233 protein-coding genes, 4 tRNA genes, 4 rRNA genes and 1 other RNA gene (2 of these 242 only partly in view) are annotated in these 225,262 nt (G+C 53.4%); 88 read left to right on the forward strand and 154 right to left on the reverse strand.

Annotated features, from left to right (window positions below; all coding sequences use genetic code 11):
• The 9 genes from tdcD to N1249_RS19510 all read right to left on the reverse strand — a co-directional run.
• Positions 1–500: the beginning of a propionate kinase gene (gene tdcD, locus N1249_RS19470; protein ID WP_259832199.1), read on the reverse strand. The gene continues 709 nt to the left of window position 1, outside the view; the window shows 500 of its 1,209 coding nt (coding positions 1–500); its start codon is at positions 498–500; the stop codon falls past the left edge of the window.
• 30 nt (positions 501–530) lie between these two features.
• Complete coding sequence (tdcC, locus tag N1249_RS19475) at positions 531–1,862, reverse strand: threonine/serine transporter TdcC (protein WP_014071860.1); 1,332 nt, start codon at positions 1,860–1,862, stop codon at positions 531–533.
• Positions 1,863–1,873: 11 nt separating this feature from the next.
• Entirely contained in the window at positions 1,874–2,863 is a 990-nt protein-coding gene (gene tdcB / locus N1249_RS19480; RefSeq protein WP_014071861.1) for a bifunctional threonine ammonia-lyase/L-serine ammonia-lyase TdcB, read from the reverse strand.
• 124 nt (positions 2,864–2,987) lie between these two features.
• Positions 2,988–3,905, reverse strand: a complete 918-nt coding sequence (tdcA, locus tag N1249_RS19485; protein ID WP_259832204.1) for a transcriptional regulator TdcA — start codon at positions 3,903–3,905, stop codon at positions 2,988–2,990.
• Positions 3,906–4,594: 689 nt separating this feature from the next.
• An RNA gene (gene rnpB, locus N1249_RS19490) (RNase P RNA component class A) lies at positions 4,595–4,974 on the reverse strand.
• 32 nt (positions 4,975–5,006) lie between these two features.
• Positions 5,007–6,152 carry a glycerate 2-kinase gene (gene garK / locus N1249_RS19495; RefSeq protein ID WP_014071865.1) on the reverse strand — a complete coding sequence of 382 codons (1,146 nt, stop codon included), beginning with the start codon at positions 6,150–6,152 and terminating at the stop codon, positions 5,007–5,009.
• Between the two features lie 60 nt (positions 6,153–6,212).
• A complete protein-coding gene (gene garR, locus N1249_RS19500; RefSeq protein ID WP_014071866.1) occupies positions 6,213–7,103 on the reverse strand; it encodes a 2-hydroxy-3-oxopropionate reductase in 891 nt (296 codons plus the stop codon).
• 31 nt (positions 7,104–7,134) lie between these two features.
• Positions 7,135–7,905, reverse strand: coding sequence for a 2-dehydro-3-deoxyglucarate aldolase (gene garL, locus N1249_RS19505; RefSeq protein ID WP_014071867.1), 771 nt, complete (start codon positions 7,903–7,905; stop codon positions 7,135–7,137).
• Between the two features lie 15 nt (positions 7,906–7,920).
• Positions 7,921–9,255 (reverse strand): MFS transporter, encoded by a 1,335-nt coding sequence (locus tag N1249_RS19510; protein WP_166718013.1) that lies wholly within the window; start codon positions 9,253–9,255, stop codon positions 7,921–7,923.
• A 414-nt stretch (positions 9,256–9,669) separates the two neighbouring features.
• On the opposite strand from N1249_RS19510, the gene garD reads away from it, so the two are divergent.
• The 8 genes from garD (at position 9,670) to N1249_RS19550 (ending at position 17,732) form a co-directional block, all read left to right on the forward strand.
• Positions 9,670–11,241, forward strand: a complete 1,572-nt coding sequence (gene garD / locus N1249_RS19515; protein WP_259832210.1) for a galactarate dehydratase — start codon at positions 9,670–9,672, stop codon at positions 11,239–11,241.
• A gap of 177 nt (positions 11,242–11,418) precedes the next feature.
• Complete coding sequence (locus tag N1249_RS19520; RefSeq protein WP_259832212.1) at positions 11,419–12,273, forward strand: tagatose bisphosphate family class II aldolase; 855 nt, start codon at positions 11,419–11,421, stop codon at positions 12,271–12,273.
• Between the two features lie 45 nt (positions 12,274–12,318).
• Positions 12,319–13,590, forward strand: coding sequence for a tagatose-bisphosphate aldolase subunit GatZ (gene gatZ, locus N1249_RS19525; RefSeq protein WP_259832215.1), 1,272 nt, complete (start codon positions 12,319–12,321; stop codon positions 13,588–13,590).
• A gap of 14 nt (positions 13,591–13,604) precedes the next feature.
• On the forward strand, positions 13,605–14,072 hold the full coding sequence (gene gatA, locus N1249_RS19530) for a PTS galactitol transporter subunit IIA (RefSeq protein ID WP_259832218.1): 468 nt from the start codon (positions 13,605–13,607) through the stop codon (positions 14,070–14,072).
• Positions 14,073–14,099: 27 nt separating this feature from the next.
• Positions 14,100–14,384, forward strand: coding sequence for a PTS galactitol transporter subunit IIB (gene gatB / locus N1249_RS19535; RefSeq protein WP_000823261.1), 285 nt, complete (start codon positions 14,100–14,102; stop codon positions 14,382–14,384).
• A 4-nt stretch (positions 14,385–14,388) separates the two neighbouring features.
• A complete protein-coding gene (locus N1249_RS19540; RefSeq protein ID WP_259832224.1) occupies positions 14,389–15,762 on the forward strand; it encodes a PTS galactitol transporter subunit IIC in 1,374 nt (457 codons plus the stop codon).
• Between the two features lie 42 nt (positions 15,763–15,804).
• Positions 15,805–16,848, forward strand: coding sequence for a galactitol-1-phosphate 5-dehydrogenase (gene gatD, locus N1249_RS19545; protein ID WP_259832227.1), 1,044 nt, complete (start codon positions 15,805–15,807; stop codon positions 16,846–16,848).
• 110 nt (positions 16,849–16,958) lie between these two features.
• The gene (locus N1249_RS19550) at positions 16,959–17,732 is read left to right on the forward strand and encodes a DeoR/GlpR family DNA-binding transcription regulator (RefSeq protein ID WP_259832230.1); all 774 of its coding nucleotides are present in this window, start codon (positions 16,959–16,961) and stop codon (positions 17,730–17,732) included.
• 71 nt (positions 17,733–17,803) lie between these two features.
• Here N1249_RS19550 and rsmI read toward each other — a convergent pair whose 3' ends face one another.
• Entirely contained in the window at positions 17,804–18,667 is an 864-nt protein-coding gene (rsmI, locus tag N1249_RS19555; RefSeq protein ID WP_014071882.1) for a 16S rRNA (cytidine(1402)-2'-O)-methyltransferase, read from the reverse strand.
• A 62-nt stretch (positions 18,668–18,729) separates the two neighbouring features.
• Between rsmI and N1249_RS19560 the strand changes: the two genes are divergently transcribed.
• The 4 genes from N1249_RS19560 to dolP are packed head-to-tail and all read left to right on the forward strand — an operon-like array spanning position 18,730 to position 22,435.
• Positions 18,730–20,886, forward strand: coding sequence for a penicillin-binding protein activator (locus tag N1249_RS19560; protein WP_259832233.1), 2,157 nt, complete (start codon positions 18,730–18,732; stop codon positions 20,884–20,886).
• The gene (locus N1249_RS19565) at positions 20,844–21,239 is read left to right on the forward strand and encodes a YraN family protein (RefSeq protein WP_259832236.1); all 396 of its coding nucleotides are present in this window, start codon (positions 20,844–20,846) and stop codon (positions 21,237–21,239) included. The genes N1249_RS19560 and N1249_RS19565 overlap by 43 nt, the downstream gene beginning before the upstream one ends.
• Before the next feature lie 20 nt (positions 21,240–21,259).
• The gene (gene diaA / locus N1249_RS19570) at positions 21,260–21,850 is read left to right on the forward strand and encodes a DnaA initiator-associating protein DiaA (protein WP_003861754.1); all 591 of its coding nucleotides are present in this window, start codon (positions 21,260–21,262) and stop codon (positions 21,848–21,850) included.
• 9 nt (positions 21,851–21,859) lie between these two features.
• Positions 21,860–22,435: a division/outer membrane stress-associated lipid-binding lipoprotein gene (gene dolP, locus N1249_RS19575; protein ID WP_182062606.1), complete on the forward strand. Its 576-nt coding sequence runs from the start codon at positions 21,860–21,862 to the stop codon at positions 22,433–22,435.
• 48 nt (positions 22,436–22,483) lie between these two features.
• On the opposite strand, the gene N1249_RS19580 is transcribed toward dolP, so the two are convergent.
• From N1249_RS19580 to N1249_RS19590, 3 genes are read right to left on the reverse strand one after another with little or no spacing between them, the layout of a single operon-like run.
• Positions 22,484–23,521 (reverse strand): permease, encoded by a 1,038-nt coding sequence (locus tag N1249_RS19580; RefSeq protein ID WP_259832241.1) that lies wholly within the window; start codon positions 23,519–23,521, stop codon positions 22,484–22,486.
• A 36-nt stretch (positions 23,522–23,557) separates the two neighbouring features.
• On the reverse strand, positions 23,558–24,202 hold the full coding sequence (locus tag N1249_RS19585; protein WP_259832243.1) for an NAD(P)H-binding protein: 645 nt from the start codon (positions 24,200–24,202) through the stop codon (positions 23,558–23,560).
• Between the two features lie 3 nt (positions 24,203–24,205).
• Positions 24,206–24,634, reverse strand: a complete 429-nt coding sequence (locus tag N1249_RS19590; protein ID WP_259832246.1) for a YhbP family protein — start codon at positions 24,632–24,634, stop codon at positions 24,206–24,208.
• Between the two features lie 14 nt (positions 24,635–24,648).
• On the opposite strand from N1249_RS19590, the gene N1249_RS19595 reads away from it, so the two are divergent.
• Positions 24,649–24,978 (forward strand): GIY-YIG nuclease family protein, encoded by a 330-nt coding sequence (locus N1249_RS19595; protein ID WP_259832249.1) that lies wholly within the window; start codon positions 24,649–24,651, stop codon positions 24,976–24,978.
• On the opposite strand, the gene N1249_RS19600 is transcribed toward N1249_RS19595, so the two are convergent.
• Together N1249_RS19600 and N1249_RS19605 are read right to left on the reverse strand one after the other, a co-directional pair.
• Positions 24,965–25,468, reverse strand: coding sequence for a GNAT family N-acetyltransferase (locus tag N1249_RS19600; protein WP_259832251.1), 504 nt, complete (start codon positions 25,466–25,468; stop codon positions 24,965–24,967). The two genes, N1249_RS19595 and N1249_RS19600, sit on opposite strands and share 14 nt — an antisense overlap.
• Positions 25,462–25,986: an SCP2 domain-containing protein gene (locus tag N1249_RS19605; protein WP_182062618.1), complete on the reverse strand. Its 525-nt coding sequence runs from the start codon at positions 25,984–25,986 to the stop codon at positions 25,462–25,464. The genes N1249_RS19600 and N1249_RS19605 overlap by 7 nt, the downstream gene beginning before the upstream one ends.
• A gap of 220 nt (positions 25,987–26,206) precedes the next feature.
• Between N1249_RS19605 and N1249_RS19610 the strand changes: the two genes are divergently transcribed.
• The 3 genes from N1249_RS19610 (at position 26,207) to N1249_RS19620 (ending at position 29,299) form a co-directional block, all read left to right on the forward strand.
• Positions 26,207–27,202, forward strand: a complete 996-nt coding sequence (locus N1249_RS19610; protein ID WP_182062620.1) for a peptidase U32 family protein — start codon at positions 26,207–26,209, stop codon at positions 27,200–27,202.
• A gap of 7 nt (positions 27,203–27,209) precedes the next feature.
• Entirely contained in the window at positions 27,210–28,088 is an 879-nt protein-coding gene (locus N1249_RS19615) for a U32 family peptidase (RefSeq protein WP_259832256.1), read from the forward strand.
• A gap of 203 nt (positions 28,089–28,291) precedes the next feature.
• Positions 28,292–29,299, forward strand: a complete 1,008-nt coding sequence (locus N1249_RS19620; protein WP_259832267.1) for a luciferase-like monooxygenase — start codon at positions 28,292–28,294, stop codon at positions 29,297–29,299.
• A gap of 86 nt (positions 29,300–29,385) precedes the next feature.
• Here N1249_RS19620 and mtr read toward each other — a convergent pair whose 3' ends face one another.
• The 12 genes from mtr to N1249_RS19680 form a co-directional block, all read right to left on the reverse strand.
• The gene (mtr, locus tag N1249_RS19625) at positions 29,386–30,630 is read right to left on the reverse strand and encodes a tryptophan permease (RefSeq protein WP_259832279.1); all 1,245 of its coding nucleotides are present in this window, start codon (positions 30,628–30,630) and stop codon (positions 29,386–29,388) included.
• A 143-nt stretch (positions 30,631–30,773) separates the two neighbouring features.
• Positions 30,774–32,687 carry a DEAD/DEAH family ATP-dependent RNA helicase gene (locus N1249_RS19630; RefSeq protein ID WP_259832282.1) on the reverse strand — a complete coding sequence of 638 codons (1,914 nt, stop codon included), beginning with the start codon at positions 32,685–32,687 and terminating at the stop codon, positions 30,774–30,776.
• A complete protein-coding gene (gene yrbN / locus N1249_RS19635; protein WP_128738939.1) occupies positions 32,680–32,760 on the reverse strand; it encodes a protein YrbN in 81 nt (26 codons plus the stop codon). The genes N1249_RS19630 and yrbN overlap by 8 nt, the downstream gene beginning before the upstream one ends.
• Positions 32,761–32,867: 107 nt before the next feature.
• A complete protein-coding gene (gene nlpI / locus N1249_RS19640; RefSeq protein WP_259832285.1) occupies positions 32,868–33,752 on the reverse strand; it encodes a lipoprotein NlpI in 885 nt (294 codons plus the stop codon).
• Positions 33,753–33,861: 109 nt separating this feature from the next.
• Positions 33,862–36,000: a polyribonucleotide nucleotidyltransferase gene (pnp, locus tag N1249_RS19645; protein ID WP_409193153.1), complete on the reverse strand. Its 2,139-nt coding sequence runs from the start codon at positions 35,998–36,000 to the stop codon at positions 33,862–33,864.
• A gap of 242 nt (positions 36,001–36,242) precedes the next feature.
• Positions 36,243–36,512 (reverse strand): 30S ribosomal protein S15, encoded by a 270-nt coding sequence (rpsO, locus tag N1249_RS19650; protein ID WP_003861789.1) that lies wholly within the window; start codon positions 36,510–36,512, stop codon positions 36,243–36,245.
• Between the two features lie 155 nt (positions 36,513–36,667).
• On the reverse strand, positions 36,668–37,618 hold the full coding sequence (gene truB / locus N1249_RS19655) for a tRNA pseudouridine(55) synthase TruB (RefSeq protein ID WP_259832288.1): 951 nt from the start codon (positions 37,616–37,618) through the stop codon (positions 36,668–36,670).
• Positions 37,618–38,022: a 30S ribosome-binding factor RbfA gene (rbfA, locus tag N1249_RS19660; RefSeq protein ID WP_003024988.1), complete on the reverse strand. Its 405-nt coding sequence runs from the start codon at positions 38,020–38,022 to the stop codon at positions 37,618–37,620. The genes truB and rbfA overlap by 1 nt, the downstream gene beginning before the upstream one ends.
• A gap of 89 nt (positions 38,023–38,111) precedes the next feature.
• The gene (infB, locus tag N1249_RS19665; protein ID WP_259832300.1) at positions 38,112–40,802 is read right to left on the reverse strand and encodes a translation initiation factor IF-2; all 2,691 of its coding nucleotides are present in this window, start codon (positions 40,800–40,802) and stop codon (positions 38,112–38,114) included.
• A gap of 24 nt (positions 40,803–40,826) precedes the next feature.
• Complete coding sequence (gene nusA / locus N1249_RS19670) at positions 40,827–42,329, reverse strand: transcription termination factor NusA (RefSeq protein WP_259832303.1); 1,503 nt, start codon at positions 42,327–42,329, stop codon at positions 40,827–40,829.
• Between the two features lie 28 nt (positions 42,330–42,357).
• Entirely contained in the window at positions 42,358–42,810 is a 453-nt protein-coding gene (rimP, locus tag N1249_RS19675; RefSeq protein ID WP_014071903.1) for a ribosome maturation factor RimP, read from the reverse strand.
• 207 nt (positions 42,811–43,017) lie between these two features.
• Positions 43,018–43,094 (reverse strand) — tRNA-Met (locus N1249_RS19680).
• A 343-nt stretch (positions 43,095–43,437) separates the two neighbouring features.
• Here N1249_RS19680 and argG point away from each other — a divergent pair.
• Positions 43,438–44,784 carry an argininosuccinate synthase gene (gene argG, locus N1249_RS19685; RefSeq protein WP_014071904.1) on the forward strand — a complete coding sequence of 449 codons (1,347 nt, stop codon included), beginning with the start codon at positions 43,438–43,440 and terminating at the stop codon, positions 44,782–44,784.
• Positions 44,785–44,968: 184 nt separating this feature from the next.
• On the opposite strand, the gene N1249_RS19690 is transcribed toward argG, so the two are convergent.
• From N1249_RS19690 to rlmE, 6 genes are all read right to left on the reverse strand, one after another.
• A tRNA-Leu gene (locus tag N1249_RS19690) sits at positions 44,969–45,055 on the reverse strand.
• Between the two features lie 13 nt (positions 45,056–45,068).
• Positions 45,069–45,404, reverse strand: coding sequence for a preprotein translocase subunit SecG (gene secG / locus N1249_RS19695; protein ID WP_014071905.1), 336 nt, complete (start codon positions 45,402–45,404; stop codon positions 45,069–45,071).
• Between the two features lie 223 nt (positions 45,405–45,627).
• Positions 45,628–46,965 carry a phosphoglucosamine mutase gene (glmM, locus tag N1249_RS19700; protein WP_259832307.1) on the reverse strand — a complete coding sequence of 446 codons (1,338 nt, stop codon included), beginning with the start codon at positions 46,963–46,965 and terminating at the stop codon, positions 45,628–45,630.
• Entirely contained in the window at positions 46,958–47,806 is an 849-nt protein-coding gene (folP, locus tag N1249_RS19705; RefSeq protein ID WP_259832310.1) for a dihydropteroate synthase, read from the reverse strand. Before folP ends, glmM begins: the two co-directional genes overlap by 8 nt.
• A gap of 98 nt (positions 47,807–47,904) precedes the next feature.
• Positions 47,905–49,839 carry an ATP-dependent zinc metalloprotease FtsH gene (gene ftsH, locus N1249_RS19710; RefSeq protein WP_014833437.1) on the reverse strand — a complete coding sequence of 645 codons (1,935 nt, stop codon included), beginning with the start codon at positions 49,837–49,839 and terminating at the stop codon, positions 47,905–47,907.
• A gap of 102 nt (positions 49,840–49,941) precedes the next feature.
• On the reverse strand, positions 49,942–50,568 hold the full coding sequence (rlmE, locus tag N1249_RS19715) for a 23S rRNA (uridine(2552)-2'-O)-methyltransferase RlmE (RefSeq protein WP_014071931.1): 627 nt from the start codon (positions 50,566–50,568) through the stop codon (positions 49,942–49,944).
• Between the two features lie 127 nt (positions 50,569–50,695).
• On the opposite strand from rlmE, the gene yhbY reads away from it, so the two are divergent.
• Positions 50,696–50,989: a ribosome assembly RNA-binding protein YhbY gene (yhbY, locus tag N1249_RS19720; RefSeq protein WP_003861814.1), complete on the forward strand. Its 294-nt coding sequence runs from the start codon at positions 50,696–50,698 to the stop codon at positions 50,987–50,989.
• A gap of 151 nt (positions 50,990–51,140) precedes the next feature.
• Here yhbY and greA read toward each other — a convergent pair whose 3' ends face one another.
• The gene (gene greA / locus N1249_RS19725; RefSeq protein ID WP_014071932.1) at positions 51,141–51,617 is read right to left on the reverse strand and encodes a transcription elongation factor GreA; all 477 of its coding nucleotides are present in this window, start codon (positions 51,615–51,617) and stop codon (positions 51,141–51,143) included.
• A gap of 227 nt (positions 51,618–51,844) precedes the next feature.
• On the opposite strand from greA, the gene dacB reads away from it, so the two are divergent.
• Genes dacB through pmrB form a run of 3 tightly spaced genes read left to right on the forward strand, consistent with a single transcriptional unit; the run spans position 51,845 to position 54,983 of the window.
• On the forward strand, positions 51,845–53,278 hold the full coding sequence (gene dacB / locus N1249_RS19730) for a serine-type D-Ala-D-Ala carboxypeptidase (RefSeq protein ID WP_257271894.1): 1,434 nt from the start codon (positions 51,845–51,847) through the stop codon (positions 53,276–53,278).
• Between the two features lie 2 nt (positions 53,279–53,280).
• Positions 53,281–53,943: a two-component system response regulator PmrA gene (gene pmrA, locus N1249_RS19735; protein ID WP_014071934.1), complete on the forward strand. Its 663-nt coding sequence runs from the start codon at positions 53,281–53,283 to the stop codon at positions 53,941–53,943.
• Positions 53,940–54,983, forward strand: a complete 1,044-nt coding sequence (gene pmrB / locus N1249_RS19740) for a two-component system sensor histidine kinase PmrB (protein ID WP_259832337.1) — start codon at positions 53,940–53,942, stop codon at positions 54,981–54,983. The genes pmrA and pmrB overlap by 4 nt, the downstream gene beginning before the upstream one ends.
• Before the next feature lie 36 nt (positions 54,984–55,019).
• On the opposite strand, the gene cgtA is transcribed toward pmrB, so the two are convergent.
• From cgtA to rplU, 4 genes are all read right to left on the reverse strand, one after another.
• Entirely contained in the window at positions 55,020–56,195 is a 1,176-nt protein-coding gene (gene cgtA, locus N1249_RS19745) for an Obg family GTPase CgtA (RefSeq protein WP_259832350.1), read from the reverse strand.
• A gap of 15 nt (positions 56,196–56,210) precedes the next feature.
• Positions 56,211–57,179, reverse strand: coding sequence for a DMT family transporter (locus N1249_RS19750; RefSeq protein ID WP_259832354.1), 969 nt, complete (start codon positions 57,177–57,179; stop codon positions 56,211–56,213).
• A 95-nt stretch (positions 57,180–57,274) separates the two neighbouring features.
• Positions 57,275–57,532: a 50S ribosomal protein L27 gene (gene rpmA / locus N1249_RS19755; RefSeq protein WP_004385076.1), complete on the reverse strand. Its 258-nt coding sequence runs from the start codon at positions 57,530–57,532 to the stop codon at positions 57,275–57,277.
• 19 nt (positions 57,533–57,551) lie between these two features.
• The gene (gene rplU / locus N1249_RS19760; protein ID WP_003025032.1) at positions 57,552–57,863 is read right to left on the reverse strand and encodes a 50S ribosomal protein L21; all 312 of its coding nucleotides are present in this window, start codon (positions 57,861–57,863) and stop codon (positions 57,552–57,554) included.
• 257 nt (positions 57,864–58,120) lie between these two features.
• Between rplU and ispB the strand changes: the two genes are divergently transcribed.
• On the forward strand, positions 58,121–59,092 hold the full coding sequence (gene ispB / locus N1249_RS19765; RefSeq protein WP_014071938.1) for an octaprenyl diphosphate synthase: 972 nt from the start codon (positions 58,121–58,123) through the stop codon (positions 59,090–59,092).
• Between the two features lie 229 nt (positions 59,093–59,321).
• On the forward strand, positions 59,322–59,609 hold the full coding sequence (gene sfsB, locus N1249_RS19770) for a DNA-binding transcriptional regulator SfsB (RefSeq protein ID WP_259832359.1): 288 nt from the start codon (positions 59,322–59,324) through the stop codon (positions 59,607–59,609).
• 62 nt (positions 59,610–59,671) lie between these two features.
• Here sfsB and murA read toward each other — a convergent pair whose 3' ends face one another.
• The 7 genes from murA to mlaF all read right to left on the reverse strand — a co-directional run bounded on the left by murA (position 59,672) and on the right by mlaF (position 64,469).
• The gene (gene murA, locus N1249_RS19775) at positions 59,672–60,931 is read right to left on the reverse strand and encodes a UDP-N-acetylglucosamine 1-carboxyvinyltransferase (RefSeq protein ID WP_014071940.1); all 1,260 of its coding nucleotides are present in this window, start codon (positions 60,929–60,931) and stop codon (positions 59,672–59,674) included.
• Positions 60,932–60,982: 51 nt separating this feature from the next.
• Positions 60,983–61,237, reverse strand: coding sequence for a BolA family iron metabolism protein IbaG (gene ibaG / locus N1249_RS19780; RefSeq protein ID WP_014071941.1), 255 nt, complete (start codon positions 61,235–61,237; stop codon positions 60,983–60,985).
• Between the two features lie 126 nt (positions 61,238–61,363).
• Positions 61,364–61,657 (reverse strand): lipid asymmetry maintenance protein MlaB, encoded by a 294-nt coding sequence (gene mlaB, locus N1249_RS19785; RefSeq protein WP_259832365.1) that lies wholly within the window; start codon positions 61,655–61,657, stop codon positions 61,364–61,366.
• Positions 61,657–62,292, reverse strand: coding sequence for a phospholipid-binding protein MlaC (gene mlaC, locus N1249_RS19790; RefSeq protein WP_217188231.1), 636 nt, complete (start codon positions 62,290–62,292; stop codon positions 61,657–61,659). The genes mlaB and mlaC overlap by 1 nt, the downstream gene beginning before the upstream one ends.
• 3 nt (positions 62,293–62,295) lie before the next feature.
• Positions 62,296–62,862: an outer membrane lipid asymmetry maintenance protein MlaD gene (gene mlaD / locus N1249_RS19795; protein ID WP_259832369.1), complete on the reverse strand. Its 567-nt coding sequence runs from the start codon at positions 62,860–62,862 to the stop codon at positions 62,296–62,298.
• A 4-nt stretch (positions 62,863–62,866) separates the two neighbouring features.
• Entirely contained in the window at positions 62,867–63,649 is a 783-nt protein-coding gene (mlaE, locus tag N1249_RS19800; RefSeq protein WP_014071945.1) for a lipid asymmetry maintenance ABC transporter permease subunit MlaE, read from the reverse strand.
• 7 nt (positions 63,650–63,656) lie between these two features.
• Positions 63,657–64,469 carry a phospholipid ABC transporter ATP-binding protein MlaF gene (gene mlaF, locus N1249_RS19805; protein ID WP_014071946.1) on the reverse strand — a complete coding sequence of 271 codons (813 nt, stop codon included), beginning with the start codon at positions 64,467–64,469 and terminating at the stop codon, positions 63,657–63,659.
• Between the two features lie 227 nt (positions 64,470–64,696).
• Here mlaF and N1249_RS19810 point away from each other — a divergent pair, with 227 nt between their 5' ends.
• The 11 genes from N1249_RS19810 (at position 64,697) to npr (ending at position 72,616) form a co-directional block, all read left to right on the forward strand.
• Positions 64,697–65,674 carry a calcium/sodium antiporter gene (locus tag N1249_RS19810; protein WP_014071947.1) on the forward strand — a complete coding sequence of 326 codons (978 nt, stop codon included), beginning with the start codon at positions 64,697–64,699 and terminating at the stop codon, positions 65,672–65,674.
• A gap of 13 nt (positions 65,675–65,687) precedes the next feature.
• Positions 65,688–66,674: an arabinose-5-phosphate isomerase KdsD gene (kdsD, locus tag N1249_RS19815; protein WP_014071948.1), complete on the forward strand. Its 987-nt coding sequence runs from the start codon at positions 65,688–65,690 to the stop codon at positions 66,672–66,674.
• Between the two features lie 14 nt (positions 66,675–66,688).
• Positions 66,689–67,255: a 3-deoxy-manno-octulosonate-8-phosphatase KdsC gene (kdsC, locus tag N1249_RS19820; RefSeq protein WP_014071949.1), complete on the forward strand. Its 567-nt coding sequence runs from the start codon at positions 66,689–66,691 to the stop codon at positions 67,253–67,255.
• Positions 67,252–67,827 carry an LPS export ABC transporter periplasmic protein LptC gene (gene lptC, locus N1249_RS19825; RefSeq protein WP_259832375.1) on the forward strand — a complete coding sequence of 192 codons (576 nt, stop codon included), beginning with the start codon at positions 67,252–67,254 and terminating at the stop codon, positions 67,825–67,827. The genes kdsC and lptC overlap by 4 nt, the downstream gene beginning before the upstream one ends.
• On the forward strand, positions 67,796–68,350 hold the full coding sequence (gene lptA / locus N1249_RS19830; RefSeq protein ID WP_259832384.1) for a lipopolysaccharide ABC transporter substrate-binding protein LptA: 555 nt from the start codon (positions 67,796–67,798) through the stop codon (positions 68,348–68,350). Before lptC ends, lptA begins: the two co-directional genes overlap by 32 nt.
• Positions 68,351–68,356: 6 nt before the next feature.
• Positions 68,357–69,082 carry an LPS export ABC transporter ATP-binding protein gene (gene lptB, locus N1249_RS19835; RefSeq protein ID WP_014071952.1) on the forward strand — a complete coding sequence of 242 codons (726 nt, stop codon included), beginning with the start codon at positions 68,357–68,359 and terminating at the stop codon, positions 69,080–69,082.
• 47 nt (positions 69,083–69,129) lie between these two features.
• On the forward strand, positions 69,130–70,563 hold the full coding sequence (rpoN, locus tag N1249_RS19840) for an RNA polymerase factor sigma-54 (RefSeq protein ID WP_259832406.1): 1,434 nt from the start codon (positions 69,130–69,132) through the stop codon (positions 70,561–70,563).
• 22 nt (positions 70,564–70,585) lie between these two features.
• Positions 70,586–70,873 carry a ribosome hibernation promoting factor gene (gene hpf / locus N1249_RS19845; RefSeq protein ID WP_166718038.1) on the forward strand — a complete coding sequence of 96 codons (288 nt, stop codon included), beginning with the start codon at positions 70,586–70,588 and terminating at the stop codon, positions 70,871–70,873.
• A gap of 82 nt (positions 70,874–70,955) precedes the next feature.
• The gene (gene ptsN, locus N1249_RS19850) at positions 70,956–71,447 is read left to right on the forward strand and encodes a PTS IIA-like nitrogen regulatory protein PtsN (RefSeq protein WP_014071955.1); all 492 of its coding nucleotides are present in this window, start codon (positions 70,956–70,958) and stop codon (positions 71,445–71,447) included.
• Positions 71,448–71,492: 45 nt separating this feature from the next.
• Positions 71,493–72,347, forward strand: coding sequence for an RNase adapter RapZ (gene rapZ / locus N1249_RS19855; RefSeq protein WP_182062681.1), 855 nt, complete (start codon positions 71,493–71,495; stop codon positions 72,345–72,347).
• Complete coding sequence (gene npr / locus N1249_RS19860) at positions 72,344–72,616, forward strand: PTS phosphocarrier protein NPr (RefSeq protein WP_003861872.1); 273 nt, start codon at positions 72,344–72,346, stop codon at positions 72,614–72,616. The genes rapZ and npr overlap by 4 nt, the downstream gene beginning before the upstream one ends.
• A gap of 39 nt (positions 72,617–72,655) precedes the next feature.
• Here the strand turns inward: npr and mtgA are convergent, their stop codons facing one another.
• From mtgA to lptF, 5 genes are all read right to left on the reverse strand, one after another.
• On the reverse strand, positions 72,656–73,381 hold the full coding sequence (mtgA, locus tag N1249_RS19865) for a monofunctional biosynthetic peptidoglycan transglycosylase (protein WP_259832413.1): 726 nt from the start codon (positions 73,379–73,381) through the stop codon (positions 72,656–72,658).
• A complete protein-coding gene (gene elbB, locus N1249_RS19870) occupies positions 73,378–74,031 on the reverse strand; it encodes an isoprenoid biosynthesis glyoxalase ElbB (RefSeq protein ID WP_259838225.1) in 654 nt (217 codons plus the stop codon). The genes mtgA and elbB overlap by 4 nt, the downstream gene beginning before the upstream one ends.
• A 231-nt stretch (positions 74,032–74,262) precedes the next feature.
• Complete coding sequence (gene arcB / locus N1249_RS19875; RefSeq protein ID WP_259832416.1) at positions 74,263–76,596, reverse strand: aerobic respiration two-component sensor histidine kinase ArcB; 2,334 nt, start codon at positions 76,594–76,596, stop codon at positions 74,263–74,265.
• A 137-nt stretch (positions 76,597–76,733) separates the two neighbouring features.
• Positions 76,734–77,816, reverse strand: coding sequence for an LPS export ABC transporter permease LptG (gene lptG, locus N1249_RS19880; protein WP_014071960.1), 1,083 nt, complete (start codon positions 77,814–77,816; stop codon positions 76,734–76,736).
• The gene (gene lptF, locus N1249_RS19885) at positions 77,816–78,916 is read right to left on the reverse strand and encodes an LPS export ABC transporter permease LptF (protein WP_259832420.1); all 1,101 of its coding nucleotides are present in this window, start codon (positions 78,914–78,916) and stop codon (positions 77,816–77,818) included. Before lptF ends, lptG begins: the two co-directional genes overlap by 1 nt.
• A 266-nt stretch (positions 78,917–79,182) precedes the next feature.
• On the opposite strand from lptF, the gene pepA reads away from it, so the two are divergent.
• The 5 genes from pepA (at position 79,183) to N1249_RS19910 (ending at position 85,841) form a co-directional block, all read left to right on the forward strand.
• Entirely contained in the window at positions 79,183–80,694 is a 1,512-nt protein-coding gene (pepA, locus tag N1249_RS19890; RefSeq protein WP_014071962.1) for a leucyl aminopeptidase, read from the forward strand.
• A gap of 118 nt (positions 80,695–80,812) precedes the next feature.
• Positions 80,813–81,256, forward strand: coding sequence for a DNA polymerase III subunit chi (holC, locus tag N1249_RS19895; RefSeq protein WP_217188227.1), 444 nt, complete (start codon positions 80,813–80,815; stop codon positions 81,254–81,256).
• Positions 81,256–84,111: a valine--tRNA ligase gene (locus N1249_RS19900; protein WP_259832443.1), complete on the forward strand. Its 2,856-nt coding sequence runs from the start codon at positions 81,256–81,258 to the stop codon at positions 84,109–84,111. Before holC ends, N1249_RS19900 begins: the two co-directional genes overlap by 1 nt.
• A 123-nt stretch (positions 84,112–84,234) precedes the next feature.
• On the forward strand, positions 84,235–84,738 hold the full coding sequence (locus N1249_RS19905; protein WP_259832445.1) for a GNAT family N-acetyltransferase: 504 nt from the start codon (positions 84,235–84,237) through the stop codon (positions 84,736–84,738).
• A gap of 83 nt (positions 84,739–84,821) precedes the next feature.
• Complete coding sequence (locus N1249_RS19910; RefSeq protein ID WP_259832448.1) at positions 84,822–85,841, forward strand: NAD(P)-dependent alcohol dehydrogenase; 1,020 nt, start codon at positions 84,822–84,824, stop codon at positions 85,839–85,841.
• Between the two features lie 90 nt (positions 85,842–85,931).
• Here N1249_RS19910 and N1249_RS19915 read toward each other — a convergent pair whose 3' ends face one another.
• The gene (locus N1249_RS19915; RefSeq protein WP_259832451.1) at positions 85,932–87,569 is read right to left on the reverse strand and encodes a dihydroxyacetone kinase subunit DhaK; all 1,638 of its coding nucleotides are present in this window, start codon (positions 87,567–87,569) and stop codon (positions 85,932–85,934) included.
• A gap of 137 nt (positions 87,570–87,706) precedes the next feature.
• Between N1249_RS19915 and N1249_RS19920 the strand changes: the two genes are divergently transcribed.
• A complete protein-coding gene (locus tag N1249_RS19920; protein WP_166718048.1) occupies positions 87,707–89,212 on the forward strand; it encodes a helicase HerA-like C-terminal domain-containing protein in 1,506 nt (501 codons plus the stop codon).
• Here the strand turns inward: N1249_RS19920 and N1249_RS19925 are convergent.
• Positions 89,192–90,133, reverse strand: a complete 942-nt coding sequence (locus tag N1249_RS19925; RefSeq protein ID WP_259838227.1) for a TIGR01212 family radical SAM protein — start codon at positions 90,131–90,133, stop codon at positions 89,192–89,194. The two genes, N1249_RS19920 and N1249_RS19925, sit on opposite strands and share 21 nt — an antisense overlap.
• Before the next feature lie 686 nt (positions 90,134–90,819).
• Here N1249_RS19925 and gltB point away from each other — a divergent pair.
• Positions 90,820–95,280 (forward strand): glutamate synthase large subunit, encoded by a 4,461-nt coding sequence (gene gltB / locus N1249_RS19930; RefSeq protein ID WP_259832454.1) that lies wholly within the window; start codon positions 90,820–90,822, stop codon positions 95,278–95,280.
• A 9-nt stretch (positions 95,281–95,289) separates the two neighbouring features.
• Positions 95,290–96,708: a glutamate synthase small subunit gene (locus N1249_RS19935; protein ID WP_259832456.1), complete on the forward strand. Its 1,419-nt coding sequence runs from the start codon at positions 95,290–95,292 to the stop codon at positions 96,706–96,708.
• Between the two features lie 35 nt (positions 96,709–96,743).
• Here the strand turns inward: N1249_RS19935 and nanQ are convergent, their stop codons facing one another.
• The 15 genes from nanQ to zapE all read right to left on the reverse strand — a co-directional run bounded on the left by nanQ (position 96,744) and on the right by zapE (position 111,049).
• Positions 96,744–97,211, reverse strand: coding sequence for an N-acetylneuraminate anomerase (gene nanQ, locus N1249_RS19940; RefSeq protein ID WP_259832470.1), 468 nt, complete (start codon positions 97,209–97,211; stop codon positions 96,744–96,746).
• Positions 97,208–98,077: an N-acetylmannosamine kinase gene (gene nanK, locus N1249_RS19945; RefSeq protein ID WP_259832473.1), complete on the reverse strand. Its 870-nt coding sequence runs from the start codon at positions 98,075–98,077 to the stop codon at positions 97,208–97,210. Before nanK ends, nanQ begins: the two co-directional genes overlap by 4 nt.
• Positions 98,058–98,762, reverse strand: coding sequence for an N-acetylmannosamine-6-phosphate 2-epimerase (locus N1249_RS19950; RefSeq protein WP_259832475.1), 705 nt, complete (start codon positions 98,760–98,762; stop codon positions 98,058–98,060). The genes nanK and N1249_RS19950 overlap by 20 nt, the downstream gene beginning before the upstream one ends.
• A gap of 4 nt (positions 98,763–98,766) precedes the next feature.
• Positions 98,767–100,257, reverse strand: a complete 1,491-nt coding sequence (locus tag N1249_RS19955) for an MFS transporter (protein ID WP_259832478.1) — start codon at positions 100,255–100,257, stop codon at positions 98,767–98,769.
• A gap of 92 nt (positions 100,258–100,349) precedes the next feature.
• Positions 100,350–101,243, reverse strand: coding sequence for an N-acetylneuraminate lyase (gene nanA / locus N1249_RS19960; RefSeq protein ID WP_259832481.1), 894 nt, complete (start codon positions 101,241–101,243; stop codon positions 100,350–100,352).
• A 122-nt stretch (positions 101,244–101,365) separates the two neighbouring features.
• Positions 101,366–102,148, reverse strand: coding sequence for a transcriptional regulator NanR (nanR, locus tag N1249_RS19965; protein WP_259832496.1), 783 nt, complete (start codon positions 102,146–102,148; stop codon positions 101,366–101,368).
• A 98-nt stretch (positions 102,149–102,246) separates the two neighbouring features.
• Positions 102,247–102,798: a hypothetical protein gene (locus N1249_RS19970; RefSeq protein WP_259832498.1), complete on the reverse strand. Its 552-nt coding sequence runs from the start codon at positions 102,796–102,798 to the stop codon at positions 102,247–102,249.
• Positions 102,795–105,218, reverse strand: a complete 2,424-nt coding sequence (locus N1249_RS19975; RefSeq protein WP_259832501.1) for a fimbrial biogenesis outer membrane usher protein — start codon at positions 105,216–105,218, stop codon at positions 102,795–102,797. The genes N1249_RS19970 and N1249_RS19975 overlap by 4 nt, the downstream gene beginning before the upstream one ends.
• A 12-nt stretch (positions 105,219–105,230) precedes the next feature.
• Positions 105,231–105,932 carry a fimbria/pilus chaperone family protein gene (locus tag N1249_RS19980; protein ID WP_259832503.1) on the reverse strand — a complete coding sequence of 234 codons (702 nt, stop codon included), beginning with the start codon at positions 105,930–105,932 and terminating at the stop codon, positions 105,231–105,233.
• A gap of 397 nt (positions 105,933–106,329) precedes the next feature.
• Positions 106,330–107,004, reverse strand: coding sequence for a DUF1120 domain-containing protein (locus tag N1249_RS19985; RefSeq protein ID WP_259832505.1), 675 nt, complete (start codon positions 107,002–107,004; stop codon positions 106,330–106,332).
• A 341-nt stretch (positions 107,005–107,345) separates the two neighbouring features.
• The gene (gene sspB, locus N1249_RS19990) at positions 107,346–107,843 is read right to left on the reverse strand and encodes a ClpXP protease specificity-enhancing factor (RefSeq protein ID WP_259832506.1); all 498 of its coding nucleotides are present in this window, start codon (positions 107,841–107,843) and stop codon (positions 107,346–107,348) included.
• A gap of 5 nt (positions 107,844–107,848) precedes the next feature.
• Positions 107,849–108,487: a stringent starvation protein SspA gene (gene sspA, locus N1249_RS19995; RefSeq protein ID WP_014071978.1), complete on the reverse strand. Its 639-nt coding sequence runs from the start codon at positions 108,485–108,487 to the stop codon at positions 107,849–107,851.
• A 308-nt stretch (positions 108,488–108,795) separates the two neighbouring features.
• Entirely contained in the window at positions 108,796–109,188 is a 393-nt protein-coding gene (rpsI, locus tag N1249_RS20000; protein WP_003860436.1) for a 30S ribosomal protein S9, read from the reverse strand.
• A gap of 15 nt (positions 109,189–109,203) precedes the next feature.
• Positions 109,204–109,632 (reverse strand): 50S ribosomal protein L13, encoded by a 429-nt coding sequence (rplM, locus tag N1249_RS20005; RefSeq protein WP_131635278.1) that lies wholly within the window; start codon positions 109,630–109,632, stop codon positions 109,204–109,206.
• Positions 109,633–109,924: 292 nt separating this feature from the next.
• Entirely contained in the window at positions 109,925–111,049 is a 1,125-nt protein-coding gene (gene zapE / locus N1249_RS20010) for a cell division protein ZapE (RefSeq protein WP_259832513.1), read from the reverse strand.
• Positions 111,050–111,238: 189 nt separating this feature from the next.
• Between zapE and zapG the strand changes: the two genes are divergently transcribed.
• From zapG to degS, 3 genes are all read left to right on the forward strand, one after another.
• Complete coding sequence (zapG, locus tag N1249_RS20015) at positions 111,239–111,637, forward strand: Z-ring associated protein ZapG (RefSeq protein WP_259832515.1); 399 nt, start codon at positions 111,239–111,241, stop codon at positions 111,635–111,637.
• 171 nt (positions 111,638–111,808) lie between these two features.
• The gene (gene degQ, locus N1249_RS20020) at positions 111,809–113,176 is read left to right on the forward strand and encodes a serine endoprotease DegQ (protein WP_259832517.1); all 1,368 of its coding nucleotides are present in this window, start codon (positions 111,809–111,811) and stop codon (positions 113,174–113,176) included.
• 92 nt (positions 113,177–113,268) lie between these two features.
• A complete protein-coding gene (gene degS / locus N1249_RS20025) occupies positions 113,269–114,336 on the forward strand; it encodes an outer membrane-stress sensor serine endopeptidase DegS (RefSeq protein ID WP_259832519.1) in 1,068 nt (355 codons plus the stop codon).
• A gap of 85 nt (positions 114,337–114,421) precedes the next feature.
• Here degS and mdh read toward each other — a convergent pair whose 3' ends face one another.
• A complete protein-coding gene (gene mdh, locus N1249_RS20030) occupies positions 114,422–115,360 on the reverse strand; it encodes a malate dehydrogenase (protein ID WP_259832527.1) in 939 nt (312 codons plus the stop codon).
• Positions 115,361–115,757: 397 nt separating this feature from the next.
• On the opposite strand from mdh, the gene argR reads away from it, so the two are divergent.
• The 3 genes from argR to yhcN (N1249_RS20045) all read left to right on the forward strand — a co-directional run bounded on the left by argR (position 115,758) and on the right by yhcN (N1249_RS20045) (position 117,242).
• Positions 115,758–116,228, forward strand: coding sequence for a transcriptional regulator ArgR (argR, locus tag N1249_RS20035; RefSeq protein ID WP_003860428.1), 471 nt, complete (start codon positions 115,758–115,760; stop codon positions 116,226–116,228).
• A gap of 377 nt (positions 116,229–116,605) precedes the next feature.
• A complete protein-coding gene (gene yhcN / locus N1249_RS20040) occupies positions 116,606–116,869 on the forward strand; it encodes a peroxide/acid stress response protein YhcN (protein WP_166718057.1) in 264 nt (87 codons plus the stop codon).
• Between the two features lie 106 nt (positions 116,870–116,975).
• A complete protein-coding gene (yhcN, locus tag N1249_RS20045; RefSeq protein ID WP_014071986.1) occupies positions 116,976–117,242 on the forward strand; it encodes a peroxide/acid stress response protein YhcN in 267 nt (88 codons plus the stop codon).
• Between the two features lie 66 nt (positions 117,243–117,308).
• Here yhcN (N1249_RS20045) and N1249_RS20050 read toward each other — a convergent pair whose 3' ends face one another.
• From N1249_RS20050 to aaeX, 5 genes are all read right to left on the reverse strand, one after another.
• Entirely contained in the window at positions 117,309–117,581 is a 273-nt protein-coding gene (locus N1249_RS20050) for a barstar family protein (protein WP_166718058.1), read from the reverse strand.
• A gap of 45 nt (positions 117,582–117,626) precedes the next feature.
• The gene (locus tag N1249_RS20055; RefSeq protein ID WP_259832530.1) at positions 117,627–119,081 is read right to left on the reverse strand and encodes an NAD-dependent succinate-semialdehyde dehydrogenase; all 1,455 of its coding nucleotides are present in this window, start codon (positions 119,079–119,081) and stop codon (positions 117,627–117,629) included.
• Positions 119,082–119,169: 88 nt separating this feature from the next.
• A complete protein-coding gene (gene aaeB, locus N1249_RS20060) occupies positions 119,170–121,137 on the reverse strand; it encodes a p-hydroxybenzoic acid efflux pump subunit AaeB (RefSeq protein WP_259832533.1) in 1,968 nt (655 codons plus the stop codon).
• Positions 121,138–121,142: 5 nt separating this feature from the next.
• Positions 121,143–122,075, reverse strand: coding sequence for a p-hydroxybenzoic acid efflux pump subunit AaeA (gene aaeA / locus N1249_RS20065; protein ID WP_259832536.1), 933 nt, complete (start codon positions 122,073–122,075; stop codon positions 121,143–121,145).
• 7 nt (positions 122,076–122,082) lie between these two features.
• Positions 122,083–122,286: a p-hydroxybenzoic acid efflux pump operon protein AaeX gene (aaeX, locus tag N1249_RS20070; protein ID WP_003860416.1), complete on the reverse strand. Its 204-nt coding sequence runs from the start codon at positions 122,284–122,286 to the stop codon at positions 122,083–122,085.
• A 179-nt stretch (positions 122,287–122,465) separates the two neighbouring features.
• Between aaeX and aaeR the strand changes: the two genes are divergently transcribed.
• Complete coding sequence (gene aaeR, locus N1249_RS20075) at positions 122,466–123,392, forward strand: HTH-type transcriptional activator AaeR (RefSeq protein ID WP_014071991.1); 927 nt, start codon at positions 122,466–122,468, stop codon at positions 123,390–123,392.
• Positions 123,393–123,587: 195 nt separating this feature from the next.
• Positions 123,588–124,202, forward strand: coding sequence for a YagU family protein (locus N1249_RS20080; protein WP_259832539.1), 615 nt, complete (start codon positions 123,588–123,590; stop codon positions 124,200–124,202).
• 50 nt (positions 124,203–124,252) lie between these two features.
• Here the strand turns inward: N1249_RS20080 and tldD are convergent, their stop codons facing one another.
• From tldD to csrD, 8 genes are all read right to left on the reverse strand, one after another.
• Positions 124,253–125,698 carry a metalloprotease TldD gene (gene tldD, locus N1249_RS20085; RefSeq protein WP_259832562.1) on the reverse strand — a complete coding sequence of 482 codons (1,446 nt, stop codon included), beginning with the start codon at positions 125,696–125,698 and terminating at the stop codon, positions 124,253–124,255.
• Between the two features lie 85 nt (positions 125,699–125,783).
• Complete coding sequence (yhdP, locus tag N1249_RS20090) at positions 125,784–129,584, reverse strand: AsmA2 domain-containing protein YhdP (RefSeq protein WP_259832575.1); 3,801 nt, start codon at positions 129,582–129,584, stop codon at positions 125,784–125,786.
• A gap of 43 nt (positions 129,585–129,627) precedes the next feature.
• Positions 129,628–131,097: a ribonuclease G gene (gene rng / locus N1249_RS20095; RefSeq protein WP_014071995.1), complete on the reverse strand. Its 1,470-nt coding sequence runs from the start codon at positions 131,095–131,097 to the stop codon at positions 129,628–129,630.
• On the reverse strand, positions 131,087–131,680 hold the full coding sequence (locus N1249_RS20100; RefSeq protein ID WP_259832580.1) for a nucleoside triphosphate pyrophosphatase: 594 nt from the start codon (positions 131,678–131,680) through the stop codon (positions 131,087–131,089). Before N1249_RS20100 ends, rng begins: the two co-directional genes overlap by 11 nt.
• A gap of 9 nt (positions 131,681–131,689) precedes the next feature.
• Positions 131,690–132,178 carry a rod shape-determining protein MreD gene (mreD, locus tag N1249_RS20105; RefSeq protein WP_014071997.1) on the reverse strand — a complete coding sequence of 163 codons (489 nt, stop codon included), beginning with the start codon at positions 132,176–132,178 and terminating at the stop codon, positions 131,690–131,692.
• On the reverse strand, positions 132,178–133,194 hold the full coding sequence (mreC, locus tag N1249_RS20110; RefSeq protein ID WP_014071998.1) for a rod shape-determining protein MreC: 1,017 nt from the start codon (positions 133,192–133,194) through the stop codon (positions 132,178–132,180). The genes mreD and mreC overlap by 1 nt, the downstream gene beginning before the upstream one ends.
• Positions 133,195–133,256: 62 nt before the next feature.
• Complete coding sequence (mreB, locus tag N1249_RS20115; RefSeq protein WP_000913396.1) at positions 133,257–134,300, reverse strand: rod shape-determining protein MreB; 1,044 nt, start codon at positions 134,298–134,300, stop codon at positions 133,257–133,259.
• 281 nt (positions 134,301–134,581) lie between these two features.
• Entirely contained in the window at positions 134,582–136,522 is a 1,941-nt protein-coding gene (gene csrD / locus N1249_RS20120; protein ID WP_259832595.1) for an RNase E specificity factor CsrD, read from the reverse strand.
• Between the two features lie 183 nt (positions 136,523–136,705).
• Between csrD and N1249_RS20125 the strand changes: the two genes are divergently transcribed.
• The 14 genes from N1249_RS20125 to N1249_RS20190 all read left to right on the forward strand — a co-directional run bounded on the left by N1249_RS20125 (position 136,706) and on the right by N1249_RS20190 (position 149,631).
• Positions 136,706–137,680, forward strand: a complete 975-nt coding sequence (locus N1249_RS20125) for an MDR family oxidoreductase (protein ID WP_259832598.1) — start codon at positions 136,706–136,708, stop codon at positions 137,678–137,680.
• Between the two features lie 77 nt (positions 137,681–137,757).
• Positions 137,758–138,759 (forward strand): protein-methionine-sulfoxide reductase catalytic subunit MsrP, encoded by a 1,002-nt coding sequence (gene msrP / locus N1249_RS20130; protein WP_166718066.1) that lies wholly within the window; start codon positions 137,758–137,760, stop codon positions 138,757–138,759.
• Positions 138,760–139,359, forward strand: coding sequence for a protein-methionine-sulfoxide reductase heme-binding subunit MsrQ (gene msrQ / locus N1249_RS20135; protein WP_259832600.1), 600 nt, complete (start codon positions 138,760–138,762; stop codon positions 139,357–139,359).
• A 234-nt stretch (positions 139,360–139,593) separates the two neighbouring features.
• Positions 139,594–140,046: a type II 3-dehydroquinate dehydratase gene (gene aroQ / locus N1249_RS20140; RefSeq protein ID WP_259832602.1), complete on the forward strand. Its 453-nt coding sequence runs from the start codon at positions 139,594–139,596 to the stop codon at positions 140,044–140,046.
• Positions 140,047–140,067: 21 nt separating this feature from the next.
• Complete coding sequence (gene accB, locus N1249_RS20145; protein WP_112013106.1) at positions 140,068–140,529, forward strand: acetyl-CoA carboxylase biotin carboxyl carrier protein; 462 nt, start codon at positions 140,068–140,070, stop codon at positions 140,527–140,529.
• A 10-nt stretch (positions 140,530–140,539) separates the two neighbouring features.
• Positions 140,540–141,889 carry an acetyl-CoA carboxylase biotin carboxylase subunit gene (accC, locus tag N1249_RS20150; protein ID WP_259832608.1) on the forward strand — a complete coding sequence of 450 codons (1,350 nt, stop codon included), beginning with the start codon at positions 140,540–140,542 and terminating at the stop codon, positions 141,887–141,889.
• Between the two features lie 108 nt (positions 141,890–141,997).
• Complete coding sequence (locus N1249_RS20155; protein WP_166718068.1) at positions 141,998–142,240, forward strand: YhdT family protein; 243 nt, start codon at positions 141,998–142,000, stop codon at positions 142,238–142,240.
• Complete coding sequence (panF, locus tag N1249_RS20160) at positions 142,230–143,681, forward strand: sodium/pantothenate symporter (protein ID WP_259838229.1); 1,452 nt, start codon at positions 142,230–142,232, stop codon at positions 143,679–143,681. Before N1249_RS20155 ends, panF begins: the two co-directional genes overlap by 11 nt.
• Before the next feature lie 10 nt (positions 143,682–143,691).
• A complete protein-coding gene (gene prmA / locus N1249_RS20165; RefSeq protein ID WP_259832612.1) occupies positions 143,692–144,573 on the forward strand; it encodes a 50S ribosomal protein L11 methyltransferase in 882 nt (293 codons plus the stop codon).
• 136 nt (positions 144,574–144,709) lie between these two features.
• A complete protein-coding gene (locus tag N1249_RS20170; RefSeq protein ID WP_259832615.1) occupies positions 144,710–145,450 on the forward strand; it encodes a carbonic anhydrase in 741 nt (246 codons plus the stop codon).
• 330 nt (positions 145,451–145,780) lie between these two features.
• A complete protein-coding gene (gene dusB, locus N1249_RS20175) occupies positions 145,781–146,746 on the forward strand; it encodes a tRNA dihydrouridine synthase DusB (protein ID WP_259832618.1) in 966 nt (321 codons plus the stop codon).
• A 23-nt stretch (positions 146,747–146,769) separates the two neighbouring features.
• On the forward strand, positions 146,770–147,066 hold the full coding sequence (gene fis, locus N1249_RS20180) for a DNA-binding transcriptional regulator Fis (RefSeq protein WP_000462905.1): 297 nt from the start codon (positions 146,770–146,772) through the stop codon (positions 147,064–147,066).
• Between the two features lie 180 nt (positions 147,067–147,246).
• The gene (locus N1249_RS20185; RefSeq protein WP_014072033.1) at positions 147,247–147,411 is read left to right on the forward strand and encodes a DUF2556 family protein; all 165 of its coding nucleotides are present in this window, start codon (positions 147,247–147,249) and stop codon (positions 147,409–147,411) included.
• Between the two features lie 138 nt (positions 147,412–147,549).
• Entirely contained in the window at positions 147,550–149,631 is a 2,082-nt protein-coding gene (locus tag N1249_RS20190; protein ID WP_259832621.1) for a bifunctional diguanylate cyclase/phosphodiesterase, read from the forward strand.
• Here the strand turns inward: N1249_RS20190 and envR are convergent.
• Complete coding sequence (gene envR, locus N1249_RS20195) at positions 149,626–150,273, reverse strand: acrEF/envCD operon transcriptional regulator (protein ID WP_259832623.1); 648 nt, start codon at positions 150,271–150,273, stop codon at positions 149,626–149,628. The genes N1249_RS20190 and envR overlap by 6 nt on opposite strands.
• A 388-nt stretch (positions 150,274–150,661) precedes the next feature.
• Between envR and N1249_RS20200 the strand changes: the two genes are divergently transcribed.
• From N1249_RS20200 to N1249_RS20230, 7 genes are all read left to right on the forward strand, one after another.
• Positions 150,662–151,801: an efflux RND transporter periplasmic adaptor subunit gene (locus tag N1249_RS20200; protein WP_259832625.1), complete on the forward strand. Its 1,140-nt coding sequence runs from the start codon at positions 150,662–150,664 to the stop codon at positions 151,799–151,801.
• Positions 151,802–151,812: 11 nt separating this feature from the next.
• Positions 151,813–154,923, forward strand: a complete 3,111-nt coding sequence (locus N1249_RS20205) for an efflux RND transporter permease subunit (protein WP_259832627.1) — start codon at positions 151,813–151,815, stop codon at positions 154,921–154,923.
• Positions 154,924–155,225: 302 nt separating this feature from the next.
• The gene (locus tag N1249_RS20210; RefSeq protein WP_008502867.1) at positions 155,226–155,447 is read left to right on the forward strand and encodes a lipoprotein; all 222 of its coding nucleotides are present in this window, start codon (positions 155,226–155,228) and stop codon (positions 155,445–155,447) included.
• Positions 155,448–155,937: 490 nt separating this feature from the next.
• Positions 155,938–156,963: an amino acid ABC transporter substrate-binding protein gene (locus N1249_RS20215; protein WP_014072039.1), complete on the forward strand. Its 1,026-nt coding sequence runs from the start codon at positions 155,938–155,940 to the stop codon at positions 156,961–156,963.
• A gap of 67 nt (positions 156,964–157,030) precedes the next feature.
• Positions 157,031–158,212, forward strand: coding sequence for an amino acid ABC transporter permease (locus N1249_RS20220; protein WP_259832659.1), 1,182 nt, complete (start codon positions 157,031–157,033; stop codon positions 158,210–158,212).
• A 9-nt stretch (positions 158,213–158,221) separates the two neighbouring features.
• Complete coding sequence (locus N1249_RS20225; RefSeq protein WP_259838231.1) at positions 158,222–159,325, forward strand: amino acid ABC transporter permease; 1,104 nt, start codon at positions 158,222–158,224, stop codon at positions 159,323–159,325.
• A gap of 7 nt (positions 159,326–159,332) precedes the next feature.
• A complete protein-coding gene (locus N1249_RS20230; protein ID WP_014072042.1) occupies positions 159,333–160,091 on the forward strand; it encodes an amino acid ABC transporter ATP-binding protein in 759 nt (252 codons plus the stop codon).
• A 143-nt stretch (positions 160,092–160,234) separates the two neighbouring features.
• Here N1249_RS20230 and rrf (N1249_RS20235) read toward each other — a convergent pair.
• The 6 genes from rrf (N1249_RS20235) to N1249_RS20260 all read right to left on the reverse strand — a co-directional run bounded on the left by rrf (N1249_RS20235) (position 160,235) and on the right by N1249_RS20260 (position 165,471).
• Positions 160,235–160,350: ribosomal RNA gene (gene rrf / locus N1249_RS20235) — 5S ribosomal RNA — on the reverse strand.
• 43 nt (positions 160,351–160,393) lie between these two features.
• Positions 160,394–160,469: transfer RNA gene (locus N1249_RS20240), tRNA-Thr, on the reverse strand.
• 14 nt (positions 160,470–160,483) lie between these two features.
• Positions 160,484–160,599 (reverse strand): 5S ribosomal RNA (gene rrf / locus N1249_RS20245).
• 72 nt (positions 160,600–160,671) lie between these two features.
• Positions 160,672–163,576, reverse strand: a 23S ribosomal RNA gene (locus N1249_RS20250).
• 193 nt (positions 163,577–163,769) lie between these two features.
• Positions 163,770–163,845: transfer RNA gene (locus tag N1249_RS20255), tRNA-Glu, on the reverse strand.
• Between the two features lie 86 nt (positions 163,846–163,931).
• Positions 163,932–165,471 (reverse strand): 16S ribosomal RNA (locus tag N1249_RS20260).
• Together the 16S, 23S and 5S rRNA genes with 2 tRNA genes alongside form the textbook arrangement of a ribosomal RNA operon.
• A gap of 476 nt (positions 165,472–165,947) precedes the next feature.
• Between N1249_RS20260 and N1249_RS20265 the strand changes: the two genes are divergently transcribed.
• The gene (locus N1249_RS20265; RefSeq protein WP_259832662.1) at positions 165,948–166,502 is read left to right on the forward strand and encodes a gamma carbonic anhydrase family protein; all 555 of its coding nucleotides are present in this window, start codon (positions 165,948–165,950) and stop codon (positions 166,500–166,502) included.
• Here the strand turns inward: N1249_RS20265 and N1249_RS20270 are convergent.
• From N1249_RS20270 to dprA, 6 genes are read right to left on the reverse strand one after another with little or no spacing between them, the layout of a single operon-like run.
• On the reverse strand, positions 166,478–166,726 hold the full coding sequence (locus N1249_RS20270) for a DUF1488 domain-containing protein (RefSeq protein ID WP_259832665.1): 249 nt from the start codon (positions 166,724–166,726) through the stop codon (positions 166,478–166,480). The genes N1249_RS20265 and N1249_RS20270 overlap by 25 nt on opposite strands.
• The gene (aroE, locus tag N1249_RS20275; protein ID WP_259838233.1) at positions 166,723–167,541 is read right to left on the reverse strand and encodes a shikimate dehydrogenase; all 819 of its coding nucleotides are present in this window, start codon (positions 167,539–167,541) and stop codon (positions 166,723–166,725) included. The genes N1249_RS20270 and aroE overlap by 4 nt, the downstream gene beginning before the upstream one ends.
• Positions 167,542–167,545: 4 nt before the next feature.
• The gene (tsaC, locus tag N1249_RS20280; protein ID WP_259832668.1) at positions 167,546–168,118 is read right to left on the reverse strand and encodes an L-threonylcarbamoyladenylate synthase type 1 TsaC; all 573 of its coding nucleotides are present in this window, start codon (positions 168,116–168,118) and stop codon (positions 167,546–167,548) included.
• Complete coding sequence (locus N1249_RS20285) at positions 168,111–168,665, reverse strand: type I DNA topoisomerase (protein WP_259832671.1); 555 nt, start codon at positions 168,663–168,665, stop codon at positions 168,111–168,113. Before N1249_RS20285 ends, tsaC begins: the two co-directional genes overlap by 8 nt.
• 27 nt (positions 168,666–168,692) lie before the next feature.
• Positions 168,693–169,166, reverse strand: coding sequence for a DUF494 family protein Smg (gene smg, locus N1249_RS20290; protein WP_014072048.1), 474 nt, complete (start codon positions 169,164–169,166; stop codon positions 168,693–168,695).
• Positions 169,138–170,262: a DNA-protecting protein DprA gene (gene dprA, locus N1249_RS20295; RefSeq protein WP_259832674.1), complete on the reverse strand. Its 1,125-nt coding sequence runs from the start codon at positions 170,260–170,262 to the stop codon at positions 169,138–169,140. The genes smg and dprA overlap by 29 nt, the downstream gene beginning before the upstream one ends.
• A 127-nt stretch (positions 170,263–170,389) precedes the next feature.
• Between dprA and def the strand changes: the two genes are divergently transcribed.
• From def to mscL, 5 genes are all read left to right on the forward strand, one after another.
• Entirely contained in the window at positions 170,390–170,899 is a 510-nt protein-coding gene (def, locus tag N1249_RS20300) for a peptide deformylase (RefSeq protein ID WP_014072050.1), read from the forward strand.
• A 23-nt stretch (positions 170,900–170,922) separates the two neighbouring features.
• Positions 170,923–171,870 carry a methionyl-tRNA formyltransferase gene (fmt, locus tag N1249_RS20305; RefSeq protein WP_259832685.1) on the forward strand — a complete coding sequence of 316 codons (948 nt, stop codon included), beginning with the start codon at positions 170,923–170,925 and terminating at the stop codon, positions 171,868–171,870.
• A gap of 52 nt (positions 171,871–171,922) precedes the next feature.
• Positions 171,923–173,209, forward strand: coding sequence for a 16S rRNA (cytosine(967)-C(5))-methyltransferase RsmB (rsmB, locus tag N1249_RS20310; RefSeq protein WP_259832695.1), 1,287 nt, complete (start codon positions 171,923–171,925; stop codon positions 173,207–173,209).
• 21 nt (positions 173,210–173,230) lie between these two features.
• Complete coding sequence (gene trkA / locus N1249_RS20315) at positions 173,231–174,607, forward strand: Trk system potassium transporter TrkA (protein ID WP_013099016.1); 1,377 nt, start codon at positions 173,231–173,233, stop codon at positions 174,605–174,607.
• A gap of 146 nt (positions 174,608–174,753) precedes the next feature.
• Positions 174,754–175,164 carry a large-conductance mechanosensitive channel protein MscL gene (gene mscL, locus N1249_RS20320; protein WP_014072054.1) on the forward strand — a complete coding sequence of 137 codons (411 nt, stop codon included), beginning with the start codon at positions 174,754–174,756 and terminating at the stop codon, positions 175,162–175,164.
• Here the strand turns inward: mscL and N1249_RS20325 are convergent, their stop codons facing one another.
• From N1249_RS20325 to rpsJ, 31 genes are all read right to left on the reverse strand, one after another.
• Positions 175,165–175,380, reverse strand: a complete 216-nt coding sequence (locus tag N1249_RS20325; RefSeq protein WP_166718598.1) for an alternative ribosome-rescue factor A — start codon at positions 175,378–175,380, stop codon at positions 175,165–175,167.
• A gap of 57 nt (positions 175,381–175,437) precedes the next feature.
• The gene (gene zntR, locus N1249_RS20330; RefSeq protein WP_259832699.1) at positions 175,438–175,863 is read right to left on the reverse strand and encodes a Zn(2+)-responsive transcriptional regulator; all 426 of its coding nucleotides are present in this window, start codon (positions 175,861–175,863) and stop codon (positions 175,438–175,440) included.
• Positions 175,864–175,865: 2 nt separating this feature from the next.
• Complete coding sequence (locus N1249_RS20335; RefSeq protein WP_259832702.1) at positions 175,866–176,234, reverse strand: DUF1992 domain-containing protein; 369 nt, start codon at positions 176,232–176,234, stop codon at positions 175,866–175,868.
• A gap of 107 nt (positions 176,235–176,341) precedes the next feature.
• Positions 176,342–176,728 carry a 50S ribosomal protein L17 gene (gene rplQ / locus N1249_RS20340; RefSeq protein ID WP_001216372.1) on the reverse strand — a complete coding sequence of 129 codons (387 nt, stop codon included), beginning with the start codon at positions 176,726–176,728 and terminating at the stop codon, positions 176,342–176,344.
• Between the two features lie 40 nt (positions 176,729–176,768).
• The gene (locus tag N1249_RS20345; RefSeq protein WP_002919219.1) at positions 176,769–177,758 is read right to left on the reverse strand and encodes a DNA-directed RNA polymerase subunit alpha; all 990 of its coding nucleotides are present in this window, start codon (positions 177,756–177,758) and stop codon (positions 176,769–176,771) included.
• Positions 177,759–177,783: 25 nt separating this feature from the next.
• Entirely contained in the window at positions 177,784–178,404 is a 621-nt protein-coding gene (rpsD, locus tag N1249_RS20350; protein ID WP_003863314.1) for a 30S ribosomal protein S4, read from the reverse strand.
• A 34-nt stretch (positions 178,405–178,438) separates the two neighbouring features.
• Complete coding sequence (gene rpsK / locus N1249_RS20355) at positions 178,439–178,828, reverse strand: 30S ribosomal protein S11 (protein ID WP_003031137.1); 390 nt, start codon at positions 178,826–178,828, stop codon at positions 178,439–178,441.
• A 16-nt stretch (positions 178,829–178,844) separates the two neighbouring features.
• The gene (rpsM, locus tag N1249_RS20360; RefSeq protein WP_003031135.1) at positions 178,845–179,201 is read right to left on the reverse strand and encodes a 30S ribosomal protein S13; all 357 of its coding nucleotides are present in this window, start codon (positions 179,199–179,201) and stop codon (positions 178,845–178,847) included.
• A gap of 146 nt (positions 179,202–179,347) precedes the next feature.
• Entirely contained in the window at positions 179,348–179,464 is a 117-nt protein-coding gene (rpmJ, locus tag N1249_RS20365) for a 50S ribosomal protein L36 (RefSeq protein ID WP_000868187.1), read from the reverse strand.
• Positions 179,465–179,495: 31 nt separating this feature from the next.
• Complete coding sequence (gene secY / locus N1249_RS20370) at positions 179,496–180,827, reverse strand: preprotein translocase subunit SecY (protein ID WP_003863305.1); 1,332 nt, start codon at positions 180,825–180,827, stop codon at positions 179,496–179,498.
• Positions 180,828–180,834: 7 nt separating this feature from the next.
• Positions 180,835–181,269 carry a 50S ribosomal protein L15 gene (rplO, locus tag N1249_RS20375; protein ID WP_003863304.1) on the reverse strand — a complete coding sequence of 145 codons (435 nt, stop codon included), beginning with the start codon at positions 181,267–181,269 and terminating at the stop codon, positions 180,835–180,837.
• Between the two features lie 3 nt (positions 181,270–181,272).
• Positions 181,273–181,452: a 50S ribosomal protein L30 gene (rpmD, locus tag N1249_RS20380; RefSeq protein ID WP_003863301.1), complete on the reverse strand. Its 180-nt coding sequence runs from the start codon at positions 181,450–181,452 to the stop codon at positions 181,273–181,275.
• A gap of 6 nt (positions 181,453–181,458) precedes the next feature.
• On the reverse strand, positions 181,459–181,959 hold the full coding sequence (rpsE, locus tag N1249_RS20385) for a 30S ribosomal protein S5 (protein ID WP_002438697.1): 501 nt from the start codon (positions 181,957–181,959) through the stop codon (positions 181,459–181,461).
• Positions 181,960–181,973: 14 nt separating this feature from the next.
• Positions 181,974–182,327 (reverse strand): 50S ribosomal protein L18, encoded by a 354-nt coding sequence (gene rplR / locus N1249_RS20390; RefSeq protein ID WP_013099023.1) that lies wholly within the window; start codon positions 182,325–182,327, stop codon positions 181,974–181,976.
• A gap of 9 nt (positions 182,328–182,336) precedes the next feature.
• Positions 182,337–182,870, reverse strand: a complete 534-nt coding sequence (gene rplF, locus N1249_RS20395; protein WP_006178917.1) for a 50S ribosomal protein L6 — start codon at positions 182,868–182,870, stop codon at positions 182,337–182,339.
• Between the two features lie 12 nt (positions 182,871–182,882).
• Positions 182,883–183,275: a 30S ribosomal protein S8 gene (rpsH, locus tag N1249_RS20400; RefSeq protein ID WP_014072058.1), complete on the reverse strand. Its 393-nt coding sequence runs from the start codon at positions 183,273–183,275 to the stop codon at positions 182,883–182,885.
• A 30-nt stretch (positions 183,276–183,305) separates the two neighbouring features.
• Complete coding sequence (gene rpsN / locus N1249_RS20405) at positions 183,306–183,611, reverse strand: 30S ribosomal protein S14 (RefSeq protein WP_003863291.1); 306 nt, start codon at positions 183,609–183,611, stop codon at positions 183,306–183,308.
• Positions 183,612–183,625: 14 nt separating this feature from the next.
• Entirely contained in the window at positions 183,626–184,165 is a 540-nt protein-coding gene (rplE, locus tag N1249_RS20410; protein ID WP_001096202.1) for a 50S ribosomal protein L5, read from the reverse strand.
• A gap of 14 nt (positions 184,166–184,179) precedes the next feature.
• The gene (gene rplX, locus N1249_RS20415) at positions 184,180–184,494 is read right to left on the reverse strand and encodes a 50S ribosomal protein L24 (RefSeq protein ID WP_003863287.1); all 315 of its coding nucleotides are present in this window, start codon (positions 184,492–184,494) and stop codon (positions 184,180–184,182) included.
• 10 nt (positions 184,495–184,504) lie between these two features.
• Positions 184,505–184,876 (reverse strand): 50S ribosomal protein L14, encoded by a 372-nt coding sequence (gene rplN / locus N1249_RS20420; RefSeq protein ID WP_002919748.1) that lies wholly within the window; start codon positions 184,874–184,876, stop codon positions 184,505–184,507.
• A 166-nt stretch (positions 184,877–185,042) separates the two neighbouring features.
• On the reverse strand, positions 185,043–185,297 hold the full coding sequence (rpsQ, locus tag N1249_RS20425) for a 30S ribosomal protein S17 (protein ID WP_008503489.1): 255 nt from the start codon (positions 185,295–185,297) through the stop codon (positions 185,043–185,045).
• Positions 185,297–185,488 carry a 50S ribosomal protein L29 gene (rpmC, locus tag N1249_RS20430; protein ID WP_006817276.1) on the reverse strand — a complete coding sequence of 64 codons (192 nt, stop codon included), beginning with the start codon at positions 185,486–185,488 and terminating at the stop codon, positions 185,297–185,299. The genes rpsQ and rpmC overlap by 1 nt, the downstream gene beginning before the upstream one ends.
• A complete protein-coding gene (gene rplP, locus N1249_RS20435) occupies positions 185,488–185,898 on the reverse strand; it encodes a 50S ribosomal protein L16 (RefSeq protein WP_002919759.1) in 411 nt (136 codons plus the stop codon). Before rplP ends, rpmC begins: the two co-directional genes overlap by 1 nt.
• A 12-nt stretch (positions 185,899–185,910) precedes the next feature.
• Complete coding sequence (gene rpsC / locus N1249_RS20440) at positions 185,911–186,612, reverse strand: 30S ribosomal protein S3 (protein ID WP_000529945.1); 702 nt, start codon at positions 186,610–186,612, stop codon at positions 185,911–185,913.
• Positions 186,613–186,629: 17 nt separating this feature from the next.
• Positions 186,630–186,962, reverse strand: coding sequence for a 50S ribosomal protein L22 (gene rplV / locus N1249_RS20445; RefSeq protein WP_002919773.1), 333 nt, complete (start codon positions 186,960–186,962; stop codon positions 186,630–186,632).
• A gap of 14 nt (positions 186,963–186,976) precedes the next feature.
• Complete coding sequence (rpsS, locus tag N1249_RS20450) at positions 186,977–187,255, reverse strand: 30S ribosomal protein S19 (RefSeq protein ID WP_001138115.1); 279 nt, start codon at positions 187,253–187,255, stop codon at positions 186,977–186,979.
• A gap of 16 nt (positions 187,256–187,271) precedes the next feature.
• Positions 187,272–188,093, reverse strand: coding sequence for a 50S ribosomal protein L2 (gene rplB / locus N1249_RS20455; RefSeq protein WP_000301859.1), 822 nt, complete (start codon positions 188,091–188,093; stop codon positions 187,272–187,274).
• 17 nt (positions 188,094–188,110) lie between these two features.
• Positions 188,111–188,413, reverse strand: coding sequence for a 50S ribosomal protein L23 (rplW, locus tag N1249_RS20460; protein WP_000617546.1), 303 nt, complete (start codon positions 188,411–188,413; stop codon positions 188,111–188,113).
• On the reverse strand, positions 188,410–189,015 hold the full coding sequence (gene rplD, locus N1249_RS20465; RefSeq protein ID WP_003031119.1) for a 50S ribosomal protein L4: 606 nt from the start codon (positions 189,013–189,015) through the stop codon (positions 188,410–188,412). Before rplD ends, rplW begins: the two co-directional genes overlap by 4 nt.
• A gap of 10 nt (positions 189,016–189,025) precedes the next feature.
• Entirely contained in the window at positions 189,026–189,655 is a 630-nt protein-coding gene (rplC, locus tag N1249_RS20470; RefSeq protein WP_003863274.1) for a 50S ribosomal protein L3, read from the reverse strand.
• Positions 189,656–189,687: 32 nt separating this feature from the next.
• The gene (gene rpsJ / locus N1249_RS20475; RefSeq protein WP_001181005.1) at positions 189,688–189,999 is read right to left on the reverse strand and encodes a 30S ribosomal protein S10; all 312 of its coding nucleotides are present in this window, start codon (positions 189,997–189,999) and stop codon (positions 189,688–189,690) included.
• 380 nt (positions 190,000–190,379) lie between these two features.
• Here rpsJ and N1249_RS20480 point away from each other — a divergent pair, with 380 nt between their 5' ends.
• Positions 190,380–190,853: an A24 family peptidase gene (locus tag N1249_RS20480; RefSeq protein WP_259832717.1), complete on the forward strand. Its 474-nt coding sequence runs from the start codon at positions 190,380–190,382 to the stop codon at positions 190,851–190,853.
• Here the strand turns inward: N1249_RS20480 and bfr are convergent.
• From bfr to fkpA, 11 genes are all read right to left on the reverse strand, one after another.
• Entirely contained in the window at positions 190,837–191,313 is a 477-nt protein-coding gene (gene bfr, locus N1249_RS20485; protein ID WP_259832720.1) for a bacterioferritin, read from the reverse strand. The genes N1249_RS20480 and bfr overlap by 17 nt on opposite strands.
• Before the next feature lie 72 nt (positions 191,314–191,385).
• Positions 191,386–191,580 (reverse strand): bacterioferritin-associated ferredoxin, encoded by a 195-nt coding sequence (gene bfd / locus N1249_RS20490; protein ID WP_059180778.1) that lies wholly within the window; start codon positions 191,578–191,580, stop codon positions 191,386–191,388.
• A gap of 176 nt (positions 191,581–191,756) precedes the next feature.
• The gene (gene tuf, locus N1249_RS20495; RefSeq protein WP_014068448.1) at positions 191,757–192,941 is read right to left on the reverse strand and encodes an elongation factor Tu; all 1,185 of its coding nucleotides are present in this window, start codon (positions 192,939–192,941) and stop codon (positions 191,757–191,759) included.
• Positions 192,942–193,010: 69 nt separating this feature from the next.
• Entirely contained in the window at positions 193,011–195,125 is a 2,115-nt protein-coding gene (fusA, locus tag N1249_RS20500; protein ID WP_259832724.1) for an elongation factor G, read from the reverse strand.
• A gap of 95 nt (positions 195,126–195,220) precedes the next feature.
• Positions 195,221–195,691 carry a 30S ribosomal protein S7 gene (rpsG, locus tag N1249_RS20505; protein ID WP_004106370.1) on the reverse strand — a complete coding sequence of 157 codons (471 nt, stop codon included), beginning with the start codon at positions 195,689–195,691 and terminating at the stop codon, positions 195,221–195,223.
• 96 nt (positions 195,692–195,787) lie between these two features.
• The gene (gene rpsL / locus N1249_RS20510; RefSeq protein WP_000246815.1) at positions 195,788–196,162 is read right to left on the reverse strand and encodes a 30S ribosomal protein S12; all 375 of its coding nucleotides are present in this window, start codon (positions 196,160–196,162) and stop codon (positions 195,788–195,790) included.
• A 124-nt stretch (positions 196,163–196,286) separates the two neighbouring features.
• Positions 196,287–196,574 carry a sulfurtransferase complex subunit TusB gene (gene tusB, locus N1249_RS20515; RefSeq protein WP_259832727.1) on the reverse strand — a complete coding sequence of 96 codons (288 nt, stop codon included), beginning with the start codon at positions 196,572–196,574 and terminating at the stop codon, positions 196,287–196,289.
• A 7-nt stretch (positions 196,575–196,581) separates the two neighbouring features.
• The gene (gene tusC, locus N1249_RS20520; protein WP_259832730.1) at positions 196,582–196,941 is read right to left on the reverse strand and encodes a sulfurtransferase complex subunit TusC; all 360 of its coding nucleotides are present in this window, start codon (positions 196,939–196,941) and stop codon (positions 196,582–196,584) included.
• Positions 196,941–197,327 carry a sulfurtransferase complex subunit TusD gene (gene tusD, locus N1249_RS20525; protein ID WP_259832734.1) on the reverse strand — a complete coding sequence of 129 codons (387 nt, stop codon included), beginning with the start codon at positions 197,325–197,327 and terminating at the stop codon, positions 196,941–196,943. The genes tusC and tusD overlap by 1 nt, the downstream gene beginning before the upstream one ends.
• Positions 197,327–198,049 (reverse strand): transcriptional regulator, encoded by a 723-nt coding sequence (locus N1249_RS20530; RefSeq protein ID WP_003861697.1) that lies wholly within the window; start codon positions 198,047–198,049, stop codon positions 197,327–197,329. The genes tusD and N1249_RS20530 overlap by 1 nt, the downstream gene beginning before the upstream one ends.
• Before the next feature lie 166 nt (positions 198,050–198,215).
• Positions 198,216–199,037 carry an FKBP-type peptidyl-prolyl cis-trans isomerase gene (gene fkpA, locus N1249_RS20535; protein ID WP_166718357.1) on the reverse strand — a complete coding sequence of 274 codons (822 nt, stop codon included), beginning with the start codon at positions 199,035–199,037 and terminating at the stop codon, positions 198,216–198,218.
• 237 nt (positions 199,038–199,274) lie between these two features.
• Here fkpA and N1249_RS20540 point away from each other — a divergent pair, with 237 nt between their 5' ends.
• Complete coding sequence (locus N1249_RS20540) at positions 199,275–199,493, forward strand: protein SlyX (RefSeq protein ID WP_259832752.1); 219 nt, start codon at positions 199,275–199,277, stop codon at positions 199,491–199,493.
• 83 nt (positions 199,494–199,576) lie between these two features.
• Here the strand turns inward: N1249_RS20540 and slyD are convergent, their stop codons facing one another.
• The 4 genes from slyD to kefG all read right to left on the reverse strand — a co-directional run bounded on the left by slyD (position 199,577) and on the right by kefG (position 202,831).
• Complete coding sequence (gene slyD / locus N1249_RS20545) at positions 199,577–200,167, reverse strand: peptidylprolyl isomerase (RefSeq protein ID WP_014072068.1); 591 nt, start codon at positions 200,165–200,167, stop codon at positions 199,577–199,579.
• Positions 200,168–200,261: 94 nt separating this feature from the next.
• Complete coding sequence (locus N1249_RS20550; protein ID WP_008503011.1) at positions 200,262–200,462, reverse strand: YheV family putative zinc ribbon protein; 201 nt, start codon at positions 200,460–200,462, stop codon at positions 200,262–200,264.
• A 12-nt stretch (positions 200,463–200,474) separates the two neighbouring features.
• Entirely contained in the window at positions 200,475–202,280 is a 1,806-nt protein-coding gene (kefB, locus tag N1249_RS20555) for a glutathione-regulated potassium-efflux system protein KefB (protein ID WP_259832761.1), read from the reverse strand.
• Positions 202,280–202,831, reverse strand: coding sequence for a glutathione-regulated potassium-efflux system ancillary protein KefG (gene kefG / locus N1249_RS20560; protein ID WP_259832763.1), 552 nt, complete (start codon positions 202,829–202,831; stop codon positions 202,280–202,282). The genes kefB and kefG overlap by 1 nt, the downstream gene beginning before the upstream one ends.
• Positions 202,832–202,963: 132 nt before the next feature.
• On the opposite strand from kefG, the gene N1249_RS20565 reads away from it, so the two are divergent.
• A complete protein-coding gene (locus tag N1249_RS20565; RefSeq protein WP_259832765.1) occupies positions 202,964–204,868 on the forward strand; it encodes an ABC transporter ATP-binding protein in 1,905 nt (634 codons plus the stop codon).
• 15 nt (positions 204,869–204,883) lie between these two features.
• A complete protein-coding gene (locus N1249_RS20570; RefSeq protein ID WP_259832768.1) occupies positions 204,884–205,816 on the forward strand; it encodes a LysR substrate-binding domain-containing protein in 933 nt (310 codons plus the stop codon).
• Between the two features lie 85 nt (positions 205,817–205,901).
• Here the strand turns inward: N1249_RS20570 and mdcH are convergent, their stop codons facing one another.
• From mdcH to mdcA, 8 genes are all read right to left on the reverse strand, one after another.
• Positions 205,902–206,798: a malonate decarboxylase subunit epsilon gene (mdcH, locus tag N1249_RS20575; protein ID WP_259832771.1), complete on the reverse strand. Its 897-nt coding sequence runs from the start codon at positions 206,796–206,798 to the stop codon at positions 205,902–205,904.
• A complete protein-coding gene (locus N1249_RS20580) occupies positions 206,798–207,415 on the reverse strand; it encodes a malonate decarboxylase holo-ACP synthase (protein ID WP_259832774.1) in 618 nt (205 codons plus the stop codon). The genes mdcH and N1249_RS20580 overlap by 1 nt, the downstream gene beginning before the upstream one ends.
• A gap of 2 nt (positions 207,416–207,417) precedes the next feature.
• Positions 207,418–208,377 (reverse strand): AEC family transporter, encoded by a 960-nt coding sequence (locus tag N1249_RS20585; protein WP_014072075.1) that lies wholly within the window; start codon positions 208,375–208,377, stop codon positions 207,418–207,420.
• Positions 208,378–208,504: 127 nt separating this feature from the next.
• Positions 208,505–209,305: a biotin-independent malonate decarboxylase subunit gamma gene (gene mdcE / locus N1249_RS20590; protein ID WP_259838235.1), complete on the reverse strand. Its 801-nt coding sequence runs from the start codon at positions 209,303–209,305 to the stop codon at positions 208,505–208,507.
• Positions 209,305–210,138 carry a biotin-independent malonate decarboxylase subunit beta gene (locus N1249_RS20595; protein ID WP_217187950.1) on the reverse strand — a complete coding sequence of 278 codons (834 nt, stop codon included), beginning with the start codon at positions 210,136–210,138 and terminating at the stop codon, positions 209,305–209,307. The genes mdcE and N1249_RS20595 overlap by 1 nt, the downstream gene beginning before the upstream one ends.
• Positions 210,131–210,430, reverse strand: a complete 300-nt coding sequence (gene mdcC / locus N1249_RS20600) for a malonate decarboxylase acyl carrier protein (RefSeq protein ID WP_259832782.1) — start codon at positions 210,428–210,430, stop codon at positions 210,131–210,133. Before mdcC ends, N1249_RS20595 begins: the two co-directional genes overlap by 8 nt.
• 9 nt (positions 210,431–210,439) lie before the next feature.
• On the reverse strand, positions 210,440–211,297 hold the full coding sequence (locus N1249_RS20605; protein ID WP_259832784.1) for a triphosphoribosyl-dephospho-CoA synthase: 858 nt from the start codon (positions 211,295–211,297) through the stop codon (positions 210,440–210,442).
• Positions 211,297–212,952, reverse strand: coding sequence for a malonate decarboxylase subunit alpha (gene mdcA / locus N1249_RS20610; protein ID WP_182062782.1), 1,656 nt, complete (start codon positions 212,950–212,952; stop codon positions 211,297–211,299). The genes N1249_RS20605 and mdcA overlap by 1 nt, the downstream gene beginning before the upstream one ends.
• Before the next feature lie 228 nt (positions 212,953–213,180).
• On the opposite strand from mdcA, the gene N1249_RS20615 reads away from it, so the two are divergent.
• From N1249_RS20615 to N1249_RS20625, 3 genes are read left to right on the forward strand one after another with little or no spacing between them, the layout of a single operon-like run.
• Positions 213,181–214,203, forward strand: a complete 1,023-nt coding sequence (locus N1249_RS20615; protein ID WP_259832797.1) for a hydrolase — start codon at positions 213,181–213,183, stop codon at positions 214,201–214,203.
• Positions 214,200–214,418, forward strand: coding sequence for a YheU family protein (locus tag N1249_RS20620; protein WP_014072081.1), 219 nt, complete (start codon positions 214,200–214,202; stop codon positions 214,416–214,418). Before N1249_RS20615 ends, N1249_RS20620 begins: the two co-directional genes overlap by 4 nt.
• 31 nt (positions 214,419–214,449) lie before the next feature.
• Positions 214,450–215,319, forward strand: a complete 870-nt coding sequence (locus tag N1249_RS20625) for a phosphoribulokinase (RefSeq protein WP_014072082.1) — start codon at positions 214,450–214,452, stop codon at positions 215,317–215,319.
• Positions 215,320–215,406: 87 nt separating this feature from the next.
• Here the strand turns inward: N1249_RS20625 and N1249_RS20630 are convergent, their stop codons facing one another.
• Positions 215,407–215,811: an OsmC family protein gene (locus N1249_RS20630; RefSeq protein WP_010436331.1), complete on the reverse strand. Its 405-nt coding sequence runs from the start codon at positions 215,809–215,811 to the stop codon at positions 215,407–215,409.
• A 310-nt stretch (positions 215,812–216,121) separates the two neighbouring features.
• Here N1249_RS20630 and crp point away from each other — a divergent pair, with 310 nt between their 5' ends.
• Both crp and N1249_RS20640 read left to right on the forward strand, forming a co-directional pair.
• Entirely contained in the window at positions 216,122–216,754 is a 633-nt protein-coding gene (crp, locus tag N1249_RS20635) for a cAMP-activated global transcriptional regulator CRP (RefSeq protein ID WP_000242758.1), read from the forward strand.
• A gap of 57 nt (positions 216,755–216,811) precedes the next feature.
• Positions 216,812–218,899 (forward strand): YccS/YhfK family putative transporter, encoded by a 2,088-nt coding sequence (locus tag N1249_RS20640; RefSeq protein WP_259838237.1) that lies wholly within the window; start codon positions 216,812–216,814, stop codon positions 218,897–218,899.
• A gap of 56 nt (positions 218,900–218,955) precedes the next feature.
• Here the strand turns inward: N1249_RS20640 and N1249_RS20645 are convergent, their stop codons facing one another.
• The 4 genes from N1249_RS20645 to ppiA all read right to left on the reverse strand — a co-directional run bounded on the left by N1249_RS20645 (position 218,956) and on the right by ppiA (position 222,119).
• Positions 218,956–220,176, reverse strand: coding sequence for an aspartate aminotransferase family protein (locus tag N1249_RS20645; protein ID WP_259832802.1), 1,221 nt, complete (start codon positions 220,174–220,176; stop codon positions 218,956–218,958).
• A gap of 86 nt (positions 220,177–220,262) precedes the next feature.
• Positions 220,263–220,826: an aminodeoxychorismate synthase component 2 gene (pabA, locus tag N1249_RS20650; RefSeq protein ID WP_259832817.1), complete on the reverse strand. Its 564-nt coding sequence runs from the start codon at positions 220,824–220,826 to the stop codon at positions 220,263–220,265.
• 30 nt (positions 220,827–220,856) lie between these two features.
• On the reverse strand, positions 220,857–221,441 hold the full coding sequence (locus N1249_RS20655) for a putative adenosine monophosphate-protein transferase Fic (RefSeq protein ID WP_259832820.1): 585 nt from the start codon (positions 221,439–221,441) through the stop codon (positions 220,857–220,859).
• Between the two features lie 105 nt (positions 221,442–221,546).
• The gene (ppiA, locus tag N1249_RS20660; protein ID WP_166718369.1) at positions 221,547–222,119 is read right to left on the reverse strand and encodes a peptidylprolyl isomerase A; all 573 of its coding nucleotides are present in this window, start codon (positions 222,117–222,119) and stop codon (positions 221,547–221,549) included.
• A 278-nt stretch (positions 222,120–222,397) separates the two neighbouring features.
• Between ppiA and tsgA the strand changes: the two genes are divergently transcribed.
• Entirely contained in the window at positions 222,398–223,582 is a 1,185-nt protein-coding gene (gene tsgA / locus N1249_RS20665) for an MFS transporter TsgA (RefSeq protein WP_259832825.1), read from the forward strand.
• Positions 223,583–223,600: 18 nt separating this feature from the next.
• Here tsgA and N1249_RS20670 read toward each other — a convergent pair whose 3' ends face one another.
• A complete protein-coding gene (locus tag N1249_RS20670; RefSeq protein ID WP_259832828.1) occupies positions 223,601–224,902 on the reverse strand; it encodes a cytosine deaminase in 1,302 nt (433 codons plus the stop codon).
• Positions 224,903–225,143: 241 nt separating this feature from the next.
• On the opposite strand from N1249_RS20670, the gene nirB reads away from it, so the two are divergent.
• A protein-coding gene (gene nirB, locus N1249_RS20675) for a nitrite reductase large subunit NirB (RefSeq protein WP_014072092.1) crosses the window boundary here: on the forward strand, positions 225,144–225,262 show its start. The gene runs 2,425 nt beyond the window's last position; 119 of the gene's 2,544 nt are visible here — the first part of the coding sequence; it begins with the start codon at positions 225,144–225,146; the stop codon falls past the right edge of the window.

Raw genomic sequence — 225,262 nt, forward strand, 5'->3', positions numbered from 1 at the left:
AGCTCTTCGAAATAGTGATAAGGCAACCCGTACAGATACGCCTGCGGCGGCAGGGTCTGGTGGAAGCTGGTATCAAACACCGCCACCTGCTGCACACCGGGGAATAACTGCTGTGCGGCTTCCACGCCGCTTAAGTTGGCGTAGTTATGCAGGGGCGCCAGTGGAGAAACCTGGCGGATCTGTTCTATAACCTGTTCGGTGATAAGGGTCGACTCGCTGAAGAGTTCGCCACCGTGAGCAATACGGTGGCCAATTAAGGCCACGCTGCTCATCAGGTCGCGTTTTTCCAGCTCCAGGGCGATGGCAGCCAGCGCCCCTTCGTAGTCATGGTGAGCCAGTCTGGCTGGCTCACCCCCATTCACGGAAATAAAGGCTTTTTCAGTATTGATACCGTCTGCAATGCCCGTCACCAGGGCATCGCAGCTGTTGGCGTCCAGTACTGAAAACTTAACAGAGGACGATCCGCAGTTAATAACCAGTACAACCGGAAATTCAATCATGGTGTGACTCCGCTCATCCTGAGCTTTGATTTAGAACAGTTTGTAAACGATATTCAGAATGGTCAGCAGGCCGACAACGGTGACAAAAATGTTCTCCGTTCTGCCTTTGTATTTCGCCAGCGCCGGGGTCTTGCGGATGGCATACATCGGCAGCAAACACAGCAGAGAGGCGATGATTGGCGCACCCATCGCTTCGATAAGGTCCAGAATGTTCGGGTTGGCGTAGGCCACAATCCAGGTAGAGCCCATGATGAAGACCATGCTGATGGTGTTCAGTTTGCCCACCGAGACTTTCTTCTTATCGCCCTTGTAACCAAACTTCAGGACAAGGCCGTTCAGCCCTTCCAGCGTGCCGAGGTAATGGCCGAAGAAGGATTTGAAGATAGCGACCAGCGCAATGATTGACGCACCGTATTCCAGAACCGTTGCAAAGGTGGACTTAGTTCCGGACAGTGAAGCAAAGTGGTTTGCCAGGTAAGAGAGCACCGGAATGTTCTGCGCTTTGGCTTCCGCCATGTTCTGTGGAGAGAGCGTGAACAGGCAGCTAAAGGCGAAGAACATCACCACGGCCACCATCAACATGCTGGCGCGGCCGATGATTTTGGAACATTTCTGCTCGGTGAACTCTTTGCCGAACTCCGGCTCGTACTCTTCGCGTTTCGACACCACAAACGAAGAGACAATCGGTGAGAAGTTAAAGGAGAAGACCATGATGGAAATCCCCAGCCAGACGGTAACCAGAATGCCATCATGCCCGGTGAAGGCGATATCGCTCAGGTTGACCTGGTCGATAACAGCGGAGTTCCAGTAAGGGATCAGCGACAGGGAAATCAGCACCAGGCTGGCGATAAACGGGAACACCAGAAAGCTCATTACCTTCACCATCAGGTCTTTACCAAACCAGATAACAAAGGCCATCAACAGCAGCAGGAACAGCGCCACGAAGCCGCGGTTCAGCGCAGGCAGCTGGAGCTGGTTTTCCCAGAAGGTCATGAATGTGTTGGTAATCGTAACGCCGTAAATCCACAGCAGCGGGCAAATGGCAAAGAAGTAGAGGAAGGTGATCACCACCCCGCCGGTTTTGCCGAAGTGCTCTTCCACCGTCTCGGTGATGTTGCCGGACACATTGCTGCCAGACAGGCACAAACGCGCCAGCGCACGGTGGCAATAAAACGCAATCGGGAAGGCCAAAAGCAGCATTAACAGGATAGGGATCAGGCCGCCAAAGCCTGCGCGGATTGGGAAGAACAGCACGCCTGCGCCGATTGCGGTACCAAACAGGCCGAGCGTCCAGGTGGTATCAGACTTACGCCAGGTGGACGTTTTTGTCTGGCCAACGATAATGCTTTCAGTGTTGCTCATAGGTCATCCTTTTATGCGTCAACAAAGCCGGTAATTTGGGAAACGCGGGAGAGGTCAATATTGCCGCCGGAAATAATGCTCACGGTTTTACGGCCCTGAATATAATGATCAAGCTTGCCGCTTAATAGCGCCGCACACGCCAGTGCGCCAGCACCTTCAGTGACCACTTTATTTCGCTGAATGAGGGCAATCATGCTATTACGAATATCGTCTTCGCTGACCAGCACAATGTCATCAACTAATTCACGAACAATTTCGAAGGTTAAATTTCCCGGACGAGAAACATCGCAACCGTCGGCTAATGTACCGGTGACTCGGTGATTCATTATTTCACCGGCATAATAAGATGCTGCCATACCGTGAACATTTTCAGACTGTACGCCAATAATATTAATGGTTGGGTTAATGGATTTAATGGCTGTTGCAATCCCGGCAATTAAGCCACCACCACCAATCGGCACAATCACGTTATCGACATCGTATAAATCTTCGAGGATTTCCAGACCAATGGTGCCCTGTCCGGCAATGACTTTAGGGTCGTCATAAGGCGGGATAAAAATGCGCCCTTCCATCTCAACAATTTCACTCACTTTGGCAATGGTGTCGTTGAAGTTCTCACCGTGCAGCACCACTTCTGCCGAGTAGTCACGGGTGGCTGCGACTTTGGATTTCGGTGCGCCCATCGGCATCACCACTTTGCCGTCGATACCGAGCATTGCGCAGGAAAGCGACACGCCCTGCGCATGGTTGCCCGCTGAACATGCCACCACGCCTTTACGTTTTTCGGCATCGGTCAGCGAGCTTAATTTATTAAATGCACCGCGAATTTTAAAGGAGCCGGTACGTTGCATATTTTCAAACTTCAGGAATATCTCACCTTTGCAACGTTCGCTGAGATAGTTTGAGCGCGGCATTCCGGTTTTATATATTTTTCCTGCCAGTCGTTTTCTGGCGTCCTGAATATCTTCAATTGTCACCGGGAGATCGTAGGTAATGTGCATAATATCCTCGTTATAATAATTCATTTTCTTCAGGCAAGATTAGGGTGTCAGAGTGTTAACAAGATAAACTCTGGGTGTTTTAAAAATGGTTAAACGTATTGTTATTAACGTTATTAATAAATCATCATCGTCGTTCACTGTTCAGTGAAGAATACTGTTTTGCCAGTTCGACTAATACTGACGCCGATTTTTTAATACTGTAATTTTTAGACCACACCGCGGCATAACGCGCGACGGGTAATTCATCTTCAATCGGCAGCACAATAAACTGGTCTGAGCCAAAAGGCGCAATCATGTCGCGCGGGATCACCGTCAGGTAATCGGCATTCAGTACCAGGTTGTAGATGGTGACGACGGAATCGGTCTGGACGATGTTTTCAATGCTGATGTGGTTGTCTTGCAGGGTAGTCAGGAGTTCTTTGTAGTAGCCCATATCGGTTTGCGGCATCACCCACTGTTCATCCGTGAGCGATGCCAGTGTAGTCGATCCGGTGCACGTTCGGGATTTGCTGGCCACCAGCACAAATTCGGATTCAAACAGCGGCTCCACATGCAGATCCTGGAGCAGCATTTCATCGCTCAGGGTACCAATCGCGAAGTCGAGTCGCCCGTCGCGAATGGCTGGCAGGAAAGAGGAGAGCTGCGCTTCATACATAGAGACTCGCGCTTTTGGGAACACTTCCTTGAATTTTTTGATCATTTCCGAGAGGAAGGTGAAACCAATCAGCGACGGGTAGCCAAAGGAAACATCCATAACGGTGCTGAAACTGAGGCTGTTAATTTCGCTCACCATGTTTTTCATTTCGCGGGTGATCGACTCAGAGTAGGACAGCAGCACCTGGCCTGCGGCAGTCAGTTTTACGCCGGTGTTTTTGCGGATCATCACTTCAACACCGAAGTAGGACTCGATATCGCTGATAATTTTGCTGACAGCGGGTTGCGTCAGGCCCAGTTGTCTTGCAGCAGAACCTATGGAGCCACTTTTAATGACTTCCTGAAATACCACGAGGTGCTGTGTTTTCGGTAGAATAATAGTGTTCATAATATTCTGCGCTTATTTCCCTATGACGGGGAAGGATTCTACTCAATATCATTCAGAAGGGTATGTGCTGTTACTCACAATTTGCCTTTTCACACCATTAACTCATGCCGTAAAAACCCATTAAATCACTTTAAAATCAATTATTTGATAAATTAAAAACACACTATTCCGCTGATATTGATCAACAAAAAAGGGAGTAATAACTTTATTTTATGCCAATAACTGAGGTGAATTTTTTCTATTTTTAAATATCAATAAAGACTATCTTTCAGGCAATTAAAGGCGAATAAATAGCCATTATTCGTTTAAAACATTTTTGTGGCTTATCAAATTTATCAATAATATTTTTACTGGGCTGCGGGAAAGGGTGGAACACATCACATATTCACGGGGTAAATGTTTTTAGATTCAATATATGCATATCAAATAAGAAAAAAATGAGCACCATCATGACAACAATTGCAACAATTTACCAACACTGGAAAATGAAGGTTTTTTAGCGTGAAATTTTGCGTTAGATGTCATCCACGGGTTATGAATGTAAGCATTAATCATAGAAATAGTGAAATGTGCTTAGTGTCGCAAATTTGAGAATTGATGTCGTTTGCGGGCATTGTCGGATAGCGTTGCGCTTACCCGTCTACTACCAACCAAAAGCAAAAACCCCGCCGAAGCGGGGTTTTTTAAGAAGTTGAAGCTGACCGATAAGCCGGGTTCTGTCGTTGGACAGTCATTCATCTAGGCCAGCAATCGCTCACTGGCTCAAGCAGCCTACCCGGGTTCAGTACGGGCCGTACCATGTGAACCCCTATTTGGCCTTGCTCCGGGTGGAGTTTACCGTGCCACGGACTGTTACCAGCCGCGCGGTGCGCTCTTACCGCACCCTTTCACCCTTACCTGATCCCACTTGCGTGGGCCATCGGCGGTTTGCTCTCTGTTGCACTGGTCGTGGGTTTCCCCCCCAGGCGTTACCTGGCACCCTGCCCTATGGAGCCCGGACTTTCCTCCCCTCCGCCCGTCTCCACCCGAAGGAGGACGACGACGAAGCGGCGACTGTCTGGTCAGCTTCGGCGCGCAGTATAGAGGGTTTGCACGCCGCTGTCACCCTTGCGTGCGCATCCCCATCTGCAAAGTCGCCGCGATATTGCGTGATGCGCGGTAAATGTTGTCGAATGCTCCCCGGAACGCCTCTTCCAGCGAGCCAATGCTGGTCAGTACGCTGAACACCGCATCAATGCCGTACTGGTGCACAACGCCCACATCTTTGGTCAGGCTACCGGCGATACCAATCACCGGCTTATGGTATTTTTTGGCGACATTCGCCACGCCGACGGGCACTTTGCCATGAATACTCTGGCTGTCGAGCCGCCCTTCTCCCGTCACAACCCATGTACAGTCGTGAATATGTTCTTCCAGGTTAAGCGCCTGAGTCACTATCTCAATACCGCTACGCAGTTCTGCGCCAAGGAATGCCATCAGCGCCGCCCCCATCCCACCAGCCGCACCCGCGCCCGGAACATGCTTCACGTCGATGCGCAGGGAAGTTTTAATCACATCCGCATAGTGGCTAAGGTTGGCATCCAGCTCCAGGATCATCCCTTCATCCGCCCCTTTCTGCGGGCCAAAGATACGGGATGCCCCTTTTTCCCCCACCAGCGGGTTCGTCACATCACACGCCACGCGAAGGGTGCAGCTCTTCAGGCGCGGATCAAGGCCAGACAAATCAATACTGTTGAGCGCCATCAGGCTCCCGCCACCGTAACCAATCTCTTTACCGTTGGCATCGCAGAGTTTTGCGCCTAGCGCCTGCACCATGCCAGCACCACCGTCGTTCGTTGAGCTACCGCCAATACCGATAATGATATTGCGCGCGCCTTTATCCAGCGCACTGAGGATAAGTTCTCCGGTACCGCGCGAGGTGGTGACAAGTGGGTTACGCAGCGCAGGAGGCACGAGTGCCAGGCCACTGGCCGCCGCCATCTCGATAAAGGCAGTTTTACCATCACCGGACATCCCCCAGCAGGCATTCACCTTTTCGCCCAGGGGCCCGGTCACCACCGCATGATGCTCCGCGCCCTGGGTTGCGGCAATCATCGCTTCGACCGTACCTTCTCCGCCATCGGCAACAGGAACAGAAACATAAAGTGCATCGGGGAAGATCTCCCGAAATCCTTTTTCTATCGCCTGAGCTACCTCGGTGGCAGAAAGGCTTTCTTTATAAGAGTCTGGAGCGATTACGATTTTCATAGTTGTAGCCTGTTACTGCACTCGGCAAAAATACCGGGCGCGTTCCCGCGCCCGTTTTTATTAGCGAGAGACTTCTACCTTCGCCAGTTTTTCGTAGTAGCACGCAATCGCGCTGTGGTCGGCGGTGCCCAGACCATCGGCACGCAGCGCCTGCATCATTTCCATTACCGCCGCGGTCAGGGGCAGTTGTGCACCCACGCCGTGAGAGGTATCCAGCGCATTCGCCAGATCTTTAATGTGCAGGTCGATACGGAAACCTGGCTTGAAGTTACGATCCATCACCATTGGCGCTTTCGCATCCAGCACGGTGCTGCCTGCCAGACCACCACGGATTGCCTGATACACCAGATCCGGGTTGACCCCTGCTTTGGTCGCCAGCGTCAGCGCTTCGGACATGGCGGCAATGTTCAGCGCCACAATCACCTGGTTTGCCAGCTTGGTCACGTTACCTGCACCGATTTCGCCGGTGTGGACAACAGAGCCCGCCATCGCTTTCAGCAGGTCGTAGTATTTGTCGAAAATCGCTTTATCGCCGCCCACCATCACTGACAGCGTGCCATCGATCGCTTTTGGCTCACCGCCGCTTACCGGGGCATCCAGCATATCCACGCCTTTCACCTTCAGCGCTTCACTGATTTCACGGCTCGCCAGCGGGGCGATGGAACTCATATCAATCACCACCAGGCCCGGTTTCGCGCCTTCGATAATGCCGTTCTCACCCAGCGCAACCTCTTTCACATGCGGCGAGTTTGGCAGCATGGTGATGATCACATCGCACTGCTCGGCAATGGCTTTGGCGGTAGTTGCCGTCTCTGCCCCTGCGGCAATCACTTCAGCAACCGCTTCCGGATTACGGTCAGAAACCACCAGTGAGTAACCTGCTTTAATGAGGTTTTTACTCATTGGTTTACCCATGATGCCCAGGCCAATAAAACCAACTTTCAGTGTCATAATTGCGTCTCTCTCTTTCTCTCAGGGGTGGTTATTTCTTAAAGGAATCAGCCAGTTTTTGCGTGGCAGAGCGGAATACGCCCAGGTCACTGCCGACGGCAACAAAGGTTGCGCCCCATTCCAGGTAGCGGCGGGCATCGGCTTCAACCGGAGCCAGAATGCCGCACGGTTTGCCGTGTGCTTTGGCACGGGCAAAAATATGCTGGATGGCGCGTTGTACTTCCGGGTGAGACGCATTGCCGAGGTGTCCGAAGGCAGCAGCCAGATCGCTGGGGCCGACGAAGATCCCGTCAACGCCTTCGGTCGCCGCGATGGCATCGACGTTATCGACACCCTGCTGGCTCTCAATCTGCACCAGGATGGTGATGTTCTTGTTGGACTGCGCAAAGTAGTCCGGCACGGTGCCAAACATGTTGGCGCGGTGAGAAACAGACACACCGCGAATGCCTTCTGGCGGATAGCGTGTAGACGCTACGGCCTGCACCGCTTCCTCAACGTTTTCCACAAACGGGATCAGGAAGTTATAGAAACCGATATCCAGCAGACGCTTGATGATCACCGGCTCGTTAGTCGGGACGCGAACGACCGGTGCACTGTTGCTGCCTTTCAGCGCCATCAGCTGTGGGATAAAGGTGCTGATATCGTTCGGCGCGTGTTCGCCGTCCAGTACCAGCCAGTCGAACCCTGCCAGGCCGAGCACTTCTGTGCTGATTGGGCTTGCCAGCGCTGACCAGCAGCCGATCTGAATCTGGTGTGCCGCGAGGGCCGCTTTAAACTTATTCGGGAAGATATCGTTACTCATCGCTTATACCTTTGCTTATTTCTGCAATTCCATACGTTTGATGTCGCCGACTACGAACAGGTAGCAGACCATCGCCATCAACGCTGAACAGCCAACGAATACCAGTGCCGCGTTGAACGAATGCAGTTCACTGACCAGATAACCAATTACCAGTGGAGTCACGATGGACGCCACGTTACCAAAGACGTTAAACACACCACCGCACAGGCCCACAATCTCTTTTGGCGCCGTGTCGGAAATCACCGGCCAGCCCAGCGCACCAAACCCTTTGCCGAAGAACGCCAGCGCCATCAGGGCCACCACCAGCGCGGTGTTATTGGTGTAATTGCACAGGATGATTGAGGAGGCCAGCAACATTCCCAGTACAATCGGCAGCTTACGTGCCAGGGTAATCGACTTGCCTTGCTTAATCAGACGATCCGAGAACACCCCGCCGAGCACGCCACCGGCAAACCCGCACAGCGCCGGGATAGAGGCCACCAGACCCACTTTCAGAATCGACATGCCCTTTTCCTGCACCAGATAAATCGGGAACCAGGTGAGGAAGAACCAGGTGATGGTGTTGATAAAGTATTGACCAAAAAATACGCCCAGCATCATGCGGTTGGTCAATAACTGTTTGATGTAATGGAGCTTAGGACCGCTCGCTGCCTGTGCACCCGGCTTTTTATGGTCCATATCAACCACTGCGCCGCCTTCGGAGATAAACTTCAGCTCCTGCTCAGACATCCGTGGATGATCGGTCGGGTTATGGATGAACTTCACCCACATACCGGTCAGCACGAAGCCAATCACACCCATTACGGTAAAGACATGTTCCCAGCCCCAGGCGAAGGTCAGCCAGCCGAGCAGCGGCGAGAAGATCGCCAGCGAGAAATACTGCGCGGCGTTAAAGATGGCAGACGCCGTGCCACGCTCTTTGGTCGGGAACCAGGCGGCCACAATACGGGCGTTTGCCGGGAAAGACGGCGCTTCCGAGAAACCAAGCATAAAACGCATGATAAACATCGACACGCCTGCCCAGGCCAGCGGGAAGACATCGACAAAACCTTGCAGGAAGGTGAACAGCGACCAGAAAAACAGGCTATAGGTATAGACCTTTTTGGAGCCAAACTTATCCAGCAGCCAGCCGCCGGGGATTTGCATCAGCAGGTAAGCCCAGCCAAATGCAGAGAAGATGTAACCCATCGATACGGCGCTCAGTTGCAGCTCTTTCGCCACTTCAGTACCAGCAATCGACAGCGTCGCACGGTCAGCGTAGTTGATGGCCGTAACGATAAATATAATCAGTAGAATTAAATAGCGGGTGGGCACACCCTTTTTAGCTTCTACAGTAGTATCCAGTATCATGTTTATTTCCTCGGGCACATCGATAGATTTATATTTATAATTTTTAGAAAGAATATTTCCTGATTATTTATCGATAGCAGGCAATATCAGGTAATTAACCAGATGCAATGAAATCGTGATTCAGTATAATCATCACCCGGCGGCTGCACATTGTTTTAATGCTCAATTATCGCTTCCAGTTTCAACAATATATTGAGCATATGCACAAAGCACTGGGCGCTGATGCACAGAATCACGCATTACTGACCAGGAGGCGCTATCTCTGGTTTTGTTGAGTGATCTGGATCACATTCTTATCCCTTAAGTCCTGACATTCTTTATTTAAGAAAGCAGCGTCTTTATTTCGCTAATAAGAAAATAAATACCCAGTCAGCTGCATTTATTATCAGACACTTTGCTGGAGAATACTGAACAATGGCCGACATTGAAATTCGACAAGCGTCGCCGACGGCGTTCTATATAAAAGTACACGACACAGATAACGTGGCGATTATTGTCAACGACAACGGTTTAAAAGCCGGAACACGATTCCCGGACGGACTGGAACTGATTGAGCATATTCCACAAGGTCATAAAGTTGCCCTGGTGGATATCCCTGCTCATGGCGAAATCGTTCGTTATGGCGAGGTCATCGGCTACGCGGTTCGTGCCATCCCGCAAGGAAGCTGGATTGAAGAATCCCTGGTTGAGCTGCCAAAAGCGCCACCGCTGAATACCCTGCCGCTGGCGACCCGCGTTCCTGAACCGCTGCCGCCGCTGGAAGGATATACCTTCGAAGGTTATCGCAATGCAGACGGCAGCGTCGGCACCAAAAACCTGCTCGGCATTACCACCAGCGTCCACTGCGTGGCGGGCGTGGTGGACTACGTGGTGAAAATCATCGAACGCGACCTGCTGCCGAAATACCCGAATGTGGATGGCGTGGTGGGTTTGAACCACCTTTACGGCTGCGGTGTGGCCATCAACGCGCCGGCGGCCGTTGTGCCTATCCGCACTATTCACAATATCGCCCTGAACCCGAACTTTGGCGGCGAAGTGATGGTGATTGGTCTGGGCTGCGAGAAGCTGCAACCCGAGCGCCTGCTGCAAGGCACCGAAGACGTAAAAGCCATTCCGGTGGACGATGCCAGTATTGTGCGTTTGCAGGATGAGCATCATGTCGGTTTCAAATCGATGGTCGACGATATTCTTCAGGTTGCAGAACGCCATCTGGATAAACTGAACAATCGCCAGCGTGAAACCTGCCCGGCCTCCGAGCTGGTAGTCGGCACGCAGTGCGGCGGCAGCGATGCGTTTTCCGGCGTAACCGCTAACCCGGCGGTCGGCTATGCCTCTGACCTGTTCGTCCGCTGTGGCGCAACGGTGATGTTCTCTGAAGTCACCGAAGTACGTGACGCCATCCATCTGCTGACGCCACGCGCCATCAACGAAGAGGTGGGTAAGCGCCTGCTGGAAGAGATGGCCTGGTACGATAATTATCTCGATATGGGCCAAACCGACCGCAGCGCCAACCCGTCTCCGGGTAACAAAAAAGGCGGCCTGGCAAACGTGGTGGAAAAAGCACTGGGATCGATTGCCAAATCCGGCCAGAGCGCCATTGTGGAAGTACTTTCCCCTGGCCAGCGCCCAACCAAACGCGGCCTGATCTACGCCGCAACGCCAGCCAGTGACTTCGTTTGTGGCACGCAACAGGTGGCGTCCGGCATTACGGTGCAGGTCTTTACCACCGGGCGCGGCACGCCGTACGGCCTGATGGCGGTACCGGTCATTAAAATGGCGACCCGTACCGAGCTGGCCAACCGCTGGTATGACTTAATGGACATCAACGCCGGGACCATCGCCACCGGGGAAGAAAGCATTGAGGATGTGGGCTGGAAACTGTTCCACTTTATTCTGGATGTGGCGAGCGGTCGCAAGAAGACCTTCTCTGACCAATGGGGATTACATAACCAGCTGGCGGTGTTTAACCCGGCGCCAGTGACCTGATTTTGCAGTAAACCTCGATTAGCATGGCTCCGGCCATGCTTTTTTTTTGCTTTCGTTTCTTTCGCATACTTACTTTCACTTTCGCTTCTTTCATTTTTAAGATGTAAATCACAAAAAAACATTCCGAAACCCTATATCTTCTTTCGCATAAACAAAACGAAAGGTTTCGGAGGAAAGATGTACGTTATCTCAACGAAAGCGATGCTGCAAAAGGCACAGCGAGAAGGTTACGCCGTTCCGGCATTCAACATTCACAATCTCGAAACGCTGCAAGTGGTGGTCGAAACCTCCTCTGAAATGCGCTCTCCGCTGATCGTTGCGGGGACGCCCGGCACGTTCAGCTACGCCGGGATCGGCAATGTAGTGGCGATCGCAAGCGATCTGGCCAAAACCTACAACCAGCCGCTGGCCATTCACCTGGATCACCACGAAGTCTTCGACGACATCGCGCAGAAAGTCCAGGCCGGGGTTCGCTCAGCCATGATCGATGGCTCCCACCTCCCATTTGCCGACAACGTCGCGCTGGTCAAAAAAGTGACTGACTACTGCCATCGTTACGACGTGAGCGTGGAAGCTGAGCTCGGGCGATTAGGCGGCCAGGAAGATGACCTGGTTGTCGACAGTAAAGATGCGCTCTACACCCATCCGCAACAGGCACACGAATTTGTGGCGCTGACCGGCATTGATTCTCTGGCGGTCGCGATAGGCACCGCACACGGCCTGTATACCGCCACGCCAAAACTCGACTTCGAACGACTGGCCGAAATCCGCAGCAATGTGGATATTCCCCTGGTATTACACGGCGCATCCGGGCTTTCGACCGCGGATATCCGCCACGCCATTGCGCTGGGGATCTGCAAGGTTAACGTCGCCACCGAACTCAAAATCGCCTTCTCAGACGCCCTGAAGGACTACTTCTCTGCCCACCCGGATGCCAGTGACCCACGTCATTACATGGTGCCGGCGAAAGCCGCGATGAAAGAGGTGGTTCGTAAAGTCATTACCGATTGCGGTTGCGAAGGGAAGCTCTGATCCCTGCGCAACACTAAAGTATTCAGCCATTAACCGGAGGAAAACGTGAAAGATATTATTGCCCGCCACAAGTCGGGAGAGCAGCTCGGTATTTGTTCAGTCTGTTCAGCGCACCCGCTGGTCATCGAAGCCGCCCTGCGTTTTGACCTGAACACCAGCAACAAAGTGTTGATTGAGGCGACCTCAAACCAGGTCAACCAGTTTGGTGGCTACACCGGGATGCAGCCAGCCGATTTTCGCGATTTCGTCCTGAATATCGCTAAAGAAGTAGGGTTCCCGCAGGAGCGCCTGATCCTCGGCGGCGATCATCTCGGACCAAACTGCTGGCAAAACGAACCTGCCGATGCGGCCATGGAAAAATCCATTGAGCTTATCAAGGCTTACGTGCGTGCCGGATTTAGCAAGATCCACCTTGATGCTTCGATGTCCTGTGCCGACGATCCGGTTCCGCTCGCGCCTAAAGTCGTGGCGCAACGCGCCGCACGCCTTTGCCAGGCGGCAGAAGAGGTGGCCTCAGATGAACAAAAAGCCGCGCTGACCTACGTCATTGGTACTGAGGTACCGGTACCTGGTGGCGAAGCCAGCAGCATTGATAGCGTGCATGTCACACGCGTGGAAGATGCCGCGCAGACCCTGGAAACGCACCGTGTGGCATTTGGTGCCCTGGGGCTGGACGAGGCCATGAAACGCGTTATCGCTATCGTGGTTCAGCCAGGCGTGGAGTTCGATCACACCCAAATTATTCACTATCAACCACATGCCGCAGAAGCGCTGTCTGGCTGGATCCGCCAGACGCCCATGGTCTATGAGGCGCACTCCACCGATTACCAGACCCGCCAGGCCTATCGCGCGTTAGTGAACGATCACTTCGCCATTCTGAAAGTGGGCCCGGCACTGACCTTTGCGCTGCGTGAAGCCATCTTTGCCCTCGCACAAATGGAAAACGAACTGGTCGCGCCGGAACAGCGTAGCCATGTGCTCGACGTTATCGACGAAGTAATGCTGAACGAGCCGGATTACTGGAAAAAGTACTATCGCCCAACCTGGAGTCAGGCCATGGTCGATATTCATTTCAGCTTATCTGACCGTATTCGTTACTACTGGCCGCATCCGCGAATTCGCCAGAGCGTTGAGAAACTGCTCGCCAATCTGGACGCAATTTCACTGCCGCTGGGCCTTATTAGCCAGTTTATGCCGGTTCAGTTCGAACGTTTATCCATGAATGAGATCGCCGCAACACCGCAAAATCTCATCATCGACAAAATACAGGATGTATTACGCGCCTACCGTTTTGGCTGCACCCCTGAAAAAGCCTGATGACCGGAGTTTGTATGAGTCACGTTTTTGTCCGTACCGGAATTGAGTTCGAAACCTGCCAGCAGGCGCTGGCACACATTGGCGAAGAGATGCTGGCGAAAGGTGTCGTACATGCCTCTTATCCCGCAGCACTGCTGGAAAGGGAGCTGAATTACCCTACAGGCATTGCCCTTGAGCGCCATGCCGTCGCCATTCCGCACTGCGAGGCGGTACATGCCAAAAGCCCTGCTATCTACCTGATTCGCCCGGACAAACCGGTGAATTTTCAACAGGCTGATGATGATGGAGAGGTCGCAGTTTCGCTCATTATCGCGTTGATTGTTGAAAACCCGGCGGCGCAAATGAAGCTGCTGCGCCGTCTTTTTAGTGAGCTGCAAAACCCGCAAACGCTGGACATGCTGCTGGCCACGCCAGCAGAGCAACTGGCCACCTGTTTCCGGGACACGATCCTTGAGCCTTCCTCCTGCGCTCAGGCGTCATAACATACTGATAATAAAAAGGAGTACCCTATGAAACGCAAAATTATCGTTGCCTGTGGCGGTGCAGTCGCCACCTCAACCATGGCAGCAGAAGAGATCAAAGAGCTGTGTGAAGCCCACCACATTGAGCTGGATCTGGTGCAGTGCCGCGTAACCGAAATTGAAACCTATATGGACGGTGCAGACCTGATTTGTACCACGGCTAAAGTCGACAGATCCTTTGGCGACATTCCGGTAGTACACGGAATGCCGTTTGTTTCAGGTGTCGGCATCGAAGCGTTGCAGCAAAAAATCCTGACCATCCTCGAGGGGTAAAACCATGTTTACCGAAATCATGCGGTACATCCTCGATCTGGGGCCGACCGTAATGTTGCCAATCGTCATTATCATCTTCTCGAAATTACTGGGGATGAAACTGGGAGATTGCTTCAAGTCAGGCCTGCATATCGGTATTGGCTTCGTGGGGATCGGGCTGGTTATCGGCCTGATGCTGGACTCCATCGGCCCGGCGGCGAAGGCAATGGCGGAGCATTTCCAGATTAACCTTCACGTTGTGGACGTGGGCTGGCCGGGTTCCTCCCCAATGACCTGGGCATCGCAAATTGCACTGGTGGCTATTCCTGTGGCGATTGGCGTGAACGTGGTCATGCTTGTCACGCGAATGACCCGCGTGGTGAACGTAGATATCTGGAACATCTGGCATATGACTTTCACCGGCGCAATGCTTCATCTTGCGACCGGATCATACTGGCTGGGCATTCTGGGTGTTGTGGCGCACGCGGCGTTTGTTTACAAACTGGGTGACTGGTTTGCCAAAGATACGCGGGATTTCTTCGGGCTTGAGGGTATTGCCATTCCCCACGGTTCATCGGCCTATCTTGGCCCCATCGCCGTGCTTGTGGACACGCTTATCGAGAAGATCCCGGGGCTTAATCGCATCCATTTCAGCGCCGATGACGTTCAAAAACGCTTCGGCCCGTTTGGAGAGCCAGTCACCGTCGGCTTCGTCATGGGGCTGGTTATCGGGATGCTGGCAGGTTACGACGCCAAAAACATCTTACAGCTGGCGGTTAAAACCGCGGCCGTCATGCTGCTGATGCCGCGCGTGATTAAACCTATTATGGACGGCCTGACGCCGATTGCAAAACATGCCCGTAAGCGTTTGCAGGCTAAGTTTGGTGGCCAGGAGTTCTTAATCGGTCTTGATCCGGCTCTGTTGCTGGGCCATACGTCAGTGGTGTCTGCGAGCCTGATCTTTATCCCGCTCACCATTCTGATTGCCGTACTTGTACCAGGTAACCAGGTTCTGCCGTTTGGCGACCTTGCCACCATTGGTTTCTTCGTAGCGATGGCCGTGGCCGTGCATCAGGGCAACCTGTTCCGCACGCTTATCTCTGGCGTGATTATCATGGGTATTACGCTGTGGATCGCCACACAAACTATCGGCCTGCACACGCAGCTTGCCCAGAACGCCGGGGCACTGAAAGCCGGTGGGTTGGTGGCTTCGATGGACCAGGGCGGTTCCCCGATTACCTGGCTGTTGATTCAGCTCTTTACCTGGCAAAACGTGGTGGGCTTTATCGTGATTGGCGCGATTTACTTCACCGGCGTTTTGCTCACCTGGCGTCGTGCCCGCGCGTTTATGGCTGCGGAAAAGAAGGCCAGTAACCCGCAAAGCCAGACGGCATCTTGATATCCGGGGAGCGATGCTCCCCCTTTTTTTCTGGAGTGAATCATGAAATCAGTGGTAATTCATGCTGAGGGCAGCGTGCGCGTTGAAGAGCGCCCTGTCCCACAAATTCAGGCGGCGGATGACGTGCTGGTGCGCGTAGTCTGCTCGGGTTTATGCGGCTCAGATATCCCGCGTATTTTCGCCAAAGGGGCGCACTATTACCCCATCACCCTGGGCCATGAATTTAGCGGCTACGTAGAAGCCTGTGGTACGGGCGTGGATGATCTCGCGGCTGGCGATGCGGTTGCCTGCGTCCCGCTGCTGCCCTGCTTCTCCTGCCCGGAATGCGAGAAAGGCTACTACTCGTTATGCAAGCAGTACCAGTTTGTCGGTTCGCGCAGCGAAGGGGGCAACGCAGAGTACATCGTTGTTAACCGCGCGAATCTGTTCCGCTTACCCGCAGAGATGAGCATTGAAGACGGCGCGTTTATTGAACCTATCACCGTGGGGCTTCATGCATTTCACCTTGCCTCAGGATGCGAAGGTAAAAACGTCATTGTGGTTGGTGCGGGCACTATCGGGCTGCTGGCGATGCAGTGCGCGCTGGCCCTGGGCGCCAAAAGCGTGACCGCCATTGATATCAACGACGATAAGCTCGCGCTGGCAAAAACGCTGGGCGCAAGCAGCGTATTCAACAGTAAAGCCATGAGTGCCGAAGAGATCTCCGCCCACCTGAACGACAACCGTTTTGAGCAGCTGGTGCTGGAAACGGCTGGCGCGCCGCAGACCGTTTCGCTAGCCATTGATATCGCCGGGCCGCGGGCAAAAGTCGCGCTGGTGGGTACTCTTCACCATGACCTGAATTTATCGGCGGCCACATTTGGCAAGATCCTGCGAAAAGAGCTGACCATTTTCGGCAGCTGGATGAACTATTCCGCCCCCTGGCCGGGCGAAGAGTGGGAAACGGCTGCTCGCCTGCTGACTGAGAAAAAACTGCAGCTGGAACCGCTCATTGCGCACGTTGGAAACAGCGAAAGCTTTGCCCAGGCCGTACAGGCACTGAACGGCTCGCCCATGCAGGGCAAGATAATGCTACGCCTCACCTGAGCCTTCGAGCCAGCAACCTGAGCTGGCTCACATTTACTTTCGAATATTATCGTACACCTTTCGCATACCTTCGATTAGAATAGGGATAGTTAATTGTCAGGCAAATCAATATGAACTCATTTGAGCGAAGGAACAAAATAGTTGACCTCGTCAACGCTCAGGGCAGCGTCATGGTGCTGGATCTTTCGAGTCTGTTTGGGATTTCGGAAGTGACGATTCGTACCGACCTGCGCCTGCTGGAAGAAAAGGGGCTGGTCACACGTTTTCACGGTGGCGCAGCAAGGCCCGGTAGCAATCTGGCCGAAAGCGAAAACCAGGAAGTCATCCTGGAAGATCGTTATCAGCTGGCAAGCGACCCGAAAAAACGAATTGCACTGGCCGCCGCAGCCATGATTGAAGAAGGGATGACGGTTATCCTGGACAGCGGCAGTACAACCATGCTGATTGCCGAAGCGCTGGCCAAAAAAGCCAACATCACGGTAATCACAAACAGCCTTCCCGCCGCATTTGCCCTTTCTGAAAACAAAGACATCACGCTGGTGGTTTGCGGCGGTACGGTACGCCATAAAACCCACTCGATGCACGGCACCATTGCCGAGCGCTCACTTGCGGGTATCAGCGCAGATTTGATGTTCGTGGGTGCAGACGGGATTGACGCCACAAACGGCATTACCACCTTCAATGAAGGCTATGCGATAAGCAGCGTAATGGCCGCCGCCGCCCATAAGGTGATTGCGGTACTGGATGCCAGCAAGTTCAACCGCCGCGGATTCAATCAGGTACTGCCGATGGCGAAGATTGATTGCGTGATTACGGATGAAGGGATTGTCGAGAAAGACAGCAAAGCATTAAGACAAACATCAGTTGAACTGATTGTCGTTTAAATGTTTTGGAGTCTGACCTTCCAGGCCGGGTAAGGCGCAGCCGCCACCCGGCTAATACATGGGCAAGAGCCTTACTCCCCCTGCTGCTCCAGCGCGTACTTATACAACGCATTTTTCTTCACGCCGTGAATTTCCGCTGCCAGCGCAGCCGCTTTCTTGAGTGGCAACTCGCTTTGCAGCAGCGTCAGGGTGCGGATGGCATCGGCAGGCAGCGCATCTTCTTCCGCTTTGTGGCCTTCAACAATCAGTACCATCTCGCCTTTACGACGGTTTTCATCTTCTTTTACCCATGCCAGCAGCTCGCCGACCGGGGCGCCGTGGATAGTTTCCCAGGTTTTCGTCAGCTCACGCGCCAGCACCACGTAGCGGGCTTCACCCCAGACGGTGACCATATCTTCCAGGCTTTCCAGCAAACGGTGGGTTGATTCATAGAAAATCAGCGTACGCGGTTCGGTTTCCAGATCTTTTAGTACGTCGCGGCGGCCTTTTGATTTCGCCGGCAGGAAGCCTTCATAGCAGAAACGATCGGATGGCAAACCCGCCGCGCTCAGTGCGGCAATCGCGGCGCACGGCCCTGGCAATGGCACAACGCGAATGCCCGCCTCACGGCAGGTACGCACCAGATGATAGCCAGGATCGTTAATCAGCGGCGTTCCGGCATCGGACACCAGAGCAATGTTCTGCCCTTCCTTCAGTTTCGCCACCAGAGTGTCGGCTTTTTGTTGCTCATTGTGATCGTGCAGGGCAAACATTCGGGCGTTAATGGCAAAGTGTTGCAGCAATAAACCGGTATGGCGGGTATCTTCAGCAGCAATTAAATCAACGGCTTGCAATACAGTGAGGGCACGTTGGGTAATATCAGACAAATTCCCGATAGGAGTAGGTACAATATAAAGCTGGCCTTGAGAATTATCTGCCGTTTCGTGTTGTTTCATTGTTTAGTCCGTATTGCCGATTTAATATTGAGCATTGCGTAAAAAAAATCACTGGATACAGTATGGTACCGTTAACGTTTCTTCGAACAAAAGCCGCGCGCAGCGTGCCTCTGCTGCTGGCAGCCCTGATCTTTGCAGGCTGTGGCACCCAGGCACCCGATCAAAGCGCTGCCCATATGCAGGGATCCGCGCAGGCTGATTCTGGCTTTTATCTGCAACAAATGTCGCAGAGCTCAAATGATACCAAGACCAACTGGCAATTACTCGCCATTCGTGCACTGCTAAAAGAAGGTAAAACCCAGCAGGCCGCCGAACTGTTCAACCAGCTTCCGCAAGATCTTAACGACACACAGCGTCGTGAGCAGGTACTGCTTTCAGCTGAGCTGAAAGTGGCGCTGAAAGATTATGCGGCCGCCAAAAAGATCCTCGGCGACATCGATGTCAGCGCGCTGGATAAAAACCAGCAGGCTCGGTTCTGGCAGGCCGGTATCACCGCAGAACAGGGGCGTGCTTCCCTGCCGCTTCTCCGCGCGCTGATTGCCCAGGAGCCGCTGCTGAGCGGTGCCGACAAACAGAAAAATATCGATGCCACCTGGCAGGCGCTCTCCTCAATGACCCAGGATCAAGCGCAACAGCTGGTGATCAACGCCGACGAAAACGTATTGCAGGGCTGGCTGGATCTGCAACAGATGTGGTTTAACAACCGCAACGATCCAAACATGCTAAAAGCCGGTATTACCGACTGGCAGACTCGCTACCCGCAAAACCCTGGCGCGAAAATGCTGCCAACGCAGCTGGTTAACGTGCAGAACTTTAAACCTGCGTCCACCAGCAAAATCGCCCTGCTGCTGCCGTTAAACGGCCAGGCGGCGGTGTTCAGTCGTGCGATCCAGCAGGGTTTTGAAGCGGCGAAAAACGGCACAACGGCCGTTGCAGGCAATGCCGTGCCAGAGCAGGCCGCTCAGGCCGCTAACGTCAACACCGTAGTCAGCCCTTCAGCGGCGGAAACCAGCGACCTGACAACGGCACAAACGCCTGCCCAGGGTACGATGCAAAACCCGGTCACGGCGCCAACAACGCCAGCCGCGACTGCACCAGCAGCAGCCCCGGTACAGACACCAGCGGCAACGCCGGCTGCACCTGAAACCCAGACAGCACCTGCGACAGCTGCACAGCCGCAGGCGACTCAGCCTGCGCAACAACCGCCAGCACAGCCACAGGCCGTGGCGACAACCGGCGCGAATCCGGGCGCAGAGCTGAAAATCTACGACACCAGCTCACAGCCGCTCGATCAGGTTCTCGCGCAGGTTCAGCAGGACGGTGCCAGCATCGTGGTTGGCCCACTGCTGAAAAACAACGTCGATGAGCTGATGAAAAGCAACACCACCCTGAACGTCCTGGCACTTAACCAGCCAGAGCAAGTTCAGAACCGCGCGAATATCTGCTACTTCGCACTCTCCCCGGAAGATGAAGCCCGCGATGCGGCGCGCCATATTCACGAGCAGGGTAAACAAGCGCCACTGCTGCTCATTCCGCGCAGCACGCTGGGTGACCGCGTGGCGACAGCATTTGCACAAGAGTGGCAGAAGCTGGGCGGCGGCATTGTTTTACAGCAGAAATTTGGCTCAGTGTCTGAGCTGAGAGGCGGTGTCAACGGCGGCGCGGGCATTTCGCTCAGCGGCAGCCCGGTTTCAGCAAGCCTGCCACAACAGCAAGGTGTCACCATTGGCGGTTTGAACATCCCTGCCCCACCGACCGATGCCCAAATCAGCGGTGGCGGTAAAGTTGATGCCGCTTACATCGTCGCGACCCCGGAAGAGATTGCCTTCATCAAACCGATGATCGCCATGCGTAACGGTAGCCAGAGCGGAGCAACACTGTATGCCAGCTCTCGTAGCGCGCAAGGCACGGCTGGCCCGGATTTCCGTCTGGAAATGGAAGGGCTGCAATACAGCGAAATTCCAATGCTGGCAGGTAGTAACCCGGCACTGATGCAGCAGGCGCTGGGCGCCGTGCGTAACGACTACTCTCTGGCGCGCCTGTATGCCATGGGCGTTGATGCATGGGCGCTGGCAAACCACTTTACTCAGATGCGACAGGTGCCAGGGTTCGAACTCAACGGCAACACTGGCGATTTGACCGCCACTCAGGACTGCGTGATCAACAGGAAGTTATCATGGCTCAAATACCAGCAGGGGCAGATCGTCCCGGCCAGTTAAGCCGTAAACAAACCGGTGACGCGTGGGAAGGTAAAGCGCGTCGCTGGCTTGAAGGCAAGGGACTGCACTTTATCGCCGCCAACGTTCGCGGACGGGGCGGCGAAATCGATCTCATTATGAAAGACGGTCAAACGACCGTGTTTGTCGAAGTACGCTTCAGGCAGTCATCGCAATTTGGCGGTGCTGCCGCCAGCGTGACGCCCGCCAAACAACAAAAATTATTACAGACAGCCCTCTTGTGGCTTGCCCGCCATAATGGGAGCTTTGATACTGTGGATTGCCGGTTCGATGTGGTAGCCTTCACCGGAAACAACATTGAGTGGCTGAAAAACGCGTTTGGCGAAGACACCTGATTACGATTTAAAGGGATAACGTGCTCGAAAGAATTAAAGTGTGCTTCACAGAAAGCATTCAGACTCAGATTGCAGCGGCGGAAGCGCTCCCGGACGCGATTTCTCGCGCAGCGATGACGCTGGTACAGTCCCTGCTTAATGGCAACAAAATCCTCTGTTGTGGCAATGGCACCTCGGCCGCCAACGCACAGCATTTTGCTGCCAGCATGATAAATCGCTTTGAAACAGAACGACCTAGTTTACCTGCCATTGCACTAAATACCGATAATGTGGTCTTAACAGCGATTGCTAACGATCGTCTGCATGACGAGATTTACGCGAAGCAAGTGCGCGCCCTGGGTCACGCGGGAGATGTTCTGTTGGCTATCTCCACGCGGGGTAACAGCCGCGACATCGTCAAAGCCGTTGAAGCGGCCGTCACCCGCGATATGACTATCGTGGCGTTAACGGGTTATGACGGCGGTGAGCTGGCGGGCCTTCTGGGGCCGCAGGATGTGGAAATTCGCATTCCTTCTCATCGCAGCGCACGCATTCAGGAAATGCACATGCTTACGGTGAATTGCTTATGCGATCTGATCGATAACACGCTTTTTCCTCACCAGGATGATTAAGGAGTATTCATGAAGGCTTTATCGACCCTCGCAGTCCTGATGTCTGCACTGCTACTTCAGGGATGTATTGCTGCGGCCGTTGTGGGTACCGCAGCCGTTGGTACAAAAGCAGCAACCGATCCTCGCTCCGTGGGTACACAGGTTGATGACGGTACACTGGAACTGCGCGTAAACAGCGCACTGTCGAAAGACGAACAAATTAAGAAAGAAGCGCGCATCAACGTAACGGCGTATCAGGGCAAAGTGCTACTGGCAGGCCAGGCGCCAAATATGGAACTTGCCTCCCGCGCCAAACAGATTGCGATGGGTGTAGAGGGCACGACGGAAGTCTTTAACGAAGTGCGTCAGGGTCAGCCAATTGGTCTTGGAGATGCATCGTCCGATACCTGGATCACCACCAAAGTCCGCTCTCAGTTGCTGGGCACTGACCAGGTGAAATCCTCCAACGTGAAAGTTACCACCGAAAACGGCGAAGTGTTCCTGCTGGGCCTGGTCACCGACCGTGAAGGGAAAGCGGCTGCCGATATCGCCAGCCGGGTAAGCGGCGTGAAACACGTCACCACCGCGTTTACCTATATCAAATAATTCACACCTGACAGTAAGCCCGGTAAGCCTCAGCGCCCCGGGCTTTTTTTATATCAGAGCAATACTGCCCACAATCACGCCACTCAACGCCACCAGACCCGCGGTCAGCCACAGGGCTTTTGCCGGGAATGACTTACGCAGCATAATCAGTGACGGCAGGCTGATTGCAGGCAAGGTGATGAGCAACGCCAGCGCCGGAGCCGTTCCCATGCCCGCCAGCATCATCGTCTGAATAATCGGGATTTCAGCGGCCGTCGGGATAACGAACAGGCAGCCTGCAATGGCCATCGCAATGACCCACAGCATCGAGTTATCGATAGCACCATCTGCATGAGGGAACAGCCATACCCGCGCAGCCCCAAGCACCAAAACCGCCAGGATATACACCGGAATAGTGCTCCAGAACAGCTGCCAGAGCGCTTTACCCCAACGCGCAAAGAAACCGCCCTGTGGCTCGGCGAACGTCACGTCCACAGACACGGGTTCGACCGTTTTGTCTTTCACCAGGTTCTGCACAAGCGTTGCGACCACCAGCACCGTCAATAACCCTGCGACAAGGCGGATAAACGCAAAATGCCAGCCAAGGACAAACCCCATGAACACCAGTGTGGCCGGGTTCAGCAGCGGGTTGCCCATCCAGAATGCCAGCGCACCGCCCATTGAAACGCGCTGACGGCGCATTCCGGCGGCAACAGGTGCAGCGCAGCAAGAGCACATCATGCCTGGTAAAGAGAATATCGTCCCCAGAAGCGTGCCCTGAAAACGGGGCTGCCCTAAGGTTTTCACCAGCCAGTTACGCGGAATAAGCACCTGAATCAGCGAGCCTAACAGCACCCCCAACACGGCAGCTTTCCAGACGGCAAGGAAATAGACCATCGCGTAATCCCACGCCGCCTGAAGCGGGCTGGAATCAGCCTGAGCAAGAATGGATTTGCCGATACTGTGCGTTTCGGCGGCAGTGAAGGCTTTTCCGTAATAGGGCTGCCACTTCACATACCAAAGACCAACGATAACAACGAGAAAGAAGAGAGCGGGTTTCCACCATTGAAATGGCGTTGCCGCCTGAGATGAAGACTGACCAGTCATAGCATTCCCCAGGGAGTGTTAATAAGCCCGAAGATACTACGCCTCACCTCGCGCAAGTTCACGTAATTTTGCCGATGGGATGATGTTAACGCCCTCCTGCGATGGCGACAGCGCCTCTTTCAGCATTGCACGCGCGACATCACGCGCATGGATTGATTTCCAGTTACCGGGAAGGATGCGAAACAACGGCGCAAAAATCGATTCGTTAAAACGGCGTTTGTCGCGATGCCCCAGTAACATGGAGGGGCGAACAATCGTCAGATGTTCCCATTTCTGCGCAATCAGCGCGGCCTCCATCTTTCCTTTCACTTTGTTGTAAAAGAACGGCGAGCTCGCGTTTGCCCCCATCGAACTGACCACCACCAGATGCCGGGCCCCGAGCTTTTTTGCCCTTAGCGCGGTATCCACAACCAGCGCGTAGTCGGCGTGGACAAACGCCGCTTTACTGCCCGCTTCACGGCGGGTCGTACCCAGACAACAAAAGACGATATCAATGGGGTCGCACACCTGAGCCAGGGCATCGCTCAGTTTCGGCGCATGAGGATTAAACACACCTGGCATGGCAGCAAGCGGGCGACGCGTCGGGGCGGCGATGTAGTTCACCTTGCGCTCCTGAATCAGCATACGCAGCAGATACCCACCCACCAGCCCGGTCGCACCTGTAATTAGTACCTGACTCATACCCTACTCCTGACGCAGCCAGTGGATCTTTTTACCAAACCCCAGTGTGTTATCTGTAAATTTTAGTTCATCGAGACGGATTTCCCACACCGGTGCTTTAAGCGCAATGGCAACCGGAAAACGGCGATTGTAGTGTCTGCGTTGTGCTTCACTCTCTTCACCATCGAGACGGCGGATCTCACCTTTGAACTGGACGCCCCGGATCAAGGCGACCGTTTTCGGCTGGCCGTTAACCGTGCCGGCCACCTTCGCCTGCTGGCCTGTCATCTGCGCATGACGTGTTTTATCTTCACTTAAGACGTAGAACGCCACACGCTCAGGATCGTAGTAGTAGAACGCATTCGCACACCACATTTCACCTTCATCATAAACACACCAGGTGACGACATGTTGTTTCGCCAGCCAGCGGTTAATGGCCGTCAGTGTTTCCATTTTTCTTGTCTCTCATGCTAAGGTGCGTTCACCTTAACATACTGAATCTGTTTACCGTGTCCTGGTTTATTTATCTTGTCCGCACCGCTGATAACGCACTCTATACCGGGATCACCACCGATGTGGAGCGGCGTTTCCTGGAACATCAAACGGGGAAAGGGGCAAAAGCGCTACGCGGGAAAGGGGAATTGCGGCTGGCCTTTTCAGCTCACGTGGGCGATCGTTCGCTGGCGCTCAGGCTGGAATACCGCATCAAGCAGCTGACGAAGCGCCAGAAAGAGCGCCTCGTCGCCGGAGACGGATCGTTTGAGGCGCTACGTGAGAGCCTGATTAAAAGCGATTGAAGTGGTCGTGGTATTCCACCAGCCCGTTTACGCCGTTAAGGGCATCATCTGCCAGGCGATGCAGCTGGAACGCAGACTCGGTGCCCGGCCAGCAACAGCGCAGATCGTGATGCGCCGCCTGTTCAAAGCCTAAACGACCGTAGAACGCAGGATCACCCAGCGTAACAACGGCGGCATAACCGAACTCATTCAGCGAATCCAGTCCTTCATAGACCAGCTGGCGGGCAACGCCCTGGCCACGGTAGCTTTCGTCTACCGCCAGCGGCGCCATTCCCACCCACTGAAGCTCCTCACCCTGAACCGTCACCGGGCTGAATGCCACATAACCGACAACCTGACCTTCGTCATCGGTGGCAACCAGACCCAGGGTGATCAGGCCATCTTCGCGGAGATCGTGGACCAGTCGGGCTTCGGCATCGCTCGCAAAAGAACGGCGTAGTAACGCATCGATACCCGGTGCATCAATCCCAATTTCAACTCGAATCAGCATGGCTCACCTACTGAAGTGTGTTTGCTTTCAGGCGGGCTTTTCAGCCCGGCCTCTACAAAATCAGCCATTTGCAGCAGAACCACGCGCAGCGCTTTCGGCATCTGCTCCAGCTCAATGGCATCCATCAAATTTTTCACGTACAGGCCAAGCTCCGTATCCCCTTCGATAACCAGACGACGCTGGAAGAAGAGTGTGTCGGGATCTTGCTTACGCGCGGCGATCATCAGCAGATCGCTGGCATTAGCGCTAAAGCTTACGTCTGCCTCAGCCGATTCACGAACAATCAGCTGATCGTTCTCTACCGAAGTAAACCAGCGCAGCCCGATATCGCGGACTTCAATACTCAGCCAGCGGCCATCAAGGAATTCCAGCTCACCTTCCTGTAACGCCTGGCGGAATTGCCAGCTCAGCACTTGCTCCAGAACCTGGCGTTTCAGCGCGAAAGGCGTCAGTTTTACCGGCACGCTCAGCATTGAGGGACCAAATTGTACGAGTCGTGAACGCAGTTTATCCAGCACGAGCTTTACTCCCTGATATCTATAGTCCTGTTATTTTGCCATATCCTGAGGCCAACATAGCGGCGTAAATCAACAAACCGTCGTCCGGCGTGACCCATTATTGGTGTCATCAATACGCCATTAGCTGCCTTAAATCAAAAATTGTCGCGTATGGGTTAATTAAAATCCCCGTTCGTTAACAATTTTGCGATCGCTGAGATCGAGATTATCAGGATAAATTATGGAGCTGCTCTGCCCTGCCGGAAACCTTCCGGCGCTTAAGGCGGCCATCGAAAATGGTGCCGATGCGGTTTATATCGGGCTGAAAGATGATACCAACGCCCGCCATTTTGCTGGCCTCAACTTTACGGAGAAAAAGCTTCAGGAAGCCGTTAACTTCGTCCACCAGCACCGCCGCAAGCTGCATATTGCTATCAATACCTTCGCCCATCCTGATGGCTACGCCCGCTGGCAACGCGCGGTAGACATGGCGGCACAGCTGGGGGCCGATGCGCTGATCCTGGCCGACCTCGCTATGCTTGAGTATGCAGCAGAACGTTATCCGCATATTGAGCGTCATGTCTCTGTTCAGGCATCCGCCACCAACGAAGAAGCCGTTCGCTTCTACCATCGCCACTTTGACGTGGCCCGCGTGGTGCTGCCGCGCGTGCTCTCTATTCATCAGGTTAAGCAACTCGCCCGCGTCACGCCAGTGCCGCTGGAAGTTTTTGCCTTTGGCAGCCTGTGCATCATGGCTGAAGGACGTTGCTATCTCTCCTCTTATTTAACCGGTGAATCCCCGAACACCGTGGGAGCCTGTTCCCCTGCCCGCTTTGTGCGCTGGCAGCAAACGCCGCAAGGGCTGGAATCCCGCCTGAATGAAGTGCTGATCGACCGTTATCAGGATGGCGAAAACGCCGGCTACCCGACGCTGTGCAAAGGCCGTTATCTGGTCGACGGCGAGCGCTATCATGCGCTGGAAGAGCCCACCAGCCTCAACACCCTGGAGCTGCTGCCGGAGCTACTGGCAGCGAACATTGCGTCCGTGAAAATCGAAGGTCGTCAGCGTAGCCCTGCCTATGTGAGCCAGGTGGCGAAAGTCTGGCGTCAGGCCATCGATCGCTGCATGGCAGACCCACAAAACTATGCGCCGCAACCCGCCTGGATGGACACGCTCGGTTCAATGTCCGAAGGCACACAAACCACGCTTGGCGCGTATCACCGTAAATGGCAGTGAGAAGACCATGAAATATTCATTAGGGCCAGTGCTGTACTACTGGTCAAAAGAGACGCTGGAGGATTTCTACCAGCAGGCGGCGACAAGCAGCGCCGATGTGATTTATCTCGGTGAGGCAGTATGCAGCAAGCGCCGGGCAACAAAAGTAGGTGACTGGCTGGATATGGCCAAAAGCCTGGCAGGAAGCGGCAAGCAGGTTGTGCTCTCCACCCTGGCGCTGGTTCAGGCCTCATCCGAACTGGGCGAGCTGAAACGCTATGTGGAAAATGGTGATTTTCTGATAGAGGCGAGCGATCTTGGCGTGGTGAACATGTGCGCCGAACGTAAACTGCCGTTTGTCGCCGGACATGCCCTGAACTGCTATAACGCCGTCACGCTGCGTCTGCTGCTGAAACAAGGTATGACGCGCTGGTGTATGCCGGTCGAACTCTCCCGCGACTGGCTGGTAAATCTGCTGAACCAGTGCGAAGAGCTGGGCATCCGTAACCAGTTCGACGTGGAAGTATTGAGCTATGGCCACCTGCCGCTGGCCTACTCCGCACGCTGTTTTACCGCACGCTCTGAAGATCGCCCGAAAGACGAATGCGAGACCTGCTGCATCAAATATCCAAACGGACGCAGTATGCTGTCGCAGGAAAATCAGCAGGTCTTTGTCCTCAACGGTATTCAGACCATGAGTGGCTATGTCTACAACCTCGGCAACGAACTGGCGTCGATGCAAGGGCTGGTAGACGTGGTGCGCCTGTCACCGCTGGATACGGACGTCTTCGCGATGCTGGATGCCTTCCGCGCCAATGAAAACGGTGCCTCTCCGCTGGCGCTGACGGCAAACAGCGACTGTAACGGCTACTGGAAACGCTTCGCCGGGCTGGAGCTTCAGGCCTAAATTTACACTACATCATTCACGTTGCATCAAGGCGGCAAGTCTGAGAATCCCCAGGAGCTTACTCAAGTAAGTGACTGGGGTGAACAGACGCAGCCAACACAGAGGCAGCGTGAAGGATGAAGTGTAAAAGCTCACTTTGTTAACAACGGTTATTAATTTTTAATGCACTATTAAAAGATTCGCCGTCGACAAAGTGAGCTGTTATGACTGATAAAACCATTCCGTTTTCGGTGCTGGATCTGGCACCGATCCCACAAGGCGCCTCAGCAAGAGAGGCCTTTTCGCACTCGCTCGATCTTGCTCAATTAGCCGAAAAGCGTGGTTACCACCGCTACTGGCTGGCGGAGCACCACAACATGGTGGGTATTGCCAGCGCTGCGACATCGGTACTGATTGGCTACCTGGCGGCAAACACCACTACCCTGCACCTGGGCTCTGGCGGCGTTATGCTGCCAAACCATGCCCCACTGGTGATAGCCGAGCAGTTTGGCACATTGAATACCCTCTATCCGGGTCGTATTGATCTGGGCCTTGGTCGTGCGCCGGGCAGCGATCAGCCGACAATGCGCGCCCTGCGCCGCCATATGAGTGGCGATATCGATAACTTCCCGCGCGATGTGGCTGAGCTGGTGGACTGGTTCGATGCGCGCGATCCGAACCCGCACGTGCGCCCTGTGCCGGGCTACGGCGAAAAGATCCCGGTATGGCTGTTGGGTTCGAGCCTGTATAGCGCTCAGCTGGCCGCGCAGCTCGGTCTGCCGTTTGCATTTGCCTCGCACTTTGCGCCGGATATGCTGCATCAGGCGCTGCATCTCTACCGCACGAATTTCAAACCGTCCGAGCGGCTGGAAAAACCGTATGCGATGGTGTGTATCAACATCATTGCCGCCGACAGCAATCGCGATGCGGAATTCCTGTTTACCTCTATACAGCAGGCGTTTGTGAAGCTGCGTCGCGGCGAAACGGGCCAACTGCCGCCACCGGTCGAGAATATGCACCAGCTGTGGTCTGCTTCCGAGCAGTATGGCGTGCAGCAGGCGCTGAGCATGTCTCTGGTAGGTGATAAAGCGAAAGTGCGTCACGGCCTGGAAGCCGTACTGCGCGAGACGCAGGCAGATGAGATTATGGTTAACGGGCAGATTTTCGATCACCAGGCGCGTTTGCACTCGTTTGAGCTGGCAATGCAGGTGAAAGAGGAGCTGGTGGGGTAGCCTTTTTTGCCCGGTGGCGCTTCGCTTACCGGGCCTAGGGGATCGCGTAGGCCGGATAAGGCGCAGCCGCCATCCGGCACAAAAAATTACTGATATACAGGCAACAGATTAAAGCTCGACAACACATGCACCAGCGCGTTGCCAACACCGAACACCAGAATCAGCGCAATCATCGGCTTGCCGCCCCAGACGCGGAATGTCGGGCTTCCAAAACGCTTACGTGATTTACGCGCCAGCAGCGCCGGGACAATCGCCGCCCAGATGGTTGCCGCCAGTCCTGCATAGCCAATGGCGTACAGGAAACCGTTCGGCCACAGCAGGCCGCCAACAATCGGTGGCAGGAAGGTCAGCAATGCGGTTTTGAAGCGCCCCATCGCAGAATCATCAAAGCCAAACAGATCCGCCAGATAATCGAACAGGCCTAACGTCACCCCGAGGAAAGAGCTCGCCACGGCAAAGTTGGAGAACACCACCAGCAGCAGATCCAGACTACGGCTGTTCAGCACACCGCTCAGCGCCTGAACCAGTACATCAATGTTACCGCCCTTTTGCGCAATACCAATAAATTCCGGGCGCGGGATATTCCCCATTGTCCCCAGCAGCCAAATCACATACAGCCCCAGCGCCAGCAGCGTGCCGTAGACCAGACACTTAACAATGGTGCGCGGATCTTTACCGTAGTATTTCATCAGGCTTGGTACGTTACCGTGATAGCCAAACGATGCCAGACAGAACGGCAGGGTCATCAGCAGGTACGGCGTATAGGAGGTATTCGCTTCTGCCACGTTAAAGAGCGTGGTCGGGGTAACGTGCCCCAGCAGGCTGCCGAAGGTCAGGAAGAAGGTAATCACCTTAGCGCCCAGCACAATCGCCGTCATACGGCTGACCGCTTTGGTGCTTAACCAGACAATAAACGCCACGCCCAGCGCAAAGCACAGCCCTGCGAGACGTGCCGGGACGTTCAGGGACAGCTCCGAGAAGGTGTGATGCAGAATCGAACCGCTGGCAGAGATGTACGCGTAAGTCAGGATATAGAGCACGAACGCAATGGAAATACCATTCACCACGTTCCAGCCTTTCCCGAGCAGGTCTCTGGTGATGGTATCGAAGCTGGAGCCAATACGGTAATTCAGGTTGGCTTCGAGGATCATCAGCCCCGAGTGCAGCATACAGAACCAGGTGAAGACCAGCGCCGCCAGCGACCAGAAGAACCACGCACCGGACATGACCACCGGCAGGGAGAACATTCCCGCACCAATGATGGTTCCGCCGATGATCACCACGCCGCCTAACAGCGAAGGTGATGTTTGTGTGGTGGTTAGTGTCGCCATACAGCCATGTCTCCAGTTAAAAATTTTGGTCCTGCATTTTAATGTGCTGCACTGTACCAGTACAAGAGTACAAAGGGAATAAAAAAAGCCCCGATAGATGTTATCGGGGCTGTATATTTTACTTTACGTCAGAAGCGTAAGGTTTACGCGTCACGGCGACGGCTTGAGCCTTCATCGCGACGTGGACCACGGCTTTCACGACGTTCGCCGCTGAAGCGACCTGCGCCTGGCGCGCCGCCTTCACGACGAGGACCACGACCGCCTTCACGACGCTCACCGCCACCGAAGCTACGGCGTTCGCCAGATGGACGATCGCCACCACGACGTTCGCTGCGCTCACGCGGCTGAGCATCACCCAGCAGCTGCATGTTCATCGGCTTGTTCAGGATGCGAGTGCGAGTAAAGTGCTGCAATACTTCGCCCGGCATACCTTTTGGCAGCTCGATTGTAGAGTGAGAACCGAACAGTTTGATGTTACCGATGTAACGGCTGCTGATGTCGCCTTCGTTCGCGATCGCGCCAACGATATGACGAACTTCAACACCGTCATCACGGCCTACTTCAATGCGGTACAGTTCCATTTCGCCAGCGTCACGACGCTCACGACGTGGACGGTCTTCACCACCACGTTCTGGACGGTCACCACGTGGACCACGATCGTTACGGTCGCCACGACGCTCGAAACGATCGTCACGGTCACGGAATTCACGCTTAGGACGCATCGGTGCATCTGGTGGCACGATCAGGCTACGTTCGCCCTGAGCCATTTTCAGCAGTGCTGCAGCCAGGGTTTCCATGTCCAGCTCTTCGCCTTCAGCGACAGGCTGGATCTGCGCCAGCAGCGCACGGTACTGATCCAGATCGCTGCTTTCCAGCTGCTGCTGTACTTTCGCGGCGAATTTTTCCAGGCGGCGTTTGCCCAGCAGGTCTGCGTTTGGCAGATCAGCTTCTGGAATAGTCAGCTTCATGGTGCGTTCGATGTTACGCAGCAGACGACGCTCACGGTTCTCAACGAACAGCAGTGCACGACCCGCACGACCTGCACGACCGGTACGGCCGATACGGTGAACGTATGACTCGGAATCCATTGGGATGTCGTAGTTTACAACCAGGCTGATACGCTCAACGTCCAGACCACGTGCTGCCACGTCGGTTGCAATCAGGATATCCAGACGACCGTCTTTCAGACGCTCCAGAGTTTGCTCACGCAGAGCCTGGTTCATGTCGCCGTTCAGCGCTGCGCTGTTGTAGCCGCTACGCTCCAGGGCTTCAGCCACTTCCAGGGTCGCGTTTTTGGTACGAACGAAGATAATCGCCGCATCAAAATCTTCTGCTTCCAGGAAACGGACCAGCGCTTCGTTTTTACGCATCCCGTACACAGACCAGTAGCTCTGGCTGATGTCAGGACGAGTGGTAACGCTGGACTGAATACGCACTTCCTGCGGCTCTTTCATAAAGCGACGGGTAATGCGACGAATCGCTTCTGGCATCGTTGCAGAGAACAGCGCGGTCTGGTGACCTTCTGGGATCTGCGCCATAATAGTTTCAACGTCTTCGATGAAGCCCATACGCAGCATTTCATCTGCTTCATCCAGTACCAGGCCGCTCAGTTTAGAGAGGTCCAGAGTACCGCGCTTCAGGTGATCCAGCAGACGGCCCGGCGTACCGACAACAATCTGTGGGCCCTGGCGCAGGGCGCGTAACTGCACGTCATAACGCTGGCCGCCGTACAGGGCAACCACGTTCACGCCGCGCATATGTTTAGAGAATTCAGTCATCGCTTCCGCCACCTGAACAGCCAGTTCACGGGTCGGAGCCAGGACGAGGATCTGCGGTGCACGCAGGTCCGGATCGATGTTGTTCAGCAGCGGCAGCGAGAACGCCGCAGTTTTACCGCTACCAGTCTGGGCCATGCCCAGCACGTCACGACCAGAGAGCAGATGTGGGATACATTCTGCCTGGATCGGAGATGGTTTTTCGTAACCCAGATCGTTAAGGGCTTCAAGGATAGGAGCCTTCAGGCCCAGATCTGCAAAAGTGGTTTCGAATTCAGCCATGTAGTACAAGTGCCTCGATATTAATGGCGGCCAGTCTACTTAGCTCATCGTGAAAATGATCTGCAATTTTCATTGAAAAGTGTGAACCGGCTCAAATTAGGTGTATTGACGAACAACAACGCCCTCACCAGTGAAGGTGATGGCAATCAAAAGATTACGGGCTGATGTTTATGTCGTCAGCTATTGCTGGTCCGATTCTGCCAGGTCGTCTTGCTCCTGGCCCAAGAGCGATAATTCCAACAATGCATAACGGTGCTCAACGAAGTTGTGTACGTTGTTAGCAACCGCTAATTTGAACAGTGCCGTAGCGCTGTCCTTATCCCCCAGACTTAGGTAGTACTTACCTAAATAGAAGTTGGTTTCACTGAGATGCTCAGCGAGCGAGGTGTTATCCGTTGCGTCTGCCTTGAGTCTTTCCATCAGCGTTGCTTCGCTAATGTTACCCAGGTAGAACTCGACAATATTCCATCCCCATTGTTCCTTGTCCGATTTATCGAAGCGTTGTTGTAACGCGTCTTTTGCCTGCTTCTCATCGAGCTTCCGCTCAACAATGTAAAGCCACAGGCTACGGAAAGGATCATTAGGATCGTCTTGATAAAACGCCAGCAGATCATCTTGCGCTAACTTGTCACGACCGCCGTAGTACAATGCGATACCGCGATTCAAGTGCGCGTAGTTGTAAGTTGGATCAAGCTCAAGTACAGAATCAAACGCTTCATAGGCAGCATCAAAATTGCCTGCCTGCGTTAAATATATGCCTAAGTAATTGAATACTTCAGGCATATCAGGTCGGATTGCCAGCGCTTGTGAAAAATCATTTCGCGCCAATGCCCTCAGACCGAGACTATCATACAACACTCCGCGCTCATATAAAAGCTGTGCGCGTTCGTCATCGGTTAAAGCCCGACTGGCAAGAATTTGTTCCATGCGTGCCAGAATCACTTCCTGTTGCAAAGTCGGTTGCAATGGCACTGCGAGGACTTCGCTCTTACGCCAGGCAGAGTTGCTGCATCCTGCCAGCGTTAAAGCTGTCGCAACGAAACACCAGCGCAAAAAAGGCTTCATTTCCCACTCCCGAAGACAACTATTGGATGAACGTCCTGTCCCCCGGCGGCTCAACAAGGCGTCCTGCCTGATAATAGGCCCTCCGCTAAGCGGAGGGCAAATGGCAACCTTACTCGCCTTGCTGTTCTGCGGCCGGTGCTTCCGGCGCGGCAGCTGGCTGAGACTGCTCGGTTGCTTCTTTAATGCTCAGACGGATACGGCCCTGGCGGTCAACTTCCAGAACTTTAACCGGGACTTCCTGACCCATTTGCAGGTAATCGGTCACTTTCTCAACGCGCTTGTCAGCGATCTGAGAGATGTGAACCAGACCTTCTTTACCGCCACCGATGGCAACGAATGCGCCAAAGTCAACGATACGGGTCACTTTACCTGCATAGACGCGGCCCACTTCGATTTCTGCGGTGATCTCTTCGATACGACGAATCGCGAATTTCGCTTTCTCGCCGTCGGTTGCTGCGATCTTCACAGTACCGTCATCTTCGATTTCGATGGTGGTGCCGGTCTCTTCGGTCAGAGCACGGATTACGGAACCGCCCTTACCGATAACATCTTTGATCTTGTCTGGATTGATCTTGATGGTGTGGATACGCGGAGCGAACTGAGAAATGTCGCCACGTGGCGCGTTGATCGCCTGTTCCATCACGCCCAGGATGTGCAGACGTGCACCTTTAGCCTGGTTCAGAGCAACCTGCATGATCTCTTTGGTGATACCTTCAATTTTGATATCCATCTGCAGTGCAGAGATACCTTCGCGGGAACCCGCTACTTTGAAGTCCATATCGCCCAGGTGGTCTTCGTCGCCCAGAATGTCAGACAGAACAACAAAGTTGTCGCCTTCTTTCACCAGACCCATTGCGATACCCGCAACAGCGGCTTTGATTGGCACGCCTGCATCCATCAGCGCCAGAGATGCGCCACACACGGAGGCCATGGAAGAAGAGCCGTTAGATTCGGTGATTTCAGAAACCACACGAACGGTGTACGGGAACTTGTCTGCTTCCGGCATAACTGCCAGTACGCCGCGCTTCGCCAGACGACCGTGACCAATTTCACGACGCTTCGGCGAGCCAACCATACCGGTTTCACCTACGGAGTACGGAGGGAAGTTATAGTGGAACAGGAAGCTGTCAGTACGCTCACCCATCAGTTCATCGATGATCTGTGCATCACGGGCAGTACCCAGAGTTGCCGTCACCAGCGCCTGAGTTTCACCACGGGTGAACAGCGCAGAACCGTGAGTACGTGGCAGAACGCCAGTACGAACGTCCAGACCACGGATCATGTCTTTTTCACGGCCATCGATACGCGGCTCGCCTGCCAGAACGCGGCTACGAACAACGTTTTTCTCGATAGCGTGCAGGATTTCACCCAGTTCGTTAGCGTCCAGGGTTTCATCTTCTGCAACCAGAGTCGCGATAGTTTCAGACTTGATCACGTCAACCTGAGCATAACGCTCTTGTTTGTCAGTGATGCGGTAAGCATCGCTCAGACGAGATTCTGCCAGTGCAGCAACGCGCGCATTCAGCACATCGTTAACTGCTTCTGGCTGCCAGTCCCAACGTGGTTTACCGGCTTCTTTCACCAGGTCGTTGATGTTCTGGATAACAACCTGCTGCTGGTCGTGGCCAAATACCACAGCACCCAGCATCTGGTCTTCGCTCAGCAGTTCAGCTTCGGATTCAACCATCAGAACCGCCGCTTCAGTACCTGCAACCACCAGGTCCAGCTTACTTTCTTTCAGCTCTTCCTGAGTTGGGTTCAGTACGTACTGATCGTTGATGTAACCTACGCGTGCAGCACCGATTGGACCATTGAATGGAATACCAGACAGAGACAGTGCAGCAGAAGCACCGATCATCGCAACGATGTCCGGGTTAACCTGTGGGTTAACGGAAACAACGGTTGCAATAACCTGAACTTCGTTTACGAAACCTTCCGGGAACAGCGGACGAACCGGGCGGTCAATCAGACGCGCGATCAGGGTTTCGCCTTCGCTTGGACGGCCTTCACGACGGAAGAAGCCGCCTGGGATTTTACCTGCAGCGTAAGTACGCTCCTGGTAGTTAACGGTCAGTGGGAAGAAGTCCTGACCTGGTTTTGCTTTTTTCTGGCCAACTACGGTAACGAATACCGCGGTGTCATCCATGCTTACCATTACGGCAGCAGTAGCCTGACGCGCCATCATGCCGGTTTCCAGCGTGACGGTATGCTGACCATACTGGAATTTACGAACGATCGGATTCAGCAAAATTCTGTCCTTTCTCAAATGTTTGACAGCACACCCACGGCGTGCTGTCGATTTAACCCGACCTTCTTCGCATCCTCGCGACTAATGACAACCGACACCCTCATGGGTGAAGCCTCTCATTAGCCGCGCGAACCTCTGCAATGAAGATCATTTATAGCAACAATACAATAGTTTCCAGTGAATTGCTGCCGTCTGGTTGAAAAAAGGGGCCATCAGGCCCCCTTTTCTGAAACTCGCAAGACTTAGCGACGCAGACCCAGACGCTCGATCAGCGCGGTGTAGCGTGCAACATCTTTACGTTTCAGGTAGTCGAGCAGTTTACGACGCTGAGAAACCATGCGCAGCAGACCACGACGGCTGTGGTGATCTTTTTTGTGCTCTGCAAAGTGACCCTGCAGGTGGTTAATCTGTGCAGTCAGCAGTGCAACCTGAACTTCGGTAGAACCGCTGTCGTTAGTACCACGGCCAAACTCAGAAACGATTTTAGCTTTAGCTTCAACGCTTAGAGACATTTTCAAACTCCAGAATATAAAGAATGTAAGGATGCCGATCTCTAATTCAGCAATCCCAGTATACGTCCCGCAGATTGTTAAACAATTTACAGGACGTTAAGCGGCGATATTCTACTCGTCTCCCCCGTTTATCGCAAGGTGAGACATTATCGCCGTTAGCCTTCGACCGGGTATTCAACCACCAGACGGCGCGGCGCAACGCGCCCTTCGCCATCCATTTCACCCATGCCGATAAACTTACCGTCATCGCCTTCGGTCACACGGACCAGGCCTTCCAGTGGTGCATCGGTGGTGCGAACCGGATTTCCGTTTTTAAAGTAAACGGACGATGTTAAAGGAAGATTAACGATCGGGAAGTCAGCCGCCGGGCTGTCCATCGGCATTAACAGTGGATCAAGCAACTCCGCAGGAGAGATTCCCTGCGCTTGTGCCTGCTCAACCAGTGCATGAAGATGCTCAAGGGTCACCATCCGCTCAACAGGGTATTTGCTGACGGCCAGACGGCGCAGGTAAATCACGTGCGCGCCACAGCCCAGCTTTTCGCCCAGATCGTCGATGATGGTACGAATATAGGTGCCTTTCGAGCAGTGAACTTCCAGCTCCAGTTCGTCGCCTTCATGACGAATGAAGAGCAGTTCATACACGGTAATCGGGCGAGCTTCACGCGGGACGTCAATGCCCTGGCGCGCATATTCGTAGAGCTTCTTGCCCTGATACTTCAGCGCCGAATACATCGACGGCACCTGCATTGTATCGCCACGGAAACTCTCCAGCGCGGCATCGAGTTGCTCTGCGCTGAAGATCACAGGACGCTCTTCAACAACCTGACCATCCGCATCGGATGTGTCCGTACGCTGGCCAAGCTTTGCAATCACGCGATAACGCTTGTCAGAATCAAGCAGGTACTGGGAAAACTTGGTTGCTTCTCCCAGGCAAACCGGCAGCATTCCGGTCGCCAGAGGATCTAGCGCACCGGTGTGACCCGCACGGTTAGCGTTAAAAATACGCTTCACCTTTTGCAATACGTCGTTGCTGGAGGCACCTTGTGGTTTATCCAGCAGTAACACACCATGCACATCGCGACCGCGACGACGAGGACGACTCATCAGTCCTCCTTGCTGTCGTCCGCAGGGTTCACACGACGTTCATCGTCATGCTTCACCACGCTGGTCACCAGGTTGGACATACGCATCCCTTCGACCAGTGAGTTGTCGTAGAAGAAGGTCAGTTCCGGCACGATGCGCAGGCGCATTGCCTTACCCAGCAGAGAGCGGATGAAACCAGAGGCTTCCTGCAACGCTTTAATGCCGTTCTTAACCGCGGCTTCGTCCTGATCGTTCAGGAAGGTCACGAACACTTTGGCGTAGGCCAGGTCGCGGGACATTTCCACACCAGACACGGTGGTCATCATACCCACGCGTGGGTCTTTGATTTCACGTTGCAGAATGAGTGCGATCTCTTTCTGCATTTCTTGCGCTACGCGCTGTGGGCGACCAAATTCTTTCGCCATAATAAATTCTCCAGACAAAAAAGGGGCTAAAGCCCCTTTTTAAAATTATTGCCGGGTGGCGCGAGGCGATCCCGGCTTACTCTCGATCGTTATGCAATGGTACGCTGAATTTCGATGATCTCGAACACTTCGATCATATCGCCAACGCGAACGTCGTTGTAGTTCTTCACGCCGATACCACATTCCATACCGTTACGGACTTCGTTAACGTCATCTTTGAAGCGGCGCAGGGATTCCAGCTCGCCTTCGTAGATAACCACGTTGTCACGCAGAACGCGGATTGGGTTGTGACGCTTGATGTTACCTTCGGTAACCATACAGCCCGCGATCGCACCAAATTTCGGCGATTTGAACACGTCACGTACTTCAGCCAGACCAATGATCTGCTGTTTCAGCTCTGGCGACAACATGCCGCTCATTGCTGCTTTCACTTCGTCGATCAGGTTATAGATGACGGAGTAGTAGCGCAGATCCAGGCTTTCGGATTCAATCACTTTACGTGCAGATGCATCAGCACGAACGTTGAAGCCCACCAGAATCGCGTTGGACGCAGCAGCCAGGGTCGCGTCGGTTTCGGTGATACCACCTACGCCAGAACCGATGATCTTCACTTTCACTTCGTCGGTAGACAGTTTCAGCAAGGAGTCGGAGATCGCTTCCACAGAACCCTGAACGTCGGCTTTCAGAACAACGTTCACTTCGTGAACTTCACCCTCGGTCATGTTGGCAAACATGTTCTCGAGTTTAGATTTCTGCTGACGAGCCAGTTTAACTTCGCGGAATTTGCCCTGACGATACAGTGCGACTTCACGCGCTTTCTTCTCGTCACGCACAACGGTCACTTCGTCACCGGCAGCCGGAACACCGGACAGACCCAGGATTTCAACTGGAATGGACGGGCCCGCTTCCAGCACTTCCTGACCCAGTTCGTTACGCATCGCACGCACACGGCCGTATTCGAAGCCGCACAGAACGATGTCGCCTTTGTTCAGGGTACCTTCGCGAACCAGAACAGTCGCAACCGGACCACGACCTTTATCCAGGAAGGATTCGATTACCGCACCGCTTGCCATGCCTTTACGCACCGCTTTCAGCTCCAGAACTTCAGCTTGCAGCAGGATAGCGTTCAGCAGGTCGTCGATACCGGTACCCGCTTTTGCCGATACAGGAATGAACTGCGCTTCACCGCCCCACTCTTCTGGCATAACGCCGTACTGAGACAGTTCGTTCTTAACGCGGTCCAGGTCGGCTTCTGGCTTATCAATTTTGTTAACAGCAACAACCAGAGGCACCTGCGCCGCTTTCGCGTGCTGGATAGCTTCGATGGTTTGTGGCATCACGCCATCATCTGCTGCAACAACCAGAACAACGATATCCGTTGCCTGAGCACCACGAGCACGCATTGAGGTAAACGCGGCGTGGCCTGGGGTATCCAGGAAGGTGATCATGCCATTATCGGTTTCTACGTGGTATGCACCGATGTGCTGGGTAATACCACCCGCTTCACCGGATGCCACTTTCGTCGAACGAATGTAGTCAAGCAGAGAGGTTTTACCATGGTCAACGTGACCCATGATGGTTACAACTGGTGCACGCGGTTCTGCCGCAGCGCCAGTATCACGGTCGCTCATTACTGCTTCTTCCAGCTCGTTTTCACGACGCAGGATAACCTTATGGCCCATCTCTTCTGCAACAAGCTGTGCAGTTTCCTGGTCGATAACCTGGTTGATGGTGGCCATGGCGCCCAGTTTCATCATCGCTTTGATGACCTGAGAACCTTTAACCGCCATTTTGTTAGCCAGATCGCCAACAGTGATGGTCTCGCCAATCACAACGTCACGGTTAACAGCCTGCGCCGGCTTCTGGAAGCCCTGTTGCAGAGTGGAACCTTTACGCTGTTTACCGCCTTTACCACCGCGAACGGCCGCACGAGCTTCTTCACGGTCAGCTTTGGATTCTGCGTGTTTGTTGCCTTTTTTCGCCGGACGCGCAGCTTTAGTGCTACGACCACGGCCACGACCACCTTCAACTTCACGGTCGTTGTCGTCTTCAGCCTGACGCGCGTGCTGAGAAGTGGTCACGTGATAATCGCTGGTGTCTTCAGTAGGCTCAGCGGTATTCACACCGTTCTTCTCATTTTCTTCTGCCATGCGGCGCGCTTCTTCAGCCACGCGGCGAGCTTCTTCTTCCAGCTTACGGCGCGCTTCTTCTTCCGCTTTACGCTTCAGATCGGCTGCTTCATTTTCACGGCGGGCTTTTTCAGCCTGGGCAGTTTTGGTCATTTCGTCGGTCTGTTGATTGCTCACTTTGTCTTTTTCCGCAGCGTCACGCTTCACTTTATCACTTGCGTCGCGTTTCGCTTTTTCTGCGGCCTCACGTTCAGCTTTTAATTCTGCCTCACGTTTGGCAGTTGCTTCTGCCTCACGCTTAGCTTGTTCTTCCGCTTCACGCTGTGCCTGCTCTTCCGCGGCGAGGCGTTCTGCCTCTTGCGGATCACGTTTTACAAAGGTGCGCGTCTTGCGGACTTCAATTTGTACCGATTTGCTTTTACCACCGGTACCTGGGATATTCAACGTGCTGCGCGTTTTGCGCTGCAACGTCAGCTTGTCAGGCGTAGAACCGTGTTCACGGTTCAAATGCGCTAACAAGGTTTGTTTTTCAGTCGCAGTCACCGAGTCATCAGCGGACTTTGGGATCCCTGCATCAGCAAATTGCTGTACCAGGCGGTCCACAGAGGTCTGAATCTCGGCAGCCAGCGATTTTACAGTTACATCAGTCATGCTGTTCCTTCCTGCTACAGTTTATTACGCTTCGTCGCCGAACCAGCAAATATTACGTGCGGCCATGATGAGTTCGCCGGCTTTCTCGTCGGTTAAACCTTCGATATCAGCCAGGTCATCAACGCCTTGCTCAGCGAGATCTTCCAGCGTACAAACACCACGGGCAGCCAGCTTGAACGCAATCGCACGATCAAGACCTTCCAGATTCAGCAGGTCATCAGCCGGCTTGTTATCACCAAGGCTTTCTTCCTGAGCCAGTGCCAGGGTGGTCAGTGCGTTTTTAGCGCGTTCACGCAGGGCTTCAACGGTTGGCTCATCCAGGCCGTCAATTTCCAGCAGCTCTTTCATTGGCACATAGGCCAGTTCTTCCAGCGAGGAGAAGCCTTCTTCAACCAGAACGGTGGCGAAATCTTCGTCAATGTCCAGGTATTTAGTGAAGGTATCAATCGCGGCATGGGCTTCAGCCTGATGCTTAGCTTGCAGGTCATCAACGGTCATCACGTTGAGTTCCCAGCCGCTCAGCTGTGAAGCCAGACGGACGTTCTGGCCATTACGGCCGATAGCCTGCGCCAGGTTACCCGCTTCAACAGCGATATCCATGGTGTGCTTGTCTTCGTCAACAACGATAGACGCCACATCAGCCGGTGCCATTGCGTTGATAACGAACTGCGCCGGGTTGTCGTCCCACAGGACGATATCAATACGCTCTCCGCCCAGTTCAGTAGAAACTGCCTGGACACGCGCACCGCGCATACCTACACATGCACCCACTGGATCGATACGCTTATCGTTGGTTTTCACAGCGATTTTCGCGCGAGAACCCGGATCACGTGCGGCGGCTTTAATTTCGATGACTTCTTCGCCGATTTCCGGCACTTCGATACGGAACAGTTCAACCAGCATTTCTGGTTTAGAACGGGTCACGAACAGCTGCGCACCACGTGCTTCAGGGCGAACGGCATACAGAACGCCACGGATACGGTCGCCAGGACGGAAGTTTTCACGCGGCAGCATGTCTTCACGCAGGATAACGGCTTCAGCGTTACCCGCCAGCCCTTCGGATTTGACTTCCAGAGAGATGTTATCGCGGTTAACTTTCTTCACCACGCCAGTAATGATTTCACCTTCCTGGTCGCGGAACTGATCGACAACCATTGCGCGCTCAGCTTCACGTACTTTCTGTACAATAACCTGTTTCGCGGTCTGAGTAGTGATACGGTCAAAGGTCACAGATTCAATCTGATCTTCAACGTACTCGCCAACGTTCAGGCTTTCGTCTTCGAAACGCGCAGCTTCCAGCGTGATTTCTTTGGTCGGCTGGGTCACTTCTTCAACAATCACCCAACGACGGAATGTATCGAAGTCACCGCTTTTACGATCGATTTCTACGCGAACATCGATCTCTTGTTCGTATTTTTTCTTGGTTGCTGTAGCCAGTGCACTTTCCAGCGCTTCGAAAATTTTCTCACGCGGCAGTGATTTCTCGTTGGAAACGGCTTCAACAACAGCCAAAATTTCTTTGTTCATCGCGGGCTTTTCACCTCAATCCAGACTGTTAAAAGTGGGGAACCAGGTTCGCCTTCTGGATATTACTCAGCGCGAACACTTCATCTTTGCCTTCGACTGTCACCGTGATCATTTCACCATCAACGGCTTTGATAATACCCTGCCATTTGCGGCGGTTCTGTACGGCCATACGCAGAACGAGAGCCACTTCTTCACCGGTAAAGCGCACGTAGTGCTCGGCCGTGAACATCGGGCGATCGAGGCCAGGTGAGGAAACTTCCAGGTTGTATGCGACGGTAATCGGGTCTTCAACATCCATCACCGCACTGACCTGGTGGCTAACATCAGCACAATCATCAACATTGATGCCATCTTCACTATCAATATAGATGCGCAGCGTCGATGTACGGCCGCGAACGAATTCGATGCCGACCAGTTCGTAGCCCAGTGCTTCGACCGGTGCAGTAATCATCTCTGTTAATTTTTGCTCTAATGTGGACAAGCCCACCCCCAAGACATAAAAAAAGGGCGTAAAGCCCAGTTATTCTGTAGTCAGATAACAAAAAACCCCGATAAATCGGGGCTTTAGATAACTGAACCCTATAGCCGCAACTGCGGCCTGGAGCACTTTCTGAAAGAATTTTTTCAAATCCAGCTACGAAGGCTCTAAGTCTTCACAGTATATTTGAAAAAGGACTTTATGGGAAAGTGGTTGCGGGGGCCGGATTTGAACCGACGACCTTCGGGTTATGAGCCCGACGAGCTACCAGGCTGCTCCACCCCGCGCCTGAAACGTGGCAAATTCTACGCGTTTTGGGTAGAAAATGCAAATAATGCTGGGATTTGGTACCGAAGACGGGACGTAAAATCGGCGTTCAGTATATTGATAGTTAACCCTGCCTGTCAACCCTGCTCCCTATGCGTTTTGCTGAATACATCATTGCGCACTATTCTGTTCTGACATCCTTGCGACAACTGGCTTGCAGCGAGGGAAATTTTTACAAAAAGCACATGAATCTCTTCCGGTCACCGGCAAAAGATGATTAAATGAAAACTCACTTATTTTGCATAATCATGCAATGAGAGCGAAAGCGGTCTCTAATCAGTCAATCAAGCAGGGTTTTATTTTATGACGACGATTCTCAAGCATCTTCCGGTAGGACAACGTATAGGCATCGCCTTCTCCGGCGGTCTGGATACCAGCGCTGCACTGCTGTGGATGCGCCAAAAGGGAGCGGTTCCTTATGCATATACTGCGAACCTCGGTCAGCCAGATGAGGAAGATTATGATGCGATCCCTCGTCGTGCCATGGAGTATGGCGCAGAGAACGCACGTCTGATTGACTGCCGTAAGCAGCTGGTCGCTGAAGGTATTGCAGCTATTCAGTGCGGTGCATTCCATAACACCACTGGCGGCCTGACCTATTTTAACACCACCCCACTGGGTCGTGCTGTTACCGGCACCATGCTGGTTGCCGCGATGAAAGAAGATGGCGTAAACATCTGGGGCGATGGCAGCACCTATAAAGGTAACGATATTGAGCGTTTCTATCGTTATGGCCTGCTGACCAACGCCGAACTGCAAATTTATAAGCCGTGGCTGGATACTGACTTTATCGATGAACTAGGCGGTCGTCATGAAATGTCCGAGTTTATGATCGCCTGCGGTTTTGATTACAAAATGTCTGTCGAGAAAGCCTACTCCACCGACTCCAACATGCTGGGCGCAACGCATGAAGCAAAAGACCTGGAATTCCTGAACTCCAGCGTAAAAATCGTTAACCCAATCATGGGCGTTAAGTTCTGGGATGAAAATGTAAAAATTCAGGCTGAAGAAGTGACCGTACGCTTTGAGCGCGGCCACCCGGTAGCCCTGAACGGCCAGACCTTTGCTGATGATGTGGAACTGATGCTGGAAGCAAACCGCATTGGCGGCCGTCACGGTCTGGGTATGAGCGATCAGATTGAAAACCGTATCATTGAAGCGAAAAGCCGTGGCATCTACGAAGCCCCGGGGATGGCGCTGCTGCATATCGCTTACGAACGTCTGCTGACCGGTATTCACAACGAAGACACCATTGAGCAGTATCACTCTCATGGGCGCCAGCTGGGTAAACTGCTGTATCAGGGTCGTTGGTTCGATCCACAGGCGCTGATGCTGCGTGATTCCCTGCAACGTTGGGTGGCAAGCGCAATCACCGGTGAAGTGACGCTGGAACTGCGTCGCGGTAACGACTACTCAATTCTGAACACCGTGTCTGACAACCTGACTTACAAAGCTGAACGTCTGACCATGGAAAAAGGCGAGTCAGTATTCTCTCCTGACGATCGTATCGGCCAGCTGACCATGCGTAATCTGGACATTACTGATACCCGCGAGAAGCTGTTCAACTATATTGAAAATGGCCTGCTTTCCGCAAACTCCGGTAACGGCCTGCCGCAGGTTGAGAATCTGGAACACAGCGATAAGAAGTAATCGCTAACCAGAACGATAAAAGGCGCCCGATGGGCGCCTTTTTTATGGCTTTGTGTTTTCGTAGGCCCAGTAAGCGTAGCGCCACCGGGCAACATGGCGGGTGGCGCTGCGCTTACCCGCCCTACAAAAGACAAAAGTACAGACGAAAAAAAAGACGTCTTACGACGTCTTTTTTCTGGAATATTGGTACCGAGGATGGGACTCGAACCCACAAGCCCGTTAGGGCACTACCACCTCAAGGTAGCGTGTCTACCAATTCCACCACCTCGGTACAGATACTGCTATTAGTGCGGGATATCGCTGGTCGGCTTAGCCGGTTCAGCTGGCTGAGTAGTCTGCTCAGTTTTCGCTGGCGCACTCAGATTTTCCCACTCGCTTCCTTTACTGGTCTTGTTGCTGTTGATATTACCCAGCGCCAGACTGATGATGAAGAACAGCGTAGCCAGAATCGCCGTTGTACGGGTCATGAAGTTCGCAGAACCACTTGAACCAAACAGCGTACCAGAAGCGCCTGCTCCGAAGGAGGCTCCCATATCAGCGCCTTTACCTTGCTGCAGCATAATCAGCGCTACAAGAGCGATGGCTACAATAAGGAAAATAACTAAAAGAGCTTCGTACATAATCAACCTGTTCCTTGCGGATTTGCCGCATACCAATGCTTCGACCAATTAGCAGGATTTTTGTTTCCCACTGAAGCGGGTGTGAATACTAACCAATGCGGATGACCTTCGCAAGGGCATTTTCAGCGCATTGTATCAACTGCGGAAAAAAACAGCAAAACACCATTAATTGCACAAAACAAAGGCGGCAAGCGCCGCCTTTTTAAACACTTAACGTGAGAAGTTATGCAGCTTTCACCGCATCAGCAATACGATGAGCAAACTCCGTTACCTGCGCTTCATCTTCACCTTCCACCATCACACGGATTAATGGCTCAGTGCCAGACTTACGAAGTAATACGCGGCCACGGTTGCCCAGTGCCGCTTCAACATCCGCCATCACCGCTTTCACATTTGCATTTTCCAGCGGGTCGCCATGCCCGTCAGTGAAACGAACGTTGACCAGCAGCTGCGGGAACATTTTCATGCCGCTGCACAGATCGTGCAGGCTCATATGGTTACGCACCATTGCCGCAACCACCTGGAGCCCCGCAACAATACCGTCACCGGTGGTTGTTTTGTCGAGCAGGATAACGTGACCTGAATTTTCAGCGCCAATACGCCAGCCTTTCTCCTGAAGTTTTTCCAGCACATAGCGATCGCCCACTTTAGCGCGGACAAACGGAATACCCAGCTGTTTCAGCGCCAGCTCAAGACCCATGTTGCTCATCAGCGTTCCAACTGCACCACCGCGCAACTGGCCCTGACGCAGCGCTTCACGCGCAATGATATAGAGGATCTGATCGCCATCGACCTTATTCCCTTCGTGGTCGACCATAATGACACGGTCGCCATCGCCATCCAGCGCGATACCAAGATCCGCTTTTTCTGCCAGAACACGGGCCTGCAAGGCGCGAACATCCGTTGCACCGACTTCTTCGTTGATATTCAGACCATCGGGTTCACAACCAATGGCGATCACTTTCGCACCCAGCTCGCGGAAAACATTCGGAGCAATGTGGTACGTCGCGCCGTTTGCACAATCCACCACAATCTTCAGATGACCCAGGCTCAGTTCATTCGGGAATGTGCCTTTGCAGAACTCAATATAGCGACCGGCAGCATCAACGATGCGGCTGGCTTTACCCAGCTCAGCAGAATCGACGCAGGTGATCTCTTTTTCCATTTCAGCTTCGATTGCTTCTTCAACTTCGTCCGGGAGCTTAGTGCCGTCGATGGAGAAGAATTTGATGCCGTTGTCATAAAATGGATTGTGGGACGCAGAAATAACAATTCCGGCTTCAGCACGGAAGGCGCGCGTCAGGTATGCAACCGCAGGCGTTGGCATCGGGCCGGTGAAAGACGCGGATAACCCCGCAGCAGCCAGACCGGCTTCCAGCGCGGATTCCAGCATGTAGCCTGAAATACGGGTATCTTTACCGATAATGATTTTACGGGAGCCATGACGTGCCAGCACCTTGCCTGCCGCCCAGCCCAGCTTCAGAACAAAGTCAGGCGTGATTGGAGCATCGCCTACGCGCCCGCGGATGCCATCGGTACCAAAATATTTACGATTACTCATAGCGTTTATTTCCCTTCGCCGCCAGTGTGGCTTCAACCACACGCATGGCTTCTACTGTCTCTTTGACGTCATGGACGCGAATAATGTGCGCACCTTGCATCGCCGCAATCACCGCGCAAGCCAGGCTGCCGCTCAGACGTTCGCTCGGCCCCACATTCAGTAACTGCCCAATCATCGATTTTCTTGACATTCCAACCAGCAGCGGCAGGCCGTACTGATGAAACGCGGATAAGCGCGAGAGCAGCTCATAATTATGGGAGAGATTTTTACCGAAACCGAAGCCCGGGTCGAGTATCAATTTCTCTTTTGCGATACCCGCACGTTCGCACCGTGCAATATGTTCAATAAAGAAGCGATTCACATCAGCAAGCACATCATCGTATTTAGGGGCTTCCTGCATGGTTTTCGGCTGCCCCTGCATATGCATCAGGCAAACCGGCAGGCCGGTTTCGGCGGCAGCTTCCAGAGCCCCCGGTTCAGTGAGCGAGCGGATATCATTAATAATGTGAGCACCCACTCTCGCCACTTCACGGATAACTTCCGGTTTGGATGTATCGACAGAGATCCATACTTCAAAACGCTGCGCAATGGCTTCAACCACAGGGACTACGCGCGCCAGCTCTTCTTCCACCGAAACATCCGCCGCACCAGGACGTGTTGACTCCCCACCGACATCAATGATGGTCGCGCCTGCGTTAATCATCAAGTTAGCGTGCTTAACGGCCTCGATAAGCGTGTTGTGCGTGCCACCGTCAGAGAAGGAGTCAGGGGTGACATTCAGGATCCCCATCACATGCGGATGTGAAAGATCGAGATGCGAGTCCTGGGCGAAAAGTTTCATGGCGAAATCCCTGGTTTTAAAATGGGTTAACGAAAAAGAAAAACCCCGGAGCAAGCTCCAGGGTTTCAGGTACAGACAATATCATCAACAGCAGAGGCTTACTTGTCGCCCAACTGTTCTGACATGGTGTTGCCCGGGTTCGGCGTACGCGGTTCATCAACCGGACGCGGAGCACGTGGGGTGCCATTGTTGTCAGAATTGTTGGAAGCGCCTGGGTCTTCCCAGCCTGCTGGCGGACGCACTTCGCGGCGAGCCATCAGGTCGTCAATCTGCGGAGCATCGATAGTCTCATATTTCATGAGCGCATCTTTCATCGAATGCAGGATGTCCATATTGTCGTTCAGGATCTGACGTGCGCGACCGTAGTTACGCTCAATCAGTGCTTTCACTTCCTGATCGATGATACGTGCAGTCTCATCGGACATATGTTTCGCTTTCGCGACAGAACGGCCCAGGAATACTTCACCCTCTTCTTCTGCATACAGCAGCGGACCGAGTTTGTCGGAGAAGCCCCACTGAGTCACCATGTTACGCGCCAGGTTAGTCGCGACTTTAATGTCGTTAGACGCACCGGTAGAAACATGTTCTGCACCGTAGATAATCTCTTCTGCCAGACGACCGCCGTACAGGGTTGAAATCTGGCTTTCCAGTTTCTGACGGCTGGCGCTGATCGCATCACCTTCCGGCAGGAAGAATGTTACGCCCAGAGCACGACCACGAGGAATAATCGTCACTTTATGCACCGGATCGTGTTCCGGCACCAGGCGACCAATAATCGCGTGACCTGCTTCGTGGTATGCCGTGGACTCTTTCTGCGCTTCCGTCATCACCATGGAGCGGCGTTCCGCACCCATCATGATTTTGTCTTTCGCTTTTTCGAATTCCACCATGGACACCACGCGCTTATTACCGCGAGCAGCAAACAGTGCAGCTTCGTTGACCAGGTTCGCCAGATCCGCACCGGAGAAGCCCGGTGTACCACGCGCAATGATTGCCGCATCGATATCTGGAGCCAACGGTACGCGACGCATGTGAACTTTCAGAATCTGTTCACGGCCACGAACATCCGGCAGACCCACCACAACCTGACGGTCGAAACGGCCTGGACGCAGCAGCGCTGGGTCAAGTACGTCTGGGCGGTTAGTTGCCGCGATAACGATAATACCTTCGTTACCTTCAAAGCCGTCCATCTCAACCAGCATCTGGTTCAGCGTCTGTTCACGTTCATCGTGACCGCCACCCAGACCTGCGCCACGCTGGCGGCCTACGGCGTCGATTTCATCGATGAAGATAATGCACGGCGCTGCCTTCTTGGCCTGCTCGAACATGTCACGCACACGAGATGCACCGACACCCACGAACATTTCAACGAAGTCAGAACCTGAAATAGTAAAGAACGGCACCTTCGCTTCACCCGCGATGGCTTTTGCCAGCAGGGTTTTACCGGTACCAGGAGGTCCCACCATCAGAACGCCTTTCGGGATCTTACCGCCCAGTTTCTGGAAACGGCTCGGCTCACGCAGGTATTCTACCAGCTCACCCACCTCTTCTTTCGCTTCGTCACAACCTGCGACATCCGCAAAAGTGGTTTTGATCTGGTCTTCCGTTAGCATACGCGCCTTGCTCTTACCGAACGACATGGCACCTTTGCCACCGCCGCCCTGCATCTGGCGCATAAAGAAGATCCAGACGCCAATAAGAAGCAGCATCGGAAACCAGGAGATGAAGATAGAAGCCAGCAGGCTTGGTTCTTCTGGCGGCTCGCCTACCACCTTGACGTTTTTGGTCAGAAGGTTATCAAGCAGCTTAGGATCGTTCACCGGGATGTAGGTCGTGTAACGGTTACTATCTTTCTTGGTAACGTTGATCTCACGTCCGTTGATACGCGCTTCGCGAACCTGGTCCTGATTGACCTCTTGCAGGAAGGTAGAATAATCCACCTTGCGGCCATTCGACTCGCTGGGCCCAAAGCTCTGGAATACTGACATCAGCACAACGGCAATGACCAGCCAGAGTATTAGGTTTTTCGCCATGTCACTCAAGGGATTAACCTCACATTACAACTGTGTTAAAAACAGCGTCAGGATACTCAATATTCAGCTTCATTCAAACTTTCGTTTGAAATCCACCGGTTATCATTTTCGCCCGGTCGCTACAATATACACTTCTCGGGAGCGAGCCCGGGAAGAGTCCGGCTTACGAACTTTGACCTTCGCAAACAGGGAGCGAATTTCCTTAAGGTACTCCTCGAAACCTTCGCCCTGAAACACCTTCACAACAAAACTACCACCAGGCGCTAGAACATCACGACACATTTCTAACGCTAGCTCCACCAGATACATGGCACGGGGGATATCCACCGCCGGTGTTCCGCACATATTTGGTGCCATATCGGACATGACAACCTGGACCTTACTATCACCTACACGATCAAGTAACGCTTTCAGCACTAATTCATCACGAAAGTCGCCCTGAAGGAAGTCCACACCGACAATTGGATCCATTGGTAAAAGATCACATGCGATGATTCGGCCCGTGCCGCCTATCTGCGTTACCGCATACTGGGACCATCCGCCAGGTGCCGCACCGAGGTCGACAACCGTCATTCCCGGTTTAAAAAGTTTGTCACTTTGCTGTATTTCATCAAGTTTAAACCAGGCGCGGGATCGCAACCCCTTTTTCTGCGCCTGAAGAACATATTTATCGCTAAAGTGTTCCTGAAGCCAGCGGCTGGAACTGGCAGAACGCTTTTTACCTGTCATTTAACATTTCCGTCCTGGTTCATCGTTGCTTGCCTGTGACGTAAATTTCTACGCAGCTATTTGGCGATATTAGGGAGATGGCGGTAGAATGAACCGTTTTCAATCCCAACGTAAGCAAAAATATACGATGAATCTGAGTACTAAACAAAAACAGCACCTTAAAGGTCTGGCACATCCGCTCAAGCCTGTAGTCATGCTTGGCAACAATGGTTTGACCGAAGGGGTGCTTGCCGAGATTGAACAAGCGCTGGAACACCACGAGCTGATCAAGGTGAAAATCGCCTCTGAAGACAGAGACACTAAAAACCTGATCGTGGAAGCCATCGTGCGCGAAACCGGCGCCTGTAATGTACAGGTCATCGGTAAAACGCTGGTGCTCTACCGCCCATCTAAAGAGCGTAAAATCTCGCTGCCACGTTAAGGATATCCTGAATCGAACACATTTTCTGTGTAAAACGAGGGATTTCTGTCAGCAGGTGAGCAAAATGCCACGCTCCTTGAGTTGATAAAAGGCCGCTATGCGGCCTTTTTCCTTTCTTTACAATGTATCAACATCTTAGCGGAGATGCGAATTACAGGTACTCAACCTTGATAATTTCGTATTCCACTTCGCCACCCGGCGTACGGATGTTGACAACATCATCCTGCTCTTTACCGATCAGGCCACGCGCAATCGGCGAGTTCACAGAGATCAGGTTCTGTTTAAAATCAGCCTCATCATCACCCACGATGCGATAAGTCTGTTCTTCTTCGGTGTCCAGGTTCAGTACATTAACGGTAGCACCAAAGATAACGCGGCCATTGTTTGGCATCTTGGTGATATCGATCACCTGGGCGTTGGACAGCTTCGCCTCAATGTCTTTAATACGGCCTTCACAAAAACCCTGCTGCTCACGCGCGGCGTGGTATTCAGCGTTCTCTTTCAGGTCGCCATGCTCACGCGCATCCGCGATAGCGGCGATAATTTCAGGGCGACGGACAGATTTCAGGAAATCCAGCTCTTCGCGCAGTTTTTCGGCACCACGTAAGGTCATCGGAATAGCTTGCATTTGTTATACCTCTTAAACATTCCTGTTGGGAGCAGTGTTCCCTGCTCCTGCCCACCTAAGCGGGCAAGAAGCAAAAAGAAAACCGACCCGGAAGCAAAGCCCAGGTCAGCAGCAATTTTTCAATTTGATACGCATTTTACCGCGAAGTTCACTATGGGTCATCGTTTACTTTGCAGGGGGTTGCGCCGTAGTATGGCGGTTTGTTTCCGGGTTGTTAGCGCGAGATTATGCGATTTTCCAGATTTATCATCGGATTGACTACCAGTTTAACGTTCACCGTCCAGGCCGCGAATGTTGATGAGTACATTAATCAGCTGCCCGCAGGTGCTAACCTTGCACTGATCGTGCAAAAGGTCGGGGCTCAGACGCCTGATATTGACTATCACAGTCAGCAAATGGCGCTGCCTGCCAGTACCCAGAAGGTTATCACTGGACTTGCCGCCCTGCTTCAGCTTGGCCCTGACTTCCGCTTTACCACAACGCTTGAAAGCAAAGGTAATGTCGATGGCGGCGTGCTGAAAGGTGACCTGATTGCCCGATTTGGCGGCGATCCTACGTTGAAACGTCAGGATATTCGCAACATGGTTGCGGTACTGAAGAAATCCGGCGTCCAGAAGATTGAAGGCAACGTACTGATCGACACCTCCATTTTTGCCAGCCATGATAAAGCCCCAGGCTGGCCCTGGAACGACATGACGCAGTGCTTTAGCGCCCCACCAGCGGCGGCCATTGTTGATCGTAACTGCTTCTCTGTGTCGCTCTATAGCGCCCCAAAACCAGACGATTTAGCCTTTATCCGTGTGGCGTCATATTACCCGGTGACAATGTTTAGCCAGGTTCGCACGCTGGCAAAAGGCTCGCCGGATGCCCAGTATTGCGAGCTCGACGTAGTCCCAGGCGATCTTAACCGCTTCACCCTTACCGGCTGCCTGACACAACGTGCAGACCCTCTTCCGCTGGCTTTCGCGATTCAGGATGGTGCCAGCTATGCCGGAGCCATTATCAAAGACGAGCTGAAGCAGGCAGGAATTACTTACACCGGAACGCTGCTGCGCCAGACGCAGGTCAATCAGCCGGGCACGGTGATCGCCAGCAAGCAGTCTGCGCCGCTTCACGACTTGCTGAAAATCATGCTGAAAAAATCAGACAACATGATTGCTGATACCGTCTTCAGAATGATTGGCCATGCCCGTTTCGGCGTTCCTGGCACCTGGCGTGCGGGTTCCGATGCGGTTCGTCAGATCTTGCGTCAGCAGGCCGGGGTTGATCTGGGTAATACCATCGCCGTCGACGGTTCCGGATTATCACGCCATAACTTGATCTCCCCTGCAACAATGATGCAAGTACTTCAGTACATTGCACAACATGACTCTGAGCTAAACTTTATTTCGATGCTGCCCCTTGCCGGCCACGATGGTTCGCTTCAGTACCGAGCCGGGCTTCACGCCGCTGGCGTAGATGGCAAAGTCTCAGCCAAAACAGGTTCACTGCAAGGGGTATACAACCTTGCCGGTTTTATCACCACCGCCAGCGGGCAACGCATGGCATTCGTGCAGTACCTCTCCGGCTATGCTGTTGAACCGGCCGATCAGCGCAATCGTCGTATTCCGCTGGTTCGGTTTGAGAGCCGGCTTTACAAAGACATCTACCAGAATAATTAGTGATGAAATTACTTATTGTTGAAGACGATCTGTTATTGCAGGAAGGGCTGTCACTGGCGCTGGCTAACGAAGGTTATGCGCTGGACTGCGCTGCGACCGCAGCTGAAGCGGATTCATTGATCCAAAGCGGTGAATACAGCCTGGTGATCCTCGATTTAGGGTTACCCGATAAAGACGGCGCAACGCTGCTGAGTCAGTGGCGCCGCCGGGGTATTTCAAACCCGGTCCTGATCCTTACCGCCCGTGATTCTCTGGAAGACCGGATCAACGGTCTCGACTCTGGCGCAGATGATTATCTGGTTAAACCTTTTGCCCTCGCCGAACTTCAGGCGCGGGCGCGGGCGCTTATCCGCCGCTATCAGGGCCACAGCGATAACCTGCTGACGGATGGCGACATAACGCTGAACCTGCAAACACAGCAGGTGCTGCGTAGTTCACAACCCGTTGAAGTCACACCTAAAGAATTTGCACTGCTGACGCGCCTTATTATGCGAAGCGGCCAGACAGTACACCGGGAAACGCTCCAGCAAGACATCTACTCCTGGCAGGATGATCCTGGTTCAAACACGCTTGAAGTGCATATCCATAATTTGCGCCGTAAGCTTGGCAAAGACAGGATCAAAACCGTGCGCGGCGTGGGCTATCGGCTGGAGAGCCAAAAATGAACAGTATGCGTCGGCGACTGATGATACTGCTGGCGGTTATTCTGTTATTTTTCCAGCTGATAAGCGTCGTCTGGCTGTGGCATGAGAGCCGGGAACAGATTAGTTTTCTGGTCAGTGAGACGTTGTCAGCGAAAGCGCGAAACAACCATGTTGAAAAAGAGATCCGTGAAGCCATTGCCTCGCTGCTGGTGCCGTCTCTGGTCATGGTCAGCTTCACCCTGCTTTTCTCTTTCTGGGCAGTGACCTGGATAACACGGCCGCTGAATCAGCTGCGCGACAGCCTGGCCAACCGCTCGGCGGATAATCTCACACCACTGCCTATGTATTCCGATATGGAAGAGATAGGCGCGGTCACCACATCACTCAATCAACTGCTCGCCCGTCTGGATCATACCATCCAGCAGGAGCGACTGTTCACCGCAGACGCGGCACATGAGTTACGTACTCCGCTTGCTGGTATAAGGCTGCATCTGGAGCTGATGGCTCAGGGAGGCTCTGCACAGGCGAAGACCCTGATTAGCCGTATTGACCAGCTGATGCACACGGTAGAGCAATTGCTGATGTTGGCCCGGGCCGGGCAGGCGATGGCCAGTGGGCACTACGACACCCTGGTCTGGACGGAGAATATTATCGCGCCACTTGGGCTTGAACATGAAGCCAAAGAACATAAGGTGATTTGGCCGGAGAAAAGTCCCCTGACCGTGCAGGGCGATGCCGTTCTGTTACGTCTGATGCTCAGGAACCTGCTGGAGAATGCTGCACGCTATAGCCCAACAGGAACCACGATTACGGTCAGAGTCACGCAGCAAGACGATGGTACTGAAGTAAGCGTTATCGATCAGGGGCCGGGTATCGATGAAGCACACCGGCAATCGATCACCGAACCGTTCCGCCGTCTTGATCAGCGTTACGGAGGAAGTGGCCTGGGGCTGAGCATCGTCCAGCGTATTGTTCAGCTCCACCACGGCAAACTGAAGCTTGAGAATGGTCCCGAAGGCGGCTTGATCGCCAGCTGCTGGTTACCTTCAGTGCTGAGTTAAAAAAAAGCCCCCTTTGCAGGGGGCTTGTTACAGAGATTAGTGCTTGTAAATGAACTCGACGCCTTCTTCGTCGTCTTCATCCCAGTCATCGTCCCAGTCTTCATCATCGTCTTCTGCTTCCAGCTCTTCGAGCTGTTGACGGTGGTAGTCATCCCACATGAATTCGACTTTTTCAGGCTGCTTCATTTCTTCCGCAGGAACAATTGGGTTTTCGATGATAAAGCTCATCACATCCCAGCAGAGATCTTTCACGCCAACCTGGCTTGCAGCAGAGATCAGGTAGTATTTATCTTCCCAACCCATCGCTTCTGCGATCGCTTTGGCTTTCGCTTCAGCTTCCGCTTTATCCATCAGGTCGACCTTGTTGAAGACCAGCCAGCGCGGCTTACCTGCAAGTTTTTCGCTGTATTTTTCCAGTTCGCCGACGATGATACGGGCGTTTTCAACCGGATCGGATTCATCGATAGGGTTAATATCAACAATGTGCAGCAGTACACGGCAGCGCTCAAGGTGTTTCAGGAAGCGAATACCCAGTCCAGCGCCTTCAGCTGCGCCCTCGATCAACCCCGGGATATCGGCAACCACGAAGCTCTTCTCGTGGTCCATACGGACAACGCCCAGGCTTGGTACCAGCGTGGTAAACGGATAATCCGCCACTTTTGGCTTGGCAGCAGACACCGCACGGATGAAGGTCGATTTACCGGCGTTCGGCATCCCCAGCATCCCTACGTCTGCCAGCAGCATCAGTTCCAGCTGCAGTTCACGCGTATCACCCGGCGTACCCATGGTTTTCTGACGTGGAGCACGGTTAACGGATGATTTAAAACGGCTGTTACCCAGACCGTGCCAGCCCCCTTTCGCAACCAGCAGGCGCTGACCGTGTTTGGTCATGTCGCCCATGGTTTCACCCGTGCCCTGATCGATAACACGCGTACCGACTGGAACCTTAATGTTGACGTCTTGACCACGCTTACCGGTACAGTCACGGCTCTGGCCATTCTGGCCACGCTCTGCGCGGAAAGATTTTTCGAAACGGTAGTCGATCAGCGTGTTGAGGTTCTCATCAGCCTCTAACCACACGTCACCACCGTCACCACCGTCGCCGCCGTCAGGGCCGCCACGTGGAATATATTTTTCACGGCGGAAGCTTACACAACCGTTACCGCCATCACCTGCCACGACCAGAATCGTAGCTTCATCAACAAACTTCATTTTACTCTCCGTAACTCATTCGCCTGAGCGGGGGACTTCTACTACTACCGCTTCATTTTTGCGCCAACGTCCCCAAAGACGATGACCAATGGCGGAATACATCGCGCCCGCAACCACGACAAACGCACCGAGATAACCCAACAAGTTGAGCATCGGCTTGACGAAGACATCGGGCCAGGCCATTGATAACAAATCTGAAAATAACAGCGTAAACAGCGGGGTCAGCGTGATCAACGCGCTCACCTGTGCTGCCTGCCAGCGCGCCATCGCTTCGGCGAGCGCGCCATAACCGACCAGCGTATTCAAGCCACAAAAAATGAGGCACGCCAGTTGCCAGTCACTAAGCTGGGCGATCACACCCGGCTTCGCTAACGGCAGCAATGCTATTGTACACAAAGTGTACAGCAAAAGGAGGATCTGCTGTGAGGCAAGACGACGCAATAACACCTTTTGCGCGACGCCGTAGCTCACCCAGACCGTTGCTGCACCCACGCCGAAAATGACACCCCAGGTGTAATCCGTCAGCCGGGTAAAAATCTCAATCAGGCTGGTGTTGAAAAACATCACCAGACCGCACAGCAGCATACTCGCCCCAATAATCTGCGTACCACGCATCTTCTCCTTCAGGATAAAGACGCTGGCGACCATCATGCCTACCGGTGAGAGTTGACCAATCACCTGCGATGCCGTGGGGCTAAGATATTGCAGAGAAGAGCTGAACAGGATGAAGTTACCGAACAAGCCTCCCGTCGCGATAGCCAGCAACACCAGCCAGCGCGGTTTACGGAAGATGCGCAGAGGCGGGAGCTTACCTTTAATCGCAAGGATTGCACCAAGGCCAATGCTTGCCATCAGGAAGCGATAGAACACCACTGTGGGCGGTTCCATGACCTCCAGTACCTGCTTCATTGCAATTGGCAAGGCACCCCAACACATTGCGGTGGTGAGCGCCAAAAGAATACCAATGCCGGCCTGCTGCTTCATGCCCGTTTTCCCTACAGAAAAATTACCGGGTTTCCAATGTAAAAAGCCCCGCAACAGGGTGCGGGGCTTTAATCCGTTACCGGACCGAGAAAACCTTACTCAGCAACGATGCTGATGTATTTACGGTTGTTCGGGCCTTTAACTTCAAATTTCACTTTACCGTCTGCTTTAGCAAACAGAGTGTGGTCACGACCGCAACCTACGTTGTTGCCAGCGTGGAATTTGGTACCACGTTGACGAACGATGATGCTACCCGCCAGAACGGATTCGCCACCGAAACGCTTAACGCCAAGGCGTTTAGCTTCTGAATCGCGACCGTTACGTGTGGAGCCGCCAGCCTTTTTATGTGCCATTTAAATCTCTCCTCAGGTCTTAGGCGCTGATGCCAGTAATTTTCACATCAGTGAACCACTGACGGTGGCCCTGCTGCTTACGGTAGTGCTTACGACGACGAAACTTAACGATTTTAACTTTCTCGCCACGACCGTGTGCAACAACTTCAGCTTTGATAACGCCGCCATCAACGAAAGGAACGCCGATTTTGACTTCTTCACCGTTTGCGATCATCAGAACTTCAGCGAATTCAACAGATTCGCCAGTTGCGATGTCCAGCTTTTCCAGGCGAACGGTCTGACCTTCGCTTACTCGGTGTTGTTTACCACCACTTTGGAAAACCGCGTACATATAAACTCCGCTTCCGCGCACGTCCTCGTATGAATCAGAGTGCGCTATAAATATTCACAATAGGGCGCGAATATTACGCAAAACGCGAGCCTTTGACAAGTGCTACCGTCAATACATGAAGAAAAAAAACACAACACGTACGGTAACGTTTATCTGAGCCGTTTTTTCAGTACAATCAGCAATACTTTTGATAAACCGAAACCCTTCGTTAACCCATTTGATGTGGGATAAACAGGATAAAAAGCCCGGCTTTTGCGATGAATTTAGAAAAAATCAACGAGTTAACCGCGCAAGATATGGCGGGTGTGAATGCAGCAATCCTGGAGCAACTCAACTCTGACGTTCAGCTGATCAATCAGTTGGGCTATTACATCGTCAGTGGCGGCGGCAAACGTATTCGCCCAATGATTGCCATTCTCGCGGCGAGAGCCGTTGGCTATCAGGGAAATGCGCACGTCTCCATCGCGGCACTGATCGAGTTTATTCACACGGCGACCCTGCTTCATGACGACGTCGTGGATGAATCAGACATGCGTCGTGGTAAAGCCACGGCAAACGCCGCTTTTGGTAACGCTGCCAGCGTTCTGGTGGGGGATTTTATCTATACCCGCGCCTTCCAGATGATGACTCGCCTAGGCTCGCTGAAAGTGCTGGAAGTGATGTCTGAAGCGGTGAACGTCATTGCCGAAGGTGAAGTTCTGCAACTGATGAACGTCAACGACCCTGACATCACCGAAGAAAACTACATGCGCGTGATCTACAGCAAAACGGCACGTCTGTTTGAAGCGGCAGCGCAGTGTTCTGGCATTCTGGCTGGATGCTCAGAGGCTCAGGAGCGCGGGTTACAGGACTATGGCCGCTATCTTGGCACCGCATTCCAGCTAATTGACGATTTACTGGACTACAGCGCGGATGGCGAAACGCTCGGTAAAAATGTCGGTGATGACCTGAACGAAGGCAAGCCGACCCTGCCGCTGCTCCATGCTATGCGCAATGGTTCTCCGGAGCAGGCCCAGATGATCCGTGAAGCGATCGAGCAGGGAAATGGTCGACATCTTCTGGAACCTGTACTGGAAACAATGGCTATCTGTGGTTCCCTTGACTGGACGCGCCAGCGTGCAGAAGAAGAGGCGGATAAAGCCATTGAAGCGCTTCAGGTCATCCCAGACAGCCCATGGCGTGATGCCCTGATCGGTCTTGCCCACATCGCCGTTCAGCGCGATCGTTAATACGTCATCCTCTCCCCGTGCGCTTCACGGGGAGCTTCCAATAAGCGCCTGTAAATTCCCTATTCACGTTAAAACATCGGCTTACAGGCCGCATGAATAAAGCTATGTCTTATTCTGAATATTGCTTCCAGTAATGCGAACTTTTTAGAACGGCTGTTCGAAGAAGGTATAGTAACGCTGTCATTTCAAGAGAACTGGCTCGGACGTAAACGCATACAAGGACAGCACTATGGATATGAAATTTATCGACTGGCACTCGGCCGATATTATTGCGGCACTCCGCAAAAAAGGGACATCACTGGCAGCAGAATCTCGTCGCAGCGGATTGAGCTCCTCTACGCTGGCAAATGCACTGACCCGCCCCTGGCCAAAAGGTGAATTAATCATCGCAAGGGCACTGGAAACCGACCCGTGGATAATCTGGCCATCGCGTTACCACGATCCCATTACTCACGAATTTATCGACAGAACACGCATGATGCGTCAGAGAAAGTGCAAGAAAGAGGATCAGAACTGATCCACTGGTTTGACAGGAACAGCAACCCCCCGGTCATCTCTGGCAGGGGGCTGCCGGAACGATTACTCGCCCTTCACACGCTCGATATTTGCACCCAGCGCGCGCAGTTTGTCTTCGATACGCTCATAGCCACGATCAATGTGGTAAATACGATCCACAACCGTTGTGCCTTCAGCAATACAACCCGCCAGAACCAGGCTCGCAGACGCGCGAAGATCGGTTGCCATCACCTGTGCACCAGACAGTTTCTCAACGCCATGGCAAATCACGGTGTTACTTTCGATTTCTGCATGTGCGCCCATACGGATAAGTTCCGGTACGTGCATGAAGCGGTTTTCGAAGATAGTTTCGGTGATAACACCTGTCCCTTCAGCAACCAGGTTCAGCAGGGTGAACTGCGCCTGCATATCAGTCGGGAATGCCGGATGTGGTGCGGTGCGAACGGTAACGGCTTTCGGGCGCTTACCGTGCATATCCAGGCTAATCCAGTCTTCACCCACTTCGATGTCGGCACCTGCTTCACGCAGCTTCGCCAGCACCGCATCCAGCGTATCTGGCTGAGCATTACGACACACAATTTTGCCGCCAGAAATGGCTGCTGCGACCAGGAAAGTACCGGTTTCGATACGGTCTGGCAGCACGCGGTAAACACCACCGCCAAGACGCTCAACGCCTTCGATGGTGATGCGGTCAGTACCCTGCCCCGTGATTTTCGCACCCAGTGCGACGAGGAAGTTGGCGGTATCAACGATTTCCGGCTCGCGCGCGGCGTTTTCGATGATAGTGGTGCCTTCTGCCAGCGTAGCCGCAGACATAATGGTCACCGTTGCGCCGACACTCACTTTGTCCATGACAATGTGCGCGCCCTTCAGGCGACCGTTCACAGAGGCCTTGACGTAACCTTCTTCCAGCTTGATCTCTGCGCCCAGTTTTTCCAGGCCAAAGATGTGCAGGTCAACCGGACGTGCGCCGATTGCGCAACCACCCGGCAGAGAAACCTGACCCTGACCAAAACGCGCCACCAGCGGACCTAACGCCCAGATGGACGCACGCATGGTTTTTACCAGGTCGTACGGTGCAGAAAAGTTATTCACGTTGCTGGCATCGATCCAGACGGAGCCGTTACGCTCAACTTTAGTGCCCAGCTGGCCGAGCAGCTTCATGGTCGTGTCGATATCTTTCAGCTTCGGTACGTTCTGGATCTCTACCGGCTCTTCTGCGAGCAGCGCTGCAAAGAGGATTGGCAGTGCAGCGTTTTTTGCGCCAGAAATTGTGACTTCGCCCTGGAGGCGCGTCGGCCCCTGCACACGAAATTTATCCATGATTTTGCTCTCTTATAAATTCAACCGTGCTGCGGGCCTGTGGCCCTCAGCTCAAAAACCGTTTAGTTTGCGATCGCGAGCCCACTCTTGTGGGGTGAACGCTTTAATCGACAGGGCGTGGATGCGGTTATCCGCAATGTATTCCATCAGCGGCGCGTACACAGCCTGCTGCTTCTTCACGCGGCTCATTCCGTCGAAGATCTCACCCACAGCAATAACCTGGAAGTGACTGCCATCGCCAGAGACGTGGGCTTCCTGAAGGGAGAGTGCATTCATCAGCACTGCCTGGATTTCATTATTTTCCATGGGTTCTACATCATCTGATAGTGAAAACAAGCCCAACATCTTAGAGCAAAGTGACGTTGTCTTAAACAAGCAAAAAGCCCCAACGATGAAACAGTCGGGGCTTTCAGAATTAACGCTTTGAAAATATTAACGAGGTAATACGTCTTCCGGCAAATTGTAGAGCTGCGCAAGGGTCATCACATTATCGCTGGCACCCGCCAGTACAACCGAGATCCCCTGCTTTTTGCCTGCCGCAACAAGGTGCACTAACAGGGCGACACCTGCCGTATCCACGCGTGAAACGCCGCTCAAATCAATCAGTGTCACGCCTTTCATGGCCTCGTTGCGAGCATCCCATAACGGGTTCAGCAAATCCTGATCAAGCTCGCCAGACAACAACAACGTCTCACCTTCGCGCGACCAGCTCAGTTGCTGTTGCATTACTTTTTCTCGTCCAGGGAAATTTTCTGACGCGAAATGGACTGCAACTGCGCGGTGAGGCCATCAATGCCTTTAGTACGCAGCAGGTCACTCCATTCGTTTTGCTTGGTGGTGATCATGCTCACCCCTTCCGCAATCATGTCATATGCCTGCCAGTTCCCTGTCTGGGAGTTTTTACGCCACTGGAAGTCCAGGCGAACCGGTGGACGACCGTTAGGGTCAATAATGGTCACACGGATTGGCACAATGGTCGCATCGCCCAGAGGCTGTTCAGGTGCGATTTGATAGGTTTGGCCGTGATACATTGCCAGCGCCTGGCCGTAAGCCTGTTTCAGGTACTCACGGAACGCCGCAAAATACGCATCACGCTGCGCAGGCGTCGCATCTTTGTAGTAACGACCCAGCACAAGGGCGCCCGCATATTTAATCTGCACATAAGGCAGCAGCTCCTGATCAACTACATCACGCAGATAATCCGGGTTAGCACGAATTTTAGGTTGTTCGTTTTTAAGACGATCGAAGGTCTTTTTCGCGGCCTCATCCATCTGTTTGTAAGGATTGCTCATATCGGCAGCATGTGCTGCAGTCAGAGGGGCAATCACCAGCATGGCAACCATTAACAGTCGTTTAAACATGAATTACTTCTCCTGAGATGAATTCGTCGCGTCTGGGGCTGGCGCGGCGTCAGTATGGCCTTCACTTTGTGCTGGCGCACCGTCAGTTTTCTTATCGTCACCACCTTTACTGCTGTAAAGGAACTGACCAATCATATCTTCCAGCACCATGGCTGATTTCGTATCCTGAATTACGCTACCGTCTTTAAGGATAGTCGTTCCCAGCTCAGGATCTTCAAAGCCCACGTTAAGCGCCAGATATTGTTCACCCAACAGGCCGGAGGTGCGAATCGACAGCGAACTTGTGTCCGGAAGATGGTTGTAGCGCTCTTCGATATCCATCGCGACACGCGGCAGATAAGTTTTCTCGTCCAGGGTGATATCCGCCACGCGCCCAATAACCACTCCGCCAATACGCACCGGTGAGCGCGCTTTCAGGCCGCCGATATTATCGAAGGTTGCATAGATGCGATATGTCGGTTCGGTGCGGATAGAGGTGATATCCGCCGCTCTCAGACAGATGAACAGCGCAGCCAACAGTGCCAGCAACAGAAACACGCCGACCCAAATTTCATTTTTTCTCGTTTGCATGAACTCAATTCCCAAACATCAGTGCGGTGAGCACAAAATCCAGACCCAGTACGGCCAGCGACGAATGTACGACAGTACGTGTAGTTGCACGGCTAATGCCCGCCGACGTCGGGATGGCATCGTAACCGTTGAACAATGCAATCCAGGTGACCGTAATAGCAAATACCACGCTCTTAATCAGACAGTTAACCAGGTCCATCCGCAGATCGATAGCATCCTGCATGGCAGACCAGAAGAACCCGGCATCAATACCTTTCCAGTGTACGCCAACCAGCGAGCCTCCCCAGATCCCGACCGCAACGAACAGGATAGTGAGCAGCGGCAGTGAAATCACGCCCGCCCAAAAACGTGGGGAAATCACACGACGCAGAGGATCGACCGCCATCATCTCCATACTGGATAACTGCTCGGTGGCGCGCATCAGGCCAATTTCAGCGGTTAACGCTGACCCGGCACGTCCGGCAAACAGCAGCGCGGCAACAACCGGGCCGAGTTCGCGCAGCAGCGAGAGCGCCACCAGCATCCCGAGGCTGGTCTCTGCGCTGTAGGTAGTGAGTACAAGATAGCCCTGCAACCCCAGAACCATGCCGATAAACAGACCAGAAACGATGATAATGACCATCGACAAAACGCCGACATTATAGAGCTGTCGCACCAGCAAAGGCGCGTGCTTACGGAATTCCGGTTTGCCAACCAGCGCATTGAATAACATCAATCCGGCACGCCCGAACGTCCTGATGGTTTTTACGCCACGGTGTCCCAGAGCGGCCAACGCATTTAACAGCATGAGTGGCTTAACTCCCTATTCCCAATAAATCGTCACGATAGTCGCCCGATGGATAGCGGAACGGCACCGGGCCGTCTGCAATACCGTCCAGGAACTGCCGTACTCGCGGATCGCAATTATCCTGTAGTGCCTGAGCACCACCGTGCGCGACGATCCTTTTGTCTGCCACAATATAGGCGTAATCAGCGATACTCAGCACTTCCGGCACATCGTGAGAAACCACGATACAGGTGACGCCGAGCGCACTGTTCAGTTCAGAGATTAACTTCACCAGAACGCCCATGGTGATAGGGTCCTGCCCGACAAAGGGTTCATCGAACATGATTAAATCGGGTTCTAACGCAATGGCTCGCGCCAGTGCGGCACGGCGCGCCATACCACCAGAGAGCTCTGACGGCATCAATTTGGCAGCCCCACGAAGGCCAACGGCCTCGAGTTTCATCATGACCGTACTTTTCAGTAATTCATACGGCAGGTGGGTGTGCTCGCGCAGCGGGTAGGCCACGTTATCAAAGACATTCATATCAGTGAATAATGCCCCTGACTGAAAGAGCATACTCATGCGCTTGCGGACAGTATACAAGCGCGAACGCGACATCTCAGGGACGTTCTCGCCGTCAAAGAGGATTTCGCCGCTATCCGGCGGGATTTGCCCACCGATAAGACGCAACAGGGTCGTTTTACCGATTCCCGACGGCCCCATAATGGCGGTGATTTTGCCACGGGGCACAGTCAGTGAAATATCATCAAATATTAATCGGTTGCCGCGAGAAAAGCTGACACCACGGACATCGACTAAATTCGCCAAATTGGGGCTCATTTATGTTTCCTTTCTTACCCTGATTCACATTAAGCATGACGCTTAAATCAGCCCTAAACTCAACATTTTTACAGAATAATAGCCGTTGAGGTTAGCGAAAGCTGGCATTTGTTTTACTTTTCCGGCGCATAAAGTCAAAATTAGGAATTCGTTACGTCTTAGACTGTATGCAGCACCAAAATTCACGCGCAGTGGACCGGCGAGTATACCTGAAGAAAGGACTTTTGATGCTTTTAGCAACAGCACTGTTAATAATTGGTTTACTTTTGGTGGTCTACAGTGCTGACCGTTTGGTATTCGCTGCATCAATATTGTGCCGGCTGATTGGCGTGCCGCCTATCATCATCGGGATGACGGTCGTCAGCGTCGGGACGTCTCTTCCTGAAATTATCGTTTCTGTCTCGGCATCGCTTCATGGCCAGGTCGATCTCGCTATCGGCACGGCCATAGGTTCCAACATCGTCAATATCCTGCTGATTCTTGGTCTGGCTGCACTGTTGCACCCATTTCGCGTGCATTCTGATGTTCTGCGCCGTGAATTGCCGCTAATGTTAATCGTAAGCCTGTTGGCGGGCTGTGTGCTCTATGATGGCGTGCTGAGCTATAGCGACGGCATTTTCTTACTGGCGCTGGCGGTAATTTGGCTGCTGTTTATCGTTAAAATCGCCCGTCAGGCAGAAAAACAGGGCAATGATAGCCTCACGCGTGAGCAGGTGGCAGAGCTGCCGCGGGAAGGAACGTTACCGGTCGCGCTGCTTTGGCTTGGCGTGGCGCTCATTATTATGCCAATGGCTACCCGCATGGTAGTGGATAATGCCACCGTGCTGGCAAACGCCTTCGCCATGAGCGAATTAACCATCGGCCTGACCGTGATTGCTATCGGTACCAGCCTGCCGGAACTGGCAACCGCCATTGCAGGCGCGCGTAAGGGTGAGGATGATATCGCGATTGGCAATATCATCGGCTCGAACATTTTCAATATCGCGATCGTGACCGGCTTGCCGGCATTGATATCGCCAGGGCCGTTTAATCCGCTGGCATTTTCGCGCGATTACGGTGTGATGTTGCTGGTCAGCGTTATTTTCGCCCTGCTCTGCTGGCGGCGAAAACGCCAGATTGGCAAAGGCGCAGGCGCGCTGCTGACAGGTGGATTTATCGTATGGATGGCGATGCTGTACTGGCTTTCGCCTCTTCTCTCTGGGTAAACGGAAACGCATTATGTCGCAAATAGAATTGCAGCCGGGTTTTGACTTTCAGAAAGCAGGCAAAGAAGTTCTGGAGATTGAACGTGAAGGTCTGGCGCAGTTAGATCAGTACATTAATCAGGATTTTAGTCTGGCATGTGAGAAGATGTTCTACTGTGCCGGCAAAGTCGTGGTTATGGGGATGGGCAAGTCTGGCCATATCGGGCGCAAAATGGCCGCCACGTTCGCCAGCACCGGGACCTCTTCATTCTTTGTTCACCCTGGGGAAGCGGCACATGGCGACCTGGGCATGGTCACTCCGCAGGATGTGGTCATTGCGCTGTCGAATTCTGGTGAATCTAACGAGATCCTGGCGCTGATCCCGGTGTTGAAACGGCTGCACGTCCCACTGATTTGCATGACCAGCCGCCCGGAAAGCAGCATGGCACGCGCCGCGGATATTCACCTGTGCGTCAAAGTGCCAAAAGAAGCGTGCCCGTTAGGTCTTGCCCCGACGTCCAGCACCACTGCTGCGCTGGTCATGGGCGATGCGCTTGCGGTGGCATTACTCGAAGCCCGTGGTTTTACGCCTGAAGATTTCGCACTTTCTCATCCTGGCGGTGCGCTGGGACGCAAGCTGCTGCTTCGGGTAAACGATATTATGCATACGGGCGATGAGATCCCGCACGTAAGCAAAGCCGCGTCACTGCGCGATGCATTACTGGAAATTACCCGCAAAAATCTTGGCATGACGGTCGTTTGCGACGATCTGATGAAAATTCAGGGGATCTTCACTGACGGTGATTTACGCCGCGTGTTCGATATGGGCGTGGATGTTCGCACGTTAGGCATCGCCGATGTCATGACGCCAGGCGGGATCCGCGTTCGTCCTGGCACCCTGGCAGTGGATGTGCTGAACCTGATGCAGTCCCGCCACATAACCTCAGTGATGGTTGCCGATGGCGACCAACTGCTGGGTGTGGTACATATGCATGATCTTCTACGCGCTGGCGTAGTGTAATGAAGGATAAGACAATGAGTAATGCGGGTGCATCCCTTGCAACCTGTTATGGTCCGGTGAGTACAGCCATGATGGCGAAGGCGGAAAACATCCGTCTACTGATCCTGGATGTAGATGGCGTACTCTCCGATGGCCTGATTTACATGGGCAATAATGGCGAAGAGCTAAAAGCATTCAATGTTCGCGACGGTTACGGCATTCGCTGCGCGCTCACATCCGGCATCGAAGTTGCTATCATCACCGGGCGAAAAGCTAAACTTGTAGAAGACCGCTGCGAAACGTTGGGCATTACCCATCTGTATCAGGGGCAATCCGACAAGATGTTGGCATTCAACGATTTGCTTGCGAAACTGTCCATCGCGCCTGAACATGTTGCCTATGTGGGCGACGATCTGATCGACTGGCCGGTGATGGCCGAAGTGGGTCTGAGCATCGCGGTAGCCGATGCCCATCCGCTGTTGATACCGCGTGCTGACTATGTCACCCACATCAACGGCGGTCGCGGTGCCGTACGTGAAGTCTGCGATCTGCTTCTGCTGGCGCAGGGCAAGCTTGAAGAGGCCAAAGGGCAATCAATATGAGTAAAACCAGACGTTGGGTTATCATTCTGCTAACGCTTGTCGCACTGGTACTGATTGGCGTCAACCTCGCTGACCGTGACGATACCCAAACGGAAGTGATCAACACCAGCGATCCAACATACAAAAGCGATCACAGTGATACGGTGGTTTACAGCCCGGAAGGTGCGCTGAACTATCGCCTGATTGCAAAGCATGTTGAGTATTTTTCAGATGATGGTATCTCGTGGTTTACCCAACCGGTAATGACCACATTTGATACCGATAAAGTGCCAACGTGGTCGATCAAGTCTGACAGAGCAAAATTAACAAATGACCGTATGCTTTATCTGTATGGTCATGTTGAGGTCAACGCCCTGACCGCTGACTCTCAACTGCGTAAAATTACAACAGATAATGCCCAGATTAACCTGGTGACCCAGGATGTGACTTCGCAGGATCTGGTTACACTGTATGGCACAACATTTAATTCCAGCGGTCTGAGAATGCGCGGGAACTTACGCAGCAAAAACGCCGAGCTGATTGAAAAGGTTAGATCCTCTTATGAAATTCAAAACAAACAAACTCAGCCTTAAAGCCATTATCGCCAGCGCACTGCTGGCAGCCAGTCTTCCCGCACTTGCTGTGACTGGCGATACCGAACAGCCGATTCATATTGAATCTGACACCCAGTCTCTCGATATGCAGGGTAATGTCGTCACCTTTACCGGCAACGTCGTCATGACTCAGGGCACCATCAAAATTAACGCCGACAAAGTGGTCGTCACCCGTCCAGGTGGTGAGCAGGGCAAAGAAATTATTGATGGCTACGGCAGCCCGGCAACCTTCTACCAGATGCAGGACAACGGTAAACCGGTTAAAGGCCACGCCACCCATATGCACTATGAACTGGCGAAGGATCTTGTCATCCTGACTGGTAACGCCTACCTGGAGCAGCTGGACAGCAATATCACCGGCGACCAGATCACCTATCTGGTGAAAGAGCAGAAAATGCAAGCTTCCAGCGAGAAAGGCAAACGCGTTACTACCGTGCTTGTTCCTTCACAGCTGCAAGATAAAGGCAAAGGCCAGGCCCCGGCACAGAAGAAGAGTAACTAATTCGTTATGGCAACATTAACTGCAAAAAATCTCGCTAAGGCCTATAAGGGCCGCCGCGTCGTGGAAGATGTCAGTCTGACCGTCAACTCCGGCGAAATTGTTGGCCTTTTAGGCCCTAACGGTGCGGGTAAAACCACCACCTTCTACATGGTGGTAGGTATTGTACCGCGTGATGCAGGCAACATTGTCATTGATGATGAAGATATCAGCCTGCTGCCGCTGCACGCCCGTGCACGCCGTGGTATCGGCTATCTTCCTCAGGAAGCGTCCATTTTCCGTCGTTTAAGCGTCTTCGATAACCTGATGGCCGTGTTGCAGATCCGCGACGATCTGTCGAGCGAGCAGCGTCAGGATCGTGCTAACGAACTGATGGAAGAGTTCCATATTGAACACCTGCGCGATAGCTTAGGTCAGGCGCTGTCAGGCGGTGAACGTCGTCGTGTCGAGATTGCGCGCGCGCTGGCTGCAAACCCGAAATTCATCCTGCTGGATGAACCCTTCGCGGGCGTTGACCCTATTTCCGTCATCGATATCAAACGTATTATTGAACATCTGCGTGACAGCGGGCTTGGCGTACTGATCACTGACCACAACGTCCGTGAAACGCTGGCCGTGTGTGAACGCGCCTATATTGTGAGCCAGGGCCATCTGATCGCCCACGGTACGCCGCAGCAGATCCTCGAAGATGAGCATGTTAAGCGCGTGTACCTTGGGGAAGACTTCAGACTCTGATAGGGTAGAGGTAACGTAACGCCGAACCGGAGAAAAATGCTCTGAACATGAAGCAAGGTTTGCAATTAAGGCTCAGCCAACAACTGGCGATGACGCCACAGCTACAACAAGCTATCCGCCTGTTGCAGCTGTCCACGTTAGAACTACAGCAGGAACTCCAGCAAGCACTGGACAGTAACCCGTTGCTGGAGCAAACCGATCTTCATGACGAGGTAGACACTCAGCAAACGCAAGACACCGAAACGCTCGATACCGTTGATGCTCTCGAACAAAAAGAGATGCCGGACGAGCTGCCTCTGGATGCCAGCTGGGATGAAATCTACACCGCAGGAACCCCATCCGGGACGCGTGCAGACTACCAGGATGATGAGCTACCGGTCTATCAGGGTGAAACCACCCAGTCGCTTCAGGATTACCTGATGTGGCAGGTGGAGTTAACCCCCTTCTCTGACACCGATCGTGCAATTGCGACGTCCATTGTCGATGCCGTTGATGACACCGGATATTTGACCGTTTCTCTGGACGATATTCTTGAGAGCATCGGCGATGATGAGATCGAACTCGAGGAAATTGAAGCGGTTCTGAAGCGTATTCAGCGCTTCGACCCGGTTGGCGTGGCCGCGAAAGATCTGCGCGACTGCCTGCTGATCCAGCTTTCTCAGTTCGCCAAAGAGACCCCGTGGATTGAAGAAGCCCGGTTAATCATCAGCGATCATCTGGATCTGCTGGCGAACCATGACTTCCGCACCCTGATGCGCGTCACCCGCCTTAAAGAAGAGGTGTTGAAAGAAGCCGTCAACCTGATCCAGTCGCTCGACCCTCGCCCTGGCCAATCCATCCAGACCAGCGAACCCGAATATGTAATCCCGGATGTGCTGGTCAGAAAGCATAACGGCCGCTGGGTTGTCGAACTGAATTCCGACAGCATTCCTCGCCTGCAAATCAATCAGCAGTACGCCTCCATGTGCACCAGCGCACGCAACGACTCCGACAACCAGTACATTCGTAGCAATCTTCAGGAAGCGCGATGGCTGATCAAGAGTCTGGAGAGCAGAAATGATACGCTGCTCCGTGTAAGCCGCTGTATTGTCGAGCAGCAGCAGGCGTTCTTTGATCAGGGCGAAGAGTATATGAAACCGATGGTGCTGGCAGATATCGCCCAGGCCGTCGAAATGCATGAATCAACCATTTCCCGCGTGACCACGCAGAAGTATCTGCACAGTCCACGCGGTATTTTTGAGCTTAAGTATTTCTTCTCCAGCCACGTGAATACCGAAGGCGGCGGCGAAGCCTCGTCGACGGCCATTCGCGCACTGGTGAAGAAGTTGATCGCCGCGGAGAATCCCGCGAAGCCACTGAGTGACAGTAAGTTAACCACCATGCTGTCCGATCAGGGTATCATGGTGGCACGCCGTACTGTTGCAAAGTATCGAGAGTCTTTATCCATTCCGCCGTCTAACCAGCGTAAACAACTGGTCTGACACAACCGATAAGGAAGACACTATGCAGCTCAACATCACAGGACACAACGTCGAAATTACTGAGGCTTTACGCGATTTTGTGAACGCTAAGTTCGCGAAACTTGAGCAGTATTTCGAAAGGATCAACCAGGTCTATATTGTGTTGAAAGTGGAGAAAGTGACTCATATCTCGGATGCAACCCTGCACGTGAACGGGGGTGAACTCCATGCCAGTGCGGAAGGGCAAGACATGTATGCTGCTATCGACGGCTTGATTGACAAGCTTGCACGACAGCTCAATAAACATAAAGATAAACTGAAACAACACTAATTGTCCGGGCAGTTAACGGGTGCAGGAAGGCCTGTTGTGAAACACAACAGGCCATTTGTACAGTTAGCGCTTAGGTGAAATTATGATGAACAACGATTCCGCTCTTCAACTGAGCAATGTCCTTAACCAGGAATGTACCCGCAGTGGCGTTCACTGCCAGAGCAAAAAACGTGCGCTGGAAATCATCAGTGAACTGGCCGCAAAACAGCTGGGCCTGCCGTCTCAGGTGGTGTTCGAAGCTATTCTGACCCGCGAAAAAATGGGCAGTACTGGCATTGGCAACGGCATTGCTATCCCGCATGGCAAGCTGGAAGAAGACACCCTGCGTGCCGTTGGTGTTTTTGTGCAGCTCGAAACGCCGATCGCCTTCGACGCCATCGATAATCAGCCAGTCGATCTCCTCTTCGCGCTGCTGGTTCCTGCTGACCAGACCAAAACCCATCTGCATACGCTTTCGCTGGTCGCCAAACGTCTGGCCGATAAAACCATTTGCCGTCGACTGCGCTCAGCCCAAAGTGATGAAGAGTTATATCAAATTATCACTGAAGCAGAAGGCAATCAGGATGATGCATAACCGGGAGATGGCCTTCACATCTGTTGTCCTGAGGAGAAACGGAACATGGTGCTGATGATCGTCAGCGGTCGTTCAGGGTCGGGGAAATCCGTCGCCCTCCGCGCGCTTGAAGATATGGGCTTTTACTGTGTCGATAACCTGCCGGTTGTGCTGCTGCCCGACCTGGCCCGGACGCTCGCGGACCGACAAACGTCTGCTGCCGTCAGTATCGACGTCCGTAACATGCCAGAATCACCGGAAGTCTTTGAACAGGCGATGAGCAACCTGCCTGACTCGTTTTCACCTCAGCTATTGTTCCTTGATGCTGACCGTAACACGCTGATCCGTCGTTACAGCGATACCCGCCGTTTGCATCCGCTCTCCAGCAAGAATCTCTCTCTGGAAAGCGCCATCGACGAAGAGAGCGACCTGCTGGAGCCGCTGCGCTCCCGTGCCGACCTGATTGTCGACACCTCTGAAATGTCCGTTCACGAGCTGGCCGAAATGCTGCGTACCCGTCTGCTGGGTAAACGCGAGCGCGAACTGACCATGGTGTTCGAATCCTTCGGCTTTAAGCACGGCATTCCTATCGATGCGGATTATGTTTTCGACGTGCGCTTCCTGCCTAACCCCCACTGGGATCCAAAACTGCGTCCAATGACCGGTCTTGATAAACCCGTGGCGGCGTTCCTCGACAGGCACACAGAAGTTCACAATTTTATCTACCAGACGCGCAGCTACCTTGAGCTATGGTTACCTATGCTGGAAACAAACAATCGCAGCTACCTGACGGTGGCGATTGGCTGTACCGGTGGTAAACATCGTTCGGTGTACATTGCCGAACAGCTGGCCGACTACTTCCGCTCACGCGGGAAGAACGTTCAGTCCCGTCATCGCACGCTGGAAAAACGTAAAACATGACCGTAAAACAAACTGTTGAAATCACGAATAAGCTGGGTATGCACGCCCGCCCGGCGATGAAACTGTTTGAACTGATGCAGGGTTTTGATGCGGAGGTTCTGCTGCGTAACGATGAAGGTACAGAGGCTGAAGCCAATAGCGTCATCGCGCTACTGATGCTGGATTCTGCCAAAGGCAGACAAATTGAAGTTGAGGCTACAGGCCCACAGGAAGAAGAAGCTCTGGCGGCGGTGATTGCGCTGTTCAACGCAGGGTTCGACGAAGATTAAGATCTGCTAGTCAGGCGGGTGGCGCTGTGCTTACCCGCCCTACATCAGCTTATTACGCTGCATAAATCCTTCCCCACCTAACTGACGCATCTGGCGTATGATCCACGCCTGACGGCTTCGCACGTACCCTGATGGGGCGTTGGCCTTAAAGCGGATGGGATTAGGCAAGACGGCGGCCAGGAGTGCCGCTTCGGACATACTCAGTCGGCTGGCCGGTTTATGGAAATAACGTTGCGCGGCGGCTTCGACACCAAATACCCCATCGCCAAACTCAGCGATATTCAGATAGACGGTCAGAATACGTTTTTTGCTCCAGACCGTTTCCATGCCCAGCGTCAGACCCGCCTCAAGACCTTTTCGCAGCCAGCTGCGACCATCCCATAAAAACAGGTTTTTTGCCGTCTGCTGAGAAAGCGTGGATGCACCCCGGACACGATCTTCATGTCTCTCGTTATGCGCCAGCGCTTTCTGGATTGCCGCCACGTCAAACCCCCAGTGATCCGGGAATTTCTGATCTTCTGCGGCAATCACCGCCAGCCCCATAAACGGAGAGATCTGATCCATGCTCACCCAGTCAGAGTGCGCAACGTAGCCGAAATCACCGGATAACCAGGCGCTAAGCTGGCGCTCAACCATCACGGCAGAAAAAGGGACAGGCATGATGCTAAACAGGGCGATACCACCACCCCAGAAAACAGCCAGGACGATGACAATACGCAACAGGATCCGTTTGGCCCACGCGCCAGCCTTAAATTTTCGGATCATTCAGTCAGAACCAACACTCTGTCCACCAGCTTCTCAATACCGGCAGCTGCCTCAGCGATGTTTTGCGCCAGCATATAGGCAGGTGTTGTGACAATCTTATTGTCCTCATCCACCACGATGTCATCGACCGGGCAAGGCACATGTTCGCCCCCCATATCTTCAATCACTTCTGCGGTATCGATATCTGTCCCGATGGTCAGGCGCGGCGGGAAATCGAAAATTTTTGGCAGCATGGCAGGGGCAATACAGATAAAGCCCAGCGGCTTGCCGGCAGAATGCATCGCCTGGGCCAGCACGCTAAGATCCCTGTCGACCAGGCATCCACTTCCCTGGGCTGCAAAGGTGCTTAAATTTTTGGCCGCGCCAAAGCCCCCCGGAACAATGAGTGCGTCAAGTTCTGCGGCATTTGCCTGCGCCAGGGGATAAATATCACCCCGCGCAATTCGGGCCGCTTCAATCAGCACGTTACGGGTTTCCGGCATGGCTTCGCCAGTCAGATGATTTATCACATCCACCTGATTTTTATCCGGGGCGAAGCAGATAATCTCAGCGCCACGTCTGGCTAATGCCAGCAGCGTTATTACCGATTCATGTATCTCAGAACCGTCGTAAACACCGCACCCACTCAGCACGACACCAATCTTTTTCATCATGACGTTCCTTCTTTGCAAATCGCTGAAGCATATTAATAATTCTGATTAAAACGCTATGCTTCACACATTTCACTGATTCATGTAACAAAGTATTTAAGATTTGCTATCTTATCTGCGTGCGGCCTAAATTTTCGGGCGGCGTCCATGCGAAAACAACACAAAAAATCAGGCGCAGCCAAGATTTCCCTGGTGTTGGCGCAGTATTCGCGCACCCCGGTTAAGCCGGGGTCATTTTTTTCTGGCGTCCACCCAGGCTTTCAGCACCGCCACATCGTTCTGCCACTCTTGTTTCATCTCTTCAACCCATTCACCCACGTTATCTTCCCATGCAGGTAAATCCGGGGATTGAATCTGTTGACCGAGCTGTTGCAGATGACGCAAACCAACCGAACCGGCAGCACCCTTAATTTTATGGCCCTCTTCAACGATCCCTTTTTGATCGCGCGCGGTCAGGTTCGATTCCAGCACACTTAAATATCCCGGCATCATTTTTTCAAACACGGCCAGACCGTCGGTGATCAGTTTCGGACCAACCAAATCGATGTATTGCTCAAGCATGGCAGTATCCAGAATCGCTTGTGTCTTCGCGCTATCAACAGACGTCATGGTGCTCTCCTCTTCATCACAGGTATCCCAGAACTTCTTAATCATGGCGGTTAATGCAGGAACCGCCAGCGGCTTGCTGAGCACATCGTCCATACCGGCATCGAGATACTCTTTTTTGTCCTTCAGCACGTTCGCCGTCAATGCCACCAGCGGCGGCAGCTCATCGGCGGCGTATTTACGCGTCAGCTCACGGGAGATATCCAGCCCGGTCATGTCCGGAAGCTGAATATCCAGCAGCACCAGGTCGTACTCGCCTGGCGTGAACATATCCAGCGCCGCCTGGCCGGTCATCGCCACATCCACGCTGTTACCCAATTTTTCCAGTACCGAGCGCGCCACAATCACGTTCAGCTCAATGTCTTCCACCAGCAGGACATGCAGTGCAGGCAGCGGCATTTCGTCGTTATCGAAGGTGTCTTCAACCTCTTCTGCGACCGCTGGGGCATGAACCGTCAGCGTAAAGACAGAGCCTTTGCCCGGCTGGCTGGCGACGGTAATATCCCCGCCCATGCTTCTGGCCAGACGCTTGGAGACGGCCAGGCCAATCCCGGTGCCCGTTGCCGGTTTACCGCCGTGACTGTCTTTCACCTGGTAATACATCGCGAAGATTTTATCCTGCTCTTCCTGCGGGATGCCGATACCGGAATCCTCAACTTCGAAGTGCAGCATATCCCCTTCGTCATAGCGGATACGCACAGCCACCCGACCCTTCTGGGTAAATTTCACCGCGTTGCTGATCAGGTTCCACAGGATCTGGCGCAGGCGCGTGCCGTCGGTGGTCACTTTATGCGGCAGCGGCAACGTTGGCTCCATCACAAAGCTCAGTCCCTTTTGCTGAGCCTGCAACCCGGACAGGTTTTCCAGGTCGGCCAGGAAGCTGGTGAAATCCACCGGCTGGTTATCAAGCTGAACTTTACGACGCTCCATCTTATCCATGTCGATAATATCGTTGAAGATATTACCCAGCGTCACCGCTGAGACATGGATCGTTTTCAGGTATTTTTCCTGCTCGCCCGTTAATTCCGTATCCAGCAGGATGCGGCTCAGGCCGACAATCCCGTTCAGCGGCGTGCGCAGTTCATGGCTGATGGTGGAGATAAACGTGGTTTTGTCGCGGCTGGCGCGCTCCAGGGCATCCTGATATCGCTTACGCTCGGTGATATCACGGCCAAAGCCCATCAGGCCGTGGCGTTTCCCCACGCGGTCGTAGTACGGCACCTTACGGATTTCAAAGCAGGCTTTCCGCCCATCCGGGTAGTCCAGCCACTGCTCATAGGTGAGAGAAACATTATGGCGGAAGACCTTCTCATCCGTTTCCATTACCTTCGCCGCCGCCTCTTCAGAATAGACATCCTGCGGCTTAAGGTTAACGAGCTGTTTCTCGCTTTTCCCGGTGAGCAACTCCATCGCCCGGTTACAGCCGGAAAACTCTTTATCTTCGTTACGGTAGAAAACCAGATCCGGCGAGGCATCAAGGAAGGAGCGCAGGAAAGAGGATTGCTGTTCGAGCTGAATTTGCGTCACCTCACGCTCTTTCATTTCTATTTTCAGCTGCTCAAGCGTGGCCTGACGTTCGGCTTCGGCTTTCTCACGATCTGAAATCTCCTGGTTGAGCTGGGCAATATTGTCCTTGAGCTGGACGTTAAGTTTGAGATCGCGCTCGCGCATCTCTTCCAGCTTCTCAACCAGTTTTGATAAACGCTGTCGGGACTCCTCAAGCTGCTCTACCACCACGGAGAGGAAATAGACCGCCCAGGGCGTAATCAGCAATCCGAAGAAGATAGAGCGGATCACGTCGATACTTTCGACCTGACCATGCAAGACCATGGTGACAGCCATCTGCACAACAATCGCCAGAACAACCAGCGCCAGAGCCAGCAGCATGGAGAAACGTACCAGGCCGAGCTTCATCATCAGGTCGACATAGTACTGGGCCAGCATTCGAATTTGCTTCATAGAGGATCCCTTCACGACTTTATCGCTCAATAATACTCAAATTCAGGGCGGGGCGGTGGAGGTTGTGAGAAAAAGTGCGGGGTGAAACAGGAGATTAGCCTCGCTCCCGACGGGCCGGGAGCGAGGAGAAGCAATTATCAGGAACGTTTCAGAAGCAGCCAGAGGCTGATCAGCAGGAAACTGGCGCTTGGCAACAGCGCACCGATAATCGGCGGGATGCCATAAACCAGGGTCAGCGGGCCAAAGATCTGGTCGAGAACGTAGAACACGAACCCGCAGCTGATACCGGTTACGACGCGAACCCCCATCGGCACGCTACGCAACGGCCCGAAGATAAACGACAGCGCCATCAGCATCATGACCGCAACGGACATCGGCTGGAAAATCTTGCTCCACATATTGAGCTGATAACGCCCGGCGTCCTGGCCGCTCGATTTCAGGTATTTCACGTAGTTATGCAGACCGCTAATGGACAGCGCATCAGGATCTAACGCCACCACACCCAGTTTGTCCGGGGTAAGGTTGGTCTTCCACGTACCAGAAACCGTCTGAGAGCCGGTGATCTGTTTCGGGTCTTTGAGGTCTGATTCATCAACCTGTGATAAGCGCCATTGCTTATGCTCGGGATCAAACTTCGCAGAGGACGCATGACGTACAGACTGCAAACGACGCTGGTCGTTGAAAGCGTAAATACTCACGCCACCCAGTTCATCATCGCCTTTCACGCGTTCAATGTAGACAAAGTTATTGCCATCTTTTGCCCACAGCCCTTGCTGGGTCGAGAGCAATGAGCCACCGTACATGGCCTGCGCACGATAGTTACGCGCCATCTGCTCACCCTGCGGGGCAACCCACTCGCCGATCGCCATAGTCAGCAGCACCAGCGGAATAGCGGTTTTCATCACCGAGAGGGCAACCTGCAAACGGGTAAACCCGGAAGCCTGCATCACCACCAGCTCGCTGCGCTGAGCCAGCATCCCCAGGCCAAGCAGTGCGCCTAACAGAGCGGCCATCGGGAAGAAGATCTGGACATCTTTTGGTACGCTGAGAAGGGTATACATTCCCGCGCCCAACGCGTCGTAGCTGCCCTGCCCGGCTTTTTTCAGCTGGTCGACAAATTTGATAATGCCGGAGAGCGACACCAGCATGAACAAGGTCATCATGATGGTGGAGAAAATGGTTTTACCGATGTAGCGGTCGAGAACGCCAAACGCCTGCATTACAACGCTCCTTTACGCGAGAATCGGGCACGAATGCGGCGCACCGGCACCGTATCCCACAGGTTTAATCCCAGCGCCAGCAGGATATACAAACTGTTGACCACCCACGTCCAGATCATTGGATCAAGTTTACCCTTCGCACCATTCGAACGAATCGAGGTTTGCAGCAGGAAGTAGACCAGATACAGCAGCATCGCCGGCAGCATTGAGAGCACGCGGCCCTGACGCGGGTTAACCACGCTCAGCGGAACGACAATCAGCGCCATCATAAACACGGTGAATACGAGAGTAATACGCCAGTGGAACTCTGCGCGCGCCCTGTCGGTATCGGTGTTCCAGAGCGTGCGCATATCCATCTGTTCGGTATCGCCTGGATCAAGCGCAACCGCCTGGTGACCAATAATGGCCTGATAGTTCTCGAAGTCCGTAATACGGAAATCGCGAAGCATCGCGGTGCCTTCAAAACGGGTACCTTTATTCAGCGTAACAATCTGGGAACCATCTTTACGCTGCGCCAGCTGGCCTGAATCGGCAACCACAACTGACGGGCGAGCATTGCCCTTCGTTCGCAGCTGCGCGAGGAATACGTCATTGAATTTGCTGCCATCAACGCTTTCGATGAACAGCACAGAGTTACCGTCGGTGGCCTGCTGGAACTGCCCTTGCGCTAACGCCGCCATACCCGGGTTGGCTTTGGCTTCGGCCAGCACTTCATCCTGATGGCGAGAGGACATCGGGCCCGCCCACATGACATTCACCGCAGCAACAATCCCGGTAAACAGCGCCAGTATCATGGCGGCCTTCACCAGCACGGCTTTACTCAAGCCGCAGGCATGCATGACCGTGATTTCACTTTCGGTATAGAGTCTGCCCAGCGTCATGAGCAAACCGAGGAAAAGACTCAGCGGCAGAATGAGCTGCGCCATCTCCGGGATCCCCAGCCCAAGCAGGGAAAGCACCAGATTTGTTGGGATTTCGCCGTCAACGGCCGCACCGAGGATCTTCACCAGCTTCTGACAGAAGAAGATCAGCAGCAGGATGAACAGGATCGCCAGTTGGCTTTTGAGCGTTTCCCGCACCAGATATCTTATGATTATCACTTTAAATACGCCCGTAAAAACCCGTCTTTTTGCTGGAAAATCGCTTGTTTCATGGCTTAAACGTCATTTATTCTCTTGAGTCGTCGAAATCATCGCTAAGATTAAAAAACCCGGCGGATTCACGCTTCAGGATATTTTCTGACGTGTCGAAACCGTAATAACGTAAGATTAACACGAAGTCACCACAACAGCGGACATGAGTTACGAAAGGTTTCAATTCTATCCGTAGCAGCCGCCGTTGTCTTTAAGATTCAGGAGCGTAGTGCATGGAGTTCAGTGTAAAAAGCGGTAGCCCGGAGAAACAGCGGAGTGCCTGCATCGTTGTGGGCGTCTTTGAACCACGCCGACTCTCCCCGATCGCCGAACAACTCGATAAAATCAGTGACGGCTATATCAGCGCCCTGCTGCGCCGTGGCGAACTGGAAGGCAAACCTGGGCAGACGCTGTTACTGCACCATGTTCCGAACGTACTGTCCGAGCGCATTTTGCTGATTGGTTGTGGCAAAGAGCGCGAACTGGATGAACGCCAGTACAAGCAGGTTATTCAGAAAACCATTAACACGCTGAATGACACCGGCTCAATGGAAGCGGTCTGCTTTCTGACCGAACTGCATGTAAAAGGGCGTAACACCTACTGGAAAGTGCGTCAGGCCGTTGAGACGGCAAAAGAGAGCCTGTACAGCTTTGATCAGCTTAAGACCAACAAGAGCGAGCCACGTCGTCCGCTGCGTAAAATGGTCTTTAACGTCCCTACTCGTCGCGAACTGACCAGCGGCGAGCGCGCCATCCAGCACGGTCTGGCGATTGCCGCCGGAATTAAAGCCGCAAAAGATCTTGGCAACATGCCACCGAACATCTGTAACGCGGCATATCTGGCTTCCCAGGCACGCCAGCTGGCGGACTCGTACAGCAAGAACGTCATCACCCGCGTGATTGGCGAACAGCAGATGAAAGAGCTGGGGATGCACTCTTACCTCGCGGTCGGCAACGGTTCTCAGAACGAATCGCTGATGTCAGTCATCGAGTACAAGGGCAACCCGTCTGAAGAAGCACGTCCGATTGTGCTGGTCGGTAAAGGCCTGACCTTCGACTCCGGCGGTATCTCCATCAAACCTGCCGAAGGCATGGACGAGATGAAGTACGACATGTGCGGCGCGGCAGCGGTGTACGGCGTGATGCGAATGGTCGCTGAGCTTCAGCTGCCAATTAACGTCATTGGCGTGCTGGCTGGTTGTGAAAACATGCCTGGCGGTCGCGCGTATCGTCCGGGTGATGTGCTGACCACCATGTCTGGCCAGACCGTTGAAGTGCTGAACACCGATGCCGAAGGCCGTCTGGTGCTGTGCGATGTGCTGACCTACGTTGAGCGCTTCGAGCCAGAAGCGGTTATCGACGTTGCGACGCTGACCGGCGCCTGCGTGATTGCTCTGGGTCACCACATTACCGGCCTGATGTCGAACCACAACCCGCTGGCCCATGAGCTTATCGGCGCGTCCGAACAAGCCGGTGACCGCGCATGGCGTCTGCCGCTGGGCGACGAGTATCAGGAACAGCTGGAGTCCAACTTTGCGGATATGGCGAACATCGGCGGCCGTCCTGGTGGTGCTATCACCGCTGGCTGCTTCCTGTCGCGCTTTACCCGCAAGTACAACTGGGCACACCTCGACATCGCGGGCACCGCATGGCGCTCCGGTAAAGCCAAAGGCGCAACCGGTCGTCCGGTCGCGTTGCTGTCGCAGTTCCTGCTCAATCGTGCGGGTTTTAACGGCGAAGAGTGATGTAAAACGCCGGGTGGCGGTTTCGCCTTACCCGGCCTGTAGCGTCACTCAACCGTAGGCCGGGTAAGCGTAGCGCCACCCGGCTTTGCATTTAAATCCACGACAAGAAGCCCCATATATGAAGAATGCAACGTTCTACCTTCTGGACAACGACACCCATCAGGATGGCCTGAGCGCCGTTGAACAGCTGGTGTGTGAAATTGCCGCAGAACGTTGGCGCGCAGGCAAACGCGTTCTGATTGCCTGTGAAGATGAGCAGCAGGCGATCCGCCTTGATGAAGCGCTATGGGCGCGCCCGCCGGAGAGTTTTGTTCCGCATAATTTGTCTGGCGAAGGGCCTCGCGGTGGTGCACCGGTCGAAATTGCCTGGCCGCAGAAGCGCAACAGTAGCGCGCGTGATGTGCTGATTAGCTTGCGCATCGATTTTGCAGATTTTGCCACCGCTTTCACAGAAGTGGTAGACTTTGTCCCCTACGAAGAAACTTTGAAACAACTTGCCCGCGAGCGCTACAAAGCGTACCGCCTGGCTGGTTTTAACCTGAATACGGCAACCTGGAAATAATGGAAAAGACATATAACCCACGCGATATCGAACAGCCGCTTTACGAGCACTGGGAACAGCAGGGCTATTTCAAGCCTAACGGCGATGAAAGCAAAGAGTCCTTCTGCATCATGATCCCGCCGCCGAACGTCACCGGCAGTTTGCATATGGGTCATGCTTTCCAGCAGACCATCATGGACACCATGATCCGCTACCAGCGTATGCAGGGTAAAAACACCCTGTGGCAGGCGGGGACTGACCACGCGGGTATCGCGACCCAGATGGTGGTTGAACGTAAAATTGCCGCTGAAGAAGGTAAAACCCGCCATGACTACGGTCGCGATGCCTTCATCGACAAAATCTGGCAGTGGAAAGCGGAATCCGGCGGCACCATTACCCGCCAGATGCGCCGTCTCGGCAACTCCGTGGACTGGGAGCGCGAGCGCTTCACCATGGACGAAGGTCTTTCCAACGCCGTGAAAGAAGTGTTTGTCCGTCTGTACAAAGAAGACCTGATTTATCGTGGCAAGCGCCTGGTAAACTGGGACCCGAAACTGCGCACCGCGATCTCTGACCTGGAAGTGGAAAACCGCGAGTCTAAAGGCTCCATGTGGCATATCCGCTATCCGCTGGCTGACGGCGCAAAAACCGCAGACGGTAAAGATTACCTGGTTGTTGCAACCACCCGTCCGGAAACCCTGCTGGGCGATACCGGCGTGGCCGTTAACCCGGAAGATCCGCGCTATAAAGATCTGATCGGCAAATTCGTGGTACTGCCGCTGGTTAACCGCCGTATTCCGATTGTGGGCGACGAACACGCCGACATGGAAAAAGGTACCGGCTGTGTGAAAATCACCCCGGCGCACGACTTTAACGACTATGAAGTCGGTCGTCGTCACGCCCTGCCAATGATCAACATTCTGACCTTCGACGGTGATATCCGTGAAAGCGCAGAAGTGTATGACACCAAAGGCGAAGAGTCTGACGTTTACTCAAGCGACATCCCGGCTGAGTTCCAGAAGCTGGAACGTTTTGCTGCACGTAAAGCCATCGTTGCTGCTGTTGACGCACTGGGCCTGCTGGAAGAGATCAAACCGCACGATCTGACCGTGCCGTACGGCGACCGTGGCGGCGTGGTTATCGAACCGATGCTGACCGACCAGTGGTACGTGCGTGCCGACGTGCTGGCAAAACCGGCTGTTGAAGCGGTTGAGAACGGCAGCATTCAGTTCGTGCCGAAGCAGTACGAAAACATGTACTTCTCCTGGATGCGCGATATTCAGGACTGGTGTATCTCCCGTCAGCTGTGGTGGGGCCACCGTATCCCGGCATGGTATGACAACGAAGGCAACGTTTACGTTGGCCGTACTGAAGACGAAGTGCGTCAGGAAAACAACCTGAGTGCCGACGTTGCCCTGCGTCAGGACGAAGACGTGCTGGATACCTGGTTCTCCTCCGCGCTGTGGACCTTCTCCACGCTCGGCTGGCCAGAAAACACCGATGCGCTGCGTCAGTTCCACCCAACCAGCGTGATGGTTTCCGGCTTCGACATCATCTTCTTCTGGATTGCCCGCATGATCATGATGACCATGCACTTCATCAAAGATGAAGATGGCAAGCCGCAGGTTCCGTTCCATACCGTCTACATGACCGGTCTGATCCGTGACGATGAAGGGCAGAAAATGTCCAAGTCCAAGGGCAACGTTATTGACCCTCTGGATATGGTTGACGGTATCTCTCTGGAAGACCTGCTGGAAAAACGTACCGGCAACATGATGCAGCCGCAGCTGGCTGAGAAAATCCGCAAGCGCACCGAGAAGCAGTTCCCGAACGGGATCGAGTCTCACGGTACCGACGCCCTGCGCTTCACCCTGGCGGCGCTGGCCTCTACCGGCCGCGACATTAACTGGGACATGAAGCGTCTGGAAGGTTACCGCAACTTCTGTAACAAGCTGTGGAACGCCAGCCGCTTCGTGCTGATGAACACCGAAGATCAGGATTGCGGTTTCAACGGCGGCGAGATGACGCTATCTCTGGCGGACCGCTGGATCCTGGCGGAATTCAACCAGACGGTGAAAGCGTTCCGCGACGCGCTGGACAGCTACCGCTTCGATATCGCCGCGGGCATCCTGTACGAATTCACATGGAACCAGTTCTGTGACTGGTATCTGGAGCTGGCGAAGCCGGTCATGAATGGCGGTACTGAGGCGGAACTGCGCGGTACGCGTAATACGCTGATCACCGTGCTGGAAGGTCTGCTGCGTCTTGCGCATCCGGTCATTCCATTCATCACCGAAACCATCTGGCAGCGTGTGAAGGTTATTGCAGGTATCGACGCAGACACTATCATGTTGCAGCCGTTCCCGGAATTCGATGCAGCGAAGGCTGATGAGGCGGCGTCCGCGGATACCGAATGGCTGAAACAGGCGATCGTTGCTGTGCGTAACATCCGTGCAGAAATGAACATCGCGCCAGGTAAACCGCTTGAGCTGCTGCTGCGCGGTTGCAGCGAAGCTGCTGTTCGTCGTGTCACCGAGAACAACACTTTCCTGCAAACCATGGCGCGTCTGGAGAGCATCACCGTGCTGCCTGCTGATGACAAAGGTCCGGTATCCGTGACCAAAATCATCGACGGCGCCGAGCTGCTGATCCCAATGGCGGGCCTGATCGACAAAGACGCTGAGCTGGCTCGTCTGGCGAAAGAAGTGGCGAAAGTCGACGTGGAAATTGGCAAAATCGAAAGCAAACTGGCGAACGAAGGCTTTGTGGCCCGCGCGCCGGAAGCGGTCATTGCCAAAGAGCGTGAACGTCTGGTTGCCTTCGCTGATGCGAAGACCAAGCTGATTGAGCAGCAGGCTGTTATCGCAGCCCTGTAATGCTTTTACCCCTTACGCTTCAGGGCGTAAGGGGTTTCCTTCCTGAAATATCCTCGCTTGCACTCCCCTTTATGCGGTGCTATTAACAGCAGATGTGTGTCAATTTTTGTCATGAGTAATGCTATGAGCGTGATTACCCCCGTCGCAACCAACATGCGTCGGATCACTGAGCAGGACAACCCGGCCATCGCCGCCGTCATCCGCACGGTTTCTGCCGAATATGGCCTCACCGCCGATAAAGGCTATACGGTTGCCGACCCTAACCTGGATGAGCTGTTCCAGCTATACAGCCAGCCGGGCCATGCCTACTGGGTTATCGAGCAGGACGGCAAGGTCGTGGGCGGCGGCGGTGTTGCGCCACTCAGTTGCAGTGAACCAGATATCTGTGAACTCCAGAAAATGTATTTTCTGCCTGCGGTCCGCGGGCAAGGTCTGGCGAAGAAACTGGCGCTGCTGGCCTTTGAACACGCGCGTGCTCTGGGTTTTAAACGCTGCTACCTCGAAACAACCGCCTTCCTCAAAGAAGCTATCGGCCTGTATGAACATCTGGGTTTTGAGCATATTGATGCGCCGCTTGGCTGTACCGGCCATGTTGATTGCGAAGTCAGAATGCTGAAAAATCTGTAAATTTCGTTCCTGCCGTCTTCTGTTAAGCGACTGTAAACTGAATGCTCTACACTCTCAGTTCACACCATAACGGGGGAAACACGATGTCGAAGATAAAAAGCTACGCCGCACCGCAGGCGGGTGCAGAGCTTGAACTGTACGAGTACGATGCGGGCGATTTAAAAGCTGAAGACGTCGAAGTGCAGGTTGATTACTGCGGGATCTGCCATTCAGATCTCTCCATGATCGACAACGAATGGGGCTTCTCCAGCTATCCGCTGGTTGCCGGACACGAAGTGATCGGACGCGTCGTCGCCCTCGGAACCGCTGCGCAGGATAAAGGCCTGAAGATCGGCCAGCGCGTGGGGATCGGCTGGACGGCACGCAGCTGTGGTCACTGTGATGCCTGTATCAGCGGCAATCAGATCAACTGCCTGGAAGGCTCTACGCCGACCATCCTGAACAAAGGCGGTTTCGCCGATAAACTGCGTGCCGACTGGCAATGGGTTATTCCGCTGCCGGACAGCATTGATATCGAATCCGCAGGCCCGCTGCTGTGTGGCGGTATCACGGTGTTCAAACCACTGCTGATGCACCATATCACCGCCACCAGCCGCGTCGGCGTGATTGGTATTGGCGGTCTGGGTCATATCGCGATCAAACTGCTGCACGCAATGGGCTGCGAAGTCACGGCATTTAGCTCTAACCCGGCGAAAGAGAAAGAAGTGCTGGCGATGGGTGCCGATAAAGTGGTGAACAGCCGCGATCCAGAGGCACTGAATGCGCTCGCGGGTCAGTTTGATTTGATCATCAACACCGTTAACGTCGATCTTGACTGGCAGCCGTACTTTGAAGCCCTGGCCTACGGCGGTAACTTCCACACCGTCGGTGCCGTAATGAAGCCACTGCCGGTTCCGGCGTTTACGCTGATCGGCGGGGATCGCAGCGTGTCTGGCTCGGCTACCGGTACACCTTTCGAGTTGCGCAAGCTGATGAAGTTTGCCGGACGCACCAAAGTGGCCCCAACCACTGAGCTGTATCCGATGTCGAAAATCAATGAAGCTATCCAGCACGTTCGTGACGGCAAAGCCCGTTATCGCGTGGTGTTAAAAGCGGACTTTTGATGTGACATTGCCGGGTGGCGGCTTCGCCTTACCCGGCCTACATCCGGTTTTGCAGGCCCGGTAAGCGCAGCGCCACCGGGCTATTCTCACCTATCGCACCAGTGCCGAAAACACCTCTGCCACCGCGACCGCTCCCGGATCCATCACCCCGTCCAGATTCTCTTTATTCACATACGACGAGCGACCCGCACCGGCTTTCACCATGTTCGCCGTTGCCTCTGCACCCTCTTTCGCCGCCCGTGCCGCCGCATGTAGATCGCCTTTCTGCAAGGCTTCAAGCGCCGGTTGCAGGGCATCGATCAGCGTGCGATCGCCGAGATCCGCCCCGCCATATTGCTTCATCTGGGCAAGCCCGCTCAACAGTGCCTCCGGCAAAGATTGCCCGTCATGCAGTTTCTGCCCGGCGGCGGTGAAGAAGATCGACATTAACACGCCGCTCGATCCGCCCATTACCGTTGCCAGTCGCTCCCCCACCAGCAACAACAGCGCGGGCAGATCGTTAAGCGGAAGTTTCCCCGCCTCCAGATACTGCGCAATGTCCCGCGCGCCTTGCGCAAAGGTTGAACCGGTATCACCGTCGCCGACTTTTGCATCGAGGGCATTCAGCCGGTTTTCCAGCCCGGAAAGCGTGTCCGTTGCCGCCGACACAAAGCCCGCCACATGTGGATTTTCCGATGGGGTATATTCCACGCGGTCATGAATGGCGCTGTGCGCAACGGTACGCAATGGCGCAAACGCCACCGGCTTCTGCCAGCCCAGCGTCTCAACGTCTTCATGAAGCGCTTTTTCGAACAGGTCATTAAGCTTCAACAACGACAGGGAAAACCCTTTCATATCCAGCGAACTCACCAGCAGCGCCGGGCCAATCAGCCAGGCTATCTGCTCTTTCAGCGCGGAATGCGCCAGCTCTTTGGTCAGCAGCGCCATCTCCAGTGCCGACACGCCGCCAAGATTATTGATTAGCACCGCAAACCGCCCCTCGCCAGCCCGCGCTTTCAGCGCGTTGACCAGCGTGTCGATAATCTCTTTGCTGTTTTGCGTATCAACAACCGATGCCCCCGGTTCACCATGAATGCCCAGGCCCAGCTCGACATGGCCTTTTATGATGCGGCCTTCTTCATCATCGCTGCCCGGCAGGTTGCAGGTCTGCATGGCCACTCCCAGGCTCCAGAGGTTGTCACAGGCCTGTTGCGCAATGTCCCGCACTTCGCCCAGCGATTTACCGTGCTCGGCGGCGTAACCCGCAATCTTGTGAACCAGCGCCGTGCCCGCAATGCCGCGCGGCTGTTTGTTATCCGGCAGGGCAATGTCATCCGCGACAATCACCATTTCAACCTTCAGGCCATAGCGTTTGGCTTTTTCCGCCGCCAGGCCAAAGTTAAGGCGATCCCCGGTATAGTTTTTGACGATCAGCAGGCAGCCACGGTCGCCCGTCACCGCCACAATGGCATTCAACACCGCATCCACGCTCGGCGAGGCAAACAGGTCGCCACAGACTGCCGCCGTCAGCATCCCTTTCCCGACAAACCCGGCATGAGCCGGTTCATGCCCTGAACCTCCGCCAGAAATAACCGCCACACGGCTCTTATCCCAGTCACTGCGTGCCACCACACGGATGGCCGGGTCGATATCAAGTTTGACGAGGTTGCCGTGCGGAGCAGAAATCAAAATGCCTTCAATGGCGTCGTTGACCAGCTGTTTGCGGTCGTTAAAGAAGAATCTGGACATAATTTCCTAAAATGTTGTGAACCGTATGCAAAAGCATAGCCCGCACTGGATAATACGCCGCAAAGTAAGGAATTTACTGAGTCATAGTGCCGCCAGGTTGCCTATACTCCACCCAGGACAAAGAGAGGACGTTCATCATGAGTACACCACTGTTAATTGCCCGGACGCTGGATAACGAGCTGTTTTTGCTGCCTGCAATGGCGAACCGCCACGGCTTGATCACCGGCGCCACTGGGACAGGTAAAACCGTTACCCTGCAAAAGCTGGCAGAGTCCCTTTCAGACATTGGCGTTCCGGTCTTTATGGCCGATGTAAAAGGCGATTTAACCGGGGTAGCTCAGGAAGGTACGGCGTCAGAAAAGCTCATCGAGCGGCTGAAAAATATTGGCATCACTGACTGGGAGCCACATAAAAACCCGGTCGTCGTGTGGGATATTTTTGGCGAGAAAGGCCATCCAGTACGGGCGACGGTGTCCGACCTTGGCCCTTTGCTGCTGGCTCGCCTGCTTAATCTGAACGACGTGCAGTCTGGTGTACTGAATATCATCTTCCGTATCGCCGATGACCAGGGGCTGCTGTTGCTTGATTTCAAAGACCTGCGTGCCATTACCCAGTACATCGGCGACAACGCCAAATCGTTCCAGAACCAGTACGGTAATATCAGCAGCGCTTCCGTCGGTGCCATCCAGCGCGGGTTATTGACCCTTGAGCAACAGGGCGCTGAGCATTTCTTCGGCGAGCCAATGCTGGACATCAAAGACTGGATGCGCACCGACAGCAACGGTAAAGGTATCATCAATATCCTGAGTGCAGAAAAGCTGTATCAGATGCCGAAACTCTATGCCGCCAGCCTGCTGTGGATGCTCTCCGAACTTTACGAGCAGCTGCCGGAAGCGGGCGATCTCGACAAGCCAAAACTGGTGTTCTTCTTCGACGAGGCACACCTGCTGTTTAACGATGCACCGCAGGTACTGCTGGACAAAATTGAGCAGGTTATCCGCCTGATCCGTTCTAAAGGCGTTGGCGTGTGGTTCGTTTCGCAAAACCCGTCCGATATCCCCGATAACGTGCTTGGTCAGCTTGGCAACCGCGTCCAGCACGCCCTGCGCGCCTTTACGCCGAAAGATCAGAAAGCGGTCAAAGCGGCCGCCCAGACCATGCGGGCCAATCCGGCGTTTGATACCGAAGCCGCGATTCAGGCATTAGGTACCGGCGAAGCGTTAATCTCATTCCTGGATGCAAAAGGCAGCCCGTCTGTGGTGGAGCGTGCGATGGTCATCGCCCCTTGCTCCCGCATGGGGCCAGTCACCGACGATGAGCGCAACGGCCTGATTAACAACTCGCCGGTTTACGGAAAATATGAAGACGAAGTGGATCGTGAATCCGCGTTCGAGATGCTGCAAAAAGGGGTACAGGCGACCACGCAGGCGCAGAATGCCCCTACGACCACCAGCGGCCAGCCTTCTGCCGTGGATGACGGTATCCTGGGTGGGCTGAAGGATATTCTGTTTGGCAGCACCGGGCCGCGAGGGGGTAAACGTGATGGCGTAGTCCAGACGATGGCAAAAAGCGCCGCGCGTCAGGTCACCAACCAGATTGTACGCGGCATGTTAGGGAGCCTGTTAGGCGGTCGCCGGCGGTAAACGGGGAACCCACGGGCGGCCAAGTGCCGACCCCTGCCCTCCCTGTTCATGTAGATAGCGGTCAATTTCCACCATCCCCGTCCAGCGGTTCTCACACCAGAGCGGTGCCAGAAGCGTTGGACGGCGGGCGCTGGCGGAAATGCGGTGATAGATAATTTCCGGCGGCGTGTGGCGGATCATCTCTCCTGCCGTGACCGTATATTCCTCCAGCTCAATGCCGTTTAACCGCCCCGCTTCCCAGGCTTTCGCCATGATGCTGCCCTTCACGATATGCAACGGATGCAGCTTGATACCGTCCACGCCCGTCTCAACCACCTTTTCCAGCGTCTCCAGCCCGTGCTGCTGCCCTTCCCCTGGTAAACCGACAATCAGATGCGAGCAGACTTTCAGCCCACGCTCGCGGGCAAGGCGAGTGGTTTTTTGATAGCAAGCGAAATCATGCCCGCGATTAATCCGGTGCAGCGTTTTATCATTTGCGGTTTGTAACCCCAGCTCCAGCCAGATTTCATATCCCTGATCTTTGTATTCGCAAAGCAAATCCAATACGGCTTCCGGTACGCAGTCCGGGCGCGTCCCCACACACAACCCCACAATACTGGCCTGGCTTACGGCCTGCTGATACATCGAGCGTAACACCTGCACTTCCGCCCAGGTGCTGGTGTAGGCCTGGAAATAGGCCAGATATTGCTTTGCACGGTTCACCAGGCTGGCCTGATGCGAAAGCTGCTCGGCGATGGAGTGATGCTGCTGGGCTTCGTCGGCAAAGGAGGCCACGTTACAGAAGGTGCAGCCACCACGCCCGATGGTGCCATCGCGATTCGGGCAGCTAAAACCGCCGTGCAGCGTCAGCTTATGAACCTTTTGCCCATAGCGATGCAAAAGATCCCCACCAAACATATTGACTAATTTCTGTAACTGCATAATCTGATAGACCGTCCCGGAGAAAGGGGACAAGCCTGCCATTTTTAGCCTCTGTCGGCGATGACCTGGATCAATCGCCCTGGACGGCCTTTATCTATTTGAATAAATACTCAAGATTACTGCAATTTCATTCACGGATGACGTGATTACTTTTCCTTATGTTCTGACTGTTTTTTTCATTAATGCTATCAACACTGAAAAACAGTGGCTTTATGCGGGTTTAAAGCCAGTACCAGATTAAAATCCTGCCAAAAAACCGCTATTCAGCACGCTGCATTGATAATACCGCTTTCATATAGTGAGTCAGATCACACTCCGCGGTGACTTCCCAGGTCGTTTAGTCGTTGTAAAAATAGTTAAATATCTTTTAAATTCAAATTGTTAACACATCTTTAGCACATTTTTGTATAAATAAGATTGCCATTTGACCTGTGTACCAATTCCCGATAAGTTGGAAATCCGCTGGAAGCTTTCTGGATGAGCGGCCTGCTCATCATATTTATGCAGTAATTGAGATTCCCTCTGAAGCAAGTCCTCAAACTTGTTTACCTGCGCGAAAGGATGAAAAGAGGGCGAATGCGAGGTACGCGTATGAAACGCAAACCCCGTCGCCATGCTCTTTCTGTGCCTGTGCGCCACGGTAAAGTTCAGTGGGAAGCCCGACGAGCCTGGGGAGGTTCACTGATATGTTGTACGATAAATCCCTTGAGAAGGATAACTGTGGTTTCGGCCTGATCGCCCACATAGAAGGCGAACCTAGCCACAAGGTAGTGCGTACTGCCATTCACGCACTGGCCCGGATGCAGCACCGTGGTGCAATCCTTGCCGATGGTAAAACCGGTGATGGTTGCGGCCTGCTGCTGCAAAAACCCGATCGTTTCTTCCGTATCGTTGCGGAAGAACGCGGCTGGCGTTTAGCCAAAAACTACGCTGTCGGGATGCTGTTCCTGAATCAGGATCCTGAAAAAGCGGCCGCCTCACGCCGCATCGTCGAAGAAGAACTTCAACGTGAAACCCTGTCGATTGTCGGCTGGCGCAATGTGCCAACCAACGAAGGGGTGCTCGGTGAAATCGCCCTCTCCTCGCTGCCTCGTATCGAACAGATTTTTGTTAACGCGCCTGCGGGCTGGCGTCCACGTGATATGGAACGCCGTCTGTTTATCGCCCGTCGCCGCATTGAAAAGCGTCTCCAGGAAGATAAAGAGTTCTACGTCTGTAGCCTCTCTAACCTGGTGAACATCTATAAAGGTCTGTGTATGCCGGCTGACCTGCCGCGCTTCTACCTGGACCTGGCGGATCTGCGTCTGGAATCGGCCATTTGCCTGTTCCACCAGCGCTTCTCCACCAACACCGTTCCACGCTGGCCGCTGGCTCAGCCGTTCCGCTACCTGGCGCACAACGGCGAGATCAACACCATTACCGGTAACCGCCAGTGGGCCCGCGCCCGTACCTATAAGTTCCAGACCCCACTGATCCCTGACCTGCATGATGCCGCGCCGTTCGTCAACGAAACCGGCTCTGACTCCAGCTCAATGGATAACATGCTGGAACTGCTGCTGGCAGGCGGGATGGATATCGTTCGCGCCATGCGTCTGCTCGTGCCACCGGCCTGGCAGAACAACCCGGATATGGATCCGGAGCTGCGCGCATTCTTTGACTTTAACTCCATGCACATGGAGCCATGGGATGGCCCGGCGGGCATCGTAATGTCCGACGGTCGTTTTGCTGCCTGTAACCTGGACCGTAACGGTCTGCGTCCGGCGCGCTACGTCATCACCAAAGACAAACTCATCACCTGCGCTTCTGAAGTCGGGATCTGGGATTACCAGCCTGACGAAGTGGTCGAAAAAGGCCGCGTTGGCCCGGGTGAACTGATGGTTATCGACACCCGCGGTGGGCGTATCCTGCACTCCGCTGAAACCGATAACGACCTGAAGAGCCGCCATCCGTATAAAGAGTGGATGGAGAAAAACGTCCGTCGCCTCGTGCCGTTCGAAGACCTGTCTGATGAAGATGTCGGCAGCCGCGAAATGGACGACGACACGCTGGCGAGCTTCCAGAAACAGTTTAACTACAGCGCTGAAGAGCTGGATTCCGTTATCCGCGTGCTGGGTGAAAACGGCCAGGAAGCTGTTGGCTCCATGGGCGATGACACGCCGTTTGCCGTGCTCTCCAGCCAGCCACGTATCATTTACGATTACTTCCGTCAGCAGTTCGCGCAGGTCACCAACCCGCCGATCGATCCGCTGCGTGAAGCGCACGTGATGTCGCTGGCCACCAGCATCGGCCGCGAGATGAACGTCTTCTGCGAAGCCGAAGGCCAGGCGCACCGTCTGACCTTTAAATCGCCGATCCTGCTGTACTCCGATTTCAAACAGCTCACCACCATGAAAGAGGAGCACTACCGCGCCGACACGCTCGATATCACCTTCGACGTGACCAAAGCGAGCCTCGAAGAGACGGTGAATGCCCTGTGTGACAAAGCCGAACAGATGGTACGCAATGGTACCGTTCTGCTGGTGTTGTCCGACCGTAATATCGCGAAAGACCGCCTGCCGGTGCCTGCGCCAATGGCCGTGGGTGCTATCCAGACGCGTCTGGTCGACAAGAGCCTGCGCTGCGACGCCAACATTATTGTTGAAACCGCAAGCGCACGCGACCCGCACCACTTTGCCGTGCTGTTAGGCTTCGGTGCGACCGCAATTTACCCGTACCTGGCCTACGAAACGCTGGCGCGCCTGGTTGATACCCGCGCTATCGACAAAGAGTACCGTGCTGTGATGCTGAACTACCGTAACGGCATCAACAAAGGCCTGTACAAGATCATGTCCAAAATGGGCATCTCGACGATTGCCTCTTACCGCTGCTCGAAGCTGTTCGAAGCCGTTGGCCTGCACGATGACGTGGCGTCACTGTGCTTCCAGGGCGTGATCAGCCGTATCGGCGGGGCCGGTTTCACCGACTTCGAACAGGACCTGGTGAACCTGTCAAAACGCGCCTGGCTGGCACGTAAGCCGTTGGATCAGGGTGGTCTGCTGAAATACGTCCACGGTGGCGAATATCACGCCTACAACCCGGACGTGGTGCGCACCCTGCAACAGGCCGTGCAGAGCGGCGAATACAGCGATTATCAGCAGTACGCAGAGCTGGTTAACAACCGTCCGGCGGCGACGCTGCGCGACCTGCTGGCAGTGAATCCAGGCGATGAAGCCGTCAGCATCAACGAGGTTGAGCCAGCAACTGAGCTGTTCAAGCGCTTTGATACCGCGGCAATGTCTATCGGTGCTCTCAGCCCGGAAGCCCACGAAGCCCTGGCGGAAGCCATGAACAGCATCGGCGGGAACTCAAACTCCGGCGAAGGTGGCGAAGATCCTGCACGTTACGGCACCAACAAAGTGTCCCGTATCAAGCAGGTGGCATCCGGTCGCTTTGGCGTTACGCCAGCGTATCTGGTCAACGCCGACGTTATTCAGATTAAAGTCGCTCAGGGTGCTAAACCGGGCGAAGGCGGTCAGTTACCGGGTGATAAAGTCACGCCGTACATCGCCAAACTGCGCTACTCCGTACCGGGCGTGACGCTGATCTCCCCGCCGCCGCACCACGATATTTACTCTATCGAGGACTTAGCGCAGCTGATTTTCGACCTGAAACAGGTCAACCCGAAAGCGATGATCTCCGTGAAGCTGGTTTCCGAACCGGGCGTTGGCACTATCGCAACCGGTGTGGCAAAAGCCTATGCCGACCTGATTACCATTGCCGGTTACGACGGTGGTACAGGCGCAAGCCCGCTCTCCTCCGTGAAATATGCGGGTTGTCCGTGGGAACTGGGCCTGGTGGAAACCCAACAGGCTCTGGTGGCAAACGGTCTGCGTCACAAGATCCGCCTGCAAGTGGATGGCGGTCTGAAAACCGGTCTGGATATCATCAAAGCGGCGATCCTGGGCGCTGAAAGCTTCGGCTTCGGTACCGGTCCAATGGTCGCGCTGGGCTGTAAATATCTGCGTATTTGTCACCTGAACAACTGCGCAACCGGTGTTGCGACTCAGGACGAGAAACTGCGTAAGAACCATTACCATGGTCTGCCGTTCAAAGTGACCAACTACTTTGACTTTATCGCCCGCGAAACCCGCGAGCTGATGGCGCAGCTGGGCGTGAAACGCCTGGTCGACCTGATTGGCCGTACCGACCTGCTGAAAGAGCTGGAAGGTTTCACTGCCAAACAGCAGAAACTGGAGCTGTCTAAGCTGCTGGAAACGGCCGAGCCTAAGGCGGGTAAAGCAGTGTACTGCACCGAGAACAACCCGCCGTTCGATAACGGTGTGTTGAACGCGCAGCTGCTGCAACAGGCAAAAGCGTACGTGGATGACAAACAGAGCAAAACGTTCTGGTTTGATATCCGCAACACCGACCGTTCCGTTGGCGCGTCGCTCTCTGGTTACATCGCGCAGACGCATGGCGACCAGGGCCTGGCTGCCGACCCAATCACCGCGCACTTTAGCGGTACTGCGGGTCAGAGCTTCGGCGTGTGGAACGCCGGCGGCGTTGAGCTGTACCTGACTGGCGATGCTAACGACTATGTCGGTAAAGGCATGGCGGGCGGTCTGCTGGCGGTGCGTCCTCCGGTAGGTTCAGCCTTCCGCAGCTGTGATGCGAGCATCATCGGTAATACCTGTCTGTACGGGGCAACCGGTGGTCGTCTGTTCGCAGCAGGCCGTGCAGGTGAGCGTTTTGCCGTGCGTAACTCCGGTGCCATCACCGTTGTGGAAGGCATTGGCGATAACGGATGTGAATACATGACAGGCGGGATTGTTTGCGTACTGGGTAAAACCGGCGTGAACTTCGGCGCAGGCATGACGGGCGGTTTTGCGTACGTCCTGGATGAAGACGGTGAGTTCCGCAAACGCGTGAACCCGGAACTGGTGGAAGTGCTGGGCGTTGATACGCTGGCCATTCACGAAGAACACCTGCGCGGTTTGATTACCGAACACGTGCAGCATACCGGTTCTTCGCGCGGCGAAGAGATCCTGGCGAACTGGCCGGCGTTCTCTGCGAAATTCGCGCTGGTTAAACCGAAGTCCAGCGATGTTAAAGCACTGTTGGGTCACCGTAGTCGTAGCGCAGCAGAGCTGCGTGTGCAGGCGCAGTAAGGAATTCAGATGAGCCAGAACGTATACCAGTTTATCGACTTGCAGCGCGTTGATCCGCCAAAGAAACCGCTGAAGATCCGTAAAATTGAATTTGTTGAAATCTATGAGCCGTTTTCAGAAGGCCAGGCCAAAGCACAGGCAGACCGCTGCCTGTCCTGCGGTAACCCTTACTGCGAATGGAAATGTCCGGTACATAACTACATCCCGAACTGGCTGAAACTGGCCAACGAAGGGCGTATTTTTGAAGCCGCCGAGCTGTCTCACCAGACCAACACCCTGCCGGAAGTGTGCGGCCGCGTGTGTCCTCAGGACCGTCTGTGTGAAGGTTCCTGTACGCTGAACGACGAGTTTGGCGCGGTGACTATCGGTAACATCGAGCGCTATATCAACGATAAAGCGTTCGAGATGGGCTGGCGCCCGGATATGACCGGCGTTAAGCAAACCGACAAACGCGTGGCGATCATCGGTGCAGGCCCGGCGGGCCTGGCCTGTGCGGACGTCCTGACCCGTAACGGCGTGAAGGCGGTGGTCTTTGACCGTCACCCGGAAATCGGTGGTCTGCTGACCTTCGGTATCCCGGCCTTCAAGCTGGAAAAAGAGGTGATGACCCGCCGCCGTGAAATCTTCACCGGCATGGGTATCGAGTTCAAACTGAATGTGGAAGTGGGCCGCGATGTGCAGCTCGACGATCTGCTGAAAGATTACGATGCCGTATTCCTGGGCGTGGGTACTTATCAGTCCATGCGCGGTGGTCTGGAAAACGAAGAAGCACCAGGCGTTTACGACGCCCTGCCGTTCCTGATTGCCAACACCAAGCAGATTATGGGTTACGGCGAAACAGCCGATGAGCCTTACGTCAGCATGGAAGGCAAGCGCGTTGTGGTACTGGGCGGTGGTGATACCGCGATGGACTGCGTGCGTACCTCCATTCGTCAGGATGCGGCTCACGTTATCTGTGCTTATCGCCGTGATGAAGAGAACATGCCGGGTTCCAAACGCGAAGTGAAAAACGCGCGTGAAGAGGGTGTAGAGTTCCAGTTCAACATCCAGCCTCTGGGTATTGAAGTGAATGCCAACGGTAAAGTGAGCGGCGTGAAGATGGCGCGCACTGAGATGGGCGCACCGGATGCAAAAGGCCGTCGTCGCGCTGAAATCGTGGCAGGCTCCGAGCATGTGATCCCGGCAGACGCGGTAGTGATGGCGTTTGGTTTCCGTCCTCACAGCATGGAGTGGCTGGCGAAGCACAGCGTGGAGCTGGATTCTCAGGGCCGCGTGATTGCACCGGAAGGCAGCGATAACGCATTCCAGACCAGCAACCCGAAAATCTTCGCCGGTGGCGATATCGTGCGCGGCTCTGACCTGGTGGTCACCGCGATTGCCGAAGGTCGTAAAGCGGCTGACGGTATTCTGAACTACCTGGAAGTGTAAGACATGAGCCGGATGGCAATACCATCCGGCTTTTTTTATGCAGACAACAGGCTGGCGCGGACTTTTACCACCACCTTTTTAATCTCTTCTGTCGTGCCCACCACACATCCCGGTTTATGCGGCTCTCCCGGCATAAACACCACAAACATGCCCGGTTTCAGCACCAGTGATTGTTCCTCTTCAATGTGGCGGCAAAGCTGATAATCTTCAGCAACATGCTTTTCCTCGCACTCCCGTGCTGAGCCCTCCGTGCCAAACAGAATGCGTTCTTCTCCGGCTAACAGAAGCTGGATATCGATATATTGCTCGTGGAGCTCTGCTTTCTTTTGTTCCGGCCGTTGTGTGGCAAATTGCATGACGTTCATAAAGACGTCATCCCCCTGAAGTGCATAGTGTCCGGGGGCTTTCTCCTGCGGACGTGCGCTAAGCGCCAGTGTTAACGCATTGACCCAGGCAGAAGGCAGGCCTGATGAAGTCAGTGACGACAATGTTCCCAGAATCATAATGCGTGTCCTTGTGCTAATAACGCCGCGCCCAGGAGCCCGGCATCGTGACGATAATGTGCGGCCCGGAGCACGACCTGATAAATCTCCGGCTCTTGCGACAGATAATCCGCAACCAGCGATAAATACCCGTCGGCCAGACCAACGCTGCCCCCTATGACAACATTGCGGCAGTCGGTGACGGCTTTAACATCGGCAACAAGCCGCGCCAGCGTTTGGGCAGAGCGCGCAACCAGACGTCGCGCCTGGGTTACGCCCTGCGCGGCCTCCACGAATATCGCTTTCGCATCCAGCCCGGCAAGTTCCCCCTGTGCCTGAGCCGCAATCCCACGCCCCGACGCAATGGCTTCGACACAACCTCTGCGCCCGCAGCCGCAAAGCGGCCCGCCGGGGTCGGCCAGCGTGTGCCCGAGATGCCCCGCCAGCCCACCGCTGCCCGTCTGCAATTTTCCATTGAGAACCACACCGCCGCCCACGCCGGTTGAAACCGTCAGGAACACCATATCGTCACCGGCAGGTAACGCACAGAACTCAGCCCAGGCGGCGGCCTGCGCGTCGTTGATTGCCATCACCGGGAGATCGGTGATCCCCGAGAGAAACCCAACCAGCGGAAACTGCGCCAGCCCGCCCAGATTTGCCGGGTTGATGGACGTCAGTACACCGTTGTGGATGATCCCGGTCGATGCCACCGCCACCCGCTCTGCCCGCGCCTGGAATGGCGCGATCAGAGTCTGAAGCGCCTGCTGCAATGCCTGCGGTGTCTGGCTGGCAGGTGTAGGGCACTCCCGGCGTGCAGAAATGATTTGCCCGTCCACCAGCGCGGCGGCGAGCTTGGTGCCGCCGATATCAATGGCCAGTGTCGACATATCGCACCCCGCGCATGGCGTCATTAAACCACTGGCAGATATGCTCAAGACGGGTGATTGCCGAGCCAACCGTCACCGCCCACGCCCCGTGCTGCATCGCCTGTGCCGCAAGCTCAGGAGAGTTATAGCGCCCTTCGGCAATCACCCGGCAACCCGCATCGCTTAGCGCGCGAACCAGCGCAAGATCGGGGTCTTTTGGCGTGTCCGGAGTCAGGTAGCCCGAGAGTGTCGAGCCAATCAATTCAACGCCAAGTTGCTGGCAATAACGCCCATCCTCCAGCGATGAGCAGTCGGCCATCGCCAGCCGTTCGTGGTGATGGATCCGCTCCACTATCGCTTCACGTGTGATGGGGCGCAGGCGGTCGGTGCCGTCAAAGGCAATGATATCAGCGCCCGCCTGCGCCAGGGCATCCACATCCTCAAGAAAGGGTGTGATGCGCACCGGAGAATCAGGCAGGTCGCGTTTAATAATGCCAATCACCGGGATCGAGAGCAGCGGACGCGCAGCACGCAGATTCGCAATACCCTCAATGCGCACAGCCGCAGCATTCGCTTGTTCTGCCGCCAGCGCCATCGCCGCGACAATGTCCGGCCTGTCCAGCGGGCTTTCCGGGACGGGCTGGCAGGAGACAATTAATCCGCCGGTTGCGGCTATCTTCTGATTTAGTTTTTCAATCAATGACATCACGTTATCCCTTGTGTTTAATCAGGCTGCTTTTATCCGCCCCGAAAGGCACCGCGCCGCTTAACGGTTTACCATCAATGGCATCGTGGGTGCGCAGGGCTTCCGGTCTTACCCAGCGCTGGACGCGAGAAGGCATATCCAGACCGATGAGTAAGATAACCACAAACGTCAGGCCAAAGGAGAGTGAGCCCAGTGCCGTGCCCAGCTCCATATTCTGTGCCAGCAAGGCGCCGATCACCGGCGCGATCGCCCCGCCCAGCGCACCCACGTTGTAGGTAAAGCCCAGCCCGGCGGCACGTTGATCGGTATCGAAATAGCCGCCGATGAGTTTAGGCAAGATCCCTGAAATCCCCTGCCCCAGCATCTGCTGGAAAAAGAGTAGCAAGCCCAGAACCCAGACATTTGCGCCACCGATCGCAAATACCGGGATAATCAGTAGCTGTGAGGCTAACAGGCTACAGACGTAAGCCTTGCGCGTGCCCAGCCAGTCACCGAGGAAGCCGCCCACGCAGCATCCTACCGCCGCACCGAATCCGCTAAAGAACAACACACGCGCCACGGTAAACGGGTCATACGCCAGCTCGGTTTTCAGGTAAGTGGGCAACAGCGCCTGAATCGGCCAGGAATAGAGAAAAGCAAACAGCACAACGACCATCAGCGTGACGCCAGTTGGCCAGCGTTTACCGCTGCTTTGAACCATAAAGCTGATAAACACCATGGCACACAGCAGGCCAAGAATGACCACCAGACCCGCATTGTTGAGCTCACCGGCAAAACAGAACCATAGCGCAGTACCGGCAAACAGGGTCATCAGGATGTTGATCGCGCGGTATTTGCCGCGATACAGGATATCGACCATCGTGCGTACCGGCGCGTTGTCCTGGTACTTCGCTTTCCAGTCTTCGGCTTCAGGGATATTTTTCCGCAGCCATAATGCAAACACGATAGGGATGATGCCGATGAAGAACAGTGCTCGCCAGCCCCACACCGGCACCACAAGACTGTAGACCTGGGCGGCCAGCACGGCACCGATGGAAAAACCGGAGATCAGAAAACCGCTCGCTTTATTACGCAGGTGCTTCGGCCAGCTTTCAATCACGTAGGTTGCGCTGGAGCCGTATTCGCCCGCCATTCCCATACCAATCACCATACGAGCGATAAACATGGTGACGTAACCCGGCGCGAAACCACACGCCAGCGTGCCGCAAGAGAAGAGAACGATACTGGTGATCATCGCCAGTTTACGCCCGTAGCGATCGCCCATCGCACCCAGCAAAAGCCCGCCGAACCAGCGTGAAATAAAGGCCGCCGAAATCAGGCTGGCCGCTTCCACCGTGGTTAAGCCAAATTCACTTTTTACTTCTGTCAGAACTAAGGCAATCAACACAAAATCGAAGCCATCAAGCAGATATCCCAGCCAGGCAGCAGAGAACGCGCGCCACTGGGGGCGGCTAAGATGGCGGTACCACGGGATGCTTTGGGTAGACATACTCATAACACTCTCCCGATAACGGTTTACGTAGCCGGAAAGTGGCTACGTAGCGTGTATTTGTAGGCCGGATACGCGAAGCGCCATCCGGCAATGGATTAGCGTTTCTCTGCCATTAATTGTTCTGCCAGGGCTTTCAGCTCAGGCACGTATTGTTCGTCCACTGGTGCAAACGGTTTCCGGCACAGCGGCACAGCGAGCACGTCCATGTAGTGCAACACAGTTTTCAGACCACGGAAAACACCCGCTTTTATCAGCAGGTCGATGACCTTATTACACTCGCTTTGTAGCCTTTGAGCGGTCACGTTATCCCCTTCGCGGATCGCTTTGGCAATCGCCTGGTAACGCCAGCCCATGATGTTGTAGGTGCTGCCGATCCCGCCGTCTGCGCCGGCCAGTAAGCCTGAGGCAAAGATCTCGTCGTAACCGTTGTAGAGCACCAGATCGGGATGCGCACGGCGGATCTGTTCCATCTGGAAGAGATCGCCTGAGGTTTGTTTCAGCGCGCCGACACCCGGCAGTGTGACCAGTGTATCTATCTGATCCAGCGTCAACCTGACGCCACTGAGCGCAGGGATGTTGTATACCACCATCGGTAAACCATCAGCCGAATCAATAATTGCACGGTAATGGTCGCAATGTTCTTCAAAGCTGAAGGGATAGTAAAACGGTGTGACGGCGGACACGGCATCAAAGCCAAAACGAGCCGCTGCGGTTGCGAGTTGTTGGCTTTCTGCCGTGCTGATACAGCCGACATGAGCAATTAAGGTGATTTTTCCTTTTGCCTCTTCCGCCACAATTTCCATGACCTGTTCACGTTCACACAGGCTTTGTACAAAGGCCTCCCCCGTCGAACCGCCAACATAGAGCCCGTCGATCCCTTGTTGAATATTGAACTGCACCAGGCGGCGCAGGCTCTCTTTATCCAGTGCCTGCTGCGTGTTAAACGGGGTCAGGAGTGCGGCCATTACGCCACGTAATTGCGTTGCCATAGATACCTCAATGAGTGACTGGTTTGTTTTAACGATATACCTTTATACCTGTTATACCAGATCATTTTCGCAGCAGTGGAATACAGAACGCTTATATTGCGATCTGCTTCACTAAAGGATCGTTATTTTTTGGCTTTGGAATTCTGGCCGAAGGCGTGCCAGGTGGCAGATACGCTGTTGAGATGGGTTTGGAGCGCGCGATCGGCTTCGTCCGGATCGCGACGGCGGATCGCATCAACGATCGCAATATGCTGGCGATAGCTGATTTCATTGTGCCGATAGAGTTCGGAATCAGCGACTTTTGGGCGCGCGGCAATCAGCCAGTCAAGCAATGCAACGTGGATCGCCATGAAGATGGGGTTGCCGGGGATTTCGGCCAGCACACGGTGAAAATCGACATCGGATCGAATAAACAGGGTGTTGTCATCCAGCGACTCGCTGTTGATCTCCAGCGCTTTTGTCAGGCGCTCCAGCTGTTCGTCTGTGGCATATTCCGCAGCAAAGCGCACAAGGCTGGATTCAAAGAACAGGCGTAATTGTTCAAAGTGAGCAATGCCGCCAGGCTGGGTCAGGAAATCTTTCGCCATGCCGGAAAGCTCGCCGATGATGGTATCAGCCGAGGGCATAGAGACGCGGGCACGTTCTCCGTTATTGATTTGCACCAGCCCTTTACGCTTTAGCGCAGCAAGCGCTTCACGTACAGACGGGCGCCCAACGTTAAAAAACTCCATCAGCTCACGTTCGGAGGGCAGCTGTTCGCCCTGAGCAAACTCCTTGCGGCGGATCATCTGCTCCAGCTCTTCCTCCACCATATCGGACAGCTTTTTGCGCGCAAGCGGACGACGTCGCAGCGTGCGACCAACAGTTTCCGTTGAGTTTTCAGCTTTAAGATCAATTGGTTTCATAGCAGTCCGGTGCCGAAAAGAGTGGGCTCTTCATCATAACACAGGAAATCAGAAGGGGTGAAACGGCGCCCGGAAGAGACAGAGCGCCGCAGTGGGATCTAACGGATGAGCAGTTGCCAGGTCAAATCACTTTCCAGCGTGGTTTGATCCGCAATATGGTTAAACGCGCTGTCATTCAGTACCGGGAAAATCGTTACGGTAAAATTCAGCTGCTGGCCGCGGGGGATCTGGCCATTTTCAACCGCAACAATAGCCTCGTTATTACGAATATAAAGCGAGGCCCCATTGTCATTTTCCGGTGTAAAGTTCACCTGATCGGCCGTTTTGCCTACGTTGTAGCTTTTACCGTCAAGCGTCAGGTTGCTCACTTTAATGGCCACACCACCGTTCTGACCAAACTGAAAACGCCCTTTCTGACCGGCAGCGCCCTGCAACAGCGTTGCCATCTGTTGTTTTTCAGGACAATAGACACTGACGTTGATATCTTTTTCCGGCATTTTATTCCAGCTCTGCTGGGCAGAGACGATGTTGTCGCGCCGCATCTGATGGTAATCGAGCACCTGCTGAGAGAGCGTAATTTGGCAATCTTCAGCATAAGAAAGGCACGGCAAAGCAAGCAGCAGAAGCGCTGCCAGACGTTGAATGTTCATCGACATACTCCGTTGACTTCCTCATAAAAAACATCTTCGTCATGCTTTTCTGGAAGTACAAAATCAAGCTTACACTGACGTTGATTATCATCATTGATGGCATAAAGGGCGGCGACCTGATCGGCGTCGTTAAGGAAGACATGCCCATCATCGACCACCGTCACCACGTAGTTATCTTTCTCATCCACCACAGAAAGGCCTTTCGTGAGCGGCTTACCGTCGGCCTGCTTGATACGCAGCATCACGCGACGGCTGTTTAGTACCTTAAAGCTCACTTCACTGACCGAACCATGTGCAGCCGCTATATATTTGGTACCGTTTGCCAGCGTCATGCTTTGCGGCAGTTTGTTCGCATCCACCTCGATGCGCGAGTTACGCCACTCCGTCAGGCCCGGTATCACCGCCTGCCCCCAGCGGTCAGTCCAGACGGTACCCTGCGGCGTGGTAATTTCTACCCCCGCCTTCGGTTCGCTGAGCCTGGCAATGGCAAAAGTGTCCTTGATGGAATATGGCGAGAAGGTCACACCCTCTTTATGCATCGCAATGCCGCCCGACAGGGTTGCATTGTAGTTACGCTGATTATCCCCGCTGGTACCACCGCCTACGCTAAGCTGGGTGTAATGCAGATTGGTGTTGATGTTGCCGTTAAAGCTGTTTTCCTGCGATTGATCATCACGATCGGCGGAAATGTAGTAGTTAGTGTTCTCGCCCAGTGAGCCGCTATTCGCCAGGCCGTAACTGGTGCTGTCACCCTGCTTGCGCATATAGGAACTCAGGCTCTGCGAACCGCCTAACGGAATGCTGAGGTTTATATAGAGAAGATCGTCGTTCTGGTCGTCATCTGTACTGCCCACTGCACTTTGCCAGTTGACGTTGACCGAGGCATATTTAAAGGTTTTACCCCATGAAAGCAGTAAATAACGAGAATCTTCACCTTCTCCCGCAGCCTGGTTGTAGCTCAGACCCGCGCTGAATGCTCCTGCCAGCGGAGTTGACCAGCGGATATTGGCAGAATAACTGTTGTCATAGCCCTGATAATCATCATCCATGGCATCCGCCAGCTCGCGATAGTCACCGCTATAATGTGCAGCGCTGGCAGACAATCCAACGTTATCGGTGAACGAATAATCACTTTGTAATTCGTTTTTGATACCGTTGTCGCTGTCACCAAACGTCGCCTTACTGGCGGCCATGCTGGCAGAGACGTTCCAGCCGTCGGTAACCATAAACTCTGCGCGCGCCCCCGCAGCCTGGTAATTTTCAGCCATCACACCTGAGGCAAGCAGGTTCATCCCGGGCAAAATTCGCCAGCCATCGGATACGTTTACAACCAGCGGATTGCTATAGTCGCTTTCGATGCTGCGCACCTGGCCTGCCGAGACGGTCAACCCGTTTGGCCTTGAGAGATTGCGCGATTTCACGGATGCTGCGGGCACAATGAAGTGGCTTGTCGAGCCGTCTGACTCAACCACGGTCACGTCCAGATCGACGTTGTTACGCACCATAGGGACATCATTCAGGGTAAACGGCCCCGCAGGTACCAGGGTGTTAAAGATAAGTCTTCCGCTCTGACGCACCTCAACACGCGCCTGTGAGGTGCGGGCGATACCGGATACGCTCACGCCTGAGCTATCTTTTTGTAAACCGCTGGTCGGCATCAGTTGTACGCCGGTAATCGGCACGCCGCTTAATACGTCTGACATGGCGTTGATCTCACCTACCTGCATCGTCAGGCGCTGGGGAACAAACACATGTTCTGCGTAGGTATAAATACTCTCTGCGTTTCGGCTGCCGTCATCGTCAGTCAGGATGTAACGGCTGCGCAGGGACCAGTCCATTGCGTTGAACCCCGCCTCCAGACTTGCCTGAGAGTAACGGTTGCTGCTGTCGTTTCCGCTGTAGTCGCTTTTGGTGCTGAATAACGAATAGTTCAGCATCCCCGCAGTGCCGCCATGCTGGAAGTTTTTAACGTCAGCGCTAAGGCTGTTAAGGGCTTCCTGCGGTATATAAAGTTCTACCGCTTCCTGATTTGGCAACGCGTTGATGACGGCCTGAGCATAATCGCTACGAATATCATGGCAGGTTTCATTTGCCTTTATGGGAACCGGCATCAACCCGGCGAATTCCAGGAAGTCGTTATCAACGCACATCGTGCCGTCTTCACTAAAGCGTACGGCGGCCGCTCCGCGTTCTTTTCCATTCACTTTGACTGAAACGGAATGGGTGCCCGGCAAGAAACGCGGCGCCTCAGCGAAGTAATGGTTCAGATCGGCACCCAGGCCACGGGATTTGAGAATATCGGTATCAAACGTCACTTCCCTCGCATGGAGGGAAGTGACGTCAAGCAGCATCAGAGGTATTGCGCTATAGATCACAGCGCGCACAAAAAGTGCAAGTTGGCTTTTTTTACGCACCGCCATAGTCCTTTATGTTTATTTTAGATCCGAGATAAAGCTTGGTACTTCAACACCATAGCGACTGGCGGGGAAGAATTTTACTTTGTTGTTGCCACTAACGGATTTGCCCATTGAAACCGTCATGGTTTCGCCAGGTAATATGTAGGTTTTGGTAAGTGAACCGCTCATGCCTGAAGGTTGTAGCACCACGTTCTGCGCCAGACGCACGACATACTTGCTCGGGTTTTTCACCGTCACGGAAGTGCCCGAAGCAGTCCAGTCGAGGTATTTCCAGGCATCCGTTACTACTGCCAGTTTGGCAGGGCGGATCAGCACAGGAAGATCCTGGCGGATGTTGATGCCAATTTTGATTTTTTTATCGTCGCTCTTCGGCGGGATACCTTCGAAGGTCACGCGTTTGTAGTGTTCTACGTCCAACGGGGAGCTGTTTTGCAGGATGAAACGCAGCTGCTGAGTCTGCCCTGGCTCAAGCCTCACAACGGGCTGAGTCGCCACCAGTTTCAGGCCTTTATCATCTGGCAGATCCACTACGTCGGTATACAGCAGCGACGGATGGCTATCTGTATTTTTGACATTGATGGTGCCGCTGTGGGTTGCTTCATCAATAACCAGCAGACTGGTTTCTGGCACCATGCCTGCAGCATGAACCGCAAACTGAGCAGAAAATAAGGCAGCTGCGGTGAGCATTTTAACTATAATATTGTTAAAGCATTTCATATATATTCCTTGGAAGCACTACCTAACACTCCGTGTTTATGGCGCTTATCTATAAGAGCAAATATCGCTTACTCGTTGATTTAAATTTAACTCACTTTAAATTTGACGTGATATTACAGATGCCTGCGGCAGACTGTAAACATGCCCCATCAATAATAAATATGAAGCACGGCGTGATAATATACATATCGCAAATAGATACAATTTAGGTTTGTTAACTATTGCGTTAAGACTCCCTCAACTCATCGGCTTTATTTATAAACAGAAGAATATAAATATAATTAGCAGTCATTTATATCCAGGATATTTATTGATTTTTATTGCATAAATAAAAACAGAGCCAATACACCGTATTAGCCCTGTAGGTGAATATCAATACAGCGTTAACTGAAATCGATTACAAGTAACGCAGGCTAATGGTCAGCTGACCGTCCAGCTTAGTATCGTCTGTGATGGCCAGAGTGGCGGTATCCTGAATTGCCACTGAGGTGGTCAACGGGAAAACAGCTTTCTGGAATGCCAGTGGATCAGTCGTGCCTGTTGCAGCCACCGTGAAGTCGCGGATATTATCGCCCTGAGTTGAACCGTTCGTACTCTTAGCCCAGTTACCGACGCCGTACTGGACATAAATTGGATCAACGGATTTGCCGTCAGCCATCACGCTGTCTACGTTGACAAACATAGAATAGTTACCAATCTTCACATTGCCAGCAGTCAGCCCCAGACCATAAGTTTGAGACGCTTCTGATAACGAAGCTCCGTTCGCCATTGCATTCGCCACAATGATACCGGCCCGCGAATCGGCACGATCGTCAACCATGTTCCATGACACTTTAGTCGCGGCAGTACAGTTAATTGTCAGGTCGATGTTTTTATGCCCGAGCTGGTTTACTGCGCTCGCAGATAAACCACCCAGTCTGATCTGCCCGTAATCAACAACACCCCCATTGCTTAATTCTGGAGTACAGGCTGAATTAGTCAGCGTCCCTGTAACTTTTAGTACGGCCGTTTCAGCTGCAAATGCAGAAGAAACACAAAGAGAGAGAACTGTTGCCAGCAAAACTTTTTTCATTTGTTAATCCTTAACGCATGAGTGTGTTAGTACAAAAAATAAGTCATTCTCAGGTTTTAATTGATTGATTTAAGAATAATCCTTAATGCATAGGAATATAATATCAATTTAATTGATAGTTTCAATTTAGTTTAATTACATTGCAGATTAAGTGATTTTCAAAAAAAATAGACTGCTATAATTACATCAGGAGAGAGTAAAATTACTTAGACAAATACTTGATAATATGAATTTGCAGACTCGCTGAATAACAATTGCATTTCATTAATATATTTATTTAATATCATGCATAAAAAAACCCAGCCTGAGTTCAGACTGGGTTTTGGCTCTTTATTTTTACGCTATTTCACAACGCGCAGCGCCGGACGGCCACCGCGCGGTGGCGGATCGTCATCAGGATCGTGGTCGTTGTGATGGTCTGGTTTGTCGCCATCAATGATAGACATCACCGTGTCGCTTTCGCGATCGTCTGTTACGTCGTCATCATTCAGGCTGGCACCTTCTTCATCATAAGCCGCTTCCGGCTCGAACATGGTACCCGCACCGTTTTCACGCGCATAGATAGCCAGTACAGCAGCGAGCGGAACAGAAACCTGACGCGGTACACCGCCGAAGCGCGCGTTAAAACGCACTTCGTCGTTCGCCAGTTCCAGATTACCTACCGCACGCGGTGCGATGTTCAGCACTATCTGTCCGTCGCGTGCGTATTCCATTGGCACCAGCACACCAGGCAACGTCACATCCACAACCAGGTGCGGCGTGAGCTGGTTATCCAGCAGCCATTCATAGAAGGCACGCAGCAGATAAGGACGGCGTGGAGAAAGTTGTGACATTTCCACAGTCATTAGCCCCGGCCGAGACGCATTTCACGTTCCGGCTCTGTCAGAGAAGCCAGGAAAGAGTCGCGTTCAAATACGCGAGTCATGTAGCCTTTCAGCTCTTTCGCACCCGGGCCGCTAAACTCGACACCCAGCGTAGGCAGGCGCCACAGCAACGGAGCCAGATAGCAGTCTACCAGGCTGAACTCGTCGCTCAGGAAGAAAGGTTTCTGACCAAATACTGGCGCAATCGCCAGCAGCTCTTCACGCAGTTGTTTACGTGCAGCATCCGCTTCAGACGAGGAACCGTTAACGATAACGTTCATCAGCGTGTACCAGTCTTTCTCGATACGCTGCATGTACAGGCGGCTTTCACCACGCGCAACAGGGTATACCGGCATCAGTGGCGGATGCGGGAAACGCTCATCAAGATATTCCATAATGATGCGGGATTCCCACAGGGTCAGCTCACGATCAACCAGCGTCGGCACGCTTTGGCTCGGGTTGAGATCGATCAGATCCTGAGGCGGGTTATCCTTTTCCACATGCTCGATCTCAAAACTGACACCCTTCTCGGCCAGCACGATACGAACCTGATGGCTATAAATGTCAGTAGGACCAGAAAACAGCGTCATTACCGAACGTTTGTTGGCAGCGACAGCCATGAAAACCTCCAGGTATATTCAGAATTTTTACTGCTACCAGCCCACCGGGGCCAGCCAGATGAAATATCGCCCATCCCAGAGAAAACACATTGTTCAAGAATCGAACAAAAATCGAGTATTCACCGATATTTGGGCAGAAAATTGGATGATAGTTTACCAGATTTTACGACCATTGTGGTGAGGGGATTCTGGAAATGTGGAAAAAGAGGACATATATGCATTGAATTTGTGGATAACCTGAGCATTATCCATAAAAAAACCCGCCGAAGCGGGTTTTTCGCCAATCGTTCTGCGTGAGCAGAAAATGATTAACGTTTGGAGAACTGTGGACGACGACGTGCTTTACGCAGACCCACTTTCTTACGTTCAACCTGACGAGCGTCACGAGTAACGAAGCCAGCTTTACGCAGTTCAGAACGCAGGGATTCGTCGTACTCCATCAGAGCGCGGGTGATACCGTGACGGATCGCACCTGCCTGACCGGAGATACCACCACCTTTAACGGTGATGTACAGATCCAGTTTTTCTACCATATCAACCAGTTCCAGCGGCTGGCGAACTACCATGCGGGCAGTTTCACGACCGAAGTACTGTTCCAGAGAACGTTGGTTGATTACGATTTTACCGCTGCCCGGTTTGATGAACACGCGAGCTGCGGAACTTTTGCGGCGACCAGTGCCGTAGTATTGATTTTCAGCCATTGCCTATAATCCCGATTAGATGTCAAGAACTTGCGGTTGCTGTGCCGCGTGGTTGTGCTCGTTACCTGCGTAAACTTTCAGTTTACGGAACATAGCACGACCCAGCGGGCCTTTTGGCAGCATGCCTTTAACCGCGATTTCAATCACACGCTCAGGACGGCGAGCAATCATCTCTTCAAAGGTCGCTTCTTTGATACCACCGATGTGGCCGGTGTGATGGTAGTACATTTTGTCTTCGCGCTTGTTGCCGGTTACAGCAACTTTTTCTGCGTTCAGAACGATGATGTAGTCACCAGTATCAACGTGCGGAGTGTATTCCGCTTTATGCTTACCGCGCAGGCGACGAGCCAGTTCGGAAGCCAGACGGCCCAGAGTTTTACCGGTCGCGTCAACAACATACCAGTCGCGCTGTACGGTTTCTGGTTTAGCTGTAAAAGTTTTCATTAAAAGCTTACCCAAATAATAAGTTACACGTTGGTGAACACCCAAACGTTTAGTCAGTTGAGGCTCACACGACAAAGTCCGGCAAACCTACCCCTTCGAATAGCTAATGCCGACACATAGAAAGTTTCGGGAAAAAAACCTTCTCGTAACGTGGGGTCGCAAGATTATAGAGAAGTTGAGGTCAAAGATCGACCCTTAAATGTGATTCGGAGCGGGTTTTTCGGGGGGGGGAGTTTTGTGCGGCCTGATGCCCTCCCCCCCCGGCCCCTCTCCCACAGGGAGAGGGTGGCATTTATGGCATATGCTCACGCTTGAGGTACTCTTCGCTTTGCATCTCCTGCAAACGCGACAGGCAGCGCTGAAACTCAAACTTCAGCCGTTCGCCCTGGTACACCTCATATAAAGGCACTTCTGCGCTCACCACCAGCTTCACGTGGCGCTCATAGAATTCATCCACCAGCGCGATAAAACGGCGCGCTTCGCTCTCCATCAGCGGCGTCATAACGGGCACGTCCAGCAGCATCACCGTGTGGAACAGGCGTGAAAGCGCAATGTAGTCATGTTGACTGCGGGCATCCACGCAAAGCGTGGTGAAAGAAACCGCCAGCGTTTGATTCTCAACGCCCTGCGTTTGCAGTGGCCGGTGGTTAACGTCCAACACCGGCATGTTAGTTCGCGTCGCACCCGCAAGCGCCAGCCACAGTTTATCCATCTGGCCTTGTGTGTCGGCGTTTAATGGCGACAGCCACAAATGCGCCTGGGTCAGCGTACGCAGACGATAATCCACACCCGCATCAACGTTCATGATGTCGCAATGCTGCTTGATAGCATCAATGGCTGGTAGAAAACGCGCCCGCTGCAAACCGTTTCGGTAAAGCTCGTCGGGGGGAATGTTAGATGTGGCCACCAGCGTAATCCCGCGCGCGAACAGCGCCTTCATCAGGCCACCCAGCAGCATGGCATCAGTGATATCAGAAACAAAAAACTCATCGAAACACAGCACGTCCGTTTCAGCTTTGAACCGCTCGGCAACAATATCCAGCGGATCGCTCTGCCCCTGTAGCGCCGTCAGCTCTTCATGAACACGCAGCATAAAACGGTGGAAGTGCAGGCGCTGTTTACGCGTTCCCGGCAGGCTTTGGTAGAACATATCCATCAGCCAGGTTTTACCGCGCCCCACGCCTCCCCACATATATAAGCCACGCACCGGTGCATTCACCTGCGGCTCTTTTTTACCGAGCAACCGCCCAATTGCCGCTTTTAACCCACCGCTTTGCACGATGTCTGCGGGTTTTGCCGTGAGTTCCTGGTAAATCGTATCCAGTCGGTTTACCGCTTCACGCTGAACGTCATCTGGCTGATGTGAGCCCTCGTTCAGGGCCTGTTGGTATCGCGATGAGGGGGAAAGGCTTTGCATGATATTGTTGTTATTCCTTCAGTTAATGCTCATCAGCGTGCATGACTGATGAAAAAAAGGCCGTTCTACACTACGCGATGATACGTCAGGATTCCACTTCTGCGGAAATAGCGGTTATAGTGGCATTATCAGGCACAGGCAGGAGCCGAGCCAACACCCTACGGAATCACAAGACAACGGGAGAAGTTCATGACCTGGGAATATGCGCTAATTGGTTTAGTCGTCGGCATCGTGATCGGTGCTGTGGCCATGCGTTTCGGTAATCGCAAATTGCGTCAGCAGCAGTCCTTACAGTACGAACTGGAAAAGAATAAAGCTGAACTGGAAGAGTATCGCGAAGAGCTGGTCAGCCACTTTGCCCGTAGCGCCGAGCTGCTGGACAACATGGCGACCGACTATCGCCAGCTGTATCAACACATGGCAAAAAGCTCCAGCAGCCTGCTGCCGGAACTGAGCGCGGAATCCAACCCATTCCGTAATCGTCTGGCTGACTCCGAAGCCGGTAACGATCAAGCCCCGGTGCAGATGCCACGCGACTATTCAGACGGCGCATCCGGCCTGCTGCGCGGTAGCGCAAAACGCGATTAATCGCACAAGCTGAATATATTTTACGGGCGCACATGCTGCGCCCGTCCTTTCTTTCTGACCCCAGCTATTATTTAGTCAAACACCTCATTGTTCAGCGGTTTAAAATTCAATAACATCAACATGTTTTTGGGGCCGTTCTTCCTTTATTTCAGGTTACGAGAGTCAGCATCGATGAAGAAAAAAAACCAGCTTTTAAGCGCTATCGCGTTAAGTGTCGGGTTATCTCTCTCGGCGTCCTTCCCTGCAACCGCAAGCCTGCCCGCGCAGGTTCCGGGACAGGCGGCCATTCCTAGCCTCGCACCGATGCTGGAAAAAGTGTTGCCTGCTGTAGTAAGCGTAAAGGTGGAAGGCACTGCGCTGCAAAACCAGCGCGTACCTGAAGAACTGAAAAAGTATTTTGGTGACGAATCCCCCGACCAGCAGGCTCAGCCTTTTGAGGGTCTGGGCTCCGGGGTGATCATTGATGCCGCCAAAGGCTACATCCTGACCAATAATCACGTTATCAGCCAGGCCGATAAAATCAGCGTACAGCTGAACGATGGCCGGGAGTTTGATGCCAAACTGATTGGCGGTGATGACCAGAGTGATATCGCACTGTTGCAGGTGCAAAACCCCAGTAATCTGACGCAAATCGCCATTGCAGACTCGGACAAACTTCGCGTCGGTGATTTCGCCGTGGCGGTCGGTAACCCGTTTGGTTTAGGGCAAACCGCCACCTCCGGCATTGTTTCCGCGCTGGGGCGCAGCGGGCTGAATCTTGAAGGGCTGGAAAACTTCATCCAGACCGATGCCTCAATTAACCGCGGCAACTCCGGCGGCGCGCTGCTTAACCTGAACGGCGAACTGATTGGCATTAATACCGCTATCCTGGCGCCTGGCGGCGGCAGTATCGGTATCGGTTTTGCTATCCCGAGTAATATGGCCAAAACCCTGGCGCAGCAGCTGATGCAGTTTGGTGAAGTGAAACGCGGGCTGTTGGGCATTAAAGGGATGGAGATGAGCGCGGATATTGCTAAGGCGTTCAATATCAACGTGCAGCGTGGCGCATTTGTCAGCGAAGTGCTGCCAAACTCCGGCTCGGCAAAAGCGGGCGTGAAATCCGGGGACGTGATCGTGAGCCTGAACGACAAGCCGCTGAGCAGCTTTGCTGAGCTGCGCTCGCGTATCGCCACCACGGAGCCGGGCGCCAAAGTGAAGCTGGGCCTGATCCGCGACGGTAAACCGCTGGATGTGGAAGTCACGCTGGATAAAAGCACGTCCTCCTCGGCCAGCGCAGAGCTTATCGCCCCTGCGCTGCAAGGCGCCACCCTGAGTGACGGTCAGCTTAAAGACGGCACGAAAGGCATTACTATCGATAGCGTCGAAAAAAGCAGCCCTGCCGCTCAGGCGGGTTTACATCAGGATGATGTGATCATCGGCGTGAACCGCAACCGCGTGCAGTCCATCGCGGAAATGCGCAAAGTGCTGGAAAGCAAACCAACGGTCATTGCTCTGCAAATTATGCGTGGCAATGAGTCTATCTATATTTTACTGCGCTAAGCATTTGCGACTCCGGACATCGCCGCTGCGTGTGATGTCCGGAGAACTCATGTTATGCTGCAAACCGTTCCTTTTTTAACGATACGCGCATCATGCTTTTAAAGCTCTTTCGTTCTATTGCCATCGGTTTGATCGTTGCCGGCCTGCTGTTAGTGGCTATGCCGTCTTTACGTCAGTTCAATAAGCTGACGGTACCGCAATTTGACAGCACGGATGAAACGCCTGCCACTTACAACCAGGCCGTTCGCCGTGCCGCCCCCGCCGTGGTTAACGTCTATAACCGCGGTCTTAACAGTTCGAGTCATAACCAGCTGGAAATCCGCACCCTCGGTTCCGGTGTGATTATGGATGAACGCGGCTATATCATTACCAACAAGCACGTTATCAACGATGCCGACCAGATAATCGTCGCATTGCAGGATGGCCGCGTGTTTGAAGCGCTGCTGGTTGGCTCTGACAGCCTGACCGACCTTGCCGTGCTAAAAATTAACGCCACTGGCGGCCTGCCAGTCATCCCGATTAACCGCAAACGTACGCCGCATATCGGGGATGTTGTTCTGGCGATTGGTAACCCCTACAACCTGGGGCAAACCATTACTCAGGGGATTATCAGCGCCACCGGTCGAATCGGCCTGAACCCATCAGGCAGACAAAACTTCCTGCAAACGGATGCCTCTATCAACCACGGTAACTCCGGCGGCGCGCTGGTGAACTCGCTGGGTGAACTGATGGGGATCAACACCTTATCTTTCGATAAAAGTAATGATGGTGAAACCCCTGAGGGGATCGGTTTTGCAATCCCGTTCCAGCTGGCCACCAAAATTATGGACAAGCTGATCCGCGATGGTCGCGTGATCCGTGGCTACATCGGTATTGGCGGGCGTGAAATTGCCCCAATGCATACCCAGGGTGGCGGCATTGATCAGATCCAGGGGATCGTGGTCAACGAAGTGTCACCTGGCGGCCCGGCAGCCAATGCAGGTATTCAGGTCAACGATGTGATTGTGTCAGTGAATGGCACACCGGCGGTCTCGGCGCTGGAGACTATGGATCAGGTTGCGGAAATCCGCCCAGGTTCGATCATTCCGGTAGAAGTGATGCGTAATGATAAGAAGCTGACTATCCAGGTGACTATCCAGGAATACCCGGCCACAAACTGATGTACATAAAAAAACCGAAGCCTGTGCTTCGGTTTTTTTGCCGGGTGGCGCTTACGCTTACCCGGCCTAAGAGGGGGAGGACGTTTTACTTGTTAACGAACTCTTCGCCCAGGGTGATATCTTTCTTCAACGTATCCAGCATCCCTTCCATCGCGCTCTGTTCAAACGCGCTCAGTTTGCCAATAGACTGGCGTTCTTCGATACCGTTTTTACCCAGCAGCAGTGGCTGAGAGAAGAAGCGTGCGTGTTCGCCATCGCCTTCAACGTAAGCGCATTCCACCACGTTTTTCTCGCCCTGCAGAGCGCGAACCAGAGACAGACCGAAACGTGCTGCCGCCTGGCCCATAGACAGCGTTGCAGAACCGCCACCCGCCTTCGCTTCCACCACTTCGGTGCCTGCGTTCTGGATACGTTTGGTCAGGTCAGCCACTTCCTGCTCGGTGAAGCTCACACCAGGGATCTGAGACAGCAGAGGCAGAATAGTCACGCCTGAGTGACCACCGATAACCGGCACTTCGATGTCGGTTGGCTGTTTGCCTTTCAGTTCAGCAACAAAGGTGTTGGAACGGATGATATCCAGCGTAGTCACGCCGAACAGTTTGTTCTTGTCGTAAACACCGGCTTTCTTGAGCACTTCTGCTGCGATAGCCACAGTGGTGTTGACTGGGTTAGTGATGATACCTACGCACGCTTTTGGGCAGATTTCAGCGATCTGCTGTACCAGGTTTTTCACGATGCCGGCGTTGACGTTAAACAGGTCTGAACGATCCATGCCTGGCTTACGTGCCACCCCAGCGGAGATCAGCACAACGTCAGCACCTTGCAGTGCAGGACGCGCATCTTCACCGGAGAAGCCTTTGATTTTCACAGCTGTCGGGATGTGGCTCAGGTCAACCGCCACACCTGGGGTTACCGGAGCAATATCGTACAGGGAGAGTTCTGAGCCTGAAGGCAGTTGGGTTTTCAGTAGTAGGGCAAGCGCCTGGCCGATACCACCAGCAGCGCCGAGGACTGCGACTTTCATCCTAAACTCCTTATTATGGTTAACTTAAGTATCTGAAACTCCGTTGCGGCGACCATAATTCAGCAAGTAAATAATTTCAATTTTCGTAGCTAAAGAATTTGAGGTCACTCGCCTTTCGCCAACGCCAGAATGCTATCGGGCAGCAGGCGGCAACGAATTAAGAGGTGGTTACAATACACCCTGCCCCGCCACCAAAACAACATCAATTTGATAACATTTAATTTACTTTTAACCTTATTTGCGCGGCGTGACCCAGGCATGTTTTCTGATAACGAAATCTGATAAAATCACTCCCTTTCATAACATTATTTCAGCCTTACACCTGGCAGATAGTTTGCATAAAAATTCATCCACATGCATAATAATGTTGTTTCTACCGTCATATTCCGGGTGACTTATGCGAAGCTCGTCTAAGCAAGAAGAATTAGTGAAGGCGTTTAAAGCGCTACTCAAAGAAGAGAAATTCAGTTCTCAGGGAGAAATTGTTCAGGCGTTGCAAGAACAAGGCTTCGATAACATTAACCAGTCGAAAGTCTCCCGCATGTTAACCAAATTTGGCGCAGTACGTACGCGTAATGCCAAAATGGAAATGGTCTACTGCCTGCCTGCTGAGCTGGGCGTGCCAACAACCTCAAGTCCACTGAAAAACCTGGTGCTGGATATCGACTACAACGATGCCGTTGTGGTTATCCATACAAGCCCGGGCGCAGCGCAGCTGATTGCCCGCCTGCTGGACTCCTTAGGTAAAGCGGAAGGCATTCTCGGTACCATCGCCGGCGATGACACCATCTTTACCACTCCGGCAAATGGTTTCTCCGTCAAAGATCTCTACGAAGCCATTCTGGTACTGTTCGAACAAGAGCTGTAACCCTTCTCCCCGTGGCCGCTGGCTGCGGGGATCATCCTGCTCCCGCCTCGTTTTGCCCTGCTTTGTACCACCCTTCAATTTGACAAATAGTGCGTTTTACCGCGTGCAAACATTCATTTGGTGAATACCAAATCAACAAATCGCACAAAAAATCAAAGTCTCATATCCATATGATTTTTTTAGACATAACCAAACATCGTGACGAGAAAATGACCATTTTTATACATTTTGGTTATAACAGATACGTTGGTTAACACTTAATTACCACAGAAACAATTAGCATGGTATTAATTTTTGCCGTTATTAGTGTATACTTGATTTTGTGATGAGGGTCACGAAACAAGACCCCAATAAAAAATTCGACGAGGTAAAGAATCATGAAAATCAAAACTACTGTAGCGGCTCTGAGCGTTCTGTCTGTCCTGTCATTCGGTGCTTTCGCAGCCGACTCCATCAACGCAGATCAGGCGCAATCCCGTCAGGCAATCGGTACGGTTTCCGTAGGTGCTATCAGCACATCGCCTATGGATATGAATGCCATGCTGAACAAAAAAGCGGAAGAACAAGGCGCGTCATCTTATCGCATCATTGAAGCCCGCACTGGCGACCACTGGCACGCAACAGCTGAACTGTACAAATAAGAATTGCTGATATCTGAAGACACTATTTCCCTTAACGGCACCAGGCATAAAAAAAGCAGTTTAACCCTTCTCGCCGTTGAGCAAACACTATTCAGGAGTAATGACTATGAACACTAAATTAATCATCGCAACCCTTGGCCTGGCCTCTGTTCTCTCTTTTGGCGCGAGCGCCGCAGTTCACCAGGTGAATGCCGAGCAAGCAGAAAATCTGCAATCCATGGGTAGCGTATCTGTTGCAGCGGTAGCGGGTTCTCCGATGGATATCCGTCAGGAATTGGCCGCTAAAGCTGAAAAAGCAGGCGCCAGCAGCTATCGGATCACCGAACTGAACGAAGGTGACCACTGGCACGCAACGGCTGAACTGTACAAATAGACCCTCGTCGTATCTCATCATACGACTTGCCCCTGACTCCGGTCAGGGGCTTTTTTTATCTGTGATTCAATACCGGGCGTTAAAACGCAACTGCCCTTCAAGCTCTTCTTCAGCCTCATCGAACAACAACACCAGCGCGCCAAAACGCCTGCGCAGTTTTTCCGGCAGATGGATAAACTCGATTTCCAGCGGTAATGGCAACTGATTGCCGGTTACCACATCCCACAACGTGTCTAAATTGGTGACGCTTTCCCGCTCCAGGTCAAACACCCGAATAAATTCACGATAGAAGTCTTCCTGACTGTCGATCTCGTCAAAATCAAATGTGTAGGTTTTCATTGCCAGCCACCCGATCCAGGCGGGCGGCAGATGCCGCCCTGACGATTATAATCCCCCAATATGAAGGGTTTTGACTTCCAGAAACTCTTCCAGTCCCAATACTGAGCCTTCACGCCCTAACCCTGACTCTTTAACGCCGCCGAAAGGTCCCAGCTCGGTCGAGACTGCACATTCATTAATGCCGATCATGCCACTTTCAATAGCCTGAGAAACACGGAACACGCGCGACAGGTTCTGGGTGTAGAAATAGGCCGCCAGGCCGAAGGGAGTATTATTGGCGCGCTGAATGACTTCCTCTTCCGACGTAAAGCGGAAACACGCAGCGACCGGGCCAAATGTCTCTTCTGCTGCAAGCAGCATGTCTTCGTGGCAATCACCCAGAACGGTCGGTGTCCAGAAGTTACCGCCCAGAGGATGCGCCTTGCCGCCTGCCAGCACGGTTGCGCCTTTGGCAACGGCATCTTCAACATGCTCGCGCACTTTACTCACTGCCGCAGGCTCGATCATCGGCCCCACGACAACGCCCTCATCAAGCCCATTCCCGACTTTCAGCGCTTTTACGGCATCGGCAAGCTTGTTCACAAACTGGTCGTAGACGGTTTCCTGAATATAGAAGCGGTTTACACTGACGCAAACCTGCCCGGCATTACGGAATTTGTTGGCGATAGCGCCTTTAACGGCAGCATCAATATCGGCATCTTCAAAGACGATATAGGGCGCGTTTCCGCCGAGCTCCATAGAGACTTTTTTCATTGTCTCGGCCGCATTGCGTACCAGCGTTTTGCCAACCGCAGTCGAACCGGTGAAGGAAATTTTACGCACATCGTGGCTGGCCATGATCGCATCGCTGATTTCATGGGTATTTCCTGCCACGGCGTTTAACACACCATCCGGCACACCCGCCTGTTTTGCCAGCGTCAGGAGCGCAAAGGCGCTCAGGGGCGTGTTATTGGCCGGTTTGATCACGCCAGTGCATCCCGCAGCCAGTGCCGGGCCGAGCTTACGCGTCAGCATCGCCATCGGGAAGTTCCACGGTGTAATTGCCGCCACCACACCGACAGGTTCACGGGTAGCCAGAATGCGCGAGCCGGGTTTGATCGGTGGGATAATCTCACCGTTTGCCCGTTTAGCCTGTTCAGCAAACCACTGGATAAAACTTGCTGCATACTCGACTTCGCCCTCGGCCTCTTTGAGGGGCTTACCCTGCTCGGTAGTCATTAAGCGTCCGAGCCAGCTTTTGTTTTCAATAATCAGTTCATACCAGCGATACAGGATCGTCGAACGTTCCTTCGCTGTTTTCGCCCGCCAGGCGGGAAAAGCACGGGTCGCCGCCGCAATGGCGTCTTCGGTTTCTTTTTTTCCTGCTTTTGCGACTTTGGCGATCACCTCATCCGTTGCCGGGTTGAGTACATCAAAGGTGGTTGTCAGCGTTTTCCATTCGCCATTTACCAGATAACCGGTCTGAAAGAGTGCATTGTCCTGAAGTGCCTGGGTAGTCATGTGTCCTCCCTTTCTGAGTTTAAGAACTTGCAAGACTAAGTATAGCCACAAAAAAACCGACGCTTTTGGCGTCGGTTTTTTAAGGTAATCAGTTGTCTGTTAGCGCGTTCTGGTAGCGATGAAGCATGAACACCAGCCGCTCTACCGGCTCTGTGACCTGCGGCGGAGCTTCCCAGATGCGCAGTTTCTCCTGGTAAATATCCAGCTCTTCCAGCAGCTGCTTAAAGTAGCGGCGGCGTTTGTCATCACTGGAGGCTGAAATGACATGATCGGCGGTGCGGCGCAGCTGGCGGTGAAACGAAGAGAGATCGTCGTTGATCGGCACTGGCGCATTTCGCAAACGCTGATGTGCGATGATCATCGTTAATGCCAGGCGGAACTTGGCGATGTCGCCAGGGAATTTATTCAGCAGTAAAAACAGCTGCTGATACAGCGCGGGTAAGTGGTTCTCTTTACGCCGCGCGGCGTTGGTGGTCATGGACGATACCGCAGCCGAAACAAACTGATTTAACAACACGCGGCCAGTGCGCGCCTGTGAGTTATCGCGGACCAGCAGAATCACCATCATCGCCAGGAAGCACCCAACCAGTTGACCCAACGCGCTGTCGAGGAACTGGCTGAAATGGAACGTCATTGGGTTATCCAGCACAATGATATTAATGGTGCTCGCCAGAGCCCCCAGAGAACCAATACGGCGCTTCTGTACCTCAATACCAATAAAGAACGCCAGTACCGCCAGGCTAATACAGAGCAGCAGCATACTTTGCTGGGTCGAAGGGATGATCACCAGGAAATAGAAGGCGCCAATTGGCAAGGCGGCAATGGTCCCGTACAGGAAATCAATCGCCACCATCCGTGGGTTAGGCAGGCGCATTGCCAGCGAGGTGACAACGGCAATCATCACCATAGCACCGCTACCGGAAGTCCAGCCCGTCCAGAGCCAGAACAGCGTGCCAAGCATACAGGCAAGCGTTGTACGCCAGAAGTTAACCATCGCGTGATGCCGCTCGGCAGACTCTGGCTTGATAACCACTTCTCCTTGCAAAACGTCTTCTTCGGTTGCACTGATTTTGGTGTTGCTGATCACGCCACGTTTGAGTAACAGATAACGTGTGGCCGCACCAACCCAGGTATAGATTGTCTCCGGAGTATCGCGTTCACCCGTCCAGGCGATGACCCTGCGCATACGTTTAAGCTGTTTGTGAACGTCCTGCACCGTTTCAACCGGCTCATCAAACAGCTCACGGAAGGTATCGGTCACCACTTCCGGGCGCGTATTCTGGATAAGATAGGTTTCACACGCCTGGGTTATCAGGGTGAGTGATAGCGTATTGATGGCTTTCAGGCGGCGATTAGCACGCGCCCAGCGCGAGGACTCCATATTCAGGTTGCTGCGCATCCCTTCCAGAGCCGCCGTACGACGCACCAGCCCGCTCCAGGCTTTATCAACCACTTCGCTGTCGCCGTGCTTAATGCACAGCTGCATCAGCTGATACTGCGCAACCACCAGCGAATCCAGCTCAATATCGACTTCTTGTTTGATTGAGCGAGGCGAGAAAAGCAGGTCGGCAACAATGGCGCAGACAATACCAATGACGATTTCGCTACAACGCTCCACTGCAAATTGCGGCGCGAGCAGCGGATCGGTCTGAATGGTGATGATGATAATCAGCGCGGTATAACCCGAAAGCCCCCAGGCGTAGGAGTTTTCCACCTTAACAAGGGAAGAGATCCAGGTACAGAAACCGGCCCAGATACAGCACACCATCAGCATCAGCAGGGGCGTGCGGATCATCAGAATGATGATCGTTAGCGCCGCAATACAGCCGATGAACGTCCCGACGATACGCAACATCCCGCGATAGCGGATTGCGCCAGAGTAGGGTTCACCGCCCGCCGCAAATGCCGGACCTGCGGCCACAATCGCCGCCGTCAGCACCGCCCAACGGGGCGTTTCCAGCTGGAAGTGAAAGCCTACAAACAGCGCCAGCACAATGGCACAGGCCAGCTTCACGGCGAAGCGGATGTGCTGGCTGGCGATGGAGAAGATGCCCATAGCGATTAACCAAACTCACGCAGGCGATGTGCGATTTTACGGAAGATAGAGTCCTGGCTGGCATCCCGGTCTTTTTCGCCGGTAATCACCACCGTAGCGGTTGTCCCCGCAGGCCACAGGTTCCCCTGCTGCTCATCCAGATGAATACGCACCGGCACGCGCTGCGCCAGACGCACCCACTCAAGGTTGGAATCAACGGTTGCCATGCCTTTCGTATCGTTGGTACTGCTGGAGTTAGTCACACCCGCAGCTACGCTGTCCACCGTACCTTTCAGCACGCGGTTACTGCCAAGCGGAGTAATTTCTGCACGATACCCCGGACGTACACCCTCAAGCTTGGTTTCTTCCATATAGGCGAGCACGTAAAACGAGTTCTGCTTCACCAGCGCGACCGCGGTGGAACCCCGGGTAATAAACTCACCGGTATAAACGTTCAGGTTTGTCACCCAGCCGTCAGAGGGCGCACGGATCACGGTACGCTCCAGATCGAGCTTCGCCAGATCGCGCGTTGCTTCGGATTTGGCCAGCTGATGCAGCACGGTTTGCAGCACGTTATTGGACTGGTCAATCTCTTCACGAGACATGGCCTGAATACCTAACTGGTTGCGGCGTCCGGCTTCACGACGTTTTTCAGCCGCCAGCGCCTGGTAGTAGGCGACGTCGGCTTCAGCCTCTTCTAAGGCTTTTTGATAACGTGGCTGATCGATGGTGAACAGCACCTGATCCTTTTTCACCAGTTGGTTATCGTGTACGTTCACCGCAGTGATAAGACCGGCGACATCAGGCGCTATCGCCACCACATCGGCACTGAAACGCGCATCGCGCGTCCACGGTGATTCGGTGTAATAGACCCAGGCGCGAAAAATAGCGATGAACGCGAGGATAACCAGCGCCATGGTGATGGCGGTGCGGGAGATTTTTCTTGTTAGCGTTTTCACATCGACCTCAGACAAACATGCGCGATATTAGATAAAACAGGCAGCAATACAGCGCGGTATTAAACAATGCAGGATGCCAGACGAAATCGTAGATCCCGGTAGGAACCAGCACCTTGCGCACCAGCCAGAAGATCGCCAGTGATAAAAGAAGTTCGAAGAATATCGGTGGGAACGACAAACCGAACACCACGATAACGGGAAACAGACTCATGTTGACCTTGATTAGAGAGAGTGCAGGCTACAGAATTTTTAAGCACACGCCACCGCGGGAGAGCAAGAAAAGCTGGGCGAGAGTGGCGTAGCCGTTATGTAATTAATAATATATTAACGTAACTGTTATGCTGTTATCTATAATATGTGATCTAAATCACTTTTAAGCCAGAGTGAACAATGGAACGTTTAAAACGCATGTCGGTCTTTGCCAAAGTAGTCGAACTTGGCTCCTTTACTGCCGCTGCCAGACAGCTCCAGATGAGCGTCTCTTCCATCAGCCAGACGGTTTCGAAACTGGAAGATGAGCTACAGGTAAAACTGTTGAACCGGAGCACTCGCAGCATTGGGCTGACGGAAGCGGGCAAAATTTACTACCAGGGTTGCCGTCGCATGTTGCAGGAAGTGCAGGAAGTGCACGAACAGCTCTATGCCTTTAACAACACGCCTATCGGTACGCTGCGCATCGGTTGTTCTTCAACTATGGCACAAAATGTACTCGCTGGCATGACGGCTGAAATGCTCAAAGAGTACCCGGGATTAACGGTAAACCTGGTCACGGGGATCCCCGCTCCGGATCTGATCGCCGACGGGCTTGATGTGGTGATCCGCGTCGGTGCGTTGCAGGATTCCAGCCTCTTCTCCCGCCGTCTGGGGAGTATGCCCATGGTGGTCTGCGCCTCAAAAAGCTATCTGGCGCAGTATGGCGTCCCGGAAAAACCCGCCGACCTCAGCAACCATTCATGGCTGGAGTACAGCGTTCGCCCGGACAACGAATTTGAGTTGATTGCCCCGGAAGGCCTTTCAACCAAACTGCTGCCGGAAGGGCGGTTTGTCACCAACGATCCGATGACTATCTCGCGCTGGCTGGTTGCCGGTGCCGGGATCGCCTACGTGCCCCTGATGTGGGTGATCAACGAGATCAACAGCGGAGTACTGGAGATCCTGTTCCCGCGCTATCAATCCGACCCACGTCCGGTGTATGCCCTGTACACTGAAAAAGACAAACTGCCGCTGAAAGTGCAGGTATGTATTAACTATCTGACAGAGTATTTTGTGGAAGTGGCAGAGCTGTTTCAGGGAATGCGGGGAAGACGCAAAGAGTAATACATAAATCCCGGAAGAATATTTGGCATGAATATTTCCGGGAATTCCCCGCCCTCCTATCAAGAATAGTTAATTGACACCGCCACCACCCGACATTTACCGTGTAAGCAGTCTGATATTCAGACTGTTATTTTTTTGTTACCAATATGAATAATAAAAATATAATTTTCAGGATTATTTAAACAAGGACCAGAAATGAATCTATTTGAACAAACACCGCCTTCACGCAGGCGCTACGGGCTTGCTGCGTTCATTGGGCTGATCGCAGGGATTGTCTCCGCGTTCGTCAAATGGGGAGCCGAAGTGCCCCTTCCTCCGCGTAGCCCAACTGATTTATTCAGCGGCGCATGTGGGCCAGAGCAATTAATAAGAGCAGCAAGTCAGATTGATTGCTCTCGCAACTTTCTAAACCCCCCTTATATATTTTTACGCGACTGGCTGGGTGTTGTTGATCCTAACGCGGCGGTTTACACATTTGCCGGGCATATATTTAACTGGGTTGGCGTCACGCATATTATCTTTTCTATCGTCTTCGCCGTAGGTTATTGCATAGTTGCCGAAGTCTTCCCAAAAATTAAACTCTGGCAAGGCCTGCTCGCCGGTGCATTAGCGCAGCTCTTTGTTCACATGATCTCGTTCCCGCTGATGGGGCTGACGCCACCGCTTTTCGAACTACCCTGGTATGAGCACGTTTCAGAGATCGTGGGTCATCTGATCTGGTTCTGGTCGATTGAAATTATTCGCCGTGATTTACGCAACCGTATCACTCACGAGCCTGACCCTGAGTTCCCGCTCAGTCACTTACGTTAAAAAAAATGGCGCTACCCACAGAGTAGCGCCATTTTTCATGAAGGGTCAGGTCAGGCTGTGCCGCCCACCGTCAGGCTGTCCACTTTCAATGTTGGCTGGCCCACGCCAACCGGCAGGCTCTGACCTTCTTTACCGCAGACGCCCACGCCGTTATCCAGCTTCAGATCGTTACCCACCATCGAAATCTGCTGCATGGCCTCAATGCCGGAGCCAATCAGGGTTGCCCCCTTCACGGCTTTGGTCACTTTACCTTTCTCAATCAGATACGCTTCTGAGGTGGAGAAGACAAATTTACCGGAGGTGATATCCACCTGGCCGCCGCCAAAGTTTGGCGCGAAGATGCCGTAATCAACAGATTCGATAATCTCCTGCGGTGTGGATTTGCCCGGCAGCATGTAGGTGTTGGTCATACGCGGCATCGGCAGGTGCGCATAAGACTCGCGACGGCCGTTACCGGTTGGCGCAACGCCCATCAGGCGCGCGTTCAGTTTGTCCTGCATGTAGCCTTTCAGCACGCCATTTTCGATAAGTACGTTGTACTGGCCTGGCGTACCTTCATCATCGATAGCCACAGAGCCGCGGCGATCGAGCATCGTGCCGTCATCGACCACGGTGCAAAGCTCAGACGAAACGAGCTGCCCCATCTGACCGCTGAATACGGAAGTGCCACGGCGGTTAAAGTCGCCTTCCAGGCCGTGACCCACGGCTTCATGCAGCAGCACGCCCGGCCAGCCAGCACCCAGCACCACAGGGAATGTCCCGGCAGGCGCAGCAACTGCATTCAGATTCACCAGCGCCATGCGCACGGCTTCTTTGGCCCATGCGTCAGCGCGCGCCTCACCGTCAACATCGCCCAGGAACCAGTCATAGCCAAAACGACCGCCGCCGCCGCTTGAGCCGCGCTCACGTTTACCGTCGTCATCAACCTGCACGCTAATGGAAAGACGCACAAGCGGACGCACGTCCGCGGCCAGGGTGCCGTCAGTCGCGGCAACCAGGATTAATTCATAGACACCGCTCAGGCTGGCGGACACTTCCTGTACACGTTTATCGGCGGCGCGAGCCACTTTGTCCACGCGGCGCAGAATATCCAGCTTCTCTTCGCGGCTCATGCTTTGCAGTGGATCGATGCTGGTATACAGCGCGGAGTGCTGTACTTCACCCAGCGTTTTTACCCGGCCATCGCCGGTGTCACGCACGATGGTACGCGCGGCCTGCGCGCTTTGCTCCAGCGCAGTCAGGCTTATCTGATCTGCATACGCAAAACCGGTTTTCTCACCGCTGACGGCACGCACACCAACGCCCTGGTCGATGTTATAAGAGCCATCTTTGATGATGCTGTCTTCTAAAACCCAGGATTCGTGATAGCTCGACTGAAAGTAAAGATCGCCGTAGTCGAGTCGGCGTTCGGTCAGTTGACCAAGAATGGAAAACAGGTCCTGATGGCTCAGGCCGTTCGCTGCCAGCAGATGTTCACTTACCAGGTTCAGACTCATCGTTTTGCTACTCGTTCGTTGCCGCGCAAGGCGGTAAATAAATTCTTATCAGTTGAGAGTGAGGCAATTAAGCGCCTCCGTCAAATCATTGCTGTGCATCTTTGCGCGGCTGGCGCAGCACTTCATTAATCTGCGGCTTATCAACCGGGCCCGTAATACGGTAACGCAGAATAGAGACTTTACTCCACAGCGGCCCCAGCACTTTACTGGCTGCAAACACCGCCGCGCCAATAATAGGGTTCACCACGAATGCCGTCGCAACGCCGACGGTTGCGGAGATCTCTGGGGCAACCACGGCCTCCATATCCAGCTCGCGGCGAACGAGATCCACCGAACCTTTCATGGCGATATCGGCTTCCAGGCCATCCACCAGCGTGTCGTCCGTGTGCAGCACACCATCTTTAATCCAGGCCGTACTGCGGATGGAATCATAGTAGAAACCTTCGCTGAAGGTATCGCTGAAATCAAAGCGCAGCTTACGCAACAGGGCATCAAAGCTCAGCAGACGCAAGATCTGCCCGGCATGGCCGGTACTGACATCTGCGATCTCCCCTTTGCCAAAGTTGGTTTTCAGGATGCCGTTCAGAGAAGCTTCGTCTGGTTTCCACGGCGCTGCACGCCAGTGCAAATCGTAGTTCACGTCAAACGAGGAGCCACGCAGTGGAGTACTGATACCAAAGAAGTTGGCCGCCGAATCCAGTTTGTTCCCCTTAATTTGCCCCTTGAGGGATGTACGCTGTTCGCCTGGGTTGTTCACCCATTCGCCCTCTGCCGTCAGGCGCCCAAAACCGGTATCCACCAGACCGCCGGAAAGACTTAACGTATTTCCCTGAATCGCTAAATCACCGTCGATACGGCCATACTTTTGTCCCCACAACCAGCACTCGGCGCAACGCAGTTGCAGATCGGGCCAGCCGCTGAAATCCACGCGCGCAGTGCTGCTGAACGGCGACGAGTTTGCTGACTGATCTTTCCCGGACGCTGTCACCGGGTTGTAGTAGAGGTAGCGGATCGCCGCTTGCCATGGCGCATTATTACGCAGGGTGAGTGTGCCATTGATCTCCCGGCCCTGAGCTTCGACTTTGGAGCCCGTCGCCGTAGGCTGCGAGACAATGCTCAGGTTGTTCCACTGCTGTCCGGCCATGGTTAGCGCCGGGGTACGCAGGGTAACGGTTTGCGGGAACTGCGCGGCATCGTCAACATTTTGCCCGATACCTTGCTGGAACAGCGCCAGCCATTCAGCCCCATCCATCGGCGGCAAATTCAACTCGATGCCTGATTGTTCCGGCAATGGCGGGATGGTGCGGCTGTCCGTAGTCCAGATAGCTTTATCAAGCGTAAGTTTACGGTTCAGCAGCCAGCGGCTATTAAAGTGGTTAGTACCGTTCGCATTGCCGGTCAGCTCAAAGCTGTTCAGGTTGCCATCCACGTTAAGCTTCACCGGCAGTGACTGGCCAGCTTTCTTATCCAGCGGTGCCGGAAGGTCGCTACTGATGTTTTTCAGGTCGCCGGTAATGTCGACGTTATACCGCGCACTGGCGTGATACGGCAGCTCAATGCCGACTTTACCCTTCCAGGACACTGCGCCGTTGATGGCACCCGCAATCGGCTTTGGCAACACGTCCATGCGGGATGGCTGCCAGCTGGCGTCCATATTGACGGCCACCTGATAGGCTTTTTCACCCTCGGTAGTCGAAAAATCAATGTTCACCGGCTGATTGAACCAGCTCGCCTTCAGCGGGTCACTCTTCAGATTACCGTTCTCAAAGCTGAACTGCCCGGTGAGGTTTTTCAGGGTGCTATTAAGCGGTTTGATAAACAGGCTGTTGTTATTAAGCCGGACGTCGCCTTTGGCGGTAGTCATCTTCCCGTCCAGCGGGATATCCAGATGTAAGCGAGCATTCACATCGCCATCAAGCTGCAACTCCTGAAGGGTAGCAGCCAGGGACTCTTTCAGCGGCGTCTCTTCAAAGTAAGGGCCAACGGCTTTGCCTGGGCCATTGATATCCGCATCAATCAGCAGCTTTTCTTTCGAGTAGTCCGGGATGTTCGCCGTCAGGTTGCTGGCGGTCACGCCCCCGAGCCCAACGCTTGCCGACTTCATCCACAGCCCGTCATTGAGGAAGTTAAGCTCAATATCGAGGTTTTTCAGCGCAGGCCAGTCCGGCTGGAAGGCAAAGGTGGCGTTGTGCAAAGGCACCAGCACCTGGAACTGACCTTCATTATGTTTGTAGGGGAAAAGGTGTGGATTGCCGCCATACACCAGCGTGGCGTTATCAGCCTGGCCGCCCTGGATCGCGCCGCTCAGGTAATCCACCAGCTCTTTGCCCATCAGGTTTTCCGGGAAGTAGCGCCAGGCCTGAGAGCCATCGTCAGTGCTAATACCGGCCAGGATGCCGAGCCAGGGTTCATCGCCCTCCGGCTGCAAATAACGGAAGTCACCGCGGGCGTGGACCGCTTTGGCTTTCACATCAATGTTGCGGCCATCCAGCTGGAAACCTTTATCATTTTTGAGCCAGTTAAGCGTGGCGGTCCCTTTCTCGATCTCCAGCGGGGCGCGGAATACCGTTTCGTATGGCATTTTGGCGTCGGCCATTTCAGCTGTCAGCCTGCCGTCCTCAACGCTGCCTTCCAGCTTGCCGCTAAAGTGCTGCGCGCCTGGCAGCAATTTCCACTGTTTCCAGGCCAGCTCTTTCCATGTCGCCTGGAAGCGGGTTTTTTCTGTGGCCTGTAAGGGGATATCCAGCGCCAGCGTCTCTATCTGCCCGCTCGGCTGTGTTGCCAGCCAGATGTCACCTAAATCAGGAGAGAGTTTGGCCGCCATTGAACGCAGCCCTTCGACTGCGGCCAGATCCAGATTGCTGGCGCGGATACGTAACTCATCGCTACGTTTACTGCTGGTCCCGCCAACATCCTGCTCAGGGATCCAGGCCAGCGCCAGCGCGCCACGCGGCCAGGGCTTACTGTCCATGGTGATGCGTGTATCCGGGATAACGAATTGCCAGCCGTTCTGCACTTTGGTGACGTGTGCGGTCAGGTTATCAACGGATAGCTGGTGCTGCTGGTTTTCCCCTTTCCAGCTCCCGCCTCCCTGCTTCAGCCAGATATCACCGCTGGCGAATTCGCCTTTGGTCAGCGTCATCCAGCCTTCCAGGCTAAAACGGGCGGTTTCCAGCTGCATGTTTTGCTGTAACCAGTCGCCCAGCCAGGGCTTCACATCCACATCATCGGCTTGCAGCCAGACCTTGCCATTGTTCAGCAGACCGTTGTCATCGCGCAGATCCATCCGCACCTGCATCACGCCGTGCTGCCCGTTCAGGCTGGAGAGGTTAACCTGCCCTTCGGCGCGATGTCGGTCTTTGCCGTTAAGCCAGGTCAGCTGCGGAATGGCCAGCTCAGCGCGCTGGCCGGAGAGCGTAATAAAGCTCACTTCGCTGTCGCGCAGATCGAAATGATCGAACTGACGCAGGAAGAGATCGCTTATCCGGTTGGTTTCGATACCCTGGCTACTGTCGCCGCTGCGCAGCGGGGTGTTGGTCAGAAACTGGAGCTGATAAAAGGTGAGATCGCGAAACTGCCAGCGAAAATGCAGCAAGCTTTGCCACACATCCAGCGCCAGAGTGACACGTTTGATTTTCAGATAGCCGCCATCTTTCAGGCTGGCATTGATATCCCGCACATCGAGCGTAGGGCCGAAGTTTTGCCAGTTAGCGCTAACCTGGCTCACGTCCACCGGCACGCCGGTGGCGGATTCGATTTTCGCCAGCATCTGCGGGCGCCAGCTGTCCAGATGCGGTAACACGAGGCGCAGCCCGCTCACGAGCAACGCGACAATCACGACAAGCGTTGCCCCTGTAAGCAGTAAAATCCCCGGCAATCGCCTCACGCATCTCTCCTTGTCAGCCTTTGGTCTCGCAGCGTACTGCGTCTTACATCATGACTACGTCAAACTGCTCCTGGTTATAGAGCGGCTCGATTTGCACTTTAACCTGTTTGCCGACAAAGATTTCCACTTCCGCCAGCGCGTGCGACTCTTCACCTTTGAGGGCCTCAGCCACCGCAGGGGAAGCATAGACCAGAAAACGGTCAGAGTCGTAGGCGTGATGGACACGAACAACTTCACGCATGATTTCGTAACAGACAGTCTCCACCGTCTTTACGGTACCGCGGCCATGACAGGTCGGGCATTCATTACACAGCACGTGCTCTACGCTTTCGCGGGTACGCTTACGCGTCATTTCTACCAGACCCAGCTGTGAGAAGCCGTTGATACTGGTTTTCACGCGATCTTTACTCAGCGCCTGCTCCAGCGAGTGCAGTACACGGCGGCGGTGATCTTCATTATTCATGTCGATAAAGTCGATGATGATAATGCCGCCCAGATTCCGCAGACGAAGCTGGCGCGCGATGGCCTGCGTCGCTTCAATGTTGGTATTGAAAATGGTGTCGTCCAGATTACGATGGCCAACAAAGGCCCCGGTGTTGATATCCACCGTGGTCATGGCTTCGGTCTGATCGATAATCAGATAACCGCCCGATTTCAGCTCAACCTTGCGCTCAAGCGCGCGCTGGATTTCGTTCTCTACGTCATAGAGATCGAAAATCGGCTGGCGGCCGGAGTAGTGCTCCAGCAGACCGGGCATTTCAGGGATATATTCGGCGGTAAACTCCAGCAGCGCTTCATACGTCAGGCGGGAGTCAACACGAATTCTGTCGAGCTGCGCATCGGCAAAGTCGCGCAATACGCGCTGAGCGAGCGCCAGTTCGCCGTACAGCTGATAACGGGTCTGGTTGCGTTTTTTACGCTCCATCACCTTGGTCCAGACGCGTTTCAGGTAGGCCGCATCAGACGCCAGATCCTCTTCGCTGATCCCTTCTGCCGCAGTACGGATGATAAATCCGCCCTGCTCGTCGCAGTAGGCGCTCACCACTTTTTTCAGGCGTTCGCGTTCGCTTTCGCTCTCAATGCGCTGCGAGACGCCAACGTGCGAAGCACCCGGCATAAAGACCAGATAACGGGAAGGAAGCGTGATGTCGGTCGTCAGGCGTGCGCCTTTGGTGCCCAGGGGGTCTTTCACCACCTGCACCATCAGATCCTGGCCCTGTCGCACCAGCTCAGAGATGTCGCGGACGGCAAACTGTTTTTGCTCTTCGCCTGCGACGCACTCGGTGTGCGGCATGATATCGGAGGCATGTAAAAATGCCGCCTTATCGAGTCCAATATCTACAAAAGCCGCCTGCATACCCGGTAGTACACGACTGACACGACCTTTGTAGATATTGCCTACTATTCCGCGCCGCGCTTCACGCTCAATATGAATTTCCTGAAGAATGCCACCATCAATGTAGGCCACACGGGTTTCCGATGGCGTTACGTTTACCAACAATTCAGCCGTCATAATTATCCCTTCCCTCACGCAGTGAGTTAAAATTGCTCAGCAACTCATACGTTTCCACCAGCGGTAAGCCGACTACGGCGTGATAGCTGCCATTAATCTTCCTGACAAAACAGCCACCCAGCCCTTGAATACCGTATGCACCTGCTTTATCCATTGGTTCACCGCTGGCAATATACGCGGCGATCTCGTCGTCGGTAAGCACTCTGAACGTGACGTCCGTGACTACCAGGCAATCCAGTACGTCCTGGCTATCAGCCAGCGCCACTGCGGTCATCACCTGGTGAGTTTGTCCGGACATCTTGCGCAGCATTCGCGCCGCATGTTCTGCGTCACGGGGTTTCTCAAGGACTTCACCGTTAAGAATAACGATGGTATCTGCCCCCAGCACCGGTAAGTCACGCGGTACAAGCGCCACACCAGCACGCGCTTTTTCACGTGCCAGGCGGGAAACATACTGCCGGGCGCTTTCACCCTCAGCACGTTTTTCTTCAATGCCGGTAACGATGCGCTCAAAGGAGACGCCCAACTGCGTGAGCAACTCCTGACGACGCGGTGAACCAGAGGCAAGATATACAGACGTCATAGAAACCTTTTATTGCACGGCAAACTGCTGACGAACTTTACGCATCAGCAGGAACAGCCACGGCCAGAGCACACCATTCACTACACTACTCCAGAACACTTCCGGTCGGAAAGAGACATTGATCACTAAAAACTCTGCCCAGAAAACAACGATATCCGCAGCAAGCGACAACAACATCACCACCAGCGCCTGTTGCCAGAGCGCGAGGTTACGAAAGAGCTGGAATTTGAGTGCGACGAGGTACGCAATAATACTCATGGATAAGGCGCGCACGCCAAGCGTAGAGCCACTAATGAGATCCAGTATGGCACCCATCACAAAACCTGTGCCGACATTTACGCGGTGCGGCAGGGCCAGGATCCAGTAGAGCAAAATGAGCAATACCCAGTTTGGCCGGAAGACGAGGATGTCGTCCGGCCAGGGCATAATTTGCAGCAACAGTGCAATGAGAAACGAGAGCCAGATAACCCAGCGTCCCTGGCTACGATAACTTGCCACTACTGCCCTCCCTGGGAGAGTCGCGGTGGCGGTGGCGCATCCGGCGGAGGCTGCGTTAATCCCGTAGCAGGGGCAGGGACTGGCGCAGGTGGCCCCATAGAGTCTGCTGGCGGCAGCACCTGCGGCATCATTTGCATCAGGCGTTCATTCGCAACACGGTGAACCTCTTCCGGGGTCATCGGGTTAGTGCCGTTACGATCGGCACCCCACAGCAGCAGCAAATAGCGCAGACGCTGTAAACCCGCCGTTGGGCGAGCCTGAATCACGGTGTAAGCACGCTGGGTATCCAGCTTCACAGACGAGACAACCCCAACCGGATAACCTTCAGGGAAGCGTCCGCCAAGGCCGGATGTCACCAGCACATCGCCCACACGAATATCCGTGTTGGCCGGCAGGTGTTCCAGTTGCAGATCGTCCGTACAGCCGTTACCGGCCGCAATCACACGGATGTCGTTACGCAGTACCTGAATCGGCAGCGCATGGGTTGCATCGCAAATCAGCAGGACACGGCTGGTCAGTTTCGCGACCGCCACAACCTGGCCGACAACACCTTTATCACTGATGACAGGCTGGCCTTCATAAACGCCGTTGACGCTGCCTTTGTCGATCACCACCTGATCGCTGTAAGGATCGTTTACGGTGGAGATAACCTGGGTCACCATTTTCTGCTCGTCCTGACGCAGCGGCGAGCCAAGCAGCTCACGCAGACGCGCGTTTTCCTGCTTATATTGCCCAAGCATCAGCAGCTCGCTATTTTTCAGCAGCAGTTCCTGACGTAACGCCCGGTTTTCAAGTTCGAGCTGGTCACGTGAGGACAGCGTTTGAGAAACGGAGTCGAGTAATTCACGGGGACCATTTGATACAAAGTAGAAAGGACTGACGGCGGTATCCATGTACGTTCTGATTTGGCTGAACGTACCGAGGCGGCTATCGGCAATAATGACACCAAGCGCCACCAGAACCGCCAGGATCAGGCGAAACTGTAGCGATGGGCCACGGCTAAAAATTGGCTTCATAGGCTATGCGTATTCTCGCGTCAGAGAGAAAGGGTAGCAATTTGCTACCCTTTCACAACCGACTACTCTTCGCTGAACAAGTCGCCGCCGTGCATGTCGATCATTTCCAGCGCCTTGCCACCACCACGGGCGACGCAAGTCAGTGGATCTTCTGCAACTACGACAGGAATACCTGTCTCTTCCATTAACAGGCGGTCGAGGTTACGCAGCAGCGCACCACCACCGGTCAGCACCATACCGCGCTCTGAGATGTCAGAAGCCAGTTCTGGTGGGCACTGTTCCAGGGCAACCATTACCGCGCTCACAATACCGGTCAGCGGCTCTTGCAGCGCTTCGAGGATTTCGTTGGAGTTCAGGGTAAAGCCACGTGGAACGCCTTCAGCCAGGTTACGACCACGAACTTCGATTTCGCGAACTTCGTCACCCGGGTAAGCAGAACCGATTTCGTGCTTGATACGCTCTGCGGTAGCTTCACCGATCAGAGAGCCGTAGTTACGGCGCACATAATTAATAATGGCTTCGTCGAAGCGATCACCACCGATACGTACGGAAGAGGAGTAAACCACGCCGTTCAGGGAGATAACAGCCACTTCAGTGGTACCACCACCGATATCAACCACCATAGAGCCGGTCGCTTCAGACACAGGCAGACCCGCACCGATTGCCGCAGCCATTGGCTCTTCAATCAGGAACACTTCACGCGCACCAGCACCCTGAGCGGATTCACGGATTGCACGACGTTCTACCTGAGTTGCACCAACCGGCACACACACCAGAACACGCGGGCTTGGACGCATGAAGCTGTTGCTGTGAACCTGCTTGATGAAGTGCTGAAGCATTTTTTCAGTCACGAAGAAGTCAGCAATAACACCGTCTTTCATTGGGCGGATCGCGGCGATGTTGCCTGGGGTACGACCCAGCATCTGCTTCGCATCATGACCCACAGCAGCCACGCTTTTTGGCGAGCCGGCACGGTCCTGACGAATGGCCACAACGGAAGGCTCATTCAATACGATGCCTTGTCCTTTTACATAAATAAGGGTATTCGCGGTACCCAGGTCAATGGACAGGTCATTGGAAAACATGCCACGAAATTTTTTCAACATACTAAGGGATAATCCTGAAAGCTGGGGCGGAAAACAAAATCCGCTTACTTTACCAACCACACGCAGCAGCGACAAGGCGCAAAAATCGTCTGCTACGGTGAAAATTAGTGCAGTACGTTTCCTTTGTTACAAATTCATTCCCTGAGTCCCTCAGGGCTGAGTAAACAGTAGCGTCCCTCACTTTCATTTGTAACCAGTCAAAGGTCGTTCACTGGCTTTTTGCTCGTCATACTCAAAGCTACAGGCGCGATATTCTACGTGAAAACAAATTAAACGGCAGGTCAAACAGAGTATCTTTGCAAATATTTTTTCACATTGGTGTCAAGCGGCTGAGAGGACGCAAAAAAATCGCCCTGACCGCCCGCAACACCGCGCTCTGTCAACATCTGCCATTCGCTCCGTGAGCGCACGCCGGTGGCAAATACTTGTGTCCGCGTTCCCTTACACGCTTCAACCAGGCTCTGAACCAGCAGCTGGTTTTCCGTGCGTTTTTCGATATTCCTTACCAGCCCGGGATGAAGCTTCAATAATTCGACATCCAGTTCCTTGATCCAGCTGGTGCTGACCAGCGTCAGGCCCGCCTGCGTGACCGCCACACGAGCACCAAGCGCATTCATCAAACGTACAACCGGGCGTAACCGGCTGATGTGTTGACCTACATCCGCCTCAGCAAGTTCAAAAATAATGCGTTTGCGTTGCGATTTTTCGCATTGCATTAATATATCGCGCAGCCAGCGCTGAAAACGCGGGCGAATCAAAGACTCGACGGTGACCTGTAACGCCAGGTTTTCCTCAGGCCAAAACGTTAAGAAGGGAATAAGCCGCGTAATTTGCTGGCGGTCGTACTCTTCTGATAGCCCAAATTGCAGCACCATCGGCAGATACTCGGCCGAAATCACCTCTTCCGTACCGTCGAAAATACGGCACATCAGTTCACGGTGATGCACATGGCCATTTTTCATCACCGCCGGTTTTTGATAAATACGTGGTCCGCCGCGACTGAGCATTTGCTCAATCAACGTTCGCCAGCGCACATTCCCGCGCCCTTTCTCCGGCAGAGAATCATCATATACGGCCCACCCGTTCGCCCCCTGCAACACGGCGTTGCGGGTGGCGGCTTCCGCATGTTCCATGACCTGTTCTGTCGACTGGCCCCCGCGCCAGGCACAGATACCAATATGGACCATATCATCCCTGTCGAGCATTTTGCTTTGCGGCAAGGCATCAACGGCTTTCAGCAATTGACCTGCAATGCTTTCCGACTCTTTTAGCGTGCGGTGCGGCAACAGTACGGCAAAATCGCTGCGGTGATAGCGCGCCAGCAGCGAGCCAGGATAGCGCATAATAAAGGTCGACAGCAGGTTGATAAGGACAAAGAGGTTGTCTTCCGCCACGGCCCGTCCCCAGTTGTCCCGCAGCAGATCAAAATCGGGCAGGCGGATCATCATCACGACCCCGTGCGTGCCCACTTTTTCAGGGTCATCCAGCAGTGTAGCCAGCTGATTATCAAAGAAGAGACGGTTATTCAGGCCGGTTTTATTGTCCTGCGCGGCGTAGGAGCGAATCAGTGTATCCATCCGACTGCGCTGATCGCTGGCAAACTGGATCTCTGAAAGCAATACGTCCAGAGCGCTGCTGGTGCGCGACGGCCATTCGTAGATTGACCCGCGAACCTGCGGCCCACGTTCGCCGTTTAAAATGCGTACCGAGCGGTTTTCCAGCAGCTCCTGCCCCGAAAGCTGACGACGCTGCCAGCGCACGGCAACAAAAATCAGCAGCACAATAAACCCTACAGCCAGCGTGAGCGGCGCGGTGGTCATTAAAGAGTGGAAGTAGTTTGCCATCGGATCCTGGTAAACCAGTTTGATGGTCATACCCGGGTTTTTCAGCGAGTGGACTGTCACTTCACGATACTGGTTCATCATGCCTGCCGGACGGTAGCTTCCCTGTCGGGCATGGCTGAAGACGAGCGAATTCCCCTGGCGGATGTCAATCTGGACGATATCGACCGGTACCATAATTTCATCCAGCTCACGCGACAGGGTCGGCAGTGGCGTGGTCACCAGCCGTGTATCAATGACTGATGCCACCGACTGGATACGGTTCACCAGCTTGTCCTGAATGGCGTTATAAAAACTCAGGGAACAGCCGATAAGCGTGACAAAGATGGTGAGCCCCGTCAGCAGCGTGATAAAAGCCGAGAATTTCGTCGTTAATCGCATCCTTGAGATTACTCCGTGGGTTGATGGGGTAGCGAGTAAGCGCTAACTTGCATTTCAAATGCGGCATACTACCAAACCTGGTGTATCTGGCAATTTATTGCGTTAAATCGGCATTGGCTTTCAATGAGCGAGTATAGTCTTCAGAAAATTTTTTCCAATCATCATACGTAGTGAGGACCCTGTATGCAGGCTTTGATCTTAGAACAGCAGGACGGCAAAACGCTTGCCTCGGTGCAAACCATTGAAGAGAGCCGTCTGCCGGAAGGTGACGTAACCGTCGACATCGACTGGTCCAGCCTGAATTATAAGGATGCGCTGGCCATCACCGGCAAAGGCAAAATCATCCGTAATTTCCCGATGGTTCCAGGTATCGATTTCGCGGGCCGTGTGCATACGAGCGAAGATCCTCGCTTCCATGCGGGGCAGCAGGTATTGCTCACCGGCTGGGGCGTTGGCGAGAACCACTGGGGTGGTCTGGCGGCGCAGGCCCGGGTGAAAGGCGACTGGCTGGTGCCGATGCCAAAAGGTCTGGATGGCCGTAAAGCGATGATCATTGGCACCGCAGGCTTTACCGCCATGCTCTGCGTGATGGCGCTGGAAGATGCCGGTATTCGTCCTGAGTCAGGTGAAATCGTTGTGACCGGGGCCAGCGGTGGCGTGGGCAGTACTGCCGTGACTCTGCTGCATAAATTAGGCTACCAGGTTGCGGCTGTATCCGGACGCGAAAGCACCCACGATTACCTGCGCCAGCTGGGCGCTAACCGGATCCTGGGACGTGACGAATTTGCCGAAACCCGTCCGCTGGAAAAACAGATCTGGGCTGGTGCGGTCGATACCGTGGGCGATAAAGTGCTGGCAAAAGTGCTGGCACAAATGAACTACGGCGGTTGTGTCGCCGCCTGCGGTCTGGCGGGTGGATTTGCCCTGCCAACCACCGTCATGCCGTTTATTCTGCGCAATGTGCGTTTACAGGGGGTGGATTCTGTCATGACCCCTACGGCGCGTCGTGCAGAAGCCTGGGAACGCCTGTCATGTGACCTGCCAGAATCGTTCTACGCCCAGAGCGCAACGGAAATCAGCCTTAGCCAGGCGCCGGAATATGCCAGTAAGATCATGGACAATCAGTTCCACGGCCGCGCGCTGGTGAAAATTGTCTAATCTTCAAATTTTCGTGACATATTCGCGCTAACCCTTCTCCTCCGTCATGCTTAGAAAAACGCATGACGGAGGATGCCATGAAAACCAGAAAACTGACGGAAGCCGACGTAACGTCCGAGTCTGTCTTTATGTTACAGCGCCGCCAGATCCTGAAAATGCTTGGCATCAGCGCAACCGCCCTGACGCTCTCACCGGCAGCCCATGCCGACCTGCTTGACTGGTTTAAAGGTAACGATCGTCCGAAAGCCCCTTCCGGCGCGCCACTCACCTTTACCAAACCGGCCGAATGGCAAAATAAACTCACGTTAACGCCCGAAGACAAAGTCACCGGTTACAACAATTTCTATGAGTTTGGTCTGGATAAGGCCGACCCGGCAGCCAACGCGGGTGGCATGAAAACCGATCCCTGGACGCTGAAAATTGACGGCGAAGTCGCAAAGCCCCTGACCCTGGATCACCACGACCTGACCACCCGTTTCCCGCTGGAAGAGCGCATTTACCGGATGCGCTGTGTCGAAGCCTGGTCGATGGTCGTGCCCTGGGTGGGATTCCCGCTGCATAAGCTACTGGAGATGGTTGAGCCCACCAGCAATGCAAAATATGTCGCTTTTCAGACGCTCTACTCACCCGATGAAATGCCCGGCCAGAAGGACCGGTTTATCGGCGGCGGGCTGGATTATCCTTATGTAGAAGGGTTGCGACTCGATGAAGCCATGCATCCGCTCACCCTGCTTACGGTGGGTGTGTACGGTAAAGCCCTCCCGCCACAAAACGGCGCACCTATTCGCTTAACCGTGCCGTGGAAATACGGATTTAAAGGGATTAAATCGATTGTCAGTATTAAGCTCACCCGCGAGCGCCCTCCTACCACCTGGAATCTGGCCGCGCCCGATGAGTACGGCTTTTTTGCCAATGTGAATCCGCATGTGGATCACCCCCGCTGGTCACAGGCCACAGAACGTTTTATCGGCTCAGGCGGCGCGCTGGACGTTAAGCGTCAGCCAACGCTGTTGTTTAACGGCTATGCTGATGAGGTCGCTTCTCTGTATCGCGGCCTGAATTTACGGGAGAATTTTTAAGTGCGTTTAAGCGTAAAACAGATAACCTGGCTGAAGGTCATTTTGCACTTAGCGGGATTGCTTCCTTTTATCTGGCTGTTTTGGGCAGCCAGTCAAGGATACTTCAGCGCCGACCCGGCAAAGGATATTCAACACTTTACCGGTAGGATGGCTCTGAAATTTCTGCTGGCCACCTTGCTGGTTTCACCTTTAGCGCGCTACGCTAAACAGCCATTATTGATACGTACCCGTCGGCTTTTAGGGCTATGGTGTTTTGCCTGGGCGACGCTGCACCTCACCAGCTATACGCTGCTTGAGCTGGGTATTAACAATCTGGCATTGCTGGGTAGTGAGCTGGTTACGCGTCCTTATCTGACGTTAGGTATCGTCAGCTGGCTCATTTTACTGGCACTGACGCTGACCTCGACGCAATTTGCGCAGCGAAAACTGGGCAGGCGCTGGCAACTGCTGCACAACTTCGTCTATCTTGTCGCGATCCTCGCCCCTATACATTACCTGTGGTCGGTGAAGATTTTATCCCCGCAACCCATCATCTACGCCCTGCTCGCACTGGCGCTTTTAGCGTGGCGTTACAAGAAGTTCCGCCAGTGGATGAGATAGTTCGTGAAACTGTGCGTTTTCCCGCAGATTACTTATCCGCCGCGACTCTTTTTCGGATAGCGGTTGATAATCTTCCCTGATAAGACCAGTATTTAGCTGCCAAATGCTACGAAATCGTTATAATGTGCGACCTTGGTTTTCCTGACAGGGGTTTTAGGCCTCTGAAAAGGTGACAATCGCGCATCGAAGGTATATTTTGTCTTTTACCGGAGAATCGCAGGAGATAGCAGCACAATGGCTGACAAGTTCCAGATCTTAGTTTTGAACGGACCGAACTTAAACATGCTCGGCACCCGTGAGCCAGAGAAGTACGGCACACTGACATTGAGTGAAATTGTTAACCGTCTTGGGACGGAAGCGACCTCATTGAATGTGGATTTGGATCATTTTCAGTCAAACGCGGAGTACGCACTCATCGACCGTATTCATCAGGCTAAAGACAATGTGGACTATATCCTGATCAATCCGGCCGCGTTTACGCACACCAGTGTTGCTATCCGTGACGCGCTGCTTGCGGTGAGTATCCCGTTCATCGAGATCCACCTGAGCAACGTACATGCGCGGGAGCCGTTCCGTCACCATTCGTATCTGTCAGATATCGCCGCTGGCGTTATCTGCGGACTTGGTGCGGACGGTTATTCATACGCTTTACAGACAGCGGTAAAACGCTTGTCACAATCACACTAAACAAGAGTACGGAACCCACTCATGGATATTCGTAAGATTAAAAAACTGATCGAGCTGGTTGAAGAATCAGGCATCTCCGAACTGGAAATTTCTGAAGGCGAAGAGTCTGTACGCATCAGCCGTGCAGCCCCAGCCGCTAGCTTCCCGGTAATGCAGCAAGCTTACGCTGCGCCAGTGCAGCAGCCTGCGCTTTCCGCAGCCGTTGCACCAGCAGCAGAAGCTGCACCTGCAGCAGCTGCAGAAATCAGTGGTCACATCGTACGTTCCCCAATGGTTGGTACTTTCTACCGCACCCCGAGCCCGGACGCGAAAGCGTTCATCGAAATCGGTCAGAAAGTCAATGTAGGCGATACCCTGTGCATCGTTGAAGCCATGAAAATGATGAACCAGATCGAAGCAGACAAATCAGGTACTGTGAAAGCGATTCTGGTCGAAAGTGGTCAGCCGGTTGAATTCGACGAGCCGCTGGTCGTCATCGAGTAACGAGGCGAACATGCTGGATAAAATTGTTATCGCCAACCGCGGCGAGATTGCTCTGCGTATTCTTCGTGCCTGTAAAGAACTGGGCATCAAGACTGTTGCGGTGCACTCAAGCGCGGATCGCGATTTAAAACACGTATTGCTGGCGGATGAGACGGTCTGTATTGGCCCGGCTCCGTCCGTAAAAAGCTATCTGAACATCCCGGCTATCATCAGCGCCGCTGAAATCACCGGCGCGGTGGCAATTCATCCGGGTTATGGCTTCCTCTCTGAGAACGCCAACTTTGCTGAGCAGGTTGAACGCTCTGGCTTTATCTTCATCGGCCCGAAAGCCGACACCATTCGCCTGATGGGTGACAAAGTGTCTGCAATCACCGCAATGAAAAAAGCCGGTGTTCCAACCGTTCCAGGTTCTGATGGCCCTCTGACCGACGACATGGATGCTAACCGTGCTCATGCTAAACGCATTGGCTACCCGGTTATCATCAAGGCGTCCGGCGGTGGCGGTGGTCGCGGGATGCGCGTTGTGCGCAGCGACACCGAACTGGCGCAGTCCATCTCCATGACCAAAGCTGAAGCGAAAGCGGCATTCAGCAATGACATGGTGTACATGGAAAAATACCTGGAAAACCCACGCCACATCGAAATTCAGGTGCTGGCAGACGGCCAGGGTAACGCTATCTATCTGGCAGAACGTGACTGCTCTATGCAGCGTCGTCACCAGAAAGTGGTTGAAGAAGCACCAGCACCGGGCATTACCCCGGAACTGCGTCGCTACATCGGCGAGCGTTGCTCTAAAGCCTGTGTGGATATCGGCTATCGCGGTGCAGGTACCTTTGAGTTCCTGTTCGAAAACGGCGAGTTCTATTTCATCGAAATGAACACCCGTATTCAGGTAGAACACCCGGTTACCGAAATGATCACTGGCGTTGACCTGATCAAAGAGCAGCTGCGCATTGCTGCTGGTCAGCCACTGTCCATCAAACAGGAAGAAGTTGTGGTCAAAGGCCATGCGGTAGAATGCCGTATCAACGCCGAAGACCCGAATACCTTCCTGCCAAGCCCGGGTAAAATCACGCGTTTCCACGCGCCGGGTGGCTTTGGTGTGCGTTGGGAGTCTCATATCTACGCCGGCTACACCGTACCGCCGTACTATGACTCAATGATCGGTAAGCTGATTTGCTACGGCGAAAACCGTGACGTGGCGATTGCCCGCATGAAGAACGCCCTGCAAGAACTGATCATCGACGGTATCAAAACCAACGTTGACCTGCAGATGCGTATCATGACCGACGAGCACTTCCAGAATGGTGGAACTAACATCCACTATCTGGAGAAAAAACTCGGTATGCACGAGAAGTAAGACTGCATCGACGCTAAAAGGCCGGATTATCCGGCCTTTTTTATTTCTGGGGATCGCCAGGCCCCATCATGTACAATCCCCGCTTTCTTCATCCACAAGGGACGACAAATGGACACGCGTTTTGTTCAGGCCCATAAAGAAGCGCGCTGGGCGCTGTGGCTGACCCTTCTCTATCTTGCCGCATGGTTAGTAACTGCTTACTTACCTGATTCTGCTATTGGTATCACCGGCCTGCCGCACTGGTTTGAAATGGCCTGCCTGCTGGTACCGTTAGTATTTATTGTGTTGTGCTGGGCAATGGTGAAATTTATCTATCGTGATATTCCGCTGGAGGACGATGATGCAGCTTGAAGTCATTCTGCCCCTTATCGCTTACCTGCTGGTGGTGTTTGGTCTGTCGGTTTATGCCATGCGTAAAAGAACGACAGGTACCTTCCTGAACGAGTATTTCCTCGGTAGTCGCTCGATGGGCGGCGTCGTGCTGGCCATGACGCTCACGGCTACCTACATCAGCGCCAGCTCGTTTATCGGTGGCCCTGGGGCTGCCTATAAATACGGGTTAGGCTGGGTGCTGTTAGCGATGATTCAGCTTCCTGCCGTCTGGCTCTCTCTGGGTATACTCGGCAAAAAGTTTGCCATCCTTGCTCGTCGTTATAATGCCGTAACGCTCAACGATATGCTGTTTGCCCGCTACCAGAGTCGTTTACTGGTATGGCTGGCGAGCCTAAGCCTGCTGGTCGCCTTTATTGGTGCGATGACGGTGCAGTTTATCGGTGGTGCACGCCTGCTGGAAACCGCAGCGGGTATTCCCTACGAAACGGGGCTTATCATCTTCGGGGTCAGCATTGCGCTCTATACCGCCTTTGGCGGATTCCGCGCCAGCGTGCTGAACGATACGATGCAGGGCATGGTCATGCTCATTGGTACGATTGTCTTGCTGGTCGGTATCGTTCATGCCGCAGGTGGCCTGAGCCATGCAGTTGAAACACTCGAAGCGATCGATCCGAAACTGGTCTCACCGCAGGGAGCGGATGATATCCTTTCCCCGACATTTATGACCTCCTTCTGGGTGCTGGTTTGCTTTGGGGTGATTGGCCTGCCGCATACCGCCGTACGCTGCATTTCTTATAAGGACAGCAAGGCGGTTCATAAAGGCATCATCATTGGCACCATCGTGGTTGCTATCCTGATGTTTGGAATGCACCTGGCAGGCGCATTAGGCCGCGCCGTGATCCCGGATCTCACCGTGCCGGACCTGGTTATCCCGACATTAATGGTCAAAGTTCTGCCGCCGTTTGCCGCCGGGATATTCCTTGCCGCCCCAATGGCCGCCATCATGTCGACGATCAACGCCCAGCTGCTGCAAAGTTCCGCTACGATCATTAAAGATCTCTATCTGAACGTGCGTCCTGAACAGGTCACCAATGAAACACGCTTAAAACGCATGTCGGCTGTGATAACCCTGGTGCTGGGGGCGCTGTTGTTGTTAGCCGCATGGCGTCCGCCAGAGATGATCATCTGGCTCAACCTGCTTGCGTTTGGCGGCCTGGAAGCCGTGTTCCTGTGGCCGCTGGTTCTGGGACTGTACTGGGAGCGGGCAAATGCCGCTGGCGCATTAAGCGGTATGATTGTCGGTGGCGTGCTGTATGCCGTCCTGGCGACATTTAAAATTCAGTATCTGGGCTTCCATCCGATTGTGCCTTCGCTACTGTTAAGTTTGCTGGCGTTTGTGGTGGGTAACCGTTTTGGTCAACCCGCGCCACAGGCCGCCGTAATTTCTACTGATAAATAAAGAGTTTGCCATGCCGTGGATCCAACTAAAACTGAACACAACCGGCGCTAACGCCGAAGAGCTGAGCGATGCGCTGATGGAAGCCGGTTCGGTTTCCATCACCTTCCAGGACACGCATGACACCCCGGTGTTTGAGCCGCTGCCTGGCGAAACGCGCCTGTGGGGCGACACCGACGTTATCGGCCTGTTCGACGCAGAAACCGACATGAAAGAGGTGGTCGCGATCCTGGAAAACCACCCGCTGCTGGGTGAAGGTTTTGTACATAAAATCGAGCAGCTGGAAGACAAAGACTGGGAGCGCGAGTGGATGGATAACTTCCATCCGATGCAGTTCGGTAAACGTCTTTGGATCTGCCCAAGCTGGCGCGACGTGCCGGATGAAAACGCGGTCAACGTGATGCTTGATCCTGGTCTGGCGTTTGGTACGGGTACACACCCGACTACGTCCCTGTGCCTGCAATGGCTGGACGGACTGGATCTGGAAGGCAAAACAGTGATCGACTTCGGTTGCGGATCCGGGATCCTCGCGATTGCCGCACTGAAACTGGGCGCGAAAAAAGCCATCGGGATCGATATCGATCCGCAGGCGATTCAGGCCAGCCGAGATAACGCCGAACGCAATGGCGTATCCGATCGTCTGGAACTGTATCTGCCGGACGCCCAGCCAGCAGTCATGAAAGCCGATGTGGTGGTCGCTAACATCCTGGCTGGCCCATTACGCGAACTGGCCCCGTTAATCAGCGTGCTGCCCGTTGAGGGAGGTCTGCTGGGCCTTTCTGGTATCCTGGCAAGCCAGGCCGACAGCGTCTGTGAAGCTTATGCCGACCTCTTTGCGCTTGACCCGGTGGTCGAGAAAGAAGAGTGGTGCCGTATTACCGGACGTAAAAAATAAGCTTTTGGCGTGGTCATCTGACCACGCCTCTCCCTTCTGATTTTCCTCTCATCCCCTGCCATTCTTCGCTAAAATAACCACACAAATCATGATGGTAATTAATGATTTGGATAATAAAATTCACAGGAAGAATACTATGACTCACTTTACTGGCAAGGCAGCGCTGTTGGCGCTGAGCATTATTTCGTTCTCAGCATCTGCGTCACACTGGGGCTACGAAGGAGAAGGCGCACCAGAGCACTGGGGGGAACTGGACGACGCATACAAAACCTGTAAAAACGGGTTTAACCAGTCTCCGGTTAACATCGATACCACCGCCAAAGCCCACCTCTCTCCTTTGCAAACCCATTACAGCGAAGGGCCTGTCTCTCTGACGAATAATGGACACACCATTCAGGCGGGTGAAAAAGCCGGAACACACGACAGTATCACCCTCGATAAACAGAACTGGATCCTGCAACAGTTCCATTTTCATGCCCCAAGTGAAAACACAGTGCATGGCAAAAAATACGCGATGGAAATGCATCTGGTGCACAAAAATGCCGGGGGAGAACTGGTGGTAGTCGCCGTGATGTTTGAGCAAGGCGCTGCGAACCCAGAGCTGGAAAAACTGTGGGCCGTGATGCCAGGGCAAACCGACCAGAACGTTAGCATTACCCCGAATCTCAATCTGAATAAACTACTGCCAACAGACAAAACGTTCTGGCGTTTTAGCGGCTCTCTGACCACTCCACCTTGCTCTGAAGGCGTCACCTGGGTTGTCCTCAAACACCCGCTGACCCTTTCCAGAGAACAACTGGAGAAATTCACCCATACCATGCATCACGATAATAACCGCCCGGTACAGTCACTTCATGGTCGCGTCATTGTCGAATAACGTGCATTTTTTGCGCTAAGATCATGTTCTAAATTGCGACGTAGATCGCATAGAACCGGGATAATCTGCTGCAAAAAACAGCAGATTATCCCGCTTAAGTGATACCTTTATTCAGAAATGATGAGAAGTTACGGGAAATTGTAAGAGACGATAAAATAACCGTTATCGCATAACACGATGATTTAAATAGTGAATAATTTTCACCACTGGCCCTGAGCGGCGATTCCTTGATCTACAACAGTGGATTGTTCAAAGTTTGGCCTTTCATCTCGTGCAAAAAATGCGTAATATACGCCGCCTTGCAGTCACAGTATGGTCATTTCTTAACTCATGCGCATCGGACACCACCAGCTCAGAAATCGCCTGATCGCAGCACCTATGGCAGGTATTACCGACCGACCATTCAGGACGCTGTGCTACGAGATGGGAGCAGGATTAACCGTATCCGAGATGATGTCGTCTAACCCGCAAGTGTGGGAAAGCGATAAGTCCCGCCTGCGGATGGTGCACATAGATGAACCAGGTATTCGTACCGTGCAAATTGCCGGAAGCGTGCCTGAAGAGATGGCAGATGCCGCGCGTATTAACGTGGAAAGTGGTGCCCAGATTATTGATATCAATATGGGTTGCCCGGCCAAAAAGGTGAATCGCAAACTTGCAGGTTCAGCCCTTCTGCAATACCCCGACCAGGTGAAGTCAATCCTGGAGGCGGTTGTCAGCGCGGTGGACGTTCCTGTTACGTTAAAGATTCGCACGGGTTGGTCGCCGGATCACCGTAACTGTGTAGAGATTGCCCAACTGGCCGAAAACTGTGGCATTCAGGCCCTGACCATTCATGGACGCACTCGCGCCTGTTTGTTCAACGGCGACGCTGAATACGACAGCATTCGGGCAGTTAAGCAGAAAGTTTCCATTCCGATTATCGCGAATGGCGACATAACTGACCCGCTTAAAGCCAGAGCTGTGCTCGACTATACGGGAGCTGATGCTCTGATGATAGGACGTGCCGCTCAGGGAAGACCCTGGATCTTTCGGGAAATCCAGCATTATCTGGACACTGGAGAGCTGCTTGCTCCACTGCCTCTGGCAGAGATTAAGCGCTTGCTTTGTTCGCATGTTCGGGAATTGCATGACTTTTATGGTCAGGCAAAAGGGTACCGAATTGCGCGTAAACACGTCTCCTGGTATCTCCAGGAGCACGCTCCGAATGACCAGTTTCGGCGCACATTCAACGCCATAGAGGATGCCAGCGTACAGCTGGAGGCGTTGGAGGCATACTTCGAAAATCTTGCGTAATGAAATAAAGAGCTGACAGAACTATGTTCGAACAACGCGTAAATTCTGACGTACTGACCGTTTCCACCGTTAACTCTCAGGATCAGGTAACTCAAAAGCCCCTGCGTGACTCGGTTAAACAGGCACTGAAGAACTATTTTGCTCAACTGAACGGTCAGGATGTTAATGACCTGTATGAGCTGGTATTGGCTGAAGTTGAACAGCCACTGTTGGACATGGTGATGCAATACACCCGCGGTAACCAAACCCGCGCTGCGCTGATGATGGGTATCAACCGTGGTACCCTGCGTAAGAAACTGAAAAAATACGGCATGAACTGATACTAGTCAGTTAAATGCTTGTTTAAAAAGGCGCTCTTCGGCATGGGGAAGCGCCTTTTTTATTGCCGCTCACATTTAGCGTCAACGCTTTGTAAACCTTCACATTCCCTGCTTTTCAACGACTGCATTTCGTGTATATTTCCACCACCTTAACGGCCTCACTTCTCCCGGAATGACACAATGATTCGTAAATACTGGTGGCTGGTTGTCTTTGCTGTCTCCGTTTTCATTTTTGATGCGCTGCTGATGCAGTGGATTGAACTGATGAGCACCGAAACCGATAAGTGCCGCAATATGAATTCCGTGAACCCGTTAAAGCTCGTGAATTGTTCCGATCTCGATTAAGCCTTTTACGCTGCGCCCCCTGCTATCACTCAATAATTGAAGGGATTTAAATCCCTTTGAGTCATTACCTGACGGTGATAATGTCTCAGCCCTTCTCAACCTCTCTTGCTAAACCTCTCACAACGAGCTGAATAGACCATGCTGGTTAGCCAATACAACCAAATCCTCGTAGTCACCTCCTTTGTTGTCGCCATCCTTGCTGCCTATACCGCGTTGAATATGGCTGCACGTGTCGCCGGAAGCCAGGGAGTGGCGGCTCGCATCTGGCTAGCGGGCGGTGGCATTGCAATGGGTATCGGCGTGTGGGCGATGCATTTCATCGGGATGCTGGCCATGGACCTCTCCATGAGCATGAGTTACAACGCGGCGCTGACGGTACTATCGATGGTGATTGCCATCGGCTCATCAATGTTTGCGTTGTGGCTTGTCAGCTGCGAGCAACTGCGTTTACGCCGCCTGCTGCCCGGTGCGTTAGTGATGGGAAGCGGTATTGTCGCCATGCATTACACCGGTATGGCTGCGCTTGAGGTTATGCCCGGCATTGTCTGGGACAAGAGTTGGGTGGCCCTTTCTGTCGTCATTGCCCTCGCCGCCTCCCTCGCCGCTCTGTGGCTGACGTTCCGTTTACGCCACGAAGCCGCGCAGGTGGCGCTGATGCGCCTGGGCGCGGCTATCACCATGGGGATAGCCATCGCCGGGATGCACTATGCAGGCATGAAAGCCGCACAGTTTCCGATGTCGACAATGGTGCATCACCACGGCATTAACGGCAGCTGGCTGGCGGTGCTGGTGAGCGTAGTTGCGCTCTCAATTCTGGGGATCACTCTGCTGGTATCGATGCTGGATGCCCGCCTTCAGGCACGCACATCGTTGCTGGCCTCTTCTCTGGCAGAAGCTAACCGCGAACTGGCACAACTGGCCCTACACGATACGCTGACGCGCCTGCCCAATCGTATTTTGCTGGAAGACCGGCTTGATCAGGCCATCAGCAAAGCCGACCGTGAAGGCTCCCATTTTGCGCTGATGTTTATGGATCTCGACGGCTTTAAAGCCATCAATGATGCCTACGGTCATGATGTGGGCGATAAGCTGCTGGTCGCCGTCACGAAGCGCCTGCTGCTGCCACTGAAAGGTCAGTACACCCTAGCCCGTATCGGCGGGGATGAGTTTGTCCTGCTGGCCGAAACGGAAGGGCCAGACGATGCCGCCTCACTGGCAAGCGCGCTGGTTCGTGCGATTGATAGCCCCTTCGCTCTGGAGCCCTATGAGCTGGTCGTGACCCTCAGCATCGGCATAGCGCTCTATCCGCACGACGGTCATAACGATCGAGAACTGATGTTTAACGCTGATGCGGCGATGTATCACACCAAACATATGGGACGAAATGGTTATCACTTCTTCCAGCCATCAATGAACACCCTGGCGCAGACGCATCTCCAGCTGATGAATGACCTGTGGCTGGCGATCGACCGCGATGAGCTACGTTTGCTTTATCAGCCTAAATTCCACGCTCCGGCAGGGCCCGTCCTCGGGTTTGAAGCGCTGCTGCGCTGGCAACACCCGAAACAGGGGCTGCTGACACCCGACATGTTCCTGCCGCTGGCCGAAAAAACAGGGCTTATTATTCCTATCGGTAACTGGGTGATTAACGAAGCCTGTCGTCAGTTACGGGAATGGCATCTTCAGGGACACCAGAGCTGGTCGATGGCGGTGAACCTGTCAACGCTTCAGTTTGAGCAGCCTTCACTGGTTAAAACCGTGCTCGACTGCCTGGCGCGCCACAATGTACCGCCTGAAATGCTGATTCTGGAAGTGACCGAAACCACGGCAATGAGTAATCCGGATGAAAGCGTGCGTGTGCTGACTGAGTTAACCAATGCAGGTGTAAAAGCCTCCATTGACGACTTTGGTACAGGTTACTCTAGTCTGCTTTATCTCAAACGTTTACCCGCCTGTGAGCTGAAAATAGACCGGGCGTTTGTGAAAGAGCTGAGTGGGGAGAGTGATGATGCAACGATTGTCTCGGCAATTGTTGCGCTGGCCAAAACGCTTAACCTGAAAGTGGTTGCCGAAGGTGTAGAAACACAGGCACAGCAGGAATTTTTAACGGAACTGGGCTGCAACACGCTTCAGGGGTATCTGTTAGGTAAACCTGTTACGGCACAGGCCGTTGAAGCCCTGTGCCTGGACGGGGAGTTACTTCCCACCAGCGCGTCATAACGCAACGCCATAAACCGCTGGCGACACACGCGTACTATGCAATGTCGCCAGAATGTTATCGACCAGAGCAGGAGCCTGTTGATAGAGATTAAAGCTCTCTCTGTTCATTAACCAGTTCTTAATCAGTCCGCTAAAGAAACCGTGGAAAACGATCAGTGTGAGATCAATATTCACGCTGGGTGAAATCGCGTTGTTTAAAACACACCGTTCCAGCGTTTTACGCAAGCAATCGAAATTTATGCCAATGCGTTTACGAATTTCATACTCTGAAATGACTTCGTCAGTAAATTCACACTTATGATAAAGAATTTGTAATAGCGCACACTGTCGGGGTTCGTGGGCGATATATTGTAATGTAGTAATAAATTGCTCACGAAGCATTAACAACGGATCATCATCCTCTGAAAGTGAAAGACGATCTCTGATGATATCCCGCAGCGGTAATTGCTGTTCCCAGATAGCATTAAATATTTCTGACTTACTGGAAAAATGCCAGTACACCGCCCCACGAGTCACCTGCGCAGCATCAGCAATATCTGTCAGAGTCGTGTTCGCCACACCGCGCGTCGCGAACTGCCCGATGGCCGCTTCGATCAGCTGTTGCCGTGTCTTTTGTGCATCTTTTTTGGTTTTACGCGCCATAGACAGTTACTCATTACTCGCAGGGTTGATACGCAATCCGCAGCCAATAAGCGGGGTCAGAAAAACAGAAGTATTCACCAGAATACAAATTTGTTTTGTACAAAAAAAGTCACTTCATTTAATTCATAGATTTGGCAAATGATTAGATTTCGTCATATTCACTAAACACATTAATAATGCACATGGATAACGGTTAAATTAAATAGACCGACCACATGGCAAGTGTGAAATTCTGATTATGGTGCTTTCATCTCTTCCTCCGCACTTATAAATTAAACAACATTAAATACCCTCATTATTATACGCAGCTACATTTTTTGTTTTTGTGCCCTCAGCCCTCTCACCGATTTACGGCAAACATCGGTTATGGGTATTTAAAGGAACAGTAATGACACTTCATTTCAGGCTCTTACCCTTATCCGGTTTAATTGTTGCCGCTGCCCTGCTCACGGGCTGCGATGGGCAGAATGACCAACAACAGCATCCGCAATCGCCGCAGGTCAGCGTGTATACCGTAAAAAGCGCGCCACTGGCCGTTACCACCGAGCTTCCGGGCAGAACCGACGCTTTCCGCGTTGCAGAAGTGCGGCCTCAGGTGAGCGGGATCATACTGCGCCGTAACTTTACCGAAGGAAGTGATGTCAAAGCCGGGGACTCCCTTTATCAGATAGATCCTGCAACCTATCAGGCGGCATACGACAACGCGAAAGGTGAGCTGGCTAAGGCCCAGGCGGCGGCGAATATTGCTCATCTGACGGTTAAACGCTATGTCCCACTGGTTGGCACCCAATATGTCAGTAAGCAGGAATACGATCAGGCCGTAGCAACGGCACAGCAGGCTGATGCCAGCGTGGTCGCCGCACAGGCAGGGGTAGAGAGCGCCCGCATTAATCTGGCGTATACCAAAGTGACTTCGCCCATTGAGGGCCGGATTGGTAAATCCAGTGTGACCGAAGGGGCGCTGGTCACCAATGGACAGGCCACAGCTCTGGCAACCGTCCAGCAGCTTGATCCCATTTATGTCGATGTGACCCAGCCCAGCAGCGATTTTATGCGTCTGAAGCAGTCCAGCCTGCAAAAAGGAGATGGCAGCAGCACCGTCGAGTTACTGATGGAAAATGGTCAGCCTTATCCCCTGAAAGGCACGCTGCAATTCTCCGATGTGACGGTGGATGAAAGCACCGGCTCGATTACACTTCGCGCGATTTTCCCGAACCCTAAGCACCTGTTATTGCCGGGCATGTTTGTGCGGGCGCGCATTGACGAAGGCGTACAGCCGGACGCCATTCTGGTGCCTCAGCAGGGGGTCACTCGCACCCCACGTGGCGATGCGACCGTGCTGGTTGTTAATGACAAAAATCAGGTGGAATCGCGCACGGTTGTTGCGCCACAGGCCATTGGCGATCGCTGGCTGATTACCGAAGGGTTAAAGAACGGTGACCGCGTGATCGTCAGCGGTATACAGAAAGCCCGTCCTGGCACCACCGTGGTGGCTACACCCGATACCACTGCTAATACAGCCAGTTAAGGGAAGAGTACATGGCTAATTTCTTTATCCAGAGGCCTGTTTTCGCCTGGGTGCTCGCCATCATTCTGATGATTGCCGGTGGGCTTGCCATCTTAAAACTGCCCATTGCACAGTATCCTACCATTGCGCCGCCCGCAGTAGCGGTCACGGCGACTTACCCTGGTGCGGACGCCCAGACGGTGCAGGACACCGTGACGCAGGTTATCGAACAGAACATGAACGGTATCGATAACCTGATGTATATGTCCTCCACCAGCGACTCTGCCGGTAGCGTGACGATCACCCTGACCTTCCAGTCAGGAACAGATCCGGACATCGCCCAGGTACAGGTGCAAAATAAACTCCAGCTCGCCATGCCATTATTGCCGCAAGAAGTGCAACAGCAGGGTATTGGCGTAGAGAAATCCAGTAGCAGCTTCCTGTTGGTTGCGGGCTTTGTTTCGGACAATAAGAGCCTCACCCAGGATGACATCTCTGACTATGTCGCATCGAACGTAAAAGATGCCATTAGCCGAACCTCCGGCGTTGGCGATGTTCAGTTGTTTGGTGCCCAGTACGCCATGCGCATCTGGCTCGACAGCAATGCGATGAACAAATACCAGCTCACCCCGCTGGATGTTATCAACCAGCTGAAAACCCAGAACAACCAGATTGCCGCGGGTCAGTTGGGTGGAACACCGTCTGTGCCGGGGCAGCAGTTAAACGCATCCATCATTGCACAGACCCGCCTCAAAACGCCGGAAGAGTTTGGCCGCGTAACGCTGAAGGTGAACCAGGATGGCTCGATGGTGCATCTGAAAGACGTTGCCCGTATTGAGCTGGGCGGCGAAAACTACAACATGGTGACGAAGATCAACGGCCAGGCAGCAACCGGGCTGGGGATTAAGCTTGCCACCGGTGCCAATGCACTGGATACCGCCACGGCGATCAAAACCAAGCTTGCGCAGTTGCAGCCGTTCTTCCCGCAAGGGCTGAAAGTGGTTTATCCGTATGACACCACCCCGTTCGTGAAAATTTCTATTCATGAAGTGGTGAAGACGCTGTTTGAGGCAATCATTCTCGTCTTCCTGGTCATGTATCTGTTCCTGCAAAACCTGCGGGCCACCCTCATCCCTACCATTGCGGTTCCGGTGGTGCTGCTGGGGACATTCGCCATACTGGCCGCATTTGGCTTCTCTATAAACACGCTAACGATGTTCGGTATGGTGCTGGCCATCGGCCTGCTGGTTGATGATGCCATCGTGGTGGTGGAGAACGTCGAACGCGTAATGGTCGAAGACAAACTGCCGCCCAAAGAGGCCACGCAGAAGTCGATGGAACAAATTCAGGGTGCACTGGTCGGTATTGCCATGGTGCTCTCCGCGGTGTTCATCCCGATGGCCTTTTTTGGCGGGTCGACGGGAGCCATTTACCGACAGTTTTCACTCACCATTGTTTCCGCGATGGCGTTGTCCGTACTGGTGGCATTGATTTTAACGCCCGCACTCTGTGCAACGCTGCTCAAACCAGCCAGCGAGCACCATGAAAAACGAGGCGGGTTCTTCGGCTGGTTTAATGCCCTCTTTGATAAAAGCGTGGAGCATTACACCAACAGCGTCAGCGGTATTTTGCGCAAGACGGGACGTTACCTGCTGATTTATGTCCTTATCGTCGGCGGCATGGCGGTACTGTTCCTCCGTCTGCCCACCTCCTTCCTGCCAGAAGAGGATCAGGGGGTGTTTATGACAATGGTCCAGCTGCCGGCCGGGGCAACGCAGACGCGTACTCAGCAGGTCCTTGATCAGGTTCAGAACTATTACCTGAACCAGGAAAAAGCCAATGTGGAATCAGTGTTTACCGTTAACGGATTTAGCTTCAGCGGTCAGGGGCAAAACTCAGGTCTGGTGTTCATAAGCCTGAAACCCTGGGAAGATCGCCCGGGGAGCGAAAACAACGTTGAGGCGATTGTTGGACGCGCCACTAAAGCGTTTAGCCAGATAAAAGATGGTCTGGTATTTCCGTTTAACTTGCCTGCCATTCTGGAGTTAGGCACAGCGACAGGCTTCGATTTTGAGCTGATTGACCAGGCCAACCTTGGACATACTCAGCTGACCCAGGCGCGTAATCAGCTGCTCGGTATGGTGAAAGAGCATCCTGACCTGCTGGTGCGCGTGCGTCCTAACGGGCTTGAAGATACGCCACAGTTCAAGCTGGACGTGGATCAGGAAAAAGCACAGGCGCTGGGCATAAGTCTCTCTGATGTTAACCAGACCATTTCGACCGCGCTTGGCGGAACCTATGTAAATGACTTTATTGATCATGGCCGCGTGAAAAAGGTGTATGTGCAGGCGGATGCCCGTTTCCGAATGCTGCCGGGCGATATCAACAATCTTTACGTGCGCAGTGCAAACGGCGAGATGGTGCCTTTCTCTTCGTTTAGCAGCTCTCACTGGGTTTACGGTTCACCGCGCCTGGAGCGATACAACGGGGTGCCATCAATGGAGATCCTCGGAGAATCCGCACCGGGTAAAAGTACCGGTGAGGCAATGGCAATGATGGAAAGCCTGGCCGCAAAACTGCCTGCGGGTATCGGCTACGACTGGACGGGGATGTCCTTCCAGGAGCGTCTGTCAGGTAACCAGGCACCTGCGCTGTATGCCATCTCCCTGATCGTGGTCTTCTTGTGCCTCGCCGCACTGTATGAAAGCTGGTCTATACCGTTCTCGGTCATGCTGGTTGTGCCACTGGGGGTCATCGGCGCACTTCTCGCAGCGTCTCTTCGCGGCCTGAACAATGACGTTTACTTCCAGGTCGGTCTGCTCACGACGATAGGGTTATCGGCCAAGAACGCCATTCTGATTGTTGAGTTTGCAAAAGACCTGATGGAGAAAGAAGGTAAAGGCATTATTGAAGCAACGCTTGAAGCGTCAAGAATGCGTCTTCGCCCTATTCTGATGACTTCACTGGCCTTTATTCTGGGTGTTATGCCGCTGGTGATTAGCAGCGGAGCGGGGAGCGGCGCTCAAAATGCCGTGGGGACAGGGGTAATGGGCGGCATGTTGTCAGCCACCCTTCTGGCTATCTTCTTCGTGCCGGTGTTCTTTGTGGTTGTCCGACGACGTTTCACCCGTCATAAAGAGTAACGCACAACAAAAGGCACCTATGGTGCCTTTTTATTTTTAACGGAAACAATGAATTGGTCTGAGAAACATCACAACGTTTAAAATTCGCTATTTGCGTTAAGTAAAAATAAAACCGCCAGTGGCTTCACACTTTCTCCATTAATTCATCCGGGGAAGTCTCTTTTCTCCATGATTTTTACAAACCACATAATTTGAGATTATTCCCCATGCAACCTGGGCTTATCACAATGGTAAAATAACCTCGATTCGTTAATTGCCCTCCTGGCTTTAAAGCGAATTAAAAAGAATGCAGAGGTAACATCATGAAAAGATTCATTTCCGTTGCACTACTCGCTGCGCTGCTTGCTGGTTGCGCGCACGACTCTCCATGTGTACCGGTATACGACGATCAGGGGCGACTGGTTCATACCAATACCTGTATGAAAGGCACCACCCAGGATAACTGGGAAACAGCCGGTGCAATTGCTGGCGGTGCTGCCGCAGTAGCAGGTCTGACGCTGGGTATCGTTGCTTTGACGAAGTAATCGCTAAGGCATAAACGTACACTTGTGAAAGCGCGGCTCCGGCCGCGCTTTTGCTTTGAAACAGTGCAGTTTTTTCAGAGAAGTAAAATATTAGCCCTGGTTTCTTCCATCAGCTTATTTTAATTCAGACGTTAATCACATCTTTTTTGCGCATCGATTCAATTTTCATATTCCACAGTGATGATTTTCACAAATTAATTACATTAAATATCCTGCCAATATTCACGCCAGAAACTATCTATTGTTTTATCCGAGATGTAATCAAACTTTTGCTCTAATTTGTGGCGCAGGTTGTAATTTCGCACCATTTCGGGGCGCTCGATTTATTTAACCCTGTCTACACTCAGCATTATGCGTTCCATTGTCCTTTATTTTCGCGAGCGCAAACCTGGCATTACGTTTGCTTTATAAACGTTGGCCAAAGCCACAGACAGGTCAAAGCGTTTTTAAACGCCTCTATAACGATAAATTTCGCCACACAGGATGCATTATGAAAAAGACGATGATAGCCAGCCTGGCCGCCGCGGGCGTGTTGTTTGCTGTAGCCAACCAGGCCCACGCGGGCACAACGCTTGATGCCGTTAAAAAGAAAGGTTTTGTACAGTGCGGTATCAGTGACGGGTTACCTGGCTTCTCTTATGCCGATGCCAACGGCAAATTTACCGGTATTGACGTTGATGTCTGCCGTGGCGTCGCCGCAGCCGTTTTCGGTGATGACAGCAAAGTAAAATATACCCCGCTGACGGCAAAAGAACGCTTCACCGCCCTGCAATCTGGCGAAGTTGATATGCTCTCGCGTAATACCACCTGGACCTCTTCCCGCGATGCCGGCATGGGGATGTCATTCACTGGCGTGACCTATTACGACGGTATCGGCTTCCTTACGCATAATAAAGCGGGCCTGAAAAGCGCTAAAGAGCTGGATGGGGCGACCGTATGTATTCAGGCCGGTACCGATACCGAGCTGAACGTCGCAGATTACTTTAAAGCGAACAAGATGAAATATACGCCAGTGACATTCGACCGCTCTGACGAATCAGCGAAAGCGCTGGAGTCGGGTCGTTGCGATACGCTGGCTTCTGACCAGTCGCAGCTGTACGCCCTGCGTATCAAGCTGAGCAATCCTGCTGAGTGGATCGTATTACCTGAAGTGATCTCTAAAGAGCCTCTGGGCCCGGTTGTTCGCCGTGGTGATGAAGACTGGTTCTCCATTGTTCGCTGGACGCTGTTTGCCATGCTGAATGCCGAAGAGATGGGCATCAACTCGAAAAACGTCGATGAGAAAGCGGCAAACCCAACTAACCCGGATATGGCGCACCTGTTAGGGAAAGAAGGCGATTTCGGTAAAGACCTGAAGCTCGACAACAAATGGGCGTACAACATTGTTAAGCAGGTTGGTAACTACTCTGAGATCTTCGAACGCAACGTAGGATCGGAAAGCCCGCTGAAGATCAAACGCGGCCAGAACAATCTCTGGAACAACGGCGGTATTCAGTACGCTCCGCCAGTTCGTTAAGCATTTGCTGTAACGGGCACCGCGCTTGCGGTGCCCACTCCAGAGTCATGGTTACCGAGGTTTCTTTATGTCCCATCGCCGCTTAGCCGTAAAAGGATCGTTATCCTTTTCTCATCCCGCGGTTCGCGCCTGGCTGTTCCAGATTATCGCCATCGTCGTGGTTGTGGTTATCGCCGTTTACTTAATCCATAACACCGTTACCAACCTGAATAACCGCGGTATCACCTCCGGCTTTGCATTTCTGGATCGCAGCGCGGGTTTCGGCATTGTTCAGCATCTTATTGATTATCAGGAAGGAGATACCTACGGACGCGTGTTCGTGGTCGGCCTGCTGAATACGCTTCTGGTTTCGGCGCTCTGTATTGTTTTCGCTTCCGTACTGGGGTTCTTTATCGGCCTGGCGCGGCTTTCTGAAAACTGGCTGCTGCGAAAACTGTCGACGATTTACATCGAGACATTCCGTAATATCCCGCCGCTGCTACAGATCTTCTTCTGGTATTTTGCCGTTCTGCGTAACCTCCCTGGGCCTCGCCAGGCAGTGGATGCCTTCGACCTGCTTTTTCTGAGTAATCGTGGGCTGTACATTCCCTCACCTCTGGCGGGTGAAGGGCTGTATGCATTTATTGCTGTTCTTGCTATCGCCATTGCCCTGTCTGTAGGACTGTTCCGCTACAACCGCAAACACCAGATTAAAACCGGTCAGCTGCGCAAAACCTGGCCTGTTGCCGCACTCCTTATCGTGGGTTTGCCGCTGCTGGCACACTGGTTCGTTGGCGCTGCGCTGCACTGGGATATTCCACATTTGCGCGGTTTTAACTTCCAGGGAGGGATGGTCTTAATTCCTGAGCTGGCGGCGCTGACGCTGGCACTATCCATTTATACGTCGGCATTTATCGCGGAGATCATCCGTTCGGGGATCCAGGCCGTGCCTTACGGTCAGCACGAGGCTGCACGCTCTCTCGGCCTGCCGAACACAGTGACGCTGCGTCAGGTCATTATTCCACAGGCGTTGCGGGTCATCATTCCACCGCTGACCAGCCAGTATCTCAATATTGTCAAAAACTCGTCGCTGGCTGCCGCCATTGGCTACCCCGATATGGTATCGCTGTTTGCAGGAACCGTGCTCAACCAGACCGGGCAAGCGATTGAAACTATTGCCATCACAATGTCTGTCTATCTGATTATCAGTCTGATTATTTCGTTGCTGATGAACCTTTATAACCGTCGCATCGCACTGGTTGAGCGTTAAGGAGCCATGATGACAAAAGCGATATTGTCTCACTCTTCGCGTCCAGCCAGGAAACCTGGCGGACGCTATATCAACTGGGCGCGCAAGAACCTGTTCTCCAGCTGGAGTAACAGCCTGCTGACCGTTGTCTGTCTGTGGCTGATGTGGGAATTGATCCCACCGTTACTGAACTGGGCGTTTTTGCAGGCTAACTGGGTAGGCTCTACCCGCGCTGACTGCACAAAAGCTGGCGCATGTTGGGTGTTTATCCACGAGCGTTTTGGCCAGTTTATGTATGGGCTGTATCCGCACGAACAGCGCTGGAGAATTAACCTGGCTCTGGTCATCGGTTTGCTCTCCATCGCCGTAATGTTCTGGAAAAAGCTGCCGCATCGCGGGCGTTACATTGCCTGCTGGGCGGTGGTCTATCCCATTGTTGTCTGGGTGTTGCTGTACGGTGGTTTCCTGGGACTGGAACGTGTCGAAACTCGCCAGTGGGGTGGTCTGACGCTGACGCTGATTATCGCCTCCGTGGGGATTGCCGGTGCGTTGCCCTGGGGGATTTTACTGGCGCTTGGACGGCGCTCCAGAATGCCTGTCGTGCGTGTGCTTTCCGTTATCTTCATCGAGTTCTGGCGTGGCGTACCGTTGATAACCGTGCTGTTTATGTCATCGGTCATGCTTCCACTCTTTATGGCTGAAGGAACGACGATCGATAAGCTGATTCGCGCACTGGTAGGGGTGATTTTATTCCAGTCGGCTTACGTTGCCGAAGTGGTACGTGGCGGTCTTCAGGCATTGCCAAAAGGTCAGTACGAGGCTGCTGAATCACTGGCTCTCGGTTACTGGAAAACGCAGGGGCTGGTGATACTGCCTCAGGCGCTTAAGTTGGTTATTCCAGGGCTGGTGAACACGATCATCGCACTCTTTAAGGATACCAGCCTTGTGATCATCATCGGCTTGTTTGATCTCTTTAGCAGCGTGCAACAGGCCACTGTCGATCCTGTCTGGCTTGGTATGTCCACTGAGGGCTATGTCTTTGCCGCTCTGATTTACTGGATTTTCTGTTTTAGCATGTCGCGCTATAGCCAGCATCTGGAGAAGCGCTTTAACACCGGGCGTACACCGCACTGAGGAAATTATGAGCCAGATTACTATGACACCTGCCGACGCGATGATTACGCTGGAAAACGTCAATAAATGGTACGGACAGTTTCACGTTCTGAAAGATATCAACCTGAAGGTTAAACAGGGGGAACGAATCGTTCTCTGTGGGCCTTCAGGCTCGGGTAAATCCACAACCATTCGCTGCATTAACCACCTGGAGGAACATCAGCAGGGACGTATTGTGGTTGATGGTATTGAGCTGAATGAAGATATTCGCAATATCGAACGTGTACGCCAGGAAGTCGGGATGGTGTTTCAGCACTTTAACCTTTTCCCGCACCTGACGGTTTTACAGAACTGCACGCTGGCGCCAATTTGGGTGCAAAAGATGCCGAAAAAGGAAGCGGAAGCGCTGGCAATGCATTACCTGGAACGCGTGCGTATTGCTGAACATGCGAATAAGTTTCCCGGGCAGATATCAGGTGGACAGCAGCAGCGCGTGGCCATCGCCCGTTCACTGTGCATGAAACCTAAAATTATGCTGTTTGATGAGCCAACATCCGCACTCGACCCGGAAATGGTAAAGGAAGTTCTGGATACCATGATTGGTCTGGCCCAATCCGGGATGACCATGCTGTGCGTGACGCATGAAATGGGGTTTGCCCGTACCGTAGCTGACAGAGTGATCTTTATGGATCGCGGTGAGATTGTGGAACAGGCACCACCAGATGAGTTCTTTGCTCATCCAAAATCAGAGCGTACACGAGCATTCTTGTCGCAGGTAATTCACTAGTTGTTTGCCATGCCCGGTGGCGTGTTGCCTGCCGGGCCAATTGGCTATCCAGATCGGGTAAGTTGAAGTCGCCACGCGGCTTTTTCAGACGGCATAAAGCAAAAAACCCCGCACCTTACGGTACGGGGTTCTTTTTATTTGATGTCTGGCAGTTCCCTACTCTCACATGGGGAGACCCCACACTACCATCGGCGCTACGGCGTTTCACTTCTGAGTTCGGCATGGGGTCAGGTGGGACCACCGCGCTAAAGCCGCCAGACAAATTCTTTTACTATGTGCCGAACTTCAACCTACGTATTAAGTGGTGCTGATACCCAGAGTCGAACTGGGGACCTCACCCTTACCAAGGGTGCGCTCTACCAACTGAGCCATATCAGCACGCTAAATTTGATGCCTGGCAGTTCCCTACTCTCACATGGGGAGACCCCACACTACCATCGGCGCTACGGCGTTTCACTTCTGAGTTCGGCATGGGGTCAGGTGGGACCACCGCGCTAAAGCCGCCAGGCAAATTCTGTTAAATCTGTATCAAAGCTGAAAATCTTCTGTCTCTCGTCCGCCGAAACAGCTTCGGCGTTGTAAGGTTAAGCCTCACGGTTCATTAGTATCGGTTAGCTCAACGTATCGCTACGCTTACACACCCGACCTATCAACGTCGTCGTCTTCAACGTTCCTTCAGGACCCTTAAAGGGTCAGGGAGAACTCATCTCGGGGCAAGTTTCGTGCTTAGATGCTTTCAGCACTTATCTTTTCCGCATTTAGCTACCGGGCAATGCCATTGGCATGACAACCCGAACACCAGTGATGCGTCCACTCCGGTCCTCTCGTACTAGGAGCAGCCCCCCTCAATTCTCCAGCGCCCACGGCAGATAGGGACCGAACTGTCTCACGACGTTCTAAACCCAGCTCGCGTACCACTTTAAACGGCGAACAGCCGTACCCTTGGGACCTACTTCAGCCCCAGGATGTGATGAGCCGACATCGAGGTGCCAAACACCGCCGTCGATATGAACTCTTGGGCGGTATCAGCCTGTTATCCCCGGAGTACCTTTTATCCGTTGAGCGATGGCCCTTCCATTCAGAACCACCGGATCACTATGACCTGCTTTCGCACCTGCTCGAGCCGTCACTCTCGCAGTCAAGCTAGCTTATGCCATTGCACTAACCTCCTGATGTCCGACCAGGATTAGCTAACCTTCGTGCTCCTCCGTTACTCTTTGGGAGGAGACCGCCCCAGTCAAACTACCCACCAGACACTGTCCGCAACCCGGATTACGGGTCTACGTTAGAACACCAGCCATTAAAGGGTGGTATTTCAAGGATGGCTCCATGCAGACTGGCGTCCACACTTCAAAGCCTCCCACCTATCCTACACATCAAGGACCAGTGTTCAGTGTCAAGCTATAGTAAAGGTTCACGGGGTCTTTCCGTCTTGCCGCGGGTACACTGCATCTTCACAGCGAGTTCAATTTCACTGAGTCTCGGGTGGAGACAGCCTGGCCATCATTACGCCATTCGTGCAGGTCGGAACTTACCCGACAAGGAATTTCGCTACCTTAGGACCGTTATAGTTACGGCCGCCGTTTACCGGGGCTTCGATCAAGAGCTTCGCGTTGCCGCTAACCCCATCAATTAACCTTCCGGCACCGGGCAGGCGTCACACCGTATACGTCCACTTTCGTGTTTGCACAGTGCTGTGTTTTTAATAAACAGTTGCAGCCAGCTGGTATCTTCGACTGATTTCAGCTCCACCCGCAGGGGCTTCACCTACATATCAGCGTGCCTTCTCCCGAAGTTACGGCACCATTTTGCCTAGTTCCTTCACCCGAGTTCTCTCAAGCGCCTTGGTATTCTCTACCTGACCACCTGTGTCGGTTTGGGGTACGATTTGATGTTACCTGATGCTTAGAGGCTTTTCCTGGAAGCAGGGCATTTGTTACTTCAGCACCGTAGTGCCTCGTCATCACACCTCAGCGTTAAAAAGAGTCCGGATTTACCTAAACTCTCCGCCTACATGCTTAAACCGGGACAACCGTCGCCCGGCTAACATAGCCTTCTCCGTCCCCCCTTCGCAGTAACACCAAGTACAGGAATATTAACCTGTTTCCCATCGACTACGCCTTTCGGCCTCGCCTTAGGGGTCGACTCACCCTGCCCCGATTAACGTTGGACAGGAACCCTTGGTCTTCCGGCGTGCGGGCTTTTCACCCGCATTATCGTTACTTATGTCAGCATTCGCACTTCTGATACCTCCAGCAACCCTCACAGGCCACCTTCAACGGCTTACAGAACGCTCCCCTACCCAACAACACATAGTGTCGCTGCCGCAGCTTCGGTGCATGGTTTAGCCCCGTTACATCTTCCGCGCAGGCCGACTCGACCAGTGAGCTATTACGCTTTCTTTAAATGATGGCTGCTTCTAAGCCAACATCCTGGCTGTCTGTGCCTTCCCACATCGTTTCCCACTTAACCATGACTTTGGGACCTTAGCTGGCGGTCTGGGTTGTTTCCCTCTTCACGACGGACGTTAGCACCCGCCGTGTGTCTCCCGTGATAACATTCTTCGGTATTCGTAGTTTGCATCGGGTTGGTAAGCCGGGATGGCCCCCTAGCCGAAACAGTGCTCTACCCCCGAAGATGAGTTCACGAGGCGCTACCTAAATAGCTTTCGGGGAGAACCAGCTATCTCCCGGTTTGATTGGCCTTTCACCCCCAGCCACAAGTCATCCGCTAATTTTTCAACATTAGTCGGTTCGGTCCTCCAGTTAGTGTTACCCAACCTTCAACCTGCCCATGGCTAGATCACCGGGTTTCGGGTCTATACCCTGCAACTTAACGCCCAGTTAAGACTCGGTTTCCCTTCGGCTCCCCTATACGGTTAACCTTGCTACAGAATATAAGTCGCTGACCCATTATACAAAAGGTACGCAGTCACACCACGAAGGTGCTCCCACTGCTTGTACGTACACGGTTTCAGGTTCTTTTTCACTCCCCTCGCCGGGGTTCTTTTCGCCTTTCCCTCACGGTACTGGTTCACTATCGGTCAGTCAGGAGTATTTAGCCTTGGAGGATGGTCCCCCCATATTCAGACAGGATACCACGTGTCCCGCCCTACTCTTCGAGTTCACAGCAAGTGTGCTTTCGTGTACGGGGCTATCACCCTGTATCGCCGGACTTTCCAGACCGTTCCACTAACACACAAGCTGATTCAGACTCTGGGCTGCTCCCCGTTCGCTCGCCGCTACTGGGGGAATCTCGGTTGATTTCTTTTCCTCGGGGTACTTAGATGTTTCAGTTCCCCCGGTTCGCCTCGTTAACCTATGTATTCAGTTAACGATAGTGTGTCGGAACACACTGGGTTTCCCCATTCGGACATCGCCGGGTCAAAGGTTCATATCACCTCGCCGGCGCTTTTCGCAGATTAGCACGTCCTTCATCGCCTCTGACTGCCAGGGCATCCACCGTGTACGCTTAGTCGCTTAACCTCACAACCCGAAGATGTTTCTTTCGATTCATCATCGACTTGCGAAAATTTGAGAGACTCGAACACACCATTAAGATGTGTCGTTTCAATTTTCAGCTTGATCCAGATTTTTAAAGAGCAAATATCTCAAATGTGACTCACTGAGTCAGTTTTGAGATATATCGGCAGGTGACTTTCACTCACAAACCAGCAAGTGGCGTCCCCTAGGGGATTCGAACCCCTGTTACCGCCGTGAAAGGGCGGTGTCCTGGGCCTCTAGACGAAGGGGACACTGAAGTCTGCTTCGGCAAGACGCCTTGCTATTTACTTTTCATCAGACAATCTGTGTGAGCACTACAAAGGCAGGTTCTTTAAGGTAAGGAGGTGATCCAACCGCAGGTTCCCCTACGGTTACCTTGTTACGACTTCACCCCAGTCATGAATCACAAAGTGGTAAGCGCCCTCCCGAAGGTTAAGCTACCTACTTCTTTTGCAACCCACTCCCATGGTGTGACGGGCGGTGTGTACAAGGCCCGGGAACGTATTCACCGTAGCATTCTGATCTACGATTACTAGCGATTCCGACTTCATGGAGTCGAGTTGCAGACTCCAATCCGGACTACGACATACTTTATGAGGTCCGCTTGCTCTCGCGAGGTCGCTTCTCTTTGTATATGCCATTGTAGCACGTGTGTAGCCCTACTCGTAAGGGCCATGATGACTTGACGTCATCCCCACCTTCCTCCAGTTTATCACTGGCAGTCTCCTTTGAGTTCCCGGCCGGACCGCTGGCAACAAAGGATAAGGGTTGCGCTCGTTGCGGGACTTAACCCAACATTTCACAACACGAGCTGACGACAGCCATGCAGCACCTGTCTCAGAGTTCCCGAAGGCACCAATCCATCTCTGGAAAGTTCTCTGGATGTCAAGAGTAGGTAAGGTTCTTCGCGTTGCATCGAATTAAACCACATGCTCCACCGCTTGTGCGGGCCCCCGTCAATTCATTTGAGTTTTAACCTTGCGGCCGTACTCCCCAGGCGGTCGATTTAACGCGTTAGCTCCGGAAGCCACTCCTCAAGGGAACAACCTCCAAATCGACATCGTTTACGGCGTGGACTACCAGGGTATCTAATCCTGTTTGCTCCCCACGCTTTCGCACCTGAGCGTCAGTCTTTGTCCAGGGGGCCGCCTTCGCCACCGGTATTCCTCCAGATCTCTACGCATTTCACCGCTACACCTGGAATTCTACCCCCCTCTACAAGACTCTAGCCTGCCAGTTTCGAATGCAGTTCCCAGGTTGAGCCCGGGGATTTCACATCCGACTTGACAGACCGCCTGCGTGCGCTTTACGCCCAGTAATTCCGATTAACGCTTGCACCCTCCGTATTACCGCGGCTGCTGGCACGGAGTTAGCCGGTGCTTCTTCTGCGAGTAACGTCAATCACCAAGGTTATTAACCTTAATGCCTTCCTCCTCGCTGAAAGTACTTTACAACCCGAAGGCCTTCTTCATACACGCGGCATGGCTGCATCAGGCTTGCGCCCATTGTGCAATATTCCCCACTGCTGCCTCCCGTAGGAGTCTGGACCGTGTCTCAGTTCCAGTGTGGCTGGTCATCCTCTCAGACCAGCTAGGGATCGTCGCCTAGGTGAGCCATTACCCCACCTACTAGCTAATCCCATCTGGGCACATCTGATGGCAAGAGGCCCGAAGGTCCCCCTCTTTGGTCTTGCGACATTATGCGGTATTAGCTACCGTTTCCAGTAGTTATCCCCCTCCATCAGGCAGTTTCCCAGACATTACTCACCCGTCCGCCGCTCGTCACCCAGGAGCAAGCTCCCTGTGTTACCGCTCGACTTGCATGTGTTAGGCCTGCCGCCAGCGTTCAATCTGAGCCATGATCAAACTCTTCAATTTAAAAGTTTGATGCTCAATGAATTAAACTTCGTAATGAATTACGTGTTCACTCGTTGAGACTTGGTATTCATTTATCGTCCGGGGACGTTAAGAATCCATGTCACTTTGAGTGCCCACACAGATTGTCTGATAAATTGTTAAAGAGCAGTGCAACGCGGCTTTCAGCTCACCGTTGCGAGGTGGCGTATAATACGCTTTCCTCTTTCAGAGTCAACCCGTTATTTCAGGATTTTTTCTCTTCAACCGACCGGGTTGTTTGTGAAGTGATTCACATCCGCCGTGTCGATGGAGGCGCATTATAGGGATCCCAGTTTTTAGCACAAGCGTTTTTTAGATCTTTTTTTCTGACTGCTGCTTTTCCACTCTTTTCGCTGAAATCACACCCGATTTGCTTAAATATTGACGCATTTTGGCCTTGCCTCGATCCATAAATGCGATCAAAGTCTTTTGTGTAGCGTTTATTAATAGAGGTAGATATGTCAGCTGTACTGCGTCCTTATAAAGATCTATTCCCCCAGAAAGGCGATCGCGTGATGATCGATGCCAGCAGCGTTGTCATCGGCGATGTGCGAATGGCGGACGATGTCAGCATCTGGCCGCTCGTTGCGATCAGAGGAGACGTTAACTATGTTGCGATTGGTGCCCGCACCAATATTCAGGACGGCAGCGTTCTGCATGTAACCCACAAATCCTCGAACAACCCGCAAGGCAATCCTCTTATCGTCGGAGAAGAGGTGACCGTTGGTCATAAGGTGATGCTCCACGGCTGCAGGATAGGCAATCGGGTTCTGGTCGGTATGGGGTCAATTTTGCTGGATGGCGTAGTTGTAGAAGATGATGTGATGATTGGCGCCGGCAGCCTGGTCCCGCAAAATAAACGGCTCGAAAGCGGTTATCTCTATTTAGGCAGCCCGGTAAAACAGATCCGCCCCTTAACAGAGGCGGAAATTGAAGGATTGAAATACTCTGCGAACAACTACGTAAAATGGAAGAATGACTATTTAGATCAGGATATCCAGACCCAGCCTTGATCGTCTTCCTGCTGGTCGCGGATTAAATCGCTGGCTTCCTCTTCAAGGTCCCAGCGATTTTCGCAAAATACGTCCATTGCCTGAGTGCCGCCAAAGCGTTCCAGCAACACGTCCTTACTGATTGCACAGGTCAACTGCATCCCATGCACCAGTACCGGGAAACAAACGGCTTGTTTTTCTTCGTCCCAGACTTCTCTGTCGGGAAAGTGAATGGCCTGATTCACGCGGACAGTTCCTGTTTCAGCTTCTCAATTACAGGCTCGACCGCCGGCAACACGCCATGCCAAAGCAACACGGCATGGGCCGCTTGCCCCACCAGCATTCCAAGACCATCAGCCAGGTGTTTCGCGCCATGCTGTTCGCACCAGTTCAGGAAAGGTGTTTTCCCATTCTGGTAGAACATGTCATAGAAAAAGAGATGGGCGCTCACCAGCGAAGCAGGAATAGCCGGGACTTCTCCGCCAATACCGCTCGAGGTCGCGTTAATCACCAGATCGAACTCATGCCCCGCCAAATCATCCAGCGCGACAGCACTCACGCTGCCTGTATGCGCAAACAATGCGGCTAACTCTTCGGCCCGGGAGAAAGTACGGTTAGTAATGGTTACGGAACAGTCCAGAGAGAGCAGAGGCAGCAACACGCCACGTGATGCGCCCCCCGCGCCAATCAGCAATATCCGGAAGCCTGGCTTTATAAATGACAACCTTTGCAGATCGCTTAACAGCCCAATTCCGTCGGTGTTATCGCCCAGCAGGCGTCCATCCTCAAGCCGTTTAAGTGTATTCACTGCGCCAGCAAGAGAAGCTCGCTCAGTAAGTTCATCCGCTCGCTCAAAAGCTTCTTCTTTAAAGGGAACGGTGACATTCGCACCTTTACCACCCGCATCAAAAAAGGCATTCAGCGTTGCAACAAACGCATCGACTGGGGCCAGTACCCGGCCATAGGGATGGTCTATCTGCAATTGTTCAGCAAACTGCTGATGAATCAGAGGTGATTTGCTGTGAGCAATCGGATTTCCAAAAACGGCATAAGTTTCCATCATATTACCCCTGGCGAAAACGTTCGCCGGTTAACGCATCGCGGATTTCAGAAGGATTCAGGCGCCCGCCCGTTTCACCAACAGCCACCGGGAAATCATCCCCGAATTGCGCCAGCACTTCTTCAGAAGTCCTGCAAGGTGGCAACCCGGTCAGGTTTGCGCTGGTCGACACCAAAGGTTTACCGAACGCCAGACATAGCTCAACCACCAGCGGATGATCTGTTACACGAACGGCCAGGGAATCAAAGCGCCCGGTTAGCCAGCGCGGTGTTGTCGGCCGCGCCGGGAAAACAAAGGTCACAGGACCAGGCCAGACGGAGAATATGGTTTCCCGCTGCGCCGGCGTCAGCATGGAATCATCTATATAGGGTTTGAGTTGCTCGTAATTTGCTGCAATCAGTATTAGCCCTTTCTCGACAGGCCGTTGTTTTAGCTCAAGCAGACGGCCCACAGCCGTTTCGCTGTCAGGATCGCAACCGACCCCAAATACAGCTTCTGTTGGATAAGCGATGACTTCTTCTTTTTTCAGTACGTCCACTGCATACGCAATGGAGCCTGATGGCAGGTTATTATTCACTGGTTTGATCCGCCGCAACCGGCTTTCCACATTGTTTACTGGCGCAGAAACGTTTTAAGCCTTGCGCAGTTTTCTTCTCTATTAGTAACGGATAGTCGCAATGAGGGCAGACCCCCGCTACCGGTTTGAAATTGATAACGAACTGGCATTCAGGATAGCGATCGCAAGAATGGAAGGTCTTACCAAAACGAGAACGGCGCTGAACCAACTGTCCATGCTGGCATTGTGGACACGCGATTGCCGTTTCATCTGGTTTATCAATTTGTTCTGTATGTTCGCATTCAGGGTAGTGACTGCATCCGATAAACATACCGAAGCGGCCTTGTCGCAAGGCTAACTCACCACCGCAGACAGGGCATAACTGCCCCTCCAGAATCTTAACGATATGCCCATCCGCCTGGCTTTTCAGGGGACGGACATAATCACATTCCGGATAGTGTGAACAACCGAGAAACGGACCGTGTTTCCCGGACCGAATGACAAGTTCAGCCCCGCACTGCGGGCAGGGCTCATTTTTATGCACCGTGAATAGTGCTGATTTGGCCATAACAACTCTTGGTGCTGCACCTTTGAATCAGTGCAGCATACCTTCATTCACTTCAAAGAGTAATTCTTCCATTTGTTGATAGGCATTTTCACAGCCCGGGATATTAAACAGAACCATCAGAATCACCCATTTGAGGTCTTCCAGTTCGAATTCTGCCGTATCCAGCGCCATGACGCGCTCTATCACCATTTCTCGCGTTTCGAGGTTTAGCACCTGAATCTGCTCAAGGAATAAAATAAATCCCCGGCAGCTGGCATCCAGCCTTTCACACTCTTCAGCTGTATAGATGCGTACAGACAGCGGATCGGAAGCAAGCTGCATCGGTTCGGCAAGGCCTTCCTGATAATCAGCCAGTTTCTCTAACCACATCAACGCATTATAAATATCTTCCCGCTCAAATCCCGCATCGGTAAGATCCCGTGTCAATTTGTCCTGATCCACTCGCATTTCTGCTTCGTTATGGATGTAAGTCTCAAACAAATACATCAGTACGTCGAACATGGCTTGCCCTCCTTAATCGGACATAGCCGCCGGGTACAGCTGCGATCCACCCTGCTAACTCCAGTTCGAGTAGCTGTGCTACCGTTACTGGCACAGGTTGGCCGGCACGTTCAGCGACAACGTCAACAGGTGTTACCTCATCTCCTACGTTAGCCAGGAGCTTGGGAAATGGCAATGCCACCTCCTCCTGATCTGATGAATATTGTCGCTTTTCGGCTTCCCCCTGAAGCCAGTGCAGCCCATATCGCAAATTTTCCAGAATGTCCTCTGTGCCTGTGACAGGCGTTGCGCCCTGCTTTATTAGCCAGTGTGGCCCTTCGCACCCGGGATTCCCTACTGGCCCCGGCAGTGCAAAAACCTCACGCCCCTGCTCCAGTGCGCATCTGGCGGTAACAAGCGAACCGCTACGTAATGCCGCCTCAACCACAAAAACCCCGAGGCTCAACCCGCTAATAATGCGGTTGCGACGAGGAAAATTAGTGGGCCAGGGAGATGTTGATAAGGAGAACTCAGAAATAACCGCCCCACCGCCCTCAATCAGTTGATCGGCAAGGGAAAAATGCCTGCGTGGATAAATACTGAAAAGGCCATTGCCCAGCACCGCCACACTGCTTCCTTTAACCGCCAGCGCCGCCCGGTGAGCTACACCATCAATCCCACAGGCCAGCCCGCTGGTTATCGTGAAGCCACACTGTGCCAGCTGCTCACACAGAAGCTTTCCCCAGCGCTGACCATACCAGGACGGGGAACGGCTCCCTACAACTCCCAGTTGAATATTATTGAGTACTTCAACATGCCCTTTAACGAACAGGGCACCGGGGTAATCCGGTATCATTCGAAGTAATGGTGGGTATCGGGGATCATTCGCGGGCAGCAGACAATGACCAGGCTGTTCGAGCCAAATCAGGCTCCGCTCAAGCTCAGCCTCGCCGAGTGCAAAAAAACGCTCAGCTTGCTTACCCGACAGCCCTGCGTCTTTGATAGCAACATTATCAATATTCGTCTGGCGCAGCAGGTACGCGGCTGCTTCCAGCATCGCATCACCACACAGTGTTGTCGTGTTGATCAGCCGTAACCATATCTCTGTAGACGTCATCCTTTTCCCTGCCATAAGCAGCCTCCGCAATCATTGCGATTGGTCACTGATGCTGTCAATCGATGGGGGATTTGTCTAGAATAGAGGTAATATTCTTATCAACTCCTGAATACGACTCTGGAAATTTATGGCAGTTTTGCAAGTGTTACATATTCCGGACGAGCGCCTTCGCATCGTCGCTGAACCGGTAAAAGAAGTGAATGCAGAAATTCAGCGTATCGTCGATGATATGTTCGATACCATGTACGCCGAAGAAGGCATTGGCCTGGCGGCTACGCAGGTTGACATTCACAAGCGTATTATCGTGATTGACGTCTCTGAAAATCGCGATGGCCGTCTGGTGCTGATCAACCCTGAGCTGCTCGAAAAGAGCGGAGAAACAGGTATCGAGGAAGGCTGTCTGTCCATTCCAGAACAGCGTGCTTTAGTGCCACGTGCCGAAAAAGTGAAAATTCGCGCTCTGGATCGTGACGGTAATCCGTTCGAACTGGAAGCTGACGAACTGCTGGCGATTTGTATTCAGCATGAGATGGATCACCTGGTCGGTAAACTGTTTATCGATTACCTCTCGCCACTGAAACAACAGCGTATTCGCCAGAAAGTAGAGAAACTGGATCGTATGCGCTCTCGTGCATAACATCCCGGGATACAAGGAATAACGTGTCTACATCGCTACGTATTATCTTCGCAGGAACTCCTGATTTTGCAGCGCGTCATCTCGACGCGCTGTTATCTTCTGGCCACCAGGTTGTGGGTGTATTTACGCAACCGGATCGCCCGGCTGGCCGCGGCAAAAAGCTGATGCCGAGCCCGGTAAAAGTGCTGGCAGAAGAGCACGGATTACCTGTATTCCAGCCAGCATCTTTACGTCCGCAGGAAAATCAGCAACTTGTTGCCGATCTCAATGCCGACGTCATGGTGGTGGTGGCTTACGGTTTAATTCTGCCAAAAGCTGTTCTTGATATGCCTCGCCTGGGCTGTGTAAATGTGCACGGCTCTCTGCTGCCTCGCTGGCGCGGCGCGGCGCCTATCCAGCGTTCTTTGTGGGCAGGTGATGCTGAAACTGGCGTCACTATCATGAAGATGGACGTAGGTTTAGACACTGGCGATATGCTGTATAAACTCGCCTGCCCGATTACCGCAGAAGACACCAGCGCAACGCTTTACGACAAGCTGGCAGATCTTGGCCCTCTGGGACTCATCGAGACACTGCAGCAGCTTGCGGATAATACGGCACAGCCTGAAGTTCAGGATGAAGCGCTGGTCACCTATGCCGAAAAGCTGAGCAAAGAAGAAGCTCAGATCGACTGGTCATTGTCGGCCGCTCAGCTTGAACGCTGCATTCGCGCATTTAATCCGTGGCCAATGAGCTGGCTAATGATCGATGATCAGCCAGTAAAAGTCTGGAAAGCCTCCGTCATTGAGGTTCACTCAAGCGCAGAGCCTGGTACTATCCTCGATGCGAACAAACAGGGTATCCAGGTTGCAACGACAGAAGGTATTTTGAACCTTGAGTCGCTCCAGCCTGCGGGTAAGAAAGCGATGAGTGCCCAGGATCTGTTAAATTCCCGTCGCGAATGGTTTATCCCCGGCAAACGTCTTGCCTGAGAAAAATTATCCTTAAGGCCCGGTGTTTCCGGGCATTTTTATTTTTACGGCTATGAAAAAACAAAATCTACGCAGTATGGCGGCGCAGGCCGTCGAACAAGTGGTTGAGCAAGGGCAGTCGCTGAGCAATGTGCTGCCGCCACTTCAACAGAAAGTGTCGGACAAAGACAAAGCACTGCTTCAGGAGTTGTGCTTTGGTGTCCTGCGCACCCTTTCCCAGCTTGAGTGGCTGATTAACAAGCTGATGTCACGCCCGATGACAGGAAAGCAGCGCACCGTGCATTACCTGATTATGGTTGGATTCTACCAGTTGCTTCATACTCGTATCCCGCCTCACGCTGCGCTGGCAGAAACGGTAGAAGGTGCCGTTGCCATTAAACGTCCGCAACTGAAAGGATTGATCAACGGGGTGCTACGCCAGTTCCAGCGCCAGCAAGAAGAGCTGCTGGCCGAATTTGCCCGGACCGAAAATCAGTACCTGCACCCGTCGTGGCTGCTTAATCGTCTTAAAAAAGCGTATCCACAGCAGTGGCAGGACATCGCCGGGGCCAATAACCAGCGTCCTCCGATGTGGTTACGCGTCAACCGTAATCATCATACCCGTGATGCGTGGCTTGCCCTGCTGAAAGAATCTGGTATGAACGGATTTACGCATGATGCCTATCCTGATGCCGTACGTTTAGAAACCCCGGCACCAGTACATGCGTTACCGGGTTTTGAAGAGGGATGGGTGACGGTTCAGGATGCCTCTGCTCAGGGCTGCATGACCTGGCTTGAACCCCAAAATGGTGAGCAGATCCTCGACCTTTGTGCGGCACCTGGGGGTAAGACGACTCATATTCTCGAAGTTGCCCCGCAAGCCAGTGTATTGGCTGTTGATGTCGATGAGCAGCGTCTTTCTCGCGTCTATGACAACCTGAAACGTTTAGGACTAAAGGCGCAGGTCAAACAGGGTGACGGACGCAAACCAGCTGAATGGTGTGGGGATACACAATTCGATCGTATCCTGCTGGATGCACCTTGTTCAGCTACAGGCGTGATCCGCCGCCACCCGGACATCAAGTGGCTGCGTCGCGATCGTGACATCAACGAACTTGCTCAGCTACAAGCCGAAATTCTCGATGCGGTTTGGCCACATCTGAAATCTGGCGGGACGCTGGTATATGCGACCTGCTCAGTTCTTCCGGAAGAAAATTGTCAGCAGATCGCGGCATTCCTGAAACGTACCCCAAATGCTTCACTGCATGGAACAGGTACGCCAGAGCGCCCTGGTCTGCAAAACCTGCCTGGTGCTGAAGAAGGCGATGGTTTCTTTTACGCTAAGCTAATCAAAGAGTGATGTGAGAACAGGCCGCAAGATATGAAGATAATCATTCTGGGTGCAGGACAGGTCGGCGGAACGCTGGCCGAAAACCTTGTTGGTGAGAATAACGACATCACAATTGTCGATACCAATGGCGATCGACTGCGCGTTTTGCAGGATAAGTTTGACCTTCGGGTTGTACAAGGCCACGGTTCACACCCACGAGTGCTTCGCGAAGCCGGTGCAGACGATGCCGATATGCTGGTCGCGGTGACCAGTTCGGACGAAACCAATATGGTTGCGTGCCAGGTTGCATACTCGCTTTTTAACACGCCAAACAGGATTGCGCGTATCCGCTCTCCGGATTATGTCCGTGACGCGGAAAAACTGTTTAATTCAGAAGCGGTTCCGATCGACCATCTTATTGCGCCAGAACAACTGGTTATCGACAACATTTACCGTCTGATCGAATACCCTGGCGCACTCCAGGTCGTGAACTTCGCAGAAGGAAAAGTGAGCCTGGCCGTAGTTAAAGCCTATTATGGTGGCCCACTGATTGGTAATGCGCTGTCGACGATGCGCGAACATATGCCGCATATCGATACCCGCGTTGCAGCCATTTTCCGTCACGACAGGCCGATTCGCCCGCAAGGCTCGACCATTGTCGAAGCCGGCGATGAAGTCTTCTTTATTGCCGCGTCTCAGCATATCCGTGCGGTGATGAGTGAGCTTCAGCGTCTCGAAAAGCCGTACAAACGCATTATGCTGGTCGGTGGCGGTAATATCGGCGCGGGCCTGGCACGTCGGCTTGAAAAGGACTACAGCGTGAAGTTGATCGAACGCGATCAACAACGTGCGTCTGAGCTCGCAGAAAAGTTACAGAACACGATCGTGTTTTATGGTGATGCGTCGGATCAAGAGTTGCTGGCCGAAGAACATATTGATCAAGTTGATCTGTTTATTGCCGTCACCAACGATGATGAAGCGAATATCATGTCGGCGATGCTCGCAAAACGGATGGGAGCCAAAAAGGTAATGGTGCTCATTCAGCGCCGGGCCTATGTCGATCTGGTACAAGGAAGCGTCATCGATATTGCGATTTCACCACAACAAGCCACTATTTCGGCACTGCTGAGCCACGTTCGTAAGGCTGACATCGTTGGCGTTTCATCGCTTCGTCGCGGAGTCGCTGAGGCTATCGAAGCCGTTGCACACGGTGATGAAACAACCTCCCGAGTGGTAGGCAGGGCGATTGATGAAATTAAATTACCGCCAGGCACCATAATTGGGGCTGTAGTACGCGGTAACGATGTCATGATCGCCAATGATAATTTGCGTATCGAGCAAGGTGACCATGTCATTATGTTCCTTACCGATAAAAAGTTTATTACCGACGTCGAACGTTTATTCCAGCCAAGTCCATTCTTCCTGTAATGATTCGGGTGCTCTTTAAAGGGCGCCCGGACATTAACCCTCTCATTAATATGCCTTTAATTTTTCATAACGATTATTTATCACCAATGGAAATTAGCTAATCATTTGTTAAACTTATAATCGTCAGCTGGCACAAGGAGAACATAATGAGTTTTATTAAAGAGTTTCGCGAATTTGCGATGCGCGGAAATGTGGTGGATTTGGCTGTGGGTGTCATTATTGGTGCAGCGTTCGGTAAGATCGTTTCATCACTGGTAGCCGACATTATTATGCCACCTTTAGGGTTATTAATCGGGGGCATAGATTTTAAACAGTTCGCCGTTACGCTGCGGGATGCTCAGGGTGATGTCCCGGCGGTTGTGATGCACTACGGTGTGTTCATCCAGAACATCTTCGATTTTGTGATTGTCGCGTTTGCTATTTTTATGGCGATCAAGCTTATCAACAAGCTTAACCGTAAAAAAGAAGAGCCGGCAGCAGCACCAGCGCCAACGAAAGAAGAAGTATTGTTGACCGAAATCCGCGACCTGTTAAAAGAACAAAATAACCGTTCTTAATCAGAAGCTAAAAACAGGAAGGCCAGTGGTAAAAAAGCAATTTGCTCTCTTGCCACTGGCCTCCCAGTTACCCCGATTGCCATGTTTGCCTTTACGCAGATAACTTCCTTTCCCCTTTTTGTTTTTCTCTACCCGCTGCCGGAAAAGTGGATCATGGAGCAGGGCTTCGATGGCATTGTCTTTGATTTGCCCCTTCGTATGCTGATAGCGACTCATAATGTCTCCTGAGTATGGTTTAAGTCGACCGGAGTCTAGACCTGGATGTACTAAAAATCAACATCCCTGTGTTTCTCCACTTGCGCCCTGTTCGAGTGCTTCGAGGATCGAGCAATAGACACTGCTGTGGGCCGTACCGCAGCAGGCATCATTCAGGCGCTGTAGTGATCGCTGCATTGTCTGAAGCTCCTGGATCCGTTCTTCTACTTCATCAAGTCTGGCCTGAACAATGCTCTTCGACTCCTGACACGTATGATGTGCCGGATCGATGCGGATCGAAAGAAGCTCGCGGATGGATTCAAGGGTAAACCCAAGCTGACGTGCGTAACGTATAAACCGGAGACGCTGTAGGTCATTATCGGTATAAAGACGGAACCCGCCTTCCGTGCGCACCTCATGATCAATCATCTGCTGCTTTTCGTAATAACGAATGGTATCCGGTGTGACGTTAGCAAGCTTTGCGAGTTCACCAATACGATACATAACTACTCCTCATTCATTTTGTGCATCAGCCGTTCACAATACTCGCCGTGCAGAAAATCAGTATTCATTCCGGCCTGGCGCAGTTTTAGTTCGATCAATGCCAGGCGGCGACTAATTTCTGGATGCCGGGGATCGTCCTTGCGAATACCTTTCAACAGGTCGACAAGTTCTACTGCCTCTTTACGCTGCTCGAGTTCCGGGGGTAAGCAACCGGCATTTTTCAGTAAGCGATAACCAGAGCGTAACTCAGGCGCGACATGAGAATCGTCATCCAGCACTATCGGAGCACCGGTACCCGGAAGATTATCAAATTCACCTTTTCTTTGGGCATCGCAAATATGGCGTTCTGCCCACTGGTCGAGCAACCACATAACGAACTCCAGGGGATGAACAGAAAAGATACAGTTATTGTAGAGAAGTGGGGATTCTGCGGATATAAAAAAACCCGCCGAAGCGGGTCTTTTTACGTTACTACAGATTACTCTGCAGCAGCTTCTGCTTTCGATTCAGAACGATCAACCAGCTCGATGTAAGCCATCGGAGCGTTGTCGCCTGCACGGAAGCCACACTTCAGAATACGAGTGTAACCACCTGCACGGCTCGCAAAACGCGGACCCAGTTCGTTAAACAGTTTTGCCACGATCTCGTTATCACGAGTACGGGCGAATGCCAGACGACGATTAGCAACGCTGTCAGTCTTGGCAAGAGTAATCAGCGGCTCAACTACGCGACGCAGCTCTTTCGCTTTAGGCAGGGTCGTCTTGATGATTTCATGACGAACCAGTGAACCTGCCATGTTGCGGAACATAGCCTGGCGATGGCTGCTGTTGCGGTTCAGTTGACGACCACTCTTACGATGGCGCATGACCTTATCCTTCTCAGTAAAACCTTAACCTGTGATCCGGTTACTCGTCAGCAATGCTTGCCGGTGGCCAGTTTTCCAGGCGCATACCCAGAGACAGACCACGTGAGGCCAGCACGTCTTTAATCTCAGTAAGAGATTTTTTACCCAGGTTCGGCGTTTTCAGCAACTCAACCTCGGTACGCTGTACCAGATCACCGATATAGTGGATAGCTTCTGCCTTGAGGCAGTTAGCAGAGCGGACAGTCAATTCGAGATCGTCAACAGGGCGCAGCAGGATCGGATCGAATTCTGGTTTCTCTTCTTTAACTTCCGGCTGACGAACATCACGTAAGTCAACGAAAGCTTCAAGTTGTTCTGCCAGGATGGTTGCCGCACGACGAATCGCCTCTTCAGGATCGATTGTGCCGTTGGTTTCCATTTCGATGACCAGCTTGTCCAGGTCGGTACGCTGTTCTACACGCGCTGCTTCAACATTGTAGGCAATACGCTCTACAGGGCTGTAACATGCGTCGACCAGCAGACGGCCGATTGGGCGCTCATCTTCTTCCGAATGAATTCGGGCAGAAGCCGGCACATAACCACGACCGCGCTGAACTTTGATACGCATGCTAATAGCTGCGTTCTCATCGGTCAGGTGGCAGATCACGTGCTGCGGCTTGACGATTTCAACATCACCGTCGTGGGTGATGTCGGCTGCAGTCACAGGGCCAATGCCAGATTTATTCAGAGTAAGAATAACTTCATCTTTACCCTGAACTCTCACCGCCAGCCCTTTCAGGTTGAGCAGGATTTCAAGGATATCTTCCTGAACGCCTTCTTTGGTGCTGTACTCATGAAGTACACCATCAATCTCAACCTCGGTCACCGCGCAACCCGGCATCGATGAGAGCAGAATACGGCGCAGTGCGTTACCCAGAGTATGGCCAAAGCCACGCTCTAAAGGCTCAAGGGTCACCTTGGCGTGCGTCGAACTCACTTGCTCGATATCTACCAGGCGCGGTTTTAGAAACTCTGTCACAGAACCCTGCATTGTGTCCTCTCTTTGGTACTAAGCTTTACTTGGAGTAAAGCTCGACGATCAGGTGTTCGTTAATGTCCGCAGACAGATCAGAACGTTCTGGCTGACGCTTGAACGTACCTTCCATCTTGCCAGCATCAACTTCCAGCCAGGTTGGCTTTTCACGCTGCTCAGCCAGCTCCAGAGCGGCTTTCACGCGAGATTGCTTTTTCGCTTTCTCACGAATGCTAACAACGTCATTCGCTTTAACCTGATAAGAAGCGATGTTAACAACACGACCGTTTACCATGATTGCTTTGTGGCTAACCAACTGGCGTGATTCAGCACGAGTAGCGCCGAAGCCCATACGGTATACAACGTTGTCCAGACGACCTTCCAGCAGAGCCAACAGGTTTTCACCAGTGTTGCCTTTCAGACGTGCTGCTTCTTTATAGTAGTTACGGAACTGACGCTCCAGCACACCGTAGATACGGCGAACTTTTTGCTTTTCACGCAACTGCACACCATAGTCAGACAGACGCGGTTTACGCGCACCGTGCTGGCCAGGAGCTTGTTCAATTTTACACTTGGTATCGATCGCGCGAACGCCAGACTTAAGGAATAAGTCGGTGCCCTCACGACGGCTCAGCTTGAGCTTAGGACCCAAATATCTTGCCATTTTCTATCTCCAACTAACCTAAAAAACGAGCGCGTTATACGCGACGTTTTTTCGGCGGACGACAACCGTTATGAGGGATCGGAGTCACATCAGTAATATTAGTGATGCGGAAACCAGCGGCGTTCAGAGCACGAACAGTAGATTCGCGGCCTGGACCCGGACCTTTAACCATAACTTCCAGATTCTTGATGCCGTATTCTTTTACGGCTTCAGCGCAACGCTCTGCTGCAACCTGAGCTGCAAACGGAGTGGATTTGCGTGAACCACGGAAACCGGAACCACCGGCTGTTGCCCAACCCAATGCGTTACCCTGACGATCAGTGATAGTAACGATGGTGTTGTTGAAAGAAGCATGGATATGAGCCACGCCGTCAGAGACTTGTTTTCTTACACGTTTACGTGCACGAATTGGTGCCTTTGCCATTATTCAATCACCCCGATTATTTCTTGATCGGTTTGCGCGGACCCTTACGGGTACGTGCGTTGGTCTTAGTACGCTGACCGCGCACTGGCAGACCACGACGATGACGCAAACCGCGATAGCAACCAAGATCCATAAGGCGCTTGATGCTCATGCTAACTTCACGGCGCAGATCACCTTCAACGACAAATTTGGCAACTTCGTCACGCAGCGTGTCGATTTGTTCTTCAGACAGCTCACTGATCTTAACATCTTCAGCGATACCCGCTGCAGCCAGAATGGCCTTAGAACGGGTCTTGCCGACGCCGTAGATCGAAGTTAATGCGATCACAGCATGTTTCTGATCAGGAATGTTAATGCCTGCTATACGGGCCACTATGCACTCCTACTATTTAATATGTACGCACCATGCTGAAAAGCCCGTTTTCAGGATACTCAAATGGAAACGTACAGACATACAAAAGATTGGCTGGCTAATCTAGCCAGCTCAACCCAACTTTGCAAGAAAAATATGCGAAATAATCAGCCTTGGCGCTGTTTATGCTTCGGCTCGGCACTGCAAATCACACGGATGACACCATCACGCTTAACGATTTTGCAGTTACGGCATAATTTCTTGACGGAAGCACGAACTTTCATTTTTACTCTCCGTAACTTCTCAGGCGACCAATTAGCGGCCGTAGCCTTTCAGGTTCGCCTTCTTCAATGCAGACTCATACTGACTGGACATCATCAGAGTTTGCACTTGAGCCATAAAGTCCATAATCACGACAACAACGATAAGCAGTGAAGTCCCACCGAAGTAGAACGGTACTTTCATTGCATCACGCATGAACTCCGGGATCAGGCAGATAAAAGTAATATAAAGCGCACCAACCAAAGTCAGGCGAGTCATTACTTTATCGATATACTTCGCCGTTTGCTCTCCCGGACGAATTCCTGGTACAAATGCACCGGACTTCTTCAGGTTATCTGCTGTTTCACGCGGGTTGAAGACCAACGCCGTGTAGAAGAAACAGAAGAAGATGATCGCAGACGCATAGAGTAACACATAAAGTGGTTGCCCAGGCTGCAAATACAGCGAAATTGTTGTCAGCCAGTTCCAACCAGTCCCGCCCCCGAACCATGACGCGATGGTCGCTGGGAACAGAATAATACTGGAAGCGAAGATTGCCGGGATTACCCCCGCCATATTCACTTTCAGCGGTAAATGTGTGCTCTGTGCAGCATAGACACGACGACCCTGCTGACGTTTAGCGTAGTTCACCACAATGCGGCGTTGACCACGTTCAACGAAGACAACAAAGAACGTCACTGCAAATACTAATACTGCAACCAACAGCAACAGGAGGAAGTGCAGGTCGCCTTGACGCGCTTGCTCGATAGTGTGGGCAATGGCTGGCGGGAGTCCCGCAACAATACCGGCGAAGATAATGATTGAGATACCGTTACCGATACCACGTTCAGTAATCTGTTCGCCGAGCCACATCAGGAACATGGTTCCTGTGACCAGACTTACAACAGCGGTGAAATAGAATGCAAAGCCCGGGTTTAACACCAGGCCCTGCATACCAGGCATATTCGGCAGACCGGTAGCAATACCGATCGACTGGAATATCGCCAGCACCAGAGTGCCGTAACGGGTGTACTGACTAATCTTACGACGTCCAGACTCCCCTTCTTTCTTCAACTCTGCCAGGGCCGGATGAACGACCGTCAGCAGCTGGATAATAATAGATGCCGAGATATACGGCATAATACCCAATGCGAAGATAGAAGCACGGCTGAGAGCACCACCAGAGAACATGTTGAACATTTCAATGATGGTGCCTCGCTGTTGCTCAAGCAGTTTGGCAAGTACAGCGGCATCGATACCAGGGATCGGAATAAAAGAGCCAATACGGAAAACAATCAGCGCGCCGATAACAAACAGCAGTCTGCGTTTCAGCTCGCCAAAACCACCTTTGGCACTTTGAAAATCTAATCCCGGTTGCTTAGCCATCTGCTACTTATTCCTCAATTTTACCGCCAGCAGCTTCGATAGCAGCACGAGCACCTTTAGTCACACGCAGGCCACGAACAGTTACCGGAGTAGAAACTTCACCAGCCAGGATCACTTTCGCGAACTCGATCTGGATACCGATAATGTTAGCTGCTTTCAGCGTGTTCAGGTCTACAACGCCGCCTTCAACTTTCGCCAGGTCAGACAGACGGATTTCCGCTGTGATCGCTGCTTTGCGAGAGGTGAAGCCGAATTTCGGCAGACGACGGTACAGTGGCATCTGACCACCCTCGAAACCGCGACGTACGCCACCGCCAGAACGAGAGTTCTGACCTTTGTGACCACGACCACCGGTTTTACCGAGGCCAGAACCGATACCACGACCCAGGCGTTTACCCGCCTTTTTAGAGCCTTCGGCCGGAGACAGAGTATTTAAACGCATCTCTTACTCCTCAACTTTAACCATGAAGTAAACCGCGTTGACCATACCGCGAACAGCAGGAGTATCCTCGCGCTCAACGGTATGACCAATACGACGCAGACCCAGGCCAAGCAGCGTTGCCTTGTGTTTCGGCAGACGACCGATTGCACTGCGGGTTTGAGTGATTTTAATAGTCTTTGCCATGGTCAATTACCCCAGAATTTCTTCAACGGATTTACCACGCTTGGCAGCGACCATTTCTGGAGAATTCATATTTTCCAGGCCATCAATAGTTGCACGAACCACGTTGATCGGGTTGGTGGAACCATATGCTTTAGCCAGAACGTTATGAACTCCAGCAACTTCCAGAACGGCGCGCATTGCACCACCGGCGATGATACCGGTACCTTCGGAAGCTGGCTGCATGAATACACGAGAACCCGTGTGAACACCTTTAACTGGGTGTTGCAGGGTGCCGTGGTTCAGCGCGACGTTAATCATATTGCGACGGGCTTTTTCCATCGCTTTCTGGATCGCTGCTGGAACTTCACGCGCTTTACCGTAACCAAAACCAACGCGACCGTTACCATCACCAACTACAGTCAGAGCTGTGAAGGAGAAAATACGACCACCTTTAACGGTTTTAGATACGCGGTTAACCGCGATCAGCTTTTCCTGCAGTTCGCCAGCTTGTTTTTCGATGTGAGCCATCTTACACCTCTACCTTAGAACTGAAGGCCAGCTTCACGGGCAGCATCTGCCAGTGCCTGGACACGACCATGATATTGGAACCCGGAACGGTCAAAGGAAACATTGCTGATGCCTTTTTCCAGAGCGCGTTCTGCAACAGCTTTACCTACAGCTGCAGCGGCGTCTTTGTTACCGGTGTACTTCAATTGTTCTGCGATAGCTTTTTCTACAGTAGAAGCAGCTACCAGAACTTCAGAACCGTTCGGTGCAATTACCTGTGCGTAAATATGACGCGGGGTACGATGTACCACCAGGCGAGTTGCACCCAGCTCTTTGAGCTTGCGGCGTGCGCGGGTCGCACGACGGATACGAGCAGATTTCTTATCCATAGTGTTACCTTACTTCTTCTTAGCCTCTTTGGTACGCACGACTTCGTCGGCGTAACGAACACCCTTGCCTTTGTAAGGCTCAGGACGACGGTAGGCGCGCAGATCTGCTGCAACCTGGCCGATCAGCTGTTTATCAGCGCCTTTCAGCACGATTTCAGTCTGAGTCGGGCATTCTGCAGTGATACCGGCCGGCAGCGGATGCTCAACAGGGTGTGAGAAGCCCAGAGACAGGCCAACTGCATTCCCTTTGATAGCTGCACGATAACCTACACCAACCAGCTGAAGCTTTTTAGTGAAGCCTTCGGTAACACCAACAACCATTGAGTTCAGCAGGGCACGCGCGGTACCAGCCTGAGCCCATCCATCCACGAAACCATCACGTGGACCGAAGGTCAGAGCGTTGTCTGCATGTTTAACTTCAACAGCATTGTTGAGGGTACGAGTCAGCTCGCCGTTTTTACCTTTGATCGTAATAACCTGACCGTCGATTTTTACATCAACGCCGGCAGGAATAACGACCGGTGCTTTAGCAACACGAGACATTTTTTCCTCCGATTAGGCTACGTAGCAGATAATTTCGCCACCAAGACCAGCCTGGCGCGCTGCACGATCAGTCATAACACCTTTAGAGGTAGAAACAACTGCGATACCAAGACCAGCCATAACTTTAGGCAGCTCATCTTTTTTCTTATAGATGCGCAGACCTGGGCGGCTGACACGCTGAATGCTCTCTACAACAGCTTTACCCTGGAAGTACTTAAGAGTCACTTCCAGTTCCGGCTTGGTGTCGCCTTCAACTTTAAAATCTTCGATAAAACCTTCATCCTTCAGCACGTTGGCAATTGCCACTTTCAGCTTGGAGGAAGGCATGGTGACCGCAACTTTGTTCGCGGCCTGACCGTTACGGATACGGGTCAGCATATCCGCGATCGGATCTTGCATGCTCATCTGTCTTTACTCCCGTGATTCAATTGGTAATTACCAGCTAGCCTTTTTCAAGCCTGGTACTTCACCGCGCATGGCGGCTTCACGCAGTTTGATACGGCTCAACCCAAACTTGCCCACATAACCATGTGGACGACCTGTTTGACGGCAGCGGTTACGCTGACGAGACGGGCTGGAATCACGCGGCAGAGACTGCAGCTTGAGAACCGCATTCCAACGATCTTCGTCGGAAGCGTTCACATCAGAAATGATCGCTTTCAGTTCAGCGCGTTTAGCGAAGAATTTATCAGCTAAAGCTACGCGCTTTACTTCGCGTGCTTTCATTGATTGCTTAGCCATTCAGTAACCCTACCTTACTTGCGGAACGGGAAGTCAAAGGCAGCCAGCAGAGCACGGCCTTCTTCGTCAGATTTCGCAGTAGTGGTAATGGTAATATCCAAACCACGCACGCGGTCGACTTTATCGTAGTCGATTTCTGGGAAGATGATCTGCTCACGGACACCCATGCTGTAGTTACCACGACCGTCGAAAGACTTAGCGGACAAGCCACGGAAGTCACGGATACGCGGTACAGCAATAGTGATCAGGCGCTCAAAGAACTCCCACATGCGTTCGCCACGCAGAGTTACTTTACAGCCGATCGGATAGCCCTGACGGATTTTGAAGCCTGCAACTGATTTGCGTGCTTTGGTGATCAACGGCTTTTGACCGGAGATTGCTGTCAGATCCGCTGCTGCGTTATCCAGCAGTTTCTTGTCAGCGATCGCTTCACCAACACCCATGTTCAGGGTGATCTTCTCGACCCGAGGGACTTGCATGACAGAATTGTAGTTAAACTCGGTCATGAGTTTCTTAACTACTTCGTCTTTGTAGTAATCATGCAGTTTCGCCATCGTACTACTCCAAATTACTTGATAGTTTCGCTGTTAGACTTGAAGAAACGGACTTTTTTGCCGTCTTCGAATCTAAAGCCTACACGGTCAGCCTTACCGGTAGCCGCATTGAAGATTGCAACGTTAGAAACCTGAATAGCAGCTTCTTTTTCAACGATGCCGCCTGGTTGGTTCAGGGCCGGAACCGGCTTCTGATGTTTCTTAACCAGGTTGATACCTTCAACGACAAGTTTGCCGGAAGACAGAACATTTTTTACTTTACCGCGTTTACCTTTATCTTTACCGGTTAACACGATAACTTCGTCATCACGACGGATTTTCGCTGCCATGATTCGCTCCTTAGAGTACTTCTGGTGCCAGAGAGATAATTTTCATGAACTTCTCAGTACGAAGTTCACGAGTTACCGGCCCAAAGATACGCGTGCCGATAGGCTGCTCGCTGTTATTGTTTAAAATAACGCATGCATTACCATCGAAGCGAATGACAGAACCGTCAGGGCGACGAACACCCTTCTTGGTGCGCACCACTACCGCCTTCAGCACATCACCTTTTTTGACCTTACCACGTGGAATTGCTTCCTTGATGGTGATCTTGATGATGTCGCCTACGCCTGCGTAGCGACGGTGCGAGCCACCCAGAACCTTGATACACATTACGCGACGTGCACCGGAGTTGTCGGCGACGTTCAGCATAGTCTGTTCTTGGATCATTTTAGTGCTCCGCTAATGTCAACTACTACCTGAGACTCTAAAATCAGAGCCGTTAAAAAGCCCCATATCGAGGGCGCGGCATTATAACACCGCTTCTGCAATATGGGTAGAAAAAATAAACGGCTCATCGCTGAGCCGTTTATTCGTATCGAGAAGGCTTACTGTATTACAGAACCGCTTTCTCTACAACGCGAACCAGCGTCCAGGACTTAGTCTTGGACAGTGGACGGCATTCACGGATTTCAACCTTGTCGCCGATACCACATTCGTTGTTCTCGTCATGTACGTGCAGTTTGGTCGTACGCTTGATGAATTTACCGTAGATCGGGTGTTTCACAATACGTTCGATAGCAACAACGATGGATTTCTCCATTTTGTCGCTAACAACACGACCTTGCAGAGTACGGATTTTATCGGTCATTACGCACCCGCCTTCTGAGTCAGTAAAGTCTTAACGCGTGCAACATTGCGACGCACTTGCTTCAGCAGGTGAGTCTGTTGCAGCTGGCCACTTGCAGCCTGCATACGCAGGTTGAACTGCTCACGCAGCAGGTTCAGCAGCTCGGCGTTCAGTTCTTCAACGCTTTTTTCACGCAGCTCATTTGCTTTCATTACATCACCGTCTTAGTTACAAAGGTGGTTTTGATAGGCAGTTTCGCTGCTGCCAGGCCGAAGGCTTCACGGGCCAGCTCTTCCGGAACACCGTCCATTTCATAAAGGACTTTGCCCGGTTGGATCAAGGCAACCCAGTACTCCACGTTACCTTTACCTTTACCCATACGAACTTCCAGTGGCTTCTCGGTGATTGGTTTGTCCGGGAATACACGGATCCAAATCTTACCTTGACGCTTAACTGCACGGGTCATTGCACGACGTGCTGCTTCGATCTGACGTGCAGTCAGACGACCACGGCCAACAGCTTTCAGACCGAAAGTGCCGAAGCTAACATCCGTACCCTGCGCCAGACCACGGTTGCGGCCTTTGTGCACTTTACGGAATTTTGTACGCTTTGGTTGTAACATCAGCGACGCTCCTTATTTACGGCCTTTACGCTGCTGCTTTTTAGGTTGAGCAGCCGGTTTTTCCGGTTGTTCAACAGCAGCCATACCACCCAGGATCTCACCTTTGAAGATCCATACCTTAACGCCGATTACACCGTAAGTGGTGTGCGCTTCAGAGGTGTTGTAGTCGATGTCAGCACGCAGAGTGTGCAGCGGTACGCGACCTTCACGGTACCATTCGGTACGTGCGATTTCCGCGCCGCCCAGACGGCCGCTAACTTCAACTTTGATACCTTTAGCGCCCAGACGCATTGCGTTCTGTACAGCACGCTTCATAGCACGACGGAACATAACACGACGTTCCAGCTGAGAAGTGATGCTGTCAGCAACCAATTTAGCGTCCAGTTCAGGCTTACGAACTTCAGCGATATTGATCTGTGCAGGAACGCCAGCGATATCCGCTACGACCTTGCGCAGTTTTTCTACGTCTTCGCCTTTCTTACCGATAACGATGCCAGGACGAGCAGTGTGAATGGTTACACGAATGCTCTTAGCCGGACGCTCGATAACGATACGAGATACGGACGCTTTAGCCAGTTCCTTAGTCAGGTACTGACGTACTTTAAAATCGCTGTCCAGGTTGTCAGCGAATTCTTTGGTGTTCGCAAACCAGGTAGAGTTCCATGGTTTTACAATACCCAGGCGAATACCATTAGGATGTACTTTCTGACCCATTGCTAGTCTCCAGAGTCTCAGCGATCGGACACAACCACAGTAATGTGGCTGGTGCGCTTCAGGATGCGATCTGCACGACCTTTCGCACGCGGCATAATGCGCTTCATGCTTGGGCCTTCGTCTACGAAAATTTTCGCAACTTTCAGATCGTCAATGTCAGCGCCATCGTTGTGTTCAGCGTTAGCAATGGCAGATTCCAGTACTTTCTTGACCAATACCGCAGCTTTCTTGTTGGTATAGGTCAGGATGTCCAGGGCCTGCGACACTTTCTTACCGCGAATCAGGTCAGCAACAAGGCGAACCTTCTGAGCAGAAGAACGAGCATGGCGATGTTGAGCTAAAGTTTCCATCTCTTCCTCCTACCTTATTTCTTCTTCGCTTTTTTATCAGCAGCGTGGCCGCGATAAGTACGAGTCGGTGCGAATTCACCCAGTTTGTGACCAACCATTTCGTCGGAAACAAAGACTGGAACGTGCTGACGACCATTATGGACAGCGATGGTCAAACCGATCATGTTAGGAAAGATCGTTGAACGACGGGACCAAGTGCGCAGGGGCTTCTTGTCTCCGCTTTCCACCGCTTTCTCTACCTTCTTCAGCAAGTGCAGGTCAATAAAAGGACCTTTCTTGAGAGAACGTGGCATGGCTTATCCTCTAAAATTATTTGCTACGGCGACGTACGATAAATTTATCAGTACGCTTGTTGCTGCGGGTCTTCTTACCTTTGGTCTGAACGCCCCACGGAGTTACCGGGTGCTTACCAAAGTTACGACCTTCACCACCACCATGTGGGTGATCGACTGGGTTCATCGCAGTACCGCGAACGGTAGGACGAACACCACGCCAGCGTGCAGCACCTGCTTTACCCAGAACGCGCAGCATATGCTCAGCATTGCCAACTTCGCCCAGAGTAGCGCGGCAGTCTGCTTCGACTTTACGCATTTCACCAGAACGCAGACGCAGGGTGACATAAGCACCGTCACGAGCAACGATCTGAACGTAAGTACCAGCGGAACGTGCCAGCTGACCGCCTTTACCTGGTTTCATTTCTACGTTATGAACGGTAGAACCAACCGGGATATTGCGCATCGGCAGGGTGTTGCCTGCTTTGATTGCAGCATCAACGCCAGACTGAATCTGGTCGCCAGCTTTCAGGCCTTTAGGGGCCAGGATGTAACGGCGTTCGCCGTCTTTGTACAGAACCAGCGCGATGTTCGCGGAACGGTTCGGATCGTACTCAAGACGTTCAACAACTGCTGGGATACCGTCTTTGTTGCGTTTGAAGTCAACAATACGATAAGCCTGCTTGTGGCCACCACCGATGTGACGAGTGGTGATACGGCCATTGTTGTTACGACCACCGGATTTGCTGTTTTTTTCCAGCAACGGAGCAAAAGGTTTGCCCTTGTGCAGCTCAGGGTTAACCACTTTAACTACGTGGCGACGACCCGGAGATGTCGGTTTACATTTAACAACTGCCATTGTATTACTCCTCCGACTTACTCAGCGCCGCCAACGAAGTCCAGATTCTGGCCTTCTTTCAGGGTGACGTAAGCTTTTTTCCAGTCGCTACGACGACCGATACGCTGTCCGTGACGTTTAACTTTCCCTTTAACTACCAGGGTGTTAACGACTTCGACTTCGACTTCAAACAGTTTCTGCACAGCAGCTTTGATCTCTGCTTTGGTCGCGTCTTTAGCAACTTTGAGAACGATGGTGTTAGTTTTTTCCATCGCAGTAGACGCTTTTTCAGAAACGTGCGGTGCACGCAGCACCTTCAGCAGACGTTCTTCACGAATCATGCCAGCATCTCCTCAACTTGCTTAACAGCATCAGCAGTCATTACGACTTTGTCGAAGGCGATCAGGCTAACCGGGTCGATACCAGTCGCATCACGTACGTCAACCTTGTGCAGGTTACGTGCGGCCAGGAACAGGTTCTCGTCCAGCTCACCGGTGATGATCAGCACATCTTCCAGAGCCATGTCTTTCAGTTTCTGTGCCAGCAGCTTAGTTTTAGGCGCTTCAACAGAGAATGATTCGACAACGATCAGACGATCCTGACGTACCAGTTCGGACAGGATGCTTTTCAGCGCGCCGCGGTACATCTTTTTGTTAACTTTTTGACTGTGGTCCTGTGGACGCGCAGCGAAGGTCACGCCACCTGAACGCCAGATCGGGCTCTTGATAGAACCTGAACGCGCACGGCCGGTACCTTTCTGGCGCCATGGCTTTTTGCCAGAACCAGTTACTTCAGCACGAGTCTTCTGAGCACGAGTACCCTGACGAGCACCAGCTGCATAAGCAACAACAACCTGGTGAACCAGCGCTTCGTTGAAATCACGACCGAAGGTAGTTTCGGAAACAGTCAGCGCGCTCTGCGCGTCTTTCAATACTAATTCCATTGCTATCCCCTTACGCCTTCACAGCTGGTTTAACGATCAGGTCGCTACCGGTTGCACCCGGAACTGCACCTTTAACCAGCAGCAGGTTGCGCTCAGCGTCAACACGTACTACGTCCAGGCTCTGAACGGTTACACGTTCGTTACCCAGCTGACCTGCCATTTTCTTGCCTTTGAACACTTTGCCCGGAGTCTGGTTCTGACCGATAGAACCCGGAACGCGGTGAGACAAGGAGTTACCGTGAGTAGCGTCCTGGGTACGGAAGTTCCAGCGCTTAACGGTACCAGCAAAACCTTTACCTTTAGAGGTACCGGTTACGTCAACTTTTTTAACGTCAGCAAACAGCTCAACGCTAATGTCCTGACCTACGGTGAACTCTTCGCCTTCAGCAAGACGGAATTCCCACAGACCACGGCCAGCTTCAACGCCAGCTTTAGCGAAGTGACCCGCTTCTGGTTTGGTTACACGGTTAGCTTTTTTAGCACCAGTGGTAACCTGAATAGCGCGGTAGCCATCGTTAGCCAGATCTTTAACCTGAGTAACGCGGTTTGCTTCAACTTCGATTACGGTTACTGGGATTGAAACGCCATCTTCAGTGAAGATGCGGGTCATACCCACTTTTTTACCGACTAAACCAATCATTGTATCAACCTCTCAATCGCTCGATGACCTGATTAACCCAGGCTGATCTGCACGTCTACACCGGCAGCCAGATCCAGACGCATCAGAGCATCAACGGTTTTCTCAGTTGGCTCAACGATGTCAACCAGACGCTTGTGAGTGCGGATTTCGTACTGATCACGCGCGTCTTTGTTGACGTGCGGGGAGATCAGAACGGTAAAGCGCTCTTTGCGGGTCGGCAGCGGGATCGGACCACGGACTTGCGCACCAGTGCGCTTAGCAGTCTCGACGATTTCCGCGGTTGATTGATCGATCAGACGATGATCAAACGCTTTCAGGCGGATACGGATTCTTTGGTTCTGCATGAGACCAGAGCTCCAATTATTTTATAAACGAAAATGATTACTCCTCAAACCCATTACGATTGATGGGAGAGTGTAACCGTTCTTACGTAGCCCCCCAATTGGGAGCATTGTTGAGTAACAAAATGAGTTACCCCGGTTCAGATTGAACCAGCCGTCAATTACGACAAGCCCGCGCATTATACGTAAATCTGAGCCAGACGCAAGTGTAGTTTAGTAATTAAGCGCCTGGGGCCACACTGCGTGTCGGGCCGCAGTGTGGTATGAAATGTAACCCGGTTAACTCATTTTCCCTGAAACAGGTGCGCAGCTCTAAAGTTTGCTATTTGCCACTGGCTGGCGTTGCGTAGAGGATGCCCGGAAACACTCTCTGAGGTATCGACATGCTAACCACTCTCCCCTTTCTGATTATCTATCTTGTTCTGACGGTGCTACTGGTTCGCAGCGATATCCTTGCCGGGATTTTACCGGACAAATATCTCTGCCCGCTTTTGTGGAGCGGTCTTGTTTTTCATCTTTGCGTTAATCCTGGTTTCCTACCCAACGCGGTAATTGGGGCAATAGCAGGTTACGCGGGGTTTGCGGCTATCTACTGGGGATATCGACTGGCGAGTAAGCGCGAAGGAATGGGATATGGGGATGTGAAATATCTTGCTGCGCTTGGAGCCTGGTACGGGTGGTGTGTTTTGCCTGGCCTTGCATTAACGGCGGCACTCACCGCGCTTCTGTATCTTGGTATCCAGTTTTGTCGTTACCCGGATAATCCGGTATTGAAAAACCCACTGCCTTTCGGGCCATTTCTGGCGGCAGCGGGTTTATGCTATGGCTGGCAAAGTGTAATCAATCTTCCACTTTAATCTGGGACTGGAGATAGTTCTGGATACCGAGTTTATCGATAAGATCCAGTTCGGTTTCCAGCCAGTCAATGTGGCCTTCTTCATCTGCCAGAATCTGGATCATCATATCGCGGCTAACATAGTCATGGACGCTGTCTGCGTAGGCGATGGCTTCACGAAGGTCTTTGGCGCCATCAAGCTCAAGTGCCAGATCGGAACGCAGCATCTCCTCAACATCTTCACCGATGCCCAGTTTGCCAAGATCCTGAAGATTGGGGATACCTTCGAGAAAAAGAATACGCTCAATATACTTATCGGCGTGTTTCATCTCATCGATGGATTCATGATATTCAACATCATTAAGACGTTTTAAGCCCCAGTTTTTAAACATTCTCGCATGGAGAAAATACTGGTTGATTGCGACAAGCTCATTTCCCAATAATTTATTGAGATAACTTATGATTTTAACATCACCTTTCATTATATAGTCCCTCCGCTTCCACTTATTGAAGCGTAGATGGGGCTACAGGGATGTCAAAAAAAAGATTGGGCCTTAAGCGATCTCTTTATACTCCGGGATCTGCATAAGCTCATCCTGCATGATTTCGCGAGCTGCGCGCACACACTTACCACATTGATTTCCAACTGGAACAAATTTGCGCAACTGCTGGAAAGATTGAGGGTGGAACTGGCGAACGGCCTGACGTATTTTTTTGTCACTCACACCATTACATAAACAAACGTACATAAATACTCCCGTTCAAATTATGCGCAAAGTGTAAGTGAGAATAGTTATGATTACAATAGCACAAACGCGGAGATGCGGGACGGGAGCGAACAAAAAATGCGAAAATTTGTGACAAGGAAAATGAAGACAATAAAAAAGGACGCCGAAGCGTCCTTTTTTTATTCAGGGATAATTAATTAGCCCAGAACTTTAGCAACAACGCCCGCGCCAACGGTACGGCCGCCTTCACGGATTGCGAAACGCAGACCGTCGTCCATCGCGATTGGGTGGATCAGAGTCACAACCATCTTGATGTTGTCGCCTGGCATTACCATCTCTACGCCTTCTGGCAGTTCGATGGTACCGGTCACGTCAGTTGTACGGAAGTAGAACTGTGGACGGTAGCCTTTGAAGAACGGAGTATGACGGCCGCCTTCGTCTTTGGACAGAATGTACACTTCAGATTCGAACTTGGTGTGTGGCTTGATTGAACCTGGCTTCGCCAGAACCTGACCACGTTCGATTTCTTCACGTTTGATACCACGCAGCAGAACACCAACGTTCTCACCAGCACGGCCTTCGTCCAGCAGTTTGCGGAACATTTCAACGCCAGTACAGGTAGACTTCGCAGTCTCTTTGATACCAACGATTTCAACTTCTTCACCAACTTTGATGATACCGCGCTCTACACGACCGGTAACAACGGTACCACGACCGGAGATGGAGAATACGTCTTCGATTGGCAGCAGGAATGGCTTGTCAATCGCACGCTCTGGTTCTGGGATGTAAGAATCCAGGAAGCCAGCCAGTTCGATGATTTTCGCTTCCCACTCTGCTTCGCCTTCCAGCGCTTTCAGAGCTGAACCACGAACGATTGGGGTGTCGTCGCCTGGGAAATCGTACTGAGACAGAAGTTCACGAACTTCCATTTCTACCAGTTCCAGCAGCTCTTCGTCATCAACCATGTCGCATTTGTTCAGGAACACGATGATGAAAGGAACGCCTACCTGACGACCCAGCAGGATGTGCTCACGAGTCTGAGGCATTGGGCCGTCAGTCGCAGCAACTACCAGGATCGCGCCGTCCATCTGCGCAGCACCGGTGATCATGTTTTTAACATAGTCGGCGTGGCCTGGGCAGTCTACGTGTGCGTAGTGGCGAGTCGGGGTGTCGTATTCAACGTGGGAAGTGTTGATGGTGATACCACGAGCTTTTTCTTCTGGTGCGTTATCGATCTGGTCGAATGCGCGAGCAGAACCACCGTAGGTTTTAGCCAGAACGGTAGTGATTGCAGCGGTCAGGGTAGTTTTACCATGGTCAACGTGGCCGATAGTACCAACGTTAACGTGCGGTTTTGTACGTTCAAATTTTTCTTTAGACACGGCTATATTCCTTACTATAGTGCTCTCCCCTTCGGAGAGAGCACGGGACTTAGGTTTTAATCCTGTGGATTACTTACCACGGGCTTCAATAACGGCCTGAGCAACGTTGTTAGGAGCGTCATCATACTTCAGGAATTCCATGGTGTATGATGCACGACCTTTGGTCAGAGAACGCAGCTGAGTTGCATATCCGAACATTTCAGACAGCGGAACTTCAGCGTGGATCTTAACGCCAGTTACTTCAGATTCCTGACCACGCAGCATACCGCGACGACGGCTCAAGTCACCGATAACGTCACCGGTGTTCTCTTCAGGAGTTTCTACTTCAACCTTCATGATTGGCTCAAGCAGAACTGGTTTTGCTTTCTTAAAGCCTTCTTTAAAGGCGATAGAAGCAGCCAGTTTAAACGCCAGCTCAGAGGAGTCAACGTCATGGTAAGAACCGAAGTGCAGACGAACACCCATGTCAACAACAGGGTAGCCAGCCAGAGGACCAGACTTCAGCTGCTCCTGGATGCCTTTATCAACGGCAGGGATGTATTCGCCAGGAATTACACCACCTTTGATGTCGTTGATGAACTCGTAACCTTTAGGGTTAGAGCCCGGCTCCAGTGGGTACATGTCGATCACAACGTGACCGTACTGACCACGACCACCGGACTGCTTAGCGTGTTTACCTTCAACATCAGTAACTTTAGCGCGAATCGCTTCACGGTAAGCTACCTGAGGTTTACCAACGTTAGCTTCAACGTTGAATTCACGCTTCATACGGTCAACGATGATGTCGAGGTGAAGTTCACCCATACCAGCGATGATGGTCTGGTTAGATTCTTCATCAGTCCATACGCGGAATGATGGATCTTCTTTCGCCAGACGGCCCAGAGCCAGACCCATTTTTTCCTGGTCAGCTTTGGTTTTTGGCTCAACAGCGATGGAGATTACCGGCTCTGGGAATTCCATACGCTCCAGAATGATCGGGTGATCTGGGTTACACAGGGTGTCACCAGTGGTCACGTCTTTCAGACCGATAGCTGCTGCGATGTCGCCCGCACGAACTTCTTTGATCTCTTCACGTTTGTTCGCGTGCATCTGTACGATACGACCGAAACGCTCACGTGCCGCTTTCACGGAGTTCAGGATGGTGTCACCGGAGTTAACCACACCAGAGTACACGCGGAAGAAGGTCAGGTTACCCACGAATGGGTCGGTAGCGATTTTGAACGCCAGTGCAGCAAACGGCTCGTCATCACTTGCGTGACGCTCAGCCGGAGTGTCTTTACCGTCGTCCAGGATACCGTTGATCGCAGGAACGTCAACCGGGGATGGCAGGTAGTCAACTACCGCATCCAGCATCGCCTGAACACCTTTGTTCTTGAACGCAGAACCACAGGTTACCAGGATGATTTCGTTGTTCAGAACGCGCTGACGCAGAGCTTTTTTGATCTCTTCTTCAGTCAGTTCTTCACCACCCAGGTATTTCTCCATCAGCTCTTCAGAAGCTTCAGCTGCGGATTCGATCAGGTTCTGGTGCCATTCGTCAGCCAGGTCCTGCATCTCAGCTGGGATATCTTCGTATTCGAAGGTAACACCCTGATCTGCATCGTTCCAGTTGATGGCTTTCATTTTCACCAGGTCGATAACGCCGGTGAAGCCTTCTTCAGCACCAATTGCCAGCTGCAGCGGAACAGGGTTCGCGCCCAGACGGGTTTTGATCTGACCAACAACTTTCAGGAAGTTAGCACCCATACGGTCCATTTTGTTAACGAACGCGATGCGTGGAACTTTATATTTGTTCGCCTGACGCCATACGGTTTCAGACTGTGGCTGAACACCACCAACTGCGCAATAAACCATTACCGCGCCGTCAAGAACACGCATGGAACGTTCTACTTCGATGGTGAAGTCAACGTGGCCCGGGGTGTCGATGATGTTTACGCGATGCGGTTCGTACTGCTTAGCCATACCTGACCAGAATGCAGTAGTCGCTGCGGAGGTGATAGTAATACCACGCTCCTGCTCCTGTTCCATCCAGTCCATGGTGGCTGCGCCGTCATGAACTTCACCGATTTTATGGTTTACACCGGTGTAGAACAGAATACGTTCGGTAGTAGTGGTTTTACCGGCGTCGATGTGCGCACTGATACCGATGTTACGATAGCGTGCGATGGGTGTTGTACGAGCCATTTGATTCCTCGTTTATTTCTTTGGCGTTCAGTTAAGTAACCCAGAACGGGCAGCTTCTCTGAAGCGCCCGTCTGGTGACTATGACTCCGAAGGGATTACCAACGGTAGTGTGCGAACGCCTTGTTGGCTTCTGCCATACGGTGAACGTCTTCACGTTTCTTAACTGCGGTACCTTTGTTGTCCGCAGCGTCAGAAAGTTCGTTCGCCAGACGCAGAGCCATGGATTTATCACCGCGTTTACGAGCAGCTTCAACGATCCAACGCATTGCCAGAGCATTACGACGAACCGGACGAACTTCAACTGGAACCTGATAAGTAGAACCACCAACGCGGCGGGACTTAACTTCTACGGTTGGGCGAACGTTGTCGAGAGCGACTTCGAAAGCTTCCAGTTCATTTTTACCAGAACGCTGAGCCAGGGTCTCAAGCGCGCTGTATACGATTGCTTCTGCAGTAGATTTTTTACCATCTACCATCAGGATATTTACAAATTTTGCCAGCAGTTCTGATCCGAATTTCGGATCTGGAAGGATTTTACGCTGACCAATGACGCGACGACGTGGCATGGGAATACTCCGTTGTTAATTCAGGATTGTCCAAAACTCAAAGAGTTTAGTGTGACATTAAGATAAATCAGTTTGGCCTTACTTAACGGAGAACCATTAAGCCTTAGGACGCTTCACGCCGTACTTGGAGCGAGCCTGCTTACGGTCTTTAACACCTGAGCAGTCGAGCGCACCACGAACGGTGTGGTAACGAACACCCGGAAGGTCTTTAACACGACCGCCACGGATCAGGATCACGGAGTGCTCCTGCAGGTTGTGACCTTCACCACCGATGTAGGAAGTCACTTCGAAACCGTTAGTCAAACGCACACGGCATACTTTACGCAGTGCGGAGTTTGGTTTTTTAGGAGTGGTGGTATATACACGAGTACATACGCCACGTTTCTGCGGGCAGGCTTCCAGCGCAGGCACGTTGCTTTTCGCAACTTTGCGTGCACGTGGTTTGCGTACCAGCTGGTTAACTGTTGCCATTAAATAGCTCCTGGTTTTAGCTTTTGCTTCGTAAACACGTAATAAAACGACCTCATACAATATGAGGACGCGAAATTTTAGGGCTACGTCGAAAAGGTGTCAAGAAATATACAGCGATCTCAAATCACCAGTTCATTTGACTGGGGTGCGTCACAGCAAGATTGACGAAATCAGTATAGCCAACGACGTCAATTTTGGCTGAAATTTGACCAGCAAGACCCCGCGCGTCAATGTCTTCTTTCAGCGCAGATACAGAGATGGGGGCATTGGTAAGGATTTCAACGAAGCGGCTGCCTTCAATTGCCGCCAGCACGCCATCCTGAATGAGTAGCAGGTCATCACCTTCACGCAGCATTCTTACTAATGCTTCAATGTCGCATTGCCACGGTGAATGACTCAGGGTATGGAGCATGACAGCCTCAGAAAGTCAGAATGGTATCGTAGTGAGAGAGTTGTTCGCGCAGCGCGTCAGCCGCAAGAACCGTTACGTCGAGGACAAACGCGCTGTTTTCATTTAACCCGCGCGATGTCAGAGAATCGGCGCAAACATAGAACGTTTCAATATCGTAAAGCGGCAGAACTTTGAACGTCGCGATGTAATCGCGGGCCAGCACCGCCTGGGGTTGTTGTCCGGCAAGAAGCTGGAACACGCCATCCCCCAAAAAGAAAACGCCAATGTCTTCGGTTAACGCAGATGTCGCCAGCAGTGCATCAAGCCCTTCACGACCCGATGCGCTACCATGCGGAGCAGAGGAAAATACAAAAGCCACGCGATTCATCAGAACTGTACCATGCGATCACAGGTTAGTGCGGCCTGAGCCAGGGCGCCTAAACCACTCAGAGAAAAACCAGCCTGAAGATTTGCCGCCGGGAACCCCAGTCGCGCGGCTTCAGTTGCATCGGTCACACCACGACGCAGCGCAGCGGCCACGCAGATATGCAATTCAACACCCTGCTTTTCGTTTAGCGCTTGCCAGGCGCGCACCAGGTCAAATTCATCAGACGCCGGTGAAGTAAACTGATTCGCGTTATAGACGCCTTCGCGATAAAAGAAAACGCTCACCAGTTCATGTCCGGCTTCCAGTACCGCCTGTGCAAATTGCAGCGCGCTGCTGGCTTGCTGTGTGCCATAAGCCGGGCCAGTCACCATCAGGGCAAAGCGCATTACTTATCTTGCCCCAGGAAATCGCCGCTTTTGAACTGACGAATATAGAGATAAACCGTGTGCTTGGAGATGTTCAGACGGTCGGCCACCTGGTTAATGGCATCTTTAATATCAAAAATCCCTTTCTCGTAGAGGTTCAGCACGATCTGACGATTCTTGGCGTTGTTAGAGACATTGCGATCGGCATTAACCTCTTCGATGGTGAACTCGAGCGTTTGCGTAACGAGGTCTTCAACGGAAGAAGCAAAGTTAACAGATGAGCCTACGTCCGGGGTTTCTGGCGGAATAAAGGTGCTCATGATTTGCGAGAATGGCACATCAAGGTTCATGTTGATGCACAGCAGTCCAATCACCCGATGCTCGCGATTTCGAATGGCGATAGTTTCTGATTTCATCAGCACGCCACTTTTGGCGCGGGTGAAATAACATTTGGAGACGCTGCTGTCCGCGCCGGTCATGTCGTGCAGCATACGCAATGCAAGGTCGGTGATAGGTGAGCCAATTTTACGGCCAGTATGTTCACCATTAGCAATGCGGATGGCGGAACACTTCAGATCTTGCAAGGAGTGCAATACGATTTCGCAGTGGGACCCAATGAGCATCGCTAACCCGTCCACCACCGCTTCGTAGGATTTCAGAATATCGAAGTCGGTCTGATCGAAAGGACGTTGATCCAGCAAATCTAGCTCACTGGTTTCGTTGGTTAAAAGCGACCTGGACATGAAAAAAACACTCCTTTTCAGGAGCCTGTCGTTAGGTTTTCAGGGCAGGCTCATTATCTACACGGACAACTAAATTAATACAGCGTGTATAACGCTTTCCAGTGTTAATTATATCTGCCCCACAATAAAAAAAACCGCCGCCTTAAAGGCGGCGGTTTTCATAACATTACTTCTTGGCGTCTGCCGCGGCTTTCTCGTCTGCCGGCGCGTCAGTTTTCGCATCGGCTTTCGGTGCTGGTTTGATGTCCAGCAGCTCTACTTCAAAGACCAGCGTAGAGTTCGCAGGGATGCCTGGAACGCCAGTTTTGCCGTAAGCCAGATCTGGTGGGATGACCAGCTGGATTTTACCGCCTTTCTTGATGTTTTTCAGGCCTTCAGTCCAGCCAGGGATCACACCATCAAGACGGAAGGAGAGAGGTTCACCGCGGGTGTAAGAGTTATCGAACTCTTTACCGTCGATCAGCGTACCTTTGTAGTTAACCACTACAGTGTCGCTGTCTTTTGGCGCATCACCAGTACCTTCTTTCTCTACTTTATAGACCAGGCCAGTAGAAGAGGTTTTGGCGCCTTTCTCTTTAGCAAAAGTATCGCGGTAGGCTTTGCCTTTTGCTTCGTTGTCTTTTGCATCAGCATCCATCTTGGTCTGAGCAGCACCTTTCACGCGAGCTTCAAACGCCTGCAGAGTCTGTTCGATTTCCTGGTCAGACAGTTTGCTCTTGTCTGCAAAAGCATCCTGAACACCGGCGATCAGCTGAGCTTTATCCAGTTTGATGCCCAGCTTCTCTTGCTCTTTCAGAGAGTTTTCCATGTAACGACCCAGAGATGCGCCAAGTGCGTAGGCGGATTTCTGGTCGTCATTTTTGAACGCCGCTTTGCTGTCTGTCGTCGCAGCAGGTTTCGCAGCAGTATCAGCAGCGAAAGACAGCGGCGCATTCAGTGCAACCGCCATCGTGGTTGCCAGCAGCGTTACTTTAAACAGTGATTTCATCCATATCTCCAGGGCCTGGGGACTCTCACCCCAGAGTTAAACGTAAATGAGTAGCGTACTATAAAACGTTGCGGAAGAAATCTACAGACAGACTCTCCCGATTCTCGCCACTTTTCAGACTATTTTTGTTTAAATAAGTTTCTTGCCAATAGGATGGATACTGTACTTAGGGATAAACTCGGTTAAAATTCGCCGCCCTCGCCCGTTATGGCGAAAGAGAAATGAACGAGGTGAATCATGAAAGACACAATGACAGAAGAGAGACTGGCAGAGCTGGAAAGCCGCCTGGCCTTTCAGGACATCACCATCGAAGAGCTAAACCAGACCGTTACCGCGCATGAGCTCGAAATGGCGAAACTGCGGGATCATATGCGTCTGTTGACCGAAAAGCTCAAGGCCACACAGCCTTCAAACATAGCTTCACAGTCAGAAGAGACGCCACCGCCGCATTATTGAGGCGTAAAAAAAGCGGGATTATCCCGCTTTTTTTGTGCCCGGTGGCGCGAAGCTTACCGGGCCTACATGTCAAACGACAGGTATTAGTGGCAGCCGCAACCGCCGTTACCGCAACCACCTTTACCGTGGTCGTGACCATGGTCGTGATCGTGGCCGTGACCACCGCAGCAACCGTCGTGGCCGTGATCGTGGTCATGGTCGTGACCATGTGCACCGTGAACATGGCCGTGAGCCAGTTCTTCTTCAGTTGCTTCACGAACAGCAACAACTTCTACGTTGAATTTCAGGTTCTGGCCAGCCAGCATGTGGTTGCCATCAACCACAACGTGGTCGTCTTCAACTTCAGTGATTTCTACAGGAACTGGGCCCTGGTCGGTTTCAGCCAGGAAACGCATACCAACCTGAAGTTCGTCAACGCCCATGAACACGTCTTTAGGAACGCGCTGAACCAGGTTGTCGTCGTACTGACCGTAAGCGTCGTTTGCGCCTACAGCAACGTCAAATTTGTCGCCAACTTCATGACCTTCCAGCGCGTTTTCCAGGCCGGAAATCAGGGAACCGTGACCATGCAGGTAGTCCAGCGGCGCACTCACCGGAGACTCATCAACCAACACACCGTCTTCTGTACGTACCTGATAGGCCAGGCTGACCACCAGGTCTTTTGCTACTTTCATGATATCTCCTGAGCGTGGGAAAATTGCTGGCGCAGATTGTAGCCGAAATCTGCACCCGTGTACCCTTTAGCTTAAAAAAACTCAGGGCATATCGCTAGTCCGGATGAAAAATGCCGATGACTTGCTCTTCTTTGCGAACATGCTCGCGCGCTTCTTTGTCAGCCTCACGCATCTGATGACCGCACTTAACACACTCAACAACATCAATATTATTCTCGCGCCACATTGCCAGCGTATCTTGCGCCTGGCAGGTCGGACACTTTGCACCTGCGATAAAGCGTTTACGTACCGCCATGTTATTTACCTTTTATTCAAATTCATCCCAGCCATCCAGCTGGCGTCGTTCTTGCTGCATCTCTCTCTGGAAGATCTCTTCCAGCTCGCGTCGCGCTTCCCGCACACGGGAAATCTGCACCGTATCGGTATGAACAGGCATAAGCTCGCGCAACATGCGCATGTCCAGCCTGCGGAAATGCATCTGGGCGCGCTGGGCCTGATGAGGATGCATACCCAATGAAACAAGCGCTTTACGCCCAAGCTCTAGCGCGGATGAGAATGTCTCACGCGAGAAGTGTTTTACCCCCGCCTGCAACAGTTCATGCGCCTCAACACGCCCACGCGCACGCGCCAGGATATGTAAATGCGGGAAGTGCTGCTGGCACAACTCCACCAGCTTCATGGTGTCTTCCGGCTCGTTACAGGTAATGACGATGGATTCAGCGGCTTCTGCCCCGGCAGAGCGTAACAGCTCAAGCTGAGTGGCATCACCGTAGTAAACCTTATAGCCATATTTTCGCATCAGGTTCACCGCGCTGATATCACGCTCCAGCACCGTGATACGCATTTTGTTCGCCATAAGCAGACGCCCGATAACCTGACCAAAACGGCCAAATCCCACAACGATCACCTGCGGTTTATCATCTTCCACCCACGGGGTTTCGTCTTCATCTTCTGTCAGGTTAAAGCGGCGGGACAGGAACTTATCCACCAGCTTCATCAGCAGCGGCGTGGTCATCATCGACAACGTCACTGTCACCAGCAGCAACGCCATCTGGTCATCTTTGAACAGTTTCTGCGACGATGCCATGGAAAAGAGCACAAATGCGAACTCTCCCCCCTGACTTAACACACTGGCAAACTGCATTCGCTCAGAGCTGCGCAGCCCGTATATCCGCGCCAGCGCGTACAGCACCAGCGTTTTAACCGCCACCAGCACGGCAACGCAGACCACCACCCACAGCAGATGGGTATAAAGCACGCCCAGATTGAGCGCCATCCCAACCGAAATAAAGAACAGCCCTAACAGCAGCCCTTTAAACGGATCGATGGCAATTTCCAGCTCGTGACGGTATTCGCTTTCAGCAAGCAGCACCCCGGCGATAAACGTCCCGAGCGCCATAGAAAGCCCCAGCGCATCCATAAATAACGCTGACCCGAGCACCAGCAGCAACGTTGCCGCCGTAAACACTTCGCGTACACCAGATGCGGCAATAAAGCGGAACACCGGGCGCAGTAAGAAGCGTCCGCCAATCAGCATCCCCGCGAAGGCCAGCACCTTCATCGAGACTTTCGCCCAGTCAAAGTGATCGTCGCCAGAGCCTGCCAGCAGCGGCACCAGCGCCAGGGCCGGGATCACCGCCAAATCCTGAAACAGCAGCACCGAAAAACCCAGTTGACCCGCTTCGCTGCGGTTCATGCCCTTGTCGCGCATCAGCTGTAACGCCATTGCCGTGGAAGACATCGCCAGGCCAATACCGCCAATCACTGCCGCTTGCCAGGAGAAATGGGTCAGCATTAACAACCCGCCCAGAATGGCAGCACTGAACAGTACCTGTGCCGTCCCGACACCAAAAATAGAGCGACGCAATTGCCACAGCTTAGACGGGTTCAGCTCAAGGCCGATGATGAACATCAGGAACACCACCCCCAGCTCAGAGAAGTGCAGGATTTCATCAACATCGCTGATAAACCCAAGCCCCCACGGGCCGATGGCAATCCCCGCCAGCAAATACCCCAGCACCGCGCCAATGCCAATCCGCGATGCCAGCGGCACGGCAACCACGGCGGCAAATAAGAAGAGCACGCCAGCCAGCAGTAAATTCGATCCTTCCATCAGCGACCTCCTGCCGGGATCGGCGAGGCCAGCCATTCACCATAGGCTTTGGCATGATTCGCCAGCTCCTGTGGCTCCTGACGGCGCGCCCAGTAAACAATGATCGGGCTCATCCAGTGCATACGGCACATGGCAGCCGTGAGTTCGAACGGTCGCAAAATATCGCTCATGGGATAACGATTCAGACCATCGTAGCGGTAAGCGCTCTCTGGCTCGCCCGTGGTGATGACACTACGCCAGTACTTTCCCGCCAGTTGGTTGCCCCCTACCCCGCTGGAGAACCCCCGGCTCAGAACGCGATCCAGCCACTCTTTGAGCAGCGCCGGACAACTGTAGGTATAAAGCGGATGCTGGAACACAATCACGTCATGCTGACGCAGGAGTTCCTGCTCGTATGGAATATCGATAAAGAAATCAGGATAGTGCGCGTAGAGATCGTGCACCGTCACGTTACTGAGCTGTGAAGCCGGCTTAAGCAGAACCCGGTTCGCCACCGAGTCCTGAGATTCCGGATGGGCATACAGCAGCAGCACTTTTGCTGTCTGAGACATCACTCCCCTCCCGGTTCTGTTTTTGTGTATTGTTGTCGTTTTGGGCTACCATGGCGGCCCGGTGGGGAATATGGCCCACACCTTACATTATCATAATGACAAATTAACATAGTCGGAACATACGGCGCTTCTATGATTGTTTTCTCCTCGTTACAAATTCGTCGCGGCGTGCGTGTCCTGCTGGACAACGCAACGGCCACCATCAATCCAGGTCAAAAAGTCGGTCTGGTCGGCAAAAACGGCTGTGGCAAATCCACCCTGCTGTCGCTGCTGAAAAACGAGATAAGCGCCGATGGCGGGAATTTTACCTTCCCGGGTAACTGGCAGCTTGCGTGGGTAAATCAGGAAACCCCCGCGCTGAGCGAGCCCGCACTCGACTATGTTATTGACGGCGATCGTGAATACCGCAAGCTGGAGCGCGAGCTTCACGATGCCAACGAACGCAACGACGGCCACGCCATTGCCACCGTTCACGGCAAGCTGGATGCCATTGACGCCTGGACGATTCGCTCCCGCGCCTCCAGCCTGCTGCACGGTCTGGGTTTCAGCAACGAACAGCTCGAACGCCCGGTGAGCGATTTCTCCGGCGGCTGGCGTATGCGTCTTAACCTGGCGCAGGCGCTGATCTGCCGCTCTGACCTGCTGCTCCTCGATGAACCGACGAACCACCTCGATCTCGATGCGGTTATCTGGCTGGAAAAATGGCTGAAAAGCTATCAGGGTACGCTGATTTTGATCTCCCACGACCGCGATTTCCTCGACCCGGTGGTAGATAAAATCATTCATATCGAACAGCAAACCATGTTCGAGTACACCGGCAACTACAGCTCCTTCGAGCGCCAGCGTGCCACCCGTCTTGCCCAGCAGCAATCAATGTACGAAAGCCAGCAACAGCGCGTGGCGCACCTGCAAAGCTTCGTCGATCGCTTTAAAGCCAAAGCCTCGAAGGCCAAGCAGGCGCAAAGCCGTATCAAAATGCTGGAGCGCATGGAGATGATTGCCCCGGCGCATGTGGATAACCCGTTCCACTTTAGCTTCCGCGAACCCGAAAGCCTGCCGAATCCATTGCTGAAAATGGAGAAAGTCAGCGCGGGCTATGGTGAGCGCATTATTCTGGACTCCATTAAGCTCAACCTGGTGCCGGGTTCACGTATCGGCCTGTTAGGGCGTAATGGTGCGGGTAAATCGACTCTGATTAAGCTGCTGGCGGGTGAACTGAACCCGGTAAGCGGTGATATCGGTCTGGCGAAGGGCATCAAGCTTGGCTACTTCGCTCAGCATCAGCTGGAATTTTTACGCGCCGATGAGTCGCCAATTCAACACCTGGCACGTCTGGCCCCGCAGGAAATGGAACAGAAGCTGCGCGACTACCTTGGCGGCTTTGGCTTCCAGGGCGATAAGGTCACGGAAAACACCGAGCGTTTCTCCGGGGGCGAGAAAGCCCGTCTGGTGCTGGCGTTGATCGTCTGGCAACGCCCTAACCTGCTGCTGCTCGATGAACCGACCAACCACCTGGATCTCGACATGCGCCAGGCATTGACCGAAGCGCTGATTGAGTTCGAAGGCGCGCTGGTTGTGGTTTCGCACGACCGTCACCTGATCCGCTCCACCACTGACGATCTCTACCTGGTACACGGCGGCAAAGTCGAACCGTTCGACGGCGACCTGGAAGACTATCAGCAGTGGCTGACGGACGTGCAAAAGCAGGAAAACCAGCCGGAAGAGTCAGCGAAGGACAATGCCAACAGCGCGCAGTCGCGTAAAGATCAGAAGCGCCGCGAAGCAGAGCTGCGCACCCAGACGCAGCCGCTGCGTAAAGAGATTGCCCGTCTTGAAAAAGAGATGGAAAAGCTCAACGCCACGCTGGCTACCGTTGAAGAGAAGCTGGGCGACAGCGAGCTGTACGACCAGAGCCGCAAAGCGGAACTGACCGACTGTCTGCAAACCCAGGCGAAAACCAAATCCAGCCTCGAAGAGTGCGAAATGGCGTGGCTGGACGCACAGGAACAGCTGGAAGCCATGCTTCAGGTCGACTAAACCATCGGGAGGGTTATGCGTTTCGATACCACGAGCGATATTACATTCCGCAAGCTCAGCATCTTCATGACGTTTATGGAGAAGGGGAATATCGCGCGTACCGCCGAAACGCTGGGCCTGAGCGGCGTCAGCGTGCACCGTGCGCTGCACACGCTGGAAGAGAACGTGCGCTGCCCGCTCTTTACACACAAGGGGCGTAACCTGATTGCGCTCCCCTCCGCGTGGACGCTGCTGGAGTATTGCCAGGAGGTGATGCAGGTGATGGAGCGCGGGCTGGAGGAGTCCCGCAAAATCGCCGGTATCGGCCAGGGGCGGCTGCGCGTGGGCACGCTCTACTCGCTCACCCTGGAAACCGTACCGCGTCTGATTATGGGCATGAAGCTGCGCCGTCCGGATCTGGAGATGGATCTGACGATGGGCTCCAACGACACCCTGCTGCACATGCTGGATGAAGGCTCGCTGGACGCGATTCTTATCTCCATCTCCGAAAGCGACATCGACCGTAACAGCCTCGAAGTGCTGCCCCTGTTCCACGACGATATTTTCCTTGCCGCACCGGCTTCCGCCACGCTGAATACCTACGGCCCCGCGGATCTGCGTGATTATAAAGACCAGAAATTTGTCGCCCTGGCGGAAGGGTTCGCCACGTATGCAGGGTTTCAGGAAGCGTTTCATATCGCCGGGTTCGAGCCGGAAATCGTCACGCGCGTTAATGACATTTTCTCGATGCTGAGTCTGGTGCAGGCAGGCGTTGGATTTACGCTGATGCCGGGCAGGATGAAGAAGGTCTACGAGAATTCCGTGCAGCTGTTGAAGCTGGCGGAGCCGTACCAGATGCAGCAGTTGATCGCGATTGTCTTTGCCCGTAACCGCGAGCAGGACCCAAGCCTGCGGGCATTAGCCGCCGAAGGGCGGATGTATGCGCGCAGCTTACAGGAAGGTGCCTGATGTTAGTGCCCGGTGGCGGCTGCGCCTTACCGGGCCTACTCCTGGATTGTAGGTCCGGTAAGCGTAGCGCCACCGGGCAAAAAACTCATCGCTGAAGCCGGCCCGCCAGATGCACCGCCACGTCCACCCCGCTGCGCTCCAGTGAAATGGTCTCCCCTTCCCACGCGGCCTGTCGCGTCAGGCAGGTCAATATGCCGCCGGGCGGCATTTCAATCGCCAGCCGCGCTTCGCGTTCGTTAGCGGAAATCATCGCCTCCTGCCAGCGCACGGTTCTTGCCATGTTCATCGCCAGGTCGTCGGCAATCTTTTCCGGCTGCCAGAGCACGCGGCTTGTACTGCCGCTCAGGTAGGCGCAGCGTGGACGAGCCAGCGTAACGGGCTCAAACGCCGACGCCAGCTTTTTCGCCGGTTCCGCCAGCAGCGCGCAGTGTGACGGCACGCTAACCGCCAGCCGCCTGGCCTTGCTCGCCCCTTTTGCCAGCGCGCGTTCTGCCACCTGCGCCATCCCCTCATCGGTTCCGGCGATGACGATCTGCGTTTCGGCATTCAGGTTAGCAATATACGTTCCGGTACCCTCGATAAGCTGCTCCACCTGCGGCAGGGTTAAGCCCATGATGGCCGTCAGGCCGTAGCCGTGCGGGTACGCCTGCTCCATCAGGTCACCGCGCAGCGCCACCAGCCTCAGCGCGTCCGAAAAATCCAGCGCGCCCGCGATAACCGCCGCCGGATAAGCGCCGATGGACAGCCCGCTGACGATATCCGGCGTCACGCCGCGACGCTCCAGCTCGCGCGCCCAGGCCACGCCTGAAATCAGCAGACACAGCTGAACCGCGCGGGTATGAGTTAGCGAGACTGCACTGTCGAGCGTATCGACTTCGCTGCCCACCACCTCGCGTGCCTGTGCAAGCTCCGTTCCCGGCAGATTTTGCAGCATTCCTTCATGCTGCGTACCCTGTCCCGGAAAGGTAAACAATATTTTCATCACTCCTCCCTGTGCCACGGATCCGCTGCCAGGCGCGGTCCACGGCAGGTTTTCAGCAGTGTTTTCCCGTCACGCAGCCACTCTGCCAGCGCAAAGCCCCCTTCCGGGGTATCAACCTGCGTATCCGCCCTGCACAATGCGCGGCTGAGCTGCGACTGCCATGTGGTAAACGCATCAGGGGAAATCGGCTCAGGGGCGCGGATCAGCAGATCAAGATCGCTGTCGGCATGTATCACCGGAATGCCGGTCGCCAGCGCATAGCCGGTGCTGCCGGTAATGCCCCACGTCCACGGCCACGCCTGCTGAGAAAGCTGTAACGCCACCTGAACCGGTGGCTGAGTCACAAACGGCGAGCGCAGCAGATCGGCCGTCGCGCTCAACGCCTCAGGCGTCACGACGCGAAGGACGTTTTCGGGCTTCACCCACCCGGCCGCACGCTGGTCGCGGCGCAGGCCGCGCACGCCAACGGGAATACGGCCGTTGTTATCAACATCACGCCGCACCACTACCGGCAGGCCGATATGCCAGGCCGCATCTACCCAGGTATCGGTGATACCTTCCAGCGCGTCACGCGCGGTAAGCCAGATGAGGTCGTGTGGGCGTAATGTTGTGGTCATGATTACATTCCTGAAGTCAGCGAGATAAACAGTGGCAGCGACAGGATACACAGTACGGAGCTTAACAGCAGCACGGCTTCAGCATCCGGCGACTGCACGCCAAAGCGGTTACCGAACACCACGCCGAAGAAACCCGCAGACAGCGCAATCATCAGGATCGCAGTGATTGCCACGGAGCCGTGCAGACCGAAGATCAAGACAATACCCCAGGCAATGGCAGGCTGAATCAGCAGCTTGGCAATGGTGGAAGTAATGACCATGGTATTGATCTGCAGCTTACGCGCCGAGAGGATCACCCCGGTCAGGAACAGCGCAGCAGCGGTGGCGGACAGCCCCAGCGGTTTAATCGCCGCAAGCACCAGTTCCGGCATTTTGATGCCGATGGCGGAGAGAATCACGCCCAGCAGCGGGCCCATCACGATCGGCTTTTTAATCGAGCGCCACATCAGCACCGGCAGCATGGAGAGCGTGGAGCCGGAGTTATTCCCTTCAGCACGCGCTTTCTCGCGCTCCAGGATCAGCAGGCAGAACGGCGTCATCAGCACCGAACCGCAGGCAATAGAGACCGCAACGGAAAGTGACGTGGAAGATCCTTCACCCAGCACGCTGCCCAGAATCGGCAGACCGAGCGCCGCGTAGTTCGGCAGGGCAACGGTGAGCGTCAGTACCGCGGCATCCTGCGGCGATTTTTTAAAGACGCTGGTCGCCAGGAAGTAAATGGCCGCATAGGTTATCCACATCGCCAGGGTCAGGACCAGGATCAGCGGAGACTGCGCCACAATGCCGGTCCACGGCGTTTGTACGGTGGCGCTGAACAGCGCGGCAGGTAACGCAAAATCCATGACGAAGATATTAAGCAGGGACACATTTTTGTTATCGACCATCTTTGCCTTACCGGCCCAGAATCCCAGCAGCATGATGACGAATATCGGTGCAAGAGCATGAACAATTACGTAAGTCATAAATCACCTGTATTAAAAAAAGTTTTAGCACTGGTGCGATGTTTATTATTTTTCAGGATGCAGGATCCCACGCGGGCGCAAGGGACGCGCCCACGGGGTTATGCCTCTCTGGCAGGTCTTAATTTACTTACCAGCTTGCTCGCATACGTTCGCGTACCAGAGCAGAGCTGCGACGGTTATCAGCACCCAGACGATTTTTTAACGTGGTGTCCTGACGCGCGTCATTGATGGCCTGTTGCAGGGTGGTTTTCACCTGCGCCAGATCGGTATCAGAGGGTGCATCCGGGTTGCTGATGTCCAGCAGGTCAGAGAGCAGCCCCAGCGTGGCGTAGTTGCTGATGTCGTACGCCATTGGCGGGATAGTTGCCGCCAGTTTTTCCAGCGCCTCGACGGTACGCAGCGTAATGCGCGCCGCAGACTCTTTGCCCATCGCGTGGATCAGCACACCTTTGTCGTTAAAGGCGATCAGGCGGTTGGCCTGGTAGCCGTGCGCCAGAAACGCACCCGACATCGCTTTACCGACGATAAGCCCAATCACCGGGTGACCGGCCAGACGCGCATTGGCATAGGCGGCAGCCGCACCGGCCAGCGCCTGATGAATACCAAACGCTTCTTCACGACGGCCATAAGCCTGGCTTGGGACGTCAATCACCGCCACAATCGGGCGCTTAACGGCTTTATCAGCATCTGCCGCTATGGTTTCGCTGACCACTTTTGCCAGGGTCCAGCCTTCCAGCAGGCCCACCTCACCTTTCGCCGCACGCGGGAAGTGGTTGTTGGCGTCTGGCACCACGGCCACGAAACGCACCGCTTCGCCGTTAAGTTCACCGTCTGCCGCCTGCACGGACGGGCATAACCCTTCCAGATGTTTAGCGTTCGGAGCGAGGGTTTCCAGCCAGAGTTCGCCACGGCTTACTGAAGTACTCATCATTTCACCTCCCGGGCAAAAAGCGCGTTAATCTGTTCGGCATCGGCCTGTTTGCGGGTGTCGAAATGTGTCAGACGGTTCAGGTAATCGTCATAGTTATCGGTGCGATGTTTCGCCGGCACGCCTTTGGCAATCGCGTCGTTCATCGCGCCTTTCACCGCGTTGATCCCGTCGCCGACCAGCGCATCCACCAGCCCGCTTTGGTAGCGGACTTCGCCCCCGGTCATGCTCCAGATAAACGGCCGGTCGCGGGAGTCGTACTCTTCAATCCCCGCTTCCTGCTCGATAACCTGCGGGCCGTTAAGACCAAGACGCGCTTCGCGGGTCACAATCAGATAGCTACACAGCGCCGCGGCGATGGACATCCCGCCGAAGCAGCCCACGGTTCCGGCGACAATCCCGACGACCGGGGTATAGCGACGCAGGTCAACAATCGCAGCATGAATATCCGCGATCGCCGCCAGGCCAAGGTTGGCTTCCTGCAGACGCACGCCGCCGGTTTCGAGGCACAGCACCGCCTGGGTAGGAATGCCGTTGCGGTTATCTTCCGCCGCCAGCTCCAGCGCGGCCGCCATCTTGGCACCGGACACTTCACCCATGCTGCCGCCCTGGAACGCACCTTCAATGGCAACCACTACCGCAGGCTGGCCGTTGATAGTGCCCTTCGCCACCACCATTCCGTCATCGGCCTGTGGAACAATGCCCTGTGGCCCCAGCCACGGCGAGATAATCCCTTCAAACGGATCCAGCAGCTCGCGATAGCTGCCGTCGTCCAGCAGTGCCTGCGCACGCTGACGTGCTTTTAATTCGATAAAGCTGTTGTCATCACGCATGGCTCACCCCTTCAAAAACCTGTTCGATACGAATGCGCGCCACGCCCGGCGTCGCGCCGAAATCGTGGATGGTCAGTTTCCCGGCAGGCAGGCTGCTGACGGTTTGCAGACGGCTGAACAAGGCTTCCCAGCGACCACGGCTGTTGTCGACGGAAGTGGTGATATCAATGGTTAACGTCTGGCCCGGCTCGGCGGTGAAAAGCACCTCCATATCCCCGGAACCGACAACCCCTGCCAGCGCCCTGCCGCGTAACGCGCGGCTGGCTGGCACGGTCAATGTGATTTTTTCCATAACATCCTCTTAATGCTTTGAATTTGGCGTTTCGACGCGGTCGAGAAACAGCGTGGCGGCAAGCAGGTCGGCCGCTCCACCCGGAGAGGCATTCAGTGCCAGCATCTGACGGTCTAAGCTCGCCAGCGCCTGTCGGCCTGATAACGTTGCGCACCCACCGGCATTCAGCACCGCACGGGCACCGTCCTGCATAGCGTCCAGCCCTTCCATTCCGGCGCGCGACAACACGCAGGTATCGGTGAGCGACGTCATGATGGCCATCAGTGCGTCGAGCCGTGCGTGTGTTTCACTGCTGCCGTTGAGACGGCTGAGACGAAGCTGTGGCAGCGCACGCTGCATAACATGCGGAAACGCCTGCTGCGCTTCTTCGCGCGCGCCTGGCACACGGTAGCGGTGGGTAGCGCGCAGACCTTTACTGAACACTTTCGGCGCCGCGTCGTCCGGCAGTTTTGCCAGCAGTGCCGCTGTGTTAGCGACGACGTTGGCCTTTGCACCACCGCCCAGCATCGCTACCGCGCTCACCAGCAGTCCCAGCGCCCAAATCGCGCCACGATGGGTGTTAACGCCACCGGTTGCGGCCATCATCTGTTGCTCGCCTTCGCGACCAAGCCGCCCGACGGTTTGCCGCAGCGCAATATCGGCCGGACGCTGCCAGCTTTGCTGAGCCAGCGCCTGAAACGTGGAGGTCAGGCTGTGTGCAGATCGCTCCATCAGCGCAAGCGATAAATCGTGGTGTGCGCCGTTCCCCCGACTGTCCACCAGACCGGGTTTCGGGCTTAAACGTGCTTCGTCAATCAGACACTGCGTGGCGGTTCGCGCCAGCCATTCGGCACCGCCATCAACCTGAATCTGGGGCAGAAGTTTCATTACCAGCTCCGGAATTTCGCAGGTGGGTTGTAAAGACCGCCGGACCATTCAACCAGGTCAGACACGCTACCCGCCGCCAGAAGAGAGCGTGTGGCGTCGGTGCGGCGGATACCCATATCTTCCGGGTAAACCACTTTGCCGCTCTGGCGCAGTTCCGCCACGCGTTTAGCGTCAACACCCAGACCAATGTCGGTGATACCGGCAACAGCGGCCACCATGGCGCGACGTTCTTCGAGGTCTTTCGCGCGATAGAGGTATGCAATCCCCTCTTCCGTCAGCACGTGGGTCACGTCATCGCCGTAGATCATCACCGGTGCCAGTGGCATCCCGGAGGCTTTCGCCACCTCGACGGCATCGAGTTTTTCCACGAAGGTTGGCTTCACGCCCGCCTGGAAGGTTTCGACCATCTGCACGACCAGTTTTTTACCGCGCTGCATTGGATCAGGCTCGGTGATCATGTTCAGCCAGGCTGGAGTGGCGTGGCGACGACCGTGCGGGTCATGACCCATGTTTGGCGCGCCGCCGAAGCCGGAAAGACGACCGCGGGTCACGGTTGAGGAGTTGGCGTAGCCGTCAACCTGCAGCGTAGAGCCGATGAACATATCCACCGCGTACTGGCCTGCCAGCTGGCAGAAGGCACGGTTGGAACGCATGGAGCCGTCGGCACCGGTGAAGAAGACGTCCGGACGCGCGCGAATGTACTCTTCCATCCCCAGTTCACCGCCGAAGCAGTGCACGCTCTCTACCCAGCCGCTTTCAATCGCCGGGATAAGCGTCGGATGCGGGTTCAGCGTCCAGTGTTTACAGATTTTGCCCTTCAGACCGAGCTGTTCACCGTAGGTGGGCAGCAGCAGTTCGATTGCAGCGGTGTTAAAGCCAATCCCGTGGTTCAGGGACTGTACCTGGTGTTCCGCGTAGATGCCTTTAATCGCCATCATCGCCATCAGGATGTGTTCCTGTTTGATGAGACGCGGGTCGCGGGTAAACAGCGGTTCGATAAAGAATGGCTTGTCCGCCACCACCACGTAATCAATCCAGGAACCCGGAATATCAACGCGCGGCAGGTCGCACTCGTCATCCACCAGCTCGTTCACCTGTGCGATGACGATGCCATCATGGAAGGCTGCGGCTTCTACCAGGGCTGGCGTATCTTCGGTGCTGGCACCTGTATAGAGGTTACCTTTGCGGTCGGCTTTGAAACCGGCAATCAGCGCCACGTTGGGCGAGAGGTCTACGTACAGGCGGGAATAAAGCTCGATGTAAGTATGGATGGCCCCAATTTCGAGTTGCCCGTCTTCAAGCAGCTGCGAGATACGCAGGCTTTGCGTCCCGGAGAAGGAGAAGTCCAGCTTGCGGGCGATACCTTTCTCGAAGATATCCAGATGTTCGCTACGGCCGACGCTTGGCATGATCATATGCAGGTCGTGGACGATTTGCGGGTTCACTTCAGCAAGTGAACGGGAAAGGAAATCCGCCTGCTTCTGGTTGTTGCCTTCCAGGACGACTTTGTCGCCAGGGGCGATCAGTTTTTCCAGCATGGCGACAAGATCGCCGGTTGGCAGTACCTTGCCCTGCACCGGTACGGACGCCAGACGACGCGCTTTTTCACTGCGTCGGGTGTTCCATTGCCGGGTGGGTGTTTGCCCAGATAACATTATTAACCTCCTGATTCAGCACATCATTTTGATTTGCTTAACGCTGAATAAAGTGTGCACTCTGGTGAGAAACGCATCAATTAAGCGTAGAGACTAATCATTAGCCTGAGAGTAATAATCAGCGTAAAGATTTGTGATCGGGATCAGTTCATGTTTCGGAAAAACAGGCTAAACGGGGTACAATTCGGAAGGTATAGTAAATAACTGACAAGAATCAGCATCGCCGTTATGACCCAAATCATCCCATCAGACTTCGACATTGCAGCCGAAGAGAGCGCAGAATTTGTGCCCATGCGTGGCGTAGCCAACCGCCATTTGCAGACCATGTTGCCGCGCCTTATCCGCCGCAAGGTGCAGTTCACCCCACACTGGCAACGTCTGGACTTGCCGGACGGGGACTTTTTGGATCTCGCCTGGAGCGAAGAGCCGGAGCAGGCTAAACATAAACCCCGTCTGGTGGTGTTTCACGGTCTGGAAGGCAGCCTGTACAGCCCATATGCACATGGTCTGATCCAGGCGGCGAAAGAGCATGGCTGGCTCGGCGTGGTGATGCATTTTCGTGGGTGCAGCGGCGAGCCAAATCGCCAGAAGCGCATCTACCATTCAGGCGAAACCGAAGACGGCACCTGGTTTTTACACTGGCTGAGCGACAATTTTGGTACGGTGCCCACGGCGGCCGTGGGCTATTCGCTGGGCGGAAACATGCTGGCCTGCCTGCTGGCAAAAGAGGGCGACACGGTTCCTCTGGATGCTGCGGTGATTGTCTCTGCCCCGTTTATGCTGGAGCAGTGCAGCTACCATATGGAAAAAGGTTTTTCCCGGGTGTATCAGCGTTATCTGCTCAACCTGCTGAAAGCCAATGCCGCGCGTAAGCTTAAAGCCTACCCGGACACCCTGCCGGTGAGCCTGCGTCAGCTGAAGAAGGTGCGCCGTATTCGCGAGTTCGACGACTTGATCACTGCCAAAATTCACGGTTTTGCCGATGCGATAGATTACTATCGCCAGTGCAGCGCCATGCCGCTGTTGAGCAAAATCACCAAACCGACGCTTATCATCCATGCGAAAGATGATCCGTTCATGGATCATCACTCCATCCCCGCGCAGGAATTTCTGCCCTCCAACGTGCAGTATCAGCTGACCGAACATGGCGGCCACGTTGGCTTTGTCGGCGGCACGCTGAGACGCCCGCGGATGTGGCTGGAAACACGTATTCCAGCCTGGTTAACCGCTTTTCTGGACGGTAAAAAATGATTATCCCCTGGCAAGATCTGGCGCCCGAAACGCTCGATAATCTTATTGAAAGCTTTGTATTACGCGAAGGCACAGATTATGGTGAACAAGAACGTTCGCTTGAACAAAAGGTCAACGATGTAAAGCGCCAGCTCAAAAGTGGCGAGGTGGTGCTGGTATGGTCTGAGCTGCACGAAACGGTCAATATCATGCCCCGCAATGCCTTTCACGACTGACCTTTAACACTATTCCAGTCAGGGAGTTGCTATGTCTGCCAGACATCCGGTTATTGCCGTTACAGGCTCAAGTGGTGCGGGTACCACCACCACCAGCCTCGCCTTTCGCAAGATTTTCGCGCAACTGAATTTACGGTCCGCAGAGGTAGAAGGCGATAGCTTTCACCGCTACACCCGCCCTGAAATGGATATGGCGATCCGCAAAGCTCGCGATCTCGGCAAACACATCAGCTATTTTGGGCCAGATGCCAACGATTTCGGTCTGCTGGAGCAAACCTTCAAAGAATACGGACTGAGCGGCAAAGGCCAGTCGCGCAAGTATCTGCACACCTATGACGAAGCCGTTCCCTGGAACCAGGTGCCAGGCACTTTTACTCCCTGGCAGCCGCTTCCTGAACCTACCGACGTGCTGTTTTATGAAGGATTGCACGGCGGTGTGGTGACCACGCAGCATGACGTGGCACGCCACGTGGACCTGCTGGTCGGCGTTGTGCCGATTGTGAACCTGGAGTGGATCCAGAAGCTGACGCGCGATATCAGCGAGCGCGGTCATTCACGCGAAGCGGTGATGGATTCGGTTGTTCGTTCGATGGAAGATTACATTAACTTCCTGACGCCGCAGTTCTCACGCACCCACATCAACTTCCAGCGCGTGCCGACGGTAGATACCTCCAACCCGTTTGCGGCCAAAAGTATCCCGTCACTGGATGAGAGCTTTGTGGTGATCCATTTCCGTAATCTCGAAGGCATTGACTACCCCTGGCTGCTGGCTATGCTGCAAGGCTCGTTCATTTCTCACATGAATACGTTGGTGGTGCCGGGCGGGAAAATGGGGCTGGCGATGGAATTGATTATGACACCGCTGGTGCAGCGGCTGATGGAAGGGAAGCAGATCGCATAAGCTCGTTTTGCCCGGTGGCGCTACGCTTACCGGGCCTACGTGCGTGCTTTTGTTGGGCGGGTTAGCGCAGCGCCACCCGCCACAACATTACGCCTCGATCACTTCATACGAATGCGTTATTTTTACCGCTTTCTCCAGCATTAATGCCACAGAGCAGTATTTCTCCGCAGAAAGATCCACCGCGCGTGATACCGCAGCGTCTTTCAGCTCTTTGCCGGTCACAATAAAATGCAAATTGATGTGCGTAAACAGGCGTGGTGCTTCTTCACGACGTTCAGAAGTGAGTTTAACTTCGCAATCCGTCACGTCATGACGACCTTTTTGCAAAATCGACACCACGTCAATCGCGCTGCAACCACCTGCCGCCATCAGCACCATCTCCATTGGGCTTGGTGCTTTATCGCCGGAGTTCCCATCCATCAAAATCTGGTGTCCGGAAGCGGATTCGCCCAGGAACGTTAAACCTTCAACCCATTTCACACGCGCTTGCATATTCATTAACTCCAACGTTGCATTTTTGGTGACAGATTACGCGTACGTTACATTTCTCGCAACGGAAGGCGACCTGCATCATGCTGAAGCGAGACACCAGGAGACACGCGACAAAAGCTATGCTAAAACACTCTGGATGCTACAGTAATACATTGACGTTACACATGTATGCAGAGGACATCAAACTTTACTGGCTGCGAATATTACGACAGCCGACTTCCCAGGGTATGGGTAAGAATTCGATTGCAACCCCAGAGTCTGGATGCATCTTATGACTCTGGTGACAGCTTATAACAGAGGATAACAGCGCATGGTGCTTGGCAAACCGCAAACAGACCCGACTCTCGAATGGTTCTTGTCTCATTGCCACATTCATAAGTACCCATCGAAGAGCACGCTGATTCACCAGGGTGAAAAAGCGGAAACGTTGTATTACATCGTCAAAGGCTCGGTGGCAGTGCTGATCAAAGATGAGGAAGGGAAAGAAATGATCCTTTCTTATCTGAACCAGGGCGATTTCATCGGTGAACTGGGCCTGTTTGAAGAAGGCCAGGAACGTAGCGCCTGGGTTCGTGCAAAAACCGCGTGTGAAGTGGCCGAAATCTCTTACAAGAAATTCCGTCAGCTGATTCAGGTTAACCCTGACATCCTGATGCGTCTTTCTTCGCAGATGGCTCGCCGCCTGCAAGTCACGTCTGAGAAAGTGGGTAACCTCGCCTTCCTGGACGTAACGGGCCGTATCGCTCAGACCCTGCTGAACCTGGCGAAACAACCAGACGCAATGACCCACCCGGACGGAATGCAAATTAAAATTACCCGTCAGGAAATTGGTCAGATCGTGGGTTGCTCCCGTGAAACAGTAGGCCGTATTCTGAAAATGCTCGAAGACCAGAACCTGATCTCCGCCCACGGTAAAACCATCGTGGTTTACGGAACACGTTAATTCCGGTCAAACGGCGTGCCATCGCAAGGTGTCACGCCGTTTTTGTCTCTACTCCCCATGTGGCGCAGGCTAATTTATCACCCGGAAGTTAACTACGCACTGCGACAAACGCTGGTGTTGTGCCTTCCTGTGGCCGTGGGTTTGCTGCTGGGCCATCTGCAACAAGGTCTGTTGTTTTCCCTGGTTCCCGCCTGCTGCAACATTGCGGGTCTGGACACTCCGCATAAACGCTTTTTCAAACGCCTGATTATTGGCGGCTGTCTGTTTGCAGGCTGTAGCCTCGCCGTGCAACTGCTGCTTGCCCGTGATATTCCGCTCCCCCTGATCCTGACCGTGCTGGCCATGACGCTGGGCGTAACCGCTGAAATCAGCGCGCTACATGCCCGGTTGCTGCCCGCATCGTTGATTGCCGCCATCTTCACGCTGAGCCTCGCGGGGAATATGCCGGTATGGGAGCCGCTATTGATCTACGCGCTGGGAACCCTGTGGTACGGCGTGTTTAACTGGATCTGGTTCCGCCTGTGGCGCGAACAACCGCTGCGTGAATCGCTCAGCCTGCTCTACGTGCAGCTTGCCGACTACTGCGAAGCCAAGTACACCCTGCTCACTCAGCACACGGACCCGGAAAAATCGCTGCCGCCGCTGCTGGCGCGCCAGCAAAAAGTCGTGGATCTGATTAGCCAGTGTTACCAGCAGCTGCACATGCTCGCCGCCAATAAAAATCATGACTATAAGCGGCTGCTGCGTATCTTCCAGGTGGGTCTGGATTTGCAGGAACATATCTCTGTGAGCCTGCATCATCCGCAGGAGGTGCAAAAGCTGGTCGAGCGCAGCCACGCCGAGGCGGTGATCCGCTGGAATGCCCAAACCGTGGCAGCGCGCCTGCGCATCCTGGCTGACGATATCCTGTATCACCGCTATCCCACGCGTTTTAACATGGACAAGCAGCTCGGGGCGCTGGAGAAAATTGCCCATCAGCACGCGGATAACCCGGTGGGCCAGTTTGCGGCGTGGCACTTCAGCCGTATTTCCCGCGTCCTGCGGACTCAGCGGCCGCTTTACCCGCGTGACCTGATGGCCGATAAACAAAAGCGTCTGCCGCTGCTGCCAGCCCTGAAAAGCTATCTGTCTCTGAAATCTGCCGCGCTGCGTAATGCCGCGCGTATCAGCGTGATGCTCAGCGCCGCCAGCCTGATGGGCGTCGCGCTGCACCTGCCGAAACCGTACTGGATCTTAATGACCGTACTGTTTGTTACGCAGAACGGCTATGGTGCCACGCGGGTGCGCATTCTGCACCGGGCAGGCGGTACAATCGCGGGGCTAATCATTGCCGGCGTGACGCTGCACTTCCACGTACCAGAAGGCTATACGCTGCTGGGGATGCTGGCGATCACCATGGTGAGTTATCTGATTATTCGCAAGAACTATGGCTGGGCGATGGTGGGCTTTACGGTCACTGCGGTATATACCCTGCAACTGCTCACGCTCAATGGCGAACAGTTTATTATCGCCCGCCTGGTCGACACGCTGATTGGCTGCCTGATTGCCTTTGGCGGCCTGGTCTGGCTTTGGCCGCAGTGGCAAAGCGGGCTGTTGCGCCAGAACGCCCACGATGCGCTGGAAGCAGATCAACAAGCGATACGCCTGATCCTGAGCGACGACCCGCAGCCTTCGCCACTGGCGTATCAACGCATGAAAGTCAACCAGGCGCATAACGCCCTGTTTAACTCACTCAACCAGGCGATGCAGGAGCCGGGCTTTAATTCCCACTATCTGGCAGACATGAAACTGTGGGTAACGCACAGCCAGTTTATCGTCGAGCACATTAACGCCATGACCACGCTGGCGCGCGAGCACACCATGCTGACACCCGATCTGGCGCAGCGCTATTTGCAGTCCTGTGAGATTGCCCTGCAGCGATGTCAGCAGCGTCTGGAGTACGACGCGCCGGGAGAGGCGGGAGATTCGAACATTCTTGAAGCACCGGAAACACTGACGCATGGCCCAATGAGCACCCTGGAGCAGCATTTGCAGCGCATCCTCGGGCATCTGAGCACCATGCACACCATTTCGTCGGTGGCATGGCGTCAGCGTCCGCATCACGGAATTTGGCTAACGCGGATATTAAAGCGCACGCCGTATTGAATCACGTCCGGCTGGATTGTAGGCCCATGCAAGCGCAGCGCCGCCGGGCAATCAGGTTATCCCCGGACGATCTTCTCGACCGCCGCCGCAAAGCGGTTTAACCCGTCTTCGATGTCTTTGTCTTCAATCACCAGCGACGGCGCGAAACGCATCACGTCCGGCCCGGCATTTAGCACCATCACCCCTTCATCAGCTGCGGCGTGCAGGAAATCACGCGCACGACCTTTGTACTGCGGCTTCAGCTCAGCACCCACTAACAGCCCCATTCCGCGGATCTCGCTGAACACATCGTACTGCTCATCAATCTGCTGAAGGTGTTTCACGAACCGCTCGCGCTTCGCATTAACGCCGTTCAGCACTTCTGGTGTGTTGATGATATCGAATGCCGCACCGGCAATGGCGCAGGCCAGCGGGTTGCCGCCGTAGGTCGACCCGTGAGAACCCACGTGGAACGCGGAAGCGATATCCTGCGTGGTTAGTACCGCACTGACCGGGAAACCGCCGCCGAGCGCTTTGGCGCTGGTCAGGATATCTGGGGTCACGCCGTAGTGCATATAGGCAAAGAGATCGCCGGTACGCCCCATGCCGCTCTGGACTTCATCAAACACCAGCAGCGCCTGGTGCGCATCGCACAGTTCGCGCAGGCCTTTGAGGAATTCAGGCGTTGCCGCCGTTACGCCGCCTTCACCCTGAATCGGCTCGACCACTACCGCGCAGGTGTGGTCATCCATCACCGCTTTTACCGCGTGAAGGTCGTTAAACGGTACATGGATAATATCGGCCGGTTTCGGGCCAAAGCCATCGGAATACTTCGGCTGCCCGCCAACGGAGACGGTAAACAACGAACGCCCGTGGAAGGCGTTATGGAAGGCAATGATTTTGGTTTTGTACGGGCTATGACGGGTTGAAGCATAGTAGCGTGCCAGCTTGAAGGCCGTTTCGTTGGCTTCAGTACCGGAGTTCATGAACAGCACACGCTCAGCAAAGGTCGCGTCGATGATCTTGCGCCCCAGGCGCAGCGCAGGTTCGTTGGTAAAGACGTTACTGGTGTGCCACAGGGTTTCGCCCTGGGTTTTTAACGCCTCCACCAGCGCAGGATGACAATGACCGAGCGCCGTCACCGCAATCCCCCCCGCGAAATCAACATACTCTTTACCCTGCTGATCCCATACGCGGCTGCCCTTCCCTTTAACCGGGATAAATTCAGCCGGTGCATAAATCGGCAGGATCACTTCATCGAATGTCGCGCGGGTAATTGCTGATTGTTCAGTTGCCATGTCATGCCCATCCATTTTATGTCACATTGATTGTGAAAATATAATCACAAAATATGCATAAAAAATCACAACAAGGCAATAAAAATTCAGCGATTGAGGAAATTCGCCAGCAGCTGATGTCCCTGCTCGCTCAGGATGCTCTCAGGGTGGAACTGCACGCCTTCGAGATCCCATTCCTTATGGCGAATACCCATAATTTCGCGGGTGTCGCTCCAGGCGGTGACGTCAAAGCACGCTGGCAGCGTGGGCGGATCAATCACCAGAGAGTGATAGCGCGTTACGGTTAACGGGTTATTTAATCCGCTGAATACGCCTGTACCGTTGTGGGTAACGGGTGACGTTTTGCCGTGCATCACTTTTGCCGCACGCACGATGGTCGCCCCAAACACCTGACCAATCGCCTGATGCCCCAGGCAAACGCCCAGAATCGGCAGCTTACCGGCATACTGTTTTATCACGTCCAGAGAGATGCCTGATTCTGACGGGGTACAGGGCCCCGGTGAGATAACGATTTTCTGCGGGGCAAGCGTTTCAATATCAGCAAGGGTGATGTCGTCATTGCGGCGGACCACCACCTCCGCACCCAGTTCGCAGAAATACTGGTACAGGTTCCAGGTAAAGGAATCGTAGTTATCTATCAGCAGGATCATGGCGGCTCCACAACAAAAAGGCGCCCTATTCTACTCAGTTTCGCGCGCTTCGCTCACCACTTTACTAAAGATGGCAGTCAACGCGCTTAAATCGCCCATCGCACCACTCTGGTTGGCTACGACCCACTGCTCAGGATCGATATCGCGCCAGTCCAGCGCGTAGCCCGCATGGATGGCCAACTGGTCAAAGAAAATGCGTTGGGCAATACCATTGCCGCTCATAAAAGGATGCAGCATATTGATTTCACAATAGTAATGGCTAATCCGCTCGATAAATTCCTCTTTCTGAAGACCCACCAGGTACCGGTCGTTTTCCAGTGCCGCCATCAATTCATTACCCATCTTCTCGATGTATTCGAAATGGCAAAAAGGAATGTCACCTTTGAAAATATCGTCCGTACGGTATTCGCCTGCCCGTTTCATCTCTCTGCGATACAGATGGCGGTGAATAAGGCACAGATGGGGCAACCCAGGTGCTGAAGGCCCAAGTTCCAGCATCTCAATCTGGGGAACTGAAGGGCCATGACCCTTTTCAAGGAGACAACTGGCCTTAAAATTGACGTTACGCTGCTGCTCCCAGAGACGGGATTTTTGCTTGTCGGTGAGTTTTTTCACTTAACGCCTCCCTGAATATGTCCGTTTGCCACAAGTATAAGCAGCAAAACGCGCTTTCGCAGGGAGGGTCAGAAACGCGGGCAAAGAATGCCCGCGCAGGAAAGATTACGGCAGAACTTTTGCAGAAAGGATCACAACCGGTTTGGACGGCACATTCTGATATGGGCCTACGTCGTGGGTTGGCACCTGAGAAATTTTGTCCGCCACGTCCATCCCTTTCACAATTTTACCAAATACCGCGTACCCGAAGTCACGCTGACCGTGGTCGAGGAAGGCGTTATCCGCAACGTTGAGGAAGAACTGGCTGGTTGCGCTGTCTTTATCCGCAGTACGGGCCATAGAGATGGTGCCACGGGTGTTGAGCAGGCCGTTGTCCGCTTCGTTTTTGATTGGCGGGTTAGGTTGCTTTTGCTGCATCTGCTCTGTAAAACCACCGCCCTGCACCATAAAGCCCGGGATCACGCGGTGGAACGTGGTGTTGTTATAAAAGCCACTGTTCACGTAATCGAGGAAGTTTTTCACAGAAACAGGGGCTTTCTGGCTATTCAGTTCCAGCTCAATGTTCCCGGCGGAGGTGGTCAGCAGGACGTGAGGGTCTCCTTTTGCTGCCAGCGCAGCAGGGGAGACGGCAGAAAGAGCAAACACAGCTGCGACAGCCGCCAGTGTTGATTTGAGCATGAGAATTCCTTAACAAAGCGCAGTATAAAAAGCGAATGGCTTGATTCTAAAGAGCAGTATGAACGGAGACCAGCCTTTTACCTAATTTTACGAAATTGAAACAGTTGTTACCGCGCAAACGATTGGTTATACCGCCCATTAGTGTGATTTAGATCACACTAAAAACTGCAATGAAGCAATCATTACCCTTAAAAGATAGGAATAGATCACTTTAGCGACTAAAATCTGCCCGCTCTCAGCGCCCCCTGGGCGCTTTTCTTTTTCTGAACAGGCCAGACATGACTAACAGCAATCGCATCAAGCTCACATGGATCAGCTTCTTCTCCTACGCCCTGACTGGCGCGTTGGTGATCGTCACCGGGATGGTGATGGGGAACATCGCAGACTACTTCCAGCTGCCCGTTTCCAGTATGAGTAACACCTTCACCTTCCTGAACGCAGGTATTTTGATCTCTATCTTCCTGAATGCCTGGCTGATGGAAATCGTCCCGCTGAAAACGCAGCTGCGTTTTGGTTTTGTGCTGATGGTCGCCGCCGTGGCGGGCCTGATGCTGAGCCACAGCATCGCCCTGTTCTCCGCCGCCATGTTCGTACTGGGCCTGGTGAGCGGTATTACGATGTCTATTGGTACGTTCCTGATTACCCATATGTATGAAGGGCGTCAGCGCGGCGCACGCCTGCTGTTTACCGACTCCTTCTTCAGCATGGCCGGAATGATCTTCCCGATGGTGGCCGCCGTTCTGCTGGCACGCAGCATTGAGTGGTACTGGGTTTATGCCTGCATTGGCCTGGTGTACGTGGCCATCTTTATTCTGACCTTCGGCTGTGAATTCCCGGCGCTGGGTAAAAAAGCACAGACCGCGGCAGAGCCTGTCGTGAAAGAGAAATGGGGCATTGGTGTGCTGTTCCTCTCCATCGCCGCACTGTGCTACATCCTGGGCCAGCTGGGCTTTATCTCCTGGGTGCCGGAATACGCCAAAGGTCTGGGCATGAGCCTGAACGACGCAGGTAAACTGGTGAGCGATTTCTGGATGTCTTACATGTTCGGCATGTGGGCGTTTAGCTTCATCCTGCGCTTCTTCGACCTGCAACGCATTCTGACCGTACTGGCAGGAATGGCGACAGTCCTGATGTATCTGTTCATCAACGGTTCACCGGACCATTTACCGTGGTTCATTCTGACCCTGGGCTTCTTCTCCAGCGCGATTTACACCTCAATCATCACCCTGGGCTCACTGCAAACTAAAGTGGCGTCCCCGAAACTGGTGAACTTCGTTCTGACCTGCGGCACTATCGGCACCATGCTGACCTTCGTGGTAACAGGCCCGATTGTGGCTCACAGCGGCCCACTGGCTGCACTGCAAACGGCTAACGCTCTGTATGCCGTAGTGTTCATCATGTGCTTCATCCTGGGCTTCGTGACCCGCCACCGCCAGCACAACGCGGCAGCGGTGTCTCACTAATCGCCTTGCCCCTTTGCGCTAAGCAGAGGGGCTGTTTCTGGCAAAGCTTACCTCTTCCCCACCGTTGTCCATCTGGATCCACGTCTGCGCCAGCTGCGTGGTGGCAATAATCCTTCCCTGACGAATCGACCAGCGTACCGGCACCTGGCAGCGCACCGCTTCAAATCCGCTTTCCGCTGGCAGAATGATCAGGTTTGCCGGGTTCCCCGTCGCAATACCGTAATCGCTCAGACCAAAGGTTCGGGCGCTGTTGTGCGTAATCAGGTTCAGCCCGCTGTCAATCTGCGGATACCCCATCATCTGACACACATGCAGCCCCATATGCAGAACCTGCAACATATTGCCGGTGCCGAGCGGGTACCACGGGTCAAAGACATCATCATGGCCAAAGCAGACGTTGATACCCGCCTCCTGAAGCTCCTTCACCCGCGTGATCCCCCGGCGTTTCGGGTAATCGTCAAAGCGCCCCTGAAGATGGATATTCACCAGCGGGTTGGCGACGAAGTTAATCCCCGACATCTTCAGCAGGCGGAACAGCCGCGAGGTGTATGCGCCGTTATAGGAGTGCATAGCCGTGGTGTGGCTGGCGGTCACGCGCGCGCCAATACCGGCCTCGTACGCCAGGGTTGCGACCGTCTCGACAAACCGTGACTGCTCGTCGTCGATTTCATCGCAGTGGATATCCAGCAGACGGTCATATTTCTTCGCCAGCTCGAAGGCGATATGCAGCGACTGCACGCCGTATTCGCGGGTGAATTCGAAGTGCGGGATCGCGCCCACCACATCGGCACCCAGCTTTAGGGCCTCTTCCAGCAGTGCCGCACCGTTCGGGTAAGACAGGATCCCCTCCTGCGGGAAGGCCACGATTTGCAGCGTTATCCACGGAGCGACCTCCTGTTTGACCTCCAGCATCGCTTTTAGCGCCGTGAGCGTCGGATCGGATACATCCACATGGGTACGGACAAACTGAATACCGTTGGCGATTTGCCATTTCAGCGTTTTCCAGGCCCGCGCCTTCACATCTTCGTGGCTGAGCAGCGCTTTGCGCTCCGCCCAGCGCTCGATACCTTCAAACAACGTGCCGGACTGGTTCCAGTTCGGCTCACCTGCCGTCTGGGTGGTATCCAGGTGAATATGCGGCTCAATAAACGGCGGGATCGCGAGACCTCCGCGGGCATTGAGTATCTCGTAGCTTTCAACATGGGTATCGTCCATTGGTGTGATTTCACCAAAACGACCGTTCTCAATGGCGACCTGCCATAACCCTTCCCGACCTGGTAACCGAACATTCTGGACCAGCCAAAGTGGTGCTGTAGACATACCTATCCCCCCGGAAAACGCGGCTGAAATTCAGGAGTACGCGTTTATTAAAATTAGCCACCTAATTTGTACACAAAATCGTCGCAGACGAAAAGCGAACGATTTCCACAACTTATAAAAATCCTGACAAATCAATAATCTACCCACTAAGGAGTAGTTGAAGGCGTATTTGATTTGCATCAATAAGCCCCTTTGCTGAATCGTTAAGGTAGGCAGTAATAGAAAAGAAATCGAGGCAAAAATGAGCAAAGTCAGACTCGCTATCATCGGTAACGGCATGGTCGGCCACCGCTTTATTGAGGATCTTCTCGATAAAGCTGACGCTGCCCAGTTCGATATTACCGTGTTCTGTGAAGAACC

Origin of the sequence: Enterobacter sp. CP102 (assembly GCF_025152625.1) — a bacterium.
GTDB classification, from domain to species: Bacteria; Pseudomonadota; Gammaproteobacteria; order Enterobacterales; family Enterobacteriaceae; genus Enterobacter; species Enterobacter soli.

What these genes read in the sequence shown, in the direction of transcription:
- N1249_RS19750 (WP_259832354.1), bottom strand. Translation starts at nt 57,179, where the DNA reads ATGAAGCAGCAGGCCGGCATTGGTATTCTTTTGGCGCTCACCACCGCA.
- rpsJ (WP_001181005.1), bottom strand. Translation starts at nt 189,999, where the DNA reads ATGCAGAACCAAAGAATCCGTATCCGCCTGAAAGCGTTTGATCATCGT.
- elbB (WP_259838225.1), bottom strand. Translation starts at nt 74,031, where the DNA reads ATGAAAAAGATTGGTGTCGTGCTGAGTGGGTGCGGTGTTTACGACGGT.
- nanK (WP_259832473.1), bottom strand. Translation starts at nt 98,077, where the DNA reads ATGTCGACACTGGCCATTGATATCGGCGGCACCAAGCTCGCCGCCGCG.
- zapG (WP_259832515.1), top strand. Translation starts at nt 111,239, where the DNA reads ATGACCTGGGAATATGCGCTAATTGGTTTAGTCGTCGGCATCGTGATC.
- gatB (WP_000823261.1), top strand. Translation starts at nt 14,100, where the DNA reads ATGAAACGCAAAATTATCGTTGCCTGTGGCGGTGCAGTCGCCACCTCA.
- dusB (WP_259832618.1), top strand. Translation starts at nt 145,781, where the DNA reads ATGCGCATCGGACACCACCAGCTCAGAAATCGCCTGATCGCAGCACCT.
- ptsN (WP_014071955.1), top strand. Translation starts at nt 70,956, where the DNA reads ATGATGAACAACGATTCCGCTCTTCAACTGAGCAATGTCCTTAACCAG.
- aroQ (WP_259832602.1), top strand. Translation starts at nt 139,594, where the DNA reads ATGGCTGACAAGTTCCAGATCTTAGTTTTGAACGGACCGAACTTAAAC.
- pmrB (WP_259832337.1), top strand. Translation starts at nt 53,940, where the DNA reads ATGAACAGTATGCGTCGGCGACTGATGATACTGCTGGCGGTTATTCTG.
- N1249_RS20580 (WP_259832774.1), bottom strand. Translation starts at nt 207,415, where the DNA reads ATGACCACAACATTACGCCCACACGACCTCATCTGGCTTACCGCGCGT.
- N1249_RS19600 (WP_259832251.1), bottom strand. Translation starts at nt 25,468, where the DNA reads ATGCTGATTCGAGTTGAAATTGGGATTGATGCACCGGGTATCGATGCG.
- N1249_RS20225 (WP_259838231.1), top strand. Translation starts at nt 158,222, where the DNA reads ATGACAAAAGCGATATTGTCTCACTCTTCGCGTCCAGCCAGGAAACCT.
- N1249_RS19950 (WP_259832475.1), bottom strand. Translation starts at nt 98,762, where the DNA reads ATGTCATTGATTGAAAAACTAAATCAGAAGATAGCCGCAACCGGCGGA.
- mdcH (WP_259832771.1), bottom strand. Translation starts at nt 206,798, where the DNA reads ATGAAAATATTGTTTACCTTTCCGGGACAGGGTACGCAGCATGAAGGA.
- N1249_RS19955 (WP_259832478.1), bottom strand. Translation starts at nt 100,257, where the DNA reads ATGAGTATGTCTACCCAAAGCATCCCGTGGTACCGCCATCTTAGCCGC.
- N1249_RS20630 (WP_010436331.1), bottom strand. Translation starts at nt 215,811, where the DNA reads ATGCAAGCGCGTGTGAAATGGGTTGAAGGTTTAACGTTCCTGGGCGAA.
- N1249_RS19910 (WP_259832448.1), top strand. Translation starts at nt 84,822, where the DNA reads ATGTCGAAGATAAAAAGCTACGCCGCACCGCAGGCGGGTGCAGAGCTT.
- N1249_RS20050 (WP_166718058.1), bottom strand. Translation starts at nt 117,581, where the DNA reads ATGAAAACCTACACATTTGATTTTGACGAGATCGACAGTCAGGAAGAC.
- rpsG (WP_004106370.1), bottom strand. Translation starts at nt 195,691, where the DNA reads ATGCCACGTCGTCGCGTCATTGGTCAGCGTAAAATCCTTCCAGATCCG.
- N1249_RS19585 (WP_259832243.1), bottom strand. Translation starts at nt 24,202, where the DNA reads ATGAGTCAGGTACTAATTACAGGTGCGACCGGGCTGGTGGGTGGGTAT.
- aaeR (WP_014071991.1), top strand. Translation starts at nt 122,466, where the DNA reads ATGGAACGTTTAAAACGCATGTCGGTCTTTGCCAAAGTAGTCGAACTT.
- rpsI (WP_003860436.1), bottom strand. Translation starts at nt 109,188, where the DNA reads ATGGCTGAAAATCAATACTACGGCACTGGTCGCCGCAAAAGTTCCGCA.
- nanR (WP_259832496.1), bottom strand. Translation starts at nt 102,148, where the DNA reads ATGAAACCAATTGATCTTAAAGCTGAAAACTCAACGGAAACTGTTGGT.
- tusC (WP_259832730.1), bottom strand. Translation starts at nt 196,941, where the DNA reads ATGAATCGCGTGGCTTTTGTATTTTCCTCTGCTCCGCATGGTAGCGCA.
- sfsB (WP_259832359.1), top strand. Translation starts at nt 59,322, where the DNA reads ATGGATATGAAATTTATCGACTGGCACTCGGCCGATATTATTGCGGCA.
- accC (WP_259832608.1), top strand. Translation starts at nt 140,540, where the DNA reads ATGCTGGATAAAATTGTTATCGCCAACCGCGGCGAGATTGCTCTGCGT.
- smg (WP_014072048.1), bottom strand. Translation starts at nt 169,166, where the DNA reads ATGTTCGACGTACTGATGTATTTGTTTGAGACTTACATCCATAACGAA.
- rpmA (WP_004385076.1), bottom strand. Translation starts at nt 57,532, where the DNA reads ATGGCACATAAAAAGGCTGGCGGCTCCACACGTAACGGTCGCGATTCA.
- N1249_RS19510 (WP_166718013.1), bottom strand. Translation starts at nt 9,255, where the DNA reads ATGATACTGGATACTACTGTAGAAGCTAAAAAGGGTGTGCCCACCCGC.
- N1249_RS19580 (WP_259832241.1), bottom strand. Translation starts at nt 23,521, where the DNA reads ATGACTGGTCAGTCTTCATCTCAGGCGGCAACGCCATTTCAATGGTGG.
- rpmC (WP_006817276.1), bottom strand. Translation starts at nt 185,488, where the DNA reads ATGAAAGCAAATGAGCTGCGTGAAAAAAGCGTTGAAGAACTGAACGCC.
- ispB (WP_014071938.1), top strand. Translation starts at nt 58,121, where the DNA reads ATGAATTTAGAAAAAATCAACGAGTTAACCGCGCAAGATATGGCGGGT.
- cgtA (WP_259832350.1), bottom strand. Translation starts at nt 56,195, where the DNA reads ATGAAGTTTGTTGATGAAGCTACGATTCTGGTCGTGGCAGGTGATGGC.
- rbfA (WP_003024988.1), bottom strand. Translation starts at nt 38,022, where the DNA reads ATGGCGAAAGAATTTGGTCGCCCACAGCGCGTAGCGCAAGAAATGCAG.
- yrbN (WP_128738939.1), bottom strand. Translation starts at nt 32,760, where the DNA reads ATGAAAATTGCAGATCATTTTCACGATGAGCTAAGTAGACTGGCCGCC.
- N1249_RS20190 (WP_259832621.1), top strand. Translation starts at nt 147,550, where the DNA reads ATGCTGGTTAGCCAATACAACCAAATCCTCGTAGTCACCTCCTTTGTT.
- crp (WP_000242758.1), top strand. Translation starts at nt 216,122, where the DNA reads ATGGTGCTTGGCAAACCGCAAACAGACCCGACTCTCGAATGGTTCTTG.
- secG (WP_014071905.1), bottom strand. Translation starts at nt 45,404, where the DNA reads ATGTACGAAGCTCTTTTAGTTATTTTCCTTATTGTAGCCATCGCTCTT.
- N1249_RS20100 (WP_259832580.1), bottom strand. Translation starts at nt 131,680, where the DNA reads ATGACGTCTGTATATCTTGCCTCTGGTTCACCGCGTCGTCAGGAGTTG.
- folP (WP_259832310.1), bottom strand. Translation starts at nt 47,806, where the DNA reads ATGAAACTTTTCGCCCAGGACTCGCATCTCGATCTTTCACATCCGCAT.
- rpsS (WP_001138115.1), bottom strand. Translation starts at nt 187,255, where the DNA reads ATGCCACGTTCTCTCAAGAAAGGTCCTTTTATTGACCTGCACTTGCTG.
- tldD (WP_259832562.1), bottom strand. Translation starts at nt 125,698, where the DNA reads ATGAGTCTGAACCTGGTAAGTGAACATCTGCTGGCAGCGAACGGCCTG.
- holC (WP_217188227.1), top strand. Translation starts at nt 80,813, where the DNA reads ATGAAGAATGCAACGTTCTACCTTCTGGACAACGACACCCATCAGGAT.
- N1249_RS19920 (WP_166718048.1), top strand. Translation starts at nt 87,707, where the DNA reads ATGAGTACACCACTGTTAATTGCCCGGACGCTGGATAACGAGCTGTTT.
- N1249_RS19970 (WP_259832498.1), bottom strand. Translation starts at nt 102,798, where the DNA reads ATGAACATTCAACGTCTGGCAGCGCTTCTGCTGCTTGCTTTGCCGTGC.
- N1249_RS20615 (WP_259832797.1), top strand. Translation starts at nt 213,181, where the DNA reads ATGACCCAAATCATCCCATCAGACTTCGACATTGCAGCCGAAGAGAGC.
- rplP (WP_002919759.1), bottom strand. Translation starts at nt 185,898, where the DNA reads ATGTTACAACCAAAGCGTACAAAATTCCGTAAAGTGCACAAAGGCCGC.
- kdsC (WP_014071949.1), top strand. Translation starts at nt 66,689, where the DNA reads ATGAGTAATGCGGGTGCATCCCTTGCAACCTGTTATGGTCCGGTGAGT.
- N1249_RS19935 (WP_259832456.1), top strand. Translation starts at nt 95,290, where the DNA reads ATGAGCCAGAACGTATACCAGTTTATCGACTTGCAGCGCGTTGATCCG.
- gatD (WP_259832227.1), top strand. Translation starts at nt 15,805, where the DNA reads ATGAAATCAGTGGTAATTCATGCTGAGGGCAGCGTGCGCGTTGAAGAG.
- rplC (WP_003863274.1), bottom strand. Translation starts at nt 189,655, where the DNA reads ATGATTGGTTTAGTCGGTAAAAAAGTGGGTATGACCCGCATCTTCACT.
- mlaE (WP_014071945.1), bottom strand. Translation starts at nt 63,649, where the DNA reads ATGCTGTTAAATGCGTTGGCCGCTCTGGGACACCGTGGCGTAAAAACC.
- infB (WP_259832300.1), bottom strand. Translation starts at nt 40,802, where the DNA reads ATGACTGATGTAACTGTAAAATCGCTGGCTGCCGAGATTCAGACCTCT.
- yhbY (WP_003861814.1), top strand. Translation starts at nt 50,696, where the DNA reads ATGAATCTGAGTACTAAACAAAAACAGCACCTTAAAGGTCTGGCACAT.
- aaeX (WP_003860416.1), bottom strand. Translation starts at nt 122,286, where the DNA reads ATGAGTCTGTTTCCCGTTATCGTGGTGTTCGGTTTGTCGTTCCCACCG.
- N1249_RS19925 (WP_259838227.1), bottom strand. Translation starts at nt 90,133, where the DNA reads ATGCAGTTACAGAAATTAGTCAATATGTTTGGTGGGGATCTTTTGCAT.
- mreC (WP_014071998.1), bottom strand. Translation starts at nt 133,194, where the DNA reads ATGAAGCCAATTTTTAGCCGTGGCCCATCGCTACAGTTTCGCCTGATC.
- ftsH (WP_014833437.1), bottom strand. Translation starts at nt 49,839, where the DNA reads ATGGCGAAAAACCTAATACTCTGGCTGGTCATTGCCGTTGTGCTGATG.
- N1249_RS20335 (WP_259832702.1), bottom strand. Translation starts at nt 176,234, where the DNA reads ATGTGGTTGCTCGACCAGTGGGCAGAACGCCATATTTGCGATGCCCAA.
- rlmE (WP_014071931.1), bottom strand. Translation starts at nt 50,568, where the DNA reads ATGACAGGTAAAAAGCGTTCTGCCAGTTCCAGCCGCTGGCTTCAGGAA.
- panF (WP_259838229.1), top strand. Translation starts at nt 142,230, where the DNA reads ATGCAGCTTGAAGTCATTCTGCCCCTTATCGCTTACCTGCTGGTGGTG.
- rng (WP_014071995.1), bottom strand. Translation starts at nt 131,097, where the DNA reads ATGACGGCTGAATTGTTGGTAAACGTAACGCCATCGGAAACCCGTGTG.
- rpsQ (WP_008503489.1), bottom strand. Translation starts at nt 185,297, where the DNA reads ATGACCGATAAAATCCGTACTCTGCAAGGTCGTGTTGTTAGCGACAAA.
- N1249_RS20215 (WP_014072039.1), top strand. Translation starts at nt 155,938, where the DNA reads ATGAAAAAGACGATGATAGCCAGCCTGGCCGCCGCGGGCGTGTTGTTT.
- N1249_RS20205 (WP_259832627.1), top strand. Translation starts at nt 151,813, where the DNA reads ATGGCTAATTTCTTTATCCAGAGGCCTGTTTTCGCCTGGGTGCTCGCC.
- rpsD (WP_003863314.1), bottom strand. Translation starts at nt 178,404, where the DNA reads ATGGCAAGATATTTGGGTCCTAAGCTCAAGCTGAGCCGTCGTGAGGGC.
- slyD (WP_014072068.1), bottom strand. Translation starts at nt 200,167, where the DNA reads ATGAAAGTAGCAAAAGACCTGGTGGTCAGCCTGGCCTATCAGGTACGT.
- tusB (WP_259832727.1), bottom strand. Translation starts at nt 196,574, where the DNA reads ATGCTCCATACCCTGAGTCATTCACCGTGGCAATGCGACATTGAAGCA.
- mdh (WP_259832527.1), bottom strand. Translation starts at nt 115,360, where the DNA reads ATGAAAGTCGCAGTCCTCGGCGCTGCTGGTGGTATCGGCCAGGCGCTT.
- N1249_RS19565 (WP_259832236.1), top strand. Translation starts at nt 20,844, where the DNA reads ATGGCTCAAATACCAGCAGGGGCAGATCGTCCCGGCCAGTTAAGCCGT.
- rplO (WP_003863304.1), bottom strand. Translation starts at nt 181,269, where the DNA reads ATGCGTTTAAATACTCTGTCTCCGGCCGAAGGCTCTAAAAAGGCGGGT.
- aroE (WP_259838233.1), bottom strand. Translation starts at nt 167,541, where the DNA reads ATGGAAACTTATGCCGTTTTTGGAAATCCGATTGCTCACAGCAAATCA.
- rpsL (WP_000246815.1), bottom strand. Translation starts at nt 196,162, where the DNA reads ATGGCAACAGTTAACCAGCTGGTACGCAAACCACGTGCACGCAAAGTT.
- degS (WP_259832519.1), top strand. Translation starts at nt 113,269, where the DNA reads ATGCTTTTAAAGCTCTTTCGTTCTATTGCCATCGGTTTGATCGTTGCC.
- nlpI (WP_259832285.1), bottom strand. Translation starts at nt 33,752, where the DNA reads ATGAAGCCTTTTTTGCGCTGGTGTTTCGTTGCGACAGCTTTAACGCTG.
- N1249_RS20480 (WP_259832717.1), top strand. Translation starts at nt 190,380, where the DNA reads ATGCTAACCACTCTCCCCTTTCTGATTATCTATCTTGTTCTGACGGTG.
- mlaB (WP_259832365.1), bottom strand. Translation starts at nt 61,657, where the DNA reads ATGCAACAGCAACTGAGCTGGTCGCGCGAAGGTGAGACGTTGTTGTTG.
- rpsE (WP_002438697.1), bottom strand. Translation starts at nt 181,959, where the DNA reads ATGGCTCACATCGAAAAACAAGCTGGCGAACTGCAGGAAAAGCTGATC.
- N1249_RS20625 (WP_014072082.1), top strand. Translation starts at nt 214,450, where the DNA reads ATGTCTGCCAGACATCCGGTTATTGCCGTTACAGGCTCAAGTGGTGCG.
- sspA (WP_014071978.1), bottom strand. Translation starts at nt 108,487, where the DNA reads ATGGCTGTCGCTGCCAACAAACGTTCGGTAATGACGCTGTTTTCTGGT.
- def (WP_014072050.1), top strand. Translation starts at nt 170,390, where the DNA reads ATGGCAGTTTTGCAAGTGTTACATATTCCGGACGAGCGCCTTCGCATC.
- zntR (WP_259832699.1), bottom strand. Translation starts at nt 175,863, where the DNA reads ATGTATCGTATTGGTGAACTCGCAAAGCTTGCTAACGTCACACCGGAT.
- fis (WP_000462905.1), top strand. Translation starts at nt 146,770, where the DNA reads ATGTTCGAACAACGCGTAAATTCTGACGTACTGACCGTTTCCACCGTT.
- N1249_RS20210 (WP_008502867.1), top strand. Translation starts at nt 155,226, where the DNA reads ATGAAAAGATTCATTTCCGTTGCACTACTCGCTGCGCTGCTTGCTGGT.
- N1249_RS19610 (WP_182062620.1), top strand. Translation starts at nt 26,207, where the DNA reads ATGGAGCTGCTCTGCCCTGCCGGAAACCTTCCGGCGCTTAAGGCGGCC.
- dacB (WP_257271894.1), top strand. Translation starts at nt 51,845, where the DNA reads ATGCGATTTTCCAGATTTATCATCGGATTGACTACCAGTTTAACGTTC.
- degQ (WP_259832517.1), top strand. Translation starts at nt 111,809, where the DNA reads ATGAAGAAAAAAAACCAGCTTTTAAGCGCTATCGCGTTAAGTGTCGGG.
- mdcC (WP_259832782.1), bottom strand. Translation starts at nt 210,430, where the DNA reads ATGGAAAAAATCACATTGACCGTGCCAGCCAGCCGCGCGTTACGCGGC.
- rsmB (WP_259832695.1), top strand. Translation starts at nt 171,923, where the DNA reads ATGAAAAAACAAAATCTACGCAGTATGGCGGCGCAGGCCGTCGAACAA.
- mreB (WP_000913396.1), bottom strand. Translation starts at nt 134,300, where the DNA reads ATGTTGAAAAAATTTCGTGGCATGTTTTCCAATGACCTGTCCATTGAC.
- ppiA (WP_166718369.1), bottom strand. Translation starts at nt 222,119, where the DNA reads ATGCTCAAATCAACACTGGCGGCTGTCGCAGCTGTGTTTGCTCTTTCT.
- N1249_RS19540 (WP_259832224.1), top strand. Translation starts at nt 14,389, where the DNA reads ATGTTTACCGAAATCATGCGGTACATCCTCGATCTGGGGCCGACCGTA.
- lptB (WP_014071952.1), top strand. Translation starts at nt 68,357, where the DNA reads ATGGCAACATTAACTGCAAAAAATCTCGCTAAGGCCTATAAGGGCCGC.
- tusD (WP_259832734.1), bottom strand. Translation starts at nt 197,327, where the DNA reads ATGCGCTTTGCCCTGATGGTGACTGGCCCGGCTTATGGCACACAGCAA.
- tdcA (WP_259832204.1), bottom strand. Translation starts at nt 3,905, where the DNA reads ATGAACACTATTATTCTACCGAAAACACAGCACCTCGTGGTATTTCAG.
- argR (WP_003860428.1), top strand. Translation starts at nt 115,758, where the DNA reads ATGCGAAGCTCGTCTAAGCAAGAAGAATTAGTGAAGGCGTTTAAAGCG.
- N1249_RS20285 (WP_259832671.1), bottom strand. Translation starts at nt 168,665, where the DNA reads ATGGCCAAATCAGCACTATTCACGGTGCATAAAAATGAGCCCTGCCCG.
- N1249_RS20620 (WP_014072081.1), top strand. Translation starts at nt 214,200, where the DNA reads ATGATTATCCCCTGGCAAGATCTGGCGCCCGAAACGCTCGATAATCTT.
- mlaF (WP_014071946.1), bottom strand. Translation starts at nt 64,469, where the DNA reads ATGAGCCCCAATTTGGCGAATTTAGTCGATGTCCGTGGTGTCAGCTTT.
- bfr (WP_259832720.1), bottom strand. Translation starts at nt 191,313, where the DNA reads ATGAAAGGTGATGTTAAAATCATAAGTTATCTCAATAAATTATTGGGA.
- N1249_RS19520 (WP_259832212.1), top strand. Translation starts at nt 11,419, where the DNA reads ATGTACGTTATCTCAACGAAAGCGATGCTGCAAAAGGCACAGCGAGAA.
- lptA (WP_259832384.1), top strand. Translation starts at nt 67,796, where the DNA reads ATGAAATTCAAAACAAACAAACTCAGCCTTAAAGCCATTATCGCCAGC.
- N1249_RS20230 (WP_014072042.1), top strand. Translation starts at nt 159,333, where the DNA reads ATGAGCCAGATTACTATGACACCTGCCGACGCGATGATTACGCTGGAA.
- N1249_RS19810 (WP_014071947.1), top strand. Translation starts at nt 64,697, where the DNA reads ATGCTTTTAGCAACAGCACTGTTAATAATTGGTTTACTTTTGGTGGTC.
- tdcC (WP_014071860.1), bottom strand. Translation starts at nt 1,862, where the DNA reads ATGAGCAACACTGAAAGCATTATCGTTGGCCAGACAAAAACGTCCACC.
- pmrA (WP_014071934.1), top strand. Translation starts at nt 53,281, where the DNA reads ATGAAATTACTTATTGTTGAAGACGATCTGTTATTGCAGGAAGGGCTG.
- N1249_RS20670 (WP_259832828.1), bottom strand. Translation starts at nt 224,902, where the DNA reads ATGTCTACAGCACCACTTTGGCTGGTCCAGAATGTTCGGTTACCAGGT.
- tsgA (WP_259832825.1), top strand. Translation starts at nt 222,398, where the DNA reads ATGACTAACAGCAATCGCATCAAGCTCACATGGATCAGCTTCTTCTCC.
- fusA (WP_259832724.1), bottom strand. Translation starts at nt 195,125, where the DNA reads ATGGCTCGTACAACACCCATCGCACGCTATCGTAACATCGGTATCAGT.
- N1249_RS20220 (WP_259832659.1), top strand. Translation starts at nt 157,031, where the DNA reads ATGTCCCATCGCCGCTTAGCCGTAAAAGGATCGTTATCCTTTTCTCAT.
- mlaC (WP_217188231.1), bottom strand. Translation starts at nt 62,292, where the DNA reads ATGTTTAAACGACTGTTAATGGTTGCCATGCTGGTGATTGCCCCTCTG.
- N1249_RS20200 (WP_259832625.1), top strand. Translation starts at nt 150,662, where the DNA reads ATGACACTTCATTTCAGGCTCTTACCCTTATCCGGTTTAATTGTTGCC.
- N1249_RS20530 (WP_003861697.1), bottom strand. Translation starts at nt 198,049, where the DNA reads ATGTCCAGGTCGCTTTTAACCAACGAAACCAGTGAGCTAGATTTGCTG.
- rplB (WP_000301859.1), bottom strand. Translation starts at nt 188,093, where the DNA reads ATGGCAGTTGTTAAATGTAAACCGACATCTCCGGGTCGTCGCCACGTA.
- N1249_RS20540 (WP_259832752.1), top strand. Translation starts at nt 199,275, where the DNA reads ATGAAAGACACAATGACAGAAGAGAGACTGGCAGAGCTGGAAAGCCGC.
- mtgA (WP_259832413.1), bottom strand. Translation starts at nt 73,381, where the DNA reads ATGATCCGAAAATTTAAGGCTGGCGCGTGGGCCAAACGGATCCTGTTG.
- gltB (WP_259832454.1), top strand. Translation starts at nt 90,820, where the DNA reads ATGTTGTACGATAAATCCCTTGAGAAGGATAACTGTGGTTTCGGCCTG.
- rplR (WP_013099023.1), bottom strand. Translation starts at nt 182,327, where the DNA reads ATGGATAAGAAATCTGCTCGTATCCGTCGTGCGACCCGCGCACGCCGC.
- yhcN (WP_166718057.1), top strand. Translation starts at nt 116,606, where the DNA reads ATGAAAATCAAAACTACTGTAGCGGCTCTGAGCGTTCTGTCTGTCCTG.
- N1249_RS19905 (WP_259832445.1), top strand. Translation starts at nt 84,235, where the DNA reads ATGAGCGTGATTACCCCCGTCGCAACCAACATGCGTCGGATCACTGAG.
- N1249_RS19615 (WP_259832256.1), top strand. Translation starts at nt 27,210, where the DNA reads ATGAAATATTCATTAGGGCCAGTGCTGTACTACTGGTCAAAAGAGACG.
- N1249_RS20170 (WP_259832615.1), top strand. Translation starts at nt 144,710, where the DNA reads ATGACTCACTTTACTGGCAAGGCAGCGCTGTTGGCGCTGAGCATTATT.
- N1249_RS20605 (WP_259832784.1), bottom strand. Translation starts at nt 211,297, where the DNA reads ATGAAACTTCTGCCCCAGATTCAGGTTGATGGCGGTGCCGAATGGCTG.
- accB (WP_112013106.1), top strand. Translation starts at nt 140,068, where the DNA reads ATGGATATTCGTAAGATTAAAAAACTGATCGAGCTGGTTGAAGAATCA.
- garD (WP_259832210.1), top strand. Translation starts at nt 9,670, where the DNA reads ATGGCCGACATTGAAATTCGACAAGCGTCGCCGACGGCGTTCTATATA.
- mdcA (WP_182062782.1), bottom strand. Translation starts at nt 212,952, where the DNA reads ATGTTATCTGGGCAAACACCCACCCGGCAATGGAACACCCGACGCAGT.
- rapZ (WP_182062681.1), top strand. Translation starts at nt 71,493, where the DNA reads ATGGTGCTGATGATCGTCAGCGGTCGTTCAGGGTCGGGGAAATCCGTC.
- rplW (WP_000617546.1), bottom strand. Translation starts at nt 188,413, where the DNA reads ATGATTCGTGAAGAACGTCTGCTGAAGGTGCTGCGTGCACCGCACGTT.
- secY (WP_003863305.1), bottom strand. Translation starts at nt 180,827, where the DNA reads ATGGCTAAGCAACCGGGATTAGATTTTCAAAGTGCCAAAGGTGGTTTT.
- N1249_RS20640 (WP_259838237.1), top strand. Translation starts at nt 216,812, where the DNA reads ATGTGGCGCAGGCTAATTTATCACCCGGAAGTTAACTACGCACTGCGA.
- ibaG (WP_014071941.1), bottom strand. Translation starts at nt 61,237, where the DNA reads ATGGAAAATAATGAAATCCAGGCAGTGCTGATGAATGCACTCTCCCTT.
- arcB (WP_259832416.1), bottom strand. Translation starts at nt 76,596, where the DNA reads ATGAAGCAAATTCGAATGCTGGCCCAGTACTATGTCGACCTGATGATG.
- nanQ (WP_259832470.1), bottom strand. Translation starts at nt 97,211, where the DNA reads ATGATTCTGGGAACATTGTCGTCACTGACTTCATCAGGCCTGCCTTCT.
- murA (WP_014071940.1), bottom strand. Translation starts at nt 60,931, where the DNA reads ATGGATAAATTTCGTGTGCAGGGGCCGACGCGCCTCCAGGGCGAAGTC.
- prmA (WP_259832612.1), top strand. Translation starts at nt 143,692, where the DNA reads ATGCCGTGGATCCAACTAAAACTGAACACAACCGGCGCTAACGCCGAA.
- npr (WP_003861872.1), top strand. Translation starts at nt 72,344, where the DNA reads ATGACCGTAAAACAAACTGTTGAAATCACGAATAAGCTGGGTATGCAC.
- N1249_RS19630 (WP_259832282.1), bottom strand. Translation starts at nt 32,687, where the DNA reads ATGGCTGAATTCGAAACCACTTTTGCAGATCTGGGCCTGAAGGCTCCT.
- rplX (WP_003863287.1), bottom strand. Translation starts at nt 184,494, where the DNA reads ATGGCAGCGAAAATCCGTCGTGATGACGAAGTTATCGTGTTAACCGGT.
- N1249_RS20325 (WP_166718598.1), bottom strand. Translation starts at nt 175,380, where the DNA reads ATGAGTCGCTATCAGCATACGAAGGGGCAAATCAAAGACAATGCCATC.
- garK (WP_014071865.1), bottom strand. Translation starts at nt 6,152, where the DNA reads ATGAAAATCGTAATCGCTCCAGACTCTTATAAAGAAAGCCTTTCTGCC.
- N1249_RS19980 (WP_259832503.1), bottom strand. Translation starts at nt 105,932, where the DNA reads ATGAAATGCTTTAACAATATTATAGTTAAAATGCTCACCGCAGCTGCC.
- csrD (WP_259832595.1), bottom strand. Translation starts at nt 136,522, where the DNA reads ATGCGATTAACGACGAAATTCTCGGCTTTTATCACGCTGCTGACGGGG.
- dolP (WP_182062606.1), top strand. Translation starts at nt 21,860, where the DNA reads ATGAAGGCTTTATCGACCCTCGCAGTCCTGATGTCTGCACTGCTACTT.
- N1249_RS20565 (WP_259832765.1), top strand. Translation starts at nt 202,964, where the DNA reads ATGATTGTTTTCTCCTCGTTACAAATTCGTCGCGGCGTGCGTGTCCTG.
- kefG (WP_259832763.1), bottom strand. Translation starts at nt 202,831, where the DNA reads ATGTCTCAGACAGCAAAAGTGCTGCTGCTGTATGCCCATCCGGAATCT.
- N1249_RS20055 (WP_259832530.1), bottom strand. Translation starts at nt 119,081, where the DNA reads ATGACTACCCAGGCACTTCAGGACAATGCACTCTTTCAGACCGGTTAT.
- N1249_RS19590 (WP_259832246.1), bottom strand. Translation starts at nt 24,634, where the DNA reads ATGGAAACACTGACGGCCATTAACCGCTGGCTGGCGAAACAACATGTC.
- truB (WP_259832288.1), bottom strand. Translation starts at nt 37,618, where the DNA reads ATGAGTCGTCCTCGTCGTCGCGGTCGCGATGTGCATGGTGTGTTACTG.
- rpoN (WP_259832406.1), top strand. Translation starts at nt 69,130, where the DNA reads ATGAAGCAAGGTTTGCAATTAAGGCTCAGCCAACAACTGGCGATGACG.
- rpmD (WP_003863301.1), bottom strand. Translation starts at nt 181,452, where the DNA reads ATGGCAAAGACTATTAAAATCACTCAAACCCGCAGTGCAATCGGTCGT.
- N1249_RS19595 (WP_259832249.1), top strand. Translation starts at nt 24,649, where the DNA reads ATGCTAAGGTGCGTTCACCTTAACATACTGAATCTGTTTACCGTGTCC.
- rsmI (WP_014071882.1), bottom strand. Translation starts at nt 18,667, where the DNA reads ATGAAACAACACGAAACGGCAGATAATTCTCAAGGCCAGCTTTATATT.
- N1249_RS20645 (WP_259832802.1), bottom strand. Translation starts at nt 220,176, where the DNA reads ATGGCAACTGAACAATCAGCAATTACCCGCGCGACATTCGATGAAGTG.
- rplD (WP_003031119.1), bottom strand. Translation starts at nt 189,015, where the DNA reads ATGGAATTAGTATTGAAAGACGCGCAGAGCGCGCTGACTGTTTCCGAA.
- N1249_RS20585 (WP_014072075.1), bottom strand. Translation starts at nt 208,377, where the DNA reads ATGACTTACGTAATTGTTCATGCTCTTGCACCGATATTCGTCATCATG.
- N1249_RS20080 (WP_259832539.1), top strand. Translation starts at nt 123,588, where the DNA reads ATGAATCTATTTGAACAAACACCGCCTTCACGCAGGCGCTACGGGCTT.
- N1249_RS19975 (WP_259832501.1), bottom strand. Translation starts at nt 105,218, where the DNA reads ATGGCGGTGCGTAAAAAAAGCCAACTTGCACTTTTTGTGCGCGCTGTG.
- argG (WP_014071904.1), top strand. Translation starts at nt 43,438, where the DNA reads ATGACGACGATTCTCAAGCATCTTCCGGTAGGACAACGTATAGGCATC.
- rpsH (WP_014072058.1), bottom strand. Translation starts at nt 183,275, where the DNA reads ATGAGCATGCAAGATCCGATCGCGGATATGCTGACCCGTATCCGTAAC.
- N1249_RS19915 (WP_259832451.1), bottom strand. Translation starts at nt 87,569, where the DNA reads ATGTCCAGATTCTTCTTTAACGACCGCAAACAGCTGGTCAACGACGCC.
- rpsC (WP_000529945.1), bottom strand. Translation starts at nt 186,612, where the DNA reads ATGGGTCAGAAAGTACATCCTAATGGTATTCGCCTGGGTATTGTAAAA.
- rplU (WP_003025032.1), bottom strand. Translation starts at nt 57,863, where the DNA reads ATGTACGCGGTTTTCCAAAGTGGTGGTAAACAACACCGAGTAAGCGAA.
- zapE (WP_259832513.1), bottom strand. Translation starts at nt 111,049, where the DNA reads ATGCAAAGCCTTTCCCCCTCATCGCGATACCAACAGGCCCTGAACGAG.
- aaeB (WP_259832533.1), bottom strand. Translation starts at nt 121,137, where the DNA reads ATGGGCATCTTCTCCATCGCCAGCCAGCACATCCGCTTCGCCGTGAAG.
- N1249_RS19985 (WP_259832505.1), bottom strand. Translation starts at nt 107,004, where the DNA reads ATGAAAAAAGTTTTGCTGGCAACAGTTCTCTCTCTTTGTGTTTCTTCT.
- N1249_RS20345 (WP_002919219.1), bottom strand. Translation starts at nt 177,758, where the DNA reads ATGCAGGGTTCTGTGACAGAGTTTCTAAAACCGCGCCTGGTAGATATC.
- rpsO (WP_003861789.1), bottom strand. Translation starts at nt 36,512, where the DNA reads ATGTCTCTAAGCGTTGAAGCTAAAGCTAAAATCGTTTCTGAGTTTGGC.
- rplF (WP_006178917.1), bottom strand. Translation starts at nt 182,870, where the DNA reads ATGTCTCGTGTTGCTAAAGCACCGGTCGTTATTCCTGCCGGCGTTGAT.
- rplE (WP_001096202.1), bottom strand. Translation starts at nt 184,165, where the DNA reads ATGGCGAAACTGCATGATTACTACAAAGACGAAGTAGTTAAGAAACTC.
- N1249_RS20570 (WP_259832768.1), top strand. Translation starts at nt 204,884, where the DNA reads ATGCGTTTCGATACCACGAGCGATATTACATTCCGCAAGCTCAGCATC.
- N1249_RS20265 (WP_259832662.1), top strand. Translation starts at nt 165,948, where the DNA reads ATGTCAGCTGTACTGCGTCCTTATAAAGATCTATTCCCCCAGAAAGGC.
- N1249_RS19550 (WP_259832230.1), top strand. Translation starts at nt 16,959, where the DNA reads ATGAACTCATTTGAGCGAAGGAACAAAATAGTTGACCTCGTCAACGCT.
- mlaD (WP_259832369.1), bottom strand. Translation starts at nt 62,862, where the DNA reads ATGCAAACGAGAAAAAATGAAATTTGGGTCGGCGTGTTTCTGTTGCTG.
- gatA (WP_259832218.1), top strand. Translation starts at nt 13,605, where the DNA reads ATGAGTCACGTTTTTGTCCGTACCGGAATTGAGTTCGAAACCTGCCAG.
- rpsK (WP_003031137.1), bottom strand. Translation starts at nt 178,828, where the DNA reads ATGGCAAAGGCACCAATTCGTGCACGTAAACGTGTAAGAAAACAAGTC.
- yhcN (WP_014071986.1), top strand. Translation starts at nt 116,976, where the DNA reads ATGAACACTAAATTAATCATCGCAACCCTTGGCCTGGCCTCTGTTCTC.
- pepA (WP_014071962.1), top strand. Translation starts at nt 79,183, where the DNA reads ATGGAGTTCAGTGTAAAAAGCGGTAGCCCGGAGAAACAGCGGAGTGCC.
- N1249_RS19620 (WP_259832267.1), top strand. Translation starts at nt 28,292, where the DNA reads ATGACTGATAAAACCATTCCGTTTTCGGTGCTGGATCTGGCACCGATC.
- N1249_RS20185 (WP_014072033.1), top strand. Translation starts at nt 147,247, where the DNA reads ATGATTCGTAAATACTGGTGGCTGGTTGTCTTTGCTGTCTCCGTTTTC.
- N1249_RS20550 (WP_008503011.1), bottom strand. Translation starts at nt 200,462, where the DNA reads ATGGCGGTACGTAAACGCTTTATCGCAGGTGCAAAGTGTCCGACCTGC.
- kefB (WP_259832761.1), bottom strand. Translation starts at nt 202,280, where the DNA reads ATGGAAGGATCGAATTTACTGCTGGCTGGCGTGCTCTTCTTATTTGCC.
- pabA (WP_259832817.1), bottom strand. Translation starts at nt 220,826, where the DNA reads ATGATCCTGCTGATAGATAACTACGATTCCTTTACCTGGAACCTGTAC.
- kdsD (WP_014071948.1), top strand. Translation starts at nt 65,688, where the DNA reads ATGTCGCAAATAGAATTGCAGCCGGGTTTTGACTTTCAGAAAGCAGGC.
- mscL (WP_014072054.1), top strand. Translation starts at nt 174,754, where the DNA reads ATGAGTTTTATTAAAGAGTTTCGCGAATTTGCGATGCGCGGAAATGTG.
- nusA (WP_259832303.1), bottom strand. Translation starts at nt 42,329, where the DNA reads ATGAACAAAGAAATTTTGGCTGTTGTTGAAGCCGTTTCCAACGAGAAA.
- garL (WP_014071867.1), bottom strand. Translation starts at nt 7,905, where the DNA reads ATGAGTAACGATATCTTCCCGAATAAGTTTAAAGCGGCCCTCGCGGCA.
- mtr (WP_259832279.1), bottom strand. Translation starts at nt 30,630, where the DNA reads ATGGCGACACTAACCACCACACAAACATCACCTTCGCTGTTAGGCGGC.
- rplM (WP_131635278.1), bottom strand. Translation starts at nt 109,632, where the DNA reads ATGAAAACTTTTACAGCTAAACCAGAAACCGTACAGCGCGACTGGTAT.
- hpf (WP_166718038.1), top strand. Translation starts at nt 70,586, where the DNA reads ATGCAGCTCAACATCACAGGACACAACGTCGAAATTACTGAGGCTTTA.
- lptC (WP_259832375.1), top strand. Translation starts at nt 67,252, where the DNA reads ATGAGTAAAACCAGACGTTGGGTTATCATTCTGCTAACGCTTGTCGCA.
- N1249_RS20125 (WP_259832598.1), top strand. Translation starts at nt 136,706, where the DNA reads ATGCAGGCTTTGATCTTAGAACAGCAGGACGGCAAAACGCTTGCCTCG.
- N1249_RS19560 (WP_259832233.1), top strand. Translation starts at nt 18,730, where the DNA reads ATGGTACCGTTAACGTTTCTTCGAACAAAAGCCGCGCGCAGCGTGCCT.
- envR (WP_259832623.1), bottom strand. Translation starts at nt 150,273, where the DNA reads ATGGCGCGTAAAACCAAAAAAGATGCACAAAAGACACGGCAACAGCTG.
- fkpA (WP_166718357.1), bottom strand. Translation starts at nt 199,037, where the DNA reads ATGAAATCACTGTTTAAAGTAACGCTGCTGGCAACCACGATGGCGGTT.
- trkA (WP_013099016.1), top strand. Translation starts at nt 173,231, where the DNA reads ATGAAGATAATCATTCTGGGTGCAGGACAGGTCGGCGGAACGCTGGCC.
- msrP (WP_166718066.1), top strand. Translation starts at nt 137,758, where the DNA reads ATGAAAACCAGAAAACTGACGGAAGCCGACGTAACGTCCGAGTCTGTC.
- rpsN (WP_003863291.1), bottom strand. Translation starts at nt 183,611, where the DNA reads ATGGCTAAGCAATCAATGAAAGCACGCGAAGTAAAGCGCGTAGCTTTA.
- nanA (WP_259832481.1), bottom strand. Translation starts at nt 101,243, where the DNA reads ATGGCAACGCAATTACGTGGCGTAATGGCCGCACTCCTGACCCCGTTT.
- N1249_RS20155 (WP_166718068.1), top strand. Translation starts at nt 141,998, where the DNA reads ATGGACACGCGTTTTGTTCAGGCCCATAAAGAAGCGCGCTGGGCGCTG.
- glmM (WP_259832307.1), bottom strand. Translation starts at nt 46,965, where the DNA reads ATGAGTAATCGTAAATATTTTGGTACCGATGGCATCCGCGGGCGCGTA.
- lptG (WP_014071960.1), bottom strand. Translation starts at nt 77,816, where the DNA reads ATGCAGGCGTTTGGCGTTCTCGACCGCTACATCGGTAAAACCATTTTC.
- rplQ (WP_001216372.1), bottom strand. Translation starts at nt 176,728, where the DNA reads ATGCGCCATCGTAAGAGTGGTCGTCAACTGAACCGCAACAGCAGCCAT.
- rplN (WP_002919748.1), bottom strand. Translation starts at nt 184,876, where the DNA reads ATGATCCAAGAACAGACTATGCTGAACGTCGCCGACAACTCCGGTGCA.
- dprA (WP_259832674.1), bottom strand. Translation starts at nt 170,262, where the DNA reads ATGACGTCTACAGAGATATGGTTACGGCTGATCAACACGACAACACTG.
- N1249_RS19900 (WP_259832443.1), top strand. Translation starts at nt 81,256, where the DNA reads ATGGAAAAGACATATAACCCACGCGATATCGAACAGCCGCTTTACGAG.
- tdcB (WP_014071861.1), bottom strand. Translation starts at nt 2,863, where the DNA reads ATGCACATTACCTACGATCTCCCGGTGACAATTGAAGATATTCAGGAC.
- garR (WP_014071866.1), bottom strand. Translation starts at nt 7,103, where the DNA reads ATGACACTGAAAGTTGGTTTTATTGGCCTGGGCATCATGGGTAAACCA.
- rplV (WP_002919773.1), bottom strand. Translation starts at nt 186,962, where the DNA reads ATGGAAACTTTAGCTCAACATCGCCATGCTCGTTCTTCTGCTCAGAAG.
- rpmJ (WP_000868187.1), bottom strand. Translation starts at nt 179,464, where the DNA reads ATGAAAGTTCGTGCTTCCGTCAAGAAATTATGCCGTAACTGCAAAATC.
- mdcE (WP_259838235.1), bottom strand. Translation starts at nt 209,305, where the DNA reads ATGAGTACTTCAGTAAGCCGTGGCGAACTCTGGCTGGAAACCCTCGCT.
- N1249_RS20595 (WP_217187950.1), bottom strand. Translation starts at nt 210,138, where the DNA reads ATGCGTGATGACAACAGCTTTATCGAATTAAAAGCACGTCAGCGTGCG.
- bfd (WP_059180778.1), bottom strand. Translation starts at nt 191,580, where the DNA reads ATGTACGTTTGTTTATGTAATGGTGTGAGTGACAAAAAAATACGTCAG.
- greA (WP_014071932.1), bottom strand. Translation starts at nt 51,617, where the DNA reads ATGCAAGCTATTCCGATGACCTTACGTGGTGCCGAAAAACTGCGCGAA.